The organism is Pseudobutyrivibrio xylanivorans, assembly GCF_008935055.1.
In the GTDB taxonomy this organism is placed as follows: domain Bacteria; phylum Bacillota; class Clostridia; order Lachnospirales; family Lachnospiraceae; genus Pseudobutyrivibrio; species Pseudobutyrivibrio xylanivorans_A.
Genome location: NZ_CP043028.1, coordinates 1,002,573 through 1,233,258, shown reverse-complemented (window position 1 = coordinate 1,233,258; position 230,686 = coordinate 1,002,573). Strand labels below are relative to the sequence as shown.

The window sequence follows — 230,686 nt, the reverse complement described above, 5'->3', positions numbered from 1 at the left end:
CAGCAGCTGTAGGTACAGGTACAGTTGGAGAGGGCAAGTGCAATCTTTCAATCGGTACATCTGGTACAATCTTCATTTCTAGCAAGAACTTTACAGTAGATCCTGCAAACGCTCTTCACTCATTTGATCACGCTGATGGTGGATATCACCTTATGGGATGTATGCTTTCAGCTGCATCTTGCAACAAATGGTGGATGGATGAAATCCTTAAGACAAAGGATTACCCAGCAGAGCAGGCAGGCATCAAGAATCTTGGCGAGAACCGCGTATTCTACCTTCCATACCTTATGGGAGAGCGTAGCCCACACAACAATCCAGATGCACGTGCTATGTTCATCGGAATGTCTATGGACACAACTCGTGAGGATATGACACAGGCAGTTCTTGAGGGTGTTGCATTTGGTCTTCGTGATTCCCTTGAGGTTGCACGTAGCCAGGGTATCGTAATAGAGCGCTCTAAGATTTGCGGTGGTGGTGCAAAGTCTCCATTATGGCAGCAGATTATCGCTTCAGTTATGAACCTTAAGCTTGATATCCTTGAAAACGAGGAAGGCCCAGGTCTTGGTGGAGCTATCCTTGCAGCAGTTGGATGCGGCGAGTACGCTTCTGTAGAAGAGGCTTGCGAGAAGCTTGTAAAGGTTAAGACAACAGTTGAGCCAGATCCGGAGTTGATTCGTAAATACGAAGAGAGATATCAGGAGTTCAAGAAGCTTTACCCTACAGTAAAGGGTCTTTTCTAAAATTATAAAAAGCTATATTGAGAGGAGTTATCCATGATGGTGGATGACTCCTTTTTAATATGAAGAAAAAACCTCTAAATGTTAGAATCGTTGCACAATATTTGCTCATATAATATAATTTGAGTAAATAATGAAGGGAGATTAAGTATATGAGTGCTATTTTGGATACTATTGGTAAGTACATCGATTTAGGACCTGTTGGCAATACAATTGTTGGAATAGTCGCAGTTATATTGATGTCTTTAGGTGCTTTTTGTTCTTACAAAAAACTGCTTAACAGAAATATTCTTGAAATACTGTTATTAGGGGAAAAGGCTGAGAAAAAGAAGGATATGGCTGCAACGCTTGTCATATTAGCTATGACAGCGTTTATAAATGTTGTGTATACATTTGCTATGCGCTCTAATCCATTAATATTGATAGGTATGTTGGGGCTTATTGTTGTTGCCATCCTCATAATCGGTTATTTTTCATTAATGGATTTCAGGAAGAAAAAATTAAGCGAGACTCAAGAAGCATGGTATTATACCTGTTTTGCATATGTGTTTATTATTGTAGGTGCGTTATTTTCCTATGTGGCTATAAATATATATGGTTCGAATCTTTCAAAGGTTATTTTAGTTTTGTCACTTATTATAATTGCAGAGGGTATTCTTATGGTATTCTTATGTGACAGTATAAAACCAAAGGAATCCCACTTACTGGTAAATTTGAGCGGAAAGCTTAACGAGGACAAAAGCTTTGATAACGAGGAGTTGTATGTGTACTCCAGAGTGGATGATAAATTCCTGTGTGGCGATAAGCCTGTAATGACAAAAGCTGGTAAGGTTTATCCTGTTCCTATAAAGTTTATTTGTGACAATATTGATTCCTTCCATTTTGATTATGAAGATTTAGATAAGGAAAAAGCTTTAGTCGAGGATTCTACAAAGAACGAAAAAACAAAGAAAGCTACCAAGGAAGAGAGAGCTGAATACGTTGAAATAGGATACATCAAAAAACTGTTTAGAAAGAACAAGATTAGAGTTGATAAAAAGTATGTGGCACAATATCTTAGCTTTATGACCTTCCCATGTGAGGAGCCAGAAGCGGAGGCTGAGAAGAAACATGAGCCTAATTTAGATGCAGCGACAGCTGTAGAGGAAAAGACTTTATCAGATGTACATAAAGAATAAATAATACAGTGCTAGAAGATTTCAATTGAAATTTTCTAGCACTTTTTTGTAGGGCAAGGCCCTCTTTTTTCAAATTCGAAGTGCAAAATCAATGGAAGGACACCCACAAAAAGCTCCACTAGTAGCTTAAGAAAATCTAACATTTTGCTCAAATGCTGCATGAGAACTGGGCAGGGTATATATCATCGGGGCCCGTAAACATAGATATCATCAAAGGGCAAAAAAAAGCATCGCGCTTCGCGATGCTTTTAGCAGTTCCTAGCGGAATCGAACCGCTGTTTTCGCCGTGAGAGGGCGACGTCTTAACCGCTTGACCAAGGAACCATACTTGATTTATTTGTTTGTCGCTGAGCTCTTGTCCCTCGCGACAAGAAGTATAATACTACGGTTCCACTCCCACGTCAAGCAAAAATATACTATTTTTTTATATTCAGAATTATTTAAATATTAAGACAATAGATTACAATTGAAATCTTGAATTCTGCATGAAAATTCCACAAAAAACTTAAAGATTTATTGCTACTTTTGTGCAAAATGTGTAAACTATAAATAAGAAGAAAAATAATGTATCTTAAAGGGAGGTAGTTTTATGGCTCAATCTAATATGCTGGCCATGATCTTGGCTGGTGGTCGTGGCAGTCGTCTTCACGATTTGACCAATAAAGTTGCAAAGCCAGCAGTTTCTTATGGCGGTAAGTACCGCATCATTGATTTTCCACTTAGTAATTGTGCCAATTCAGGCGTTGATATTGTAGGTGTCCTCACTCAGTATGAATCTGTACTGTTGAACAGTTATGTTGCTGCAGGTGGCAGATGGGGACTTGATACAAAGGACAGCGGTGTTTTCGTTTTGACACCACGTGAGAAGGCTGATTCAGGTCTTGATGTTTATCGCGGTACTGCAGATGCAATATCGCAGAATATCGATTTTATTGATGCCTATGATCCAGAATATCTCCTGATACTTTCGGGCGACCATATTTATAAAATGAACTATGATAAGATGCTTCGCTTCCATAAAGAGCAGGGGGCAGATGCTACAATCGCAGTTCGTGGTGTACCAATGAGGGAAGCTAGCCGATTCGGTATTATGAATACTGATGGTGAGGGACGCATCATCGAGTTCGAGGAGAAGCCTGCAAAGCCAAAGAGCAATCTGGCTTCAATGGGTATTTATATTTTCACATGGAAGACACTTCGCAAGTTGCTTGTGGAGGATATGAAGAATCCAGACTCTGACCACGATTTTGGTAAGGATATTATTCCTGTAATGCTGAATGGTGGAAAGAAGCTTTGCGCTTACGAGTTCTCTGGCTATTGGAAGGACGTTGGAACTATCGATTCACTTTGGGAAGCAAACATGGATCTTCTTGATAGCGATAATGAACTGAATTTGGATGATACTTCTTGGAAGATTTACACTGAGGATTCAGGAATCGTTCCTCAGTATATTGCTTCTACGGCAAAGATTGACGGGGCTTATATTAATCAGGGAGCTGCAGTTGGTGGAACTGTTCAGCGTTCTGTAATTTTCACGAATTGTAAGATTGCTCCGGGAGCAAAGGTCATTGATTCTGTGCTTATGCCAGGTGCTATTGTTGAGGAGGGGGCAGTGGTTACAAGAGCTCTTGTAGCTGAAAATGTTCGAATCGGCAAGAATGCCAAGGTTGGCGACAAAAAGAGCGAGGAAATCCTTCTCGTGGCTAAAAACGTAAAGGGGGAGGATTAAGCTATGGCAAATAAAGCATTTGGTGTAATTAATTCGGCAGCTAATTATATTAGAGTTGAGGGCCTTCACGATTATCGACCAATCGGAGCCTTTACATTTATAGGAAGATTTCGTGTTATCGATTTTCCACTATCAAATATGAGTAATAGTGGAATCAATCGTATTCACGTATATTTGAACAGCAGACCTCGTTCGATTGTTGAGCACATTGGCTCAGGACGCCATTATAATATCAATTCAAAGCGTGGTAACCTGCAGCTTCTGTTTACTCAGAATAATGGTGCAAATTCTATCTATAATACAGATATTACAGCATACATGGAGAATCTGGAGCAGATTGAGCGTATGCCTCAGGATTACGTGATTATTGCTCCAAGCTACATGGTTTACAAGCAGGATTATCAGAAGCTTTTGGATGACCATGTGGAGGCTGGAAATGATATTACGATCCTTTATCACAAGGTTGATCAGGCAAAGGAATATTACAGAGCCTGCAATGTGGTGGAGCTTAATAAGCAAAAGGGTGTACAGAGCATCACTAGAAACATGGGTACTGCTAAGGATAAGAATATCAGCATGGACACCTATGTAATGAAGAAGGACCTTTTTGTAGCGTTGATTAAGAAGGCAAAGAGAGAGTCCAGTGCATATTCCCTTGCTGATATTATTGCACTTTCCTGCGATACTCTTGATATCAGAGGTTATCAGCACAAGGGTTATTTCGCAGCAATCACCAGCCTGGATGATTATTACAGAGCTAACATGGAACTTTTGGATTACGCCACAGCGATGGATTTCTTCAAGCAGGATTGGCCATTCTACACAAAGACTACCGATGCCTGCCCAACTCAGTATTTCCAAGGCGCAAAGGTTACTAACTCCATGGTTTGTAATGCAGCTTTAATCGAAGGAACAGTTGAGAATTCAATCATAGGACGCCACGTTCATATCGGAAAAGGCGCCATAGTAAAGAATTCCATCATTCTTTCTTATGCTGATATCAGCGACGGCACCTACATCGAAAACGCAGTTATCGATAAATGGGTAAAGGTAAAGAACGTGAAGAAAATTGTGTCTGAATCCGTAACCCCAGCGTACATAAAGCGTAACGATGTGCTGTAAATACAGGATTGTAACTAACAAGCTATTAGATTTCCTTAGCGAGACGTGCTGTCGAGCGGGGAAATACTAATGCTTGTTAGTGTAACAATCCGAGAAGTGGAGGATGCCACAGAGCAGCCTGCAGTAGAGGAGAAGGTTCCTGAAGAGGAAGTACCTCAAGCTGTTGTAAATGATGGACTTGGTACAGCAGCGGTTGTTGCCATTATTGCAGCAATTGCAGCAGTATGTGCACTTCTAGCTTATGTACTTTCTAAGCTTGGCATTCTAACAATTTTTAAATAAAAATATAGTTACTTAAATGTTTGAGTGAGGTCAATTTGCACAAAATTGATCTCACTCTTTTGTTAATTAATTAACCTTTGTTTACGAATGGGGCATTTGGTGTTATTATTGATAAGATTTTTGATTTTTTTTAAAAACAAGTGTTTTTACATATTAAAATGTTAGGTTTTAGAAATAAGAGGAGTAATTTGATGAGAAAGACTAAGATTATTTGTACTATCGGCCCAGCCAGCATGAACGAGGAAACTCTCACAGCTATGGCACAGGCTGGTATGAACGTTGCCAGAATGAATTTTTCCCATGGTGATCATGAGGAGCAGGGAATGAAGATGGATTTGGTAAAGAAGGTTCGTAAGAAGCTCAACCTTCCAATCGCAATTCTTCTTGATACAAAGGGACCTGAGTACCGTATTAAGACTTTCAAGGACGGTTCTGTTACAGTTAAGGAAGGTGATACATTTATCTTCACAACAGATGATGTAGAGGGTGATGAGACACGTGTTTCTGTTACTCACAAGAACCTTCACAACGATCTTGCAGTTGGTGATACACTTTCAGTTTGCAATGGTATCGTGTTCTTCGAGGTTACAGAGATTAAAGGTCATGACGTTATTACAAAGTGTACAACAGGCGGCACAATGTCAAACAAGAAGTCTATGAGCTTCCCTAACAAGGTTATGTCTGGTCCTTACCTTTCAGAGCAGGACAAGAAGGACATCCTTTTCGGTATCGAGAACGATGTTGACTTCATTGCTGCATCTTTCGTTTCTACAAAGAAGGATATGGTAGAGCTTAGAACATTCCTTGACGAGAACGGCGGAGAGGATATCGAGGTTATCGCAAAGATCGAGAACCAGCCAGGTGTTGACAATGTAGAGGAAATCCTTGAGATTGCTAACGGTATCATGGTTGCTCGTGGTGACCTTGGTGTTGAAATTCCATTCGTAAAGCTTCCAGCTGTTCAGAAGGAACTTATCTCTAAGGCACGTGCACTTGGTAAGAGAGTTGTTACTGCTACAGAGATGCTTGAGTCAATGATTACAAATCCACGTCCAACACGTGCGGAGATTTCTGACGTTGCAAACGCTGTATATGATGGTACTTCAGCTATCATGCTTTCAGGCGAGTCTGCTCAGGGTAAGTACCCAGTTCAGGCTGTTGCTACAATGGCTGAAATCGCTGAGACAACAGAGAACGACATCAACTACGAAGGTCGTTTCCATAAGGATGATATTTCAATCACAACTACACCAGATGCTGTTTGCCACTCAACATGTTCAATGGCTATCGACGTTAGCGCAAAGGCTATCGTTGCTTGCACAATGTCAGGTTACACAGCTCGTCGCGTAAGCCGTTTCAGATGCCCTGTTGATGTTGTTGCTATGACTACAGATAAGAAGGTATGGAGAAAGCTTGCACTTAGCTGGGGTGTTACACCAGTTCTTGTAGACAAGTTCAAGTCTCTTGACGTTATGTTCTACCATGCAGTTAACCGTGTACAGCAGATGCTTGACTTAAACAAGGGTGACATGGTTGTTCTTACAGGCGGTCCTATGGATGGCAATTGTGGAAACACAAACACTATCAAGGTTGAGACAATTCAGTAATTACGCTTCCTATTGAATTGAAGAGAAGCTACCAGCGGAGTTTACGGGTCATGTGAAAAGCGAAGTTTGAGAAAACGTTTAAGTTGACAGAAAACTTTGTAAATTCACAAACTATTCACAAAATACACTTTATTTGTACATAATTATTAGTTAATATATACTCATCTCGAAAGAGATACAATTTTTTCATAACATTATTCTCCCTTTTGAAAGAGACGCTCCGCTGGCGTCTCTTTCGTATTTTATGGCAGCATTTTAACCCTAATAAAAAGCTGGATGAAATTCAAATTTGAATTCCATCCAGCTTATTTTTTATCTGTTCTCCCAACTAAATAATCTAATGATACCCTATAATAATCCGCAAGCTTTATAGCATAGGAAAGCGGTAATTCTCTTATCCCCTTTTCATATCTTCTGTAGACCTCTCTTTTACAGAAGAGTATATCCGCAATTTGCTGTTGAGATAAATCGTGATCTATTCTTAGGTCTTCAAGTCTCTTAATATACAAACGAACCCTCCCTTAAAGAATGCTGTCAGATAAATTAACATCGAAATGAAAAGAGTGTGAAAAATATGTTAAATAATCAAGAACTCTAAGACAATGCTACCAAATGGTGGTATATTAAGTGCATGGATGCCACCATTTGGTGGCAGAAAAAGTTAGGGGGCAGCATAAAGCTGCATATTTTTGACTCTTCCGTGCTACCAAATGGTTGCATAATATTTGGGGACTGGGAGAAATAATAATTTTAGGAGGGACAGTAAACTATGACTCGAAACAAGAAACTTGTGAAACTTATGGCACTCACAGTGGCAGCAGCAACAGTTGCAACATCTGTGCCAGCCTATGCTGCATTTGACGCAGATTATTATGCATCTCAGAATGCAGACGTAGTTGCAGCAGTAGGAACATCTGCAAAGGCATTGGAGAATCATTACAACACATTTGGTAAGAAGGAAGGCCGTGCTGGAAGTGCAGAGGACCTGGCTAACAATCCTATCCGCCAGATATTTGACTCAGAGCTTTATGCTAAGCTCTATCCAGATGTAGTTGCAGCTTTTGGCAATAATGCAGATGCTTTATTTACTCATTTTATGACATTTGGTATCAAGGAAGGAAGAAAGATTAACACTTACTTTGATGTAAATGTTTATAAGGAGGCTTATCCAGATCTTGCTGCAGCCTTCGGCGATGATATCGCTATGTATTATAAACATTTCGTATTATTCGGAATTGCTGAGCATAGAACAAAGGGTGGATTCCCTGCAGAGAAGATTCTTCCAGGTAAGGCTACACCAGTAAGCACTTCTTCAGGAAGCTCTTCAAGTGGCGGTGGCAGCGGAAAGAAGAGTACAACACCTACTCCAACTCCAACACCAACCCCAACTCCAGAGCCAACACCTACACCAACTCCAGAGCCAACACCTACACCAGCTCCAGAACCTGAGAAGACTGAGGCTGAGAAGGCGGAGGAAGCTTATGATACAGCGGCAAAAGCAGCTGAAGCAGCTGATAAAGCTTTAGATGAAGCTATTGAGGCATTAGGCAAGGCAAATCAGGCGGTAACAGATGCAGGTTTGGTTATAGCGAATACAAACGCTACAAATGCATTAGGTGCAGTTAACGCTGCGGCAGTAACATCAGCAAATATGGATACTACTAAAGCTATAGGTGATGCAAATGATGCAATTTCACTTGCCCAGAAATCACCTACAGATGCTAATAAAGACGCAGCTGTGCAGGCTGCAATAAAAGCAGTTAAGGCAGCTAATACCGAATTAAGAGCTGCTAACACAAATGCAACTAATGCGGCAACTGCTGTAAAGAAAGCGGATGAAGCTGTTAAATCTGCGGATAAAGCAGTAAAGGCTGCAAAGGAAGCTCAAGTGCAGGCAAAAGCAGCAAAGACAGCTGCGGATAGTAAGCTGGCAGCAATTGAATCACAAATTGAAGAAGCCGAGAAGCGTCAGGATATTGCTGAGAAGGCTGTGCAAGATGCAAAAGCAACTGTAACGAAGGTGGCTAAAGAACAGGAAGATGCAGTTGCAGCGGCAACTGATGCATTTAATGCAGCTAAGATAATATCTGATGGAAAAACAACAGCGTTAAATACAGCTACAAGCAAGTTAGTAAAAGAAATTAATGATACATTGAATCTTCAGAATGAAGAAGCATATACAACTATTACAGCTACTGGTATTTCTCTTGCAACTGATGCATTAAATGAGGCTGCAGCTACTGCAGCAAAGAACACTTCAATTAAGAAGGGGGCTCTCACAACATTGGTACCTGGAGCAATAGGCTCTGATGGTGAAATAAATGAGCGTATTATTGCAAGGGCTATTCAGACTGCAGAGAATAATACAGATTCTCAGATTGCGGCAGTAAGTGAGGCGGTTGCGGCATATACTAAGGATGGTGCTACTGAGGCTCAAAAAAAAGAAGCTCTTGAAGCTCTTGATGCAGCCATAGCAGAGCTTGTAAAATTAGGATGTTATAACGATGCAAAAGATGCAAAGCAAGCTCTTGTAACCACAGATGAAGGTGGCAATCCAACAGCGTATGCAGGAACAGAAGTGACTCCAAATGATGCAAAAGAGGCAGCAGGAAGTAAGATTAATAATGCGGTAGCTGATTATACAGGAGCTGTTAAGGCACAAGCAAATGCAGAAAATGCTGTTACAACATTTAGCGAGATGCAGACAACTGTAGATGATGCTAAGAATGCTAATGATAAAGCATTGGCTAAAACAAAGGCTGCTGAGGATGCAGAGAAAGTTGCTCAGGACACAAAAAAAGAGGAGAACGCAAAGGCAGCATCTGCTGTAAAGGCTGCAGAAGATGAGAAGAAACTTATTGATGCAGAAATTGAAGCAGCTGACTTGGACGATCAAAAGGAACGTGCAGAACGAGAGGTAACTAGTGCTAAAGATGCTGTTAAAGCTGCCGGCGACCTGTTAGAGGATGTAGAGGAACAGGCAAAGACTGCAGCTGAAAATAAGGTGGCAGCTGATGAAGCAAAGGCAAATGCAGATGCTAGTGTTGCTACTGCAGAGCAAAATGTAGAGATTGCAGAAGGTCAGAAGACTACAGCTGAAGCAATTGAAGTGCCTGAAGACTAATTATTAATTTTTGCATAAAGGGAAAGTATTACTAAAACTTTTTTCAATCCTTTTTAATTCTTAACTCCACAGGAAGAGCGCCCTTTCTGATATGTACCCAGAATCCTGGACACATATTTATGAACTAGGCTGAACACATGGATGCTATCCTGTATTGTACAGGTGGCATCCATTTTGTTTTTGCCTGAATTCTTTTGTTATTATAATAATCTATATATTCATCAATCGCTTTTGCGAATTCTTCATAAGAAGAAAAATCTTTCTCATAACCATAGTACATTTCATTTTTCAATCTGCCAAAGAAAGTTTCCATAATGCAATTATCATAGCAATTACCTTTTCGAGACATGGATTGGATAATTCCATGCTCTTGTAAAGTGTTTCTATAGAGAGCATGCTGATATTGCCATCCTTGATCAGAATGAAATATAAGACCTTCCACTGATGGAAATTTATCAAATGCTTTATTTAACATTCTTTCTATTTGCTCAAGATTAGGGCTTTTAGATAAGTCATATGAAATGATTTCATTCGTATTCATATCTAGAACTGGCGATAGGTAACACTTTCCCCATGTAAAATTAAACTGGGACACATCTGTTGTCCATTTCTGCAAAGGCGCAGTTGTACTGAAGTTTCTATCTATTATGTTATCAGCAATCTTTCCAACTTCGCCCTTATAAGAATGATATTTTTCCTTAGGACGTTTCCCTAATAATCCAGCTTCATGCATAAGACGCTGAACGCGCTTATGATTAACTATATACCCACGATTTATCAACTCCCTGATGAACACGTCTAACACCATACCTACGCTTGTTAGATTCAAAAATACTTTTATTTCTTCAAGTATTTCTTGATTGCGTTCAGCAACAACATCTTTCTTGCTAATCTCAAAATAGTATGTTGATTTAGCCATGTGAAAAGCTTTAAGAAGATGTTTTAATTGGAATCCTTCTTCTCTGAGGTTTTTGATGATTGCTGCTTTTTCGCCTTGAGTTGCGCAGCCCACTTTTCTTGCCTCAAGGCAATCCTTTTTTTTATTACTTCATTTTCTGCTTTTAAATATTCGTTTTCAGCTCTAAGCCTGATAAGTTCTTCTAATTCTGACTCTGTAAGAGGGCGTGGGTTAGTATTTTTTTTCATAGAATAATCCTTTGAAGGCCTTCCTTTGTTTTTTACTAATCCATTATACCCCTGAGTTTTGTAATCTTGTACCCACTTATATAAGGTCCCTTGATGCATTCCTTGCTCGAAAGAAACAGATTGAATAGACTCACCTGCAATAACACGAGAAACTAATGCGTATTTTTCTTCAGGAGTACGCAGTTTTTTCTTATTGCAAAAGGCTTCCGAACCTAAAGCTTCTTCTCTGCGACTCCAGCGTCTTATCATTTTATGAAAATTTTGCGGATTCTTTATGCCTTCTGGAGTTTCAGGCCACTTGCCAGAACGATACAAATCAATACACTCTAATATAAATTCCATACTATAACGCATAAAAATAACCCTCCTTACAGGACATTTACTTTGTCCAGTAAAGAGGGTACATATCATTCGGGGGCGCTCTTTCGCTGTTGGTAAATAATATCAAGCATAATTCATATTTTAGTATTGGGCAAACGGTATTGGGCAAACACACCCATACCCCAAGGTACATTGGTTTTTTAGGTTTTGTGGTACCAATGCCAGTGAAAGGTACCACAAGATAAAGGCAATATGTGAACATTGGGGAGCGGCAATACCCCAATACCTGCAAAACATATAATGCTTGAGGTACTGGAAAACGAAAAAGTACATCAAGAAATTGCAAAATCTCAAGGCTTGGGGTACTGCAGTACCTCAAACTTGCAAATATACATAAATATTGTGGTACCTAAACCTTCCAAATGTACCACAATATTAAAGAATGACAATATATTGGGGTCTCCATAGGATTTTTATTTATCCAGGAAACGGAATAGTCACAGATTTCATTTATTTTGAATTAGGACTATTAGAGTAATTAGAATTATTAAGAGACATAATAATCCTATAAAAATAGCTGGCACCGAAAGGTGCCAGCTATCACTTATAGAATAATAATGTTTAGTCATCCTCGAGCTCATCTGAAGAAAGCTCAAGTACTGTACGCTTACGAGCCATTTCATCAGACTCGAGGTACTCGTCGTATGTAGTCATCTTGTCGATCATCTGTCCGTTTGGAAGGATTTCGATGATACGGTTTGCAGTAGTCTGCACGATTTCGTGGTCACGAGAAGAGAAAAGGATAACACCTGAGAACTTCTGAAGACCAGTGTTGAGTGCTGTGATTGACTCCATGTCTAAGTGGTCAGTAGGCTCGTCCAGCATAAGGACGTTAGAGTTCTCAATCATCATACGAGAAAGAAGAACACGAACCTTTTCACCACCGGATAATACCTTCATCTTCTTTGCACCGTCATCGCCAGCGAAAAGCATACGGCCAAGGAAACCACGTACATAAGTTGCATCCTTAATCTCAGAGAACTGTGTAAGCCAGTCTACAATGAGAAGGTCTGTAGCGAAGATTTCTGTATTGTCCTTAGGGAAGTATGACTGAGATGTTGTAACACCCCATTTGTAGCTTCCTTCGTCTGGTTCCATCTCACCTGCGAGAATCTGGAAGAGAACTGTCTTAGCCTTTTCGTTTGAACCAACGAATGCAATCTTGTCCTCACGACCAACGTTGAATGAAAGGTGGTCAAGGATAAGCTCGCCATCAATTGTCTTGGTAAGATTCTCAACTGAAAGAACCTCGTTTCCGATTTCACGCTGTGGGCGGAAGTCGATGTATGGGTACTTACGGCTTGAAGGACGGATGTCGTCAAGCTGAATCTTCTCTAATGCACGCTTACGAGATGTAGCCTGCTTAGACTTAGAAGCGTTAGCAGAGAATCGCTGGATGAACTCCTGTAATTCCTTAATCTGCTCTTCCTTCTTCTTGTTAGCTTCCTTACGCTGCTGGATAATGAGCTGTGAAGACTGATACCAGAAGTCGTAGTTACCAGCGTAAAGCTGAATCTTGCCGTAGTCGATATCTGCTGTATGAGTACATACCTTATTTAAGAAGTAACGGTCATGTGAAACAACGATGACTGTGTTCTCGAAATTAATAAGGAATTCCTCGAGCCATGCGATAGCATCTAAATCAAGGTGGTTAGTAGGCTCATCGAGAAGAAGTACGTCTGGTGAACCGAAAAGTGCACGAGCAAGAAGAATCTTGACCTTTAATGCACCTGGGAGGTCTGCCATCTGAGAGTAGTGGAACTCTGTATCAACTCCAAGACCGTTAAGGAGTGTAGCGGCATCTGCCTCAGCATTCCAACCATCCATCTCAGCGAACTCTGTCTCAAGCTCAGCTGCACGGATACCATCCTCATCAGAGAAATCTTCCTTCATATAAATAGCGTCCTTTTCCTTCATGATGTCATAGAGACGCTGATTACCCATGATAACTGTATCAAGAGCTGTGAATTCATCGTACTTGAAGTGATCCTGCTCTAAGAATGAAAGACGGTTGCCTGGGCTCATTGTGATTTCGCCGCTTGTAGGCTCAAGCTGACCTGATAAAATCTTAAGAAATGTAGATTTACCAGCACCGTTGGCACCAATGATACCGTAGCAGTTTCCTTCTGTAAATTTGATATTAACTTCTTCGAAAAGGGCTTTTTTGCCAAAACGAAGAGTGACATTATTTGCTTGAATCATCTAAAATAATCCTTTCAAAATTATAACTATAAAAAAAGACCGGAAATATGATATCAAAAAAATCAAAAAAAGTCTAGGAAGACACGGAATTTTCAGCATTAGAATTATTGCTTTTTAAACTGTTAAATAATATAATGATTAATAAAAATTTTTTAGGAAAGGCGGTGATATCATGGCAAGCAAAAATGAAGTTGAAATTAATGAGCAGCAGTCTGCTTTTGAAAACCATGGTGTCATTGCTACCGAAGATTTCGTTAATCCTGACGAGCTCTATCGTGAGCTTATTGAGCGCGTTCGCAAATATCATCCAAACACAGATATTTCCATGATTGAGAAGGGCTACACTATAGCCAGAAATGCCCATGAGGGCCAGTGTCGTAAGTCTGGCGAGCCTTATATCATCCATCCTCTTTGTGTTGCCATCATTTTGGCAGACCTAGAGCTTGATAAGGAAACTATCGTGGCAGGACTTTTGCATGATGTTGTGGAGGACACCATCTGTACCAAGGAGGAGATTGCCCAAGAGTTCTCAGAGGAAGTTGCAGAGCTTGTTGATGGCGTCACCAAGTTGGGTCAGTTGAACTACGACGCGGACAAGGTAGAAATCCAGGCTGAGAATCTTAGAAAGATGTTCCTTGCCATGGCAAAGGATATCCGTGTTATTTTGATTAAGCTAGCCGATAGGCTTCACAATATGCGTACTCTGAAGTACATGACTCCTGAGAAGCAAAAGGAGAAGGCCCGTGAGACCATGGAGATTTATGCTCCTTTAGCACAGCGACTTGGTATCAGCAGGGTTAAGATCGAGCTTGATGACCTTTCACTGAAGTATCTGGAGCCAGATGCTTACTATGATTTGGTTGAGAAGATTGCTCTTCGTAAGAGCCAGCGTACAGATTATATCAATTCGTTGGTAGTGGATGTTCGCAAACATATCGAGGCTGCAGAGATTAAGGCTGACGTATATGGTCGTGCAAAGCATTTCTTCTCTATATATAAGAAGATGGTTAATCAGCATAAGACCATCGATCAGATATATGATTTGTTCGCAGTTCGTATCATCGTAGATTCTATCAAGGATTGTTATGCAGCACTTGGTGTTATCCACGAGATGTATACACCAATTCCTGGTCGTTTCAAGGATTATATCGCTATGCCAAAGCCTAACATGTATCAGTCTTTGCATACTACAGTTATCGGTCCAAATGGTGCACCTTTCGAAATCCAGATTCGTACCTACGAGATGCACCGCACCAGTGAGTACGGTATCGCAGCTCATTGGAAGTACAAAGAAAGTGGTGAGGGCTCTACAGTTGTCGGTGAGGAGGAAAAGCTTTCTTGGCTTCGTGAGATCCTTGAATGGCAGCAGGAGATTCAGGACAATAAGGAATTCTCTTCTTTATTAAAATCCGATTTGAATCTTTTCTCAGACACAGTATTTTGTTTCACTCCAACAGGAGATGTTAAGAATCTTCCAAATGGTTCTACACCAATCGATTTTGCATATTCGATTCATTCAGCCGTGGGTAATCGAATGATTGGTGCCAAGGTCAACGGAAAGCTTGTGCCAATCGACTACGTAATCCAAAATGGTGACCGTATCGAGGTTGTCACATCTCAGAATACAAATGGTCCTAGCCGTGATTGGCTTAATATCGTAAAGTCATCACAGGCGAAGAACAAGATTAACCAGTGGTTCCGCTCACAGTCTAAGGACGAGAATATCGCCAAGGGTAAGGAACTGCTCATCAATTCGGCAAAGACAAAGGGCGTGGATATTGGCTCAATCAACAAGCCTAAATATCAGGAGCTCATTAAGAATAAATATGGCTTCCACAGTTGGGAGGATACTTTGGCCGCTGTAGGTCAGGGCGCTATCAAGGAAGGCGCCGTTATCAATAGGATGTTCACTGCATGGCAGAAGGATCATCCAGTGAAGGTTACTGACGAGGATGTGCTTGCAGAGCACAGCGGTTCTTCCGACAAGATTAAGCCTAAGTCTAAAAATGGTATTACAGTTAGCGGACTTTACGATGTTTCAGTGCGCTTCTCTAAGTGCTGCAATCCTGTACCAGGTGATGAAATCGTGGGCTTCGTTACCAGAGGCCGTGGCGTTTCAATCCACCGTACTGACTGCATCAATATGATTAATCTTCCGGATTTCGAGAAGGAGCGATTAATCGAGGCAGAGTGGGCAGCTGATATTGAAGAGGATGGTAAGCGTGGCGGAGTTTACCTGACCGAAATCAATATTTATGGAAACAACCGTACAGGTCTTCTTGTTGATATCACTCGTATTTTCACAGAGCGTGAGATTGATATCGATTCCATCCATTCTAAGACCAGCAAGCAGGGGGTTGCCACAATCACTATCAAGTTCGGCACACAGAGCAAGGAGCAGCTTCGTGCACTTGTTGAGAAAATCAAGCAGGTGGAATCAATCATCGATGTAGAAAGACCTAGAGGATAATTTTAATGAAGGTAATGCAGGTTTTATTGCCAGTTTGCGCCATGAACTGCTACTTGGCAATTAATGATAAAACAAACGAGTCTATTATAATTGATCCAGGCTCAGCGCCTGAGCGTATCAAGGCAGCGGTTGAAAAGTCTGGCACCACACCGGTTGCGATTCTTCTGACACATGGTCACTTTGATCATGCTGGTGCAGCTGCAGAGATTGCCAGCACCTATGGGATTCAGGTCTACGCTTTCGAGGGAGAGCGAGAGTCTTTAGAAAGCCCAAACATCAATCTTTCTGTTATGATGGGGGAGCCTGTTTCGTATAAGGCTGATGTTTTCCTCAAGGATGATCAGGAGTTTGATTTGGCAGGGCTTCATATCAAGTGTATTTTCACACCAGGTCATACACCTGGCGGATGCTGTTTTTATTTCCCATTTGAGGGAATTGTTTTCACAGGGGATACCCTTTTCTGCGGTTCAGTTGGCCGCACAGATTTCCCAGGTGGTTCTATGTCACAGCTTGTAGGTGGAATCAAGTCAAAGCTTATGATTCTTCCAGATGACACCATTTGTTACCCAGGACATGAGAGTGCAACCACCATTGGCGAGGAACGCATGTATAATATGTATCTATAACAGGAAGTTTTTATGATTTATATCCAATTAAATGAAGATAATTTTGAATACGATATTTATTCACTAGTTAAAGCCTTTTATCCAAAGGAAGAGGTTGAGATTTCCACAGACCCTGTTCCAGAGGATTCAGGGCTTCTTTTTTCGATGAAGGTGGACTACTCAGACAATATCCTGACCTTGGATGGACGTCAGATTGAGATTGATTATTCCAATCGTCCAGATACAAAGAATCGTCTGAAACTGGCTATTTATGAGAGCCTTCATGAGCGAACAGGAAAGGATTTACCTTGGGGCACACTGACAGGTATTCGTCCTACCAAAATCAGCTTAGGCATGATTGAGGAGGGAGCAAGCGATGAGCAGGTTGCTGATTATATGAAGCAGACCTACCTGACCTCGCAGGAGAAGATTGATTTGAGCTTGCAGGTTTCCCATAAGGAGCACGAGCTTTTATCGAAGATAGATTACGACAATGGCTATTCCATTTATATTGGAATACCATTTTGTCCAAGTACTTGCTTATATTGCTCGTTTACCTCTTATCCAATCGGCCTTTGGACCAAGAAGCTTGATGATTATATCGATGCGCTTGAAAAGGAGATGGCATTTACCGCTGAGTCCTGCAAGGGAAAGAGCCTTACTACCATTTATATTGGCGGAGGCACACCAACATCCCTAGATGCTGAGCACCTTGAGAGACTGCTTTCTCTCATTGATAAATACTTCGATACACCATCACTTTTGGAATACACAGTGGAAGCGGGTCGTCCTGATTCTATCACCTTTGAAAAGCTTCAGGTGATGCGCAATCATCCCGTCACTCGCATTTCCATCAATCCACAGACAATGAATCAAAAGACTCTTGATTTAATTGGTCGTTTCCACAAGGTGGAGGACATTCATGAGGTCTTTGGATGGGCACGAGAGCTTGGCTTTGAAAATATTAATATGGATCTTATACTTGGTCTTCCAGGTGAGACTATCGAGGATGTGGCTTACACCTTATCTGAGGTAAAGAAGTTAGCACCGGATAATCTCACCGTTCATTCACTGGCGCTGAAGCATTCTGCTAGACTCAATTATGATAAGGAAGCCTATGAGGATTATCTTGTGGAGAATTCCCAGAAGCATATGGACATCTGTCTGGATGCAGCAAAGGAAATGGGAATGAATCCATATTACCTTTATCGTCAGAAGAATATGGCAGCCAACTTGGAAAATATCGGCTATGCCACACCAGGTAAAGAGGGCTTATATAACATCTTGATAATGGAAGAGAAACAAACTATAATGGCACTTGGCTGTGGCACAGCCTGCAAGTTTGTTGCAGACCATGGCAAGACAGTTACAAGATGCGAAAATGTCAAGGACGTTCAGCTTTACATGGACCGAATTGATGAAATGATAGATAGAAAACGTGAAAAACTTAGAGAGGATTTAAAATGGCTTTAAACAAGAAACCAGTTAACGGAATGAAGGACATTCTTCCATACGAGATGGAAGTTCGCGATTATGTTACTTCTATTATTAAGGACACCTATCGTTCTTTTGGATTTACACCAATCGAGACACCAGCGATGGAGTCTATTGGAAACCTTTCAAACAAGCAGGGTGGAGAAAATGAGAAGCTTATCTTCAAGGTAATGAAGAGAGGAGAGAAGCTCAATATCCCTGAGGCACAGACAGAAGATGATGTTGTAGATTTTGGTATGAGATACGACCTTACAGTTCCTCTTTGCAGATTTTATTCAAATCATGCTAATGAGCTTTCATCACCATTTAAGGCACTTCAGATTGGCTCAGTTTGGAGAGCAGACAGACCACAACGTGGCCGTTATCGTCAGTTCACACAGTGTGATATCGATATCCTTGGCGAGCCTAGCAACTTAGCAGAAATCGAGCTTATCCTCGCTACTACTACAACACTTGGCCGTATCGGATTCAAGAATTTTGAAATCCGTATCAATGAGCGTCGTATCCTTAAGGCTATGGCTGCTTATGCAGGATTCTCTGAAGAGGATTACGATTCAATCTTCATCACACTTGATAAGATGGACAAGATTGGACTTGATGGAGTTTCAGCAGAGCTTCTTGAAGCTGGCTACTCTAAGGAGTCTATTGATAAATATGTAGAATTATTTGCACTTCTTGAGAATGTTAAGGATGTTGCAGCAGGCATGGATGTACTTCTTGATAAGCTTGGCGAATTCCTTGATACAGAGGTAGCTGACTGGATGCGCGAAATCGCAGCGGCTGTAAATGCTACAAAGGAAGCTCAGTTTGAGCTTGTATTTGATCCAACACTTGTACGTGGAATGAGCTACTACACAGGTACAATTTTCGAAATCGCTATTCCTGAGTTCGGAGGAAGCTGTGGTGGCGGCGGCCGCTACGACAAGATGATTGGAAACTTCACAGGCCAGAACACACCAGCTTGTGGATTCTCAATTGGCTTCGAGCGTATCATCCTTCTTCTTATGGAGCAGGGCTTTAAGGTACCAGGCGCTAGCAAGAAGGTAGCTTACCTTGTAGAGAAAGGCTACCCAGCAGAGAAGCTTGCCGAGGTTATGGCTCAGGCAAAGGCTGCTCGTGCGGAGGGACAGACAGTCCTCGTAGTTCGCATGAACAAGAACAAGAAGTTCCAGAAGGAACAGCTCACAAATGACGGATATGAAGAATTCGTAGAATTCTTCAACCGATAATTGCAGTTGAATATTGATTTTTATGCGGCTTCCTGATTACTTCAGGGGGCCGCTATTTTTCTGTCCTGCAAATTTTGAATCTGCCCAGTCCCCCCTGCTTCGTCGTTAAATTACTCTCAGATAGGCCTGCCCGCCAGCCTCCGCCACACTAGGGCTCGGTCCAATTCTCATTGCACGTCGCAAAATTGTGATTCTCTAAAGCTACGTTTCGCTTTCTTATTTGTGGGTGTCCGTTTCATTCTTTGCACTTCTAACGCCACAGTATACACAACACAGACACTAATAATTCTTGAATTAAGCTTTGTGCAGAAAAGCTTATATAAACTACAAAGTGTCTGTGTAGTGTAATACAGTGGCTTCGAAGTGCAAAATCAATAAAAGGACACCCACAGAAAGCTCAACCTGTAGCTTAAGAGAATCTACAATTTTACTCCAATGATGCAAATGAGAATTGGACCGAGCCCTAGTGTGGCGGAGGCTGGCGGGCAGGCCTATCTTAGCGAATGGCGTAGCGAGGAGCAGGGGCGGCTGAGCAGGACTGAAGGATAAGAGGGCAGAAAAATAGCGGCCCCGTACAGTAAGTGTAGGAGCCGCATGGAATGCGTATTGTATGCAATTATCGGGCACGAATATCTAGGATTTCACCAATGTACATCGTGTGGAAGTCGTCCAGGTGGCGCTCAGTGTATTGGATGTTCAGGATCTTTTGGTCGAGGATAGTGTTCTCCGTCATCGGTACGGCTGCAATCTTGCGGCAGAGGATGATGAAGTTGGCATCATCGATATAAGGAACCTCGAGCGCGTGATTTATTGTGACACGACAGGCAGCAAGCTTGTCTTCGTTTCGACCACTAAGCTGATCTAAAACCTTCATAAGTCGTGCGTTGTTTATATCATTCATATCAAAGAAACAAGCGGAGAAGTAGTCGCTTTTATCAAGAAGCTCTTTGGTATATCTGGTGTTACGCAAGAAGGCGTAAAGTACGTTCTTGCCCCAGATGTGCCCAACACCACCATTGTGGGATGAGGTGGCATTTACGCGACCATCAGCTTCAGTGACAATGGCAACACCTTCGTCGGCAAGCTTCTTGATTGGATTCCATTCCAACATGTTAATAGGGTAAGGCTGAAATGTGTGCATATTAATTCCTCGCTTTCTACTTAAGGTTGTGTTCCTGCATGAACTTCAAGAATTCACGCTCTGGTAATGGCTTTGAGAAATAAAAGCCTTGAATATAATCAACACCAAGAGTTTTCATAGTGTTAAATTCTTCTGCGGTCTCAATTCCTTCGGCAATGATTTTTATACCCATTGAATGAGCCATTTCGATGACTGCTGTGACGATGGCCTGGGCTTTTTTGTTATCATAATATTCTTCGGACAGATGCTTATCCAGCTTAACGATGTTGACAGGCATATCTACGATATAGTTTAGATTTGAACTGCCAGAGCCAAAGTCGTCAAGAGAGAAGGAAAGGCCATGAGCCTCAAGCTTTTGCATGTTTTTGTAAAGGCTTTCCTTACTTCGAAGGGAATTGGTTTCGGTTATTTCCAGATTGATAAGCTTAGGATCAATTTTGTAATCCTCAAGCATCTGCAAAAGCTTCGAGGTGAAGATTGGGCTCTCACCCTGTTTAACTGAAAGGTTCAGGTCAATGTGCTTTACCCCGATGCGTTCAACATGGTAGGACTTTATGAAGGATAAAGTTTTTCTATAAACTGTGTCAGAAAGCGGAATGATTCGTCCGGTTAACTCGATGATTGGAATGAATTCGTTTGGTAATAAATAAGTTTCATCAAGGAGCTTTATACGAACCAGAGCCTCTGCACAGGTGAAGGTTTCGGTTGAAATATCATAAATTGGTTGATAGTGAACCTCAACGCGGTCCTGCTCAATGGCATCGATAACAAGCTTTTCAACCTGCTTCTGTCTGCGGACATCCAGCATCAAATCCGGTGTCACCACAATTTCATTTCCTGCCATCAGGTTATAATCGGTAGGAATGAAGGTGGCAAGCAACGACATGAACTCGTCTGAATTATCGGCAACGGTGCTGTCGGGAATGATGGTGTAGTAAGGTCTTAGCAAAGCAATTGCATTGTCGATGTCTGAATTGTATTCCATTTTTTGGAAGTAAGTGAAAATCTGGAATTTTGTGCTTTCCAAAAAATCAGGGCTCTCAAATACTAATAGGAAATAGCCTTCGGCTGTATCGAAGACTTTGGCATTGTCTACTGAGAAGAGGTACTCGGACAGCATTTCAATAGTTTTTCGTAGCATCTGATTTTCTTCTGCAGAATCTGCAATAGTTTTGAAGGAAATCATCATCGCAGAGAAATGCTTGTTGTTTTGATACAGGTAATCCAGGTATTCGCGTATTACCGCAGAGCTGAAGTGTCCAGTTTTTCTGGAGATGGAGCTCTGAGGATTTTCTAATTCAAAATATATAATAAGTCCACCCAGACAGGCAGCAAAGCTGACAAGCAAAAGTTTTGGATTGAAGAATTGGATTATTGCTGAAAGAGTCCAGATTCCCATCCAAAAAATCAAGGCGGTTGATTTCTTTTGTATTAAGTGACGCTTCAGAACGATGGTTGACGTAAATACTAATAGGATGTATATGGCCACGAAAACGTAAGTGGCGATTGCACTTGGTCCGTATGAATAAAGCTTTTGACCATCGTAATAGTAGTAAACTGGCAAATAGACGGTGACAAGCAGACCTATGACGCAAAAGGCCTGAAGACAGACTCCGATGAATTTCTCATTTTTTGTTCCATAGTTTTCAAAAACATCAGAAACTGCATAGCCTAAGGCTGCAAACGCAACACAATGTAAGGATACCAGATAAAGCTTGCATACTGCATAAACTACGAAATCTGAGAAGCGCTTCGAATTGACAATAAAATAGCAGGATGCAATATCAAGGATGACGCACCCTAAGATTACGTACAGTGTCTGTTGAAATTTTCGTTCGGAGCTTAGCCCCATAACAGGCTGTTTTTTATAGAAATAAATGAGCATGGCTATAAGAATCAGCCCGCATATCTGAGTATCAATATTCATAAAATTGCCCCACAATTCTAGACCTATCTGAATTATAGCATTAATCAGAATTACCATCCATGCAATTTAGAGAATTCACAGAATATTTAGGGTTTGAAAAAAATTACTATTTACAGTTTTTTAAAATTCAATGAGTATTCTTCTACAAGCAAGCTTGATAAGAATGACTCTTTGAATTTTTTAAACTGTGAATAGTAATAATTTAGTACACTAAAGTGTTGACGTATAAGGTCAAAAGTTAGATAATAAATTTCAGATTTATTGATTAAGGATAGCTTACGGAGGCAGAAATGGAAATCAGATTTGAAAAGCGTGAGAAATTAAAGGATAAACCAGATTGGAACAATCTTGGATTTGGAAAGTACATGACAGATTACATGTTCATCTGTGATTGGGATAGAGAGATCGGATGGCATGATGCAAGAATAGTTCCTGAGGGACCAATTGAACTTGATCCAGCCTGCATGACTCTTCATTATGCACAGGAGACATTCGAAGGCTTGAAGGCATATCGTCGTGAGGATGGCAAGATTCAGCTCTTCAGACCAGAAATGAATGCAAAGCGTATGATTAATTCAAATGAGAGACTTTGCATGCCAGCATTCCCAGTTGAGGATTTCGTTGCTGCTATCAAGGCGCTTGTTAAGACTGAGGAAGCATGGGTTCCTACACAAAAGGATACATCACTTTACATTCGTCCATTCATGTTCGCAACTGAGTCTGCACTTGGCGTTCACATGGCAAAGTCATACAAGTTCATGATTCTTTGTTGCCCAGTTGGAGCATATTATGCAACAGGTCTTGACCCAGTCAAAATTTTAGTAGAAAATGAACTTGTTCGAGCAGTTGCAGGTGGCACAGGCTTCACAAAATGCGGCGGTAACTACGCAGGTTCTATTGCAGGTCAGGTTAAGGCTGAGAAGCTTGGATATTCACAGGTTCTCTGGCTTGATGGCAATGAGAGAAAATACGTTGAAGAGGTTGGAACAATGAACATCATGTTCAAGATTGATGGTGAGATTTGGACAGCCCCTACAGTTGGAACAGTTCTTCCAGGTGTCACACGTGATTCCATGATTCATCTTCTGAGAGACTGGGGATATACCGTTAGAGAGGAGCGCCTCGCAATTGATGATCTTATGAAGGCTGGCCATGATGGCAAGCTTGAGGAGGTCTTCGGAACAGGAACAGCAGCAGTCATTTCACCAGTTGGCGAGCTTCGCTACAACGATGATGTTGTTGTAATAAATGGAGGTAAAACCGGCGAGCTTACCCAGAAGCTTTACGACACCCTGACAGGTATCCAGTGGGGAAGACTCGAGGATAAGTATGGATGGACTCAAGTAGTAGAATAAGTTATGAATTAGTTAATTATAGTGAAGACATACAGCAGGTTCAGGATGCTTTCTGTAAGGAAGGTGACATGTATGTCATTTGTATGTCAAAGACAAATGGTCAAATCACATCCTTCTCAGGCGAAAAGTCTGAGGAGGATTTTGTTGACGCTAATTTTTCAAGCGAAATTAAAAACAAGCTTTTAGAATCCTTTGTTGATGGCTCTCCAGAGAATGTTGTGGAGGTGGCTGCACCAGAGGATTATTTTATGTACAGGGCAGTTGCAATTCGTGGTGACGAGGGGAAGGTTATCGGTGCATGGCTTTGCTTTGGCATTGATAGAGGAAGCATTCCGGCAGGAACTTCTCTTCCTGAGAAGGTAAGCACCACTACTGTAGTTCAGTTTGATAAGGCCGTTGCACTTATGGAGACAGTTTCAAAGTGCTATTTCAAAGAGAAGTTATACAGTCACAAGCTCAAGGCAAGGCTTTCAGACGAGAAAAATGCTGGTCTTATCGCTGAGGACAAGCTCAAGAAAAACGAGATTATGACTGCAATCCTTCGTCTGATGGAGTCTGACGATTCCTTCATGAAGGTTTCAGGGGAAATATTAAAAGAGGCTGGCCTCTACGTGGGTTGTACGAATACCGGCCTTATTCAGTTGTCGACTGACGGTACCACAGCAGATATGATTATCGAGTGGAGCAGTCAGGAAAAGAGGCTTAGCGAAACCTTCAAAGGTATCCCTGTGGAGGAGCTTCCATTCATGAATGGAAAGCCTTACACTATTTCATCAGATGCAAGCTTACCAAAGTCTTTCGAAGATTTCTTTGGCAAGTTTGATATTAAGGCAGCGATTCTTCTGCCTCTTAACGTGAACGAATCAGAGGCAATGTACCTTTGCTTCGTTTCAATTGGTCAGGAAAGACAATGGAGTGTGGAGGATATCAGATTCGCAAATGATATCAAGCACATCCTATACAATATTTTAGTGAAGAAAATTACAGCCAATTCTCTGGCAAGCTCTTACTCAGCACTTACTGCAATTCTTCAGAATGCAGGATACGGCGTGGTGGTTGCTGATGTGGAGAACAGGCAGATTTTATATACTAACGACACCTTCAATACACTTTTTGAAAATGAAATTGACAGAGTTGCAGTTCAGGAATTAATCTTTGACAAACGATATGAGATTTCAGTTTTGAACGGCTATTCAGCAAATGGCTCGGGAAAATGGTTCGATATTTCCCTTCATAACATAAAGTGGGTTGATGAGCGTGAGGTACGTCTGATTACCTTCTATGACACTACCGAAATTCGATCTTACCAGAAGAAGGCTGAGAAACAGGCGCAGGAGGATTCACTTACAGGTCTTTTCAATCGTCAGGCCTGCGAGAAGGATATTTCTATCGAGTATCACGTGGCTAAAAAGCTTGGCAAAGAATTTGCTGTGCTTATGTTTGATCTCGACAACTTCAGTCACGTGAACGAGGGACTTGGCTATCAGGCAGGAGATGATTTGCTTGAATTTATAGCTCATAGCATCAACGACATTTCAGCAATCAGTGGAAAGTGCTACAGGGTTGGTGGAGATGAGTTTGCAGTGCTTGTGGACCATGAGCACTTCGACAGTCTTGATTTAGTAATTAAGAGGATTATGAATCTTTTTGATAATCCTTGGACTATAAAGGACCAGCAGTATTACTGCACAATCAGCATGGGTGGAGTTAAAGCACCTGCTGATATTACAGATGCGTCCGCAATTCTTACCCGCCTTACAATTGCTCTTCATGGAGTAAAGGACAGGGGCAAGAACAGCTTCGAATTCTATAATGAAAAGTCTGATGTGGTAATGGCAGAAAAGCTCAAGCTTGAACAGGCACTTCGCCGTGCTGTTGAAAAGGGCTGCAGAGAATTTTCTGTTTATTATCAGCCTATTATGGAATTCATTGGAGGTGTGCCAAATTGCTGCGGTGCAGAGGCTCTTGTGAGATGGAATTCTTCAGAGCTTGGGCTTATGATGCCTGACAGCTTTATCTACGAGGCTGAGAGACTTCGTCTCATTGGCGATATTGGTGACCATGTTCTCTATGAAGCTGCGAAGACCTGTAAGCATTGGAATGATTTTGGTCATCCAGAATACAAGGTTAATGTTAATATTTCAGTAGTTCAGCTTCTTCAGAAGGACTTCGTTGACAGAGTGGACAAGGTGCTGAAGGCTACAGCAATTGAGCCAAAGAATCTCACACTGGAGATTACAGAATCCATCGAGGTAACTGAGATGGATAATGTTGTTAATACTTTGTTTAAGATTAGAAATCTTGGTGTCAGGGTTGCACTGGATGATTTTGGTACAGGCTTCTCATCACTTAACCATATTCAAAAATTACCTATCAACACTATCAAAATTGGCAGGTCATTTGTTTCAGATATTGATACCAACGATTTTTCGAAGGCTTTTGTCAAGACAATATCAGACTTGGCAGACTCGCTTCACATGGATATTTGTGTGGAGGGCGTTGAGGACAGCAAGCATGTTGATTTGCTTGGGGATTATGCAGTTAATCTTGCACAGGGCTTCTTCTTTGATAAGCCTCTCACTAAGGAAGAGTTTGGTGAGAAATACATTTAATGATTACCGGTTCAGAGCATGGGCCTGAACTGATAACCATATAGAACCATTTTAGTAAGTAATAGAAAGGGAAAGTAATGTACACATTAAAGGACATCAAAAACACAGATCCAGAAATCGCAGAGGCTATTGTTAAGGAATACAATCGCCAGTCAGAACACATTGAGCTTATTGCTTCTGAAAACTGGGTATCACCAGCTGTAATGTCAGCTATGGGCTCAGTTCTCACAAACAAGTATGCAGAAGGTTATCCTGGAAAGCGTTATTATGGTGGCTGCGGCGAGGTTGACGTTGTAGAAGACCTTGCAAGAGAGAGAGCAAAAGAACTCTTTGGCTGCGAGTATGTTAATGTTCAGCCTCACTCTGGTGCCCAGGCAAACATGGCAGTTCAGTTCGCAGTTCTTCAGCCAGGAGACACAGTCATGGGAATGAACCTTGACCACGGCGGACATCTTACACACGGTTCACCAGCAAACTTCTCAGGTACATATTTCAATATCGTACCTTATGGTGTAAATGATGATGGCGTTATCGATTACGATGATGTTGAGCGAATTGCTTTAGAGTGCAAGCCAAAGATGATTATCGCTGGTGCATCAGCTTATTGCCGCAAGATTGATTTCAAGCGTTTCAGAGAGATTTGTGACAAGGTTGGTGCTGTCCTTTTCGTAGATATGGCTCACATTGCAGGACTTGTTGCAGCAGGTGTACATGAGAGCCCAATCCCTTATGCAGATATTGTTACAACTACTACACACAAGACTCTTCGTGGACCTAGAGGCGGTATGATTATGGCTACAGCTGAGGCTAACGAGAAGTACAACTTCAATAAGGCTGTTTTCCCAGGAATCCAGGGCGGTCCTTTAATGCACGTACTTGCTGGTAAAGCGGTTTGCTTTAAGGAGGCTCTTGACCCATCCTTCAAGGAATACGGTCAGCAGATTGTTAAGAACGCCCAGGCACTTTGCAAGGGCTTACAGGATAGAGGAATCAAGATTGTTTCTGGCGGTACAGACAATCACCTTATGCTTATCGACCTTACTCCATTTGAACTCACAGGTAAGGTAGTAGAGAAGCTTCTTGATGATGCTCACATCACAGCAAACAAGAATACAATTCCAAACGATCCTAAGTCTCCATTTGTTACTTCAGGTATCCGTCTTGGAACTCCTGCAGCAACTACACGTGGTCTCAAGGAAGAAGATTTCGATAAGGTTGCAGAGGCTATTGCCCTTGTAATCAAGGAGCAGGAAGCTGGTGTTGAGAAGGCTCGTGCAATTATTAAGGAGCTCACTGATAAGTATCCACTTCCAGGAGAAGCAGAGTTTAGAGCTGAGGAAGCCTAAAAGAATAAGTTATACACATAATTAGTTATTAATCCCTAAAGTTATTGACAATAACAATAATCTATACTAACTTTTTATATAGCTAAACCTTTATGGTTTCGCTGGGGAGTAGGATAGAAAGGGATAATGTATGAAAAAATGTGTATTCGGCCTTTTGTTAGGGGTGATTGTGTTATTTAATGCAATCAGCCCTAATTTTATTGCTCAAGCTGCTGAACTTGAGCCAGAGGCCAAACAGGATTATTGACATTGTTCACAATTTTTTTATAGATATGTTGTACAACATTCTGACTTGGAATGCATGCATTCCAAAAGATAATAGACACCTGTGTATTAATGATGTTTTGTACTAGATTTTATACGGGTTTAAGAATTGAACCTAATTGACAATATTTTATCAATTAGGTTATATTTATCCTACAAGGAAACTCGAAATTTATAATTGAGTTTATAAACTTGTGGCTTAATACCCAACAATTTTAATTCGGAGGAAATATGGAAGCTTACAAGGTTATTGAGGTAAAGCAGAGCATTTTTGAAGATAATGATGCTGATGCAGAGAAACTCAGAGGAGAGCTAAAGGCTCAGAAAACATTTTTAGTAAATCTTATGTCTGCCCCAGGTTCAGGAAAGACTACCACGTTATGCCAGACGATTTCTCGTTTAAAGGACGAAATGAACATCGGCGTAATGGAGGCTGATATAGATTCTGATGTGGATGCTGCCACTATTCAAAATGCTGGCGCCCGTGCAATTCAGATACATACTGGAGGCATGTGCCACTTAGACGCAGATATGACACGTCAGGGGTTACATGAATTTGGCACAGAAGATTTAGACCTTGTTTTTCTTGAAAATGTTGGAAATTTGGTTTGTCCGGCTGAATTTGATACCGGTTCATCAAAGAACGCTATGATTCTCTCAGTTCCAGAGGGAGACGACAAACCCCTAAAGTACCCACTTATGTTTTCAGTATGTGACGTGGTACTTATTAACAAATGTGACACCCTTCCGGTGTTTACAGAATTCTCAAAAGAGGCGGTAGAAGAACGAATTCACAAGCTCAATCCAAACGCTATTGTAATATTCGTTTCTGCAAAGACTGGCGAAGGCTTCGATGAATGGACTAATTGGTTGAGGGGCCAGGTAAGTTCATGGCAAAGCGAAGCAGAATAACAACGACATGTCTTTTTGAGGAAGTATAGATAATTGATTAAGGTGTTTAGTTAAAAGGAGGAAATAACTAATATGGGAATTGGACCAGATAACTTGGGCGATTTTTATCCAGATTGGGTAAACGACCTTAAGGATGAGGATCTTCGTCCAGAGATTCTTAAGCTTGGAAAGGTAATCACAGACCGTGCAAAGATTAAGCTTGGTCTCCAGAAGATTACAAAGTATGACCCAGAGTACTGGGCTGTTGCAAATCTTGCACCTACAAAGGAAATTGCAGAGCTTGCACTTTCTATGGGTGGCATTAGAAAGCCAAAGACTTTCAAGCAGCTTCTTGAAATCACAGGTCTTGATGAGAAGACTCTTGAAGAGAGATTAGAGAAGGCTAGCTGGACTGGTCTTTTAGAGTGGAACTACGAGAACGAAGCTCACGAGAAGCAGTGGGTTCTTCCTATGTTCGTTCCAGGTTCTGCAGAGTTTTCTAACATGAATCAGGATTTCCTTGCTGAGCATCCTGAGATGGGACGTTTCTTTGAGCGTATGAGCCGTCTTCCACTTGAGGGACTTACACACATGGTACCACCAGGAGGCGCTGGTATCGGTATGCACGTTATCCCTGTAGAGGACGCTATTTCAATGGAGCAGGAAGCAATCGGTCTTGAGAAGATTTCTTACTGGCTCGATAAATACGAAGGAAAGTATGCTAAGTCACCTTGTTCATGCCGTCTTTCTAGAAAGACATATGACGAAGGCTGCGCTGACGATCCAGAGGGTTGGTGTATCGCAGTTGGTGATATGGCAGACTACGTTGTTGAGACAAACAAGGGTGGTGTTTACATCACTCGCGAAGAGGCTCTTGAGATTTTCAAGCAGGCTGAGGACAACGGCTTCGTTCACCAGATCACAAATATCGATGGCGAGAACAAAATCTTCGCTATCTGTAACTGTAATGTAAATGTATGTTACGCACTTCGTACATCACAGCTTTTCAACACTCCTAATATGTCACGTTCAGCTTATGTTGCTCACGTTACAGCAGAGGACTGTGTAGCTTGTGGTAAGTGTGTTGAGAACTGTCCAGCAGGTGCTGTTAAGCTTGGTCAGAAGCTTTGCACAGCTGATGGTAAGCAGGTTGAGTATCCAAAGCAGGTACTTCCTACAGAGCGCAAGTGGTCTACTGACGAGTGGAACGATAACTATCGTGACACTAACAGAATCAACTGCTATGACACAGGTACAGCTCCATGTAAGACAGCTTGTCCAGCGCACATCGCTATCCAGGGTTACCTTCGTATGGCAGCTCAGGGTCGTTACAAAGAAGCTCTTGCTCTTATCAAGCAGGACAATCCACTTCCAGCTATCTGTGGTCGTGTATGTAACAGACGTTGCGAGGCTGCTTGTACAAGAGGTACAGTTGATGAGGCTATCGCAATCGATGAGGTTAAGCGTTTCTTAGCAGAGATGGATCTCAAGGCTGAAACACGTTACATCCCTAAGAAGATTGTTCCTTCACAGAAGGGTGAATTCACAGAAAAGGTTGCTATCGTTGGTGCAGGTCCTGCAGGTCTTTCATGTGCTTACTACTTAGCACTTAAGGGCTACAAGCCTACAATCTTCGAAAAGAGCAATCATCCAGGTGGTATGCTTCGCTATGGTATTCCATCATTCGTACTTGAGAACAACGTTATCGACGCTGAAATCGAAATCATCAAGGAGCTTGGTGTAGAGATTAAGTGTGGCGTTGAGGTTGGTAAGGACATTACTCTTGAAGAGTTACGTAGCCAGGGTTACAAGGCATTCTACGTAGCTATCGGTTGCCAGGGTGGTAACCTTCCAAACGTACCAGGTGACAAGGCTATCGGTACAGCAACAGCTGTTGATTTCCTTCACGAGTGCTCAGAGAACGAGAAATACGATATCAAGGGTGACCTTGTTGTTATCGGTGGTGGTAACGTTGCTATCGACGTTGCTCGTTCTGCAAGACGTGTTGGCAATGAAAAGGTATCTATGTTCTGTCTTGAGAGCAGAGACATCATGCCAGCTTCTCCAGAGGAAATCGAAATCGTAGAGGCTGAAGGCGTTGAGCTTAACTGCGGATGGGGTCCTAAGGAAGTACTTGTTGATGAGGCAGGCGCTGTAAAGGGTATCGTTCTTAAGAAGTGTACACGTGTTAAGGACGAGACAGGACGTTTCTCTCCACAGTATGATGAGAACGATACAATCACTGTAGAGTGTAAGCACGTTATCTTCTCAGTAGGACAGCGTAGCGTTTACGGAGATCTCTTCAAGGATTCTAAGGTTGTTATCGAGAGAGGCCCTAAGGCTGATGCTCTTACATACCAGACAGACGAGCCAGACATCTTCGTTGGTGGTGATATGTACACAGGCCCACGTTTTGCTATCGATGCTATCGCAGCAGGTCGTGAGGGTGCTATCTCTATTCATAGATTTGTTCAGCCACACAGCTCACTTACAATCGGACGTAACCGTCGTGACTTCATCGAGCTTGATAAGGAAAACCTCAAGATTGGTGATTACGATCACAGCCCACGTCAGATTCCTGGTGTTTCTAAGACAACAGTTGACGGAGAGCTTACATTCCGCGACAAGACTGTAGAGCTTACTGAGGAGCAGATCAAGGTTGAGACAGCTAGATGTCTCAAGTGCGGCGCTTCAGTTGTTGACGAGAATAAGTGTATTGGTTGTGGTGTATGTACAACCAAGTGCGAATTCGACGCAATCAAGCTTTACCGTGAGCATCCAGAGTGCTCTAAGATGACTCCATCTGAGGACAAGCTTAAGTACGTTCTTCCAAACGGATTAAAGCAGCATGTAAAGGTTGCTTTCAAGCATAGATAAAAATGCTATAATAAAGGTGCTACTTAATGTAGCACCTTTTTTTTGGCTTCCCCCTTTGGGGGAAGCTGTCAGCGAAGCTGACTGATGAGGGGAAAATAAAAGTAGGAGAATAACATGAAGGACATATATTTATTTGCCAATGGCATTGGCGAAACCATTCGCACGCTTATAATTGCATACCTTATTCTTACATTTGTATTTACGTTTTATTCAATTGCAAGAATGTATTACATAGAACATCGTTCAAATGATGTGGCTTCTGGACGTGCCAGATTAAAGGCACTACAAACTACTGGACGTTTTATGCAGTTCCCTGTGTATTCTATGGAAGAAATGGCTGGGGATAAACACAAACGTGATGCGAAGCTTATGTTTTTTCCTGCAGATAACCCAAAGAGCAAACGTTTTATGGTAGTTTTACCTGGTGGAGGATATGCCCATCTGTGCACAAAGCAGGAGGGATATCCTGTGGCAGCAGCTCTTAATCGAAAGGGAGTAAATGCATTTGTATTAGAATACAGAACAGGTTGTGATTGTGAGCCATTTGCTCCAATGGAGGATTTGGGAGTAGCTCTTAGATTCATTCAGAATGATTTAGATAGATTTAATGTAGAGATGGAAGGCTATGGCCTTATTGGATTTTCAGCAGGTGGTAATTTAGCAGGAATCTTTGCCAGTCATAAGTTCGGCTATCTGGATTATCAGCTTCCAAAGCCAGGGGCAGTTATTTTAGGCTATCCTTGGACCTGCGTTAACGATTGGCTACATCATCCATATTGGAATATCTGGATTGGTTTATTAGGAATTTGGCTTAGCAATAGAGGCAGCTTTTATATGTTTGGCCTTCGCCATATCAGAAAAGGCCGCACAATGCTTGATGTTCAAAAATACATCGAGGCAGACTATCCACCTACCTTTATGTATTCTGGCTCCTGGGACGTGCTAGTGCCTGCTAGCCGCCACGCAGATGTATTTGACGCTGCACTTTCGGCTAACGGCGTAAAGCACGTATATGAGAAGTATTTCGGCGTTCCACACGGCATTGGCCTTGGCATCCACACGAAGGCAGAAGGCTGGTTGGACAGAGCGGTTGAGTTTTGGGAAGAAAATTAAGCCTTCCCCCCTCTAGGGGGAAGGTGTCGACGAAGTCGACGGATGAGGGGAATACAAATTCTAATTTTCATAGAGTCTGATTCTACATGGATTCTAGCATACATAGGTACAATTCTTACGTTTTTTCATATAACCTTAAGGTGTAACAGGTAAAGCGTCAGGAGGTCACATGTTAGATTTAACGAAGACAGGTTCATTTATTTCTGAGATGAGAAAAGACAAGGGGCTTACTCAAAAGCAGCTTGCAGATTTAGTAGGTGTTAGTGATAAAGCTGTTTCTAGATGGGAAACAGGTAAAGGCCTGCCAGACACTAGCATCATGCCTGAACTATGTAAAGCCCTGGACATCAATATAAATGAACTATTGTCTGGTGAACGCCTGAACGCTGAGGCTTATAGTGGAAAGGCGGAAGAGATTATGGTTGATTTGGTAAAGGATGTTCAGAATAATAAGAAGGCAAGAAAAGCGGAAATCTTAGGATTAGTACTAGGGGTGCTGTTGTTGCTGCTTGGTTTATTTGGAATCATGGTTGTGGGCGGCAGTCAAGTGGTATATTTTCTGGATGCTCCATCATTTATTATGGTGCTGGCAATCCAGCTAATTATACTTGCAGCTGGCGGCCAGATTGGAAGTTTTGTTAAGGCATTTAAGCTTGTTTTTAGAAGTAAAAGTCTTGCTGAAAGTGAGCTTATGGAAAATGTGGCTAAATGTGAGTATGCAATAAAAATCGCACAAAAGGCTGCAATACTGGGTGGAGTAATCTCTAGCATCATTGGATTTGTTACAGTGTTTGCCATCGTATGGCGAAAAGCTTATGATGTCCTTGGCCCAAACATGGCAGTAGCTGTATTGTCACTTTTCTATGGCGTGCTTTTTGCACTGCTCCTGATACCAATCCAGGGCAGGTTACATAATATGTAGTAAATAGGGATTGTGGCGCCCGACACATGTGGCAAGTAGGTTGAAACAAAAAAGAAACATCGCCAATAAATGACGATGCCTCTTCAGCTAATTCCCTATTTATTCGGGATATACCTCAGCTAATTTACATATGGTTTCTACACAAGTGGCTTCGCCGAGTGTTCCACTGTCCAGGATAACGTCATACTCTCTAAAATCACCCCAGTTTTTATCAGTGTAATACTTGTAATATGTTTTACGCTGCTTGTCTTTTTTTGCTAGGCGCTTCTCAATACTGACATTCTCAATATTTTCGTAGCGCTCTAATACACGTTTCTTGCGGTGCTCCATATCTGCGTGAATCATTATATTCATGCAGCGGATGCCTTCCTTGCGAAGAATATAGTCTGCACAGCGACCTACTATAACGCAAGGACCTTTGCTTGCACACTCAAGTATAACCTTTTTCTGTGCGATGAAAATCTCGTCCTGTGGGCTCTGGAAATACATGGTGCCAGCAGCCGAGATATCAAACCACATTGCAGTAGAAGAAGTATACTCTCCTTGGGTCTCGATTAGCTCCTTGGCATAACCGCTTTCAACTGCTACTCTATTTACAATTTCCCCATCATAAAAAGGAATGCCTAATTGTTTTGCAACAGCTTCTCCAATGCTATGACCACCGCTGCCAAATTCTCTTGAAATAGTAATTACTGGATACATAGTGGTTCCCCTCCATTTGAATTTTTGCTAGATATAAAAGCTTTAGGTAAAATTTTTACCTACTATCATTTTAAAAGTTTTCGGATAAAAAGTCAAAAAGTCTTGCATTTGTCTGATTATTGATTTTGGCGCCATTTTCGGCATTTTCACCGCTATCACCACAGATATCAACCCCAATTATTCTACGGCCTTCGAATAAGCTTTCTAGCATTTCTAACATCATGTCCAGACTCATATCACCCTGATCCCAGTCAGTGATTGCAGCCTCGAGCGAGAGCGCATCTTTATCAATGGAAATATAAAGAGGTAAATCGATTGGAATTTCGGAAACAGGCACTTCTTCACCTACTCCGTAGGTATAAACATTTTTCAAATGAGGTAAGACTTCGGTGGCTTCAAGCACCCAGCCACCACAGGAGGTAATCATGCCGAAGCTAGGAGGCTGGTTGTCTGGGTGATGATCAAAAAGCACAAGATTAAAATCCTCTTGAACTTTCATCAGCCAAAGAAGGCTTAGATAGTGATAGTTTCCAGAGTCGATGAAATGGATACCCTCCGCGGAAAAGCCACTTATCCTTGATAGAAGCTTAGACTTAGCCATATCATCAAGGTAGCAGCGGGTTCCTTCCACGTCTCTGCAATCGATAATCTTAATATTTTTCCTGTTATTGTAGAATGACTGATGCTCGTAAGCATCAGTCATTTTCATAAGTATATTATTCATATTAATCCTTAAAGCATTTTCCAGCGTTAGTAAGCTCTTTGCGGCGACGCTTTGTGAAAAGGTCGGTCCAAATATTTGGATGGAACAGCATCAGGATTGGGAATAGCTCGAGTCGACCAGCAAGCATATCAAAAATCAGAACAATCTTTGATAAATCAGTAAAGAATGCGAAATTCGCTGCTGGGCCAACCATGCTAAGTCCAGGACCGATGTTGCTCATTGTGGCGATGACAGCTGTGAATACAGTTGAAAAATCAATGTTTTCAAAGGACAGTACAAAAATGCTGACGAAGAACACAAGCATAAATGTTCCGAAGAAAACATTGTTTGAACGAACTGTATCGTGAGTAACTGGTTTGCCATCCATGAGTGTCTTGCGAACGCTTCTTGGATGGATGTAGCTGATAAGCTCCTTGTGAACAGCCTTTCCCATGAGTACGAAACGGGAAACCTTGATACCACCACCGGTAGAACCTGCGCAGGCACCAATAAACATAAGAAGTACTAAAACGCAACGGCTTGTCTGAGGCCAAAGATTAAAGTCTGTTGTAGAGAAGCCTGTTGACGACTGGATTGAAGTAACCTGGAAGGCAGCCTTTGTAAGGGCATCGAACAAGCCAGCGCTGCAACTAAGTGTATTAACAGTGATAATTCCAATGGAAATCAATGTTAGGAAGGTGTACATTCTAACCTCTTCCATACGGAAGGCATCACGGGCATGATGGAACAGCACGTAATAGTAGAAGTTGAAGTTTACACCAAAAATAAACATGAATATTGCAACAATCCACTGGCAGGCTACATTGAAGCCTCCAATACTGCTTGAGTAAATTCCGAATCCTCCAGTACCGGCTGTGGCGATACCAGTATTGATTGCCTCGAATGGAGTCATTCCTGCTATAAGGAGTAGGATGATTTCCAAGGCACAAAGACCAAGGTAAATCAGGTAAAGCATCTGGGCGGTGTTCTTAAGCTTTGGAACAAGCTTTCCAACTGATGGGCCAGGTGATTCAGCCTTCATAAGGTTGAACTGGGAACCATCGCCACCGGCAAGTGGAATGACGGTGAGAAGGAAAACCAAAACTCCCATACCACCAACAAGGTGAGTGAAGCTTCGCCAGAAAAGTGAAGCATGGCTAAGTGTTTCAACATCATACAGAATGGATGCACCAGTGGTGGTGAAGCCTGAAACAGATTCAAATAATGCGTCGATATAGTGAGGAATCTCTCCAGTAAGCCAAAGTGGAATGGCACCGATTACCGATAAAACCACCCATGAGGCTCCAGTACAGAAGAAACCTTCCTTTAGGTAAAATGAAAATGACTTTGGCTTGCAGTAGCTATTGATGATGCCAATTATCAGGCAAGGTAGCGCTACGGCAGCGTAATATATCCAGACGCTTTCGTGATATATAAATGCTACAAATAGTGGTAGCATCAAAAATAATCCTAAAAATCCTACAACATATAATAGGATAAATCGAATGACGGAGTTGTTCATGAATGATTACCTCAAAGTATCTAAAATAGTAGCAAAGCCAGTGTGTGTGGTAACAACCATTATAGTATCGCCGACTTCGATGGTGTCGGAACCGCTAGGGATGATGATTGTTCCATTACGATTGATAAAGGCAATCAAAACATTGTCTTTAAATTGCAATACGGAGAATGGAACTCCGGTAGCTTTTGATTTTTCAGTGATGTTAAACTCGATGGCCTCAACCTTCTGGTCAAATAGATGGTAGAGGGTGAGAATATCATTGCCATCACCTGAAGCACTCTTTGCACGCACATATGCGATAATCGACTCAGCAGTAATCTGACGTGGATAGATAACAGAGCCAAGATTCAGCTGAGAAAGAACATTGTCAAAGCTGATTCTGTTAACCTTTGTGATAACCTTAGCGTTGCTAACCTGGTTAGCATAGAGGGTGAGGAGAATGTTTTCCTCGTCAATTCCAGTAAGTGGAACGAAGCTCTCTACATATTCGATGCCCTCTTCGCGAAGAAGGGACTCATCACCGCCATCTCCATTGATAATGGTAGCTTTTGGTAAAGCAATTGAAAGCTCCTCGCAACGCTCCTTATTTCTCTCGATGATACGAACATTGATCTTCGCTTGGAGGAGAAGCTTTGCTAGATAATAAGAAGCTTTGCCGCCACCAACAATAAGGCAGTCCTTTACCTGACGAGTCTTGAATCCAATTTCATTTAAGAAGGTACGGGCGAAACGACGTGCACCTACTGCACAGACAATATCACCAGCTTGAAGAGTGAAATCTCCAGTAGGAATCATAACATCATTGCCACGTTTAACAGCAGTGATAAGAACCTTTCCAGAGCTGTTTGAACCCAAATCCTTTACAGCAAGTCCGTTTAGGATGTTGCCTTCCTCAATTTTGAACTCAACCATTTCAGCTTGGCCATGGGCGAATGAAGAAACCTCAAGTGTAGATGGAAGAGAGAGGATAGATGAAATCTCTCTTGCAGCCTCAAACTCAGGGTTGATAATCATAACAAGACCAAGCTTTTCCTGAAGATATGAAATTTCTTTTGAATAGTCTGGGTTTCTAACTCGAGCAATTGATGCGCAATCACCAACCTGCTTTGCAATTGTGCAGCAGAGGAGATTGAGCTCATCTGAGTTTGTGACGGCGATAATCAGGTCAGCGTCCTTAATACCAGCCTCTAACTGAATGCTGTAGCTGGCACCGTTTCCCTGAATGCCCATAATATCATAAAGATTTGTAAGATTGTCGATTCTTTCCTGTTTCTGGTCAATGACAACGATGTCATGGCCTTCCTTGGAAAGTCTATCTACGAGGGTGCGACCAACCTTGCCGCAACCTACAATTATTATCTTTAGTCCTCTTTTTTGGGACGAGCCAAAAATCATTTATAATGCCTCCAAAAAAATATTAAGGAGATGGCCCCATCTCCCTTATGATAATTTAATGCAAATGAGGCAAAAGTGCAAGTCAAATGCGTACATCTACACGCCTTGTTATTTTTGTGGCTGCGTCGTAGAGACTGTTGAGATACTTTGAATCTTTGTCAAAAAATTTTGTGTAGCGCTCGCGACTGTAATTCTTTGCAGCAGATTCATAAACGGACATAGTGCCATCCTTATTAACAGTGATGCCAAGCTGCTTCAGTTCAGAAGAGTAGGAACTGTTCAATTCTTTGATTTTTGAAACTGCATTTTTAACGGAAGTACTACCTTTAGCATATTTCGCTGCGGAAGAAAGTGTATTATTAATGGAATCGCAGAATGCCGTAAGCTTTTCCTGAACCTGCGCCGCTGAAGATTCCTCAAAATCATAATCCTGAAGTTTTCTAATCGCATTGCGAAGGGCAGTCGAATCAGCATAGGAAAGGGTACCTGTGGTGGCGTCATTACGTTGGGAGCCCTTTACAAGTGTGGAGTATCTTCCATAATATATTCTTAACGATAATGAATTGGTTACGGAAATGCTCATAACGAACCTCAAAATAGCATATTGATAGTATCCTATATTTCATATCGGACGGTTGTTGGAAAATATTTATATTTAGTGTTGAAGAAATAGAAATTTTCATCTATACTTTAGAAAACTTTTTAACTACATAGAAGGAGTATTCAATGAATCAGGAGAAAGTCATTGTTATCGACTTTGGCGGACAGTACAACCAGCTGGTTGCTCGTCGCGTCAGAGAGTGTAACGTCTATTGTGAAATCTATTCTTATCGTACCCCGCTTGAACAAATTAAAGAAATGAATCCAGCCGGTATTATTTTGACTGGAGGACCTAACTCATGCTACGAGGAGGGCGCACCTACCTATACTAAGGAACTTTTTGAACTTGGTATTCCAGTGCTTGGACTTTGCTATGGCGCTCAGCTTATGATGCATGTGCTTGGCGGAAAGGTTGAGAAGGCACCTGTCCGTGAATACGGTAAGACCGAGACATTTATTGACGGCGCAGTTTCAACTTTGTTTGAGGGAGTTGAGAAATCCACTATCGTTTGGATGAGTCACTTTGATTACATTAGCAAGGTTGCTCCTGGTTTTGATATAATTGCCCACACAGCTGATTGCCCAGTCGCAGCAGCAGCCTGCGAGGCAAAGAAGCTTTATGCAATTCAGTTCCATCCTGAGGTTCTTCACACTGTTCAGGGTAAGGATATTTTATTCAACTTTGTTCGTAATATCTGCGGTACAGCAGGTGAATGGCGAATGGATTCTTTTGTGGAGCACACTATTGGAGAGATTCGTGAGCGAGTTGGTTCAGGAAAGGTATTGCTTGCACTTTCAGGTGGTGTTGATTCATCTGTTCTTGCAGCACTTCTTGCGAAGGCTATTGGAAAGCAGCTTACATGCGTATTTGTAGATCATGGTCTTCTTCGTAAAAACGAAGGCGATGAGGTTGAGGGTGTATTTGGTCCAGCTGGAGCTTTCGATATCAACTTTGTTCGTGTAAATGCAGCAGAGCGTTACTATGCTAAGCTGGCTGGAGTAGAAGAGCCAGAGCAGAAGCGTAAAATTATCGGTGAGGAATTCATCCGTGTATTTGAGGAAGAGGCTAAGAAGATTGGTACTGTAGACTTCCTCGCTCAGGGAACTATCTACCCAGACGTTGTAGAGTCAGGGCTTGGTGGTGAGTCAGTAGTTATCAAGTCTCACCACAACGTAGGCGGTCTTCCAGATTATGTTGATTTCAAGGAAATTATTGAGCCACTTAGAAACCTTTTCAAGGATGAGGTTCGTAAGGTTGGTCTTGAGCTTGGCCTACCAGAATATCTTGTATTCCGTCAGCCATTCCCTGGCCCAGGCCTTGGTATCCGTATCATCGGAGAGGTTACAGCAGAAAAGGTTCGCATCGTTCAGGATGCTGATTATATTTATCGTACTGAGCTTGCTGAGGCAGGCTTGAAGAAGCTTCCAGATCAGTACTTCGCAGCCCTTTCAAATATGCGCTCTGTAGGCGTTATGGGTGACGAGCGTACATACGACTACGCAGTAGTTCTTCGTGCTGTTGAGACAATCGACTTCATGACAGCTGAGGCTTCTGAGATTCCATTCGAAGTGTTACAGCGTGTCATGAGCCGCATCATTAACGAGGTTAAGGGCGTTAACCGCGTAATGTACGATTTGACTTCTAAGCCACCTGGAACTGTGGAACTTGAATAAACATGACAAAGGGCAAAGCTTTTTATCCGCTTAGGGGCAAAGAACTTTACTCTTCAACAATTTAAAATAAACAAAAATAGACCTTGAGTCTGAGTCGTTTTAAACTTCTCGACCAAGGTCTATTTTTGTTTTATAAGACCTGATTAACCTTGAAAATAAGGCATTTATCAGTACCGTAAACCAGAGTGAAAGGTTAACCCAGTTTAAGATAATCCATAAAGTGTTATTTGTTTTAAGGGGATAAAGAACTTTGCCCTTTGCAGGATAAAGAGTATTGCCCCTGAACATAGTAATCTTTTTGGGGGATTATCTTGTGATAAGCCATAAAGCTCGAAAATAAGCCATTTATTAGATTCATACTTTTTCCCAGAAAGGAAATGAATTTGGGATTAGTTATTGTTTTTGGGAGAAATTTGGGAAGAATTTGGGAAAACTGAATCGGTTTGATTACGGATATCAAATGCTAAAAAATGGAGGAAAAACAGGAAATGAGAAAACGTAATTTTAAAGGGAGATGTACAAAGAGAGTTATCCCAAAATGTAAAGATGTTTGTCGTACCTATGATGCTTTGCAAGAGGCTTATGCGGATAAATTATCAGCTGACGATGAAGTAAGTGAGTTCAGATGTAATGTATATCTAGAAGGTTTGGCTGAGGGTGATTACACTACAGATTTTGTATGTACTAAGTCAGATGGAACATTAATGATTAGGGAATGTGTGTATAGAAGTAGGTTAACTAAACCAATGACTTACAAGTTATTGGAGGCATCTAGGGAGTACTGGAGACATAGAGGTATTTTGGATTGGGGGATTGTTATAAATGCAGAAAAATGAATTATATAGTGATGGTTCAAATGTTTATAGAGTAATTCAAATTGAGGATTACAGAATTCTTGTGATTGATTGCATCAAAGAAACTATGCCTATGTGGATAAAATGTACAGTATTAGATGACTACAAAAAAATTGCTGAAGAGGAATTACCATCCATGCTAAATATTAGCTTTGAAGATTTAGATACAGTAGATTCAGAACGAAGAAAAGTTATGTATCAAAGATTTGCTTTAATTGCTGATTTGATTTGCGTTGTAGGAGATATAAAACCAAGAAATAAATTGATTACGAAGATATCCACAGAATATGGGGTTTCAAAACAGAGTATAAGGTCGTATCTATGTAAATATTTGGTTTATCAAAATATCCAGATATTACTTCCTAAGAAAAGGCAATATGTCAAGGACTTATCTGAGGATGAGAAAAACATTAGGTGGTCATTAAATAAGTATTTTTACAGTTACAAAAAGAATACTTTACGAACAGCATACACATTGATGCTGAAAGAAAAATATTGTGATAGTGAAGGAAGATTGGTAGAAAGTTACCCCTCTTTTTATCAGTACAGGTATTTTTATAGAAAAACAAGGAAAATGCAAAACTATTATATTTCTAGGGAAGGATTATCTGCTTATCAGAGAAACAAAAGACCTTGTATAGGTGATGGTGTCCAGCAATATGCACAAACTATTGGTACAGGTATGGTAGATGCTACAGTATGTGATATATACCTAGTCAATGAATTTGGACAAGTTGTTGGAAGACCTATATTAACTGCTTGTATAGATGCATTTTCAGGTATTTGCTACGGCTATTCTCTGAGTTGGAAAGGAGGTATCTATAGCATTAGAGATATGTGTCAAAACATTATTACTAATAAAGTAGAGTATTGTAGAGACTTTGGAATAAATATTAGTGCTGAAGATTGGGATGTATCAGAAATGCCATTGAAAATAGTTTCAGATCAAGGAGCAGAATATGTTTCTTATGCATTTGAACAGTTATCTGAATTAGGGATTACTATTGTTAATCTTCCTCCATATAGACCCGAGTTGAAAGGACCAGTGGAGAAGTTCTTTGATATTGTTCAGAACTCATATAAGAAATATCTTAAGGGTTATGGTGTTATTGAACCTGATTTTAATAAAAGAGGTGCACATGATTATAGGAAAGATGCAGTTCTTACTATGAAAGATTTTTCAAAGATAATCCTTAAATGCATAATACATTACAATTCCAAACGTTTATTGGAAAACTATCCATTTACTGATGTAATGATTGAAGCTAAGGTAAAACCATATGCAAATTGTATATGGAATTACGAAAAGCGTATATCAAAGGATAATTTATTACCAGTGTCTAGAGAAAAATTAACATTATGTTTATTACCAAGGACAATTGGCAAATTTACAAGATACGGGATGATAGTAAATAAGTTAAGATATCACAATCCAGCATTTACAGAAGAATATCTAAGTGGTGGAGATGTCATAGTGGCTTATGATACAGACTCATCAGCATATGTCTGGATGGTGAATAAAGGAGATTATATACGTTTTGAACTGATAGAAGGTAGATTTAAGGGTAAGAGTTTAGCTCAGGTACAAAATATGCAGGAATTAAATAAGAAGCTTATTATGCAGGAGCAAAAACAACGTTTGCAGGCAGATATTGATTTGGCAAATAGTATTCAAGTAATGCTAGATAATTGCAAATATCATAAGAATCTTGGAATAAAAGATATACGTAGTGTTCGGAGTTGTGAGGAACAAAAAAATCATAATGAATTTGCTAAGGAGGCTGGACTATATGAAGATCTTTAGTGAATTGGAAATGCCTACAGCATTAATGTCCAGAGAGAGGCTTTTGAATGAATTAAAGATGATTCCTAATTATGATGAATCAATTAGAAACCTAGATGCAGCTAACAGACTTATGGCTGCTACTGATTTGTACAAGGTATACTACCCCTCAGAAATGTCTATAGAAATATACAATAGGCTGTATATTTCAACAGCATTATCTCTAAAAAAGAAGAATAGTAGATTGGCAGTAATTCAAAAGAATGCCAATTTTATGGTAATGCAGGGGAAGGCAGAATATAAAGGAATTATAGGAGGCTCAGATTCATTTTCCATTGTTGGTACCTCCGGCATTGGTAAATCTGCAGCTATACAAAAGTCAATTGAATTGATAGCACCAGAGCCAGTCATAGAATATGGAATCATAAAGATTATTCCCTGCTTACAGGTACAGTGTCCATTTGATGCATCTCCTAAGGGCATGCTTTTATCTGTTCTTAAAGCAGTAGACGATTATATTGGAACAAGTTATTACAAAAATTCTCAGAGAGCTGGAGTTACCACAGATATACTTATTGGAACAGTTAGTCAGGTATGTATAAATCACATAGGCCTGCTTATCATAGATGAAATACAACATGTATTTGGTCATAAAAATGGAGTGTTGTTAATAAATTTAATCACTCAATTGATTAATATTTCAGGAGTGTCCATCTGTATGGTGGGAACCGAAGAAAGCATATTATTCTTTGAGAAGGCAATGCAGTTGGCAAGAAGATCATTAGGAATGAAATACTCAGTTTTACAGTATGATGATTATTTTAAAAAGCTGTGTGAATTATTATTTTCATTTCAATACACCAAATACAAAACAGATATTAACGAAGCAATTATACAGTGGTTATATGACCATAGTGGTGGTGTCGTATCAGTACTTGTTTCAATCATCCATGATGCAAATGAAATAGCCATATTGGGAGGAGAAGAAAAGCTAAGTATGAATATTTTATCACTGTCATATGAACGAAGAATATCAATGCTGCATAAATATCTAGAAACGAAAAAAACTTCCACTACAAAGCCTAAAAAGAAGAAAAGTTTTATTTATACAGAAAAAGAAGAAATTTCATCCTATGAATATACAAGCTTACAGGAATTAATCCAAACTGCTAAAGACAAAGGTGTGGATTCAGTTTCTTATCTTAAAGATTTTGTGGTTATTGAGGAGGTGTCTGTGCAATGATTGGGTATATGCCAGAAATATATCCTGACGAATTGTTATACAGTTTATTTGCTAGGTATTATGTGCATTCGGGTTATGCTGCATACATAGATGCTGCAAATGATATATATAGAAATAAACGTACAAGACCTGTTCATGAATTTATTAATGCATTAAATATGGATGTTAAAGAACTTCTTTTGGAAAGACATACCATGGAAGAATTGATTGAAAAGCACACTATGTTCCCTGCATATGGAAGATTTGTTAGTCTTGAGAGGCGACAAAACGCCTTTAAATCACTGGTAAACGGTGAAGGTAATTATTTTAACTGGCTTTATATACCATCTGGAGAAACGAAAAATAAAAGCCTCAGATGGTGTCCTTTATGTGCTCAGGAAGATAGAACAACTTATGGAGAAACGTACTGGCATAGATTTCATCAAATACCTGGAGTAGATATTTGTCCTATGCATAAGTGCTATTTATGTAGTAGTTCTGTTGAAATTAAAAATGGGTCACCTAATTTAGTGGCAGCTGAACAGGAGATAGCTATAGAAACACCAATAACACCATTTGAAGGAGATGTTCATGAAAGAGTCATAAAATATATGATTGATGTATTTAATCGCCCTATTGACCTAAAAACAGATTACAATGCAGGCTTATCATTAGAAACTCGGCTTGATAGAGAGAAATACTACTTTAATCATAGTTGGATGAGAAATAACCGGCTTCTTTACGATGATTACTTAGACTATTTTAGGAATACCAGTGAATGCATTATGAATTTTAGTACTATACAAAAGATTCTTAATGGCGAAGAAGCTTCATATGCGTTTATTTGTCAATTGGCTGTATTCGAAAATGTATGTCCTGATATTTTGTTTAAAACCATTGTCCCAAATGATATAAATCAGAAGATTTTTAAGCAAATAGCAAAAGAACTAGATGAACCAGAAGAAATTGTTACACGTATAGGGTTAGCAGTTATAAATTCTTTTTCTTTATCTGGCAACACTACAGTTAAAAAGAGTAGAAGTAAGATGAAGTGGGAAGATATTGATACACAGCTATTGCCTGAAGTAAGAGAGTGTTCAAAGCAGATATATGGTGATGGAACTTCACGTCCTCGAAAGGTTACCATAAAAGCTGTATGTAGGGCATTAAATCTACCTGACAAACGATTTGATAACCTTCCAAGGTGTAAAGAAGAAATACTAAAATGGTCTGAAACTCAAGAACATTATTGGGCTAGAGAAGTCATTTGGGCATACAACAAAATCAAAAAAGAAGATCAAGTGCTTAACTGGAAAAAGATACGTACGTTAACAAATATTAGAAAAAATAATTTTGAAGCATGTTTACCTGAAATAAAGAGTTCTGCTGTTTATGAAACCTATAAGAACCTTCTTGAATTATTGGAGATTTAGGGGAAACTTTTAAAGGCTTAAAAGGACTATCTCCTCTATGATTGATAATGTATTCTAAATCTTTAATATTTGTATCTATGTAGTTTGTTACTTTATTAAATTCTGACTCGTATAAAGCATAGAGGCATGGAAGGCAATAACCAAGTTCAGGATTATAATCAAGGCGAGTCATATTTTCGTAATTATCTGGTATCGTTATAGGGTTAATTCCTAATGATTGGATTTCTCTACGATATGTATCTAGAGTTTTTTTCCTTTTTATACCTTTTACAGTTCCTTGCTCAACAGCTTTTTCGAGATTACTAATACTAAAACGTTTTGAAGCATTGTATAAAAAAATCTTATACATTTTTTTTTTATAATTTGTAATATTTGCATTATCAACCTCTTCTTTTGCTTTGCTATAGGTGAGGTGTGTACCTGTTAAATCTAGTTGTTTTAGAATGCTCTCAAAAATATAATGTACGACTTCTGGCGATGTAAGTGTAAGTAAATCAGATCCATCTTCAAACTTAAAATGATTATTTAAACTTTTGATTTTTCGAGTAAATGCTTGACATTCTATTCTTAAAAAATGGTTGTTAGTGATATCATCAATTTGTTCATCAATATTAGGATTATCTTTGAGTATCCTATTACCTTTTTGGTATATGCTTATATGAAAAGACTTATTTTTGAAGACAGGGTGTTTACATGCAGGGATAGTTAAATAATCAGAAATAACCTTCTTTGTTTGATTGTACTTTTTTTGCTTTGTTCTTGGAACATTTCGCCCACGATTGATAAGGTATAGGTAATCATCAGGATGGTAATATACATCATACGCATAATCTATTCTTTTAACGGTAAATTTGTTTGAATCGTACCATTTTATTGAATCATCTAAAAATAAAGAATTCCTTAGACGTTTATATTGTTCTAATGTTGGAAAGATATCATATATTCCATAATGCAATTGTTTGATGAATGGTTCAGTAAAATTAATAAAGCAAGTTGAGTTGTAGATATTTATAGTTTTATCTTTCTGAAAAAATTTAATGGGATCTACAGAAATGCAGATAGTGCAAATGGTTTTAATTTTATAAAGTTTTTTTTCTTTTTTTCCATTAATCTCAGTATTTTTGTATTCATTTATATGCATTAAATTTAATTCTATTTTGTTAAAACCTTGTTGTTTGTAGCTTTGTGTTGTCCATATCTGGATTTCATATTTTGAATTTTGCCTTTTTTTATCGAAATGCAGACCTATTATTGTTTGTGAGTCCCTCAAATATGCAAAGTCTTCTTTACTGACCCTTTTTTGTAATTCAAATGTATGAATATTCATATGTTTGTTACCTCCTTAGGTGTAGATTTATTATGTTTTCTTAATGTGTCATTTTTGTGAATGAAATGAAGATGATGTAATTGATAGTGAATTGCTATTGAGTTACAGAGTAATTCTAATATAGCACCGTTAGGTGCAGAGTGCCCCGAAGGGGAAAATTTTTTTACACATTACTATAGTTATGGTGCCTTAATGATACAAATAAGGTGTAAATGACTATAGTTTTTATTAATAGGTTTTTTAGAATTACATCTGCAAAAAACCAATAAATACAAGGGATTTAAATATATGATATAGAAAAAATATGAACTAATATATGAATATATTATAAACGTGAAATAAATAAAATAGTTTCCAAATGCATACATGAAATATGAAACGTACCAAAAGAAAATCACTGTACATTTAGGAACATATATGCTTGATAAATAACATAGTACCAAAATTATTACATTTAGGAACAGAAAGGAGTTCACTATGAAAAGATATGGATATCATAGAACAAGTACACGAGAACAGCATTTAGACAGGGGGATTAATGAGATTACTTCATATTGCCAGACTAATAATCTTGCATTGGAGAAAATCTTTACAGACCAACAGACTGGTAAGAATTTCTACAGGCCACGATATCAGGTTCTTAAGGAAGATGTTCTTAGAGAGGGAGATGAATTAATTATCACAGAGGTAGACCGTTTAGGGAGAAATAAACAAGAAACCCTAAAAGAGCTACAGTATTTTAGAGATAATCATATTAGAGTAAAGATTTTAGAATTACCTACGACTCTTATGGATATTTCAAAACTAGATAATTCTATGGCTCAGATGTTAATGGAAACAGTAAATAATATGTTAATTGAATTATATGCAGCTATTGCTCAAGCTGAGATAGAGAAGAAGGAAAAAAGACAGCGTGAAGGAATAGAAGCTAAGAAGGCTAGGGGAGACTGGGATAACTATGGAAGACCATCAATAATGTCTGATGAAGAGTTCATGTTTGAATATCGTAGTCTATTAGCAGGTGATATTAATGCTACTGGATTAATGAAGAAATTAGGAATGAGTAAAACCACTTTTTATAGATATGTTAGCAGGATTAATTCAATAAAAAATAGCCAAGGCCAATAAAGTGACTATGGCTATTGTCTATGGGCTTTAATCTTAGTAAATTCTATTATTTCTTTTTTATCTTCTTCAGATATCTTCTGAAAGTAAAATAAAAGTTCCTTTTCTAAACTACTGAGGTTATGTAGCTTGTTAGCATTAACAGGTGAGTTAACATATTCAAGATAGTCATTTAGTTCTAAAGAAGTATCAGAGGGAGAGGGTGCTTCATAATACGTGTTTCTATCTATGTTGATCACAATATGCATTAAATCATCAATAGAAATTCTATATAAACCGGCAAGTTTGTATAGATTCTCCGTGCTGGGAGTTCTTTTGCCAGTTTCATAATGACTGTATGTTTGACGAACTATACCTAAAGTTGCAGCTACATAATCTTGTGTATAAGAATGAGCTTTTCTGAGTTCTTTCAGTTTTTGCGGTAATAAATTATCTCCAGTCATTATATTTTTACTCCTTTATATACATTTTAGTTAAAAAGCAACAGCAAAAAGCAACATATCGTAGCAAACATGACTAAAAGATGTTATAATAAAGTAATGTAACCCTATATATAAATCTACAGATTGTAGCGGGGGTATAAATATGAATATTGAAGATGTAATAAATAGTGCTTCATCATATCAACAATTAGCGATTAATACTTTTGGTGGTAAGGAAAAAAATACTTTTTACAATTTGCCAATACATCATGTTAATCCGCATTATGTACGACCTCATTTTAGGCAGGGAAAATATATTTCTGGCTATTGGAGAGATGGGGACGGTAACACAAGTATTAATACATACAATGGATATTATGCTAGAAATCCAAGACACTGATACTCCTAAGGAGGGATTTATGGGCATGAAAAGAATTGATGAAGAAAACATCACAAGGGAACCATATGAGAAGCAGCTCAAAATAAAAGATGAAGTCTGCAAGTTTGTCATCGAAGATGCTCAGTATGGTTATTATGACGGAAGAAAAGAAGTTTTGGATAAGAAAATAATTGATAACATGCTAAGTTCCGTCATGAAAGTTCTCTATAACAACAGCACGAAATATAATGAGATGCCTTCTGTTGTTACCATTTCCAGAAATATAGAAAGTAAAACTGAAGAAAAAAAGCAGTTATTTGAAGTGATTGAGCCAGTTGAAAGGTTAGATGATGTAATTATGTCAATAGACATAATGAATCAGATTGGCTTGGTTTTATCTGCAATACAAAATCGAAACTTGCTTGTTGAAAAATGGGGATTATCAGGTTTTGGATTAGAAAGAAGAGCTATTGTTTTAAACTTTTATGGGTTAGCAGGAACAGGCAAAAGTCTATGTGCAAAGGCGATTGCGAATAAGTTAAATAAGAAATTAATACAAGTAAATTATAGTGAATTAGAGTCTAAATATGTAGGTGAAACACCTAAGAATATAACAAATGTATTTAATGAGGCGAAGAAAAGTGATGCCGTCATTGTATTTGATGAAGCAGATTCATTTCTAAGTAAAAGATTGACTAATATCACACAAGCTGCAGATTACGGTGTAAATATTACCAGAAGTGTAATGCTGATGGAGTTGGAAAAATATGAAGGTGTAGTTATTTTTACAACTAATCTAATCACTAACTATGATGCAGCTTTTAAACGTAGATTATTAGCTAGTATAAAATTTGATGCACCTGATGAATATGCACGTGAAAAGATTTGGCTGCTACATACTAGAAAAGTTCCTTTGGGAGATATAGATGCTAAACAATTGGCTTCTTCATTTAAGGGAATAACAGGTGCTGATATAAAAGACATTGTTTATTATGCCGCGTTAATTGCTTTACAAAATGAAAAAGAGCAAGTTGATTTAGTTGATATTGAAAAAGCTTATGGATATGTTGTTGCAAGATATGATGCAGGAGTAGAAAAAGAGCAATGATAGGTAAAGCGCTAGCCACGTATAAAAAAATACAAATGGACATGATAGGTAAGTTATCTATTGATAATGAAGAGGTTATATATGAGTGTCCATTTTTAGATGAAGGATATATAAATGCACATATAGAGCGTTTGAAGTTAAAGTATGGAGATCTTCAGCAAGAGTTAAAAGTCTCTTGTGAGTTAAATACAGATTATGAAATTCAAAAAAGAGATGAAATAAAGCGACAAATATTAGATGTAGAAGAGTCCATGATTACATATGCAGTAAATAGTTTTAAAGCACTTGAATTGTGCAGGAGCTTAGCTAAGGGGAAAAAACTTAGAATTGAGCTACTGATGGATGCTTTAGATAATTATAACAAAGGTGCTAAAGATGCAGCATTTGATTTATTTAACCACTATTTTGCAGAATCAGATATTACACGAGGATACTTTCTTGGAAACAAAATATATGGACATTTATTGATAGATAAGGGGGACTACGAAAAAGGATTATTGCATTTAGTGTATGCAGCATCATTAAGGGTAAATGATATAGAGTTACTTATTTGGCTTAAAGAAGCTTACAAAATGAATGGTATGGATTTTGAATCGGAACGTGTTGAAGATGTATTAGAGGTTTTACAGTAGGGGCATTCTAATGATTGATAAGAAAATGTATCAACAAGTTGGATTAGATGAAGCTTTCGAAGGATATAAGCAGTCTTTGACTATTGATGAGGATATAAATGAAATATATAACTCAATAGAAATCAAAATGAAAAAACCAGATTTATTAGGAAAAACATTAAGAGTCACGGAAAGACAATTTACTGAAATACATGGAATTGTAAACAAACTAGCTGATAAATTGGAAATGAGTTCTCCAGATGTTTTTGTTTTCGAAGACTTTTTTTATGGTATTGAAAGTTTTGGAATGAATGAGTATTGGATTGAGATTTCTGCTAAGACCATAAGAGATTTTAGCATCAAGGAATTAGAATTTTTATTTGCTAGGGAAATGTACAAAATTAATTATGGGGTTACTTATCAGAGCATGTTAATTGAAGAGTATTCAAAAGTATACCAATCAGTACCAAGTATAGGTGGAATTATCAATAAGGTCGCTAGAAATAAATTTAATCACTGGTACAGGCTTGAAAATTATTCAGCTGATAATTTTGCATACTTATACTGCAAGGATTTACGCGCAAGTATAAGTGCAATTGTAGCTATGGTGTTAAACAGTAAAATATTATTAGATCAGGTCGATATGGGGACTTTTGTGGAACAGGCATCCGACATTACAAAACTTGATGATATGGTTTACAACTATACAAAAGCAGACGAGGTTATTCCATATGCACCTATGAGGGTTGAAAGTTTATTAGCTTATTCAATTTCTGTTAGAGGAATGAAGGCAAGAAAGGAGATGGAGGCGTGAGTTTTACTTTAGTTTTAGCAGCAGGTGTGATAATGGCAGCCTTAGCAGTAGCTTATTGGGATAGAATAAAGCGCTGGCTTGATGATATCGTTGCAAATAAACTTGAAAAAATATTTGGTTATGGAGCTAGACAGAGATTACATCATGCGGTATCAATTGCAGATAGAGTTGTCGGAGGGATAAGAAATAGAGTTTTTATTTATGTAAAAAGAGCTAATGGAGCTGGCTATGAAAAAATGCAGGAAAAGATAATTCAAGACTTTGATATTGCAGGAGAGGATATCGTTAAAGAGATTAGTGAAAAAGGGCCTGTAATACAAGAGTTTACATACACAGAGTAGGGAGATGAAATGGGAGTATTTAATCATAAAAATAAGCAAAATAATAATTCTGATTTTGAAGGCGATGGAAGCGAAAAGTTGATACTTCAGAATAATGAGATTTTAAATCAATTACAAGATATTTCTAATAAAATAGACACATTAGATAAGAGTAACAAAAAATTTTTAATGTCTGCATCGATTAATAAGACAGAGTATCTTGAGCAAAGAATAAAAAATATCAAGAATGGAATAATAGGTATTTTAGATAACGTAGATATTCTAGCTTTACAGATGAAATCTATTGACAATGAGAATATACAAGCTGGGATAGATATGGTATTAGGTGAGTTGAAAAAAGAAATCCATAGTGTGGAAATTAAGGAAATAGAAGTAAAAACTGGGGATAAATTTGACCCTGATTTTCACAATTGTATTGAAACCTATTTTGATGATAATTATCAGGAGGATACAATTCTGTCTGTTAGGAAAAAGGGATATCTAGATTTAGACAATAATTTAGTAATTCGTACTGCAGAGGTTGTTGTAAACAAGCGATAATAGAGGTGTATTATGGGGAAAATTGTAGGTATTGATTTAGGAACTACTACATCTGAAATTGCTTTTATAAATAAAGGCGAACCAGAAGTAATAAAAAATGGGTACAGTTCTATAACGCCTTCTGTAGTTGGTTTAGACAAAAATTTTAATATTATTATTGGTCAAAAGGCTAAGGATCAGATGATTAATGCTGCTGATAGGACTGTAGCTGAAGTAAAAAGAAAGATGGGAACTGGTGATGTAGTTGTATTAGGAGGGAAAAAATTTACACCTGTACAAATATCAGCAGAGATACTAAGAGAATTAAAAAGAGTAGGAGAACAGTATCTGCAGGAACAAATAACTGAGGCAGTCATTACTGTTCCAGCAAATTTTAATGATGCTCAAAGACAGGCAACAAAAGAAGCAGGTGAAAAAGCAGGGTTAATCGTAAATCAAATTATCAATGAGCCTACAGCTGCAGCATTAGCTTATGGTGTAAATAATATAAAAATAGAAGGCAAAATACTTGTTTATGATATTGGTGGGGGTACGTTTGATGTAACTGTTCTGGAAATGATTGCTGGCTCTTTGGATGTTCTAGCAAGTAGAGGTATCAACAGATTAGGAGGAAAGGATTTTGATGAAAAAATAGTTGAAGAAATAATATCAACTCTAAAGAGCAACTATGATTTTGATATATACACTGATGTGGATGGAAGTGAAAGATTAAATGTATTAGGAAGAATTAAGGCAGAAGCAGAAAAAGCTAAAATAGCGTTATCGTCACAAAATGAGGTTGAAATACAAATACCATTTTTAGCTCAAAAGGAAGGGAATATTATTAATTTTGAAATGGATTTGTCTAGAACCAAGTTTGATGAATTAATAGAAGATTATATTCACCAGTCAATGGACACGGTTTATGAAGCATTAGATGCTGCAAAGTTGACTACAGATGATATAGATATTGTTTTACCGGTAGGTGGCTCAAGCAGGACACCTGCTATCATTTCCAATCTAAAAAATATTTTTGGAAATATAATACAGGGAAAAATAAATCCTGATGAAGCTGTTGCTTTAGGTGCGGCTGTTCAGGCTGGTATAAATAAAAATGAGATTTCTGGTGATGATGCAATTGCTATATTTGATATATGTAACCATTCATTAGGTGTAGATGTAGTTAGAGAAACTCCACTTGGTTTAGAATCAGGCTTTTTTGATAGAATTATTTTGAGAGATTCACATTTACCTTTTTCAAGGACAGAAAACTATACAACTCTATCAGATTATCAGACGGAAGTTCTTTTATCTATATATCAGGGCGAGGATGGTCGTGTTGAGAATAATATAAAATTGGGTGAATTATTAGTTGATGGAATACCTGCTAATAAAGCAGGAGATGAAAGCATAGATGTGACATTTAAGTACAATATAAATGGAATATTGGAAGTCTCTGCAACGATTGTCAGCACTGGAATGCACGCGTCTACTACTATAAATATGCTAAAATATGACGCACCAAAAACAAAATCTGAAGAATTAACGGATGACTTTATGAATGGTTCATGGACTCAGGCCAGTGAAATACAGACTACCGTGATGTTATATAAAAGTAGAAGAGCTGGTCTACCTGAGCAAGCTAAGAAAAAAGCTGATGAAATTATAAAGAAATTAAAAGAAGCTGTTTTAGAAAATGATATACAACAGATTGAATATTATGATGACATTTTAACAGCACTTCTATTTGAATACTAAAAGGAGACTTAGTCTTGGGCGATTTAAACTATTATGAACTATTAGGTTTAGAATCCGGGAGAGTAGCTTCAACAGAAGAAATAAAGCGAGCATATGTACAAAAGCGCAGGACATATCAAGGCGATGACGAAAAGATTACACTTTTAAATCAGGCTTATGAGGTTCTTTTAGATGCTGACAAAAGACAAGAATATGATAGTAGTAATCAAATTCAGGAGTTGTTTGAAGAATATAATAATGAGGATGATTATGATTCAAGAAAAGAGATTCTTAAGGAGATTAATTGTGTATTAGAAGCCAGTGTGGGCAAGGATGATGAACATAATTTAGTAGCATTTAAGGATCTTATTACATTTGAAAGAATATATGGTAGAGACGACATAAAAAGGTATCTTGATAAGATGCAAGAAATACTGGATAGAAATACAAAAATATCTGATAGAACCGAATGGCTTAGTTACGTGGGAAATCTATATTATTTATATGAAGATGTAGATGGTGCTATAAAAGCATATTATCAGCTGTTTAAAATACAGGCTCCTGATGAGGAAATTACTAATCGATTAGTTAATTTAGTTTGTGAAAAGAAAAGAAAATTTAAAGCTGCTGTTCAAATTTTGCATGACTGCATCAATAAAACAGATGATGACACATGTAAAGCTTTTTATTTATGCAAAACGTATGAAATTCTTTCTCAAAAGGGGGAGACATATGATAAAGCAAAAGATGCGATTCTTTCTAAATTAATGAAGTTGATAAGGGAACCTAGTGGCGAGATTAATTTTATTGCTTATGCGGGGTTATTAACAGGGCTTGTATCTATCCTAGAAGATGAAAAAGTAGATGTTGTAAGTAATCTTGAAGATTATTTTGAGAATATTCTATATGACAAAAATATTGATCAAGTACCTCAAATTAAGTTTGCGAAAAAAATTGTTAAAGAGTTGAAGGATTTAGTGAGTAATATTGATGCTACTTGTATTGACTCGATATTAGAAGATGAATTAACAGATAAAAAAAGGGATCAAATACAGGATTATTTGCTTACAGATTTTGATAACGTAAAAAAAGCAATTAATGATGTAAAAAAATATGCACCCACATTATTTAATAGTGAAGAATATTATATTAAGGTTTATAACATCCTTAATTCTAAGGATAAGTTAATACGTGAATTATCAACTTTCTATTATGATGACTCATTTTGCCCACAGCTTAGATTTATAATAAGGGTATTGACATTTGATGAATTTACACGTTTTCTCCATGTTGCAGATTATTACTATTCTTCCGTTGATTATTATTTCTCAAAGGACAGATTGATAGAATCTAGGGAAGAATTAAGGAGACTTGCTAGTATATATCCAGAGTGTTATAAAATTTTTTCAAACACTTTTTTTGATGGTGAAACCATAACAGAATTATTGGGCGATGAACAGGATGATAATAATCTTGAAAGTAATGAATATACAACCAAGCTAGAAGATAACGTAGAACACTATGAGGAGTACCCATATGCTAGACCAGGTTATGAGAATAAGCCGTTTTTTAGTGGTATTATAGAAATTGCAGCTATTATTAGTGCTACAATTGTTTTTTTTCCTTCGTTATTTATCATCTTGGGGATAAAAGTATTTAATAGATATACAGCAATCATTATAGCTTGTGTCATTAAACTTATAAAAGTGATAGCACTCATAATAGCATTTTTATTAGTATTTTTATTTGCTTTTGTTTTCTTGATTTAACACTACAATCTTTAATTGATAGGTATTTTTTATTTGAATAAAATTAGTTTGAAGATAATTTGGATATTAGGAGGTGTAGATAATATAGAACATGAGTAACAGTGGTGCATAGGAAAGAATGGTTTATGAGAATAATGAAGCCTACTAGAAAGGGTAGTTTTGTTTTAGGAGGGTTTCGCCTATGAGAAAGAAAATAAATTCTTTATTGATGTTACTAGTATTAGTTGTTTTAAGTTTTAGTAATTCAAGTGTTGCTAACGCAGAAGAATGTTTTACTATAAATGGATATACTTTTTATGAAAGTGATTTTCCATTAAGTACAGATTATCCTGATAATATTTATGAGTATTATTCAGATCCAACCGATCCAAAGACATATTTAAAATTTGAATTACAACCGATACCATATTGTAGTGATGTATTTTATACTTGGATTGGAGAAAATTGGTTCGACCAGCATTATACAGGATTAAATCCAGCTTTAGCACAACCTTGGTTATTTGCTAGATATGATGTAGTTAAAAAATATCTAGAAAGATATGAAACATATCATGAAGAATGGTTTTATAGTAGAGTACAAGAAAAACATTTAGGAACAATAAATCCACAAAACTTAGCATATATAGAATTTATAGATGATGATAAGTATTTTGGGGAAGTTCATATTTATAATCCTAATAATGTATCTCTTACTACAGAACAACCAATACAACAAGAAGAAACTAAAACAGAACAGCAACAAACTACAGAAACATCAATAGCACAAGCTGATACACAAGTAACAGAAGCTATAGAAACACCATTAAATAATACATATACTTCTAGTAACTTCACTATTACAACAGATAAAAGAAAGTTTGAAGCTACTTTAAATGAAGTAAGTAAACCTACTTATAAGGTTATTGTAAATGGTGTTGATATAAATTATTATCTGTTAAAGACAAGTACAAGTAATAAATTTACTTTTACTAATTTACAATCTGGTTGTACTTATAATGTAGAAGCCAGGGCAAGATCTAACTTTGGAGATAATGTGTATCAAGAAACATTGACTATTAAAATACCTTAATGAAATTATTTTAGAGCCCAGTAAGGCTGAGAAAAATTATAAAAAATTTTTTAGGGGTACCTACTGATATTTTATATTATCGATTAATCGTTATTACCCCCACCCACTTTCGAATATTGTTTTAGAACATTGTAAAGCTGAAGTAGCTAGGAAACTGGTTACTTCAGTTTTTTTATATAAAAAACCACCTCCTAATATACCTGCCGAAATGAGCAGAAACGACAGTATATATTACATTAGAGGGAATATATTTCCCTACTAACACAAAGGAGGGCAATATATATGCCACAGATACTAGAAATGAAGCAGATTTTTATCGATGGTGTTAAGTACATGGTTACAAGTGATGGAGAAGTATTCGGTGCATCTTTTAAAAAATTAAAGATAAGACCAAATACCAGTGGCTATGCCTGTATTACAGTAGGTTGTAAAGGCAGAAGAAGAAGCATTTCTGTTCATAGATTGGTTGCAGAAAGCTTTATTCCCAATCCTAATAATTTGCCTGAAGTAGATCATCTTGATGCAAATAGAATGAATCCTAGGAAGGATAATTTAGAATGGGTTACTCATAAAGAAAATGTACAAAGAGCATACGATAGAGGAAGTTTTGCTGGGAGAATGGTAGGAGAAAAAAATCCCAAAGCAAACCTTATTGAAGATAAAGTTATACAGCTTAGAGCAGAGTATAAAGCAGGAGCTACAGTTGCAGATTTATCAAGGAAATATTGTATTCCTTATAACACAGTAGGAAATGCAGTAAGAGGAATTACTTGGAAACATTTACCTTTATAAAAAAATATCGACCTGAACAAGTCGTTAAACTGTTCTTTTTTTATGCCCTTTGTAGGGTAGTACAACTAAATACAGCAATTGTTGAAAGGAGGTGAGTCAATGGAATCAACAATTATAACAACTATCCTTGTGCTGGCAATAATGATTCATTTATTCAAATCAAGGTAGAAAGCAGGAACAGATGTTAACAAAAATGTTTATTGAAAAGGAGATTTATCTATGATTACTAATTTTGAAATGAAGAAGGGTACATTAACTGATTTTAATTCTGTAAGGAATTTGGTTTGTCTTGAATTAATCAATGCTGAAAGAAATGTAAAGCTTCTTGAGGAGATACCTCATGTGAGAATACATGATTTGGCAGCAATTTTTATTGTAGTACCTGACACAGAAGTTATTGGTTCGGTTGCTATTGTGAACAATGAATTGATGAATTCTTGGGCAGTGGATGATGTGGACTCCTTATTTGAACTTGCGAAGAAGAATTCAGCCACCATATTGGATGCTACAGTTAATGACATTTTTTATGAGGTATTGAATTACATGGATAAAGAAGATGTATGTAGTGATATTAATACTGAGGTCATTAAAAGTTCAGGTAAGGTAGTTTTTAAGATGAATTCATACAGTGATTCAAAGATATTTGTTGCTACAAACAGTAAGAAGATACATGGAAGTGCAGTAATGTTGTACGATGATTTGCTTCATGGTTTTTCAGAAGTAATTGGAACGGATTTTTACATCATACCATGTTCTGTACATGAACTGATTTTTGTTCCTTGTATTGGAGATAATACTAACCCTAAGGACATAGTAGAAATGGTCTCATATGTGAATGCAAATGAACTATCCGAAAAGGATTTCCTCAGCAATCATATTTATAAATACCATTCAGGTACGGACTTCTTGGAGATGGTTTAGTCCCAAGAGGTTTTTAATTGCAAAAAAATTATAGTGATAGGTCATAGAAAGGAGTAAAACAAATGTGTTTATTACAAGGAGTTTCTATAACACCAGAGATGGCAGGAACATGCAGATTCTGTTCATTATACCTTAATACATGTATGCCTATAGTTGATAACGGTTTTGTATTTGGTGAGTGTGATAAAGATTATTGCATAGAATGCCCCTGCTATGGTGAGTGTGAAGATATGAAAGGGGGATGTAATGAGTAAGAACCAAGAGAAAATAAAAGCAGCCCTACAACAAATTGATGAGAGTTTGGAGACTATATCAACTGATGAGGACTGGCTTAGATATCTATATTTCCAATCAAGATTTTATAACTATTCTTTTGGAAATACAATGTTAATCTACCTTCAAAATCGTAATGCTACATATGTGAAGGGATACAAAGCATGGAATACCTTAGGAAGATATGTACGCAAGGGATCAAAGGGGCTTGCAATATTGGCGCCATGTATAAAGAAAAAGCTAGTTTCTGATGAAGAGGACTTGGAAAATGAGGTAAAGAAAAAAGTAATTACAGGCTTTAGGTTGGTCTATGTGTATGACATAGCTGATACTGATGGAGATGATAGTCAGCTGCCGGTACTTATAACAGGTCTTTCAGGAAATAGTGATGAAGAAAAACTGATTTATGAGAAACTGTATGAGTTTATTTCAAGCAAACATGTAGTACAGGAGGTAGAAGGAATAAATTCCAAGGGTAGTTACAATCTTGAGACAAGGGTAATTACTGTAAAGGCAGATATGGACTATATCCAAAAGGCTAAGACACTTTTACATGAGTACAGTCACCTTATAGACTTTGAGATGAATCCAGACGAAAATATCAGCAGGAATTGCAGAGAATTAATAGCTGAGTCTTGTGCGTATGTTGTTGCTTCGAGGCTAGGACTTGATACAAGTAGGTATAGCATGAGCTACATTCAATCATGGCTTAGAGATAAGAACGAGTTAAGAATGATAGCAGATACGGTACAAAAAGTATCATACAGGATAATTACAGAGTTAGCAGGGTCTTCGGACTCTGCTTTTTCTATTTTAAGAGAAAGTGAGGACTAGGGTATGAACGTAAATATTTTGGTAGAAACAAACAATTTAACAAGAGAAGAATGGCTTAACTATCGTAGACAAGGTATAGGTGGCTCTGATGTTAGTGCTTTACTTGGAATTAACAAATGGAAATCTGAATTAGAACTATGGCTTGATAAGGTAGGCCAGAGCAAAGACGACTTCAATGATAATGAAGCAATACAGTGGGGAAGTTTGCTAGAGCCAATAATTAGAAAGCATTTTGCTGAGGTGACAGGTAAGAATGTCAAAGAAGTAAAGGCTATATTACAACATCCAGCATATAAATTTATGTTAGCTGATGTAGATGGCATTACAGAGGATGATGACCATAATCCTGCAATACTTGAGATCAAGACTGCATCTGAGTTTAAACGTGGTGAATGGGAAAATGATGTGCCAACCTATTACCAAACTCAGGTACAACATTATTTGTTTGTTACAGGCCTTAAGAAAGCCTACGTGGCAGTGCTTATAGGTGGTAATACCTTTAAAATATTTGAGGTTGAAGCAGATGAGCATATTCAGGATATGCTGGTATCAGTTGAAAAGAACTTTTGGGATAAGGTCATTAGTGGAACTAGACCTGAAGTAGATGGTTCTGATGCTGCAAAAAGTTTTCTTGATAACTTGTATGATGGAGGAATTACAGAAGAAGTGGTTTTACCAGAAGAGGTTAATCAATATGTTAATTCATATGTTGAAGCATGTATGCAGGAAGATGAAGCAAAATCACTTAAACAAGAGGCAGCTAATCATATCAAGGAATATATGGGGAATAATGAAAAGGCTACATGTCTGAATCATGTTATCAGCTGGCAGACAGTTACAACAGATAGACTTGATACCAAGGCCTTGAAGCAAGATAAACCTGAGGTATATGCAAGCTATGTAAAAACAAGTTCTAGTAGAAGATTTATGGTTAAGTAAGGATGGTGAAAATATATGAATAAGCAGATAGATTTAAAAGAGTTATTAGAGGGTAAATTACAATCATTGGAGCCAATAGAAGAGGCTATAAAGGCAATTGAAGCTGCTGATCTATCAGTTCCAAAGAACCTAATGTTTAGTGCAGAAAGTGCAGAATTTAAACCTGAAACTAAACCAGTAACCTTATTAGGTAGTAAGAGCATGACTGTAGAAGAAGCCAAAGCATTTAATGATGAGATGAACAGGTTTATAGATACAGTCTTAATATCTGGTGTTGATTATGGAGTGATACCACATTGCAGTAAACCAACGATACTTAAATCTGGTGCAGAGAAAATAATGAATTACCTTGGCTTAATTGCCAGAACAGAAATTGTTAATAGGGTTGAAGATTATGAAAAAGGTTTCTTTAGTTATGAAATCAAGGTGTTTCTTATTGATTACAATGGGGTAGTAAAAGGTGAAGGTATAGCTACTTCAAACACTAGAGAATCAAAATATGCCAAACAAAATGGGTTTACCATGCAGAATGTTGTTCTTAAGATGGCAAAGAAGAGAGCTCTTGTAGATGGAATACTAAATGTTGGAAACCTTAGTGCTAGATTTACTCAAGATGTTGAGGATATGGAAATTGAGGGAAGTAGTTATAATTCATCTAAAGGTAATACAGTAAGTAACACAATGCCTTCAGTTGCTACAGAGAAGCAGATTAAGTACTTAGAATTATTGATGAATCTTAATAATGTTACTGAAGAAGCAATGAAATCATACCTGCGTAAACATTATGGGATAGAGGATTATCACTGCTTATCAGGAGTACAGATCTCAGAGATTATTAAGAAGTTTAATAATGCTACTAAGTAGGAATAAATTACCTGGTTAATTAGAATAGGGGAGTGGCTGTAGAGCATAGCATCTATGGTTGCTCTCCTAATATTAATATGTCTATATCTTTATGGAAGCAGTATTCAGTTCTTGTGCTGGATGCCTACCGGCATAATTGTATGTTTTTTATGAATATTAAGCATTTTATTAGCATGCTGTTAACTCATATATAAACCAACTATAGGTATATACTTATCATATGGAGGTTTTTAATGAATCCTGTACTAAATGTCTATAATTTCTACATTACTGTCATATATAAGAGTGAAGGAGAATTACTATGTTTGTAGATATGAAGCCTGTAATAGCTAAGAAATTACGTGAGATTAGGATTAAAAAGGGGTGGTCTCAAGCCTTTGTTGCTAGACAACTAGGTTTATCCATAAGAACCATATCTAGACTTGAAAATTGTCATGGTTTATCAAATAGAAACCTTGAAAGGATATGCCTGCTCTATGGAACAAATCTAAAAGAACTTTGTGAGATACCAACTACTAAATCATTACGAAGAAGAAATATTATTTCAGAGGAAACAATATTTAACATTCTTCTTAATCATCCATTCATATCAGATATTGAACATGAGTCAATACATCAGTTTGTAAATCTAGTATTACAAGAGGCTAGATTTGATAGAGACGTTATTGAAGATATAGTTTTGTCTGCTACTAATAAACGTGGTACCTACAACATGTCTGATGTAGTTTGGTGTTGTATGGTTGTGAATATGAGGGTGCTGGACATAATTACTACTCTAAATGAAGAAGCATCTTATTATTAATGCAAACAATACTATATTAACCTATACATACTTGAAGAAGGGGGAGGTAACTATTATAATTAGGGTCTCAAGGTTAGTTTACTATGACAAAGGGCAAAGCTTTTTATCCGCTTAGGGGCAAAGAACTTTACTCTTCAACAATTTAAAATAAACAAAAATAGACCTTGAGTCTGAGTCGTTTTAAACTTCTCGACCAAGGTCTATTTTTGTTTTATAAGACCTGATTAACCTTGAAAATAAGGCATTTATCAGTACCGTAAACCAGAGTGAAAGGTTAACCCAGTTTAAGATAATCCATAAAGTGTTATTTGTTTTAAGGGGATAAAGAACTTTGCCCTTTGCAGGATAAAGAGTATTGCCCCTGAACAAAACAAAAATCTTTATACTGAGAAAAACGTGACATTTGATTAGTTTTGTGGTATAAACAAATGGTCGTGCTATGAATGTATAGTTCGTAGCACGGCTTTTTTTATGAAATAACAAATTGGAGGAAAATGAAATGGTAATGTTTTTAAAGTTAAGAAATATCTAAAAGCATGAGACTTATTGAATAGTTTCATGCTTCGATCAACTCGAAACTAAAAAACTATTTATATAAGGAGAATCGAAATGATATTTCAGGACAATATAATTAAAGAGTATTTAAGAAACGTTTACTTTATTACAGGTACACCTTGCGGAGGCAAGACAACAGTTTCCAGAGCACTTAGTAAGAGGTTTGGTATTCCAGTGTACGATATTGATGAACATTTTCCAGTTCATCAGGCTTTATCGGATAAAGAGCATCAGCCAAACATGAATAAAAGATTTGGAAGTGCAGATGAGTTCTTTGGCAGAAAGCCAGAGGAGTACAAGCAGTGGCTGCTTGATAACACAAGGGAGCAGCTGGATTTTGTACTACTGGATATTATGAGATTATCTCAGAATGGGCCTGTTATTTGTGATTGCCATTTGACACTAGACCAGGCAAAGACATTAACTGATCCATCTAGAATAGCATTTATGCTGCGAGAGCCTGTTGATATAGTTGATGAGTATTGCAACAGACTAGACCATCAGGGATTTAAACAGTTTATAGAAAGTACTACTGATCCTGAGGCTGCAAAGGCAAACTGTAATGAAACTCTATGTTCTTTGAATGCCAATCCTTATAATTCCATTAAGAACAGCGATTACTTCTGGCTTGAGCGTGACGAAAACAGAACTGTTGAGGAAACAGCGAATCTTGTTGCTAAGCATTTCGGATGGTGTTTATTTGAAGCTTTTGAGATACAAAAGGTCGATAAAGGCACACGGTTGGCAGATGATTTATTGAAGTTTATAGAGGGCTGTTCATGGATTGAAGTAAAGGAGCACATCGCAAACCTTGTGAGAAACTGGGAGTTCTCTGATTGGGAGACCATGTTCGTAGCAAAGGTTAACGGTAATATAATCGGAATGGCATCTGTTATGAAAGAGGATTATTATCCTTTGCCTGAACTATATCCTTGGGTATCCTGCGTGTTTGTGTCAGAAGAATACCGTGGATACAGAATAAGCGGAAAGCTGATTGATTTCGCCAATGAGTATCTGAAGGAGCAGGGATTCACAAGAAGTTATATTCCTACACCTTGGGAAAACGCTGGATTATACGAGCACTTTGGATATTCTTTCGTAAAGGAGATTACTAACTACGGTGGCGATGATGATTTCCTGTATTCAAAGGAAATAAAGTAAATATGGATTAAGTTTATAGATATCTTCAAGAGAGCCGAGAAATCGGCTCTCTTTTGATTTGGTGACAATATTGGGATATACCTTAGATTTTTGACGAGTTTGAAAAAAATGTAAGGGTGAAAATGTAATGTAAAAGATACACGGATTTCAAAAAAGAATACCTGTTTTTAATTGTTATACAAATATAATATGAGTATAATTCAGGTGAAATATTAGGCTTAAAATATACTATAAGGGGGAAGCAAAAATGAATAAAGAAGATATACTTTATAAATATTTTAAAGAAGAGAAAATTGGAAAGGTAAAGCTTTTTGCACATTTAAATATAAATTCAAAAAAGGGACAGATTTTATTTGTGGGATCTTCATTGATGGAGCAGTTTCCTGTAAATGAGATTCAGCAAAAATACAACCTGGGGAAGATTATTTATAACAGAGGAATAGGAGGCTTTACAATTCCTGAAATGCTAGATGCTATAGAAGAGCAGATTTTTGAATTAGAACCAGCAGTGATATTTCTAAATATTGGCACCAACGATATAAGCGCCCCTGAGTGGAGTAAAGCAAAATTTGAGGAAGATTATGGAAAATTGTTGAGATTAATTAAAGAACGTCTTCCTAAAACGAGGGTTTTTCTGATGAAGTATTACCCTGTGAATGAAGAAGTGGCTGAAAGCATGCCTGGGGATGGTTATATCAAGGCAGTAAGAAATAGAATTGAAAGAATGGATATCGCAAATAATGTGGTGCGTGATTTGGCTCAGAATTATGGATATAGATATATAGATGTAAATGCCGGAATTATGAATGAAAATGGTCAGGTAAAAAAAGAACTGTCTAAAGATGGAATTCATATGTGGCCAGAGGCATATGAGATTATTTTTGAAAATATGAAGAGCTATATTTTGGAGTAAGTAATGAAACAAATCGATATAGCTTTATGTCAAATAAAGGCCAGTCTCTATGTGGATATATGTATCAAGCCAGTGATTCTGCAAAAGGGATTATAGTATTTGCTCACGGACTTGGGGGCGGAGGACACAATAGTTATATGAGCTGCATCAATTACTTGGCAAGCAACGGGTTTATGGTATTTGCTTATGATGCAACTGGAAATGATGAAAGCGAAGGGGATGGAGTTAATGGAATACCACAAGGCGTGATTGACTTGGATTATGCCATTTCTTTTGTGGAAAGCTATGAGGAATTCCCAGATTTACCAATCCTGTTATTTGGTCATAGCTGGGGAGCATATAGTGTGTGCTCAGTTTTAAAATACCATCCAGAGGTACAGGCTGTGATTGCCTGTTCCGGATTTAATAAATCTACAGACATTATCGAAATTCAAGGGAAAAAGGAGATTGATAACGGCATTTATGCGATGTTACCTTTTATGAAGCTTTATGAAGCAGTTCAATTTAGGCAATATGCTTCTGCTGACTCTTTATCAGGTATTGCATCTTCTACGGCGCCTATTATGATAGTCCAAAGCAGTGATGATGAGGTAGTTCCGTTGGATTATGGATATAATCTTTTTTATTCAAAATTGAAAACCGATGAAGGAGTCAGCTTTGTTAAGGTGAATAAGCTGGGACATAATCTTGGTTTTGAAAAATACAAGATAGACAAATATTACGACAAGCAAAGTGAAAATCTTTTTAACAGCTTTGTAGATTTTTATAACAAGAGTATTTAAACATTATTTGGGAGGAATAGGTATATGACAAAGAAAATTACAATTATAGCCATAATCATTGTATTGATGATAGGCGGAGTGCTACTTGTAGAAAAGCATTATAAGACAGAGAACACTACAGAAAGTGCAGCGGGAAGTACTATTCAATCGGAACAGGTTGATGAGGAAGAAACAACTGAGGCAGCAAGTGCCGATGTTTCAAGTACTGACACTGAAAGTCAAATATATGATATTGAAGAAATCACAACATTAGAGGATGGCTTTTTAAAGCTTGAACCTGATTGTAATTACTATTTTAACTGGGATACTTCTGCTATTGAGGAAAATGAAGACGGCAGTTTTACAGGGACTTTTGATCGAGCATCTGTTTTTATACCAGTCGTAATCACAGATGACATGTTTTCAAGTATTGAACTTGGATGTGAATTGCCAAAGGTTGATCATCTAGCTTATAAATGGGGTGATTTTAAGTGTGTTCAGATTCAGGATGGAAAGAAATACTTTGTAGATAGCTGTTATGATTCTGTTGACGAAGCAAAGAACGATGATTCATTGACAATATGTTTTGATGAATCTTGCAAAGATAGCAAGGGAAATATCTTTGTTTGTACAGATTCAGATCCAGACGATGAAGGGTATGGCAAGGAGTACGAGTGTAAAGATATTGAGTGTCAGGTAAAAGTAAAATTTGCAGCAGATGCAAAAATAAAATATATGAAGTCTATCGAGACAAAGACTATCGATGATTATGTTACAGATGACATTACATATGATACTGTGGATTTTAAGACTTTTCTATCAGAGGATATAATGTCTGGTTATGGTGATTTTGCTGCAAGAGAATGGGACGTGAACACTGACTCATGGCATGGTACAGGTGAGCTACGTGCGACAGGAAATGAGGCAGGCGAACTAGTATTTATCGAGGAATTTTGGCCAGCGGGATAAAATGAAGTTTTTAATGATTGAAACAAATAATGATAAGAAAAGCATTTTAGTTTTTTATATAGTTACCCTACTAATTAGTGCAGTATTAGAAGGAATTACAATAGCTACAGGATGCATGGCATATGCCAATTATTCTTAGTGGACAATATCAGGCAAGTGTGAATATAATATATGGACTAATCAGTTTCTTTATAGAAGTAATGATTTTGACAATGATTTTTTGCTGGTCACGAAAGTCTAGTGGAAGTGTCATTCCAGCAATTATATTACATACTACACACAACTTGGTTGACCAGTCATATTTACAGCCGCTTAGTACAAATGCAAACGTCCCATATCTCAGTGGAGAACAGGGGATTATTACCATTATAGTAGGCACATTAATGGTAATTGTTTTATGGTTAGTAGAAGTTAAGGAATGATTATGAAAACATGAATCTTTTTTCATGTTCTGCAGAACAGGATTCTTGATAACAATATTATTGTAGTGAGTGGAGAAGGGAGATAAGAATTAAATGATTGGATTTTCTATAATGATGTGGTTTGTAGCTATCTTGTTACTTTTTGTGGGGATTTCTCTTTTAAAAGGGAATCATGTACTAATGCATGGTCGGGTATATGATAATACAAACGACAAAGAAAAATACGCCACGGCAGTTGGAAAACCGGTTCTAGTATTGGCCATTGGAATTGCAGCAAGTGGAGTTGCAGCAGTTGTTACAGGTAATATAATTATTTCACTTTTTATCATAGTTGGGACTGTTATTATAGCTGCACTATGGTTCGTAAATATACAGAAAAGATTTGTGGTAGATAAGGCACAATAGGTAGATATGGTGTATTTGAGGAAGGAAATTAACGGCTAATAAAAATGACAGCAGAACAATTATGGCAAAAATCAGGATTAACAGGTGAATATGAAGCATGGGCATTTTCTGATGCCCCAGATAAATTGGCAGCACTTGTGTGTGAAGGAACAAAAACAGCAACATGCTCATCCTACGATATGTATGCAGTAGAAAATGAACCGATTCCAAAAGTTGGAGATTATAGCATTATTCTTGATTCTAAGGACAATGCAGTCTGTATTGTACGCACATCTAAGATTACAATTTGTCCTTATAAGGATGTAACTGCGGAGCATGCATATAAAGAGGGCGAAGGTGATAGAAGCCTTGATTATTGGCGTCAGGTTCATAAAGAATTCTTGGAGAGCGAACTTGAATCAATAGATATGGCTTTTAGTGAAGATGCAAAAGTTATTTGTGAAGAGTTTGAATTGATAAAATAATGCTTATATTCTCAGAAGGAGTATTCTCGTGAGTTGCTGGAGGAATATAAGCATATTTTAGGATGATGTAAAGGAAAAAGTTGTATGGTCAGTAGAAGCTAAGGAGTGGTATGAAAACAAAGAGAAATATATCATTAAAAATAGCTAAAGTAATAGGAATAATTATTGCAGTGCTAATTTTCCTGTGTCTTCTAGCTACAGTGGGATTTAGAGGTTTAAACTATATCCATCACAAAATCTTATACAAGAATGGTGTTAATGAGACTACCTATATTGATATTAATGGGCAGGAACAATATGTAATGATGATGGGTCAGGATGCGACTAATCCTGTAATTATTTATTTACATGGCGGACCTGCTGGACCAGATACTTTCATGACTTATTGTTTTTCTGATTATCTTACTGATGAATATACATTTATTGGTTGGGACCAGCGCGGTTGTGGAAGGACTTATTATAAAAACATAAAAGAAGATCCAAATAACGAAACAGTATCTTTTGATCAAGCTTTAGATGATTTGGATGAACTCGTCAATTATGCATGTGATAGATTTGGCCAGGATAAAGTAATAATCATGGGACATTCCTATGGCACAACTTTAGGAAGTACTTATGTAAAGCAGCATCCTGAAAAGGTGCAGGCTTATATTGGTATAGGTCAGCTAGTTTCATTAGAGGATGCTGATATATATAGCTATCATGATGCTGTTGCTAAGGCACAATTGGCAGGAGATGATACAACTGATATGGACAATGCTTTCCAGAACTTCTGCGATAACCCTGGCATTCCAACATTAATTACGTTGAGAGGATATACTTCTAAATATCATCCTGTAGAAAATGAGTCAGGCCAAGTAGGACTAGCATGGTTTTCGCCATATACAAACATTGACGATTTGAAGTGGTTTTCAAAGCAACTAGGAGATGTTGATAGGTTCGTAGAGCTAAACAAACCTTTATATGACACACTGATGACATTTAGCGTATATGATGATTCATTAGATTATGAAGTGCCAGTTTGTTTTGTTTCAGGCGCGGATGATTGGGTTTGCCCAACTGACAAGACTGCAGAATACTATGAAGCAATTACAGCTCCACAGAAAAAAATGTATGTAATTGATAAATGTGGTCACGATGTTCATTTTGCTAACCCAGAGGAATTTGATGAGGATGTAAAGGCGTTTCTGGATTCAATAGAAGAGTAACTACTAAAAAACACAATTTTCTGACTGTGTATTTGTAGAGCAGGCAGCGAGATTATTGAAAGGAAGATATGGCCTGATTGTGATGGATGGAAAGACAAGATTCTTCTTGTTGAAACAAGTGAAGATAAGCTAAGTCCCGAGCTGATAACATATTATCTGAGGAACCTTGGCGCACAAGGAATACTGAATCAAATCAAGGGAATTGTTGTTGGAAAAACTCAGGATGAGCAGTTCTATGAGGAGTACAAAGAGGTTTATCGTACTGTGTTAAATGAGTTTAACTGTCAATCCCTGCCGGTTATTTACAATGTAAACATAGGTCACGCTGTTCCTACCGGAATGCTACCATTAGGGATAAAATGTGAAATCAATCTTGATCAAAAAACTATACGGTTACTTGAATCGGCGACAGAGTAGTAGAAGATGCAAAAATTAGGGGCATTCGAGCTATGAAAATATATGAAGTAGTAGTTAATAAAAGAGATTATATGGATTTGCTTTTTCTTGCTGATGAGCAGGAGGACATGATTGATAAATACCTGGATAAAGGAACTATGTATGTGCTAGATGATGACGGTGTGAAAGGAGAATGTGTTGTCACAGATGAAGGTAATGGTGTCCTTGAAATAAAGAATATCGCAGTCGTTCCAGAATCTCACGGTAAGGGGTACGGAAGACTTCTCATAAAATTTATTTCTGAGAAGTATGCGGGGAAATATATGACACTACAAGTAGGGACTGGAGATAGCCCACTAACCATTCCTTTTTATGAAAAATGTGGGTTTAGGAAACATCACAAAATAAAAAACTTCTTTCTGGATAATTATGATCATCCTATTATCGAGGAAGGAGTTCAGTTGGTAGACATGGTGTATTTGAGGAAGGAAATATAAAATGACAGCAGAACAATTTGTCCTTTTACTGATGTAACTGCAGAGCATGCTTTTAAAGAGGGTGAAGGCGATAGAAGCCTTGATTATTGGCGTCAGGTTCATAAAGAATTCTTGGAGAGCGAACTTGAATCAATAGATATGGCTTTTAGTGAAGATGCAAAAGTTATTTGTGAAGAGTTTGAATTGATAAAATAATGATTATATTCTCAGAAGGAGTATTCCCATGAGCTGCTGGAGGAATATAAGCATATTTTAGGATGATGTAAAGGAAATAGTTGAATGGTCATGCGAGTAATAGAAAAAGCTACAACAAAAGACAAAGACGAAATTCTTAAACTATATAAATCTCAGTTGGGCAGGAAATACTGTCCATGGAATGAAGACTATCCTTCAATGGAAACAATCGATTTTGATTTATCTAGAGATGCGCTACTTGTAATGCGCCAAGAGGGCAAGATAATAGCCGCAATATCCGTTGATGACGATGAAGAGGTTAATAATTTGGAGTGTTGGACATCTGAATTACAACCTGGCGGCGAACTTTCACGTCTTGCAGTTAGCCCTGATTGTCAAAGTAAAGGCTTAGCAAAAGAAATGATAGAAAAAGGCTTGGAAGAGCTTAAAGACAGAAGCTATAAAAGCCTGCACTTCTTGGTAAATAGACATAATTTAAAAGCACTTAAATGTTATTCTGCCTTCCCATTTAACAAGGTTGGCGAGTGTGAGATATATGAGCAGCCAATGCTTTGCTATGAGATGGAATTGTAATTGGATATCAGGGATTTTTAATAGACCATGATGAAGAAAATGCATATACAGAATATTAAAAAAGAACAATATAGACCAAAAAGAAAATTAATTAAAAAAAGAATAGGTACCAATTATAAGGGACTCTTTTAGGGTCCCCATTATTATGTTGAAAAAAATTAAAAAATATGTAATACACAAATCTAAATCCTGTCTATATAGATGTAAGGCCTACAAATAAAAATTCGAAGGGAGCAATAATGAAAGACGAGGAGATAATAGAGTTATATTTCAATCGTAATGAGCGTGCAATAGAAGAGACTGATATTAAGTATGGTAATTATCTGGCATCTATAGCAGGAAATATTTTAAAGTGTGCAGAGGATGTTGAAGAAACCCTCAATGACACTTACATGAAAGCATGGAAGAGAATTCCACCAACAAGACCTCAGATATTTAGAATATTTTTGGGGAAGATTACACGTAACATTGCTTTTAATAAATACGAAAGTATGATAGCGAAAAAAAGGGGCGGTGGACAGATAGCGGATGTATTAGATGAACTAGATGAATGTATCCCAGGTTCATCTGATGTTGAATCATCAATTCTTGGAACCGAGCTGTCAGGGATTATCAGAGACTTCGTAAATGAGTTGCCTGAAAAAGAAGCGTACATTTTTTCTTGCAGATATTTCTATACAGAAGATATCAGTACAATTGCAAAGAAATTTAATATGACTAGTAATAATGTGTCTGTGACACTTAGCAGATTAAGAGCAAAGCTAAAGAGAAGACTTGTAAGGGAGGGATATTTAGCATCATGAAAAGTAGAGATTTATATATAAGCATGGTTGGAATAGATGATACTATTTTGGCAAAAGCATATAGATATTCTGAAGGAAGAAAAGTTGTTAAATTCCATAAAAGATTGTCAGTTGCAGCATGTATTTGCCTAGTTTTATTTGCTTCAGCGACAGCAGTAGCTGCAATACACCATTTCTGGGGAAGAGGAATGAGTGGAGCGCTAAAATCAACAGATGTACAGCAACAGACTCTGACAGAGCAGGGACAGGCTATCGTTTATCCAGAGCTTAAAGATTATTCATCATATCAGGTGACAGACCAGGGGGTAACAATTTCTCCAGATACAGTTGTGGTTGATGATAAATTTGCTTATGTTTCTTTCAAGGTTTCAGGCCTAAACGTGAGTGAAAAGGAAGAACCTGGCGCAGAGGTAGACTATTATTTAGGAGATGATAAAGGTTCAGAATCATCATGGTTAAATGGAAGCAGTTCTTTCTATGATGGAATCATGATTGATGACAATGGTATGGGAGTCTATGAAGATGGTTCACCACTAGAGCAGGATGGTTTTATCGGACATTACCTTGATGAGAATGGTGATCTAGAATATGTAATTCAAATTCATGCTGTAGAAGGATTGAATACAATTTTGGGAAATACACTTCATGTGGATTTCACATCTCTTGGAGTATTTAAAGCTGCAGCATCTTACGATGAGCGTGTAAAAGGAAATTGGAATTTTGCTTTAGAATTTCCAACTGTTAGTAATAGCCAAACAATTAAGGTAAACAAGGACGTTCCAAACAGCAATTGCACTATTACAACTATTGATATATCGCCTGTATCTATTACTGTAAACTACAAGGTTAATGGTAAACTTGAGGCAAGCGAAGATTGCCTAGGAATTCCACAGTTTACTGGATTTGTGATGAAAGATGGTACAAGAATGCCATACGTAGCCAATGGCGGCTCTGATGGATTTGCTGATGAATCAAAAGAATATGCGGTTTGCTCAAGATGCTTCGATAGAGTTGTAGATATAGAAGAAGTTAAATCACTTATCATGTGGCCTGACGATGAGGGCGGAAAAGATAAGGTAGAGGTTGAAATACAATAATAGCTTTGGAAAAAAAGTGTAAAACATTTAAAAGGTGGTAGCCTATGTGCTACCACTTTTTTTGCCCTAACCTTTATGTTTTATATGTAAAAAATAATCGAAAGGGGTAGGAGCAAAGATGGAAGAGGAGAATAGCTGGTACCCAGTATGAAAGAGCTGAGGAATTGCTAAAAACAGCTAATATACTTCTTGAAGAAGAGGATTATTAAAACGCAAGATATGAGTTGGCAGCAGAATGGATATCGTATATTATGAAAAAGATTAGAGGTAATATTGCAGGTATTTAATGTGGATGATTTTATTTTAATTGATGCAAGAAAAAGAATTGTACCAGTAACGGAAAAAAACATAGCTGATGCTGCAAGGATTCATTCCATATCATGGCAGGAATCACATCGTGCATTTTGTAATGAAGCTTTTATCTTAAAGCATGATGTGGAGCACCAGATGGAATATATCAGAGAAAAAATTAAAAACGGTAGCAAATTTTATCTGCTTTATGATAAAGAGCCAGTTGCGGTTGTATCGATAAATGAGGGGCTTATAGAAGATTTATATGTTTTACCGTCACAGCAAAACAAAGGGTATGGAACGCAATTGCTTGGCTATGTTGTTGCTAAGATTCAGAAGTTGGGACTAATCCCATCTCTATGGATATTAGAGAATAACAAGGGCGCGGAGCGCCTGTATTTGCGACAGGGATTTGTTCATACCGGAAATAGAAATCATATTACAGGCAAGCTTGATGAGGTGGAATACATATTAAGAGATTCTGGGAGATAATGAATATGATACGACTAGAAGCAGTGAATGGAAAAAATGTATGGGAGTTATTGAAGCTTTCGGTGGAGGACTCTCAGAGGAAGTTTGTGGCTAGTAATGATACAAGTATTATAGAGGCATACACAACCATTACCGCCCATGGATATGCATATCCATTTGGAATATATGATGGTGATATTCCTGTGGGATTCTTAATGATTGGTTTTGATAAAGATGATTATTGGGATGATGCGCCAGCCATTGCAACTGGAAATTACAATCTTTGGCGCTTAATGATAGATAAAAAATATCAGTACAAGGGATATGGTGCACAAGCTGTGAAGCTTGCGCTCGATTTTATCAAGTCATTTCCATGTGGAAGGGCAGAATATTGTTGGCTGTCTTATGAACCAGAAAATGAAACCGCCAAGAAATTATATGCAAAATATGGTTTTGTCGAAAATGGCGATATGGATGGAGAAGAAACCATAGCAGTTTTAAAACTCTAATGTTGTCTTGCACAACTTATAAAACCTGTGTATAATCCATTTTATAAACAATCAAAGAAAGAGGAGGTGTTCAATTATGATGAATAGAAAAAATATTATTTCTGAATATCTGTTGAAGGCCTCGGTTGTTTCATAAAAAGAATTCTATTTACCGTGGCTAGGTGCCACGGTATTTTTGTATAATAAGGACAGTTCTTTTACATTTCACAGGCCTTCATAGATGTTCATACAAGACTTTAGGAACTAGCATTAACATTTTATGGAGGATTCACATGATTAATCTTAGAAAAATAACAGAAGAAAACTTTATCGATGCATTTAATTTGAAGCTAGATGAAGGACAGGAAAAATACGTTTCTCATCCAATACGCAGCTTGGCGCAGGCCTATATATATCGTGACCAATGTCAGCCATTTGGGATTTATAATGATGATAGGATGGTTGGCTATGTGATGGTGATTTACGACTATGACATTCCAGAATATAACATCTGGCATATGATGATTGACGAAAAGGATCAGGGCAAAGGCTATGGAAAAGAAGCTCTAAAGCAGGTCATGGCCTACATTAAAACCAAGCCTTTTGGAAACTCGGATAGAGTGACTCTAACATGTAATTTAGAGAATAATAAAGCATTAGAACTATATCATGGTCTTGGATTTAAAGAGACTGGGGTAGTGGATGAGGATGAGGTAGAATTATCAATGACAATGGAGGAGTAAATGCATTTCGTAAATGCGATACTTGAAGAATGCATCCGAGTGGGTGTGAAGGGCATTATTTGCTTTGATATGGGCGTGACCCTAAGGGAAGGTGACAGGGAATATTTTTATGAGGCATTGGATAAAAATTTTCCAGGATTGAAAGAAAAATACATTAGAACCTATGGTAATTCCTATAATGTACCAAGTCCTAACAATGCAAAGCTTATGAGACTTTTTGAGGACACCTGCAAAGCTCATAACATCCTTTATAAGCCTAATGATTGCTTCAGATTTATGAATGATTTGCCTGAGAGATATGAACAGCTGACGCTAGATTTGATATAATCAATTGCAAGGCAGGCCCAAGAGTTTGCATATGGAAGAGGAGACTATATTGAATGAAACTGACACAAAGTTGTGCAAAATGCATGTATGATAGACAACAGCTAAAGACTGATGACAAGGAATATTTAAAAGAGGTTAAAAATATACTTGATAATCGTGATGAAAATGCATGTAGTGCAGAGATGAATTTTGCATTTAATAAGGCATATGAAAAATACATTGGACCAATGCCTAGTTTTAGAGACATTAATAAAAAATATAATGATTTAGTACTTTCCATGGAACAGGGCTTAGAAGAGAAAATAGAAGCAAGCGATAATCCGCTTGCTACTGCTCTTGTGATGGCTCGAATTGGAAACTACATCGATTTTGGTGTGATGCAGAATGTAGATGAAAATACATTTTTAGAACTATTCAACGACACTGACATGAGAGCTGATGAGCAGGCAACATTTGATTCTTTTTGCAATCAGTGCAGCAGTGGAAAATCATTTTTGCTCCTCACAGATAATTGTGGAGAGATTGTGCTGGATAAATTATTTTTGCGACAGCTTAAAAAGTGTTTTCCAAAACTAGATATTACCGTGATGGTTCGAGGTGGCGAAGCTTATAATGATGCCACAATGGAAGATGCAAAATATGTTGGTTTGACAGATGAATTTACCGTAATTACAAATGGTGAGAAGATTGCAGGAACTGTCTATAAAAGGCTTCCAGAGCAAGCGCAAAAAGCAATAGATAATGCAGATGTTATCCTGTCAAAGGGGCAGGCAAATTATGAATCATTTGCAGGTGAAGGACATCACGCCTTTTTCACATTTCTATGTAAATGCGATTTGTTTGTAAGCCGATTTAATGTACCAAGACTTACCGGAATGTTTGTTGAGGAAGCATAAGCTCATCGGAAAAATATGACTAGTAAGGAGATTTTTAATGATATATATAGGCTGTCACTTATCAGTGACAAACGGATATGAAGCAATGGGACGCCAGCTACACCATGAATCTTTGCTCGGCAAAGCCAGAGACTAGAGCCAATGCACTTGATATGCTTAAGCAGGATTTGCAGAGAATGGAACAGGTCCCAAATCAATATTATAATTTTCACCCAGGCTCACATACAGGTCAGGGATCAGAAGCGAGCAATAAACGGTGAGGTAGATAGGAATTCACAACTTATAATTGATGCAATATCTGAGGCAGCCGATAATGGGGCCGATATGTTGCTATGGCCGAGAATATCGAAATAATAAGATGATGGGGAATACTTTCCGTAAGGTTGATGCCTATGGTGAGCTATTGAACAAGGATATTAGGGAGCCGTTTATACGCCGGGGGCAATAATAACACTCCAATCATACTTTTTTAACAATATAAAAATAAGTAAATGATAAAATAAATTTGTGTTAGTTTGTATAACGATTTGGAGTTTACAGAGGACGCAGATTGAAGAAACGATATATTATCATTATTAATATTTTGATAGTAGGTTTGATTCTTTTCATTATCTTTAAATATGCCAATGATAGGGCAGAAGAGTCAAACCGTACTTCTGTTGCGTCTTTTGAGAAGATGACAACTACCACAGAGCAGATTATCTCCAACTATTTGGAGGATGAACAGCATCTGTGTGATATATGGTCAAATTACATCAACAGGTCTGCGGAGGCAGGCACTCCTATGACTGTTGAGGAGGCAATTTCATATATAAGAAAAGCAAAAATATCTCCTGAAATTTCAGGACATCTTATCTATATTGATGATGGGTCAATGGCGGGCATTTCCACTACTGCTAGTTCTACCGACGCATCAGATTACTCAGTAAATTATTCCCATATTAATATTTTTGAAAATCTTGAAATCAGTAATGTAGATGGTGTTGTAAACCTGACAAGAGCTTATACCAACCCATTGAGTGGCGTGCAGTCTATCGCCTTTTTGAATAATGTGAAGGTTGTAGATGATGAAACAGGCACTATGCGAGAGGGCCTGCTACTTCGTGTTGTTCCTGTGAGCCGTCTAGAGCACAAGCTTGTTTTTTTGAAGGGTGAATATGAAAACGTGGAAATATCTCTTATCGATTGGGATGGAGATTATATGATTCACGGAAAGTCACTGAAAAACAGCAATTTCTTTGAGTATTTCAAATCCTACAATCCTATGTCTACTCAGGAATATAACAAGGTTGTAGATTCAATTCGCAATGACATTGGTTCTATGCATATCCGTAACTCCAAAGGTGAGGACAGTGTTATAGCCTATGCGCCTCTAAGTAATTTGGATTACTGGTTCCTGGTGGCATATATTCCAGCGAAGGAGCTGATGGCAAACAGGTCGATAGATTGGATTCTTTTGGGAATTGTATCGTTGGGACTGGTCGTGCTTCTTCATTTTAACCTGGCAATTCTTCTTAAATTTAATCGAAAGCTGTCAGTGGCAGCAGAGGCTGCAAACCAGGCAAATGAAGCGAAATCCTACTTCCTTTCAACAATGTCTCATGATATCAGAACGCCTATGAACGCAATTTTAGGCATGAATGAAATGATACTAAGAGACAGTAAGGATAAGGGAATACTGACATACTCTGAGAATATCAGGACCGCAGGTAATACCTTACTTGGAATCATTAATGATATTCTCGACTTTTCCAAGATTGAAGCAGGCAAAATGGAAATTATTAATGTGGAGTATAACTTTACATCACTGTTGAATGATCTTGTAAACATGGTTCAGAGAAAGGCTGATGAAAAAGGGCTTAGCCTTAGGCTTGAGGTTGATCCTAATATACCAACGCTACTACAGGGCGATGAAATAAGAATTAAGCAGGTTATAACTAACATTCTTTCAAATGCTGTTAAATATACTAAAGAGGGTGAAGTTGTTTTTTCTATAGCCTGCAGTAAATGTGAAGCTGCCACAGACTATGTAAATCTTCATGTCAGCGTGAAGGACACTGGTGTAGGAATTAAAACAGAAGACTTAGACCGATTGTTTAAAGCCTTTGAGAGAATAGAAGAAAAGAATAATCGAAATATAGAAGGTACGGGACTTGGAATGGCTATAGCTCAGAGTTTTCTTAATATGATGGGTAGTAAGCTGCAAGTGGAAAGTGAGTACGGAAAAGGCTCTGAAATTTCTTTTGAGCTGAAGCAAAAAGTGGTGAAGTGGGAGCCAATTGGCGAGTTTGCTTCAGCTGTTAAGCAGCTCATGAACAACAGGGAGCTTTACCGAGTGAAGTTTGCAGCGCCTAAGGCCAGAATATTGGTGGTGGACGACAATGAGATTAACCTGAAGGTATTTGTTAGTCTGCTTGGTGACACAAAGATGCAGATAGATACAGCAGATAGTGGGGATGCCTGCATCGCCCTATTTAAGCGGAATTTCTACGATGTAATTTTCTTAGATCACATGATGCCGGATAAGGATGGAATCGAAACTATTAAGGAGATGAAAGAGTGCAGCGACACTCCTAATCAGAAGACGCCAGTGATTTGTCTTACCGCAAATGCAATTTCAGGTATGCGTGAAACCTATATAAATGCAGGCTTTGATGACTATCTGACTAAACCAATTGATACAAATAAACTTGAGAATATGTTACTTACATATTTGCCTCAGGACCTGGTGACTAATGTAGAAAATATGGCAGCAGAAGAGAAACAAGAAAAGAGCAAAGAAAAGAGCAAAGACGAGAACCTGCATAGTATCCTTGTGGTCAGTGAGAATGTGGGATTTTTAAAGAAGATAAGGGCTCGCTTAACAGATAAATATAACGTGGTGTTAGTTAAATCAGAAGAGCAGGCAATGTCTTATCTGCAGAAGCAGGAAGCCATTGAAACTACAGATACAGAAAGGAGAGAACATGAATAGACGAAATAATACAATTACTTCACTAATCCTTATGACGGTATTGGTTCTAAGTACTGTCAGCTGTGGCCAGACTCAGGAGCCAAAACAGAATGAAAGCCAAAGCACAGAGCAAAGCCAAGGTCAACAAGAGGGAGCAAACAAAGAGTTTTCTCCTAAATACCAGTCAGACACTGAGTTTAAGCTTTCGGTTGTGGGAACTTATTCTAATTTTGAATCCTTGGAAAGTGAATTTGAAAGATTCTATGCTTACTATCCTAATGGCGAGCTAGAGTACACCTACCTTGATGATTACACCAATACTATAGCAAAGGCTCTGGCTGGGCAGGAGACGCCTGATATCTATGTGGTACAGCCATGGATGTATGGAGACGAACGATTTGACTCCTTGTTTGATGGTGCTGAGGTTCTCTCTGCTCCAGAGCTTGAGATTAATCTTGATTGCATCCGTGAAGGACTTAGATGGGAGATGGAAAACAACGAAATACTGGCAATTCCAGTATTTGCAACCTCTTACGGGATGCTTGTAAACATGGATATCTTTGAAAAAGAAGGCCTTGATGTACCAGATACATTTGAGGAGTTAAAGGATACCTGCGATAAGCTTAAGGCCGCTGGTTACGAATCCCCTGTAATGGGCAGCAATACCTCCACGACACCGGGAATCGGCTATGCCTTTGCATATCCAATGTTCGCCAAAAACATAAAGGATGATAGAAGTATTGAGGATGATTTGAATAATCTGGTGCCTTCAGCAGGTGAAGCTATGCGTGCTTCATTAAGCAGGCTGAAGGAGTTGGTGGATTACGGCTGCATAGATATTGATAAGTGCACGGCTGAAATAGAGGACGATTACAATGCAGTAATAATGAGATTCTTCGAAGGGGATGTTCCTATGATGCTTTGTTCTGGAGATGTTGTTTCTGGAACAAAAAAGCGCGAGAGTAAGTCAGAAGCATTTGAGGCAAATCCTTTTGAGTACGATTTTTATGTAGCACCTTCAGGAGATGAAGGTGGTTATTATATGGATTCTATGAATTTATTATTCTGTATAAATAAGAATAGCGCAAACCTTGATATGACAAATGAGTTTATCCGCTTTCTTACAAATGAAGAAGAGCTTGGTCTTATGGCACAGGAGAAGAGACTTATAACTCCAACAAAGGATTATTCCCTTGATGAAGTATATGCTTCACTTTCAGGTTTCCCAGAAGAAAGGACTGTCAATTTTGGGGATATAGAAATAATGGACACTGCAGTAAAACAGTTCAGGGCCGCGGCTTATGCGGTGATAAATGGAAAAATGACAGTGGAGGAAGCAGTGGAAGGCTATGGCACAATACCAACTGACTAAAGTCACTTAGAGACTAGCAAGTATCTGCTTTGCCACCTCTTTTGCATCTTCGTAGTCAAGATTGGTGACGTGCTTATCCAACGCATCCAGCTTGCCAGCGAGCGCTTCATTACAGTTATAGGATAATAGCTGCTTTACTGCATCTTCAGCAGCACCGAGATCAAAATCGTCTATTGCAGAGATGAGCCTATTTAGGATATTTGAAACGGTGGCCTTGTCGAAGTCAGTCTTAGCATCCTCATTTTTTGAAACGAATGGCTCAAGGTAAGGCTTTAACGACCTAAGAGAGTTTAAAACCGCTGGAGTAAGCTTTTCAATTTGCTGCAGATTGTTTTCTTTTCCAAGCTTTTCAAGGGTATAGAAATCTTCGCCAAGGTCCATGGCGCCAATCATGCGGCAGGTGGTCTTGAGAGAGTGAACTTCTACAGTGTAATTTTGGATGTTTTTTTGTGAAAGATAAGATTCGACCTTTTCAATTTTCGTATCCATGAGCTTGTAGACATCCCCAAGAAGCTCAGTGAAAAGCGTCTCAGAACCAGCGTTTTTTATTGCTTTTTCTGTATCGATACCTGGAATATTAATGTTCATTGAACGGTTCCTCCATGGGCTGTTTCAATGTTTGTATAGGTTGAGTATATCACTATAAAGTTGATGTATAAACGGGTTTAAAATCATAGATGGAAGGAAATGCCTTATGGAGGTGAAAATGATTCCACAGATTATAGTTGTTGATGATGACCCTATAATTCTTAAAGGAGCCTGGAACACCCTTACAGGTGCAGGGTTTAAGGTGGTTGCGCTCAAATCCGGAAAAGCACTTTTTGAGCACATGAAGGATAACCCCCCGCCAGAGCTTATACTAATGGATATAAGTATGCCTGAGATGGATGGCTTCGAGGTTATTAAGGAGCTGAAAAAGAGTGAGGGTTTGTGGCGAGATACACCGGTAATCTTTCTGACTGCCAATGAGGATGAAGATGCCGAGACAAGGGGCCTATCCCTTGGAGCAATGGATTTTATCAGAAAGCCATTTGTTGCCAATGTTCTTGTGCTCAGGGTAAAGCATGCCGTGGAACTTGTCAGGCTGCAGAAGAACCTTGAAGGCATGGTTGAGGAGAAGACCAAAGAAAATGAGAATCTTTTCATCCACGTGGTAGAAAGCCTTGCGGATGCCATTGATGCCAAGGATAAATATACGAATGGTCATTCTGGAAGAGTGGCAGATTATTCCAAAGAGATAGCCAAAAGATATGGCTATGATGAGAAGAGGCAGGAGAAAATCTTCATGATGGGACTTCTCCATGATGTTGGAAAAATTGGAGTTCCTGATGAAGTTATTAATAAACCAGGAATGCTTACAGATGAGGAGTTTGCCTGCATAAAAAAACACCCTGGAATTGGTGCGAAGATTCTGGATAATATCAAAGAGATGCCGGAGCTTGCAGCAGGTGCTAAATGGCACCATGAAAGATTTGATGGCAAAGGATACCCACAGGGACTTTCGGGGGATGATATACCTGAAGAGGCCAGAATGATTGCTGTGGCGGATGCCTATGATGCTATGACCAGTAACCGTAGCTACAGAGGTGCTCTGCCTCAGGAAATAGTCAGAGGTGAGATAGAGAAGGGCAAAGGCAGCCAGTTTGACCCGAAGTTTGCGGATATCATGCTTAAAATGATAGATGATGATAAAGAATACCTCATGAGGGATAGACCTGTTGATGACACAAAAGATGATAATAGGGACTAGGCTAAAGCGCCAAAAGAAAGTAAAGCATGGGGATATTGGAACTCGTGATTTTTGAATCACGAGTTCTTTTTTAGGGAAAGAGCCTTTGTACAGAGCTCTATTTATTGGAAAGTAGTTTTTATTTGGTATTGGAGGACGGCGCATATACGACGGATAAAAGAATTTTGATTGCAAGTTGACAAATTGAAACACGCACGTTATATTTATAAATAATTTATGAAAATACATCTATTTTTATCACTTTTGTGGCTATTCGTCACAGTTTATCCTTATTAAACAAGAGCTAAACAAGGCATTTTACAGTGTTTTTTGGATATTCACCAAATAAAACTGTAGAAGGAAGCTTATTGGACTTGTGAAAAAAATGGAAGTACAGTTTTTTTGATAGTTTTATGAAAAAACACTGTAAGTTTAGATTTTGTGGCACAGTGTTTTTGGGGTGAAATGCAAATAAAACGGTATTGATGTTGTATATAAGAAAATTGATACAGTGTTTTTGAGAGAAACATTGAAAAACACTGTAACAGATAGTTTGACGAGCTTGAGCACTACAGTGTTTTTCTGAGGATTTTTAAAAAAACTGTATCTTGAAAAAAATAAGATTTTTGGAGGTTTAATGGAGAATTATAAGTATCATCTAGAAGAACAACTTAAGGAATTAAATGGTTTGATAAAACTGTCTAACAAGAATATTGCAAAATATAAAGATGCACCTTCGGGGCACATTCATTTATCTAAATGTAATGGAAGTGTGCAGTATTACTACATAGATAAAACTCTTGGTATAAGAAAGTATATGAATATCGAGGAAATCAAAACTGTAAAGAAACTTATACAAAGAGATTACGATTTAGCTGTAAATAAAAAACTTATAGATTTACAGATGCGTTTGAGCAGATTCCTAAACTTATATGATATTGACGATATTACTGGTATATATTCGAATTTGATTGACGGACGTAAGCGACTAGTCGAACCCATAATAGAGACTAATGAGATGTTCATAGAAAGATGGTATGAAGAACATCCAGGTATGCAGAACACATATCCAGAAGAAGGAATGTATCAGATAAACCGTGGTGAAATGGTGCGCTCTAAATCAGAAAAGATTATAGCTGATGCGTTGGATAAGTACGGTGTGCCATATCAGTATGAGCCAATGCTGGAGCTAGGATATAACACTGTGTATCCGGATTTTGTTGTCTTAAATGTCAGAACCAGAAAAACAATATATTGGGAGCATTTAGGAATTGTTTCAGATATGGAGTATGCTACAAAGAATTTTTAAAGATACAGAATTATGAGAAGAATGGGTACATTCTAGGCAAAGACTTGATTACTACAATGGAATCCGCAGACATGCCTATAGACATTAAGCTGGTGGAGCAGAAAATAAAGGAGTTTTTGCTATAATCAAACTATGCAACAAACTTAGGATTTAGTATACTATTTCAAAATGATAGGCTATAAGGGCGAAGGATATTTAAGGGACAATAGACATGAAGGATTGGGGACAAGAAAAAGATTACTTAGCAAGCACCAGACAGCATATGTGGAACAATGATTATTTTGAATTCCTTGTTAAATGTGTGTGGAAGATAGATAAGCCTGTAAAGATTATAGATTTTGGTTGTGGTTATGGATTTTTGGCTCAGATGCTGATGCCGTTAGTTCCGAGAGAAAGTAGCTACAAAGGGATTGATTTCTTAAGGATTATGGTGTTGACTCTAAACATATCATCGCAGATGCTTGCCTAGCGGCAAGATGTCATATCATTTCCTATGGAACTAAATAAATACAGGGAGAAGTAATAATGTTAGAACAAAAAATGGATCGAAGAGATAAGACTAGAAGACCTATCACAACACTTTTTATGATTATGTCTGTGGATGGGAAGATAAGCCCTGGGGCATCAGATGAGTTGGATATCGATAAAGATTTTCCCAATATAGATGGGCTTAAGGAAGGGCTTTCGCAGTATTATGAAATTGAGCAGACTACAGATTTGTGGTCCTTTAATACAGGAAGAGTTCAAGAGAAGATGGGCGTGAATGAGAAAGAGCTGCCAGATAAGACGCCAGTGTCCTTTGTTCTTCTTGATAACAGTCATTTGATCGAGCAGGGTGTAAAATATTTCTGCGCAAGATCTAAAGAATTTGTATTGATAACTTCAAATAAGAATCATCCTGCTTACAATGTTCAAGCCGAAAACCTACATATTATATATCAGGACGAATTATCTCTTTATGAAGCACTAGTTGAGTTGAAAGAAAAGAATGGCTGCGAAAGGATAACAATTCAAAGTGGCGGTACAATCAATGGAATGTTTCTTAGGGAAAAATTATTTGATTATGTGGATATCGTTGTGGCGCCAGTGTTGATTGGTGGAAAGAATACATCTACTTTGATTGATGGAAGCGCGATAACAAAGGCGAACGAATTATCTGCACTTGGAGTGTTGGAATTGGAAAGCTGTGAAGTGCTTGATTGTTCGTACATAAGACTGAGATATAAAGTTGTTTCTTAAAAATTTGAAGTAATAACCGGGGGCTGAAATATGCATTTTGTTGATGCAAAGGGAATTCTAACCACCAGTGGGGGACACTGTGGAATGAATATATATCGAGGATGTACACACGGTTGCATCTATTGTGATAGCAGAAGCAAATGCTATCAGTTTACCCATGCCTTCGAGGATATTGAGGTGAAGCAGAATGCACCGGAACTGCTGGAAATGGCTTTGAGGTCAAAGCGGAAGAAGTGCATGATTGGAACCGGGGCAATGTCAGATCCTTATATGCATTGCGAAGAGGAATTGCAGCTGACAAGGAAGTGCTTGGAAATCATTTTAGAGAATGGTTTCGGTTTGGCGATTCAGACAAAATCAGACAGGATTTTACGAGATATTGATTTGCTTGATGAAATCAATAGAAACGCAAAATGCATAGTGCAGATAACTCTTACAACTTATGACGATGAGTTATGTAAGATTCTGGAACCCAATGTTTGTAATACAAAGCGTCGTATAGAGGTGCTTGAGAAGATGCAGGAGCGAGGGATTCCTACGATTGTGTGGCTCACACCAATACTTCCTTATATAAATGATACAGAAGAAAATATCACAGCTATCCTAAATGAGTGCGCCCGCGTAGGAGTAAAAGGAGTTATAGATTTTGGAATGGGGCTCACACTTCGTGATGGAGATAGGGAGTATTATTACGCGGCGCTGGATAAGCATTTCCCGGGAATGAAGGAGCGTTACATAAATGCATATGGAAATGCATATGAATTGCCAAGCCCTAATTCACAAGCGTTAACGAGAGTTTTTAAAAATATTTGCAAGAGTAACGGTATTATGTCAACACCAAAGGAGTGTTTTGAATATATGAATGAACTGCCTGAGAGATATCAGCAAATGAGTTTATTTGATTAAAAGGGGCTGTGAAATAATCAGCTCATGAAAAAAAGAGAAGTAATAGCTGGAAACAGCCGATTACTTCTCTTTTTTCATGGTAAAATATTACCATGATCAATCAAACCAATTCTTATAATACTCTAAATCAGGGCGTTTTACCATTTTTTATTTCAGATTGCTTGGATATCTGTGATCCGGTTTTTACTTTTGACGAACTCGTGGGAGGTATGAATCTTGAGAAGTATCTGAAAAATGTGCCAGAGCATAAGCTTGGCAGAATCAGATATAATCCAGTCAAAATGTTGAAAACCGTACTATTCGGTTTTATGAGTGAAGGATATATTTCACTAAGAGGACTTCAAGAAAACTGTAGGGTTAACATTCGATTTATGTATGCTTTACATACCGAAATACTTCTTCGCTCACGCGGCGTCGCTGCATCAGGCTTGCGCCCATTGTGCAATATTCCCCACTGCTGCCTCCCGTAGGAGTTTGGGCCGTGTCTCAGTCCCAATGTGGCCGGTCACCCTCTCAGGTCGGCTACTGATCGTCGCCTTGGTGAGCCGTTACCTCACCAACTAGCTAATCAGACGCGGGTCCATCTTGTACCGAAAAAACTTTTCACACTGCTTCATGCGAAGCTGTGCGCTTATGCGGTATTAGCAGTCGTTTCCAACTGTTGTCCCCCTGTACAAGGTAGGTTACCCACGCGTTACTCACCCGTCCGCCACTCAGTCAGTAAATCGTCACCCCGAAGGGATCGTAATAAACTGCTTCGTTCGACTTGCATGTGTTAAGCACGCCGCCAGCGTTCATCCTGAGCCAGGATCAAACTCTCATGTTAAATATGTAAGCAACTTCAAGTTGCTTGAGTTCAATTCCAGGTCAGCACAAAACTGACTTGTTTACTAATAAAGGTTTCGTTTCATTAAGAAACTTAAATGAATTTCAAGGATACATGTTATAAAAACTCGTATTAATTCAAGGTTTGTTTCACTGTTCAGTTATCAATCTTCGTTTATTTCTTTTGCTGTGTGTGACTTGTTGTCCCTCAGTGCTCGATTATAATATCATCCTGATTGCAGGTTGTAAAGTGTTTTTTGCATATTTTTTAAAGTAGCTCTATTTACCCCAAAACCAGTTTTTGTTTGAATTGTGTTAATTATTCATCCAATTTACTTATATCACGAATATTTTATAAATCCTTGAGAATTTGATATACTCCCTTATCTTTCCATGATGGACAGATGTGAGCTGCATGTGCCTTTACCGCATCTGGAGCTGTTTCAACAGCATAGCTCTCTGCTGCCCTGTCTAACATTCCTATATCATTATTATTATCACCAAAAACCATTGTTTCCTCTGGCTTAATACCAAAGAAGTTCTGAATGAATTTAAGTGCATTTCCTTTATCAACGGACTTGTCCATAAAGTCCACCCAATCTTCGCCAGCCATTGTCACTTTTAAACGCTCGCTCCATTTTGGAATCAGTATCTCTTCCCCAATCCGTCTGATTGATGGTCTTCTAAATATAGAAGCTTTAATAATATCATTGCCCTCAGCAAGAACATCATCTACAACTTTATAATCGCATCTATATTGATTTTTAATGAAATCGATAAAATCCTGATTACGAGATTCTATATATGTAAGTCCTGGTGCTTCGCAGATCAGTTCACACCCTTCAAACGATCTGAGCTGATTAATTAACTCTGGAAGATATTCTTCATTCATCTTTGCCACATGCATATCATTTCCACGACATTTCACGTGCGCTCCATTATCAGCTATAAAGATCAAATCATCTTTGACCTCTCTAAACATCTTCTCCATGCTAGTAAACTGTCTTCCACTTGCAATACAGACTACTACATCTCTTTCTCGAAGTTCTTTAATCTTTTCTATCATTTCAGGATAAAGCTCTGGCGAAGAATCCTTAACCAAAGTTCCATCAACATCTGTTGCTATCAGTTTTATCATTTCTGTAACCTACCTTCATATATAATAAATAGGAAATAATCGTTAATCCCATTGGAATAAATATTACTACATAGATGTGAAAAAATGAACATGAATAATTAATTGTAGGTATCAAGTAATATGTATTATAATGAAGAAACACAAATTGTGAGGGGAATAAATAATGAGAACTTATAGCTTTGAAATTGATTTTGACGATGTCTTGGCTCCATTCTGCGGCATCGCTGTACAGCTTGCAAATGAAGAAAACCCTGGTCTTGATGCCACAATAAATGATATTAAATCTTGGGGTAATGGCGAGGATGGTTCAAAACAATCTATTATCGCTAAATATTACGACGATGAACGCATTCTTCGAAAGCAAAAAATATCTGATGAAGCGAAAACCTTCATATATAAATTGATGGAGATAGGAGATGTATATATTAACACTGCGGTATCTCCAAAATATGCTGGCCTTCGCTACGAACAAATTGCTGAGCAGCTCCCTGAATTTCCTTTAGAAAATGTTATCTTAACCTTCTCAAAGCAAACGGTTAAGGTAGATTTTCAATTGGATGATGGTGGACACAATATATTGAAAAGTCAAGCAAAATATCCTATATTAATGCGCCGTCCATGGAACTCACATCTTTCCGGTATACTTGCAGTAAATGACTATTCAGAATTCTTTATTTTAGTGGATCAGATTATCAATGCTTCCAGCAAAAAGGTGAAACCTACTGTTCCATCTGTTCTTGCACTAATTGGCCCTAGTGGCTGCAACAAAAATGAAATTGCTGACCGTTTGTCAGCTGATGGATTTGCCATGAGAATTCACTCTGTTACTACTGGTGTTGCATCAGAAAATCATGATAAAGTTTCAGAAAAGGAATTCTCAAGCCTTAAATTCATCTCCCATACAGTATATGCTGGAAATCGCTATGGTATTCCTAAAGATGCTATCGAGAAAGCTCTTGCATCAGGATTGAACGCTGTTATACCTACTGATATCACTGGTGCCATTGCAATGAAAAAGGAATATCCTGTTGTATTAATTTTCTGTAAAGCCAGCCACGAATTTATGATTGATAAGATTCTAAGCAAAAATCTGGATAACGAGGCAATCAAGTATCGTTGGCTTTCTATGGAAAAAGAGCTCCAAAATAAGGAGCTCTGTGACGTTGTCGTTAATAGCGAACGTGTCGAAGACGCCACCAACGTTATTAAAAATTTGTTTTTACAATAATTGTCATCATATACTGACTGTTATCTGGGATAGTCATTGCGCTTCTAAATATTTGCTCAGTCTCCATCCCACAGTCTATAACAGCGCAAACTGATATTTGACCTTGTAATTCCAATTCAATAAGTTTTTCTTTTATAGCGGCAATATTCTTGCCGCTTTTCATTATTATCTTGGTTCCAGATAACATAAGAGCTTCTTCTATATCATCCTGTCCAGATATAATATGTATATTCTCTTCTCTCTCACTTATAAGTATTCCACTTGCTGCAGCTGTACCACAAAACGATGTTACTCCGTTTACTATTTCCACTTCGATATCGTCAGCTTTGGCCAACTTCATTATATATCCAAAGGTAGAATAGATTGTCGGATCTCCAATTGTTAAGAATCCTAAATTATAACCTTCTAATATCAACTGCTTATAATGCTGATAAAACTCTTTATGCATCATTTCCAAAGCAGCCTCATCTTTTGTCATTTCAAAATCTAAGCTAATTATCTTTTTATATCTTAATTCTGGAACTGCGCCAAGCGCTATCTGATATGCTCTACATTTTTCCTTATCAGCTCTTGGTAGGCAAATAACATCTGACTCCTTTATTGCTCTGACTGCCTTTAATGTCATCTGTTCTGGATCACCAGGGCCCACGCCTATTCCATACATTATTCCTATCATATTATTGCTCTCCTGATTAAACTAATGAATTTAGTTGTTTTTGCATTATTTGTCTAATTCGTTTAAAGTGTTTCTTTTGTGCATTTTACTATATTAATCTTTTTAGTTCTATTTGTGCAATTTGTTCTTTTTCATTTCTTTCTAATATTACTAAAAAATCATCAAAAATATCTAAAATAGTGCTAAAATACATATAGCACTATTATTGTACCATTATTCTTTATTTTGGTATATTGTGCATAAGTAATACCAAAGGATAATTTGTTATGGAAAACGGCACTAAAACAGAGGCATTCAAGACTACAGACAAAAAGCAATATTCGGAATATCTTCTTATAGCGTTTCTAACTTATATGTCGCTATATATCATCTTTAATTCCGCATTAGAGCAATTCTTTAAATCAAACCCTATTTATAAAATTGGAAATTATGTGGGATTGTTTCTAGCCATTTGTACGCTTATACCTTTAGCTAGAAAAGTGCCAACAGACTTTCTGATTGCACCACTGAAGGTTAATAAGAAAAAAATATGGCATGCTCTAACAGTAGGTCTTTTTCTATGCTTGCTGTTTGGCAGCCTTATGATTGGGCTGAAATGGGCGATTCTACAAGTTGCTCCAGAACTTTTAAATCGAGCACAACCCTTTTTCTATTTTAGAAGATTAATGCCTGGAAGAATCACAACTAATACTATTCTTTATCCTTTTACTGCCTTTTGGCAGGAATACTGTACAAATGTGATGGGTTACGATGGCATGCGTACGCTCCTTGTGGGCAACCATCGAAAACATAAATCTGTTTCCGTGGTTGCACTGTTTTTTGGAGCCATGCACTATCTATATGGTTTTCCAATGATAGTATTTACCGCATTGTTCGTACTATTTATGAACTTCATCTATCGCAAAACAAAAAATCTATGGGTTTGCATGTTAGTTCACTTTTTCCTTGGACAACTCTTATTCACCCTTCAACTGCAAAAGATTGGACTAGGACTATAATTAAAAACATTCTATTTGAAAAATTCCATTTCCTTATTAAGCTTTTCTGCAATGTTCTTTAAACCTCTAGCTGAGTCTGCAAGATTTGATACCGTTGCAGAAAGTTCTTGTACTGATGCACCTGTTGTCTCTGATGATGCGGCATTCTCCTGTGAAATTGCCGACAGAGATGACATAGCATCTGATACAACATCATTTGATTCTACACAAGTACTAGCCCCTCCGGCTATCTTCTTAACACCCGATACTGTCTCTTCAATATCTGAAAGCATACCATTTACAGATGCCAAGGTTTCTCCAAGCGCCTCTTGTTGCTCAATGTTACCTTGTCTTACGAGTCCAGCTGCAGATACTGCCTGCTGTGCCTCCTGTAAAAGTATATCCATAACCTGTCTTATTTCCTGGGCAAGATTCTCTGAGTCATCTGCCAGTTTTCTAATTTCCTCAGCTACAACTGCAAAACCTCTTCCAGCTTCACCAGCTCTTGCTGCTTCAATGGAAGCATTCAATGAAAGCAAATTAGTCTGAGCTGCAATACCAGAAATTCCTTCTACCCTCTCATTTATATCGGATACAGCTTTCTGCGTTGCTGAAATTGTTCTAGCAATATCCTCAATCTTTTCTGTCATCTCACTACTTGAAGATTGTAAATTAAGCAGTGAGGTACTCGATGACTCCGATGCTTCTTTCATTCTTCCTGCAATTGATTCTACATCTTCAGTGGAGTTTTGTACTCCACCTACGGCATCTGTAATTCTTCCAACATTCTCTGCTGCTTGCTGTATCTCTTCCGCCTGCTGAATTGCTCCCGTTGCAATTTCCTGCACTGCATTGGAAACGCCTTCTGTAGTTGCCGCAATCTGAGATGCCATATCAGCTAATTCCTCAGACGATTCGCCTACAGACTGAGCAGAGCTCTTAATATGCCCCACTATCTCATTTAACTTTCCTATAACGGAATTTGTATTACGTACAATCTCACCGAATTCATCTTTTCTGTTTGTGAAATCATTTATCTCACTAAAACTACCGTCAGCTAATTGTGCTAATGAATCATTAACGGCAATAATTGGTTTTGTAAAACCATTCGCTAATGTAAATGAAAAAACCAAAACAATAATTAATAATATTACTCCTATGATTATTACCAAATATGCAGATTGCTTTGCAGTGGACATTACTGCGGCCTCTCTTTTAGCAACACATACTGTAAAACCAGACAATGAGTCTTTTGCATATGCAAGGTATGTAGGGTAGCCCGCTGCTGTAGATCTGTATGAACCTTCAATCTCCTCAGTATTCATATAAGGAGACGAGCTAAAATTAGGAACTTCATCATCTGGTCCTATTTCATACTGAGAGTGTGCAGCCATGTCACCATTTCGGTCAACCACAAATCCCTCGTCACATTCTTCTGCCAATATTTTGTGAAAATCATTTAGATTATAATTTCTATGAACTGTTCCAAGAACCTTTCCTGTATCAGGATCAATTACTGGCGCAGCCATACTAATACTTCTAACGCCAGTGGAAGCACTGATAATAATGTTTGAAACATTAAAACTACCTTTCATCGCTTCTTGGAAGAATTCTCTTTCACTAATATCTGTCAGCTTTCCATCATCATCTCTGAGAAGCATCTGTCCCTGAGAATTAGTAAGAACTAACACATTTCCATCTGCCAAGTATTCATCCAAAGATTGCATTTGTTCCTTGAGCTCGTCTAAATCAACTTCCTCGCCTTTCATAAATGCAATTGTAGTTGGAGAATCTGCGAAAAATGTAATCGACGATTGATTATTCTGAATGACGGTAACGATGGCAGCTTCAACATACCATGCTTGCCATTCAAGTGAATCAATGGCATCAGCCTTTGCCTTTGTCGTAGAAGTAATATAACTAATTACTACAGCAATAATAAGTGGTACAGCTGCAACTAGAAGCATAGCCGAGATTAATCTTGTTTTTACACTATCCTTTTTAGATACACTACCAGAACCATTTTGTCTTGTTTGCTTATCAGTTTTTCCCATTTATGTGTACCCCTCTCCAAACAGTAATATATTGTCAATTATTCTTCACAATAGAATATATGTATCCTATTATCGAGAATACTACATAAAATGTATATTTCTGTGCTTATTTTGTGAAGAGAGTATTATTAATAATTTATGCAAGACTATCTGTTAAATAAAAAGAGCGTAAAATCAACATTTCTTAGTAGATTTTACGCCTCACTTTTCAATATCTTGCATCAAAAATTACTTAATGCAACATTGCAATCTTTTTTCAATTAATTATGTATTTTCTGTGTTCTATTTCTGAATTTTCTAACGATTTAACATTTTTTTCTCGAGTTCACTCAAGTCTACATCTCTCTGAGAAAAATTGTTAAAGGCTGTAGTTGCCTTCTTTTTTGAATTATCCTTTATTGTTGAACTTGTGCCATTTTCAATCATTGTGCAAAGATATGCAACTCTATCCTCAACATCCGCAAGTTCTTCGTTGTCCATTCGCGCTTTGAAGCCAGAAATAACCTGCATCATATACGCCGCATCTCTGTTATTGCGCTTAGCACATTTATAAATATTTGATATTTCATTACTATCAAACACTATTCCTGTCATTCCAAGAAGCATTTTTATCTGATCCTCAAATGGATCCACATCAATAATTTTCACTTCTTCAGGCTTTGCGTCAATATAATTTTTCTTCGTAATTATGAATCTATATCCAGCCACAGCTCCATTAGCCTTCAATGGCGAATAGTCAAACGTAAAATCACATTCCTGAACATTGTTGATACTTGCCTTTGCAGGTTCAAGCACTCGACGTTCCATATCTGTTTTGCCATATGACTGTGGTATCGAGAATTGATGCTTTAATTCTTCCATTGACATCTCAAAGACACCCGGAATCGCAGTTTGATACGTCTTGTAGTCTTTTTTGTTCTCTAAAAACCAATATAGTGCAATAGTATACTTTCCTCTGAGCTGAGTTGTAACCTCCAGAGCTCCATAAGCGCCATGTACAATCTGAGAACAAAGTGCTAAATCTTTAAAGAAGTCTGATGGAACAAATTCAATGAAGGCATTTTCGTCTTTTGTCGCATTGTGGTATCTAAGAACATTAAACCATGGTACTTCAATATCGTCCTTTCCATCTGGACCCAGCTCGTCAAATACTAGATTTCTATCTTTAAGCTTTTTGGTTCCACTTCTAAAGGTTCGATATAGAGTTTGAACATTGTCATATTTAGAAAACTTAACAAAATCTGTAGGAGAAATACGGTAAGCTCTGTTTTCTGGAAATGTAGACATAGTGCCTAATATCGCATCAAATACTACATTTTCCTCTGCAGAAAACTCCATTTTGCAGTGCATAATCAATGCATCGGTTCGATATGCAATATTTACGCCACCCTTTTTTAATGGATGCTTGTTATCTTGCAAAGCAAGAAGTTTTAAAAGAGTTAAATGAGAATTTTCATTGAATGTCTCGATGAAATTATCAATAGAAATGGCTTCTTTTATGAAAGCCTTAATCTGAGCCTCATCCTCCCCTGAGACTGTAAGTCCAGTCTCATCAACCTCCGCTGCTTTAACATCATCAACATCAACAACCATGCCAGAAGCACTGAGTGAAGTTTGATGTTCAATCTGCCCAAGCGGACTTGCTAGTGGCTCTTCATCTATAAATTGTTGCGTTTTCGAATCAAATAGCCTGTAATTACCATTTGCATCTAGTTTTCTAACTGCCATAATATTCTCCCTGTACGACAAGACATTTTTTTGCCTTGCCTTAGATTATATCTTATTTGGTTTTAATCGGCAAATGAAAAGTTGGTAAGTTTATTGGGCTTTCTGATTATTTCACTTCCACGTGTCCAAATTGTCGCATTCAGACAAAATCACTACATTGTCTTGTTGTGTGTCTAATCTGTCTTCCTATGTGTCTATTTTGTCTTATTATCTCTTAATAGCTTACTACTATCGCGTTTTTACTAGGTTTTGAGCTAGGGAACAAGACATTTATCTTTTTTGTCTTATAATGTGTCTGTTTTGTCTTGCTTTACTCCACCTATTTATGCATCTCGATTATAATGTGTCTATTTTGTCTTGTTATGTGTCTGAAATGTCATTTATGCTGTACCAAAAGCCCTTGATTTTACGCGTTTTTTTGACTGTCATTAAATATAAATCCGTTTTGTCTTGTTATGTATTCATAATCACAATATAAGACAAAAAACTAATTTGTCTTATTTGATAATAATTAGCGTATTATTAGGGATTTTCATGTGTCTATTTTGTCTTATCTGAAGCAATTATTAACACCTACTTATACATAGTTTTTTCATATAAAAGGCGAATTTACTAGGGATTGAATCCGTTTTGTCTTGTTTTAGTGTCGAAAATGTCCGGTCAGTGTCGAAACTGTCGTAAGCTAGAGTTAAACTGTCGTGTTTCAAATCCGAATTGTCTTGTTTTGTTGTCAAAAGTGTCGTAGAAAAAATAAGAGAAGCCTTGAAAACACTGGGGTTTTGAGGCTCCTCTTATACATACTATACTTATATAATTATACTTTATATATACTCTTTCCAGAGATAGAGAAAAACAAATTAATCCCAAGCTGGATTCGGATCTGCTTTTCTAGATTTATGAACACACATAGCAACAAATGCAGATCTTTTCATTCCAACATTTGCTGCAGCTTGTTTAACATCTATCAGAAAATCTTCTTTGAGTGCAAATCTGTCATTTACTGGATTCTTAAGACCTGTCTTGGTATTCTGATAGGTTTCTTCTGTGTAATCAAAATTATCTGCTTTTATAGTCTCTATGTTTTCTAAGAGTATTTCTGCTAAATAATCCTGATATGTTAAGCCTAAACGGTTTGCTTTGATTTTGATGTATGAGATATCATTGCTGTCACAAAAAGCGAAAGTAGTATTTTTACGTGCTCCCGTGTAATCTGCAAGATTTTTCGATGCATTTTTATAATTGCGCTTTTTTTCTACTGGTTTCGAAGGAACAATAGGTTCTTCAACTGGTTCTACAACTGTTTCCAATACTGGTTCTTCAATAGTTGCTTCTTTATCACTGGTTGACTCCTGCACCAACTCATTTTTTTCTTCCTTGGTAACCTCAACTGGAGCAGGTTCTTTCTGTATTTCTTCTACAGTTGCAATTTTTGGTTCTTCTTTCTTGGTTGCCTTGTTGAAAGCGTCAATTCTTTTAGTGTTTGTTTTCTTAGGAGCGGTAAATGGCAGAGCTCCTGAATTGATTGAATATCCATTTCCCTGTTTAGCGATAGCCATTTTTATGCTCCTTTCTTTGCTTCGTCTTCAGCGGTTATGAATTCTTCTATAAGCTGCTTGTAGTCCAATGATGAATTACAGTATGGCTTATATTTTACAGCTGGCATCTGTTCGCCTATAGCATCTGAACCGTCCTTGCAGCCGCGGATAAACTGGAAATAAAGTCTTGTTCCGAGCTCCTGTGCAATAGCCTGAGCATTTATGTAGTCATTTTTGCAACTGTTATTCATCTTGAAGTCGGTAAATACTAGGCCGTTAATGACTAGATCCTGGTTTAATGGTGCTTCAACTACGTTTCCCGCCTCATCAACAGCTGGATTTTTAACTGAATTTATCAGATTAATGGTCGCTTTTAATCCTTCTGTGGCATACTGGTCACCTCGTGTAGGAATTAATACTTCATCGACACTAGATAAGACTGATCTATTAATGGCATTTGTTAAATCTGGTGGACAATCACATAAAACGTAATCATATCCTTCGATTTTATCTAATACACGCTCTTTAAATGACTTATATGTGAGTGATCCAGATAAAACAGCTGGTGTAACGTCTGAAAGGAAGCTATCGCCAGGAATTATATCGCCCCATTCTGCTGTTTGAATGCAATCCATTGGATTTATAGGCTTTCTAGGCACCCAACAGTCATATAATGTGGCAATTCCTTCTGGATTGATTCTAAATGTGTCTGTGGCATTAGCCTGCACATCACAATCTATTATTAATGTCTTAAGACCACGTTCGTTTAACAGGGCGGCCATATTGATTGTAAGAGAGGTTTTCCACTGACCACCTTTGCCAATACATATTGCTATACTTTTCATTTCTGTCTCCTTATTACTTTTATCGTTATTTACATAATATACGAATTATATACTAAAAAGGTTATATATGCCATAAGTAATATTTATGGAAGATATACTATTTTTATCAATAACATTATAAACGTTTAATATGGAAAAAACAACTATTCTACTAAATATATTATAAGTGTTATTAATCCTAATAACTCTAATAATGTCATTAGTGCTGTTTACGTCAATAACCCTCTTAGTATTATTAATACATTTTGTGTAAAAAGTCTTAATAATCTAAATTCTGCTTTTAATATCATAAACACTATTAACACCTTAAGTGTAATAAGAGTTAATAATACATTTAATGTAAAAAGTACAAATGACATTATTAATGCTAAAAATACATATTACACCTATGATGTAATTAAGGAAAGAAATACTAATAATACCAATAACGTGATAAAGACAAAAAACACAAATATCACAATAAACACAACCAAACACTTTAGTGCTTAAAACGTTTATAATTCTTATAGCAGTATTAGTACAAATAACGTTATAAACATATTATAGACAATTATGACTATAAGCACAATAAGAACAACAATCGATTTATACACTAAAAAGACTAAAGATACTAATAGCACAAAATGAGTCCCAAAAAGTAGCAAATTATTAAGAAAGTGTGCATATGGTAAATACCCAATAGAAGATGAAAAAGAAGTGTAGAAAGAAAATTCACCTAGAATTCACATAAGAAACATATGGAAATCAGGTTAGAGGAATAATATATCATCATCGCAGATGCGATAAACAAACTTTTTCATATATCATTCTCCCTAAAAAAGCGGCTGGCGAGTCGCTTTTTTTATTTGTCTAAAGTAATCACAAAAGAAATGTGTTAATATTGAATAAGCGAAAAATAGAATACTAGAAGAAGGGAAAAGGATAAGTTTATGAAATTTAAAGATATGCCATATGAGCGTCCTAGTATAGACGAATATGAAAAAGCTATTGAGGAATTAATTACACGCCAGAAAGCTGCACAATCCGGTGAAGAACAGTTTGAGATACATAAGGATTACTACAAAATACATAATGATTTCGAAACCGCATTCAACATAGCGTATATTAGACATGATGCTGATAATACAGATGAATTCTACGAGAAAGAAAATAATTATTTTGACGAGGTTCTGCCAAGATACACAAATGCAGGGATAAAATATAAAAATGTCTTGTTCGAAAGCCCATATCGTGAATACTTGGTTGGAAAGCTTGGACCAGCGACATTTAAGAATATGGAGTTGGATCTTAAATCAATAAGCGACGATATTCTTCCGCTTATGCAGGAGGAGAATGCGCTTGCTTCAAGATATGACAAGCTTATTGCTACAGCAAAGATTGAATACGAGGGTGAAACATATAATCTTTCTCTAATGACCCCATTTACAACAAATAAAGATAGAGAAGTTAGAAAAAAGGCTCAAAAGGCTGTCTCAGACTGGTTTATGAGCGTTACACCTGAGATTGATGAGATCTACGATAAGATGGTAAAGAACCGAACAGAGCAGGCAAAACTTTTGGGCTTCGATTCATACACAGATCTTGCTTATTGTAGAATGCATAGAAATAGCTATGGAAAGGCTGATGTGGAAAATTTCAGAAAGCAGATTAAGGAATACTTTGTTCCGTTTGTAGGAAAGCTTGCTGAAAAGCGTGCAGCAAGGCTTGGTCTTGATAAGCTTCAGGCTACTGAGTTAGGTGTATATTTTAATGAGGGGAATCCTAAGCCAACAGGAACTCCTGAGGAGATTCTTAAGAGTGGACAGGATATGTATGCTGAGCTTAGCGCTGAAACGAAGGAATTCATGAATTTCATGATGGAACATGAATTATTTGATGTATTTGGTCGCAAGAATAAAGCAGCAGGTGGATATCAGACATATCTTCCAAATTATAAAGCTCCATTTATCTATGCTAATTTCAATGGAACTAGTGGTGATGTAGACGTTATTACTCATGAGTGTGGACATGCTTTTCAGGCTTATGTTGTCCGCAATGATGATATTATTGAGCATAATGACCTTGGAATGGAGACCGCAGAGATTCACTCTATGTCAATGGAGTATTTTACTTATGGATGGATGAAGAATTTCTTTGGGGACAGATATAAGGATTATCTTGAGATGCACATTGAGGATGCAAGCACATTCTTGCCTTATGGAACAATGGTTGATGAGTTCCAGCATATCGTTTATGACAATCCTGAGATGACTCCAGCAGAGCGTAAGGCAACCTGGAAGAAGCTTGAGCAGCAGTACAGACCATACATTGATTTCTCTGAGAACGAGTTCTTTAATCTAGGTGGTTTCTGGCAGAAGCAGCTTCATATTTTTGATGTACCATTCTATTATATAGATTATGTTCTTGCTTCAATTTGTGCGATGCAGTTTAAAGTGTGGATGGACGAGGACTTTGATGCTGCTTGGAAGCATTATATTGAGCTTTGCAAGCTTTCAGGAAGTGATTTTTACACTAATATGATTAAAGAAGTTGGCCTTAAGACTCCTTTTGAGAATGGTGTAGTTAAGGATATAGTTGACAAATTTACAAAGAAAATAGGCTAATTACATACGAGGAATAATCTATGAAATCAATAGTAATTGATGCGATTATTGAAAATCTACCAAAAGTAATGGAGTTTATTGACATAAATCTTGAAGAGGCAGAGTGTAATATGAAAGCTCAGACGCAGATAGAAATATCTGTAGAAGAGCTATTCGTGAATATTGTTAATTATGCGTATGAGGGTAAAGTTGGAAAAGCTGAAATAACCTACGAATATTCGGATAAGCCTAAGAATGTAAAAATTCAGCTCATAGATAGTGGTGTACCATACAATCCATTAGCCAAAGATGACCCAGATATTACATTATCAGTAGATGAACGTGAAATTGGAGGATTAGGTATTTTCATGGTAAAAAAGAACATGGATGATGTTCAATATGATTACATAGATGGGCAGAATATAACAACTATATTCAAGAATATCTAAGTATTGCAATTCTTAAAATATCGTTGTATAATCTGTGACTGCAGTAAACGACAGTTCATTTGTACCTTCCTGTCGATAAACAAAACCAGGACTACATAAACTCATTGGATTTATTTGTGTAGCTCTGCTTCTGCAGAGCTATTTTTTTTGCACATGGAGCGTAGGATGAAGAAAGTAATAATTGATTGTGATCCAGGAATAGACGATTCTTTGGCAATAATGCTAGCTTTAAACAGTCCAGAGATAGAAGTTGTGGGAATTACAATTGTTGCTGGAAACTCACCTGTTGAATTGGGCTTTAATAATGCAAAGAGAGTTTTGGACTTCTTGGGACGATTAGATGTACCTGTTTATGCAGGGGCTTCAAAGCCTAGAGTAAGGGAATATGTAAATGCATTGGATACTCATGGCGAAGACGGATTGGGAGAAAGTTTTCTTCCTGAGGTTCAAGGACAGAAAATACCTGAAAAAAGCGCAGTTGAATTTATGCGAGACACTTTGAAAACAGGTGATGTATCAGTTATTGCGCTTGGACCACTTACGAATTTGGCAGATTTGATTGATGCAGATAAACAGGCATTTCTATCCATTGAACGACTGGTTTCAATGGGCGGAAACTTCAGAAGTCATGGTAATTGTTCACCTGTAGCGGAATACAATTACTGGGAGGACCCCGACAGTGCGAAGATTGTTTATGAAACACTCTATAATAATCATCGCAAAATTGAGATGGTAGGTCTGGATGTTACAAGGGAAATTGTTCTTACACCGGAAATTTTGGAAGAAATGAAGGCTACTAATCCTATTATTGGAGACTTTGTAGAGAAAATTACTGGATTTTATTTCAAATTTCATTGGGAATGGGAGCATATAAGAGGTTGTGTTATAAATGATCCTCTTGCAGTGGCACAGTTTTTGAATCCTCAGATTTTAAAAGGGATTGAGGCCTTCACTGAAGTTGAAACAGGCGGAATAAGTATAGGGCAGACTGTGGTTGATTCCATGGGATTTTATCGTAAGGAAAGTAATGCACTAATATTTACTGAAGTTGATAAATCTGGATTCTGGGAATTGTTTTTAGCAAGAATTCTTGCAATTAGCGTAGAAGAGTGCAGGTTAAGATTCGAAAAATATTATAAAATAGGAGATTAGACGTGAATAACATTAGAAAAATTTCATTAATTGCCCTAGCGGTGGCTATAAATATTGTGGGAAGCAAAATCGCTCTGGTTTTTAGTCTTCCAATATTTTTGGATAGCATTGGAACTATGCTTGCAGGAATAGCTTTTGGACCTGTTGCAGGAGCCCTTGCAGCACTAGTGGGTGGATTGGTAAATGGAGCTTTGGGTGATATTTATGCAATTTATTTTTCATTAAGTGGAATTCTTATGGGAATCTTAGCTGGATTGCTATTTCATGAAAAGAAGACAACTATTTCTTCAATAATATGGAAATGTTTTATTGTGGTGCTTCCTGCATCTGCATTATCAGCATGCATTGAGACATTTTTATTTGGAGGAATCACATCTGCAGCTGTGACAACATTTATTGTTCAGGCACTTTCACAAACAGCATTAAAGCTTTTTGGCGGAGCATTTTTGACACAGCTGGTTACTGATTATATTGATAAATTTATTGCGATAGTTTTAGTAGTAGAGTGTTTAAAACGTCTACCAGATGAAATTCGACTTCAGTTGTTCCCCGTTGTCAATGAGTAAATCCTGGCCTGTCATGCTTAGATTTACATTTGTTAGGAAGTATGACAGCTCAGCAATCTCTTCTGCAGAGGCCCAACGGTGAAGAAGTGTCTCGTTGAGACATTGTTCCATTAAAGTGGGATTTTCAGTAATATGAAAGTTTAGTGGAGTGTAGACTCCACCAGCTGAAATGCTGTTTGAAGTCGCTTTGAACTTGGCAAGACGAAGTGCAGAGTTTTTCATATAGGTAACGACACCGCCTTTACTTGCGGCATATTCAGGGAACTCTGCACCATTAGAGGCACTGGAAGATGCCATAAACAAGACAGAATGGATTTTATCTTGGAAGGCATATTTTTCAGTGACGGAAATAGTAGCAGTGAGATTTGTCGAGATAACATTAGGGCCTTCCTGAATGCCGACGTTGTTGATTAATACTTCAACATCATCGATATCTGGTAGAGTACCTGTAATGTCCACCAACATATGGGTATAAGAGGGTGATTTGAACTCACTCTCTGTAATATCGAAGCCTATGACGTCATGTCCCATTTCGACGTATTTTTTTGCGCAAGCGAGACCGATTCCACGGCTCGCACCAGTAATTAAAATCTTCATGAGATTAATTATAATTGATAAAAAATTCATTTGCTATAGTTTTAGTAGCAAAGAAAGAGAAAAGGAGTAAGAATAATGAAAACAAATGTATTAAGAATCTGTCAGGGAGCAATGATAGCTGCCCTGTACGTAGTGCTCACCTGGTTGGCAAATGCACTTGGACTTGCAAATGGAGCAATTCAAGTAAGATTTTCGGAGGCTCTTTGCATACTACCGATTTTTACACCTGCAGCAATTCCTGGTCTTTTTGTAGGATGTTTACTTTCTAACATAATAAATGGATGTGTCATCTGGGATATTGTATTTGGCAGTATCGCAACTCTTATTGGTGCTGTAGGTACATATTTACTCAGACGTACAAAGTTCATCTTCACATTACCACCAGTAATCGCAAATGCTGTGATTGTACCGTTTGTATTGAGATATGCATATGGTGTTGGCGATGCTCACTGGTTCCTTGTTGTGACAGTAGCAATTGGTGAAGTAATTAGCGTTTGCATTCTTGGAATGATTCTTAAAGCTGCATTATGGAAGCAGAAGCAAGCTATTTTCAAAGAAGTGGAAGCTTAATGATAGGGGCTGTGAAAAAATGAGATAATCATTTTTTCCAGCTCCCTTTTTATATCATTTTTTGTGAGGTATGCTGTTTCTGGCAAAAATAGAGTATAATGCCCCTTTCCCCAAAAAACTACAAACTTTTTTGATTAGGCAGCTTCTTGGAGACGCATCTTTTTATTGTGATATTTATATAAGTTATGACCTATTGAAACCAAAAGAACCTCAAGTTTTACGGATTCTATTCCTTTTCGGACTATTCTTTTATACCAACGATCATTTTTTATGATTCCGAAAGTACCTTCCGCTTGAATGGATCTGTTCATTCTAAGGAGTGCTCCCTGGATGCTTTCAAGATTATTTATAACCTCCTGATGCATAGCGGTCAGTTCTTCGTTTATTCTTACGGTTTTGTTTTTATCTGTTTTCTTACACTTCGATGCATAGGGACAACCACTGCAGTCTTCACACTGATAGACTTCTTCTTGCCGGCCATACTGGTTTCCTTTTACATGCTGCCTGTATAGAAAGTTGAAGCTCTTCCCATTAGGACAACGCATTTTCCCATCATCACCGATCTCAAAATTAACAGCTCTGAATGGATCGTTGTGATATTTCTTATCGGTCGTCTCCTTTTTAAACATTGTGAACTTCATGTACTTTTTCATGCCTTTTTGCTCGCAAAAGATATAATTATTGAACGAGCCATATCCAGCATCAGCCACAGGATATTTTGGATAAAAGCCATATGTTTCATAATACTTATTCATCAACGGTATGAAGCAGTCCATGTCAGATCTGTATTGATTAACATCAACAACTGCTATGTATTCATCAGCTACACCAATCTGAACGTTGTATGCGGGAAGAAGCTGGTCGTTTCCCATGTAGTCGGTCTTTATTCTCATGAATGTAGCGGAAGGATCTGTCTTTGAATAGCTGTTCCTGTTTTCTCCACAGATGCTGATTTTTGTGACATATTCATTGAGCTTTGTTGTGTACTCTACAAGCTTTTCGTACTGTCTCTGCTGGACGGTTTTCCTATGTCCTTTTCCTGAAACAAAAGTTGAAGTATCAAGCTTCCATATCTCAGAAAACCGTTCTGTTATCTGGCGCATATATTCAGGCATGTACTCTGTATTAGTCTCAATCTTGATTCCGCTCCACTGAAGATCGCTGTTGATTTCTTGCAGTAATTTAGTAATCTTTTCAAAAAGACGGTAACGGGATTTTTCCGTGGCCTTCTTCCATACCCAAGTATATTTGTTAGCATTAGCTTCAAACTTCGAACCATCAATATAAAGATGATTCAGGTCAACTTTATGCCTGCTGAATATTTCCTGATTAATATCATTGAAAATATCCTCTATTGAATCCTTTAACACATCGTTTATGAAATAGCTGAAGGTTCTGTAAGAAGGAGTTTCCCTGTCCATAAGATACATAAATCGAATGTTAACCCTACAGTTTTCTTGAAGTCCTCTTAGTGAAATATATCCTTCACTCATAAAACCGAATAGTACGGTTTTCAACATTTTGACTGGATTATATCTGATTCTGCCAAGCTTATGCTCTGGCACATTTTTCAGATACTTCTCAAGATTCATACCTCCCACGAGTTCGTCAAAAGTAAAAACCGGATCACAGATATCCAAGCAATCTGAAATAAAAAATGGTAAAACGCCCTGATTTAGAGTATTATAAGAATTGGTTTGATTGATCATGGTAATATTTTGCGAGCAAAAAAGGCATGGAAAAGTACATGAAGTTCACAATGTTAAAAAGGAGTCATGAGCTGATTATTTCACAGCCCCTTGTGAAAGAAATATTGAATTATAGATATTTTGCAATCTCAGCTCTTACGTTAGCAAGAGACATTCCGTTTTCTTTCGATATATTTATCAAATTATCGAATTCGGCTTTTATATGGGTTGTTCCGTAACCATATGATTTCTTCACTTGAACATCTCCTAGTGGTGTTTTAATAGTTTTAATTTCCCTATCTAACACGTATCTTTCACATATTTTTTCCCTGATACCAATTGTAGTAGTATTAGAAAAGATGGATTTTACTACGGAATCCTTTTGTTCGCTATCTACAAGTACAGTTAGTAATATCCCTGGGCGGTTCTTTTTCATTTGAACGTGAGTAAAAAAGACTTCTCTTGCGCCAGCTTCATAGATGGCATCCATGGCATATCCTAAATCTTCACCAGTAATATCGTCGATATTACAGTTTAATTCGAAGACTTGATCTTTTGAGTTCAATGAATCTCCAATGAATATTCTAAGACAATTGGCAACTGGAAAATCTTTTTTTCCCATGCCATATCCACATATTTCAGTAATCATAACGGGAAAATCATTAAAACTAGAAGCAAAATATCTAAGTAAAGCTGCTCCGGTTGGAGTACAAAGTTCACTCTCGATTGAGCCACCATAAATAGGAACGCCCTTTAATAGTTCTGCAGTGGCAGGCGCAGGAACCGGAAGAATACCATGTTCGCAGTGCACGGTGCCGCTACCAACATGAATAGGAGAGACCAGTATATGATCAGCATGTATTTTATAAAGCAGGTAACAAACAGCCACTATATCTGCGATAGCATCAAATGTTCCGACCTCATGGAAGTGAATATCATCTATAGGTGTGCCGTGAACTTTTGATTCGGCCATGGCAAGGGATTTATAGACTTCAATAGCATCAGATTTTACTTTATCTGGGGCATTTAAGCCTAAAATTAAAGCCTTTATATTTGGTAGGCTATTGTGGGTATGATGGTCAGAATGAATATGAGATGAAAGTGAGCTGCCTTCTTCCTGCCCATCGACTTTGACCAACATTCGAGTGCCGTTAATGCCACATTTTTCAGTGGTCTCAGCATTGAATGAAACGTGAGGAATACCGATGGAATTGAGTTCTGACAGGATAGAGCTTTTATCGTCAAATAGGTCTAAAAGAGCTGCTGTAAGCATGTCACCAGCAGCTCCCATTTTACATTCAATATAAAGGGTTTTCATGACATTATCCTCAAAAGATTAATGATGATTAATTAGGCTAGCCTGATAAGCGGCGCCAAAACCGTTATCGATATTTACAACTGAAATACCATTAGCACATGAATTAATCATGGACAGAAGGGCAGAAATACCACAAAATGACGCGCCATAGCCAACCGAAGTAGGCACAGCAATTACCGGACATTCTGCCAGGCCACCAAGCACGCTGGCTAAGGCACCTTCCATTCCTGCGATGGCAATGATTACACTGGCATCTACAATATCATCTATATGTGCCAAGGTTCGATGCAAACCTGCAACGCCCACATCGTAAAGACGAGTTACGCTGTTCCCAAGAAATTCAGCAGTCAAGGCAGCCTCTTCAGCTACTGGAATATCACTAGTTCCGCCAGTTGCAATGACTATAGTGCCTTTTCCATTGGCAGGAGGGATATTTCCAATAATAGCGAGATTTCCCTCCTTATAGTAGGTTAGGCTGTGAATTTTGTTTACCTCTTCACAGGTTTCCTGAGAGATGCGAGTAATGAGTATTTGATTCTGGCCGGATTCCTTCATTGTGCTGATGATACCGATAAGCTGTTTAGCGGTTTTCCCGGCACCATAGATTACTTCGCCAACTCCATTGCGAAGAGATCTGTGAGTATCGACTTTGGCATAGCCTATGTCTTTAAATGGGGCTGTTTTTAGTTCGTGAATGGCCTGTTCGACAGTGATATTGCCATCACGAACATCTTCTAAAAGTGTTTTTATTTCGTAATTCATAATGCTATTTTATTTGGATTAGTTCGTATTCTCGTGAGCCTAAGCCGATTTTTTGAGCATGCTCAAGAGTCTCATTCCATGAAACATTTGGATTGCTGTTATGCCATACATCCCCGTGGTCATGGAAGTGTTCTTTTGCCATGTTGTCACCAAGCTGGCTATTTCTGATTGGTTCAGCCTTTTGGCAGAGGTCAACACATGCCTGATCGAGGGCAACAGGGTCGAATGATGCAAGCATCCCGATATCTGGAAGGATAGGTGCATCGTTTTCACCATGGCAATCGCAGTTTGGAGAAACATCTGTAATAAGGCTAATGTGGAAGGCTGGTCTGCCACTAACAACAGCAGCGGTATATTCAGCCATCTTTCGTCCGAGCATCTGAGGTGCATCCCAGTTATCATTCTGGATTGCATCGAATGCGCAGGCACCGATACAACGACCACAGCCTTTACATTTCTCAGGGTCAATCCAAGCCTTCTTATCATTATAGCTAATTGCGTCAGAGCCACATTCTTTTGCACATCTCTGACAGCCTTTACATTTTTCAGTTATTACATGAGGGTGACCGCTGTTATGCTGTTGCATTTTTCCAGCGCGGCTACCGCATCCCATACCTATATTTTTAATGGTTCCTCCGAAACCAGCCTGTTCGTGGCCCTTAAAATGAGTGAGAGATATTACGATATCAGCATCCATAACTGCACGGCCAATGTATGCTTCCTTGCAGTATTCACCGTTAGGAACAGGCACAAGGATATCATCAGTACCTCTAAGACCATCAGCTATGATAATTTGGCAACCAGTGGTGATAGTATTGAATCCATTAATATTGGCACAGTCCATGTGCTCAAGGGCATGCTTACGGCTACCAGGATACAGCGTGTTGCAATCGGTAAGGAATGGAAGACCACCACATTCTTTGACAACATCTGCAACAGCTTTTGCATAATTTGGTCTAAGATATGCAAGGTTTCCAAGCTCACCAAAATGCATTTTAATAGCAACAAACTTGCCGTCCATATCAATAGTATCTATTCCGGCCTGTTTGATTAATTTTTGGAGCTTTGCAGGAAGACTCACACCCAATACAGTTCTAAAATCGGTAAAATAAACCTTTGATTTTTCCATTATTATTGGCTCCTTTCACGTGCAAGTTTTGGTATTTATTAAGCCATAATTACCAAAACAGCTACAGTAAGAGAATACAATAATTGCGAAAAAATATCAATTAGGCTTAACGTGAATTAATAGTGCACAATGGATAATTATAAAAAAAATCCTCCAGGCACTGGCATACCTGGAGGCTGTAAAAGGAGTCTAATAACTTCCCCAAGAAACCCGGTTAGAAACTTAGGGAATGAGAAATAACCTAGATTATTAAATTGCTGCTAAAGCTCTACCAAGATCTTTGCAAGCATCTTCGGCAGCACCATCAGGAGCATCCTGGCAGATGACACCCTCGCCGCCAACCACTGTTGCGCCTGCTGCTGTCATACGATCAACCCAGTCACGCATCCACTGACCATCTCCCCAGCCGTATGAGCCGAAAAGACCAATTGTTTTACCTGAAACAAAGCCTTCTAAATCAGAAACAAATGGCTCCATTTCGCCTTCTTCCAAAACTTCAGCTCCCATAGCAGGGCAGCCAAGTGCAAAGGCTTTTGCACTCTTTAATTCATCTATAGAGGCATCGCCAACAAATACGACATTTGCCTCTCCACCAGCTTCTGTAACACCAGCGCCTACAGCGTTCGCCATGCTTTCGGTGTTACCTGACTGTGACCAAAAAACAACATTTACTTTACTCATGACATGTTCTCCTCCATTTTTATATTTGATTAAGATTAGCTGACCATGGAAATTGGTCGAGCTTCGTTCATGATTTGCTTTACGGTGTATCCTTTTGATATTTTGCAAACCATATCGTCTTTAATATCATCAAAGAGCTGAAATAGTTTCTGAGTATTGGTCGCATCCCCGTATACTTTCCAATAACCAGATATTTGGAATTCTTCGCCGCAATTATCAATGAAGCCGCGTACGTCACATAATGGATAACCAAGGAAAACACCTATTTCATGTGGGAAATCCTTTCTGCTTGAGACATATGCTTCATATCTCTTTTGGAACAATCTGATTGATTCTCCAAAATGTAGTGAATGATATCCAAAGCCTGACAAGAAGCCTCTAATCTCTTCTTTGCTTAAATAGCTTATCAGCATATTCTTGTTGAAAACTAAAAAGATAACCCGGTGCTTGTCATAAACTAGTCGATACCCCATCAATCCAGTATGACGTAATGCAATTCTGGCTTTATCCTCTAGGTCTTTGGGAAGAATAAGAAGGTTTGATGTTTTTAGTCCTGCTAAAGTTGGTGCACATTGCAGAACAATCTGTAGTTCAACTTTTCGCCTGTCCATAGAACATAGCATTTCAAATACTTCTTCGCTCATAACCTATTCTCACTTCATATATTTGTTAGCTCTCACTAACTGGTGTTATATTAATCTAATCGGGAGAACAAGTCAATACCTTTTTTTGAGAAATAATATCATCATTGGATGTGAAGTAGATAAAATAAAGGGGCTGTGAAATAATCAGCTCATGAAAAAAAGAGAAGTAATAGCTGGAAACAGCCGATTACTTCTCTTTTTTCATGGTAAAATATTACCATGATCAATCAAACCAATTCTTATAATACTCTAAATCAGGGCGTTTTACCATTTTTTATTTCAGATTGCTTGGATATCTGTGATCCGGTTTTTACTTTTGACGAACTCGTGGGAGGTATGAATCTTGAGAAGTATCTGAAAAATGTGCCAGAGCATAAGCTTGGCAGAATCAGATATAATCCAGTCAAAATGTTGAAAACCGTACTATTCGGTTTTATGAGTGAAGGATATATTTCACTAAGAGGACTTCAAGAAAACTGTAGGGTTAACATTCGATTTATGTATCTTATGGACAGGGAAACTCCTTCTTACAGAACCTTCAGCTATTTCATAAACGATGTGTTAAAGGATTCAATAGAGGATATTTTCAATGATATTAATCAGGAAATATTCAGCAGGCATAAAGTTGACCTGAATCATCTTTATATTGATGGTTCGAAGTTTGAAGCTAATGCTAACAAATATACTTGGGTATGGAAGAAGGCCACGGAAAAATCCCGTTACCGTCTTTTTGAAAAGATTACTAAATTACTGCAAGAAATCAACAGCGATCTTCAGTGGAGCGGAATCAAGATTGAGACTAATACAGAGTACATGCCTGAATATATGCGCCAGATAACAGAACGGTTTTCTGAGATATGGAAGCTTGATACTTCAACTTTTGTTTCAGGAAAAGGACATAGGAAAACCGTCCAGCAGAGACAGTACGAAAAGCTTGTAGAGTACACAACAAAGCTCAATGAATATGTCACAAAAATCAGCATCTGTGGAGAAAACAGGAACAGCTATTCAAAGACAGATCCTTCCGCTACATTCATGAGAATAAAGACCGACTACATGGGAAACGACCAGCTTCTTCCCGCATACAACGTTCAGATTGGTGTAGCTGATGAATACATAGCAGTTGTTGATGTTAATCAATACAGATCTGACATGGACTGCTTCATACCGTTGATGAATAAGTATTATGAAACATATGGCTTTTATCCAAAATATCCTGTGGCTGATGCTGGATATGGCTCGTTCAATAATTATATCTTTTGCGAGCAAAAAGGCATGAAAAAGTACATGAAGTTCACAATGTTTAAAAAGGAGACGACCGATAAGAAATATCACAACGATCCATTCAGAGCTGTTAATTTTGAGATCGGTGATGATGGGAAAATGCGTTGTCCTAATGGGAAGAGCTTCAACTTTCTATACAGGCAGCATGTAAAAGGAAACCAGTATGGCCGGCAAGAAGAAGTCTATCAGTGTGAAGACTGCAGTGGTTGTCCCTATGCATCGAAGTGTAAGAAAACAGATAAAAACAAAACCGTAAGAATAAACGAAGAACTGACCGCTATGCATCAGGAGGTTATAAATAATCTTGAAAGCATCCAGGGAGCACTCCTTAGAATGAACAGATCCATTCAAGCGGAAGGTACTTTCGGAATCATAAAAAATGATCGTTGGTATAAAAGAATAGTCCGAAAAGGAATAGAATCCGTAAAACTTGAGGTTCTTTTGGTTTCAATAGGTCATAACTTATATAAATATCACAATAAAAAGATGCGTCTCCAAGAAGCTGCCTAATCAAAAAAGTTTGTAGTTTTTTGGGGAAAGGGGCATTATACTCTATTTTTGCCAGAAACAGCATACCTCACAAAAAATGATATAAAAAGGGAGCTGGAAAAAATGATTATCTCATTTTTTCACAGCCCCTTTAATCTAATGGCTATTGAAGCCTATTATTTATGTTATTAAAATCCAAAGCTTCAAATTCCTCTATAGGCATTGGTTTGTAGAAATAGAAGCCTTGCATTCGCTCACAACCCCTTTCAACAAGGAAATCGGCTTGCTCTTTGGTTTCTACACCTTCTGTAATAAAATTGCATTTTAGACTTCGTAGCATTTTAAGAATATACTCAATGACGATTTTTGTTCTTTCAGGATTTTTCTTATTTTTTAGGAAAATATAATCCAGTTTAATTCCATTAACTGGAATCTCGGTAAGCATATTTAGAGAAGAATAACCACTTCCGAAGTCATCCATTTCAACTTCAAAGCCTAGGTCTTGTAGCTGCGCGGTTGTCTCCAGTAACAACTTGTTATCGCCTGCATATGCGGTTTCTGTGATTTCTATTCTTAGCTGAGAAGGCTCAAGACCATATTTCTGTATAAGGTTATTGAAGTGCTCAGCTATGTTCTTATTTTTTTCTATGTCAAATCTGGATAAATTAACTGAAATTGAACGCTTAAAGCCCTGCTCATTCCATCTATGAATATTCTGGCAAACTGTTTCCCAAACCAGACAGTCTAAATCGTAGATAAGACCAGACTGCTCAAGCATAGGAATAAAAAGACCTGGGCTTAACCAACCGAGTTTTTCATGATTCCATCTGCATAAAGCCTCTGCGCCGATAATCTTACCGGTTCTATAGTTAACTTGTGGTTGATACCAGACCTGGATTTCATTCTGTTTTTTTGCAGTAGAAAAATGACCGCAGATATCTGAAAGCAGTCTTCCTGCTTCCCATTGATCTAAGTTATATACTTCGTAACCCCCGGTAACAGATAGATGTGCTTTCTTTTCAGCTAACCTAGCACAGTCTAGCATCTTATCAACGTTAATATTTTTATAATCTTCAGGAGTTAAGACATAAAGACCACTGGATATCTGAACTTCATAGTCGTTGCCCTGATTAATATAATATTTTTTAACTGGTTCAAATACGATTGTTTCCATTGCTTCGACACCGTTATCATCAGGCATGCAGCATAAAACAGCAAAATGATCTGCATCAATTCTGGCTATAGCCTCTTTGTCAGAGAAATACTCCAATGATTTTTCTACCCAGAAGCATAGAAGTTCATCAGCAGAGTTCATTCCCATTTTGTCATTTATGAACTTGAAGTTTTTAATATTGTTGTAGGAAATAAGATAAGGAGTAGTAGGATTTTCAAGCAGTAATTCTTTCGCTTTTTCACGGAATCCGGCCATAGTAAGGGCACCTGTGAGGGAATCATAATCAAGCATTTGTTTAATTTGTGCCTTTTGTGCTTTTTGTAATAATTGTTGTTTTGCTATAAAGTGAAGAGCAATAAGAATGATTAATGCTGCAAAACAGATAAAGATAAATCTATTGGCGTAAAGAAAATCATGGGTATCATATTTATATAGTTTACGAGAGGTATAATCTAATATTACGGCCTGTCGCTGAGTATCTGTAATCATAGAGATACCCTGATTAAGCTTATCTATAAGCACCTGTCCTTCTGGAGTATCTAATGTGCCAACCCTAAAATCCATTGAAAACATTGTTGTAGGTTGAACATGTAAATCTGTATAAGAAGGCTTCTGAAGGACATAACTCCAAACATAGGAATTCTGAAGTAACGCGTCTACCTCATCATTTCGAAGAGCCTCCACGCAATCTGACATTGATTCATATAAAATGACTTCCATATTAGGATAAAGAGTTTTTACTGTATCTGACACACCGGCCAGCGATTTAACCATACCCATTTTTGAGCTGTTGAAATCTGTTAGAGTATCTCCCTCAGATATAACAACTGTAAATGGAGTAAGTATAAGATTGTCAGAAACGATTGATGATTGTCCAGATGCACTTTCGATAGCACTGCCAAAAGGCATAACTAGGTCGTATGAGGTATTATCAAGTGCTGCTTTTAATGAAGGTTCATCAATTGCTTTGAATTCCACGTTATAGCCGATGTTTTTGCAAGCTATACGAAGTAAGTCTGGCCCAATTCCAACAATTGTGTTAACAGAATCCTCTGATTTTTCAGCATAAATCATAGGGCATCTATCAGTTGGAACACCTACAACGATGGTGTTGTCAGTATTTGTTGCAGCAAAAGAGACCCCTGATGTGAAAAAAGGGGTAACTAGAATTAATGACATAATGATTACGGATATGATTTTTCTCTTAAGACTAAGTACCATAAGCGTTTTCCATCCTTGGATACAGTCGTATATGGAGATAATACAATAAATTTGAGGCTAAATTATGACCTAGTATTTAAAGGATTATTTCTATCTGAAATGAAAGCTTTGTACACAGTTATTTCATAAAATAAAGGTACACTACTCTGATATAGTAGAATAAATATCACGTGAGGAGGAGATTTATGAGAAAAAGATTAGCTTTTGTGTTGTCGCTATTATTAACCATTGCTACAGTTGCTAGTCCGGCTTGCGCTGTAAATGTTCATGCAAAAGGAGGTATTGAACAATTGGTTTCCGACATGCCAGTGGAACAAAAGGTGGCACAGATGATTATGCCATCTTTTAGGTATTGGGGAACAGGAGATAGTAAAAAGGGCGTTACGGAGTTAAATGACCAGCAGAAGGCAACATTAATGAAATATAACTTCGGAGGCATTATTCTTTTCGGCCAAAACACTCAGGAAGCAGCGCAGACAACTGAACTTGTCAATGCCATGCAAAAGGCTAATATTCAGGGTGGAGCTAAGTCATCATTGCTGATTTCCATTGATCAGGAGGGAGGATATATTACACGTCTTCAGACTGGAACGCAGATGCCTGGAAATATGGCTATTGGCGCTACAGGTGATCCAGAGAATGCCTTTAGAGCAGCTAATGTAATTGGAAAAGAACTTGCAGTTCAGGGAATAAATGTTGATTTCGCACCTGTTATGGATGTAAATAATAACCCTGAAAATCCTATTATTGGAGTACGATCATTTTCGGATAATCCGAATAAGGTGGCAGAATTTGGACAGCGATATATAGATGGGCTTCATAGCAATGGAGTCATGACTGCATTAAAGCATTTTCCAGGTCATGGGGATACTGCTACTGATAGTCATACAGGATTACCATTAATTGATAAAACCTATGATGAATTGAAGAAATTGGAACTTATTCCATATACAGCAGTTGCCAAGAAATCTGATTTTGTAATGACTGCTCATATTCAGTACCCTAAGATTGAGACAGGTACATATATTTCTAAGCTAACAGGCGAAAAAATTAATTTACCAGCAACTCTATCAAAAACCATTCTCACAGGAATTTTAAGGAACGATATGGGATTTGATGGAGTAATTGTTACCGATGCTTTAGACATGGATGCCATTGCAAAGCATTTTGATAAGATGGATGCAACAACACTTGCTATCAATGCAGGTGCAAATATGCTTTTGATGCCTGTAGATTTGTCTACAGAGGATGGATTGAAGAATTTAGATGATTACATTAGTGGTGTTGCTGCCAAAATAAATGCAGGAGATATTTCTATTGATGCTGTAAATGAATCTGTTACCAGAATTCTTAAAATGAAGGCTAAGTATGGTTTATTAGTTGATGATTCTTTAAATACTGTAAGCAAATGGTCCAGAATGCAACCATCTCCTGTAATGGCGGAAAAAGTTGTAGGAAGTAAGGCAAATCATGATATTGAGTGGAATATTGCGCTTGAGGCAATAACATCAGTAAAAAATGATAAAGCATTTCCTATAGCTACTGATAAGAAGGTAGTAATCTTATATCCATCAGAAAGCCAGTTAAATTCGTTCAAATATGCATTAGATAAGCTGAATGAAAGTGGTATTAAGATTAATAAAAATAATATTTCAATGATTTATATTGAGGACTATGAAGGTTTCAATATTACTCAGGGAATAACAGGGGCAGACGTTGTTATTTGTCTTTCTGCAATCTATTCAGCCGAAGTGAATAATAAAAATTTCATAACTAATGTTATTTCCGAGGCTCATAAGAATAATGCTAAGGCGATTGTTTTAAGTGCACAATTACCTTATGATACAGCTCTTTATCCAGAGGCCGATGGAATTGTGGCTTGTTATAATGCCAGAGGAATGACAGATATTCCAAGTTTTGATCCAAATACAAAGCAATATGGACCAAATGTCCCAGCAGCTATATATGTATTGTTTGGTGGTGCAAAAGCAAAGGGTGTTTTACCTGTATTTATTCAGCTGTAAATTGTCCTTCGCCCCAATAAAGAGGCTCGCCATTGGTAGAACTGAGTTCGTATAGCTTTGAAGTAACTTCGTTTACGCTGTCCCAGTCACCTGTATCAGCGAGTTTTGCTGTGTCAGATTTGAAGGTGATTTTTGCCCAAACAGGCTTGTTTTCCTGCTCGATTATCAGATTGCCATTATAGAAGCTATCTTCAAATTCATCCTTAGAATAGTTTGAATCTAACGCTTCGTTGAAACTTTTTCTAATATCTGCTGTGATATCCTCATCTCCGGAGCCACAGAGGCCATCTTCATAGATTACATCTAAAGTTCCATCTGCGCCAACCTCAATTAATGTAATCCTGTAATCTACGCCATCAGCGTATGTGTATGCCAGACCTCTGGATTCGACCATGATGGCTTCGCGCTCAGTAGTAAGACTGAGACCTGAGAATAGAATCTTACAGTCATCCGTAAATGCGATAAAATTATCAAGAGATACAGCGCTGATGGTATCAAGTTCGCCCTGAGAATTTAATGCATGAGAGTTGAAAGTTAGGCTGTTAGTTGAACTGTTATAGTCAGCTGTGATAAGACAGTCAGCGTTAAGTGGATATTCCCAGAATAACGTGCCACTTTCGCCATCGATGACTGCATCAAATCCATTTTCTTCACTGTAGGTTGTACTCATCTTGAAGTTTGTGCCTGTGAGCTTTTTAAGACTGTCTGTATAATCTGTGAATTTGGCAGATTTCTCTTCGTCTGACAGCTCTGCGGCAGATTCCTCTTCAGGTGTATTCTCGGTTGCTGTTTCTATTTCTGGTTTAGAACTTTCTGTAGTATTTTCTGTAGTTGATTCTGTGTTTCCGCAGGCCACAAGGCTAAGTCCCATGGCTGCAATAATTACTGTTGAAAGTATTTTATTTTTCATTTTGGTCCTCCTCAAACATATATACACTTGATTATATACTTTTCAAATAATAATGCCACTATTTACAGTTACTGTGGACTGTGACACTAGTGTGATAATTCAAGTGATAATATGTCCTCAAACAAAAGAAAAGAGTAAGGAGAAAAGACATGATGAAGATTAATTTTGAGAGATTAACAAGAAGCTTAATGACAGCAGGTTTAATTACAGTCACATCTGTAGGATTATTAGGATGCGCATCACAGTCTGCAAACGTAGTAACAGAAGAGTATGAGCCAGTTATGGCAGCAACAGAGGCACCAGAAGTAGAGGCAGTTGAAATAGAATTACCTTACAAAACATACGAGAGCAATGCTGGATGGTCTGTAAAATACAATCCAGACATGATCACTGTAACAGAAGAGAATTCCCTTGTTGGATTTACATATATGGGTGACTGTGCAGGGACATGCATGGTTATGGTTTCTGAATATGAAGGAACAACAGCTGAGGAGACAAGAGATGAGTTGGCAGAAATGTGGGGAAGTAGCGATAGCATCGTGAAAACAGAGTCTACTTTGGCTGATAAGACTTCTTACACAGTGTCAATGGGATGCGCTGGTCCAGCAGGTTCAGAGTACTATGATACAGCTATTGCACTTGACAATAACGGTAAGACTATTGTCTTTGAGTGTATCGAGCACATGGGTGCTGGCGAAGAAATAGATATGAGAGTAAGTGATGAGCTTGCAAATATCGTAGATTCACTGGAATTCCATTAATAAACCTTTGAGTGTTACTAAACTTTTTTTCATTTTTTATTCTCCCTTTGGCCGCAGAAAAACTGCGGCCTTTTTTGCTATTCATTTTACTCTAGCACTAAAAACAACGTTAAAAGAGTATTGATTGGGGAGTTTTTTGTTAAGTTACAGATTTGGGGCTGTTTTTATTTCTGAGAAAAATGTTACGTATAATGACTATTTGGCAATTAAATAACGCAATAATAACAATTTTGACTTGGAAAATATAATGTGTGAGAAATCGCAATAATAACAAAAAAACTCTTTTTATTGATTGGATTTTGGGAAGCATTAGAAAACTAATCCTGTTATATTAGTTTCCGCAATAGAAAAGGAGTAAAAAACAATTATGAGAAAAAGAGTTTTAAGAACTTTAGCTGCGGCTCTTGCGGTTTCAACTATTCTTGTAAATCCAATGGTTGCAGAGGCTGGATCAATTCTTCCAGCAGGTGGAGATACAAATTATATTCTTCACACAGAAACAGATTTTAAAATCATGGATATGGTTTATAAAATCCAGAACGGTGAGACTGTAACTATTGAGAATGCTGCACAGATGGCAACACTTACAAAGGTTGGTTATGCAGATTATCAGTCAGCTGGTCCTATTTCTATCACAGAAGGTAGAATGACTTATAACACATATAAGAGTTCTGAGGATAAGGCAGTATATGTAGTTGCACTTTCAGGAACAGAGACAATTGTTGAAAATCAGACTACAACTGTTAAGGAAGATCTTCTTTCAGGATTTGAATTAAGTAATGAGTACGTAACAAACGTAAAGAATGCTATTATCGATAGAATTCCTGCAGGTAGCAATATTATTTTTGCAGGTCATAGTCTTGGTGGAATGGTTGCACAGCAGGTTGCAGCTGATAAGTATATCAAGGATAATTACGAAGTACTTAATACAGTTACATTTGGTTCACCTCTTATCAAGGGCTTTACTCGTGAAGGTATGGTAAAGAGACTTGGTGATAGCAGCGATAAGAATACATTCTATAGTATTTCTTCAGTGTTTAACATTGTTTGGCAGTATGCCGGTGTTAATCATGAAGATGGTGGTTATAATGGAGATTCATCAGCTGCTCACTGTGATAGCTACTTACGTGAAGACGTTTGGGGCAACTATGATTGCGCTGGTGAGAAGCGTGGAAGTGTTTTAGGTGTAGAAACAGGTAGCAGAATGCTTACTTTAAACTTTGCTACTACATCATTCTATACTTCACTTTACGGAACAACATCAGTAGCTAGAACATCTATCCTTCCTAAGAAGACACCAGTTGAGTGCTATGATTTAGCTAAGCAGGCAGTTGCTGATGGATATATGTCTGAGGATGCTTTAAATCAATTTACAACTTTTGAACAGGTAAATGATGAGGATGCTGTTGAAACAGAAGTTTCTGAGGTAATTGAGTCTGATGCAGAATTAGTTGAAGCTGACGCTACTGAAAATGATATCGTTGAAGAAGATGTCGTTGTAGAAGATAACCTTGTAGAAGAGGTTATTGATGCAGAGCTAGATGAAACAGCAGCAGTTGAGACTGAAACTGAAGTTGTTGAGGCAGAAGCTGTAGTAGAATAAATTATTTACATAAATACAGTGTTCAAAAAAGATCAGGATTATATCCTGGTCTTTTTTAGTGGGGACAGTTGGATACATTTTCGATGTTTTTTAGAAAGGTTTCAGCAAATCTTTTATGTCCCTCAATAGAGAAATTCAAAAAAGAATATTATAGTAATTCCAACTACTAAAAATAATGCTAAAAGGGTATTATTGATTCATAGCATACATTAAGGAATTATAGGTTTATGAAAAATATAGGTGCAAAGAAAATGGAACTTGAAGAATTAAAAAAGACAATTGTTAGAGATTTAAACGCAGAGGAATACCCATTTATTGTGGAAGTAAAAGGGAATACAGTTATTGCTCGCTGGAAGGTATGTGAGGTGCCTCAGGATGTGGACGAAAAGAAATTGCGGTTGTTTTCTGTGAAGTATAAACTTCGAAAGGACAAGACATTTTATGGTGGGGAAATGACAGCGCATCGTTATGATTATGTACCACCTATGAGTACACAAACAACATCTGTGTATTCGGTTTCAGCTTCAGATAATCTGCCTTGGCGAAAGAAGGTTGATTTGAAAGATTATCCTAATATAGGCTTTGATGCTCAAAAGTTGTATTCCATTATAGAACACTATTTGATGGGGAATGGTTTTTGCTATCGACCAGGTGTCTGGAATCATGCATACATAGAGTGGAACGCAGGATATAAGCTTCGACTAGTAGGTGCCTTATTTATTTTTGTGGGAAGCTTTTTATTTATTGGATGCATTGAAACAGGAATTTTATTTATCCAGTTATTTCCGCTGATTCATGTCATTATTGGAATTTGGTTACTTCTCATTGGTTTGGGTAAAGTTGAATTTTATGATCTTCGGAGGGATATTGCCATAAAGGTAATATTGGGCATTATTATAGGTGCATGGCTAGTTGTATTTGCTTTGATGTTTCTAGAGTATATAGGTTTTTTGAATCTCTGATACCAGGATAAGAGGCATAAGAAAAGGATACTAAACTAATAGTGTCGAGATTTATGGGTACATATGGCAAGGTTAAAGCAGCGGAGAATCCAACACAAATGTTAGGGGAACTATAATTCTTGTATTCTCATTATTTAGAAGGTATAATAATCAATATTTTGTTTTGAAGGAGTATAAAAATGAGAATAGCAGTAACATACGAAAATGGACAGGTTTTTCAGCACTTTGGACACACAGAGCAGTTTAAAGTATATGAAGTAGAGGATGGCAAGGTGGTTTCGTCAGAGATTATTGGTTCTGATGGGCAGGGTCACGGTGCTTTAGCATCTTTACTTAGCAATAAGTCAATCGATGTACTTATTTGCGGTGGTATTGGTGGAGGAGCTCAGGCAGCTCTTAGCGAAAATGGAATTGAGCTTTGTGCAGGCGCATCAGGAGATGTAGATGCGGCAGTTGAGGCTTATCTTAAGGGCGAGCTTATTAACACTGGTGTTAATTGCAATCATCATGGTGAAGGTCACACTTGTGGTTCTCATGAGGAAGGTCACAGCTGTGGCTCTGGTTGCGGAGGATGCCACTCTGAGCCTGCATTTGAGGGCAAGAACGTTGGTAAGACATGCCGTACACATTATAGAGGCACATTTAACGATGGAACACAGTTTGATTCATCTTATGACAGAGGCGAGCCACTTGAGTTCGTTTGCGGCGCTGGTATGATGATTAAAGGATTCGACAAAGCCGTTGCAAATATGGAAGTTGGTGATAAGGTTGATGTTCACCTTATGCCAGAGGAAGCTTATGGCCAGCGTGACGAGGACGCAGTAGTTACATTGGAGATAGCTCAGCTTCCTGGCTCAGAGGATTTAGTGGTAGACCAGCAGGTTTATTTACAGGATCCATACGGCAGACCATTCCCTGTAAAGGTTGTTGCTAAGAATGATACAGAAATTACACTTGATGCCAATCATGAGATGGCTGGCAAAGAACTAAACTTTACAATTGAGCTTGTGGAAGTTAAATAGTATTTTATGAGAACAACGAGGCAGCTGCAATAGCTGCTTCTTGTTTTCTTTCGTCCTTGTCACCAATATAGTGCTTAGATGTTTCAATCGAGCTATGGTGAAGAGCATCTTTTACCGCATAGATGTTGTTAGTGTTTTTATAAACTGTAGTGGCAAATGTGGCTCTTAATTTGTGTGGTGAAATATTGCTTGGAAGTCCGGCTGCCTTACAGTATTTCTTAAGCATTTTTTCAATAGAGCTGACACCCATTCTTTTACGTTGTGTAGATAAGAAGAGGGCATTTTTTTCTTCTGAATCGACTAGGAGAGGGCGAGTGAACTCTAAATAATCGTCTACGACATTTTTGACAGCATCAACAAAATAAACGTAGTCCTCATCTTCACCCTTTCTTATGATGTGAAAACAAGGCTGACCTGGCGTGGTCAAATCGTAATCGCTTATATTTAAGCCAACAAGCTCGGATACACGCATTCCTGTGCCCAAAAGTACCATAATAATTGCCAAATCTCTATAAATGAGCTTCTCAGAATAAGCTTTTGAATGCTCCTTTACGCCATTTTGATTTTGTATACAATCCAACAAAGTTCTTACTTGGTGCTCGTTGAGTTTAATAACTTCCTTTTCCTTTACTTTAGCACCTTCTTTATCGATTACGGGATTAGTTGTGATTGCGCCAATTTTGAAATAAAATTTGTAAATCGATTTAACTACAGAAAGGCGCCTGCGTTTAGCAGTATCTGCTAGGGTTGCACCTGATTCAGAGCTGGCAACAAACTTGTTTATTTTTGTAAGCGTGACTTTATCTAAATCAGTCACTTCAAGATCAGTTATAGATTTCTTTTTTACAATAGTCGCAACAAATCTAAGGAATACATTTACTTCATATAGATAGCTTTTTATAGTATTTGTTGAGCTACCGTTCACAACCAATGAATCATAATAATCTTCAATAAATTCTGGCATACTGTTTATTAATTCATTGATTTTTACGTTGTTTTTTTCGTCTACTTCATTCCTGTATTCGCGGCTCATAACGACTCCTTAGATATCAAAAACTTAATATATTTTGATTATATCATAAAATTCCGCAAAAACTATATTTCACGGAAAGATAAACCTAAATTCATAGAATTTTAAAATAATCTAACATCTTACTAATTGATTCTTTTTCCGATTTGTCAAAATCCATATTATCGCTTTGTACATAGTTCATAATTATTGTTTGAAGACCATTCAAGATGCTAACACCACCTATGTCATCATATGCAACAGGCTTATCACTCATCGGGCCATATACAAACTTTGTGCCTGTATATATTTCAAAAACAGGATTTGAGTCAAATAGCTTAGCGTATTGTTTTGCCTGTTCCAAAGAAGAAATCATGTTTTCTTTATCTTTTAGCAAACAATAGTCGAGAGCTGTTTGCAAATGCATCATTGCCAGTGTGCGATGAAAATAACACACACTATTACCTTTTATCATCCCCTTGATTATTGAAACCAGCCATGATAGTAATTCTATTGAATCGCCATATTTTTTCATTTTTACCAAATGCCAATTTAATTGGGCTACTGCACTATAAATATCAAACACGCCCAAATTAATTGCCTTATCATAATAGTCCAGTGCTTCATCTTTTCTCCCCAGACTATAAAGTCTATCACCCACCAAATCATTAAATACACCTTTTACATTTATTGATTGTAGTAGACTAAGGGCCTTCTCGTCATCCTTCTGAAGGTTTGCCATTTCCAGGATAATTTCACTTTCCTCTCTTCTGTTATCTGGCGAATTCTTTACGACCTCCAGGGCCTTCTCTAAATATTCAATCGCATTTAGTCTATATAAATCATCCTTGTCATCCATGTACATTATTTTGTATATCAATGCGCACTTCTGCAAAAGCTTCACATTTAAGGGATATCTTCTTGCCGCCTTCTCCGCCATATCCAAGGCTACCTCATTATTATGGTTGCTTAGCTCTTCCTGAATGCTTGTCAAAATATCATCTACTTTTTTAGAGGACAAGTCATACCCTACCAAAGTATCCATAGAAAGATTAAAAAAGTCAGCCAAATCCATAATCATATTTATATCTGGAATACAGTTTCCATTTTCCCATTTTGAAACTGTGCCAACTGTAACTCCCATTGTCTCAGCCAACTGCTCCTGAGTTAACCGCATTTTCTTTCTGCATGATTTGATATTCTCTGGTAATCGATGTTGCATAATTCTTCTCCTTATTTTTCTCTATGTACGCCAAAACCAGCAAGCCTACAAAAAACATTCCACAAGCAATTCCTGAAAACTCTATAATTTGTAAAGAATTGAATTTTATTGTAAAAAGGCTGACTATCCCTGAGCCTATTGGCATTGATGCGCATGCAAATGCATTAAATACTGATGAGACCCTGGCCACATAATCCTGCTCAACATTAGTCGCAAATTCTATATTAAGCACTCCTGATGTAATTGAACCAAAGGTTCCAATCAAAACCATGGATACCAATGCAAAAATAAATGGTGATAATCTTCCTACCCCTACACTTCCTCCAATGGCAAATAAAACTAGCGCAACTCCAATAAACACCCCGCTTATGGCATTCACTATTTTAAAACGATATTTCTTTGCTACCTTTGCAACAATTAACGAACCAACTATCGCCGCAGTCCAATTCCAACTCAAACAAAAGCTTTGAAAATCCGCATCTCTTTTATAGAAATCAATTATGTGTGGTGTAAGCAAACAATTATATGGCGACAAGAAAAAATTATATGCCACTGCAACAACACACAAATAGATAACCATCTTTTTTCTCTTAATGTACTTAAGCCCTTCCGCCAGCTTAGTCATATAGCTTTGCTCATTGATACTTTCATCATCAAATTCTCTCTGCTGATATTTGATGAAAAGGATGATAAATCCACAGATGTAAAATGTGGCAACATCTATTAGCATTGCAACATTTACGCCAAGCTTTGCAATTATAACGCCTGCACTCGCTGTTGACATGATTGTAGCCATTTGGCCCGCCACCATTCTTAAACTCTGCACAGTAGGATAATATTCTGGACATACAAGCTCTCGTACGAAGGCTGATTCTGCTGGTTGATTTATAGACTCAACTGTGGTAATTAGCACAGTAAATAAAATCATCAAATACGGATTAGCTTTGCCAAGAAAAAACAAACAGACAAATCCTGCTATTATAAGGCCCCTAATAAAATCCGTATATACGATAATCTTTTTCTTGTTTCTACTTTCTACCCATGCTCCAGCAAAGGGCAAAAGCACCACTCCAGGCAATTGATTCATTGCAAATATTACGGAAGTCCAAGTAGCGCTTCCCGTAATCTGATACACTAGCCATGTAAAAGCAATAGCATCTACACAATCACCAAATCGATTGATTACAGATGAAATTAGCAATCGTCTTATATTTGTTTGCTTTAAAACTGTTAAGTAACTTATTTTTCCCTGTGTTTCCATAATGCATTCCTCCAATTACTTTCTCCTGATAATAGCATTATAGAAACCCCTCTACTATTATATAATATACTATTTTTCTAGTTTCGAATAAATATATTTTCTTATTTGGAAACATTAGCCAATTGTTTGGGTACATAATAAATATAGACTATTGGCAATTTTTTGCTTTTTTGCCAATAGTCTATTGAAGATATTACTATTTCGATTTATAGCTGCTTAGATATGTACGTAGAAAAAACATTGAATTTCTTATCTTTCTTACATTATTTAGAGACGTTCTGGTGAATCCGGTTTTTTGGTCATATATAGGACATAGGTGTCGTTAAAAATTATCTTGTCTCCTGCTTCAAGAACGGCACTTCAGTGTTCAAAATAGGTTCGGTAGCCTGCCCAGTTCCGGGACCCAGCTCAAGAACTGACTTGCCAGTTCCAATATTTGCGGAGCTTATCAAATAATCAAATAGTTCCTTGCTATATCTTGGGCGGTACTTATCAAATTGTTCAGGTATTGTATCAAATACTTTTCTGTATTCCATTTCTATTCTCCATAAAAAATCTTTCTCAAGCATGGTCCAGACTCCTCATCGGGAATGATAGAAAAGCCCTGTTTTACATAAATTAGAAACTATCCACTTACAGCATTTAAATATTATTATGAATTGAGGTTAGATAATGTACTTGCATGAAGATAAAGAACTTTCAAAAAGCGATTTTGAGTCCTAGAATAATCCCAGAAACTTCTTTGTATATGGTTCCATATTTACGGACTGTATAATCGACAATCAGCTTCTTTTACGGGATCTCTATCATAAAAATGTATCTCCCTTTTTACAAAAGTGTTTCTATATGCACAAACTTGAAGTTGTGCGATTAACTTCCGTTTATTCTTCCATCAAGGATTATGTATTACATTTCTCTTTCCACTATTGGCAGTTCCTCTTACTTCTTCGTGGTAAAAGTAATCTACGATTGTTGGATGTCCTTTCTCTACTCTCTCATACGGAGTTTCATTATCAACAAACCTGCAATCATACTTTTTAGCCAGCTCTTCTGCTTTCTTTTCCAGCGCTTCAAAATAGCTGCGGTTCTTTTTATTATAGATTTCGTCATACAGTGGCACCAGATCCGGATGTTTATCAGAAATGTATTTCATGATATCTGCCTTAAAACCTCCGCGAAGATTCAGATTCTCAAGCCATACAAGGTCACACTGATCTTTTGTCCTGTCTATGATTGCCTCTATATCTGTAATCCCCGGGAACACGGGTGAAATGAAGCAAATTGTACGAATGCCTGCCGCATATACCTCTTTCATTGCAGCAAGCCTTCTTTCTATGCTTACTGCCGCATCCATATCATCTTTAAACTCTTCATCGAGAGTATTGATTGACCATGATACTGTAAGTCTGCTATTTTTATTGATCTCTTTTAGCAGATCCAGATCTCTTAGTACAAGGTCTGACTTTGTACAGATAAGTATGTCCGCACCACTGTCCTTTAGTTCTTCCAAAAGTCTTCTTGTATTTTTATATGTTTCCTCTAGCGGATTATAACCATCCGTAACTGTTCCAATGATTACCTTCTGACCGGCATACTTCTTTGGATTCTTTATTTCAGGCCAGTCTTTCACATCCATGAAAGTTCCCCATTCCTCCGTATGCCCTGTAAAGCGTTTCATAAAAGATGCGTAGCAGTATTTACAGGCATGGGGACACCCCACATAGGGATTCACCGAATATCCTCCAATAGGAGTATTCGATTTTGTCATTACACTTTTTGTTTCTATATGATTTACTTTGATTTCTGGTTGTTCCATATTCTCTGTTCCTCCAGCACTTTGTTAAAAGCATCCGGCATTTCCTGTATCATTTCTTCTCCCATAATCGGAACAAGATCTTCTTTCCAGAATACAGGAATTTTCAGTTCATGAGCCTGTTCTGTCAATGAATAAACCCACCCGGGATCTGTTTTAACAGTCCTGCTCTTTGCACCTGTCATAGTTCCCACCACAATCCAGTCAATGCCTGTAAGATCAACCTTACCCGGATCATCGAACAAAGGCTCAAAGGTCACATGATAATGCTTTGCCCTTACATTGCTCCGCAGTGCATCAATACGCCATAACTCAGATTTTCTCGTAACTGTAACGCCAAACCATGCATTATCAAGATCTGTTTCAAAAGACAGAAGATCCGGTCGTTTGGTAAGAAAAAGAAACTGGTGCTGAGGATTCTCTGCTATCTTTTTAAAGACTTCCTCTCTCCATTCCTCATGCCAGCCCGAGAGATCGCTCATACCGGTCAGCAGAAAATTCTGCGGCTTTTTCTTTTCCATCATACGAAGCTTGCCTTGAAAAAACTGTGGCTTTTCAAAATCATCTATGATGTGATAACGCCTCGTATTGTTTCTGGCATAGCAGTACGGACATCCAACAGTGCACCCTATAACAAGATTCATGTTCTGAATCTGATCTTTAATACAAATACTCATTTGTCACTCCATTCCTCAAGGTTTACCCTGATGCGGTTAAGATACTCTTCAAACTGAAGAATCTCTTTATCCGTAAAATCACGATAATAAATATTCCCCATCTCATTGGATACGGAGTCATAAGCTTCTTTAAGTTCTTTGGCTTTATCTGTGAGGAACAAAAGAGTTTTTCGCTTATCAGCTTCATCAGTTTTGCGGCTTATCAGTCCGTTTTTTTCCATCCGCTCAAGCATGGTTGTAAGTGAAGTAATTGCAAGTCCGCTTTTCTCGGAAATAATTTTAATAGGAACACCATCTTCCTGCCATAAGACATAAAGAATCCTTCCCTGAGCTCCGTTAAATGCATCAATGTTTTTTTCTGCCAGTATCCTTTCAAATATACGATCACCCAGCTGTTTTATTTTTGTAACAAGAAATCCACCATTTGTCTTCATAATTAAATACTCCTATATCGTAGTTTTATACTACGATATAGGAGTATTTTTGTCAAGCACACATATCATAACTTCCGATAATCACGCCACCTGTGATTATCCAAAAGCTCATCTATATCACTGTTAATGCATACGCTCCTATCTTCTAGCTCTTTGGGACAGTATGCCTCTTTGTAATTCAAGCATGCATATGTAGCTTTTTCATTTTCCATTGTCATTTGCCAGAATGGATACTTAATTATTACTGGTGTATTGCTGCCTACCCCAAGTTCCAGGAAAAGCACATGCAGATTTTCATGTCTTCTAAGGAAATCAGAATAAGCCGCTGATGCTCTATGCCAGCCTCCATCTTCAAGGAATGTATCATCACTTCTAAGATTCATGGTGACATCACTTCCATCAATCGGACACTTTGGAATCAAACTGCTGTCAATTTCCATTCTGACCACGCCGCCAGATGGTATTGCAAAAATTCCATTCCCATCCTTAACATATCCCTGAGATTTCATGGCATTCATCACCCAGTCTTCATTATCAAAGTTTTCCCTAATTGCCGGATTCAAACTTTGAAACAGACCATAATCTCCCTGAGTGTAAAATAATCTTTTCTTATCAAAGCCTGCTTTCTGAAAGCAATGATCCACGTTTGTTGTAATCACAAAGTAATCTTTATTCTTAACAAGGTTATAAAGTTTTGTATAAGTATCTTTAGGTGCATCAAGGTATCTGTTGATGTAGATATACCTTGACCAATATGCCCAGAACTCTTCCTTGGTTTTGTATGGGTAAAACCCGCCTGAATACATGTCCTGAAAACCATATTTTTCTTCAAAATCAGAAAACCACTTTTTAAACCGGTCTCCACTGTACGTAAACCCTGCGGAAGTAGAAAGTCCTGCCCCGGCTCCAATAACAATAGCATCAGCTGTCTTTATTTCTTCTTTTAATCTGTCAAGCTGCTCTATATCATCATCTTTTCCAAGATTCATACCGCTGTTAAAGCTATGTATGGCACTTAGACTTTTTTCTATTGTTTCCTGATATCCATTTGGCTGAAACAATCTGATCTTAGCCTTTATCATTGTAAAACACTCCTTACAGTTTAACCATTTAACAGTTTTTCATATATTTCAAAATCAAGATCCTTAAATACATTGAAAACAATCTTCATCTCACTGCCTGTCTCATCAAGCCAGTTTTTAACTGTCTCTACAGCAATCTCAGCAGCTCTCTGATTAGGAAACATGAAAACACCGGTAGAAATGCAGCATAAAGCAATGCTCTTTACGCCATTTTCTTCTGCTATATCAAGGCATGATTTATAGCAGGATGCCAATAGTCCCTCATGTTTTTTAGTCAGAGGTCCTTGAACTATAGGGCCAACGGTATGAATAACATAATCACAAGGTAAATTGTACGCCGGAGTAATCTTAGCCTGCCCTGTTGGCTCTGGATGTCCCTGCTTTTCCATGATGCAGTTACATGTTTTTCTTAGCATGAGTCCGGATTTCGAGTGTACAATGTTATCCGCACAATTATGCAGGATTCTCCAGCAGCCCAAAAGCTCTGAATTAGCAGGATTCGTCAATGCATCCACCCGAAGTGTTGTCATGTCTCCTTGCCATAAATATATACGATTATCACTTTTTATGGGTTCTAAATCATTTATATCTGTAATGCCAGCACGTCTATTTTCTTCTGTTAGATATTCATCCTGTATCTTAAGAAATTCATCACTTAGATCTTTAGGTACCCATATATTCATAAGACCACGAAGTAAATCCTTCTGCCCTTGCTCATCATTTGGGATAGGATAATCACTTAGCTGGGATTCATCTCTTTGTAATTCTTTAATTAACCAAATTCTCTGTTCAGTATGGTTCATGAGATATCAACTCCCTTCTTTATTGCAAATTTCTTTATTTCATTATAATTCTCTCGCATTGGAATAAAACGTTCAGTTTCCCAATTGCGGTATGAAGCCGAAGAAACACCAAGCGCTTCTGCAAAATCTACCTGTCTTAACCCTAATTGTTTCCTTAAATGCTTTAGAATTTTCCCATATCCCGGCTTGCAGAAGTCCTTATAATCATCAATATACAATTCTGGATTCTCATTAAGCTGTACAATGGTAATCCCTGCCTGATGCGCAATCTTTTCCAGACTTTTAAAATAATTCAAGTCGGGAGCACTTAATTCCCGTTCCCACTTTCCTATAGCTTCACCTGTGCATCCTACCAACTGCCCCAACTGATCTTGAGTGTATCCATATGCCATACGAATACTTTTTACTTTCTTACCGCATTCATAACCAATAAAATCTTGATATTGACTTCCAAAATACTCAGGGTTGTCGTTTAATTTTTGTAATTCTATTCCAACCTTGATAGCAATTTCTTTTATGGCATCAAAATACTTTCTTAATGGTTTTTGCCATCCTATTTCCCAATGCTCTAATGTTTCAGAATCACAACCGATAGATATTGCAAATTCCTGATATGTCATTGTTGCTGCTAGCCTTATTTGTCTTATTTTCTTACCATAATTTCCTTCAACAAATAAAGTATATTCATCCTTATAGCAATCAGGATTCTCAACAAGTTTGCTTAAACTTATTCCTATATTTCCTGCAATCTCTTTTATCTTTTCAAATCTTTGAGGTTCAGGATGCCTTTCCTCAAACTCACACTCCCAGACTGCAACCGTACATCTGTCTGTATCAAGCAATCTTGCAAATTCCTCTTGTGTGTAACCACCTTGTAGGCGGATTATTTGAATACATCTTCCATAGCCTGGCTGACAAAATGTCGTATATTCATCCATCAGCTCCCTATAATCTATATCCAGATAATCACCAATAGATTTAGCATATTTGTAATGTATAGGATTAAACCCATTCTCTAAATTAAATAAAGCTCCGGTCGTCAGTCCAAGTTCTTTTGCAAGTTTCTCTCTACTAATTCCTCTTTGTTCACGTATAAACTCTAACTTTCTTCCTGGTCTTGCATCCTCAGCTGGTCTTGGTATAGGCAATGCAAGGTTTACGAGCACCTTGCCATACTGTTGTTGTATGCCTGTGTGATTGAGGTAGGTGCCGCTTTATCTATGCAAGTATGCATCGGTACAAAACAACCAAGCATCTGCGAATTAGCGGCATTAACAATAGCATCCACCGAAAGTCTTGTGATATCTCCTTGCCAGATAGATAGTCCGTCCCTGATAACCGGGATGTCTGACAGATTCACCACACCCTTTTCAGCCGCTCTTTCAGTCAGATATTCATCCTGTACTTTCATGACCTCAGAAGATAATTCTTTTGGCATACGGATGTTCATAAGTGACCTTAAGATTCGTCTTTTATCTTCCGTACTATTTGGAGTCTGTAATTCCTTATATTCATCTGAATCTGCCTTGAACTCTTCTACAAGATAATCAAGACGTTCTTCCTGTGTTGATTTTTTAGCCTTAGTTTCCATATTCCACATCCTTCTAAAAAAGACTCTGAAGAAAATACCTCAGAGTCTCACGTTTACGCTTCTTTTGCCAACAGTTCCTGCATTCCGGATCTTAAATCATTAAGAGTGTATTTTTTCATCTCTGATTCCATCGCTTCCTGGATGCTTTTCAACTTATCATCCAAAAGTGAATGGATATTCCTACCAACAGGGCACTCTGGATTTGGTGATTCATGAAATCTGAATAGATCTCCATCCTCCAAAGGCTCTATTGCCTGATACACATCATAAAAAGTTATGTCTTTAAGATCTCTTGTAAGCTCTATTCCGCCTGTTCCTCTGATAACATTTATTAACCCTGCATTTTTAAGCTGAGTAAGTATCTTTCTAATGATGACAGGATTCGTATTTATACTGGCTGCAAGAAAATCGCTCGTTACCTTGTGTTCTTCTTTAAATGTATCAACACATGTAAAAATATGAAGTGCAACCGTAAATCTGCTTGATATCTGCATTCTTTAATCTCTCCATTCCATTTCGGTAGGTGCAGAACAATCGTCCACTGGACGATTTGCGCCCTCCTGCCATCATTTTACTTCGTGACAGATGTAGTTGCAATGGTTACATTAAAACTTTCCGTTTTCATTAGCCCATGTAGACTTATCAGCTAATGTCTCCATTACATCCCAGTGCTCTGCGATAAATCCGTTCTCAACACGGAACAGATCATAGTAGGTTGTAGGTACACCGCCAAAGGTTCCTTCTGAACAGGCAAGTGCATAATCTCCATCTGCAAGAACCATATGAGTCTTGTTATAAACCATTGAGATTCCCTGCTTAGCCATAGCTTCAAGTGCAGCTCCAAGACCTGAAAGACCATCTGCAATTGAAGTATTATGCTGGATATATTTATCTCCATCGTAGTAAGAAGTGAGCTTGTCAGGATTCTCCCCACGAAGTACATCGCCTACAAATCCAGCTACAACCTTACGTGTCTCTTCCTTATCTACATCTTTCTTCTCAAGAGTTCCATCAATCTGAGTATGTCCTGAAGGATTAGGAGCTGCCTTGTCTGCTAGATTATCCCAGTGCTCTGCAATCTTACCGTCTTCATCGAATCTGAAAACATCGAATCCGACCTGCTCTCCTGCTCCTGCAAAATTATATACTGTCTGAAGGAAAACCTTATCTCCATCCTCGAATGCACGAATGTTATTAACAGTTGTTTTTACAGGTGCCTGTGCAAGTCCTTCAACTGCTGCTACAAATGCATCTGCCCCTGTACCAAATGCAAGGTTATGCTGAATATAGCCTGTTGCAAGAAGTTCCTTTGCCTTTGCTGTATCTCCTGATACGAATGTTCCGATGAGTGCTAATGCTTTTTCCTTATTTGTCATGAGTATTTTCCTTTCCGGCTCTGCCCTGCGAGGTAATTATCCTCGAATGTTAAAAAGCTCATCGATGTAACCGTGGTGGTTTCATCCGATGATGTCAATATAGCACCGTTTTGATGTAATGTCAATGGTTACATCAAAAATTTTTCAAAAAAATTTCCAGGTGCAGATAAACACCTGGATTTAATGTTCAATATTCAATTAGGTCGACAATTTGAATTTATATAAGCGTATAACCTCTGAACCCGCGCACGGAATAGTACGAATCCGCCCCGTTATGGAATGTGAAAACCGTTCCGTAACGTCGTTCGCAGAACAATGCACCGCCCTTGTCACGAATATCATCCGGCGTAGTAATCCAACTTGACGTTTTCAAATCAAATTCCCCGAGACTTTGCAATCGGCGATAGAGTTCCTCCGTCATTATCAAAACGCCGATTTCTTTTGCTTTCCTTTCGGCGCTGCCTGACGGCGGGTTTTTGGCACGCCCCTGTAATGCCTTTTCGTCATAGCACAGGCTTCTGCGCCCAGAAGGGGACTCCTTTGCGCAGTCGCAGAAAATTAACTTTCCCGTCTTTTCGTCATAGCCGATGGTATCCGGTTCTCCGCCGCTCTCCTCCATCCTTCTCAAAACATCCATGGAGCCCGGATGCTCAAGCAAACGTTTCTCCACGTCAAGCCAACTCAGTTCCATATGAAGATTCTTATTATCCTGAAACCTCGCTTTTAATATTTCTAACATGATTTACCCCTCCAATCCCCCGATTTGGCATGCTTCAAGCAAGCTACAATTCTAAAAACGTCGATTCTTAATTTCACTGTCTTAAATTATACAGAATCCTCATCCAGTAAGAAATATACAATTCAAAACAATAACAAAAAAGGACAGCTATCTCTTTCGAAATAGCTGTCACTATACATCTCTTATTTTTCAAAATCAGGTTTCCATCCAGCAAACTGAATAAGCTGTTCATCAGTTCTGTGATAATATCTCTCGTTCTTATCAAGCTTGGCGATTTCTGCCATCTCTTCATCTGTAAGCTTAAAATCGAGAATGTTCAAATTATCCTTTATGTGATCCACATTTTTACTTCCCGGGATAACAACAAATCCCATCTGTGTATGCCAGCGAAGAATAATCTGTGCAGGTGACTTACCATATTTCTTACCAAGCTCTGCAAATACAGGCTCATTAATAAGAGACTTGTCACCATGTCCAAGTGGATACCAGCTCATAAGCTTAATATCATATTTATCCAAAGTCTTGCGAAGCTCTGTTTGTGTAAAATATGGATGTGCTTCTACCTGAATAAACTGAGGAACAATTTCCCACTTAGTCTGAAGTTCTTCGATATACTTTCCTTCGAAATTTGAAATGCCGATAGCCTTAGCCTTGCCTTCTTTATAAGCTTTCTCAAGCTGTCTGTATCCTGCAAGCCAATTTCCAGCAGGCTGGTGGATGTATAATAAATCCACATAGTCAACGCCAAGGCGCTCCAAGGTTTCGTCTACCGCATTTACGTTTTCATATTCTGAAGGCCAAAGCTTTGTTGACAAAAATACATCTTTTCTATCTACCCCGCTTTCCTTAATTCCTCGACCTACTTCCCGCTCATTTACATAAGCATTTGCTGTATCTACAAGTCGATATCCCATTTTAAGCGCTTCTCGCACGCTTACTTCTGCATCTGCAGGTGATAGCATAAATGTTCCAATTCCCACTACTGGGCACACTAATTTGTTGTTTAATGCTATGTTTTCCATTATAAATCCTCCATTTCTATTCCTTTACATCAACCCGTTAGCGGAAAACCACTTCTCTACAGCTGTTTTCGCATTTGCAGCCTGGCTCCCGGTAATTGCAAGTCCATTTTTTACATCTGCGCCCTTAGCATACTTTTTTACATCACGTTCACTAGAACCCATTCCACTTCCTTCATTGGTACAAAGCGGAAGTATGGTCTTTCCTGTAAAATCATATCTTTCAAGAAATGTTGCAACTGCCATTGGAAATGTTCCCCAATAATTTGGATAAGCAAGCACAATGGTGTCGTACTCATCAACACTGTCCAAGTAATTTGTAAGCTCTGGGCGAGCATTTTCTCTTAAATCTTTCTTTGCTTCATCAATGCAGGTCATGTACACCGGAGAATAAGGATTTAACATCTCAATCTTGAATGTATCTGCATCTATCAGTTCTTTCATCTGGTTAACAACAATTTCTGTGTTTCCGACTTTCACATATCTCATCGCTCCGCCAAAATAATTTTCATCTGCTCTTGAAAAGAATGCTATTAATGTTTTTGCCATCTTTGTTTCCTCCGTTTAGAATTTCTATCAATATCTGTTATTCCCAATTGGTTTTGTCCTTTGTTGTTTACATTATCTCACGTGGGCTTTATAATATCCAATAGAAACTTTGGATAGTTGATTTAATTTTTAAATATCAGAGGTATGCTATGACAACAAAGCAGATAGATTATTGTATAGAATTGGCCCGTACCGAGAGCTTTTCCAGGGGCGCTGAGAATATGTTTGTAAGCCAGCCTACATTTTCATATCAGATAAAACTACTTGAAGAGGAAGTGGGTTTTGAAATTTTTGTTAGAAATGGGAAAGGTGCGACTCTTACACCTGCTGGCCAACAGTTTGTAACCTACCTTTCAAATATGCGCGAAGAAATGAAAAGAGCCATCGAACAGGGTCAAAACTTTAGTGCGAAATACAAAGAAAACATCACTATAGGTATGTCAGTGCGACAGGCTCTTTATTTCCTGCCAGAGGCAATCAGGGAATTTGAAAAGGAAGCGCCAGGCACTCAGATTACACCTCGTTTCCAATATGGTGGCAGTATGGATAGCTTTCTCAAAAATGAATCCGATGTTGTATTTGCCCTTGAAGAACAGACAAAACAGCTGGCAGGCACTACTGTCCACCAGCTGTTTAAAAGTCATATCTATTTAATTTGTGATAAGAATGATCCTCTTGCAGAAAAAAATCTCATAACTGATGAAGACATTTATGGTCGCACTCTTATGGTAGGTGGCGGCTCACCGGCACTTCTCCGCTCAGTTCAGCAAAAGCTTATTTCATCAGGTAAGATTGAATATTTTAATAGTCCAGATCATGACACCACACTTACGAACATTGCTTCCGGTAAAGGAATCTGCCTGGCTCCCGGTTTTCTTAACGACCACAGCGGACAGTTTGCCTGGATTCCTTATGACTGCAATGATACCTTTTCATGCGTTCTCTGCACTCATAAATCAGATCAACGTCATAGCCTTGAAGCTTTTATTAAAGTGTTGCAGAAGCTGTACAGCGAAACTGTTGCGTTTCCACTGTAAGAAAAAAGCCTTGTGGAAGCATTTTTTCAAATACCTTCACAAGGCAATTTTTAGCTATTTCCCATGAGTATAAGCTGTTAATATTTCACATTAAGAATCAAGGCTATTTTCATTCAATAAAAAGTCAAACAGTCCCATAACAGTAATCCCCTGTTCATTTCGCCATACTGGTGTATTTCCACTAGTAATTATAATCTTTTTAAATGAATCTGGTATTTTGATTAGTGATGCCTGTTCCTGATCTATTTTCTCTTGATTTGGCAATGCATATGCTGACTGAATATAATATCTCTTGCTACCTTGATTGACGACAAAATCGACTTCCAGCTGTTTTCGAACTTTTTTTCCATCTTCATCGACACGAATTTCAACAACACCTACATCAACGTTGTAGCCTCTATAAATAAGCTCATTATAGATGGCATTTTCCATCAAATGAGTCTCTTCAAATTGACGGAAATTCAAAAGAGCATTTCTCAACCCCAAATCTGTATAATAGTACTTAGACGGTGTACCTATGTATTTACGCCCCTTAATATTATATCTTTCGCCTTTTTGTATAACAAAGCTTTCCATTAGATACGTTAAGTAGTTTGATATTGTGGGCATGGATATTGTCTTATCACCATTACTATTGAATGTGTCTGAGATTTTTTGAGCATTTGTAAGAGATCCTATGGCGGACGCAATAACCTTCATCAACGTTTCCATACCGGCTGTTTCTCTTATTTCATATCTTTCCACTATATCCCTAATATAAATCTCAGAATTTAATCTCTCAAGATATGCCCCCTTAGCCTCGTTGTCTGGTTCTGCCAATATATGTGGAAGTCCACCATAGAACAAATACTCTTGCCACGCATCATATTTGTCTTTGCCAGATGCAGGGTAGTACTCTGAAAAAGATAATGGTGCTATATGTATTTCATCACCACGTCCCCTAAATTCAGTGAGAATATCAGAAGAAAGAAACTTAGAATTGCTACCTGTGACATAAACATCAACGTTCTTTTTTCTAAGTAAGCTATTCAAGACACCATATAGCCTAATTGGAACATCAGGATTTTTCATTTCTTCCCTGGTAATTGCATATTGTGCCTCATCTATGAAAACATAGTACTGCTTTCCTGATTCAGTTATTTTGCTTTTGATGTACTCAGATAATTTTTGTGGATCACAATACTCCACATAATCATCATCATCTAAAGGAACAGTTATTATACTATCTGCAGGAACACCTTCGCTGATAAGATAATCATAGTATAAATTGAAAAGTAAATATGACTTACCACATCTTCTAATTCCTGTAATAACCTTAATTAATCCATTATTTCGCTTACTTATAAGCTTATTTAAATATCTATCTCTTTTAATCTCCATAAAGATAAAACTCCTATTTTAGATTTTAGGTCCGTGTACCACTTTTCTAAAGTATATTATTTCTGAAATAGATTAGCAAGCTCTATTTTGGAAAAATGGTTGCGATACCGTTTTTCTAAAATGGCTCCTCAGTATAATCCCTCAAAGATAACCGTAAGAAAAAAACAACCAGCTCACAAAAGTGAGTGGTTGTTTCTACAAATCCCAATTTATCTAATCCTTTAAAGATTTGCAACTATAATAAGTCAGAAGTAAAAACTCTGCCTTATCGGTAGATTTCTTCTGACTCCATAAAAAATTAAGAAGCACAACCTGAATAGGAATTGCCGCTATTGCAAAATCATAATTATAGGGGCTAATCCAGTTAAACATAATATTTCCTCAGTGTATTCTCGGACACAAGGTGTCTGAGTGCAAAATATCAGAAATTATATTTAAATGTTAATTGCGTCTCCCCCACAAGTCAATACGATTAACACCAACTACATACTTATTTCAAATCAATGCCATGCTTTTGGATATCTTTAATCAGGCTGTCTTTTTTCTTCGTATCCGCAAACACACTATAATAATAGATTCCCGCTAGGATAATGTACGGAATTGTGAAAGAGCGATAGAGCTCAAACCATCCTCTTGGAGTAATAGTATCAAAGCAGCTTATAATAAGGAGCAATACTGCTATCAGCGCACATGCCACCAGATATTGAATAACCACCATGGCTAGTGGACTAACACTTTCAAAGAGCCCGTGCAGCGATAACACCACCGATGCGATAACACATATTGCAAATATCAAAAGTTCATTCATATTATTTGTCTGACCGCCAAACAATATATTGAAAATGGTTACTGACACAGAAACCATCGTATATGAAACACAAATCATTAAGGCTAAATTGCTAATATACTTTTTCACTATACCATTCTCCTCATTTTCTGTAGATACTGGTCAAATTCCTTCTTGTAGCTTCTGTTGACACAAATTCTCTCTCCATTGTCAAAATAGGCATATACCTTCATGTTAAGGTCAGGCTTTAGCTGTTTTATCTTGAATATGTTTATGAGATTAGACTTAGAAACTCTTACAAATCCATAGTTACAAAGAAGCTCCTCACACTCAGCGAGAGTTTTCATTATGCGATAGACTCCGTTTCCTGTGTACATAAAAAGTTTTCTGTCAACGTAATCCAGATAATATACTTCTTTTGGATCGATTAATATCTCTTCTCCATCGTCAATATCTTCATCCGCAGGTCGCCCTGAGAGGGAAAGTCTATCAGACTTAACGATATCTATTATCTGCTTAATCTGTGGACGCATATTTGAAAAATACACATCCACATGCTCATCTACATTATTCTTATCCTCAAATAAATTTAACTTCATACCCTTTTTATAATCCGGCATTAGCAAGGAAATTCTCAACATATTCCATGTATCCTGCAGGATCATCAATAACTCCTTCTATGTGTGCACTGTTTACATAAGCAATGCTCTTTTCTGCACTTCCAACATTATCATATACTTCTTCAACCATCTCTGGAAGACAAACCTCATCCTTTTCTGAAACAATGATGAGTGTAGGAAGCTGGTCGTTTGCTACGACCTTTATTGTATCACCCTTATCCCAGTTAACATGATAGAAAAGATTTGAATAAAGCTTACCTGTTTCGACAAAGTAAGATGTCACAAATGAATCCATTTCCTGTGGGTCGTCATCTGCAATGACGCTTCTTATCATGTATTCCATACCTGGAACTGGGCTGTCACAAATTACTGCATCTGCTGCCTCTGCTGTTCCAGGAGCTACGTTTGATGCATAAACTGCTGTAACCTCTCCGCCCATTGACTGGCCGTGAACAATAACCTCTGTGCTGCCGAGAGTCTCTCTTGCATACTTCACAAGAGCTTTAACGTCACGCATCTCATTAACTCCGAAAGTTACCTTTTTATCAGAATTTAAACCGTGACCTCTATCGTCAAAAGCAATTACGTCATAACCTCTCTCAATATACTGCTGTGCAAGAGGATAAGTTGACACTCTGTCGCCGCCGGCTCCGTGTACAAGTATTACGCACTTGTCACTGTCCATATCAAAATATGTTCCAGGAACAACATTTCCATCCTCAGCTGTAACTGAAATCTCTTCACCCTTATATGTATTGTTAAATCCGTCAAGATCATAACCGTAGATTGCAAGCTGCTTAACTGAATTGGCCTGAGTATCATTGTTTTTATTCTGATAAAACACTCCATCTGTAACCAGCTTTGCCATTCCGAATGAGCCAACTACTATCAGTGCTGCAACTACTCCTAATGTGATTTTTACTACCTTAACGATTGCGTTCTTTTTCATTTGTTTGTGCTCCTTTTCTTAAGATGCTTTTACTTTATCAGAAAAGGATTTCTTATATCTTCATATTTGCACAAGTTGCATTTTAGGATGTTCAAGTTGCAATTGATGTTGTGTTTATCAAAAACCACTTTAATCTACTTTTATTTTATTCCAATATTCCAGAGCCGTTTCCATCTTCTTTATGACTTTATCAGGAAGCACTTTAGGTCCTATGGAAAAGAGATTGTCGATACCTGCCACGGCACAGACGCCAAACGCATCATAAAGAGATATGTGATAATCTTTGCCCCCGTGCCAGAATTTAATTTTGTCGGAAAAATCATTTGAAGGATTTTTATCGTATTCCTTGGCAATCTCCAAAGCTGTATCAATGCAGACTTCCATGTCATCATATTTTTTTTGGCATGAAAGAACCAGCGCTTTAAATATTAGCCCCATAATCTTCATCTTGGAAAGATAGCTGTTCTGACGTCTATTCGTGCTAGTTGCATCAACTATGGTCATGAACCAGTCCATGAGCTCGCAGGCTTCTTTATAATCCTTGGTGTTATCCATGGCAACCAACACCATAAACATTTCAGTGGCAAACTGCAGAACTTTAATCAAAATAGAGACCAGAACTTTAGTGTAGGTCTCCATTGCTTCATCTGGTTTGCCGGTCATTCTCAGTATGTTAGCAATATTAATGTCCGCTATGCCCTGGTAGTTTATCTTTTTGAACTCCTCAAGGGATTTCTCCGGATTTTCCCGCCCCTCAAGTGTTGCTATATCAAATCTGATATTAAAAGCTTCCTGATCGGGATTGTCACTCTGTGAAACATAACGCAGGGAAGATTCATACAGCTCAATAGCTTTTTTTCGGTAAGCCTTAGAATCTTTTATCGTTGAAACCACGTGGTATGTGTCTGCACAGCTTGTAAGAATCTTATAATTACCAGGATATCTCACTAACGCTTTTTCTGCCTCAGAAATAGCTTCGTCATATTTATCCTCGTGCAAAAGAGCGTCCAGCCTATCTGAAATATCATCTACCTTTTTAGAAGACATGCTATATCCCAAAAGGACATCAACAGAGATACTGAAAAAATCTGCAAGTTGCATAAGCGTCAGAATATCTGGTACATTGCTTCCACTTTCCCATTTTGACACTGCTCCAACAGTAACTCCAAAAGCTTCTGCCAATTCTTCCTGAGTTAAATCCATACTCTTTCGGTATTTCTTGATGTTTTCATTAAGCTTTAGCTGCATTGCAAACTCCTTCAATTCCTTCAACTCTTTCAATGAAAGATTTTATCCTAAACTTGCTGAGAATTTCTCGCCTTTTATTCCAAGTGAACCTTCCTCAATTTCCATCTGTGGCTTTACAAGTGCTAATACTGCCAAAATAGCTACTGCAAAAATCACGCAGAAGATAAGGATCGACTCTGTACTTACCTTTGCTACTACTGCGCTTAATAGTATTGATCCAACAGGCATACATTCCGCTCCACAAGCGCCCATTACTGCGGCTGCTCTTGCAATATACTTAGGATCAGCATTTTTCATAAACTGAATATTTATAGTTCCACCGATAATTGATGCTGCTACCATCATGATAAAAAATGATGCTGCTACATCCACATAACAAGCGATGCTATTTCCATCAAAGAATCCGCCACAAGCAATTCCAAGCATTCCGGCACCGAGAGCAGCTGTTCCAAGCATTATCATCTTAAGTGGTGAGAACTTCTGTGAAAGGAATGGAACAAGTGCTGATCCTGCAATTCCACCTATTGCTGCAAATGCGCCCGCAATACTAAGGATTTCTCCACCCATGTGGAATATCTCACTGGCAATTGGTGCCTGAAGTGCATTTATAGGAATAAGCATAAAGTTAAGTGCAACTGCAAGCAGACCATAATTACAGATAACGCGGGAACTTGCTACATATTTGAAGCCATCTAAAAAGAATTCAAGTTTACTCTGTTCTTTATTATCATCTGATGCATTTTTCTGGATAGATGCCTCTGCTACTTCCTTCTGTGCTGCTAGTCCAGTCTTCATAGCACCTATAAGCACTGCTGCCACTACGAATGTTGCTACATCAATCATCATTGCAGTTGAAACACCTGTTGTAGCAATAATCACACCTGCTGCTCCTGTTCCTGCCAGTGAAGCTGCACTGGAAAGCATAGAATTAAGACTCATTCCGCAGGTCATATGCTCTTTCTTTACCACCTGCATAGTAAATGCTGAAGTTGCTGGAAGATTAAAGGACTCAACTGTAGTAATGATCAATGTGAAAATTGCCATGATTAACGCATTCACCATACCAGCTTTATATAAAAGAGCAAACAGTGTAATGATGGCTGCTCTAAGAATGTGTGTAGCCACAATCACATACTTCTTGTTCATCTTCTCAACAATGGCACCGGCAAAAGGCTGAACCACCACATTTGGAAGCGTATTAATTGCAAACACTATTGCTGACCAAGCTGCGCTGTGTGTAATCTGATAAACCAGCCATGTAAAAGTGATTGCATCAACAGAATCACCAAAACGGTTTATAACTGTAGCAAAAATCAGCTTTCTATATTCACGTTCCTTAAAGATTTCCCCGTACATTTTCTTATTCTGTTCCATATCTGAAGCCTCCTTACTTGTTTTCATGACTTCATTCTACATGGAACTGACACTAACTATAATACACTTATTGTACTTGTTGTAAAATAAAAACTTTCCGATACGGAAAATTTTTCTAAAAATCTATCAAAAAATACCTTAGAGTTTAGCCAATAAAAATGATGGGCTCAAGAACCAAAGTATTGATATTTCTTATTTTGCGCTAATAATAGAATCCATGAAACGAAAAATGCTGCAATTTCAGCGACGGCAACTGCACACCATATACCATTTATTCCCAGAATTAATGGCAGAATTAAAACAGCCAATAATTCAAATACCATACTTCTTAATACGGAAATAACGGCTGAAATTGGTCCATTATTTAGTGCTGTAAAAAATGCTGATGCAAAAATATTTCCACCTGCCAGAATAAAAGCAAACAGGAATAATCTAAACGCATGTACAGTTAATTCTAAAAGCTCCCTGTCATATCCAACAAACACTGTAGAAATTGGTCTAGCCAGTAGCTGTGCCAAGATAAACATTATAATGCCACCTAGGTATTCTATCTTTAAGCTTCGCTTAAGAAGGTTTTTTAATTCTGATGTATTTTGAGCACCGTAATGATAGCTGACAATTGGTGATGTCCCCATAGAATAGCCAAATAAAAGACCAATAAATATAAACTGCACATACATTATTACTCCGTATGTAGCAACTCCATCTTCTCCTGCATATTTCATAAGCTGAAGATTATATACAATACTTACGATTGATGATGCAGCACTGGTAAATAGCTCTGACATTCCATTAAATGCAGCCTGTAATATTGCAGCAAATTTAATAGGTGTAAGTGAAAATCTAAGCAAACTGTCATTAGGCTTTATGAAATACGCAAGTGGCATAAGTCCTCCAATTGATGCACTTAAACCTGTTGCAATAGCAGCGCCAGCTACACCCCATCTAAAAACACCAACTAAAAGAGCATCTAATACCATATTTGTAATTCCTGCAGCAATTGTTACTCTAAGACCAAGCTTTGGCTTTTCTGCTGCGGTTGTAAAACTTTGGAATGAGTATTGTAATTCAAAAGGTGCCATAAACAGTATTACTGTTCTTCCATATAAAATAGCGTCTGTTCTCAAAACTTCTGATGCACCTAGCAGATTTACAATTTTAGGCATAAATATGAACGCCAATACCGAGATAGCTACACCGATTGCAGCAATCATTTCTATCATCATGGAGAAGTACCTATTAGCCAATACCTGGTTCTTTTCTCCCAGCGTCTTGGCAACAAGAGCTGTTCCTCCCGTACCAAACATTGTTCCAAAACCGCCAAGAATCATAAATGCAGGCATAACAAGATTAATTGCAGCGAATGCATTCTTTCCGACAAAGTTTGAAACAAATAATCCGTCCACAACTCCATAAATGGAAGTAAATACCATCATTCCCATTGTGGGAAGGCTATATCTTAATAGTCTTTTATAATCGAAATGATCCGATAATTGAATTACATTTTTATTGCTCATACTACACCTTTACAAATCTTTGATTAACACACTAAATTTATCTACGAAATCTTTATTGAGCCGAATAATAGTATTCTGCTCTTCTTTAGACCAACTATCGAAAATTTTATTTTCTATACTGATCAATTTCTCGACAGTATTATTCATAAGAGTTCTGCCCTCTTTTGTTAGGTAAACGCCCATACTTCTGCCGTCAATAGCTTTTAGCTTTAAGAGACCATTTTTTTCCATATTTTTAACAGCAGTATTTATAGTAGTTTTTCCTATTCCAGTTAGACTACAGAAATCCTTCTGTGCACGCCCATCGCCCTGTTCGTAGATTATATATAAGATGCAAAGCTCTGCATCAGATAGTCCCAAACGTTTTGCAGCCTCATGATATAAAGCATCTGTGCTTTCCATTAGCATATTCAGTTCTTTCATTTTTACTTCCATATGAAAACCTCCATACAAAAAAACAATCCGAAAACGTACCGTTATAATAGTACGTTTTCGGACTATTGTCAACATTCTTATTAATAAATATTTCTCGCTTATAAAATAGCTGGAAAATAATAGAGCAGATATTGAACAATGTCAATATCTGCCCCCGTTAATCTAATTCTATGCTATCGGAAACATAAACTTTATAGCCAAGCTTCTCTCCTTCAGTTTTTACTTTTTGGGCTAATTCAGAATCATTTGTATACTCTAGAAGAAATACCTGCTTTCTGTCTGCCACTACTGAAGAAAGGTATTCTACGTAATATTTTTTTATTTCTTCATCGTTCTCATTGAAAGTATTATCATCCCAATTAATAGATGTAAAAACACTTTCTTGGTTAACTCCATCTAATATCGCATCTAGGCTCCCGTTTTCTTCTAAATACTTTGTTACATAGGTATCGCCACCGTTGATATATACCAACAGTCCTTTTGATTTTAGCGCTGTTAGGATTTTTGTGATGCCATCGAATAATTCTTGGCTCGTAAAATTGTAATATACGTCCGTATTATCGATAAAAAAACCATCTATACCTTTATCGATAAGCGACGTAGCCAAATTATTTACAACAAAATCTTGCCAAGACTTATCAGCTAAGTTAATCCAATACTCTTCTTCCCAGTTTTCATACGGTCCAAGAATAAGTGATTCGTAATTGGAATAATAATCTCTAAAATTTTCTATTGAGCCAATGTTAAGATATGAAATCACCATATCATTGGTTTCTTTTAGAGTCGCTATCTCTTCTGCAGTATAATATTGTGCATCTATGACCAACGTCTCACAACTTACTTTGAACGGCAGTTCATCGTATGAATCAGAAAGATAGACACCATAAGCTTCTTTCGGCGGAGCTCCACAAGCATTTGCTCCAATTATAATAATCATAGATAGAATAGATAATACTATTCTTTTCATCATCTTTTTTTGAATCATTTAGTATATTATTTCTAACTATATTTACGAAAGAGCACCTATGCGATAATTCACATTTGCTCTAATTATAATTCAAATTCTACGTGAGTTGTATTATCTACAAATGGTACAACTACATCTTTAGTTACTGCTAGACGAAGTTCATTTTGTTTGAACGACTTTACAGCATCTTCATTGTCGAAAATTGCCTCTAACGCGATATCTCCGTTTGATGAACTGAAGCAATCTGTGTAAACAACAATACTTTTAACTCCTGGAATCTGACTATTAAGCTCCTCGAGTCTGGTCTTCATGTTCTCCTTAATAGTGCTAAGATTTGGACCAAAACACTTATCCTGCAAAGTCCAAATTATGATGTGTTTTACCATTTGATATTACTCTCTTCCATTAATTCTCTAATAGAATTAGTTTATCACTTCTATACGATAATTGTAAAATATTAATGAAGTTTATTCCTTACCGGATTGATTTTCTCGCACAAAAAAAGCACTAATCTCACAGAATTAGTGCTTGTAAAATCAAATGCCGTAGACCGGAATCGAACCGGTACGATGTCGCCACCACGGGATTTTAAGTCCCGCGCGTCTGCCAGTTCCGCCACTACGGCATACGCATGCTTTTTTCTGAATGAAATGAAAGAAAAAAGTATGCTAGTAAATCGCTTGCGATTTACATCTAATGGGACCTACAGGGCTCGAACCTGTGACCCTCTGCTTGTAAGGCAGATGCTCTCCCAGCTGAGCTAAGATCCCATGCTAATAAAACTGGTAAACGACCCCAGAGGGACTTGAACCCTCGACCTCCGCCGTGACAGGGCGGCGCTCTAACCAACTGAGCCATGAGGCCAAAACGCAGAGGGTGGGATTCGAACCCACGCGCCCTTGCGGACAAACGGTTTTCAAGACCGCCTCGTTATGACCACTTCGATACCTCTGCAAATGTATGTTAAATTTTGAAAATGGACCCTCAGGGACTCGAACCCTGGACCGACCGGTTATGAGCCGGTTGCTCTAACCAACTGAGCTAAAGGTCCAGAACCTATGCATTTTCAAAAGCCGATGATCGGACTCGAACCGATAACCTGCTGATTACAAATCAGCTGCTCTGCCAATTGAGCCACATCGGCTTAATGTTATTCGCCAATAGGCAAGTGACTCCGACGGGAATTGAACCCGTGTTACCGCCGTGAAAGGGCGATGTCTTAACCGCTTGACCACGGAGCCATAATAATAGTGGAGACGGAGAGATTCGAACTCTTGACCCCCTGCTTGCAAGGCAGGTGCTCTCCCAACTGAGCTACGCCCCCATTTTGTCATATGTTTTTAATAAAAAAGCAAGCATATCCTAACGGGTGGGTGCTTGCTATTAGTTTATAGCAACCTCAAAACTTCACACAGTAAGACTTAGTTATCCGTCTTTCGCTAAACATCTTTTTAGAATAAACCTTCGATCTATTAGTATTCATCAGCTGAATGCGTTACCGCACTTACACCTTGAACCTATCTACCTTATCGTCTTTAAGGGATCTTATCTCCTTATGGAGGGGATATCTCATCTTGAGGGGGGCTTCACGCTTAGATGCCTTCAGCGTTTATCCCGTCCAGACTTGGCTACTCAGCTATGCCGTTGGTCGACAGCTGATACACCAGTGGTCCGTCCACCCCGGTCCTCTCGTACTAGGGGCAGCTCCTCTCAAATATCCTCCGCCCGCGCCGGATAGGGACCGAACTGTCTCACGACGTTCTGAACCCAGCTCGCGTACCGCTTTAATGGGCGAACAGCCCAACCCTTGGGACCTGCTACAGCCCCAGGATGCGATGAGCCGACATCGAGGTGCCAAACCACTCCGTCGATGTGAACTCTTGGGAGTGATAAGCCTGTTATCCCCAGGGTAGCTTTTATCCGTTGAGCGATGGCAATCCCACTTTATACCACCGGATCACTAAGTCCTACTTTCGTACCTGCTCCACCCGTCGGTGTCGCAGTCAAGCTCCCTTCTGCCTTTGCACTCTTCAAATGGTTTCCGACCATTCTGAGGGAACCTTTGAGCGCCTCCGATACCCTTTCGGAGGCGACCGCCCCAGTCAAACTCCCCGCCTGGCATTGTCCCACCACCGGTTTACGGCGGCTGGTTAGAAATCCAATACTACAAGGGTGGTATCCCAACAGTGACTCTGATGAAACTGGCGTCCCATCTTCTTAGTCTCCCACCTATCCTGTACATGCAGTACCGAATCCCAGTACCAAACTGGAGTAAAGCTCCATGGGGTCTTTCCGTCCTGGCGCGGGTAACCAGCATCTTCACTGGTACTTCAATTTCACCGGATGCATTGTCGAGACAGTGCTCAAATCATTACGCCTTTCGTGCGGGTCGGAACTTACCCGACAAGGAATTTCGCTACCTTAGGACCGTTATAGTTACGGCCGCCGTTTACTGGGGCTTAAATTCAAAGCTTCGCTTGCGCTAACCTCTCCTCTTAACCTTCCAGCACCGGGCAGGCGTCAGCCCATATACATCACCTTACGGTTTCGCATAGACCTGTGTTTTTGCTAAACAGTTGCTTGAGCCTATTCTCTGCGGCCTACTTACGTAGGCACCCCTTCTCCCGAAGTTACGGGGTCATTTTGCCGAATTCCTTAACAATGCTTCTTCCGTCGGCCTTAGGATTCTCTCCTCATCCACCTGTGTCGGTTTACGGTACGGGCACAATAAATACAATAGCGGCTTTTCTCGGCACAGACTCTACTTACTTCGCTACTTTAATTTCGCTCCGCGTCACGTCTTTGGATTGTAAAGCGGATTTGCCAACTTTACTCCTACCTCGCTTGCACCAGTCTTTCCATTCCTGGCTTAAGCTTTGTCCATGCGTCCCCACAGTTCTGATTTATTGCGGTACAGGAATCTCAACCTGTTATCCATCGACTACGTCTTTCGACCTCGCCTTAGGCCCCGACTTACCCAGAGCAGATCAGCTTTACTCTGGAAACCTTAGATATTCGGCCTGAAGGATTCTCACCTTCATCTCGCTACTCATTCCGGCATTCTCTCTTCTTGTTCCTCCACTGCTCCTTACGGTACAGCTTCGTCGGTTGCAAGAATGCTCCTCTACCACTCTGCCTAAACAGAATCCTAAGCTTCGGTGTTGTGTTTTAGCCCCGGACATTTTCGGCGCAGGACCTCTCGACTAGTGAGCTGTTACGCACTCTTTGAATGTATGGCTGCTTCTGAGCCAACATCCTAGTTGTCTATGAAATCCCACATCCTTTACCACTTAACACACACTTTGGGACCTTAGCTGTAGGTCTGGGCTGTTTCCCTTTTGACTATCCAACTTATCTCGTATAGTCTGACTCCCGTACATCGGCTATCTGGCATTCGGAGTTTGATATCTCTTGGTAAGCTTTGACGCCCCCTTAAGAATTCAGTGCTCTACCTCCAGTAGTCTAATACGAGGCTAGCCCTAAAGCTATTTCGAGGAGAACCAGCTATCTCCGGGTTCGATTGGAATTTCTCCGCTATCCACACCTCATGCCCACCCTTTTCAACGGATGTGGCTTCGGCCCTCCATTTCCTTTTACGGAAACTTCAGCCTGGACATGGATAGGTCACCCGGTTTCGGGTCTACAATCACTGACTACTCGCCCTATTCAGACTTGGTATCCCTTCGGCTCCACACCTTTAGTGCTTAACCTTGCCAGTAATCGTAACTCGCCGGACCGTTCTACAAAAAGTACGCCGTTCCTCATATATAGAGGTTCGACAGCTTGTAAACACAGGGTTTCAGGTTCTCTTTCACTCCCCTCCCGGGGTTCTTTTCACCTTTCCTTCACAGTACTATGCGCTATCGGTCACTAAGAAGTATTTAGGGTTACGGGGTGGTCCCCGCGCTTTCAGACAAGGTTTCTCGTGTCTCGTCCTACTCTGGATACCGCCATGTCGCTTTCTCTTTCGCTTACGAGGCTTTCACTCTCTTTGGCTGGCTTTCCCAAAACCATTCTGCTAGAAATTGCGAATCAATTATGCGGTCCGAACCCCGAAATGCACGCATCTCGGTTTGCCCTCTTTCCATTTCGCTCGCCGCTACTTTGGAAATCGATTTTTCTTTCTCTTCCTCCGGCTACTTAGATGTTTCAGTTCACCGGGTTCCCGGCCTAACGTTATGTGTTGGCGTTAGGTCAACTGGAGTCTTTCCAGTTAGGTTTCCCCATTCAGATACCCCTGGATCAATGCTTATTTGCAGCTCCCCAAGGCTTTTCGCAGCTTATCACGTCTTTCATCGGCTCTTAGTGCCAAGGCATCCACCCTGCGCTCTTGATTGTTTAATCTCGAATGTATAGCGTTACATTAAAATTTGTTCAATAAGAACTTGTTTGGTTTGTTAATTCTCGGATGTCTTGATATTTAAGATTTTTCTTAAAATCATTTATCTCTACTGTATGAAGTTTTCAAGTTGCTATCTGGTCTTTCGACCATTTGAAAAATCAATGTACTTGATTCCTCAAATGATCGCCGCACTTGGCGGTGACTTTATATATGAAAGCCTTTCGGCTGTTTTAAGCAAACCCGGCAGCCACCTGCTTTCCCATGCCGCCTCCAGCATAGTATCATCGGCCGATTAGGTCTTAACCATCGTGTTCGGGATGTGTACGGGTGTTTCCCCTAACCGCATCGCCACCGGAAATCAGTTATCAACAAGTTGATAACTGGACAGTGAAACAATCCTCGTCTTATCTTCACAAGAAGTCTTTCTTACGATTTCTACAGTAAATGTAGAAATCTACCGGAAAATTACTTCCTGTTACTAATTCCTTAGAAAGGAGGTGATCCAGCCGCACCTTCCGATACGGCTACCTTGTTACGACTTCACCCCAGTTATCGAGCCTGCCTTCGGCTGCTCCCTCCTTACGGTTGGGTCACAGACTTCGGGCATTCCCAACTCCCATGGTGTGACGGGCGGTGTGTACAAGACCCGGGAACGTATTCACCGCGACATTCTGATTCGCGATTACTAGCGATTCCAGCTTCATGTAGTCGAGTTGCAGACTACAATCCGAACTGAGACGTTATTTTTGAGATTTGCTCATACTCACGTAATTGCTTCCCTTTGTTTACGCCATTGTAGCACGTGTGTAGCCCAAATCATAAGGGGCATGATGATTTGACGTCATCCCCACCTTCCTCCCGGTTCACCCGGGCAGTCTCTCTAGAGTGCCCATCCGAAATGCTGGCTACTAAAGATAAGGGTTGCGCTCGTTGCGGGACTTAACCCAACATCTCACGACACGAGCTGACGACAACCATGCACCACCTGTCACTCTTGTCCCGAAGGAAGAGTACATTACATACTTTGTCAAGAGGATGTCAAGATTTGGTAAGGTTCTTCGCGTTGCTTCGAATTAAACCACATGCTCCACCGCTTGTGCGGGTCCCCGTCAATTCCTTTGAGTTTCATTCTTGCGAACGTACTCCCCAGGTGGAATACTTATTGCGTTTGCTGCGGCACCGACTCCCTATGGAAGCCAACACCTAGTATTCATCGTTTACGGCGTGGACTACCAGGGTATCTAATCCTGTTTGCTCCCCACGCTTTCGAGCCTCAGCGTCAGTAATCGTCCAGTAAGCCGCCTTCGCCACTGGTGTTCCTCCTAATATCTACGCATTTCACCGCTACACTAGGAATTCCACTTACCCCTCCGACACTCTAGTTCTACAGTTTCCAATGCAATACCGGAGTTGAGCCCCGGGCTTTCACATCAGACTTGTAAAACCGCCTACGCTCCCTTTACACCCAGTAAATCCGGATAACGCTTGCACCATACGTATTACCGCGGCTGCTGGCACGTATTTAGCCGGTGCTTCTTAGTCAGGTACCGTCATTATCTTCCCTGCTGATAGAGCTTTACATACCGAAATACTTCTTCGCTCACGCGGCGTCGCTGCATCAGGCTTGCGCCCATTGTGCAATATTCCCCACTGCTGCCTCCCGTAGGAGTTTGGGCCGTGTCTCAGTCCCAATGTGGCCGGTCACCCTCTCAGGTCGGCTACTGATCGTCGCCTTGGTGAGCCGTTACCTCACCAACTAGCTAATCAGACGCGGGTCCATCTTGTACCGAAAAAACTTTTCACACTGTATCATGCGATACCGTGCGCTTATGCGGTATTAGCAGTCGTTTCCAACTGTTGTCCCCCTGTACAAGGTAGGTTACCCACGCGTTACTCACCCGTCCGCCACTCAGTCAGTAAATCGTCACCCCGAAGGGATCGTAATAAACTGCTTCGTTCGACTTGCATGTGTTAAGCACGCCGCCAGCGTTCATCCTGAGCCAGGATCAAACTCTCATGTTATAATCATGACTTTTTGCGAGCTTTCGCGAAGCAAAAAGTTATGCAAGTAGCGAACTCGTTCGCTACAATAAGTTTAATTCCGAATCAGTATAAAACTGACTTGTTTACTATAAAGGTTTCGTTTCATTAAGAAACTTAAATGAATTTCAAGGATACATGTTATAAAAACTTGTATTAATTCAAGGTTTGTTTCACTGTTCAGTTATCAATCTTCGTTTATTTCTTTTGCTCTGTGTGACTTGCTGTCCCTCAGCGCTCGATTATAGTATCATCCAGAATATCTAAAGTCAACGAATATTTAACAATTTCTCAAAGTAAATCAATAATCAAAAATCCATGCCATTGTGCGAATTGTGTTAATTATTTACGCAATAGGTTGTTAATCTCTTCTTAGTGCAAATTCGACCGTGTTTCTTCCATAATAAATAGCACCTAACCATTACGATCAGGCACCTTGTTATTTCCATATTCTATCCTATAATGCGCTTTATCATTTTCCGAGCAAGCTACTTCGCTTTCTTAATAAACAACGGCTCTTTCATTTTTACTGAGCGCAATGTCCTCCTTTCTGACATATGACAACATGGGCGTTCTCAATTTTGATAGAAATAATACTGAATTTTTTGAATATTTTTATTATTTCTCTAGGCATTGACGCAGACATTATTGGGTGTTATTATTTATGACGTTGCGTGACATATTACGCTACGCGGAAGTGTCGGAACTGGCAGACGAGCAAGACTAAGGATCTTGTGCTCATTGCGAGCGTGCGGGTTCAAGTCCCGCCTTCCGCATTGGTTATTAATCAGTGTAAAGCCCTTTAAATTCTATGTTTAAAGGGCTTTTATTTTTTTAAATTGCTAAAATTAGCTAGTTTTTAGGACAACTGAGGGACAACCACCCTCTAGCTTGCTTAAAGTATCATCTTCTGCATCAATTTGTGCGTATGAATAATGTCTCAGGTTAGTTTCAACACTATGACCCAACAGCTCTGCTCTCTTAGTAAGAGACACATTATTAGGAATGAATACATTAGAGTTTAGACTCATCCTAAATGCATGGTTATTAGTAATTGAATATCCTAGGCTCTTCATTAATCTGCGCAGGCATGATGTATACGCATCAATCTTGATCCTATTTCCGTTAATATCACAGAAAACATATTTGGTCCTAATCATTTTACCAGTCTGAATATTTTTTAGATTGTTCAAAATTAATCTAATCTGTGTGGTGATTGGAAAATAACGTCCGCCTTGGGAAATTCCCTTCTCATCCTTTGTCCATTCTGCATAAATGTAATTCTTACCACCTTTTGGTCGTTCTGTGAGCTGCTGTGCATGGATGTGAATACTTTTCTCATCAATATCATCCCATTTCAAGGCACATAACTCAGCAACTCTCATTCCTGTCTCAATGGAAAGAAGAATCATGTAGCCGTGAACAAAATAGCCGTCGTATCTTTTCTGCTCCATACGAGAATAAATCTCACTTTGAATTCGTAAGATATCAGCTTTAGAAAGAATCTTATCTACGTTCTTTGGCTTGGAATTGTCACAGGCAGTTAGGTAAGCTCTGTTGTTAATCGCCAAGACCGGATTACTCTGAATAAAGTCATGTTCAAGAGCATATCCAAAAATTAGATTCCGCACACCTTTAACTGCATAATATGCCTTTTTCTTAGGATTAGTCCTCTTGACAGTAGCCTTTGTGTAGGCTTTGATGTCATCCTTTGTGATATTAGGAACATCTTTTGCTCTGAAGTCATCATCGATAAAGCGATTGAAACTATCCCAATATCTTTGGATGGTAAGCTTGTTGCAATTCTCAGTTTTTTGCTTGTTCTCAATTGCCAGCTCAAACACATGCTCTATCGAGTATGACATTAAATAACAATCATAATACTCTAGGAGTTTATCCAATAAGCCTTCCTCTGTCTTAGAATGTAATCTGACTTCGCTATTAACTTTTGTCACCCATAAGCCTCTAGCTTCTTCGTATCGAATACTCTTGGGTGTTCCATTACCTTTAACATGCACCTGAGCTACAAGAGCTCTTTTCGCCTTTATTGTTTTTGAATTGATCATGTCCATTTCACCTAGCATGTCGGCACGACTAATAATACCACACTTGAATTCTTCGACCAATTCCTTTTTACGACTGTTAAAGTTGTCAATTAGTTTTGTAAGTTCTTTTGTATAGAGAACAAAATATCTGCTTCTCATTTGTAAATCCTTTTTCTAAATATCTATAACGACTTGTAAATTGTTATATCCTCCGTTTTTTCACTTTTCTTTGCTTGGCTAAGCTGTATCAGAATAAGCTGTGCCGTCAAGGATGACTCCTGTCACTTGCGAAGTCCTTGATGGCACAGGTTATCCTGATACAATAGAAAGCCACAAAGAATAATTACTTATATTTTTTTTCAATTCATTGTATTTACCTCTTTTTCCGTATTTTTTGTTTTCTCTTTAACAGTGCGCAGCTTTTGAGATTCCTTTAAGCTCAAGGGTTTGGGCTTGCCCAACTTTTTCATGGGAATGTAATTTCCATGAAAAAAAGGACATTTGTTTATGCTTGCAAGGAACAAACGGACCCACTTTTTGCCTTGCTATAAATAAAATGGCCCACTTTTTGAGTTTTGATACACTTGGATTTAATGTTTTTATATTAATACAATTTAGGAAACTTTCCATTAAACGATATTAATGGAGTGTTAAGGGGAAATAATGGAAAAAAGATGTGATGTTTCAGAATGAAGATTTTCCAATAATCTGGATTATCGTTATGTTAATTGTAATTAATGGAAAAGTTATATGTATAAAAGAGAACATATAAGGCTGGAGGATTGTCCCTCCAGCCCTATGTATAGAATAATCTGCAATTAATACTTCTACAATGCAAAATCAACATGAGCTACTGTACTGGCTGCACCAGTACTCTCTTTTAGATATATTCCAGTCTTACGAAGAACACCATTGGTCTCGCCAGCCATGTCCTTGTATGAAAACTCTGTCTCAGCACTGTTTAAATAAATAGCACCAACATCGGCTTCTTTTAAATTAAGAAGCTTATCATTACCATTTTCATCTTTAGTCCAGACTTTTAGCTTTGAAAAGATAGAATCGTTCTCATCTATCCAGCCATTATGATCTTCATCGTATTCTGCCAGGTCTTTAAAGCCATCCCCTGATTTTGTTCCAAACAATTCTGAACCATCATTGATTTTTCCATCACCATTTTTATCTAATGCTAGGAATCCACTTCCTTTACCGGCAAAGGAAATCTCATCCTCTTTTCCGTCTGAGTCAATGTCAAATTTGAATTTCTGATCAGATACAGAGGTAATATTACTATCCATATTTATTACAAGTGGATCAGTGAGAATTCTTGTATATGTTTCACTTGTAAGAGAATTAATCTTTTGAGACAAACTTCTTCCTAAAGTAACCTCAACATTAAAATTCAGGCTTCTGCCATCAGCTGTCTGAACCATCCCCTGGCTTGCAAAAGTGGTATTCTCATATTCAAGATGTGTGCCTTCAGCAGCGGTTATTTTTTGCCACACTTGCGTCCTTGTAACGGATTCAGCAGATGCCAAATTTAAAGTGCTCTGAGCGACGCCATTGACACTAAAATTAACACTATCGGTGTTATTGCAATTACCAGTAAAACCCTGTTGCCATTTATTCAGTTGATCTTTTAGCTTTGTATCAAGCTTCTCGCCATTTAGTACCGCAAGGATCTTTTTTACAATGCTAATTTCCAGGTCTTCAAAGTCCCACTGACTCCTTCCAGCATTAGCTTCACGAGCCTTTTTCTCTTGCTCAGCCATTAATTTCATGGAGTTTTGCATATTCTTTTGCTGTTGCTCTTTTCTGGCCTGTTCTTCGTCTTTTTCATATTGTTTAATTGCTTCTTTGTAGGATTTTTCCCCTTCTTCAGATAGTTGCATAATGGCGCCAAGTGTGTTTGAACTGGCTCGTCTTTCAATTGTTGCAACTTCTACATGGGTGTAAGAATAAGAATTGTGACTAGATGCCATGTTTACATGGCTGTTTTCAATCTTCATAGCGGACTCCTTTCCACAAATAAAGAGTATAAAAGTGCCAAACGCGAAGACTCTTTTGCACGTCCCTGTGCCTAGTCTTCGTATATTATATCGGAGAGTCATTCTAAAATATTTAGGACTGAATTATTAATATAATCTGCCGATACACAAATAGAGACAGTATTCATTTTGTGGTAAGGGATTTGTAGGTATCAATGGATTGATTATATCTATTGATACCTTTTTATTATGAAAGGGGCTGGAAACTTATGGACAATATATTGATACAGGCAAACATTAAAATGGATACCATCAAATTTGATGTATCTGTAGCTGATGAAAAGAGTAAAGAAAAGCTTGGAAGCGAAATTGCTGCTTCTATTAGAGATAAAATTGAAGAATCAAAGAATAATTCTGATCAAAATGACGAAAAGATGATGACTAGAATTATGGCAAAGATTAAAAGTGGTAAGAGGCTTAGCCAAAAAGAAGAATCTTATCTAAAACAACACAATCCAGACTTATATCTTCAATATGTACGAATTCGCAGAATGGCAGAAGCTATGGCCAGCCGATTAAAGCACGCCAATTCAAAAGAAGAGGTTAATGATATAATTATGCAATCTATATCGGGAATATCTGACAAAGATCCATATAAAGAATTTATTGTAGCAGCACTTAATGAGGTGGCAAAAGAATTTAAAAACTCTGATGCTTATGGAGAACTTCCTGCAACTTCTGAGGAAGCTAATGAAAAGAAAAAATCTTCACCAAATAATGATGAAGATTCATTCTCTAAAGATAATTCGGATGATGATTTTGACCCTATGAATTGGTCGCCATTACAGGAGCTCGTTGATGCTATGCCAACATTTGAGGCACCGGCATAATATCTCGAAATATCTTTATTTGATAATGATTCATTCCAAAGGCCACCAAAAAAGCTAGGATACGAGATATCCTAGCTTTTTTGAATATTATAGTCTACCTATTAACGTTCCTGTATAAGTGGCATCTAAACAATAATCATTGAAATTTCTAAAGTACCCCCATAATTTTAAGGTTCCCTTATATGTTGTGCCATTCATAAGGATTGATACATCCATATAATCAGGTGGTGTTGAATTCCAAGGGAAAGTAACTCTTAACTCGTAATGAACACTATCCACTATATTTACATGTGCACCTTTTTCAGGAACTGCATACAAAGTGTAAGGAGTTCCGTCTTCTAAAACACCTTGCGCTACAATCCTAGATTCTTAAATAAATCCTCCGGATTCTTTTGCTGATACAGGCAATGCTGTGCTACTAGCTATAATAATACTCATAGCAAAAGCAACCATTTTAGTCATCAACTTCATTTTTCTCATACATCTTCCTCCTTTTGTGAATTAAAATTATGCTTGAAATCAAGCTAGTTACCCCTATAAGAATAAAAATAAAGTAAACGATGTTTTCGAATATAGTACTTATATACCAGTACGTTGAAAAACTACACAATAGTCTGGTAATGGCCTTAATGGCAATTACTGAAAAAATAATGATGGAAATCATGATTCTTATCTTTATCTTTTTTTCATTTTTTTCTAACATAACAGCCTCCTCCTTAGAATTATCTGCAACACCGACTAATTGATTTACACTAATGCCTAGTTCTCTAGAGATTGATTCAATCATAGTAATATCTGGGAAAGATTTTCCACATTCCCATTTAGAAACTGCTTTATCAGTGACACCTAATTTGTTAGCAATTTCTTTTTGTGTGTAACCTTTACTTAATCGTGCGTTTTTAATAAGCATTCCAATTTTTTCGTTATTCATCCCTTACCTCCACAAAAATCATATAAAAATAGGAACAATCTGTCACTCTACTGGTGGTAGAATGCTGTATTTATAGGCAAAAACGAGGATTATTCATCATTTTCTATGCAGTTAAATATACACTTATGATTAATATTTTTTGTATGTATTTGATATTTTAGAACACCTTGATTTTCGAATGTTTTATATTTTAAAATATTAATACTAAATAATTACTGGGGGAATATATAAAATTGAAAAATATCATTTTATGGCTTGCAAAAGTTATACTAATCATCCTTGCTGTTTTTATTGGTTTAATAGCAATGGATTATTTTTTTTCGCCTGACTGGCTAACTGATTCTGTGGCATTTTGTATATTGGCACTTTCATTTTTTGTTTATGTTTTAATGAGCACAATTAAAGCTAAGCACAGTCCTAAGGCAACAAAGAGACAAAGGGTTGATTTTGAAATTGATGATTTAAATCTACCTGAAGAAAAGCATACAAAGAAACCCCTAAAAATATTAAAGCCTGTATTGGCTATTGTATTAATCTTTTTGATTATGATTTTAGGATTCAACATTTTTGGTAATCGAGACATAGAAGATATACCTCAGAATGTAATTGAATTTGGTGAGAAATATCCTGAAGCATCTGATTATGTAAAGAATTTTAACAAGTACAAAGACGAAGATTTTGATATGGATGTTTCAAAGGAAATGTCAGAACGTAATATTCCTTTATTTATCCAGTGGGATAAACGTTGGGGATATAAAGATTATGGTGGAAATTATGTGGGTGTAGCTGGATGCGGACCTACATGTGTTGCCATGGTTGCATGCGGACTTGAGCAAGATGCAGCTATTAATCCTTATGTTGTAAGTCAATACGCTGCACAGCAGGGATTCTATACATATGGACAGGGGACGTCATGGGATATTATGACTACTGGTGCAAGGCATTATGGTCTTGAGGTTTCATCAGGTAGTGTATCGGTTGATTATATACTGAATAATCTTACTAGCTCTACTCCATTAATCTGTTCTATGGCACCTGGTGATTTTACCAAGACAGGTCATTTTATTGTTCTAACGAGTATAACTGACGATGGTCAAATAATTGTAAATGATCCAAATAGTCCAAAGAACTCAAAAAAGCACTGGGATGTTGATATCCTTGTTTCTCAAATGAAAAGTGTGTGGAAATATACATATAATTATTAAAAGGTGACTGATGGAAATAAAGAAATTTAATGTTGTGGAAGGATTATATATCGAGAAAATTCCTTGTCAGGACTTGCTAGCCTATGGGATACCCGATAATGAAGATTTTTATGATGTTGCTGAGGCTCAGGAATATGGTGGATTTCATAATAATTCTTCAGTTTATAATGTATAAAAAGAGCAAGGTGATTGTGGAAATAATCACTTTGCTCTTTACAGTGAGACTTTGAAATTTTTTCTGTAAATATGGAACTTCTATGATAATTTAGATTTATGATGGATGTGGTCAGATTGGTCACATCCTTTTTTAGACTATACAGTTCTGTGTACCGTAAGTCAATAAAAATTTGGATTTTGAATGTGTGATGAAGTATTATCATTAGCATAAGCAATTGATAACATGGGATTTATGAAGTAAATTTTATTGAAAGATAACGTTCCATCTAAGCTAAATTTTTTCGTCTTTTATGACGATATAACAGATAAGAAGAAGTGTGTTATGAATTTGTCAAGGAGGATGGCTTATGCGTATTCTGACAAATATATCAAAAGCTGAATTGGATCAGCTAGCTAATCAACCTACAGCCAAGGCTATGATTGAAAAGGTGAAAACAGAAGGTATATATATTCCAGAAGGAGATTCTCAGGGCGCTGCTGAGTTTATTGCGATGCGTAATCAGCAAAAACAAGATGCTTCGCTACAGATTTCCGACGAAGGAATGGAAGCTTTAAAGAAGATGAGCGAAGAAAACGAAAAGAAAGTCAAAGAGGGAAATTCTCAAGAAGAACAGATTAAAGAACAAATTGAAAAATTGAGAAAAGAATTGGCAGAAATAAAAGCTAAACAGGCTGGCTCTGAAAAGGCAAAGAAAGCATTAGCGAGTAAGGCGAATGCTATATCTCAGCAGATTTCTACGTTGAGTATGCAACTGATTCAAGTACAGAAAGCCTCTGGCGATTCAAATACCCTATAAGAAAAGGGAAAGAAACCTATGAGGTGACTTTCTTCTTGTGAGTTATATTATAAGTTAATTGAACAAATTCCAGTTTACACAAATAACCTCTATCCCGTGTGAGATAGAGGTTTTATTTTTAGTCTGAAAGTCTGCCAGGATACATGATAGAAAGCTCGCCTCGAACCTTACCCCAGTTTCTGATTGGCATTGTCCATTTTTTGGTGGCTTCGAAAGTCGCCAGATATAAAGCTTTTATCAGAGCTTGCGAGCTTGGGAAAACGCTCCTCTGCTTGTTCAATCTTCGGTAGCATGAATTTAGACTTTCTATGGCATTTGTTGTGTAGAATGCAGTTCTAACATCCATAGAGAATTTGAAAATTGGAGTAATGACATCCCAGTTATCATGCCAGCGATTCATAGCATGTGGATACAGCGACTCCCATTTCTTGGTCACTTCATCTAAACGCTTGAGAGCTGTCTTTTCATCAGGTGCTGTGTAGATTGTCTTAAGGTCTTTAGCAAAAGCCTTCATGTCCTTGTTAGCGACATACTTAAGGGTATTTCTGACCATGTGAACAATACAACGCTGATGCTCTGTGTTAGGGAAAGCAGCTTGGATAGCTTCTTTTAAACCAGCAAGACCATCAGAGCAAAGAATTAGGATATCCTGAACTCCACGGTTCTTAAGGCTGTTCAAAACACCAAGCCAATATTTACTACTTTCATTTTCGCCAACCTCGATGGAAAGAACTTCCTTCATCCCATCTTCATTGATTCCAAGAACAACATAAGCTGCAAGCTTGCTTACAATTCCATCATTGCGTACTGAAAAATGGATAGCATCAATGAAAATGATTGGATAAACAGCTGATAAAGGACGATTCTGCCAATCCTCAATCTGTGGCATTAGTTTGTCCGTGATATCAGAAACTAAGCCTTCGCTGATTTCAAATCCATAGATTGATTCAATCATTTCAGAAATCTGAGTAGTAGTCATTCCCTTGGCATACATAGCAATGACCTGTTCTTCGATGCCAGAGATGTCTTTCTGTCTTTTCTTCACGATAGCAGGTTCAAATGTGCTGTTTCTATCCTGTGGTACATCTACCTCAAACTCACCATATTTACTTCTTACAGTCTTAGACTTTGTACCATTGCGGTAATTAGGTTCTTCATCACGAGCATACTTCTCATAGCCTAGATGCTCATTCATCTCAGATTCGAGCATAGATTGAATTGTTCCTGAAAGAAGATCCTTGAGGGCATCCTGAATGTCCTCTGCTGTATGGATATCATACTCGTTAAGTAGTCCTTGGATTACAGCCTTCTTTCCTTCGGTCATTGGTTTTGCCTTATAAACGTCGCGTCTCTTGTTTGCCATAAAAAATGGGCCTCCTTGATATTTAAAAATTTTATCATAGAAGACCCATGTCTTATATTAAATTTACAGAGATTTTTTCAAAGCCTCTTTACAGTTGTTTAAAGTCTCAATGGCGCTTACTTATCTTGCTGCCTCTGCTTATATTCTTCTTCGGCAATTTCTATCTGTTTTTGTATTTGTTCAGCGGTTGGCAAATACTCTTGTATTTCCTGGATTTTGACATTATCATAAGTTGCAACACCCATTGGAGTTGTTATTCCTTGGAAGGCTAGTTGTACTTCTGTTTTATCCATGTCTTTGCAAATTAAAAGGCCGATTGTAGGATTATCACTATCTCTTCGTAAAAACTCATTTACTGCATTTACATAGAAGTTTAACTTGCCAGCATGTTCTGGTTCAAAAGACGTAACTTTTAACTCTAAAACAACATAGCAACGTAAGTATATATGGTAGAAGAGAAGATCTATTTTTCGAGTTTTTCCTGAAATAATCAGTTCTTTCTGTCGTCCTATAAAAGCCCAGCCCTCGCCAAGTTCAAGTAAAAAACGAGTCATCCGTTGTTCTATTATGTCTTCTAGAGCTGTTTCATCATAACCTTTAGGTAAAGATACAAACCCAAGATCATAATTGCTTTTTAATAACTCCTGAGCGAGCTTACCCTGAGCAGTTGGAAGTTTATCTGCAAAATTAGTGATTGCTGCACCTGTTGTATGGTACATATTTGCGCGAATGCAATCATCAAGAGCACTTCGACTTAAACTTTGTTCTATTGTCTGCCTGATATAGAACAGGGCTTCATTTAAATCCTTACATTTTGTAATTATGTTAACATGATGTCCCCATGGAACAAAACCAAATATCAAAGGAAAAGGAATTTCTGCAACAGCTTGTTGCAGTTTTTCTGTAGACCTAAACTCAGTGATTTCTGCAGCAACTTGTTGCAGTTTTGAACTTTCTGTATTAATTTCATTTTCAATTAACTGAACTTTTGCTTCAAATGAGTCAAATGAAGAATAGAATAAATACCATTTTTTCATATTCCAAAGATTTCGAGCAGAAAAACCTTTTGCGTTAGGAAATTCAGCTTGTAAATCTAAGCTGACCTGCTCGACAATACCTGCTCCCCATTTTTCCTCAGCTTTACGGATAACAAGATCTCGACCTAATTGCCAGTTAAAAAGAAGCTGCTCAGAATTAATTTTGACAGCAGCTTTCATCTGTGCATTACGAAATCTTTGCTTTAATTCAATTAACCATTCTGTATATTCTTTATCAAGGGTTACATCATGTGATTTCACAACCCTTGGTTTATTCATATTGTTATCGGTCATTAAAAATGCCTCCTAAATTCTTATAGCATAAATTTTATATCAGGCCTTAGCCATTGGCAAATAGATTATTTTTCATATTTTCATGAGCTTCATATGAATATAAAAAAGGGCAACGAGACTTCCGACATGCTATTCTTCCTTTATTTTATAGTGTTTGTGAACCATTAATTCGGTTCAAGTCCCGCCTTCCGCAGCAATAAAAAAGATGATGAAATTTTTCATCATCTTTTTTGCCATTTAGTAAATTGTTTCTCGCTATTTAGTGGGCCGATTAATAAAGCGAAATCTTCGATTATGAATTTTCATATTCAGCCACCTGTTTTATAAAATCACCTGTTTCTAATTCTCGGAAAGCTAATTTCAATTCTTCTTTGGTATTCATCACAATTGGACCACCCCAAGCAACTGGTTCACTTAATATATTTGAGCACATATAGAGTATTTCAATTGGCTCATCTATTGCTTCAATTTTTACTTCGTCGCCATCACCTAGTTTAGCGGCTGTTTTTGAAGGCACCCGCGTACCACTTACAATAGCAGGACCTTCTAATGTAAATATCATGCAGGATTTCTCTTCTCCATGCACATCTAGAGTGATAGAACCACCCGGCTTAAGGAATATATCGTAGAAATCCAACGGCAAATACTTGCCTTGTATACCTGCGTATTCTTTATAGTTACCTGCCAACAAGCGCAACTTTCCATTTTCTAATTCAAATTCCTGTATTTCTTCATTAACTACGCCGTGATAAAAAGGCGCTGCAGTCATTTTATATTTTGAAGGAATGTTAAGCCATAGTTGAACTCCGAGCATTCTATCTGCAGGTTGAGGCATTTCGGAATGATACGCGCCTGAGCCTGCGGTTAACCATTGAGCTTCGCCCTCATGCATTGTGGCTTTGGTTCCCAGATGATCTTCATGCACTATTGAACCTTTGGATAGAAATGTAAAGGTTTCTATTCCACGATGAGGATGCATAGGAAATCCTGCTATATAGTCAGCTGGATCAGTAGAATCAAACGCATCCAACATAAGGAATGGATCGAATATCTCGACTGTTTTCAAGCCAATAACTCTTACAAGGCTAACACCTGCACCATCTTGAGTACGATAACCCTGAACCTGTTTTATTACATTTCTAAGCATAAGTCCCATCCTCCTTGGAGGATATTTTACCTAAATCATATGGAAAAAATGTGTTGAAATTTCCCCTTAATCAATCCATAAAGTAAACAGCCCAATACAATTCCACTTATAGTTTGCATAGATAAAGTTAATAGAGTGGATAAAGCATATGCATATCCAAATAAAGGGATTTTTACTAATGTATACAATAATACGTGGACGAAACCGCCTAAAACAGCTCCAATTAATAAATTATGCTTTGCATTCTTTAGCAACTTAAATGCGATGACGCCCATAACGATTGCCCAAATGGCCTTTATTGCCATGGTAGGCAAAACCCAAGCTGTGTATCCACCAAGTAAATCTGATAATCCAGCACCTAAAGCTCCTGCAAGTGCCCCTTTTTTCGTTCCCAGTAGGCAAACGGCTAATATAATCATGCAATCACCTAGGTGAGTATATCCAAACAGTGTGGGAATCTTGAAATAAAAAGTTCCTAGAAAAACCAATGCTATCATCATTCCTTCAATCGTAACCTCTTTGGTTGAAATCATATTCTTAGTATTCATTCTGCGCCTCCTAATCTAGCAAACTTCCCCAAAAGTTTTTTGCATTATTGTAAAAGATATTTTCATAATCAGTCTCGTTTAATGGGCATGAAAGAATCTTTTGTATTTCAACCTCTGGAGCGTGAAAAGGTGTATCCAGCCCAAACATTACTCTATCGTTTCCTACATTCGTATATGCGTTATATATTTGTGCACTCATAGATGTACCTGAGGTCTCAAGCCAAATATTCTTGTAACGCTTTGCTATAGTTTGTGCTGCTTCCACATATATTCCATGTCCATGACCCATGTGCAGCATTACAAATTTGCACTTTGGATGACGTTCTGCTAATAGACCAATTTGCCATGGCAAAGAAAATGGTTCATGGCCTGAGTGAACGAAAAATGGCACATTATAATTTTCACAAATCTCTGCCACTGGATCTACAACAGGTGAATCAGCTGCATATCCGTCAAAAAGTGACTGTATCTTCGCACCTTTACATCCTTTATCTCGTATTAAACTCTCCAACTCATCATACGCCACCTGTTCTTTAGTACAGTCAATCCAAGCCACAGGAATAATCTTCTCTGGAGCCGATTCATAAGCAGCAAGCATTTCAGTATTTTTTGTAGAGTCTGATGGACAAAGTACCGTCTTTTCAATGTTGAATTTGTCCATCAAATTCAGTACTAAATTAATGTCTCCGCTGAAATTAAATGGATTTCCCCAAGTTCCAATGTGCGAATGCATGTCAATCTTTTTAAAATCATTAAAACTAAACATAGCATCATACCCCTTTCTTTTATTGGATATGATGCTATCTTATATCTGACCACTTTAAAAGTGACACTTTTATTAAATTTTAAGAGGACAGAGTCCTGTTTACCCTGCCAGCATAGCCTCGTTTATATTATCCTCGCATGCTGCCATTGCATGAAGTGTCTTGTCGAGCAAATCATTTAATTCCCAGCCAAGTTGATCTGCTCCTCGTTCAATAACATCTCTCGAACAGCCGGCTGCAAAACCCTTGCTCTTATATTTTTTCTTGAGGGATTTTAATTCCATATCTTTTGTGCTCTTCGATGGGCGCATTAAAGCCGCAGCCCATATTAGACCAGTTAATTCATCCGCTGCAAAAAGAACTTTTTCCATCTCTCTTGTTGGTTCAACATCAATTGTGGTACCGCAACCAACTGTAATACCATATCCATGTGAACATACTGCATGAATGATATCTTCGCTCACTCCGCCCTCTTTTAATAGCTCTGGTGCTTTTAAACAATGCTCTTCAGGATATAATTCGAAATCTATATCATGCAAAAGCCCAACGATACCCCAATATTCCTCTTCGTCAGCATATCCAAGCTCATTTGCATACCACTTCATAACTGCTTCAACTGTAAGTGCATGCTGAATATGAAATGGGTCCTTATTATACTTCTTTAACAGTTCAAATGCCTCTTCTCTTGAAATCAATTGATTATCCCCCTTTAGCTGTTTTCTAAAGCATACTCTTTTAGTAGGTTAATAGCAATACGTCATAAGATAATAAATTATTATAAAAAAGAGCTCCTTTTTAAAGAAGCCCTGCTAATTCACCAGCAATATACTGTAAAATTTTAATGAATTTTGGATGTTCGATTGACCCAAATGGGTGTTCTGGTGTATATTGTCTATACACAGAACAAAGTTTCGGAAAGTATGTTCTAGAAAGGGGGCCCATGGAGCTGAATTATAAGATTATAGCGGTAGATTTTGATGGTACATTATGCTATAGCAACTGGCCTGCATTGGGGGAGCCTAATAGACCACTAATTGATTATCTTATCAAAGAGCAGGCCGCGGGCAACAAGTTAATACTGTGGACTTGTCGAGCTGGACAAGCTTTAATTGATGCCACCAACTGGTGTTATGATCAGGGGCTTTCTTTCGATGCAATCAATGATAATCTTCCTGAAATCGTGGAGCTCTATGGCAATAATTCTAGAAAGATAACCTGTGATTACTATATCGATGATAGAAACCTTCCATTGGAGGCAATAGCAATATAAAGGAGATCACTATGAAGAAAGTATACGACAAGGTGGAAGTAATATGCATACACAAACCTGATAATACGGTTGTTCCTCTTCGCTTCCGCTTGAAAAATGATGATGGAGAATTTGAAACCTACACTGTAAGCGCATTTAAGCCACTGCCAAAGAACGGCACTCGTACTACTAAAGATGGTATATACGTATCAAACAGTGTAGATATTTTTGAGTGTAAGGTTCATATCTTTGGTCTAGAAAGAACTGTTAGATTGTACTATGACCCTAGGATTAACAATACTTGGAAGCTTGCTGTATAAGATACTAACAACAAAACTTAGCCACCTATAATTACACCAACATTCCCATGCAAAAGAATCCTTATTATACCGCATAAAATCAGGTGAGCTGGATAATAAATGTAAAATAAATATTTCATATTTCTCATATTTCCACGCTGCCCGTTATAAGCTTTTAACAAAGGATTTGTTAAGCATACGAAGAGTTGAAGTGTACCATAAACTGGATTTATAAAAATTTTAGTTTTATCATTTCTTCACAATATTTGTAAATCTTAATGATATTGGAGAATTTACACATTTATGTGTTACAATAACTCTCTAACGAAATTATTCTTATTTGAGGTTTATTATGGGAATATTTAATAGAGAAAACAATACAAAACAAATAGAGCATGAAGTTCCTGTTATGGAGCAACAGCTTTTAAACAGACTTTATCTTGTTGATTATGAAAATGTATCAGATGCTGGACTTGTTGGCGTAGACAAGCTCACCAAAGCTGATACAGTTATTATCTTCTACGGATCTAAAGTAAAGACTGTAGCTTATGAATCTCTTATTGCGATTACCAGCTCTTCCGCTGTTATCGAACACATGAAAGCTGAGAAAACAGCAAAAAATTACCTAGACTTTCAGCTTACAACATACCTTGGATTCAAACTGGGGCAGAATTCTTATGATGCAGTTTACGTGATTAGCAAGGATTCTGGTTTTGATGCTGTAGTTGATTTCTGGGGAAACAAGGGGTATGCCATTAAAAGACAAACGGCAATCGTTATTGAAGAAAAACCTGTTGAGGAAACTCCTGCTGAAAAACCAAAGAGAACTTATAATAGAAATACTAGTAGTCATAGCCGAAACAAAAATACTTCAAGAACTGGCAAGCCTAAGATTGTAACTAAACCACAGCCTAAAAAGTCAAAAACTTCTTCGCGTCCTACTGTTACAGATAAACAGAAAGCTGAAATTAGAGCCGCTTTAAAGGGTGCAGAACTCAATGCACCTGATTACAAGAAGGTATATGATGCCTTTGCTACTAGTGACAGCACTTCTGCTTACAATAATACACTTCAGAAGTCACTTGGAAATGACAAAACTAGTGTGGTCTATAAGGCCACTTCAAAGATATTTGAAAATGCTAAGAAATAATAAAGAGCAGCCTCTTTTATCTCCTAATAAATCTTTTCTATTTCTTCTGTGATTTCGTATATATCTTTGAATGAGGCCAAATCATTCTGGTTCTTTATAAGCATTACTTCTTCAAACGTACCCGTGGTAAGGTTTTTAAAGCCTGCTACCTGCTCGCCGTTGCAGATGGATGCTTTGATTACAGGCTTTTTTGTTGCTTTATCATATGTTTTCTTTTCATTTTTCTTTTTGAAAAACATAGAGATTTAGCACTCCCTTTCCATCGTTTGCTTCTAAAATAATCGCTTTATATTTTTATTGAATTTATCTTCTGATAGGAAGCTCTTATAGAATCCTTTGTATAGGTTCCAAGCTTCGTCCTTATCTTTACAGTGTTTCTTGCCTGCTTCTAGGACAATGTAATGAACTCCAAAGCATTCAACACGGAGGTTCGTATCTTTACAATTATTACGTAGGTAAAAATTTAAGCGTCTGGTTTGAAGTTCCTTTTGAGCTTCATCATCTGTATAAACAGGATCTTCTACCTCACCAATAATTCTATCTGCCGTTTCTAAATAATCATCTATAAGAGTAAGGAGATTTGCTCCAATTCCTTTGTTTCTAAGTTCTGGAAATATTGCTATGTAATCTATAAGATAGCTATTATCAAGCTTTACCATGAAAGTGTAGCCCACCATCTTATCTTCTTCAAAGAGTCCAAAACAATCATAGAAGCCTTCCTCCAAAGATTTTAGAATCATCTTAAGTGGCTTGAGCTCAGCCTTAGGGAAATCTATGACCATGTGCTCCTTATAAAGTTCTGTAATTTGGTCTTCGTTTAGTCGTTGTAGGTTCATATTTTTTCAATTCTATTTAATGCGTCCTTAAGAATAGCCTGCTCATCGGCTCCATATATATCTAATCCCGTTGCCGCAATAAGCTTTACATCTTTTATTCCATAGAAATTTTCAGCCAGAGACTTTATGTATCCAAATGCAAATTCTTCTGGAACATAGGTACCACCAGCTGTCATTACATAATAAAGCTTATTGGCTCTACATAATCCTTTTGGAAAACCTTCTGGTGTATATTCAAAAGTAATACCCAAGACATTAATATGCTCGATATACTGCTTAAGCACTGCCGGGAAAGACAAATCCCAATATGGCGCAGCAATTACTATGGTATCGGCCTCTGCAAAATGGCGAGCCAGAGTGAACATTGGATTATCGAAGGAATGAGAGGCTATAAGTGAATCTCTTTTCTTTAGAAATGATTTATCTGTCTTTGGAAAATCTATATCTTCGAGATTTACTTCTTCATAATCCCCTAGTTTAGCAAGTAAAGCATCCGATAACAGCTTAGTTCTTGATTTTTCTCTTACACATGCATTAATAAATAAAGTCATAATCGTCCTCTTTTATAGTGTGTATTATACACTTTCAAATGAGATGTGTTCAATGGTGGGGTGAATGGGATGATGCATCTATTATATCTTTAGCTTTCTTTAATATAGGAAGCTCCAAAAACCACTTTCATTTACTATATCGCTTTTTTGTGTATAAAAAAAGATGGCACCTAACCTTATTGGGTTAAATGCCATCATCTTCATTCTTTAATATGCTTTATCATTTCTTGAGCAAGGCGCTTTGCTTTCTTTGTTAGCAGTAGCTCTCTATATGCTAGATAAGCTTCGGCATCACTTATCTCCATCTTGCCTTCGCGTAAAGAATTCCTTATGGACAAATACAAGTTGTAATAATCACTTGCCGCCTGATTGTCATCTTTTAATACCATTGTCTCCATAGCTCAACCCCTCCATGGACTAATAGTATCATCTGTCTGTGACCATTTCGTTAACTAGATTTCAAATGCCATTACTGCCAACCACGAATTTAAGGATAATTATACAAGCAATCAAAGCGCAGGCTGCACAAAAAATAATTGAATTAACACGACTTTTTGAATAGCAACGCTTTAGTGAGTATCCTTTTTCGATGGGATAAAAAAGCTTCACTGGTCTATAATTAAAAATATCTAATATTAAATGAGAAACATACCCCATCAAAAAATAGAAGCTTGCTGTAGGGAATATTAAGTAAACTCCACCTCCAAGAAGTAGCATTCCCAGTAGTGAATGCATAAACGATCTATGCGGTTTTCTGCTTCCATAAATACATAGTCCAATGAATAGAGTAATCCCGATGATACTTCGTAGATATCCACTTTCTTTTTTCCAAAGCATCATAGTATTGGTATCAAAGACGTAACCGAAAATCGAAAAGAATATCACTGCTAAGCTTGAAACTGCAGATAATATCAAAGGAGTACTCCTCTTTCCCGTTTCTCCCACATCTATATCACATATAATTGAACCCACAAATGCGGATGTAACAGCTAAAAGCATCATATCGGATGGTTGCCCAAAGCTCACTGCCAAGCCAATGGTCACCCCAACTGCTGCGTGTGTATTTGCTTGCATAATAAATAAAATGTCCTATCTAAAATTCTTTTTAAATGCATTCACTAACATATGAACTACAGTGTAATACAAATACAAAGCGATTACCATTACAAGCATAGATACGACTAAATTACCCATTGTTCCATCTGGATTGATATATGCAGCAAAAGAGATGAAACCTGGTGTTGAAATAACATATTGAGTCATTCCAAGAAGACCACCTATGAATCCGAGGTCGTTTCAGCAAATTCAAAGTTATCTTTGTAATTTATATTAAAATATAGTTATATTCATATCATTTAATCTGCATGATTATCTGAATTTGTGTCATAATCTTCTTTCTTTGAATTTTTGATTCGGCGGACTAGCTCATATACATTTCTTCCACCAATGACAATCCAGCATATGGTGCAAATTTTATTATCTTCAAAATAATACCTTGTAGCAACAAAAAATGATAAACAAATTAATACAACGTAACCTATTATCTTTAACAGTTCTTTATTTTTCATCCTATTATCTCCATAACCTTTTCGATGATTTTCCGGTCCTATAAAATCCTGCCAATATTAAGTTTTTCATTATCCCAAAAAAGTACCGCTCCGCCGATGATTAAGCCATTATCTATCAATTTGAAAAGATGATTTGACTTGGCCATCTTTATACTCTCCTGCTCTATTGCCTATGGTATAAAACTTAACAGTTATCTTATATCTTTTATAATTCCAAAAGTCTCTCTAACCATGTTGTTAGGTAGAAATTGGTATTCGGTATATGCAGCAATACCAGTGATTTCAGCATCAGTATATCGCCTGGCAAGAAGTGTTCCTCTAAAAAGGTGGAAGTTGTTAGTCACAATACCAATTTTCATGTTCTCATCATCTTCTATCAGGTTGAGCGCATTGGTAATGTTCTGCTTAGTATCAAAAGAATCTTTTTCTACAAGGATTCTCTCTTCCGAAATTCCTTTATCCATAAGATAAGCTTTGCCACCATCACCTTCACTAATAGGCTCATTTGCTCCCTGTCCGCCAGTGACAATTGCAATGGTCTCAGGATTATTATTTAAGTATTCAACTGCAGCATCTAGTCTATACTTGTAAACAGCACTAGGACCTCCTTCTCTCATTTGAGCGCCAAGGACTATGATGTAATCGGCCCCATCTTCTCCTTTAGAGAAAAACTGTGTGAGAATGCCTCCTTGACATATGATAAATACTGCTAATCCCAGTATTATTAATACTCTGAAAATCCTTCTTAGAATCCATGGGACTTTATCCCAAAGTCCCTTTTTCTCCATGAACCACAGAAATCCAAAGAATAACGCTACAAGTATCCATATTACATATGAAAATGTACCACTTCCTACCAGAAATACTGTAATGGAATATAGTAATGACAGTACTGCAAGTGCCATATATATAAATCTTTTAGCCACTATTTTTTATAGCCCTTTCGTTCTTTTGCCCGCTCTATAAGCTGTTTTGCCTCTTCAAAGGCGTTATGATACCGTATCCATCATTTCATAATCAATTTCATGACCATCTGCAAAGAGATGTATCAATTGCTCCAATTAAAGCCTCTCTTAATACTAAAGCAATCCTAAAAACTTCTTTTGATAAGGTTCTGATTTTATAGATAGAACCTTATATCCAGTCTGCGAAATAGCCTCAGTAATATTATCTTTCTCAAGTTCTTCTTCTGAGATAATTACAGACTCACCTTTAGTATGTGAACTTGAAACCTTCTTAATATTTGGCATGGCATTTCGAATAGCATCATTAACATGCGCCTCGCACATACCACACATCATACCTTCTACTTTGACTATTGTTTTTACCATATCTACCTCCATAAAAACTTCAAGTTAAAAAAGAGCTTCTTCTACGAAGCCCTAATGGATTGTTTGGAGCGGTGTATTATTGCATAATTCAAACCACTCACAGTTATGACAAATATTGTAGAACTCATCTGTTTCAAAAATTTTCTCTTTCGCTACATCTGCCAGGCTTTTCCAGCTACTGGTATATCCATATGTTAAACCACATGTCTTCAATACAGATTCGTCCATATATCGGACCTTATCCAAAGAAGTGCATTTCCCATCCTCATTGTTTGGGCAGGCTATGCACAAATCGTCGCAACCCTCGTGTAACGTTACAATCATTTCATCTGAAAGAGTCTCAATCATGTTGTTCATATGGTTTGTGAAGGTTCCGTCATAGCCATGACCTGTATATTTTTGAATACATAATAAATGGTGTGGGCGTATATTAATTTGCTTTTCAAAAGTCATATCTCTTAATCTCGCAATTCTTTATTCCACATGAAGAAAACTCCTCATTATCCATTTCCCTGAAATAGGATTCCACCATTCTCGCAATACCATTATGCGCCACCAGGATAACCTCTTTGTCTCCAGCCTTTATATCATCTATAAGATTATATATTCTTTGGGCTAGATGTAGCATAGATTCACCTGTTCCAAATCTGCTTGCCATATCCTTTTTTGCTTCATGGAATTCAACTCCATCTCTTGGAGTAGATTCATATCTGCCAAAATTCTGCTCTACAAGCCTTGGCTCCACTCTCATAGGAATTCCTGTTATTTCTGAGATATGTCTTGCGGTTTCCTTTGCTCTCACAAGCGGTGAGGTCAAGATAACATCTGCCGTAATCCCCTGTTCCAAAATCTTTTTTCCGGTCTCAATTGCCTGCTCGTGTCCTCTTCGAGTAAGCTCAATATCTGTTGCACCGCATATCTTATTTTCTACGTTCCAAACGGTTTCTCCGTGTCTGATAAAATAAAAATGATCCACGCCTTACACTTCCTATTCTTTTTTGTTCTCAAATTTGGCTTCCATTGTATTACCAAATAAATCTTTTTCTAAAAAAATCAGAGTTCTCCTAGTACCTTAAGAGTATCAAGAGGATTATTAGCAGCCTTTTCCATCAATGCCACAGTTGGAAGATGTCTCATTATCTAAGTAAATAACTGTGATTCCCTTGTCCACAAGATATTTTTCCCAATCAAGAGTTACTGATAAGTCTTCATACACTATAGCAGGAATGCCTACATATCCATTTGCTTTCGTATTATCAAAGGCCTGATTAGTATCTCTTAATCTTAGGAACGCCTTTAAATTAGCCATATTTTTATGAATATCAATGTATTCATATTCGATATTATTCTTTGTTAAATTATATTCAAAATTGATGCAATCAGGACAAAGACTACTTCCATATACTTTAATCATACGAATTACCTCCAGCTTTTAATAGTTGTAAAAATATTGTAGCAGTTTTGTAAGCATGAAGATAGCAAAAACACCTCCATAAACTCCTATACATTATTTTAACTGCGTATAGGATAACCATGGAGGTGCCCTTATTTAACCACATCTTAAGAGTGATTCAAAACAATATTCTACTTAAATACTATTTGTGCAAAATTGTAGAAACCAAGATACCAAATATCAAAGTTGTGTTCTCCATCAAGCTCCTGCCACATGAAGTTCTCACCATCTACAAACTGATTGCAAACCTCTGGCAAATTCTTTGCTGCGCTTGAAGCACTCCAATAAGCAATGCCATCCTGAAGTCCGCAAATATTGTAGAAATAGTGAATAGGATACTCATTATCTGCCAAAATCTCTGCTGTGGTTGCTGCTGGATTGCTAGTAGGTGCAGCTGAGAATGCTCCAAAATAACTGAACAAATCAACGCACTGACCAATACCAATATTGATTGTCTGCATACCACCCATAGAAAGACCTGCACATGCTCTATGGTCACGGTCAGCATAGGTGCTGAAGTGTGAATCAATGTATGGAATTAAATCATTTCTAAGCTCATCACCAAAAGCGTAGAAAGAAGGAATTGAACCGCTTTCAGAAGCTTTACCATTTGGTGTGACAACGATGAATGAATCAATGTCTCCATAATATGAAAGGTTATCCATCATAGCCTTTACTTTTGACTCATCATTGTACATTTCCCACTCATTTTCATCACCGCCGATTCCATGAAGAAGGTATAATACGTTGTACTTCTTGCTCTCGCTGTAATTTGCTGGTAAGTAGATATTAGCCTTCTTTGTATAAGTGTTTCCGTTTTCAGAATCATGTGCTGTGTACGAAATAGTTTTAACTGTACCAGAGCATTCTTGGCTTCTAATTGAAGAATACTTTTCTGGAATGCTCTCACTTATAGTAGCTGTTGGATCATAGTGTGAGCTAGCTGGCGTTACGAATTTAAGTTTTGCATCAATCTGACCTTCAAGCTCACCAACTCCAAGGAAACCAAATTCTATTGATGAACCATTTGGAATCTTTGTGTTCCAACTAAGAGGTGTGAGCACATATTCATCATCGGTAGTCTCGATATTTACGCACCAGCTGGAATCGATATTAACCTGCTTTCTGCTTAACTTTACTGTCCAGTTTTCAAGTGTCTTTCCTGTATTATTTGTAAGCGTGTAACTAACCCAATAACCAGTTCCCCAACTGTTCATGTCATAAGTAATATCCACACCATTTTCTGAAGTGGATACCACATTAGACTCATCATCCAAATAGTCTAATGCTGTTACGTCATCATTTGCAGCCTTAACATCTGTCTTAACTGTCATAGCAAGTGTGCTAACAGTAAGTGTTAGAACTAAGGCTGTTACTAGTAGTTTTTTTCTTTTCATAAATACATCCTCTCCTTTGTTTGGGTAGTGTCAAATTCACTACCCATTTTTAGTTCTAAAACCTTGATTTATCGGGAGTTCAAAATAAAAAGAGCATTGACCTCCCTTTTTGGTATAATGTCAACGACCAAATCAACATCTCCGAAAAGGACTCAATGCTCATGAACATTATACTTTATTTACTTGAAATCATCCACCAACTCTATCAACAGAATTGCTGGCTTATTAACTTCATCTGCAGATATATACCGCTCAAACAGTGGGCTTTCGATGACTCACATTCTCCCAAATATCAAAAGTTCAAAGTGGATGAACTTCCTAAGATTGTCTATTATCATCAGGACTGGGACTGGAAGGACCTTAACAACTACTATACTCAGCGCTATGGCAAACCCGTTAAACCAATCAAAAGACGTTCAGAATGCGATATCCCGGAGGAATGTTCTTGTCCATCATGTCATGCACCACAGCCATATCTCTACAAGAACAATGGTAAAGCTGGACAGCTCATGTGTAAGATCTGCCAGACTACTTTTACGCCTGAGGACAATCGCTTTGATAAACAGTTATCTTTAAAATGTCCTCACTGCCAGCATACTCTTGTACGTATAAAAGACCGTAAGCACTTCGCCATCCATAAGTGTGTTAATCCCAAATGTCCTTACTATCTCAGCAACCTTAAAAAAGTCGATAAAGAGGATCTATCCGAAGAGAATGGCAAGTATAAATACAAGCTTCACTACATCTATCGCGAATTCTCGATAGATTTTTTTAAGATGGATCTGAACTCTCTTCCAAAGAATGCATCCTCACTTAAATTCAGCAAGCACAACGCCCACATCATGTCCCTGTGCCTTACGTTCCATGTCAATCTCGGACTGTCTTTGAGAAAAACAAGACAGGCATTATCTGATTTGTATGGGATATCTATATCTCATCAGCAGGTTGCTAACTACTGTAAGACAGCTGCCATCTGTATAAAACCTTTTGTTGACAATTACCCTTATGAGAAAGGCAATGTCTTTGCTGCGGATGAAACGTACATAAAGGTGCGCGGCATCAAAGGTTATGTCTGGCTTATTCTGAATGCTGCTACCAGAGCCATCATCGGTTATCAGGTATCTGACAACCGTGGCGTAGGTCCATGCATCCTTGCAATGAGAATGGCATTCAAAGGTATGTCTGAGCTTCCCAAAAATTTCAAGTTTATCGCTGATGGGTATAGTGCGTATCCGCTTGCAGCCCAACAGTTCTTTAGGCAGTTCGGTGACAGATTCAAGTTTGAGATCACACAGGTCATCGGTCTCCAGAACAACGATGAAGTGTCCAAAGAATACCGCCCTTTTAAACAGATGATTGAGCGTCTTAACCGCACCTATAAGGCATCTTATCGAATCACTAATGGGTTTGATAACTACGATGGCGCTAACTATGATCTGACTTTGTGGGTTGCCTACTATAACTTCCTGAGGCCTCATAAGTTCAATGACTTCAAACCACCAGTAGTTGATGACATACTATCCAAAGCTGAGAACATGCCTGCCAAGTGGCAGCTCATGATTTACTTTGGTCAGCAAAAAATCATGGAACTTCAGGCAGCCAGCTGATTGTTCTTAGATTCTGAGCCTGAGGTAATAACCCAGCCACCGCTTCAGCGGCTTGCCCTTGATGGCACAAAAAATAACTGCTACACTGCTGAAATCGACGGAGAAAATCTAATTGTTCTTGAGTTCTTCGCCGTCGGTGATTAACCTACAGCAGTTATTTTTTGTGCTGTCAAGGGTGGCGTCAGGTTACCACAACCTACATATCTACATTTTCAAGGTTCAATCTGAGCCTATTTTTTTGACCCAGTTTTTTCATAGATCATTTGACACTATCTTTGTTTGTTCTTTGCCTAAGCAATAAACGCGCGCAATATAATAATACTCCCAGCCTATAGATTATTCGACATAATTCTTGCCAAGTGTATTATTACTCATAAGTCGCTTATTTACTTGTATTCCGCATATACATGCCTTTTTCTTACGATTTATTGCAAATTTGTAAACTTTTATTACATGTTCGATTGACCCAAATGCACGTTCGGGTGTATATTATCTATACAGAACAAAGTTTCGATATATCCTTGGAAGAATTAGAGGTAGTAGCTTATGGAGGCGATTGTAGTATGAGAGAACGGACTTATTTGATTATAGATTTAAAGTCCTTCTATGCTTCGGTAGAATGCCATGACAGGGGGCTAGACCCAATGAAAGACAATCTGGTTGTGGCTGATGTAGAGCGTTCCAAAGGAACTATCTGTCTTGCCATAACTCCTGCAATGAAAGCTCTTGGAGTAAAGAATCGGTGTAGAATCTTTGAGATTCCTAAAGGTATTGAGTATGTTGCTGCAGTCCCTAGGATGCAAAGATACATTGATGTTTCTGCCAATATATACGCTATATACTTAAGCTTTGTCTCTAAGGATGACATTCATGTCTATTCTATTGATGAGGCTTTTTTAGACGTCACTGAGTACCTGAATCTATATAGGTTATCAGCTCATGATTTGGCACTTAAGATAATGGATACCATATATGAAAAAGAAGGAATCCGCGCGACTTGTGGTATTGGACCAAACATGTATCTATGTAAGATAGCGTTAGATATCTTGGCAAAACACTCACCTGATTTTATAGCAGAGCTTGATGAAGAAAGCTATAAGAGAAGACTTTGGAGACATTTACCACTTACTGATTTTTGGAAGGTAGGACCTGGCACTGTGCGTAGGCTTTCTTCCTTGGGCATCTATACCCAAGAAGACATTGCTCACGCCCCTGAGGCTCTTCTTCTTAAGCAGTTTGGAGTTAATGCAAGACACTTGATTAACCATGCCTGGGGCAGGGAAGACTGCACCATTGCACAAATTAAGGGCTACACTAACAGGTCTCATTCTCTATCTTGCGGACAAGTTCTTATGAGGGACTATGAATATGAAGAGGCCCTTATCATAGTGAAAGAAATGGCTAATGAACTTTCCCTGGATATGGTTGGTAAACATGTAGTAAGCAATAATTTTTCCCTTTATATAGGCTATACCTACAACTCTCTTCCATCTACCGGTGGCGGTGCCACAGTACAGGTTTCAACTAATTCTGTACGTATTATCACCGACACTATGGTTCAGCTCTTTCATCACTTTGCAAGAAAGGATTGTCTGATTCGAAGAATAAATCTATCTGCTAACTCTATCATCGATGAGTGCTATGAGCAGTATTCATTCTTTGTCGACCCAGAAATTATGGAGAAGGACAGACAAATTACACGCTCAGTAAATGAGCTTAAAACGAAGTTTGGGAAGAATGCCATTTTAAAGGGAATAGATTTACTTGAGGGCGCCACTACAATTGAGAGAAATGGTCAGATTGGTGGCCATAAAAAATAGTTTTGGAGGTGAACGTTTATGGCGAGTGCTGATGATGCTGCACAGTTCATGCCCTTTGCAGCTTTAAAAGGGTTTGAAGAAGCGCTTCGAGCAAAAGAAAGAATTATTGTAGACAAAGTAGAGCTTTCTGAAGATGCTTTAGATTACTTGGATTACCAGCTTAGTATCATTAAGGTTGGCGACATGGTTGAAGCTATCTACTATGACGATGACGCCTACGTTAAAATTTCTGGACTTGTATCAAGAATTAACACCAAAGCTAAATACATCACTATCGTAAAGACGGATGTAAGCTTTGATGATATTAGAGAATTAAGATTTTAATCTAATCATTTTGTCGCTTTCTTTTCTGTATTTTTATCAAAAACGTTATGAATAAAAACACGCCAATAATCGCAGTTAAAATGCTGCAGCCAATCCATCGTTGTGTTTCTTGATAAACCACTCGCATATATATAGTTACAGCTATCCCAACAAGAAAAAGAAAGCTTATGAATACTAGCGATAATTTCTCCTGTCGCTGCCTTCCTAATTCACCTAAGCAATCACTCAAGCCAAAGATTGGCTCTGGTGTTTGTGATTCATGCCATGAATAAGAAAAAATGCAGTCTACTATACTAGCAAAAACTACATATGCCCAGGAGTTACACTCTTTTCCACGACGTCTTTTCCTTACTTTATTACTTTTTCGTCTTAATACATTACTCATTCTTTTCTAAAAACCTCGATTTAAAACTCTTTTAATTCTTCAGCATTTCCTACAATTTTAGCATATTTGAAAACTCTAACAAATAAAGATTTATATGCATACATCATTCACTAAAGCAACAAAGATTTGAGGGTGTGTTCTATTTCAAATATTTATCACATAATTTACAAGGTTAATCCAAAGTATTCTGATAGATTAACATTAAGATTGTGATTAGCGAGGGTGTACTATGCGCTTTCACATGTAGTTAAGGAGGTCAGTATATGGCAAAGAATTCTTCTTCACCAAAAAAGCAGGCACATATTAGCGCGCAGCTTCTCATTATTTTAGTGCCACTGGTAATTGTAGCACTGGCAGTTGTAGCGTTTATCCTTGCGATTCAAGCGAAGAATGTTATTGAACGTGAGGCTAAAAAAGATCTTTTACATGAGACAATGGCTAATGCCAACAGCATTGAGACAACAGCTCAGGGAATCATGGTTTACTATGATGGTATCGCTGATATCATTGAGACGTCGACGTATGAAGAAGATTCCGAGATTGTTATTGACTTGGCCCTCTCAATGAAAAAATATGAGGGTATAATTACTGATGCATACATAGGACTGTCTAACAAACAGTTCTTTGATGGCTCTGGATGGACACCTGATGCTGGATACGACCCAACAAGCCGTGCTTGGTATCAAAGCGGTGAGTCTTCTGCTGCTATGCATATTGGTCCACCTAGTCTTGATTTAACTACAGGTGCCATGGTAGCAATTGGTTCCCGTTCAATTACACTCAAAGACGGACGTAAGGGTGTTATGTCAATTGATATCACTCTTGGCAGATTATCAGAACAAGTTAGTGGGTACACACCTGGTGAAACAGGTTCTTGTATCTGCTTTGATGGCACTACAATCCTTGGTTCAGTGGAATCTGAATACGTTGGTACAGACGTATCTGAACATACTGATGACACATTTTTGCAGAGCATATCTTCTGCTGTTGTAGCAGGCACGACAGATACCGTCGTTCCAATGAAGGGTAATGATGGTAAGGCATACTACGTAGCCATCACTCCTATAGAGGGTACAAGTTGGACTCTTGTTTCCTATGTCAAGACTGCAGATGTTCTTTCAGATTTACGAAAATTCGAATTGATTTCTATTATCGTAGCCACAATAATCCTATTTGTACTTGTCGTTATTCTTCAACTTGTAATTACAAAGCTGGTTGCACATCCAGTACGTAATCTTACAGACAGTATTTTAAAGATTGCAAGTGGTGATTTCACAGTAGAAATTCCTGAAGGTGGTTCGAACGAAATTGGCACCATGAACAACAACATGCACGATTATGTTGAGAAGATGCGCCATACCCTAAAAGAGATTAAAACTACTACTGAACAACTTGCTTCGGAAGCCAACTATAGTAAGGATGTCTCTGGTGATTTGAATAGGCAGGCTGATGAACAGGCAAGTGCAATGCAACAGATTCAGCACACAATGGATGATATGTCAGCTGCAGTTGGAGATTTGGCAGAAAATGCAACAAGTCTGGCTCAGCAGGTAAGCGACCTTACTCAACAGTCTGAAACTACAAAGGCCACAATGGAAGATCTTGTTACTACAGCCCAGGAAGGACAGCGTGACATGAACGCCGTTCAGTCTGGAATGACAAGCGTTGCGGAGTCTATGCGCGAAATGAACGAAGTTGTAAGAAACGTAGATGCGTCTGCAAAACAGATCGATTCTATTGTTGATATGATTAACTCTATTTCAAGCCAGACCAACCTTCTTTCACTTAACGCTTCTATTGAAGCTGCACGTGCAGGAGAAGCAGGACGAGGCTTTGCAGTTGTTGCTGATGAAATTGGTGCTCTTGCTCAGAATAGTGCCGAATCTACAAGACAGATTTCGGAAATTATTAAGGAAATCACAGCTCAGATTGCAGAACTTTCGGCCAAGGCAGAAGCAAACGTAGAGGAAATCAACACTAGCATGGAATCTGTAAACACCGCAGGCGAAACCTTCGAGAAGATTTTCAAGAGTCTTGATGAAGCAAGCGAAACTGTAGGTGAGATGATTAGCAAGATTGGTAGCGTTGATGAAATCGCAACCTCTATGGCAGCTATCTCCGAAGAGCAGTCAGCAAGTACAGAAGAGGTAAGCTCAACTGCTACAGTTCTCGCAGAAGGCGCAGAAGCAGTGGCTGAGAACTCTCGTGGTGTTGATAGCAGTGCTACAGCTGTTTCTGATTCCTCTATAAAGATTGAAGACTTAATTAACATATTTAAGGTATAACTAAAACAAAAAATAAGAAGCGGCTGCTATGCCGCTTCTTATTTTTTTATAATTAATCTCTCACCTGTTCTCTAATATATTCCCAGCTTGGGCAACGTAAAAAGTTTTCCTGAAGGTCACATTCCTGATTCCATGGTCTGTCAAAAACCATAACTCTTAAGTCTGGCCATTTGTCAAAATACTTAAAAGCCAAAGGTGAATCCTCAATGGCATAATCAAACTGCATCTTATAAAAATCTTCTAGTTCTAAGTTATAACTACCTTTCTGATAGAAAGTATCTCTACCATACTTATTCAGGAAGTAAAGATTAGCTCTCTTTAAATCATGCTCATCCAACCATCTTCTAGATACATCATAAGTACTATCTGGACGGCCTGTTATAACAGAAACCTCGTGTCCTTCATCCATCAATTCATTTAGAACTTTCGACGCATCTGGTGTTTCTTCATACGCCAAAAGTATTTCTGGCTTATGCCCTTCAAGCATCAATTGCTCATACTCATCTTCATTAAGATCAAATGATTCTTTGAGATTAAAAAAACGAACCTCCTCATAAGGAACATTTTTCCCAAAAAGTCTTGCCGCAATCTCAGTAAATGATCTCGCAGTTTCGCATAAGCAATCATCAAAGTCTACATATATTTTCATGGTATTTCCTCTGTCGTATAATATTTTTTGCTATTGATTCTTGTAAAATTACCTAGTCCTAATGAATTTTAGACATAGGTTACATGAAATTAGCAAATAATGATGCAAACACTACTGTAAATAATCCAGCAACCGCAATTGACAAGCTGCTCATAGCACCTTCTACCTCTCCAATTTCCATGGCCTTTGCAGTTCCAATAGCATGTGTGGCCGTACCAAAAGCAAGTCCTTTTGCTATAGGTTCATTAATTCTAAACAGTTTACATATCAGTTCGCCAAAAATGTTTCCCAAAACACCTGTAATGACAATAACTGCAACCGTTATTGTAACATAACCACCTAGCTCTTCAGATACGCCCATTCCAATTGCAGTCGTGATTGATTTTGGCAAAAGCGTAACATATTGCTGATGTGTCAATCCCATAAGTTTAGACAAAAGCAAAACTGTTCCTAAACTTGTAATTACGCCAGCAATTATACCAATAAGAACCGCCTTTATATTACTCTTCAACAACTCCCACTCTTCATATAATGGAATTGCAAGTGCGACAGTTGCTGGTGTTAATAGCCACGAAAGAAGCTTTGCTCCACCATTGTATACCTCGTAGTCTATTCCCATTATTCCTAGAAATAAAATCGTACACAGAATTGAAATCAGAAGTGGATTGAATAATCCTAGCTTAAACTTTTTTTTAAGCCAATTTCCCATGCCATATGCAACTAAACTTACTGCCACAGCGCAATATGACGATTCACTAAAAAACTGAGCCATTACCTATCCTCCTTATCACGTCTAATAATCCATTGTGAAACAAGTCCTGTTGCGGCCATTACTGTAAATACAGTAATCACTGTTATGACACTGACTTGCAAAAGAATAGGCTTCAAATCGCCCCAGGAAACCATGAGACCAACGCCCGCTGGAATAAACATAACAGGCATAATCTCAATCAAAAACTTGCCCGCGTCCTTTACTTGCTCAAGCTTTATAACTTTTGTTACAAGACACAAAAATAATATAACCATACCATATATACTTGCAGGAACTGGTAATGGCAACGTTGCTTTTAATATCTCTCCCACTAGTGAAATAATTAAGATAATTAGAAATTGCTTTAAATACTTCATAATAGTCCACCTTTGTTTTTTACATACACGATGACTATTCTAGCACAAATATTCTTAGCTGAGGCTTTAAATATTTCATAAATATCTATGGTAAAAATAGCACTATACCTGATTTATTCACAAAACTATTTCTTAAATGCTGAAAAAATATCAACTCCTGCCGCCATCTTTTTAATTTCCGAGAGATTATCCCGCATATACTTTTCAAGCTGATGAACTTCTATTTCAGCGAACCCGTTGTTTCTGATTATTTGGCACTTTGGGACGGAACCTTCTGCTTCTCTAACTCCATCTGAAAATGTTACAAAGGCATACTTATCCCCCTTTTCATTATAACATATAGCCGACACAGCCATATTCACCTCGCCTTTGTTATCGCCACGCTTTATGGTATCAAGCGCTTTCTTTAAATCAGTATTATCGTTAATATCAAAATTTTCACTCATAACTCCACCACTCTTATTATTAATAATTTACGGTATATGTATTATTATTGCGCAAAATAGAATAATATACAACTAAAGTTAGCAATGACTTACTTACTAGTTCTGTGCTATATTTTAGATAGATTACAAATTAAAAGGAGGATTTACGATGGCAGAAAACAAATATGCAGGAACTAAAACAGAGCAAAATCTTTGGGAAGCTTTTGCTGGTGAATCAATGGCTAGAAATAAATACACTTATTTTGCCTCAGTTGCCAAAAAAGCTGGGTATGAACAAATTGCAGCACTCTTTTTAAAAACAGCTGATAATGAAAAGGAGCATGCAAAACTATGGTTCAAGGCATTAGGCGGCGTTGGTGACACACCAACTAATCTTCTTCATGCTGCGGAAGGCGAGAATGCCGAATGGACTGATATGTATGAACGAATGGCGAAAGATGCTGAAGAAGAAGGTTTTACCGAATTAGCTGCACAGTTTAGAGGTGTTGGCGCTATTGAAAAACTTCACGAAGAACGTTATCGTAAGCTCTTGAAAAATGTTGAAGCAATGGAAGTATTCAAGAAAAGCGGTGTTACAATGTGGGAATGCCGTAACTGCGGTCATGTTGTGGTCGGCGTAGAAGCTCCTGAGGTTTGTCCTGTATGCAACCACCCTCAAGCTTATTTCGAAGTGAGAGAAGAAAATTACTAGATTTTTATAATTTAAAATTCATATTTTAAACACTAAAAAAAGACATCAACAATGATGTCTTTTTTTATAGTAACCTCAAAACTTCATACAGTGTTCGAGAACACGCTAAACATCTTTTTAGAATAAACCTTCGATCTATTAGTATTCATCAGCTGAATGCGTTACCGCACTTACACCTTGAACCTATCTACCTTATCGTCTTTAAGGGATCTTATCTCCTTTTGGAGGGGATATCTCATCTTGAGGGGGGCTTCACGCTTAGATGCCTTCAGCGTTTATCCCGTCCAGACTTGGCTACTCAGCTATGCCGTTGGTCGACAGCTGATACACCAGTGGTCCGTCCACCCCGGTCCTCTCGTACTAGGGGCAGCTCCTCTCAAATATCCTCCGCCCGCGCCGGATAGGGACCGAACTGTCTCACGACGTTCTGAACCCAGCTCGCGTACCGCTTTAATGGGCGAACAGCCCAACCCTTGGGACCTGCTACAGCCCCAGGATGCGATGAGCCGACATCGAGGTGCCAAACCACTCCGTCGATGTGAACTCTTGGGAGTGATAAGCCTGTTATCCCCAGGGTAGCTTTTATCCGTTGAGCGATGGCAATCCCACTTTATACCACCGGATCACTAAGTCCTACTTTCGTACCTGCTCCACCCGTCGGTGTCGCAGTCAAGCTCCCTTCTGCCTTTGCACTCTTCAAATGGTTTCCGACCATTCTGAGGGAACCTTTGAGCGCCTCCGATACCCTTTCGGAGGCGACCGCCCCAGTCAAACTCCCCGCCTGGCATTGTCCCACCACCGGTTTACGGCGGCTGGTTAGAAATCCAATACTACAAGGGTGGTATCCCAACAGTGACTCTGATGAAACTGGCGTCCCATCTTCTTAGTCTCCCACCTATCCTGTACATGCAGTACCGAATCCCAGTACCAAACTGGAGTAAAGCTCCATGGGGTCTTTCCGTCCTGGCGCGGGTAACCAGCATCTTCACTGGTACTTCAATTTCACCGGATGCATTGTCGAGACAGTGCTCAAATCATTACGCCTTTCGTGCGGGTCGGAACTTACCCGACAAGGAATTTCGCTACCTTAGGACCGTTATAGTTACGGCCGCCGTTTACTGGGGCTTAAATTCAAAGCTTCGCTATGCGCTAACCTCTCCTCTTAACCTTCCAGCACCGGGCAGGCGTCAGCCCATATACATCACCTTACGGTTTCGCATAGACCTGTGTTTTTGCTAAACAGTTGCTTGAGCCTATTCTCTGCGGCCTACTTACGTAGGCACCCCTTCTCCCGAAGTTACGGGGTCATTTTGCCGAATTCCTTAACAATGCTTCTTCCGTCGGCCTTAGGATTCTCTCCTCATCCACCTGTGTCGGTTTACGGTACGGGCACAATAAATACAATAGCGGCTTTTCTCGGCACAGACTCTACTTACTTCACTACTTTAATTTCGCTCCGCGTCACGTCTTTGGATTGTAAAGCGGATTTGCCAACTTTACTCCTACCTCGCTTGCACCAGTCTTTCCATTCCTGGCTTAAGCTTTGTCCATGCGTCCCCACAGTTCTGATTTATTGCGGTACAGGAATCTCAACCTGTTATCCATCGACTACGTCTTTCGACCTCGCCTTAGGCCCCGACTTACCCAGAGCAGATCAGCTTTACTCTGGAAACCTTAGATATTCGGCCTGAAGGATTCTCACCTTCATCTCGCTACTCATTCCGGCATTCTCTCTTCTTGTTCCTCCACTGCTCCTTACGGTACAGCTTCGTCGGTTGCAAGAATGCTCCTCTACCACTCTGTCTAAACAGAATCCTAAGCTTCGGTGTTGTGTTTTAGCCCCGGACATTTTCGGCGCAGGACCTCTCGACTAGTGAGCTGTTACGCACTCTTTGAATGTGTGGCTGCTTCTGAGCCAACATCCTAGTTGTCTATGAAATCCCACATCCTTTACCACTTAACACACACTTTGGGACCTTAGCTGTAGGTCTGGGGCTGTTTCCCTTTTGACTATCCAACTTATCTCGTATAGTCTGACTCCCGTACATCGGCTATCTGGCATTCGGAGTTTGATATCTCTTGGTAAGCTTTGACGCCCCCTTTAGATTCAGTGCTCTACCTCCAGTAGTCTAATACGAGGCTAGCCCTAAAGCTATTTCGAGGAGAACCAGCTATCTCCGGGTTCGATTGGAATTTCTCCGCTATCCACACCTCATGCCCACCCTTTTCAACGGATGTGGCTTCGGCCCTCCATTTCCTTTTACGGAAACTTCAGCCTGGACATGGATAGGTCACCCGGTTTCGGGTCTACAATCACTGACTACTCGCCCTATTCAGACTTGGTATCCCTTCGGCTCCACACCTTTAGTGCTTAACCTTGCCAGTAATCGTAACTCGCCGGACCGTTCTACAAAAAGTACGCCGTTCCTCATATATAGAGGTTCGACAGCTTGTAAACACAGGGTTTCAGGTTCTCTTTCACTCCCCTCCCGGGGTTCTTTTCACCTTTCCTTCACAGTACTATGCGCTATCGGTCACTAAGAAGTATTTAGGGTTACGGGGTGGTCCCCGCGCTTTCAGACAAGGTTTCTCGTGTCTCGTCCTACTCTGGATACCGCCATGTCGCTTTCTCTTTCGCTTACGAGGCTTTCACTCTCTTTGGCTGGCTTTCCCAAAACCATTCTGCTAGAAATCACGAATCAATTATGCGGTCCGAACCCCGAAATGCACGCATCTCGGTTTGCCCTCTTTCCATTTCGCTCGCCGCTACTTTGGAAATCGATTTTTCTTTCTCTTCCTCCGGCTACTTAGATGTTTCAGTTCACCGGGTTCCCGGCCTAACGTTATGTGTTGGCGTTAGGTCAACTGGAGTCTGTCCAGTTAGGTTTCCCCATTCAGATATCCCTGGATCATTGCTTATTTGCAGCTCCCCAAGGCTTTTCGCAGCTTATCACGTCTTTCATCGGCTCTTAGTGCCAAGGCATCCACCCTGCGCTCTTGATTGTTTAATCTCGAATGTATAGCGTTACATTAAAATTTGTTCAATAAGAACTTGTTTGGTTTGTTAATTCTCGGATGTCTTGATATTTAAGATTTTTCTTAAAATCATTTATCTCTACTGTATGAAGTTTTCAAGTTGCTATCTGGTCTTTCGACCATTTGAAAAATCAATGTACTTGATTCCTCAAATGATCCGCACTTGGCGGTGACTTATATATGAAAACCTGTCGGCTGTGTTAAGCAAACCCGGCAGCCACCTGCTTTCCCATGCCGTCTCCAGCATAGTATCATCGGCCGATTAGGTCTTAACCATCGTGTTCGGGATGTGTACGGGTGTTTCCCCTAACCGCATCGCCACCGGAAATAATGAAGTGTTTTTTTGATTGACAACTCAACAGTGAAACAATCCTCTACTTTTTCCTTAGAAAGGAGGTGATCCAGCCGCACCTTCCGATACGGCTACCTTGTTACGACTTCACCCCAGTTATCGAGCCTGCCTTCGGCTGCTCCCTCCTTACGGTTGGGTCACAGACTTCGGGCATTCCCAACTCCCATGGTGTGACGGGCGGTGTGTACAAGACCCGGGAACGTATTCACCGCGACATTCTGATTCGCGATTACTAGCGATTCCAGCTTCATGTAGTCGAGTTGCAGACTACAATCCGAACTGAGACGTTATTTTTGAGATTTGCTCATACTCACGTAATTGCTTCCCTTTGTTTACGCCATTGTAGCACGTGTGTAGCCCAAATCATAAGGGGCATGATGATTTGACGTCATCCCCACCTTCCTCCCGGTTCACCCGGGCAGTCTCTCTAGAGTGCCCATCCGAAATGCTGGCTACTAAAGATAAGGGTTGCGCTCGTTGCGGGACTTAACCCAACATCTCACGACACGAGCTGACGACAACCATGCACCACCTGTCACTCTTGTCCCGAAGGAAGAGTACATTACATACTTTGTCAAGAGGATGTCAAGATTTGGTAAGGTTCTTCGCGTTGCTTCGAATTAAACCACATGCTCCACCGCTTGTGCGGGTCCCCGTCAATTCCTTTGAGTTTCATTCTTGCGAACGTACTCCCCAGGTGGAATACTTATTGCGTTTGCTGCGGCACCGACTCCCTATGGAAGCCAACACCTAGTATTCATCGTTTACGGCGTGGACTACCAGGGTATCTAATCCTGTTTGCTCCCCACGCTTTCGAGCCTCAGCGTCAGTAATCGTCCAGTAAGCCGCCTTCGCCACTGGTGTTCCTCCTAATATCTACGCATTTCACCGCTACACTAGGAATTCCACTTACCCCTCCGACACTCTAGTTCTACAGTTTCCAATGCAATACCGGAGTTGAGCCCCGGGCTTTCACATCAGACTTGTAAAACCGCCTACGCTCCCTTTACACCCAGTAAATCCGGATAACGCTTGCACCATACGTATTACCGCGGCTGCTGGCACGTATTTAGCCGGTGCTTCTTAGTCAGGTACCGTCATTATCTTCCCTGCTGATAGAGCTTTACATACCGAAATACTTCTTCGCTCACGCGGCGTCGCTGCATCAGGCTTGCGCCCATTGTGCAATATTCCCCACTGCTGCCTCCCGTAGGAGTTTGGGCCGTGTCTCAGTCCCAATGTGGCCGGTCACCCTCTCAGGTCGGCTACTGATCGTCGCCTTGGTGAGCCGTTACCTCACCAACTAGCTAATCAGACGCGGGTCCATCTTGTACCGAAAAAACTTTTCACACTGTACCATGCGGTACCGTGCGCTTATGCGGTATTAGCAGTCGTTTCCAACTGTTGTCCCCCTGTACAAGGTAGGTTACCCACGCGTTACTCACCCGTCCGCCACTCAGTCAGTAAATCGTCACCCCGAAGGGATCGTAATAAACTGCTTCGTTCGACTTGCATGTGTTAAGCACGCCGCCAGCGTTCATCCTGAGCCAGGATCAAACTCTCATGTTAAATATGTAAGCAACTTCAAGTTGCTTGAGTTCAATTCCAGGTCAGCACAAAACTGACTTGTTTACTAATAAAGGTTTCGTTTCATTAAGAAACTTAAATGAATTTCAAGGATACATGTTTTAAAAACTTGTATTAATTCAAGGTTTGTTTCACTGTTCAGTTATCAATCTTCATTTTGTTGTTGCTCTCAGCAGCAACTCGTTTATATTATCACGATGTCAGCTGTTTGTCAACAACATTTTTGATTTATTTTTCAAAATCTTTTAATGAAAACTTATCGTTTTCTAAGTCGTTACCGCTCTCAGCGGAACGAATAGTATGATATCATCCGTAACTACTTTCGTCAACACTTTTTTATAAAAAAATTATTATCTTTATATTCCGAAAACTTGCTCAATAATGTTAATTTTATAGACATAGTTTAACAAATCATTAGATGCTGTATTTGTAAGAATAAATTCCCCATATTTTGTGGTTGGAAAACAATCTGCCAAGTACATACAAAGCCATATTATTAATAGAGATTCTACAAAACCAGCCGTAACACCAAGCATTTTGTTTGCTCCTTTAATCCCTGGAATTGCACCGATCAAATTTATAAGCTTATTTAAGATGTAAATAAGAAGTATTCCCCCAAGAACACTTACTATTGTAGCTATGCCTTTGATTGCTGCTTCACTTAATTCTACTGATATACAGTTAATCAGAGCCTCCACCGAATTATTTATAGTTTCATCTACTTTCTCCCTGATAGCAATTGGCAGAAGCTTTAGAACAGCATCTTCACCCGTTCCTTCATTGTCTTCTTCTGCCATATGATACTTATCACTGAGATTGGTCTCTATATTCTCTTGAACAAATGCTGGTAGAGTTGTGTTTACATTTAAATAATCCGATACATAGGTACACGCTGTATTTACAAACCACAAAAGAATTATCCATGAAATCATTCCAAAGATAATTCGTAACATTCCCTTTTGAGCGCCCCTTATAGTGCAGAAAAGTATGATCAATATGCATATTATTAGCACTGGGTTATAAAGAAAAATCATTTGTTACCTCTATTTTAATCCTATTTCTTCAGTCTTTGTTTCTTCTATTACATAGTATCTTCGTGATGTGGCACCAGGTATAATTCCATAAATCTTTTCATCAAATGTATATGAGAACTTTGCAAAGCCTTGAAGATTATAAATTGTTATATCGTTTCCATTGCTAACCACGATTTCATTATTATCCATAATACTAATATCGTTATAGCTCTCAGAAAGTTCTTTAGAAGTAGTCTTTAATCCATATAAATTGTAGATATTCAACTGGTTAACAATAGTTCCATCCTCAAGAGCTGTTTCGCATATATAACCAAAGTGGGTATTATTATAAAAAATGGTCTTCATCTCATTCTGAACATTTATTTCTTTTACAACTGTAGCTCTGAGATTGTTGTTGAAAATAATAATTTTATTATCACTGAATGCAATTGCTTTATTGTTCTTAACATATTCAATCTTGGGAATTAATGAGCCAATATAAGTGTATGTAGCCACTATATTATCTTCTTCCTGTTTGCCTTCACTGGTGAAATCGTAAAAAACAAGTTCAGATGTCAACTCACCATTATTAACATTAATAATTGATAGCAGTAATCTAGTTGCATCAGAAGAAAGTGCCATTGATACGGGAAAGCCCCTATTCTCTGGATGTATTTCGCCCGAAACAAGAAGAGTACCTCGCTTATCATACATTTGTATATAGTTGGTATTATTCTCCTGCAGCAAAAGAGCTATGGTACCCTGAGATGCAACCCTGGCCTCTATTATCGGAGTAGTTGTCATTATCTGCTTAACAAAGCCCTTTGTGGAAAAAATATCAACCTCGCTGCCCTTTTTGTCATAAGCAATAAGGTAGGAATCACTTGTGTCCACTGTAGGATTAGTCATGTCGTAGGTATAATTCCATATTAAAGAGCCATCGTAAGCTGTATAGAATATGCCATCGCCGCTGTATTTCAAGAGATTTCCCTGATAACTCAGATAAGTGCTTTCGGCAGAATCATTTCTTTCCCAGCTTTTAACGACCTCATAATCAGAAAAAGTCGTAACTATTTTTATCACAACAATGGCAATTATACAGAGTATGATAAGAACAATTAAAAACATCCACCTTTTCTTTGGAGGCTCATAATCATCCTTTTCTTTTGTAGTGACGACAATTTCATCGCTGTCATCTTCTTCACTTTCCGCTTCTGGTATTGTGATAATTTTAAAATCTTCCATTTGTATTAAGCCTTTAACTAAAAGAAATGGGCTGTAATCACAGCCCATATAATTATCTAGTATGTGAATATTGCAACCTGATATGGTGCCAAAGGAAATGCTGCCGAATACTCTCTTCCATCACACTCTTCGTGCTTAGGAACAAGGGTCTCAGTTATTCGACCACCATTACCCCCATACTGCTTGTTTTCGCTATCTAACAAGAGCTTAAGCTTTTTGTTAGTCGGAACACCTACTCTATAATCATCGTAATTCATAGGTGTCATATTGATTACAAATAACATATTATTTTTGTCGTTTTTAGATTTACGGACAAAGCTGAATATACTACGATATCCATCATTTGCATTTATCCATTCAAAACCTGCCCATGACACATCCTGCTCATACATTGCAGGATAAGCTGTATAAATATGGAGTAAATCCTTGAACATACGCGCAACATGCCTATGATTAGGATTATCTAAAACATACCAGTCAAGCTCTCTAGCCTCACTCCACTCTGTCCCCTGGGCAAACTCCTGTCCCATGAAAAGAAGCTTTTTTCCAGGATGTCCCATCATAAATGCATAACCTGCCATAAGATTCTTGTACTTGTCTACTTCAAGTCCTGGCATCTTTGCAAGCATTGAGCCTTTAAGGTGAACAACTTCATCATGGCTTAAAACCAGGATGTATCTTTCTGCCTCGTTGTAGCTCATGGCAAAGGTCATCTTGTTGTGATTATCTTTTCTGAAATATGGATCTAGCTTCATGTAATCAATAAAATCATGCATCCAGCCCATATTCCACTTGTATGAGAAATTCAAACCACCATTTTCAACATCACCTGTAATTTTAGGCCATGCTGTCGATTCCTCAGCAATCATGATTACACCATGATTACGTCCACGAATCAAAGTATTAATATGCTTGAAGAACTCAATTGCCTCCAAGTTCTCGTTTCCACCATGCTCATTTGGAATCCACTGACCAGGTTGCTTACCATAATCAAGATAAAGCATGGAAGCAACAGCATCTACTCTAAGACCATCTATATGATAATGCTCAACCCATTGTAAAGCACTGCCAATAAGGAAGTTCTTTACCTCAGATTTTCCATAATTGAAAATCTTTGTACCCCAGTCTGGGTGCTCTCCCTTCTTTGGATCAGGATATTCATATAATGGTTTGCCATCAAAGTCTGCAAGACCATGTGCATCTTTTGGAAAATGCGCTGGTACCCAATCGAGAATTACACCAATTCCATTTTTATGTAGATAGTTGATTAAATACATAAAATCGTCTGGAGTACCATATCTGGATGTAGGTGCATAGTAGCCTGTAACCTGATAACCCCAAGAACCATCAAACGGATACTCAGAGATACCCATGAGTTCTACATGTGTATAGCCCATATCTAAAACATACTCAGTAAGGCTATGTGCGAACTCTCTGTAACTGTAAAAACCGTCATTTTCAGGTCTAGGATGACGCTTCCATGAGCCTGGATGAACTTCATATATAGCAAGTGGTTTCTCCCAGAAGTTGCCTGATTTTCGCTGTTTCATCCATGCAGAATCAGACCACTTAAATTTTGTATTATCATACAAAATTGACGCTGTACCTGGGCGAAGCTCTGCATATGTAGCATAAGGATCAGCCTTGTAAAGCTTTTCTCCATTTTCTGTATGGATAAGATATTTATATAGCTGACCTTCCTTAGCCTCTGGTATAAATACTTCAAAAACCCCTTGGCTTTCTGGCTCAACTCGCTGCATAAAATTCCTAGTCTCGTCCCAGTCGTTGAATTCACCAATTACTGAAACCTGGCTTGCATGTGGTGCCCATACATCAAAGTAAAATCCAGTCTCTTTGCCCCTCTTTCCTTTGTGGGCTCCAAGCTTCTTGTAAATGTCGTAATGGGTACCCTGTCCAAATAAATAGCCATCTAATTCAGTAAAATTACTCATAAGTTTCACGTCTCCCCTAGTTTAGTATTTTATTTGTCAAAATCCTTCTCTTTTAATATGACATTACCATCTCTGTCATATTTTGGCTTATTAAAGAATCCACCGCGTGTAGATTTATCAATTGCATCATCCATAATCTCTGCAACTTCCTTGATAGTGGTTGCATGATTGTAACGGCCAATATTGTTGATTCGATTATAGAGAGCTAATACACCCATTTCATCAATTGTACAGCCTGCCTCATTTGCGTATGTTCGCGCAAAAGAAACCAATTCATCAATTGTAAATGCTGGAATAACAATCTTCTCTGTAAAGCGCTTTGCAAAGGAACCATCCTTTGATAAAGCTTTATCAATTCCTCTTTTGTTATCTTCGATAATCATAATAGTGCCCGTATGATCCTGCTCCATCAAAAGAGATAATGTTACAGCTGTCTCTTTTGAAATATCACCAGCACATTCTATAATCAGGCAACCACCCTGAATCTTTGAATAAAGTCTCTGGATATCCTTTTCGTTGAGCTTTGCTCCCGAAATCTTTCCAATACCACCCTGTGGATATCCAGTCTTTTTTTCAAGAACCTTGATTATGCTTGTAGCCATCTGAGTCTTTCCTGAACCAGGCTCGCCAATGATTACAATGTTTCCACCATGTAACTGTGGATTCTGAATACGACCTGCTGCTCCTGTCAGAACCTGAGAAATGCTATTCTTCATGCCGCTGATTGGGAGGAAATATGAGAATGTTTCAAAATCCTCGTCATCAAGAGTGAAATCAGAAACTTCGTCCTTAATTACATCAGAAAGAACCTTTTCATCTACAAGCTCTGCCAATTCCTCAGGCTCAATTACATTTTCAGAGATAATAGGCAATTCTTCTTGTTGCATCTCAGCAAGAGAAATATCTGGTAACTGCTGTGTAACAGATGTAGAAGATTCAAATGATTCTACATTACTACTAATCTCTGTCAAAATATCTTCTGGAAGCTCAATTGGAGGCAGCTCGATATCATCAATGCTAATCTGTGCATCACTAACATCGACAGTCTCTTCTTCAACTGGCTCCTCTTTTAGATCCTCAACCTCTTCCAGTTTTACTTCTGGAACATTTGCTTCCGGCACTTCTCCTGTTGTTAATCTGTCTATTTCCTGCTGTAAAAGCTTGTTTACATCAGCAATCATCTCCGATGCTTCTTTTAAATCCACGTCCTCATTATCTCCATTAGTATCTAGTGTAGGTGGCTCCCAATTTGATGTCTTCTCTGCGGCATTAAGCGCAGAGCTAACTACGGCGCCAGCTGCAACTGCTGCATCAGTTCGAACAATCGGAATGTCAACGGAACCAACTGGCACACCGTCTATATTAATCTTTGGAATTGAGAATCCTTCCAAAGCGTCATCCTGCTCTCTCTGTTGAAGAACCTCTGAATCACTCTTTTTGATTTCAGGCCATTCAACAGGTCTGATGTTAGGAGTGTTATTATTTTCATCAGAAACAATTTCTGAATTTGATAAATATTCTTCCTTTAAGAGCTCCGCTGAACTTACACCTGAATTAAGCTTTGACATAGCTCCTTCCAAGCGATTAAGAACGTTATTTGCTTCTCTTAGAGCCTTTGCTCTGGCACTTTCAAGTTCTTTCTCTTTGGCATCCTCCATGGCTGCTTCTGCTGCGCGCTTTGTCTTTTCCCACTCAGCAAGAACATCCTCAATGGTCATTTGACCCTCAATCTGCTCTTCAGTTTCAGTACTGCCATCTGTAAGTTTAAGACTGATTTGTCCGTCATAACCTTCCTCGAGGTACTGTTGAAAGGTATCATTAACAGAAAAATCCATTGGCTCAACCTCAACAGGTTCCTCAGGAACCTTGAGATAAGGGATTTCCTCAACCAAATTTTTGATTGCACCTATATTCTCGGACACCTCAACTTTATCAGTGGCTTTCATTATTTCATCAATATTCTTTTTGATTTCTGCCTGAAGATTAAAAGTGTCAAAACGTTCTGGGCCTTCTGGTAGTGGAATATTAGCTATTGCTGGCAGCACTTCGCTAGACTCTGCCATTGGCTTAGGAGTTATTTCTGCAATTCCATCCTTTTTATGCTGAAAGCTTCGGTACTTATCTTCCTGAGCTTTATCCAAAGGCTGATAGAGCATCTTCAGCTCAAGAGCACGCTCTACAACAGGTCCATCTCCAAACCAAAGGATAATTTCATCACAAAGATTAATGCATTTATCAGCCTGATTGGTTTTGTGGTAAAGATACGCAAGCTCATAAGCCCACTCCTCTATAAAGTCACTTTCCTTTAGCTGTTCAAGGATTTTAATGAGAGTGGCCGTATCTGCACCCTTTGCTGTATTTATATTGTACTTCAGGATATATTTAAGGCTGTCGTGAGGGGCGATTTGTACAAACTCATTGTAGTACTCCTGCGCTTCGTCGATTTCCTTTAATTTGATGGAAATCATGCAAAGCTTATACAAAATCATCCTTCCAATAGGAGAACGCTCGTGAGCAAGCAATAATAAATCCCTTGCTTCCTCAACCTTGCCAGCTGCCTCATAACACTCGCTTCCAATTATCAAATCGTTGATATTGTGAACCTTGCGCCAATTAATAGTTTCGGCAACCGACATTGCGTCAGAAAATTTATTGTTTGAGACGAGATCTCGCATCTCTTCTATTCGATTTCTGTATTCCAATTTTTCCACAGTTTTATTCTCCAAAACTACATACTTATAGTTATAAAGAATTTTAACATACGTTATTCTTAAAATCAAAAAACCGAGAATAAATTTTTCCCGGTTTTTCGTAGTATTCAAATTTTTTTTATTACTTTGTATGTTTTATACCACGCCTTCTGGCTTTCTTTTCCTCCTCATGATTTTCAGAGAAAGGAATGAGCTTGTTCTCTATTATATCTATGTGGTCCATAGTAATATATTCTGACGTATCCAAAGGCAACGACCGTTTACCAACCATATATCGTGCCGACTGACCAACGATATAGTATATTATAGCAACTATAGGAACTGCTATAATCATTCCCCAGACTCCAAAGAATCCAGCGCCTACTACAACAGCAAATACGACCCAAAAAGAAGATATTCCTGTTGAATCACCAAGAATCTTCGGTCCAATAAGATTTCCATCAATCTGCTGCAAAATCAAGATAAAGATGAGGAAGTAGATTCCCTTTCTTGGTTCTGTCAAAAAGATAATAGCTACAGTTGGAACCGCTCCGATGTACGGACCAAATACCGGTACAATATTTGTAACTCCGACTATTACAGAAACCAAAACAGGATAAGGCATACTCATAAACCAGCATCCTATATAACATATTATTCCTATTATGATTGAATCAATAATTTTTCCAATTATGAAGCCATAGAAAATATCACCTGAACGTCTGCTAATTTCCAAAATAATATTGGCATAACTTGGTCGAAAAATACCACAGGCGAGCTTCTTAGCCTGACCTTTGAATGTCTCTTTTGACATTAGAACATAAACGGATACAAACATACCAACTACAATGTTCACTATAATTTTGCCTACAGTAAGGACACTCGTCGTTATTGTAGACATCAAATCCTGCTCGTCGTAGTTGATATATTTTTGTACTAATTTAAGTCCCTGTTCTAATAAATCTCCAATATTATTGTCTTTTGCCTTCATAAGGGCGTCTTCATAATTACCCTTGGTCACCACATTGCACCAATCAAGAACAGCTGCAATCTGTTCCTCTATATGGTCTGCCAGATACATTACCGTGCTTACAAGATTTGGTATGACTGTTGCAAAAATAAATATTATCACTCCTGCAAGAATTACCAGTGCAATAATTGAACACACTGTTCTGTTAACTTTTGCAGCCATATTTTTATTCTTACAGACATTTTCAAACAGTTTTCTCAAGCGTTTTTCAAAAAATCCCATTATAGGATTCATTAAGAAAGCCATGACAAAGCCCATAAGTATTGGCTGAATTACAGTTACGACATGGTCTATAGCCATTGAAACGCTTCTGGTATTCTTTAATAAAAAATAGAAAACTAGTACGATACATGCCGAAAAAATATAGCCTTGAAGCTTTTTCCTTCTCTGTTTTTCTTCTAGTTTCTCATCTAATTCGCAGCTGTCTTCTGGCATAGCCATTATACCCCCGTAAAACTTATTGTCTGTTGTAATTGATAAGGCAACCCTTGAGAATTATTTCACGTTCATCATCTGTAAGCTCTCCTAAGGTCATCTCGAATTCCTTAAGTCCCTCATCCTTAACAACGTATGCCTTGATGCTGTCAGCTTTATTAACTACAGCGTCCTTAATTCCTGGTATAAAAATATAATCCAAATTCTTAAATGGAAGTTCACCTTGAGGAATGACAAATGGAAGCATACCCCAATTTATAAGATTTGAACGATATCTCTTTGTAGCGTATTCGTTTGCGATATTCGCCCAGCCCCCGAGAACCTTCTGACATGAAGCTGCCTGCTCTCTTGCTGAACCATCACCTGGTTTAACTGCAAAGATAGTTGAACCTACACCAATGTTGTCATGGTTAATATGTGGATATGTCTCTTTTACTTTATGAACAATGTTCTTAAGTTCTGGAACTGCATCTCCCGCACACTCTCCAGCCTCAAGAGCCTTCTGAGCCTTTTGAATATTTTTAGCACGTCCTACATACTCTGGATCCTTACGTGAAAGAGTAAACTCTGCAAGTCCAAGAGGATTTGAACGATATGATGATGTCTCACCTGAAGGAATAAGCTCATCTGTGGTTGTAACTGGATCATGAATTTCTGATACAACCTGAAGGAATAGATTCTCTGGAAGAGCACTCATCTTTGGCCAGTCTTTAATGTTTGGACCAAAGTGAATCTCTGTAGCTGGCTCTGCAACACCATGAGAATCAAATACGCGGTTTGCATAAATTCTTCCATCGAAGTGATATTTTGGCTTGCTATAATCAACGTCAATATCTGTTGCCGCTGTAAGATAACCCTTGTTAGCTGCTGTGGCAGCAATAGAACGAGCATCCATAAGAGCAACTGATGCAATCTGACCATTCTGAAGCTTAGAGCCTTCGCGGTTAGGGAAGTTTCTTGTAGAGTGGCGGATTGAAAAGCCGTTGTTAGATGGAGTGTCTCCTGCACCGAAGCAAGGTCCGCAGAATGCAGTCTTAACGATAGCACCTGTACTCATAAGATCTGCAACTGCTCCATTCTTAACGAGCTCCATGTATATAGGAGTAGAAGCAGGGTAAACAGAGAGTGTGAACTCATCTGGTCCAATGCTTGCACCACGTAGGATATCTGCTGCATCACAGATATTTTCGAAGCCGCCACCGGCACAGCCTGCGATGATACCCTGGTCTACATATAATTTACCATTTCTAACCTTATCCTTAAGAGAGAACTCTACCTGTCCATCGAGAGAAACCTTTGCTCTCTTCTCACAGTCATCAAGAATATCCATAATGTTGGCATTTAATTCCTCGATTGTGTAGGTGTTGCTTGGATGGAAAGGCATAGCAATCATAGGCTTGATTTCATCAAGATTAATCTCAATCATGCCGTCATAGTAAGCAACCTGACCTGGATTAAGCTCCTTGTACTCTTCCTTACGACCGTGAATCTCGTAGAATTCTTCAGTCTTTTTATCTGTTGTCCAGATAGAAGAAAGACAGGTTGTCTCTGTAGTCATAACATCAACACCAATTCTGAAGTCCATGGAAAGATTAGCTACACCTGGTCCTACGAACTCCATAACTTTGTTCTTAACATAGCCTTTGTCGAATACTTCTCCGATGATTGCAAGTGCAACGTCCTGTGGACCAACACCCTTTCTAGGTGTACCTGTCATGTATACAGCAATTACTCCTGGCATTGCAATGTCATAAGTCTGATTGAGGAGCTGCTTAACAAGCTCTGGACCACCTTCACCCATTGCCATTGTTCCAAGAGCTCCGTATCTTGTGTGTGAATCTGAGCCAAGAAGCATCTTGCCACCGCCTGCCATCATTTCACGGGCAAACTGATGGATAACTGCCTGATGAGGTGGAACATAGATTCCGCCATATTTCTTGGCACATGTAAGACCAAACATGTGGTCATCTTCGTTTATAGTACCGCCTACTGCACAAAGGGAATTGTGACAGTTTGTAAGACAGTATGGAATAGGAAATTTCTCAAGGCCTGAAGCTCTTGCTGTCTGAATAATTCCTACATAGGTGATATCATGACTTATAAGCTTGTCAAACTTTATCTGTAAATGGTCCATATTACCAGAAGTATTATGACTTGACAGAATACCATACGCCATAGTCTCCTGATGGGCAGCTGCCTTTGTAGCCTCGAGACCTGTCGCAGCTTTTATAGCAGCAGCGGCCTCAGGACCGTCTTCGACGATTTGATTGCCATTAATTAGGTACACTCCGTTGTTGTAAAGCTTCATTCCTTAATTCTCCTTTTTAGTTAGTGCTTTTTACCAAAAAGACCTCCAAGGCCTTTCTTACCGTGTTTTTTAGGTTCCTCTCCTGATTCTTCCTCCTGCCATTTAAAATATTCGGCATCTAAGTCCTCTGAGGAAATTGTATTTCCCTCATTATCTAAATCTCCTGCTGGCTGATCTAAGTCTTCACCTATATCAAGTCCAGCACGGGCAAAATATTCTTTATCAATTCTAATTTCTGGCGCAGCATATTTAGGCGCATCATCAAATTCTTCATCTGTGCCTTCTGCTTTTGCCTTAAGAATTCGCATATTTTCCTCATCAATAAGACGAAGATATTTTTGAGTATCTATCAAATCATTAAGATGACTCTTCAGCTCAAGCTGGTTAGTTTTAACAGCGCTTGTCTCTTCTTTTATCTTCTTGATGGCTTCCTCATAAATCTTAGTAACAGCCTCCTGAGATTCCTTAATTGTTTCCTGAAGACTGTCTAACGCATTATCTGTGTACATTATGGAAGCAGCATAGATATCCTCAGCTTTTCTTGTAGCTTCAAAAACTATATCATCCCCCTGCTTTTGCATCTCACGATTAGCCTTATCACGGCTCTTCACAGTAAGCTCATACTCCTCCATCATATCGTACATGCATCCATTCAGTTCTTTCAGCAAATCCATCATGGCATTTTTATCCACAATAACATTTCTAGTGCTGCCTTCATATGGCTGCGCCTTTGAAAAAAGAACATGCATATCCCTAAGTACTTTTTCTGTTCTGTCTTGAGCTCCCATAATAACCCTTCCGTAAATATATTTATATATAAAAATACCGAGCCGCCACCTATAGATACCAATTGGAAGCCACCCTGTAGAAACTCCCTCCAGGCGACCCCGCGTCAGATGAACGGTCCTACTTAGTGCTGCTGCATTCCTGCCCTGACACGATTCGCAGGTGCCCATTACGCAGGACCCAAAGATCAAAACTCCTGCAGGATAGCCACCAAATGATATCTATATTTAGCTTTGCTCGGAGCCTTTATTCTATGAGATAAAGGCAATTTTGTCAATAAAATACTGTGTCTATCTTAATATTACTTTAATTCTTACATTACTTGATTCTTCTGTTCACGCAATTCTTCGAAGAATTTTGTCATCATCTCTGTACATTTTTCTCCAAGAACTCCTGTCTCTAAGTCACAAACATGATTAAACTGATACATTTGAAGTATATTGATAACAGAGCCTGCACAACCTGCCTTTGGATTCATAGCTCCCACAACAACTCGAGGAATTCTGGCCTGCACAATAGCTCCCGCACACATTTGGCAAGGCTCCAATGTAACATACAAAGTACAATCCTCCAGACGCCAATCTCCAGTTTTTTTGCAGGCCTCCTGAATGGCTGCAATCTCTGCGTGAGCCAGTACGCTTTTATCTGTATTTCTACGATTGTAGCCTCTTGCTATAATCTTATCATCCTGAACAATAACACAACCGATTGGCACTTCATTGATGTCGTAAGCTTTTTTTGCCTCTTTCAAGGCCTGTTCCATGTATTTCTCGTATATTTTGAGGTTTTTCTTTTCTAATTTTTCAGCTTGCTTTGCTATGCGTCTTTCCTGACGCTCCTCTTTAGACATCATGGATTTTCCACTCCTGTTTTGCTATACTTTTTACTGTGAATAGTATATTTTAAAGCTATTTTATGTTAACACTTTTATTGATAAAAGGGAATGATTTATGCTAATACTTGGCCTACAGAAAACGACTCTTTTAGATTATCCCGGCAAGGTTGCCAGCACCATTTTTACAGGCGGCTGCAATTTCAGATGTCCCTTTTGCCACAATAGGGATTTGGTTATACCTCCTGAAGATGTGTTTGCCTTTTCAGAGGAAGAGATATTTGCACACTTAAACAAAAAGAAAAATATCCTCGATGGTGTTTGTATTACCGGCGGAGAACCTACTCTTCATAAGGATTTGCCTGAATTTATAAAAAAAATAAAGGCCCTTGGACTTCTTGTAAAGCTGGATTCCAACGGTACAAATCCTGATATGCTTTCATTTTTAATAGATAATCACCTAGTTGACTATGTTGCGATGGATATTAAACATACAAAGGAAAAATATAATTCCATTGCCTGCATGACACACTTTGATATTTCCCCTATTGAAGCTTCTGTTACGCTTTTGAAGCAGGGTAGGGTAGCTTACGAATTTAGAACCACAATTATGAAAGAATGTCACGAAGCTTCTGACATGGAAGATATCGGAAACTGGCTTCGAGGCGCAGATGCATATTATCTGCAAAGCTATAAGGAATCTGAACAGGTCATAAATCCTGTTTTTTCAGCTCATTCAAAGGCAACTTTAGAATCTTTTGTTAATATTCTTAAGCCTTATGTTCAAAACACACAACTTAGAGGTATTGATTAACGCGGGGGAGTTTATGAAGTTTGAGATTGAAACGGAAAGACTAAATTTAAGGGTTCTAAACAAACATAATGCTGAGATGGTACTGGAGTTTTATATCCGGAACAGAGATATTTTTGAAAGATATGAGCCTGTAATAGGAGATGATTTCTATTCCCTCAGTCATCAGCAGAAAATACTTGATTTTGAATATCAAAACATCATGAAGCTTTCTATGATGCGCTATTGGATATTCCAAAAGGATAATCCATGCAAAATCATTGGTACAGTTAGCTTCAGAAATATTGTTAAACCCATTTATGAAAGCTGTACAGTGGGGTATAAGATGGATAGAGATTTCGTTAATCATGGATTTTGCACAGAAGCACTAGAGGCTACGATTCCTCAGCTTGCAAAAGAGCTTGGCATTCATCGCTTTGAGGCATTAATTCTTCCCGACAACGAACCTTCCATTCATATGGTTGAAAAAATTGGCTTCAAATATGAAGGCATCCTCCGGGATAAAATAATTATCCGTGGAAGACGCCTTGATCACTGTATGTATGCCTATTTGGCTGACAATTAGTTATTTTATTATTTTACTTCCATGAGGTGGTAATACCACATCAAAATGTTGTCCGCGATAATCAAAAGTCAGAGTCTTTTCCTCTGAAGTATTGTTTAAAGCCACAATTACATATTCATTATCTAAGGCTCTGGCAAATACCAGGGTCTCATTTTTTACCTGAACTTCATCATAACGTCCGGTTTTTAAGGATTCAGAATCTTTTCTTATCTCTGCCAGAGTCTTAATATGATCAATCAGCTCAGGATTATTCATTTTTTCGACTTCAATCTCAGGTCTTAAGGCATAATCACCTTCTCCCTTTGTTTTATCTCCTTCAATTCCCCACTCACTGCCGTAATATATTGAAGGTAAGCCTGGCATTGTGAATAGGAGAGTGTAAACAGGATAAATATTTTCCTTTTCCTTTAGCAGAGTATATATTCTGTTTACATCATGGTTATCAACAAAATTATACAAGTATTTACCGTAATACATGCCACCCTGACCCCATTGGCGTTTCATAGCATAATTTATCTCGAAATAATTGTGATCATTATGACTTGAATAGATTCCTTTCCAACACTCATAATTTGTTACTGCATCAAGCATCTCATCATTCACATAGATGTTGTAATCACCGTGAATGATCTCTCCCATAAGCCAGAACGTTGACTTTTTCTCTTCAGTAAAATATTTCAGGCGCTTAAAAAAGTCACGCTGAATACAATCTGCAGCGTCCAGTCTGAGGCCATCTATATCAAATTCATTTATCCACATTTCAACTGCACCAAGAATATGGTTATTCACATCCTGGCACCAATAATTCAACTTTACCAACTCCTGTGCGCCAGACCAGCAATCATAAGAAAATCCATCATTATACCAATTATTACCACCAAAATTTAAGCCTGAAATCCACTCCTTATAGCTTGAATTCTCACGTTTTTCTTTTATATCCAAAAATGCCTTGTGTCCGCGTCCCACATGATTAAATACGCCATCCAAAACAACCTTTATACCTGCTGCATGGCATTTTTCAACAACCTTTTTGAAATCATCATTGGTCCCCAACCTGCTGTCTAATTTATAGTAATCGAATGTATCATAGCCATGAGTTCCAGATTCCCAGATAGGTCCTAAATAAAGGGCATTCACACCCAGCTTCGTCAAATGCGGAATCCAGTCAATAAGCTTTAATATCCTGTGTCCTGCAGTTTCTTCGCCCCTGTTTTCACGTGGACAACCAAATGCTCCAAGTGGATAAATATGATAAAACACACTGTCTTTTACCCAACTAATATTTCTCATGATGCCCTCCTTTTCTATGCATTTCTTAATTTGAAAAAGGCAAGACATAACTTGCCTCGCCTTTTCTTACAATAGTATACCAGATTTCTCTTTACTGATTTCTATTTTTTCATTTATGAATTTGAATGGATGATACAATGCAACTCCAATAAATACCGCTACTAAAGCATATATTACTAGTGTAAGCATACAATTTCTGTAGGTATCTTCATAGAATCCACCTATACATTCACGAACTGCATTCATCGAATACTTAAACGGCATAAATCTATATAGTGCCTGAAATACATCTGGAAGCACCTCGATAGGGAAGGTTCCACCAGCACCTGCCACCTGAATAACCATTAAAATAACAGACAATGCCTCTCCAATGTTTCCAAAGGAATAAGCAAAAGAGTAGAGCAGTAGTGAATATACAAAAGCTGACCAAGCGCAGGCACCCCAAAACATAAATTTATGTTCACACTGGATTCCCACAAATAAAATGGCACCAAGTACAGTAATAAGTGTTTGTATTTGTCCTATTACCATTGTTGTAAAGAATCTTCCAAAGAAACACTCCCAATTCTTTAGATTATCGAACTCACTAGTATCCTTCACACCAGTCTTGAGAATAGTAGACATAATAAGTGCGCCAACCCATATAGAAAGAATAATGTAAAATGGTGCTGTCATTGATCCATTATTCTCAACTGGATAGATATAATCTTCATTAATCTCTACGGGGCTACTGATGAAGTCAGAGAGTAGCTCTGGATCTGAGCGCAAAAGCTCCATTATTCTAAGATAAGCCTCGTTTTGATTCAGGCTCTTTATGTCTTGAATCAGAATCGCAAGCTTCTTTTCCATCTCAACAGCTTCATCCCTGGATTTTCTGAGACCATCACTTGACTGAGATAGAATTACTTTGTAATCATTCAGATTTTGTACTACAAGGTCGATGCTTGTAGCATTATACTTAAGCAGCTTCTTTATCTCTGCCACAGAAGTAGACGCAGAGTTAATAGATTTCTGTGCTGTTGGTGAGAGTTTGCTTGCATAATCATTTCTAACTGTTTCTGTCTGCTTTAGCAATGAAGCTGTATCTGCAACTGTTTTCTGTCTGATTTCCTCTAAATTAGAAGCACTATTTTCCTCAGCAGAAACAAACTCCTGTAAATCAGTTCCTATTGTCACAATTCCGGCATTAGATTCCTCAAGAGAGTTCTTTGCTCTATCTGGAACGTATGGATATATCCAACTTGTAGTAATCCATGAATATACACCATCATCCCCGCTCCAAACAGAATTAAGCTTATTATATAACCCTAGAAGCTCAGGTCCAATATGTGGTCCTCCCACAGTATAGTTACTTAATCTGTTGTTCAAAACACCGATTATTTCATCTGCATCAGCAAGCTTACTGTTTACTTTTGCAACAGCGTCATCTGCCTGGTTCTTTGTGTCTTGAATATTTTCCTGGACAGTTGGTGCATTTACCTCAGCTGCATCCGCCATTTCAGATGCTGTTTTGGTAATTGCTTCTGCAGTACTTGCAATTTCTTTTTCAGCCTCTGATATTTGCTTTGTTGAATCAATAAGAGCTATATAGGAATCTAAAATTACTATAATACCATTAAGATCTGAATCAAGTCGCTCTAGCTTTTCAATCCCTTTACCTGTAATATTTCCCTGCTCATCTAAGGTAGCAAAGTATTCTCCCGCCTTTAAAAGAACCTCCGCTACAGTTCCCACAAAAGCATGGTCAACCTCTCTTTCGATTGTCGTCTTTACCTTTGCTGTAATCTTTGGCGCGATTGCATTCTTTTTATCATTTTCATAGTAGGTTATTTTTGGATTTTCAAAATTACCTCCAAGGAAACTAATCATATTAGCACTAAACTCTTCATCAATTACAAGAGCTGCGTAGTAATCTCCTGAATAAACACCTCCGATTGCCTCTTCGGCATTGTCTGTGAACACCCATCCAATCGTATTGTTTGCTTTCAGTCGGCTAATAATAATATCTCCTACATTAACCTCTGCACTTCCAATAAGAATTCCTTGATCCGAAGATACTACTGCAACCTGAAGATTTTTGGTAGCATCTGGTCCATAGGGATCCCAGTTAGACAGAATATTAAACCATGCGTATAGACAAGGGATAACCGTCAAACCTATTATAACTACCATTGCCACAACATTGGTGGATAGTCTTTTTATATCTGATGCTATTAGTTTTATTACATTTTTCATTTCTTAAGCTTATCCCCCACAGTTTGGATATCTTTTTTCAGTTCTTTACGTATTTCTTCTCGTTCTCTGGCTATTTCCTGCTTTTCCTTTTCTATTTCGCTTCGGATTTCCATTTTAATTTCTTTGATATCCTGAACCATTTCTTTTCTGGCATTTTTTATATCATCAATCCCCTGAACCACTTCATTACCAATTAGAGCTTGAGGATCATCATGTTCTATGATTCCAAACTCCTTCATTTGCTCCTGAAGCTTAAAATCCATATACTCCACATACAAAAGGTAAAATGAAATTCCAAATAAAGACACAATCCAAAGAACCAGAAAAACTAACTTTGAACGATTGCTTAAAAAACATATTACCAAGAATATAAGCGGTAGTAGGATATTAAGCTTAAGACCCACTCTGATTTTCTTTTGGTTTTTTAAATGTACACTTTTCTGAAGTTCAAAGAATTTATCGTACATTACTTCTTTTTCAGTTAAGTTACTCATTGCCTACATCATCTCCGTATCTTCCATTCGTTCTTCCATGTAATGATTAATCTGTTCAAATGGAATCTGTATCAATAATCCAATAACAAGGGCAACAATCATAAAAATGCCCAAACTAAGCAAATATAAAACATAGTCATACTTATACATTCCACAAAGACATTCTCTTATGGCATTGATTGCATAAGGGAATGGGAAGAATATGTATACTTTCTTAAAGAATTCTGGTAAAAGCTCTATAGGATAGGTTCCAGAACTTCCAGCAATCTGAATTACTACAATAACAACGGAGAGAGCTTTTCCTACATCGCCCCAGGTAACAACCAGTGAATAAATAAACAGTGTGAAGGTAGTTGCAATAATTGATGCCGCAAGCATAAAGAACCAAGGATGCATGCACTGTATATGTAGCAAGAATAGGTCTCCAATTACAATAATAATTGCCTGCATCTGTCCTAATACCCAATAGAGGACAAATCTTCCAAAGAATAATTGTCTCTTTGTAGCATCTGGATATTTACTCTTATCTGGTTTAACCTTAATAATAGCTGTCAAAATCAAAGCTCCTACCCAGAATGCTAGAGTAGAATAGAATGGCGCAACAGCTGATCCATAATTTTCAATTGGATATATAGCTTTTGTTTCTATTTCCACTGGGGTAGAGAAAAACTTTCCGTAAACCTCTGGATCACCGGACAGCGCATTTACCAGTGCCTGTACCTTTTCTCCATCTCCGACCTTTTCTACCTGGTTTAATACTTCTATTAATCGACTATTAATGTATTCAATAGCCTCATTTGTTTTGATAAGACTAGTATTTGCAGCATCAACGGTATTATCAATAGCTGTAAACATCACCATTAGGTTTCCAAAGGTGTCTCCTATAGAATTCAGGATACTATTCGTGTTGTTTAAGTTGCTTGTAAGATTACCAAGACTCTTATTTATCTGTGGTGCAAGTTTATTCGAGAATTTATCCTGTAGGTTTGTTGTATGTTTTCGAATTTCTACAACTTTTGAACGAAGTTCTTCCTCCTGCTTTCTGGTTGCATCTGTTGCTCTTTCAGGAGCTTTTTGGATTATTTCTTCCTTCTTTTCCTGAATAAATTCGTCAGTTTTATTTTTTATATCATAGGCTGTTTTTCCAGCATCGATATATGGTCCAAAGCCCATTTCTCTCAGAATGTTTTCCAAAGAATCTAATTCTGCTTTATACTCTTGAATAATTTCTTTTGCTTTATCTTTAGCAATTGTCTCAGGACTAATCTGCTCTACAGCAGCTTTAATTCTACCTACATCTGTAGCCAAATCAGTAAGATTAGTTGTTATATCTGACACATTCTGTGCTGCCTCTGCGGCCTTCAGCTTACTATCCATGTCAGCCAAATCCGCATTTATTAAGGAAAGCATCTGATTTACATCATCAGAATAGCTGTTAATTGTTACGTTGGCATCGGCTGATGTGTTTGCTGAATTTTTCACAGCGTTTGCTGTTCTTTTGGCTTGATTCTTTAGATTATTAGCATCAGTCTTTGCAACAGCTAAAGATTGCTGCAGTTTCGCATCATTTTCTATAATTTTTTTGATTGTTTCCTGCTGCTGGGTAAGATCTGCGCTTAATTCTCTTAAATTATCAACAGCAATATCGATTTCACTATTTTCCTTAAGTTCTCCAGTAAACTTGTCAGCACTTGATACAACTTCACTAACAACAACCTCAGTAAAAGCCACATTTATATTATTCTGAAGTGACTGTACGACAGTATCAGATATTTTTGTTGCTACTGGATTCTTCTTTTGATTTTCATAGAAGTGGAGAGTAGGGCGAGAAACTTCCTCTTTAAGGACGTTATACATGTTGTAGGTGAAATCTTCATCTATTACAACTGCTGCATAATATTCACCGCTGTATACACCATTTATTGCTTCATCTGATGTCTTTACAAACTGCCAATTAACAGATTTATTTTCATGAAGGTTATCGATGATGGTATCGCCCTGATTATGGTATTCTCCATCCTCATCGGTATAACCCTTGTCTAATGATATTGCTGCCAGCTTAAGAGCGCCTGTATTTCCATATGGGTCCCAGTTTGAATAGATATTAAACCAGGCATATAAAGCCGGCAAAAAACATATTCCTATTACAATCACAAGTGCAAAGAAGTTTTTGCACAAGCTTATTATGTCATCAATAAATATTTTCCTAATTGTTTTCATTAATTATTAACCCTTATTCTGAAGCCTTGCACATTTTGATATTATTTCTGTTTTCCTGCTTTACCTCATAAAGCATCTTGTCTGCCTCTTGGAGATACGCAAAATAACCAGCATCTCCATCAGGTATTCCATAGCAAATCCCCTGAGAAATAGTGACTCTGTTATCCGTCAGTGAAAATTTATGCTCCATATTAGCATCAAATACTTTTTTTCTAAGCTTCTCTGCCTTCGATTGAATATCTGATTTCTTAATACCCTCATACACAATAACAAATTCATCTCCGCCATATCTGGCAGCGAAGACCTCATCATCCTGAGCCATATCAATAAGGATATTTGCTATAAACTTAATGCAGTCGTCACCTGCCTGATGACCATAGTTATCGTTAAACTGCTTAAAGAAATCGATATCCAAAATCTCCACTGCAATAGGAGTCTTATTTTTCTTAGCCTTTTCAAAGGCCTCGTCAATATATTCATTAAGCTTCAGTCTATTATACATCCCTGTTAGTGGGTCTGTCTCTGAACGTTTTTGTAAAAATGTATTCTCTTCCTCTACTTTTTTATTGATTTGTGTAAGCTCCATGTATGAATTTCTCATTACAATCATGTTGTTTACCATCAATCTGTTCTCACGTTCCATAAATTCAGATAACTCAAAATAGAGTACAGAGGCAATCTTGTACTCTTCAATCTGACCCACACGCCTGTAATACCTTATTTTTAAGGTTAAAAGCTTTCGTTCTAAATTTTTAATTGAGGTACGTTTCGTTAAATCATCAAGAACAGAGTATGCTTTAAAGAAATCATCATATTTTTCCGTTGATAAGAGCATATCCAGGTAATCATAAAAATCATCGAACACATCCATTATTGGCATGTTTGTGCTGGTATGCTCATTTACCATATCTATCCAATAATCTCTGGTTTCATCATCATTAACAGTCTGATTCATAATGGCAAAATAACAATATATGACTATTTTATCCAGATCCTGTAAATGCGGTAGACATTCCTTTGATAACTGTTCGCCTATTTCATGGCTTTTATTGCGATTTTTTAGCTTTAAATATGCTCGTCCCATACCAAGTAGGATAGCAGTAAGATTTTCTACATACCCCGGCATATTCTTATTATTTGAAATATATCTATATGCAATTTCCGTGTGTGAAATGGATTTCTGGTATTCCTCGATGTTGAGATATAAAGAACCTAAGTTAAGATGGATTATCCACTCTATTTCTGGCAGTGAATAATCCTCGCAAATGCTGATTGCCTTTATGAAATAATCTAGGGCAAATGGAGCATTACCTCGATTTAACGAAGCAATGCCAAGCATATTATTTGCCATAGCTACGTTACCCCATTCCTGAGCATTCTCAAGCGGAGCAATAGAAGAGAGCATCTGTGAATAGAAATTAGATGCATCATTTAGTAAATAGTAGGTCTCACCCTTCGAAAAAAAAGCATAACCCACTAGGGCATCATCCTTCATGCTTTGACCATAAGCTAATAACTCATCGCAAGCAGAAATTAATGCCTGTGCATCCTTCCCCCTATTTGATTGAACCTCGCCTATGAGTAGTTGAATCTCTCTAGTGTAGATTCGGGCATCCATTTCTATCCAACTCCCCTGTAAAAACTATACTTCTTTCAGAATATTAGTAAGCCTAGCAAACTCTTCTAATGAAAGACTTTCCCCTCTAACTGTTGGCACGAAGCCAGCTTTTTCGATTGCCGTCGCAATCTGTTCCTTTGAAAAATGTAAACCATTGCTTAACCCATTATGCAATGTCTTCCTGCGCTGATTGAATGACGCTCTAATAATTTGGAAAAGGAGCTTTTCATCACAATCAACGGGTGGTTTTTCATGACACTTTAGTGTAATAACTGTGCTTGCCACCTTTGGCTGAGGCATAAAACAACTTGGTGGAACCTCACAAACAATCTCTGGCTTACTATAATACTGAACCGCTAAAGAAAGTGCGCCATATTCCTTGGAGCCTGGTCCCTCCTGCATTCTATCAGCTACTTCCTTCTGAACCATAATGGTAATTGATTCCAAAGGAACATGACTTTCAAATAATCCCATAATAATCGGTGTTGTAATATAGTATGGCAGATTTGCCACAACTTTTATAGGCTTTCCACCATTTTTTTCATCAGCAATTGCCTTAATGTCAACCTTTAGGACATCCTGATTTATAACCGTCCAGTTTTTGTAGGTTGAAAGAGTATCATCTAAAATTGGTATAAGAGTCTTGTCAATCTCTACAGCTACAACCTCTCGGGCCTCCTCGCAGAGACGCTGGGTCATCGTACCAATTCCAGGACCAATCTCAAGGACAAAATCATCCTTTGTGATACCTGCCGCATCAATAATATTATCTAATACATTACCGTCAATTAGAAAGTTCTGACCAAACTTTTTCTGGAAAGAAAAGCCATGGGCTTCTAAAACAGCCTTTGTATAGGTTGGATTACTCAAATATGCCATCTATATATTCCTTTTACTTTTAAAATATAATTTAAGAGCGTTTTCATAAGTGATTCGCTCAATCTCACTAACATCCATGCCTTTTAAATCGGCAATTTTCTCAGCAACATGGCTAAGATAGATAGACGAATTTCTCTCTCCACGATGTGGAACTGGCGCCATATATGGACAATCAGTCTCAAGAACAATGTTCTCAATTGGGATCGCCTCCACGGTCTCTACCAGTTTCTTTGAATTCTTGAAAGTTACAACGCCACCAACTCCAATATACCATCCCATTTTTACATATTCTAAGGCCAGTTCCTTTGAATATGAGTAACAGTGAATTATACCTTTATTATTACTTTGCGTATTATACTCTACAATTGTGTTAAAAGTGTCTTCTGCAGCATCCCTAGAATGGATTATTACCGGAAGATCTACCTCTTTTGCTAAATCCAGTTGACGCTTAAACCATTCGCGTTGCTTGGCTCTATCCTTATCTTCCTTCATCCAATAATAATCAAGACCGATTTCACCTATTGCTACAACTTTAGAATCCTTTGAATGAGCCTTAATCCATGCCAAGTTTTCCTCTGTCATATCATCTAATTCTTCTGGATGAATACCAAGAGCTGCATAGACATCTTCATATTTATTTGCAAGCTCTAAACTGTCCTTGCAGCCTTTAAAGCTTGCTCCTACATTTACTATTTTTCCAATATTATTTTCTCTCAATAAATGAGAAAGAAGTTCGACTCTATCTGGGTCGAACTTCTCATCATCATAATGAGCATGTGTCTCAAAAATCATTCATTACCTCAATTATGGCTCGCTTGTTACACAGACAATCCTATATATTGCTTTCAGTCACTACATGTTCCTTTCAGCAACATATAGAGATTGTCATGCTACAAGCTATCTTTGCTTTACATATGATTTTCTCGCTTGTTACGCATAAATTCTTAGCAGATTTCTGCTCCGTTAGGCATAGGATTCTCTGGTGTCATGAGTGAGAGATTACCCTCCGCATCCTCTGCACAAAGAAGCATACCTTCAGATAATACTCCTGCAAGCTTAGCTGGCTTAAGGTTTACAAGAACCATAACCTTCTTTCCAACCATCTCCTCTGGTGTGTACTGCTTTCTAATTCCAGAAACAATCTGCTTTGTCTGAGAACCAATTTTTACCTGTGAGCAAAGAAGCTTCTTAGAACCTTTAACTGCCTCGCAAGCAACAATCTTTCCTACCTGGAACTGCATCTTCATAAAATCATCAAATGTGATTTCTGGCTTAGCCTCAATATCAATTCCTTCCTCATCATCAGCAGCTTCCTCTGGCTGTGCTGGATGAAGCTCAGCAACCTTTGCCATTACTTCATCAAGATCAAGACGAGCAAAAAGAATCTCTGGAGCATCTGTTACCTTGCCACCGTTTGGATAGTGACCAAATGTAGAAAGCTCATCGTAAGTGATTTTCTTTGCACCAAGCTGTGCAAGAACCTTCTCTGATGTCTCAGGCATAAATGACTTGAGGAGAGTAGCACCAATTGAGATACCCTCAACCAAATTGTAAAGAACTGTAGCAAGTCTATCCTGCTTTGTCTCATCCTTTGCAAGTGCCCAAGGCATTGTCTCATCGATATATTTATTGCATCTCTTGAAGAGATTAAATACTTCTGTAATAGCATCTGCTACACGAAGATCTGCCATCTTTTTCTCAACTGCTGCAACTGTACCTGTGCAAACAGCCTTAAGTTCTGCATCAACTTCCTCTGCAACACCCTTATTCTCTACAACACCACCAAAGTACTTGTTGCTCATAGAAACAGTTCTATTTACAAGGTTACCAAGTGTGTTTGCAAGATCAGAGTTTACACGCTCAACCATAAGTGGCCATGAAATAGCACCATCGTTTTCAAATGGCATCTCGTGAAGTACGAAATATCTAACAGCATCTACGCCGAAGAAATCTACAAGCTCATCTGCATAGATAACATTTCCCTTTGACTTTGACATCTTATCATCGCCACCGTCAGCAGCCTTTGTAAGAAGCCATGGATGGCCAAATACCTGCTTTGGAAGTGGAAGATCAAGTGCCATCAAGAAGATTGGCCAGTAAATTGTATGGAAACGGATGATGTCCTTACCAATAAGGTGAAGGTCTGCTGGCCAAAGAGCCTTGAACTGGTCTGTAGACTCACCGTCACATTCATATCCGATACCTGTGATATAGTTTGTAAGTGCATCAAGCCATACATATACAACGTGCTTTGGATCAAAATCTACTGGGATACCCCAAGTAAATGATGTACGGCTAACACAAAGATCCTGAAGACCTGGAAGTAAGAAGTTGTTCATCATCTCATTCTTACGTGATACAGGCTGAATGAATTCTGGATGTGTATTGATGTAATCAATAAGCTTATCAGCATATTTGCTCATCTTGAAGAAGTATGCTTCTTCCTTTGCTGGCTGAACCTCACGACCACAGTCTGGACATTTGCCATCTACAAGCTGTGACTCAGTCCAGAAAGACTCACAAGGAGTACAGTAAAGTCCTTCATATGAGCTCTTATAAATATCGCCCTTATCGTAGAGCTTCTTGAAAATCTTCTTAACCTGCTTCTCATGATCTTCATCAGTTGTACGGATGAACTTATCATAAGATGTATTCATTAAATCCCAGATATTTCTAACCTGGCCTGAAATGTCATCAACAAATTCCTTAGGTGTGACACCAGCCTCAGCAGCCTTAAGCTCGATTTTCTGGCCGTGCTCATCTGTACCAGTCTGGAAGAAAACATCGTATCCTTCCTGACGACGGAAACGTGCGATTGCATCTGCAAGTACAATTTCGTATGTGTTACCGATATGTGGCTTACCTGATGTGTAAGCAATAGCGGTTGTGATGTAATAATTACCTTTGTTGCCCATTTCTAATAACTCCTACTCTTCAAATATATCATCTATTTTCTCTCCGCAAGCGCTGCAGAATTTTGAGCCCGTTTTAACCAAAGCTCCACACTTAGGGCAGGCCTTTCCGCCCTTTTTCTCCATAAGCTCATCAGAGATTTCTTTTATTCTAAGGATAGTTGCGGTGATTTCTTTAACAACTTCATCTTCGCTGTCCTTATTTTCCTCGTAAAACTTCTTACCAAGCCTCTCGTAAAGACGGGATAATTCGCCTTCTTTTATCTTTTTATCATACTGAAGCTTAGTAATATCAGTGGCATTGTGTGCTAATTCACCAAGATCTTTTGTTGTATTTGCAATACCATCTGAAAGCTTGTCCAAAAATCCCATACATACCCTCCTTTTCAAAAAGTTTAAAATCCCTTTAAACCTTTTGATTTTACCATATCAATCGACTTTTTACCACTATTTGAGGGGGTTAAGCAATGCCTCCATCACGAATAATTATATATGCCAAATACCCTACATAAAGTACAAGCATTATTATCCCCTGAAATCTTCCAAGATTTTTCTTAAGATAGCACATCATCCAAACTATTATTGAAAAACAAACAAGTATAATAATATCAATTGCATTAACTGTCATAAATGTAATAGGTGAGATAGCAGCAGCGGCTCCTAAAATTAATAAAATATTAAAAATATTTGAACCTACTACATTGCCAATTGCCATATCAAGTGCATTCTTCTTAGCAGCAACTACCGATGTTACAAGCTCTGGTAATGATGTACCAAGCGCCACAATTGTAAGACCAACAAGCGTCTCTGACATGCCAAATCTAAGTGCAAGAGTAGTACATGAATTAACAACCCAGTCGCCCCCAAATTTAATAGCTATCGCACCACCTACTATATACAAAATACATTTCCATACAGGGATGTCTTCAATTTCATTTTCAACATCTAATTCTGCCTCAATAGCGGCTTCCTTACGAGACTTTTTTGCTGCATGTAGCATAGATAAAAGGAAAATAATAAATCCGACTAAAAGAATCACTCCATCAATATGGCCTACTTCCATTCCTATCCATCCCATAACTGCCAGAACAACAGCGCAACATACTGAAAATGGAAAGTCTTTTTTTATTGTATCTTCAGCCACCTCTAGCACAGAGAAGAGTGCACAGCTGCCAAGTACTACCATAAGATTAAAAATATTTGAACCGACCACATTACCAATAGCAAGCTGATTGCTTCCAGCCATTGATGCAGTAACCGATACTGAAAGTTCTGGAAGCGAAGTACCCATTGCAACAATAGTCATACCAATTACAAGTGGTGGAACGTGGAGCTTGTTAGCTACCGCAGAAGCTCCTTCAACAAAAAAATCAGCTCCCTTAATCAAAAACACAAATCCTAAAACTAGTAAAATCAATGCACCAGGTATTGTTTGTAAAAATGTTGCCATAATTATGCCCCCTTTAAAATCCTAATGATATTCCCATAGTATGTTCAAGCAAAATTTTAGTTCCAATAAATATAAGTATTATTCCACCCACAAGCTGAGCCTTAGCTTTATACTTATCACCAAAAATATTTCCTACGTATACACCACCTGCTGAAATTATAAATGTGGTTAATCCAATGATTGCTATAGCTCTAAGTATGTTGAAATTTTCCTCAAAAGAAAATGTAACACCACATGCAAGTGCGTCAATGCTTGTAGCAATTGCCATCAAAGTAAGTTCCTTGAAATCAAGAGGTGGATCCATCTCATCCACAATATCTTTTTCTTTCCACTCTTTTATAGCGTCAACTATCATTTTACCACCAATGTATAACAGTAGGATAAAAGCTATCCAATGATCATAGGCAGAAATCTTTTTTGCAAATGTGTTACCTACTAAAAAACCAATTAGTGGCATCAATGCCTGAAATCCACCGAAAAACAAGGCAATAATAAACATCTGCTTCTTATTTACTTTTCTCATTGCAAGACCTTTACATATAGCCACTGCAAATGCATCCATGGAAAGTCCCACACCAATCAGTAAAATGTCCAGTAATCCCATATTTTAAACTCCTTTTACTATAGTGAGGATATCAAAAAAGACCCACGTGCACGATAAACGTACACGTGAGTCTCACTATTTAATGTTTGCCAGGTGTATCACCGAGTCTGTTGACAAACAACACATTCAAAAAATAATGCGCTAGCTACTCCCTCACGAAGATGTATACAATATACTAAACATTTTTTGATGAGTCAACCTAGGTGTAACCTCTAAATAATTATATGTTTGTTTTCTTGCTATATTTCTTATAAAGAAACTCAACAATAAAGTAACTAACAATACCACCGCAAATACCTATGCATGTTCCAACCAAAACATCAGTAGGCCAATGTACAAATAAATATAATCTGCTAAGCGCAATACAGGCTGCTAAAACAAGAGCTGGAATACCTAACTTTTTATTTCTTGTAAATATAGCAGTAGCAACTGCAAAGCTTGCATTAGAATGACCTGATGGGAAAGAATAGTCATGTGGTATCTTAACCAACATCTGTATTTCTTCCAGCCAGCATGGTCTACACCTCATAATAGATGGCTTTAAAATAAGATTACATAACAAAAATGTGAGCGTAATTGATATTGTAGCCTGCACACCCATTTTTCTATTAAAAGGAAGAATTAATAGAAGAGCAGCAACAACTATCCAAAACCATCCCGCATTTCCTAAAAATGTGATTTTAGGTACTATAAAATCTAAAACAGGATTGTGAATACTCTGAAACCAATGAAGTAAATCTAATTCCCAATCAAAATAAAAAATATGTGAACTATCGATTATAGCTTGCATAATTATTTAACTCCTTTAAAACAAAATAGTGTCAAGACCTCAGCCTCGACACTATTATAATTATTAATTGTGAATATTTTTAAGCCTCAATTTTGCAGAAAGATTTCTTTCCCTTTTTAAGAAGGAATTCCTCTGCAAATGCTGATTTTTCATATACTGCAAATGGATCTGCAACCTTTTCACCATTTACTGAAACACCACCCTGCTGTACAGCACGACGAGCCTCTGCACGGCTAGCTGTAAGACCAGAAGAAACGAGAATCTGAAGGATATCAACCTTTCCATCTCTGAAATCTTCCTCTGCAAGTGTATGACATGGAATATTCTCAGAATTTGTTCCACCTGCGAAGAGTGCCTTTGAAGCCTCACGAGCCTTATCAGCTTCCTCTGTTCCGTGAACCATTTGAGTAAGTTCGTAAGCCAAGATATCCTTTGCTTCGTTAAGCTGAGCACCTTCCCAACTGTCCATCTTCTGAATTTCCTCGATAGGAAGGAATGTAAGCATACGGATGCACTTAAGAACATCTGCATCACCAACATTTCTCCAGTACTGGTAGAACTCGAATGGTGTTGTCTTGTTAGGATCAAGCCATACAGCATTTCCAGCTGTCTTGCCCATCTTTTTACCCTGTGAATCAGTTAGAAGAGTAATAGTCATAGCGTGAGCATCCTTGCCAAGCTTACGTCTGATAAGCTCAGTACCGCCAAGCATGTTTGACCACTGATCGTCACCACCAAATTCAAGGTTACAATTGTATTTCTGGAACATGTAATAGAAGTCGTATGACTGCATAATCATGTAGTTGAACTCAAGGAATGAAAGTCCCTTTTCCATACGCTGCTTGTAGCACTCTGCACGAAGCATGTTGTTAACTGAGAAGCAAGCACCAACCTCGCGAAGAAGGTCTACATAGTTAAGGTCAAGAAGCCAATCAGCATTGTTAACCATAAGTGCCTTTCCATCGCTGAAATCGATAAAACGCTCCATCTGACGCTTGAAGCATTCAGCGTTGTGATCAATATCTTCACGAGTAAGCATCTTTCTCATATCTGTACGACCTGAAGGGTCGCCAATCATAGTAGTACCACCGCCGATGAGAGCGATTGGCTTATTTCCAGCCATCTGAAGTCTCTTCATAAGAGTGAGAGCCATAAAATGACCAGCTGTAAGGCTGTCTGCAGTGCAATCAAAACCTATATAAAAAGTTGCCTTGCCCTCATTAATTAATTTTTTAATTTCTTCTTCGTTCGTTACCTGGGCTATCAGGCCACGAGCCACTAACTCGTCATAAATTGTCATTGCATTTCCTCCTTACTTTATTTCAATAGTTAGTATATTTAATTATAAACAAAAATCCCTCGCCCCCATTACTAGGGTCGAGGGATTTGAAAGAGGTGCCAACCAGATTTGAACTGGTGATAGAGGTGTTGCAGACCTTTGCCTTACCACTTGGCTATGGCACCATATATAACAAGTAAAACGGAGAAGGAGGGATTTGAACCCTCGCGCCGGTTGCCCGACCTACACCCTTAGCAGGGGCGCCTCTTCGGCCTCTTGAGTACTTCTCCAAAGTTGTAGGTATTACTTATTTTGTTTCGACGCAAGTGTTATTCTACAGGAGTATTCACACATTGTCAACAAAAAAATCCCTTTTTTCTTAGAAAAAAATTAAGGAGGTGTTCTTTACAGAACACCTCCCAATAATCAGTAATTATTCTGCAGTCTTTTCAGCATACATAAAGTACTTATTTTGGTTAAGTGAAGTGTAAATTCCCTTTACATTTTCCTTCTGAAGATAAATATCGTTGTAGAAGTAAATAGGTACTACAGCATTTGTCTCCATAAGCATATCCTCAGCCTCACGCATAAGGTCTACACGAGCTGCGAAATCTGTTGTATTGTAGATTTCCTGAATCTTCTCGTCATAAGCCTTCCATGATGGAGCAGAAGAGTTGCTTGAATCCTTTCCAAGCTGCATATCGTTGTTACCACCATTTGATAACCACATTTCAAGCATATTGATAGGATCGTTGAAGTCTGCAATCCATCCCTCACGAGCGATATCAAACTTACCTGCTTTTCTATCCTCAAGGAATACGTTCCAGTCTTCTGTCTCGATGTTAACCTTGATACCTACAAGGCCCCAATCCTGCTGGATGCACTGTGCAATTGCTTCGTGACCTGTACCTGAGTTTGTCATGTATGTTACTTCAAGAGCTGGGCTGATAGAGTAGCCACCGTTACCATCTGACTCAAATGAGTATCCACACTCCTCAAGAAGGCTCTTAGCTTCCTCAACATTACCTGCACCTGTAGTTGTAGCATCATAGTATCCAAAATCAGAAGCCTCGAATACTCCACCGTTACCATCAGCCATTCCATCTGGAATGAATGTATCAGCTGGTACCTGACCTGTCTGACCTACTGTATCAACGATGTACTGTCTGTCGATAAGAAGAGAAAGTGCCTTTCTCATCTTAGAAGCCTGGTCAGCTGTAAGACCCTTGAATAAATCAGAGTTTACATTGAAACCAACATAGTATGTTCCAAGTGTATCGATTACGTGGAACTCAGGGCTGTTAAGAAGAGACTGAATCTCATCGTTTGGTACTGAGTCTGCAAAATCGATATCACCTGAGTTGTAAGCAGCATAAATAGCTGTATCATCTGCTGAAAGCATGAACTCAAGCTTCTCAAGCTTAACATCGTCAGCTCTGTAGAAGTTAGGGTTCTTTTCATATACCATTGACTCGTTGTGCTTCCACTCTGTAAGTGTAAATGCACCATTTGAAACGAAACCTGGCTCCTGTGCCCATGCACCTGGAGTTGTTCCATCTGGGTTAGCTGCTTCTACATCTGCCTGATATACTGGCATGAATGTAGGGAATGCAAGAAGATCAAAGAAGTATGCACAAGGAGCATTAAGCTCTACTGTAAGTGTGTAATCATCTGTAGCTTCAATCTTAAGTGTACCATCAGCATTTGTAGCGATTGGTGCAAACATGTATGCATAGTCAGCTGCTGTTTCTTCAGCTACTGCACGGTTCCAGCTGTATACAAAATCGTTAGCTGTAAGAGCTTCTCCGTTTGACCACTTTGTTTCCTTAAGCTTGATTGTGTAGGTAAGACCATCCTCTGACATCTCTGGCTCACCATCAGCGATAGCTGGCTGAAGGTTGTTGTTCTCATCGTATGTGTAAAGACCTACGAATGAGTTAACTGCGAGACATGCACCATCAACTGATGAGTTGAGTGCTGGATCAAGGTAGTCTGGCTCTGATGCAAGACAGAGTCTAAGTGTTGTTGTGTCTGTGTTCACTGTTGTAGCTTCTGCGGTAGCTGTATCTGCTGCACTACTATCTGTTGATGTAGTTGCTGCATTTTTGTTACCACATGCTGCAAGGCTTGCAGCCATAGAAGCAACAAGAAGAACTGCGATAAGTTTCTTTTTCATGCTTTCTTTCTCCTTTATTCTTTTAATTTATCTCAAGCCATCTGGCTTAAAATCAATGTATTACTTGTTCCAACATGCTACAAAATGGTCGCTTCCTCTATCTGTAAGAGGTGGCATTTCCTTAGCACACTGTTCTGTAGCATATCTGCATCTTGTTCTAAATGGACATCCACTTGGCATCTTAAGAGGACTAGGAACATCTCCCTCAAGAATAATTCTCTGACTCTTTCTAGCTGTTTCTGGATCTGGGATAGGTACAGCTGAAAGAAGTGAGAGTGTATAAGGATGAATAGGATTATTATTTAAGTCATCCGCATCTGCAATTTCCATAATGTGACCTAAATACATAACTGCAATTCGGTCTGAAATATGATGTACAACAAGCAAATCGTGTGCAATGAAGAGATATGCAACTCCGAGCTTTTCCTGCAGCTCTTCAAACATATTTACAACCTGCGCCTGAATTGAAACATCAAGTGCAGATACAGGTTCATCACAAACTATGAACTTTGGATTTACAGCAAGGGCTCTTGCAATACCAATTCTCTGTCTCTGTCCACCTGAGAATTCGTGAGCATATCGCATAGCGTGCTCTGCATTAAGTCCTACAGTTTCCATTAATGAAAGAATTTTGTCTCGACGCTCTCCCTTAGAAGAGTAAAGCTTATGAACATCAAGAGGCTCACCGATAATATCCTCAACTGTCATTCTTGGATCAAGCGATGAATATGGATCCTGGAATACCATCTGCATTTGCTTACGGTATGGATGCATATTTACATCAATCTTTTTCTCACTGTCAAAAAGTACGTCACCATCAAATACAATACGTCCAGCTGTTGGCTGATAGAGACGAAGAAGTGTACGACCTACTGTTGTCTTACCACAGCCTGACTCACCTACAAGTCCAAGTGTCTCTCCTGGTTTGATTGCAAACGAAATGTCATCTACAGCCTTAAGTGGTACTGTATGAAATCCCTCTTTGATTGGGAAATATTGTTTTAAATGTTCAACCTCAAGGAGGTATTTTTCTTCACTCATTCCTATGCCTCCTTACTCTCGTATAATTCTTTTATATTCATCCAACAGCTTGCTAAATGACTATCACTGATTCTAAGCTCATCTGGCACCTGATTTAAACAAATCTTCATAGCCTCATCACATCTTGGGCAGAAAGCACAACCCTCTGGCATGTTAAGAAGATTAATAGGTGTACCACCGATAGGTACAAGCTTTTCGTTCATATTATCTTTACGAGGTATTGAACGAAGAAGTCCCTTTGTGTATTCGTGAGCTGGATTATAAAAAATATCATCAGCTGTACCACGCTCACAAACACGTCCACCATACATTACAATAATTTCATCACACATCGATGCAATTACACCAAGATCATGAGTAACCATGATAATTGCCATTCCAAGCTTTTCTTGTAGTTCCTGCATAAGCTCAAGAATCTGTGCCTGAATTGTAACGTCGAGAGCAGTTGTAGGCTCATCAGCTATAAGAATATCGGGCTCACAGGCAAGTGCCATGGCAATCATGTCACGCTGTCTCATTCCTCCTGAATGCTCATGTGGATACTGCTTAATACGCTTTTCTGGGTCATTTACACCAACAAGCTTCAATAACTCAATTGCTCGTTCCTTTGCCTCGGCACGAGACTTATTTGTGTGAAGCATAATTGCTTCCTCGAGCTGATAACCAACTGTGAAAACAGGATTCAAGCTTGTCATAGGGTCCTGGAAGATAATAGAGCACTTACTTCCTCTAAACTTCTGCATTTCCCTCTCTGAATATTTTGTAATATCTTCGCCCTTATAAAGAACCTCACCACTTGTGATACGTCCTGTCTGAGCGAGAATTTGCATGATTGAGTATGCTGTAACTGATTTTCCTGAGCCTGACTCGCCAACAATTCCAAGTGTCTTACCTGGCTCAAGGCTAAAGCTAACACCATTTACAGCTCTGACCTCACCAGCATCTGTAAAAAAGCTTGTATGGAGGTCATTGACTTCTAGTACATATTTTGAATCTGCCATAATTACCTCCTAAATTAATCAAGCTTTGTATCGAATGCATCTCTGAGACCATCACCAAGGAGGTTAAGTGCAAGTACGATTAAGCAAATAATAACTGCTGGAATAACAAGTCTTGCTGGGTAAGACTGCATACCGGCTCTGGCATCATTGGCAAGTGAACCAAGTGATGAAAGTGGAACTGAAACACCAAGTCCTAAGAATGACAAGTAGCTCTCTGTAAAGATTGCACTTGGAATCTGAAGTGCAGTGGTGATAATAATTACCGACAAACAGTTAGGTAAAATATGTCTCTTTAAAATCTTTGCATTCGATGTTCCAATACATCTTGCAGCAAGGACATATTCGTTATTTTTAATTGTGAGAATCTGTCCTCTGATAAGACGGGCCATACTTACCCAATAAAGTAATCCAAATACGATAAACATTGAAATCATATTCGAACCGAGGGCAGAAAAAACTGTTCCTGCAAGCTTTCCTGTAAGATTCTCTCTTAATACTACTGATAGAAGAATAATAATAAGCATATCTGGAAGAGAATAGATGATATCAACAATTCTCATCATAATCAGGTCAACTTTTCCACCAAAATAACCGGCTATTGAACCATAAATAATACCAATGATTACAACCATGATTGCTGCTACAACACCTACAGCAAGTGAAACTCTTGTACCATAAATAACTCTGATAAAGTAATCTCTACCAAGACCGTCAGTACCAAAAATATGAGGGAATAAATCCTCACCTGTTTCATTCATGTACTGAAGTTCCTTTTGTGAATACTCGAAAAATCCAAGGTTTGCACTACCTTTATCTCTAACGCCATTAACTGCAATAATCTGGTCGTAAGTGTATGGAACAAAATGTGGAGTTATAATAATAATTAAAATAATAAGTGTAAGTACAATGATACTCGCCATAGCAAGTGGATTTTTCCTCAGGCGTCTCATACCGTCTTTAAAGAATGTAGTAGATTCACCCATTACGTCCTGCTGACGTTTTTCCTCATCTGTCGCTTTTTCAAAGTTTGCTGCGTTGAATTTCGATAAATCGACCTGTGCTGACAGGAGGCTTTTTTTCATTTCTTTATTTTCCAACTTAATACTTCCTCCTAATCAAGCTTAATTCTTGGATCGATGAATTTGTATACAATGTCAGTAATCAAGTTTGCAATTACCATAAGGATTGCAAGGAAAATTGTTACTGCCATAATTGTTGTGTAATCTCTGTTTGTGATAGAGGTTACAAATGTTGAACCAAGTCCACCAATTGTAAAAATATTTTCTACTACCATTGAACCAGTTAAAATGTATGCAACCATCGGTCCTACATATGTAATAACTGGAATAAGTGCATTTCTAAGTGCATGAAGGAAAATCACCTTCATCTTAGAAACACCCTTTGCTCTGGCAGTTCGAACATAATCCTGATTAAGAGCATCAAGCATACTTGTCTTGGTCAGACGTGTAATATATGCCATTGGATATACTGAAAGGGCAATTACAGGTAATGTGTAATTTGGATCAGAGGATGAAAATACTGGAAACCAACCAAGTTTTACGCAAAATACCAAAAGAAGAAGAGTTGCAAGTACAAATGATGGCATTGCTGTTCCAAGGGTGGTAAAGAATATTATCAATCTATCCGGTAATCTATTTCTAGTAAGAGCCGCTGTTGCACCAAGAATAATACCTATGATAATAGCAACGATAGCAGCCATTCCTCCAAGTCTTGCGGATACTGAGAACTTACTCATCATATCCTCCCAAATAGGGCGACCTGAGTGAAGAGAAATTCCCCAATCTCCATGCAGAAGATTATTCATGTAAAGTACATATTGCTGTCCAACTGGTTTATCCAGATTATATCTAGCCTCAAGAGTGGCTATAACAGCTGGTGATGTGGCCTTTTCTTTGTTGAATGGGCCACCTGGGATAGCGTTCATTGCAAAGAAAGTAATCATTGTGATAATCCATATAGACACTATCGCCAGTAAAATTCGTTTTGCGATATACTTAGCCAAAACATTAAACTCCTTTTCTAATATTTCTTTCTTTAAAAAACCTATTTTTATAGGCTATTAAATTCTTTTATTGCTGTCTCATAGAGGTTATTTCCCTGCGAGTCTACCACGACAATTACTGGAAAATCCTCTACGTAGAGCTTTCTTATTGCCTCTGCACCAAGGTCGTCATAACAGATAACCTCTGAAGATTTGATACATTTTGAAAGCAATGCCCCAGCACCACCAACAGCTGCAAAATAAACTCCATTGTTTCGTTTAATTGCTTCAATAACTTCTGGTGTACGCTTACCTTTTCCAATCATTGCCTTAAGGCCCAAATCTAATAAACGCGGTGCATATTTATCCATTCGGCTGGCAGTTGTAGGTCCAGCTGAACCTATTGGGCGTCCATCTCTGGCTGGTGAAGGACCCATGTAATAAATTGTGCAATTTTCAATAGGTATTGGAAGTTCTTCTCCCTTATTTAGAGCTTCGTTCATTCTTTTATGAGCTGCATCCCTTGCCACATAAATTTCACCGCTTATATAACAATAATCTCCTGAATGAAGCTTTGAAGTAATTTCTGATGTGATTGGTGTTTGTATTTTCTGCTCCATTATAGTTTCCTCGTAATATGTCTATTTACGTGACAGCAAATATTAACTGCAACTGGAAGTCCAGCAATGTGAGTAGCATAAGTATTAATATTTACTGCAAGAGCAGTAGTAGTGCCACCTAGTCCCCCTGGCCCAATGCCAAGCTTATTTATCTTTTCAAGCATTTCATCCTCTAATTCCTTAACCCAAGGAATATTTTGACGCTCTGAAAATTCTCTTGTAAGAGCTTTTTTTGCCATAAGAGCTGATTTTTCAAAGGTTCCACCAATTCCTACTCCCACAACCATTGGTGGGCATGCATTTGGACCTGCTTCTTTTACAGCTGTAAGAATTGCTTCTTTTACTCCTTCGATGCCATCAGCTGGCTTTAACATAAAGATTCGACTCATGTTTTCTGAACCAAATCCTTTTGGTGCCAATGTAATTTTAAGACTATCACCAGCAACCAAATCATAGTGAATAATAGCTGGTGTGTTGTCTTTTGTGTTGATTCTTTCTATCGGATCCCCAACAACAGATTTTCTAAGATATCCTTCTGTATAGCCTTGTCGAACACCTTCGTTTATAGCATCTGTTAAAAGTCCACCTTCAATGTGAAGGTCTTGGCCAACTTCTATAAAAAATACTGCCATTCCTGTATCCTGGCATATTGGAATCTGTTCCTTATCAGCTATTTCAAGATTTTCTTGAAGCTGGTTTAAAATTTTCTTTCCAAGTTCTGATTTTTCTGTATCAACAGCTTTATTAAGTGCTAAATTCATATCTTCTGAAAGATAATGATTAGCTCTTATACACATCTCTTTTACGTTTTCTACAACTGTTGCTGTACTTATTATCTTCATTACTATATCCCATTAATACTTTAATTTAACGCTACTTTAAACTATTAAAGTAACAGCTTTTAATAAAAGGGACTGCTATTTACTAAATAACAGCCCCATTGCTATTAAAAGTGATTTATGATTCGGTTGTTGAACCTTCATTTAATTCTTCAACCTCTTCTGAAAGTATTGTATCACTTTTTCGTACTTTTGCAATACTAATAAGTTTAGTATTTTCTTTAAGATCGATTAACTTAACTCCAGAGGTAATTCTGCTAAGAAGAGCAGTACCTGCAACTTCAATTCTGATAATTGTTCCAGCTGTATTGATAAGCATTACCTCATCATCTCTTTCAACAGCCTTAGCGCCGATAAGATTTCCAGTTTTCTCTGTAATCTTGTAGCACTTAACACCCTTACCACCACGGTGGATTGTGTTAAACTCAGTCATAAGAGTGCACTTTCCAAGTCCATTTTCAGAAACAGTCATAAGGCTTTCACCCTGAGAAATAAGCTGCATTCCAATAATGACATCATCAGCTGAAAGGTTCATTCCAATAACACCCATGGTAGCACGACCAGTTGGACGAACCTCTGTCTCGCTGAATCGAATTGCCTGACCGTATTTTGTAACCATGATTACATCTTCATCACCATCAGTAAGCTTAACCTCGATAAGAGTATCATCATCACGAAGACTGATTGCTGTAAGGCCATTCTTACGAATGTTGTCATATTCAGTAATCTTTGTCTTCTTAACGAAGCCATCTGCTGTAGCCATGAAGAGATATTTATCCTCATGATAATCCTCAATTGGAATCATGGCAGTAATTTTTTCATCTGGCTGAAGCTGAAGAATATTAACAATTGCAATTCCTCGGCTTGTTCGGCTTGATTCTGGAATCTCGTATGCTTTAATTCTGTATACTCGTCCCTTATTTGTGAAGAAGAGCAGGTAGTCATGAGATGACATCATGAGCATTTCGGTAACGTAATCTTCATCAATTGTCTCCATACCCTTAATTCCCTTGCCACCTCTGTGCTGAGCCTTGAAGTTATCTTCATTCATACGCTTGATATAACCAAGCTTTGTGAATGTAACAACTGTATTGGTTACAGGAATCATATCCTCCATGCTGATATCAAACTCATCAAATCCAATTTCAGTGCGTCTGTCATCGCCATACTTATCTGCAATTTCTGTAATTTCTGTCTTGATTACACCAAGAAGAATCTTTTCGTCACCCAAGATTGCTTTTAACTTTCCAATAAGAATCTGTAAATCATCATATTCCTGCTGAATCTTGTCACGCTCCAAACCTGTGAGAGCACGAAGACGCATATCTACAATTGCCTGAGCCTGTGCCTCTGAAAGACCAAAGCGCTCCATCAATGTAGCCTTCGCAGTGTTTACATCTGCTGAACTACGTATAATTTGAATTACTTCATCGATATTATCAAGTGCAATAAGCAAGCCCTCTAAGATGTGAGCACGCTCCTCAGCCTTGTTAAGCTCATACTTTGTACGACGTGTAACAACATCCTTTTGATGATCTAGGTAATGCTTAAGCATTTGCTTAAGATTGAGAATCTTTGGTTGATTATTCACAAGTGCAAGCATGATAACACCGAAAGTATCCTGCAATTGTGTGTGCTTGTATAGCTGATTTAAAATGATGTTTGGATTTACGTCACGACGAAGTTCAATACAAACACGGATTCCTTCACGTGATGACTCATCACGAAGGTCTGTAATTCCATCAATCTTTTTATCTTTAACAAGCTTAGCAATATTTTCGATAAGTCTTGCTTTATTAACCATGTATGGAAGCTCGGTAACAACGATTCTGTTCTTACCATTGTCCATTGGCTCAATTTCAGAAACCGCACGAACTCGGATTTTTGCACGACCAGTGCGATATGCCTCTTCAATTCCTGCTTTTCCAAGAATAACTCCACCTGTTGGAAAGTCAGGTCCCTTTACAATATCAAGAAGCTCATCTATTTCTGTATCTCTATCTTCTTCAACCTGATTATCGATGATTTTATTAACTGCACCAATTACCTCACGAAGATTGTGTGGTGGAATATTAGTAGCCATTCCTACTGCGATACCAGTAGTACCATTTACAAGAAGGTTTGGATAACGAGCTGGAAGAACAGTAGGCTCTTTCTCAGTCTCATCAAAGTTTGGCATAAAATCAACGCCATCCATATCGATATCCTTACCAGTGGTGAACTTGTCATCCTTGTAATTGATACCAAACATTGTCATTGAAATCTTTGAAAGACGTGCCTCAGTATATCGCATGGCAGCTGCGCCATCGCCGTCTTCAGAACCAAAGTTTCCATGACCATCAACAAGAGGGTATCGAGTGTTCCATTCCTGAGCCATATTAACAAGAGCTCCGTAAATAGAACTATCACCATGAGGGTGATACTTACCCATGGTATCACCGACAATACGAGCACATTTTCTGTGTGGCTTGTCGGGACCATTGTTAAGCTCAATCATAGAGAAGAGCACTCTACGCTGAACTGGCTTTAAACCATCTCTTACATCTGGAAGAGCACGTGAAGCAATAACGCTCATGGCATAATCGATGTAGGAGGTTTCCATTGTTTCTTTTAGATCAACATCATGAATGTTATCAAAAATTTTATCGTCCATTATATTCCTCTAGATATCTAAATTCTGTACATACTTTGCATTAGCCTCAATGAACTCACGTCTTGGTTCAACCTTATCACCCATAAGAGTTGAGAAAGTTACGTTGATTTCTGAAGCGTCCTCATCATCAATAACTACACGTTTAAGGATTCTCTTTTCAGGATCCATTGTTGTCTCCCAAAGCTGCTCGGCATCCATCTCACCAAGTCCCTTGTAACGCTGAATCTTGTTATTGTTGTCACGACCAACCTCAAGAAGAATATTGTTTAATTCTTCATCTGAGTATGCATACCATACCTTTTTATTCTTTTCAAGCTTGTAAAGTGGAGGAGTAGCAAGATATACATATCCCTGCTTTATAAGCTCTGGCATAAATCTGTAAAGGAATGTAAGCATAAGTGTGGCGATATGAGCACCATCAACGTCGGCATCTGTCATAATAATGATTTTATGATAACGAAGCTTTGAAATATCAAAATCCTCGTGAATACCCGTACCGAAAGCTGTAATCATGGCTTTAATCTCGGCATTGCTATAAATTCTGTCCTCGCGAGCTTTTTCTACATTAAGGATTTTTCCACGAAGTGGAAGAATTGCCTGAGTAGCACGGCTACGAGCTTTTTTTGCAGAACCTCCAGCGGAATCTCCCTCTACGATAAAGATTTCGCAATTCTTAGGGTCTTTGTCTGAGCAATCTGCAAGCTTTCCTGGAAGAGACATTCCTTCTAAAGCTGTTTTTCTACGAGTAAGATCACGAGCTTTTCTAGCTGCTTCTCTTGCTCGCTGCGCAAGCAGCGATTTTTCGCAAATATTTTTTGCAATTGTAGGATTCTGCTCAAGGAACCAAGTAAGCTGTTCTGAAACGATTGCATCAACGGCACCTCTTGCTTCTGAATTTCCAAGCTTTTGCTTTGTCTGACCTTCAAACTGAGGCTCTTCAATCTTGATTGAGATGATAGCTGTAAGACCTTCACGAATATCATCACCATCAAGCTGTGGATCACTATCCTTTAAAATCTTATTATCTCTAGCGTATTTATTAAATACCTTTGTAAGAGCACCTCTAAAGCCAGTAAGATGAGTACCACCTTCAGGTGTAACAATATTATTTACATAGCTGTAGGCTTGATCCTGATAACCATCGTTGTGCTGCATGGCAACTTCAACATAGATATTATCTCTGGTTCCTTCACAGTAAATAACCTCATCGTAAAGTGCTTCATTACCACGGTTAATATACTGAACAAATTCTTTGATACCACCTTCGTAATGGAAGCTTTCCTCCTTTGGTTCTTCGCCTCTTGTATCGGTAAGAGTTATGCGAAGTCCTTTTGTAAGGAATGCTGTCTCACGAAGACGTATCTTTAAAGTTTTATAATCAAAAATAGTAGTTTCAAAAATTGTATTATCTGGAAGGAATGTAACCTTTGTACCAGTCTCTTCAATTGGGCAAGTTCCAATCTCTTTAAGAGCATACATTGTCTTTCCACGCTCATAACGCTGCTTGAAAATTTTACCCTCACGCTTTATTTCTACTTCAACCCAGTTAGAAAGAGCATTAACAACGGAAGCTCCAACGCCATGAAGACCACCAGATACTTTGTATCCACCACCGCCAAACTTTCCACCAGCGTGAAGTACGGTAAATACAACCTCAACTGCTGGAATCCCAGCTTTACTATTGATACCTGTAGGTATACCACGACCATCATCAACAACTGTAACTGAATTATCTGGATTAATTGTTACCTGAATATGCTTACAAAACCCAGCAAGTGCCTCATCAACTGCATTATCAACTATCTCATATACTAAATGATGAAGACCTCTCTCTGAAGTAGAGCCAATATACATACCAGGACGCTTACGTACTGCTTCTAGTCCCTCTAAAATCTGTATTTGATCTGCACCATATTCCTGATTAACTTCGTTGCTCATCTAGTTCCTCCGTAATTAATTCTATAGAACCGTTTGTTACTTTATAAACTGTGTTTAGTCTAAATCTATTTCTAACAAACTCATCAATACCTGTACAGGTAATGATAGTTTGTGTATCAAGTAGGTTATCTAATAAATCACTTTGACGATTTTTATCCAGTTCTGATAAAACATCGTCCAAAAGTAATATTGGCTTGTCATTAATTGTATTTTCAACAAGCCTAATTTCTGAAAGCTTAAGAGACAGGGCACAAGTTCGCTGCTGTCCCTGACTTCCAAACTTTCTTATATCAATTCCATCAACGGTAATTTTAATATCATCTCTATGAGGTCCTACCGATGTCTGACAGAATCGCATATCCTTTTCTTTATTTTTCACTAGCTCATCAAGAAAAAAGATGTCCTCTATATTAGGATCATAGCTAACATCAATATTTTCTTTTCCAGAGGTGATTTTACTGTGAATATCTTTCACAATAATGTTGATATCATCAATAAATTGTTGCCGCCTTGTGATTATCTTTTTACCATAGTTAATAAGCTGTTCATCCCAAATTGTAAGAGTTTCTTTTAACTCTGGCTTATAAATCATTTCTTTTAACAAAGCATTTCGCTGATTTAAAGCCTTGTTATAGTTGGTCAAATCTGAAAGATATATTTTATCAATCTGACAAAGCTCAGCATCCATAAATTTTCTTCTCTCAGCAGGACCATTCTTAATAATGTTTAGGTCCTCAGGTGAAAAGAAAATTATATTTATAAGACCAAATAATTCTGCAGCCTTTTTAATCGGAACTCTATTTATAGCAATTCCTTTAGATTTATTTTTCTTAAGATGAATATCTATTTGATAGTCTCTATTATTTTTTGAAATGATAGTCTTTATATGACTTTCATTTTTATCAAATTTTATTATTTCCTTGTCACGACTTCCTTTATGGGATTTTGTTGTCCCACTAATGTAGGCAGCCTCCAAAATATTTGTCTTTCCCTGTGCATTGTTACCAAAAAGAATTGTAGTATGCTCATCGAAATTTATACTCAATGAATCATAATTTCTAAAATTCTCAAGCTCAATGGATTTAATTATCATTAGTAACTGTTACGCTTTCTCCATTAAATTCCACAACATCACCAGGATAAACTTTTTTTCCGCGGTGAGTTTCAACTTCACCATTATATTTTACAAGCCCGTCCTCAATAACTTCTTTAGCCATTGCACCTGATTCTACAAGATTTGCAAGCTTAAGAAGCTGACCAAGCTTTATAAATTCATCTCTAATCTGAATATTTTCCATTTGATTACTCCTAGTTTGCTCCAGGATTATTAAAGTTTACTGGAAGAACTATATAAA

Annotated in this window: 211 protein-coding genes, 12 tRNA genes, 6 rRNA genes, 1 other RNA gene and 1 other annotated feature (2 of these 231 only partly in view); of the genes, 97 read left to right on the top strand and 133 right to left on the bottom strand. The window is 38.2% G+C overall.

From position 1 onward, the window contains the following. Window positions 1-740: the 3' portion of a xylulokinase gene (gene xylB, locus FXF36_RS05685; protein ID WP_151622872.1), read on the top strand. It extends 718 nt beyond the left edge of the window; the window shows 740 of its 1,458 coding nt (coding positions 719-1,458); the start codon falls outside the window, past its left edge; its stop codon occupies window positions 738-740. Between the two features lie 149 nt (window positions 741-889). After that, entirely contained in the window at window positions 890-1,915 is a 1,026-nt protein-coding gene (locus FXF36_RS05680) for a hypothetical protein (protein ID WP_151622871.1), read from the top strand. Window positions 1,916-2,167: 252 nt separating this feature from the next. On the opposite strand, the gene FXF36_RS05675 is transcribed toward FXF36_RS05680, so the two are convergent. Beyond that, window positions 2,168-2,239, bottom strand: a tRNA-Glu gene (locus FXF36_RS05675). A 265-nt stretch (window positions 2,240-2,504) separates the two neighbouring features. Between FXF36_RS05675 and FXF36_RS05670 the strand changes: the two genes are divergently transcribed. The 4 genes from FXF36_RS05670 (at window position 2,505) to pyk (ending at window position 6,655) form a co-directional block, all read left to right on the top strand. Beyond that, window positions 2,505-3,644 carry a glucose-1-phosphate adenylyltransferase gene (locus FXF36_RS05670; protein ID WP_151622870.1) on the top strand — a complete coding sequence of 380 codons (1,140 nt, stop codon included), beginning with the start codon at window positions 2,505-2,507 and terminating at the stop codon, window positions 3,642-3,644. 3 nt (window positions 3,645-3,647) lie between these two features. Beyond that, on the top strand, window positions 3,648-4,766 hold the full coding sequence (glgD, locus tag FXF36_RS05665) for a glucose-1-phosphate adenylyltransferase subunit GlgD (protein ID WP_151622869.1): 1,119 nt from the start codon (window positions 3,648-3,650) through the stop codon (window positions 4,764-4,766). Window positions 4,767-4,835: 69 nt separating this feature from the next. Beyond that, the gene (locus FXF36_RS05660) at window positions 4,836-5,048 is read left to right on the top strand and encodes a hypothetical protein (protein WP_151622868.1); all 213 of its coding nucleotides are present in this window, start codon (window positions 4,836-4,838) and stop codon (window positions 5,046-5,048) included. A gap of 191 nt (window positions 5,049-5,239) precedes the next feature. Next, window positions 5,240-6,655, top strand: coding sequence for a pyruvate kinase (gene pyk, locus FXF36_RS05655; protein WP_151622867.1), 1,416 nt, complete (start codon window positions 5,240-5,242; stop codon window positions 6,653-6,655). Between the two features lie 305 nt (window positions 6,656-6,960). Here the strand turns inward: pyk and FXF36_RS05650 are convergent, their stop codons facing one another. Continuing rightward, the gene (locus FXF36_RS05650) at window positions 6,961-7,164 is read right to left on the bottom strand and encodes a helix-turn-helix domain-containing protein (protein ID WP_151622866.1); all 204 of its coding nucleotides are present in this window, start codon (window positions 7,162-7,164) and stop codon (window positions 6,961-6,963) included. A 260-nt stretch (window positions 7,165-7,424) separates the two neighbouring features. Here FXF36_RS05650 and FXF36_RS05645 point away from each other — a divergent pair, with 260 nt between their 5' ends. Next, entirely contained in the window at window positions 7,425-9,779 is a 2,355-nt protein-coding gene (locus tag FXF36_RS05645; protein ID WP_151622865.1) for a hypothetical protein, read from the top strand. A 124-nt stretch (window positions 9,780-9,903) separates the two neighbouring features. Here the strand turns inward: FXF36_RS05645 and FXF36_RS05640 are convergent, their stop codons facing one another. The 3 genes from FXF36_RS05640 to FXF36_RS05630 all read right to left on the bottom strand — a co-directional run bounded on the left by FXF36_RS05640 (window position 9,904) and on the right by FXF36_RS05630 (window position 13,508). Further along, window positions 9,904-10,791 (bottom strand): IS3 family transposase, encoded by an 888-nt coding sequence (locus FXF36_RS05640; RefSeq protein WP_151622864.1) that lies wholly within the window; start codon window positions 10,789-10,791, stop codon window positions 9,904-9,906. Further along, complete coding sequence (locus FXF36_RS05635) at window positions 10,722-11,279, bottom strand: helix-turn-helix domain-containing protein (RefSeq protein ID WP_151622863.1); 558 nt, start codon at window positions 11,277-11,279, stop codon at window positions 10,722-10,724. Before FXF36_RS05635 ends, FXF36_RS05640 begins: the two co-directional genes overlap by 70 nt. 588 nt (window positions 11,280-11,867) lie before the next feature. Further along, window positions 11,868-13,508, bottom strand: coding sequence for an ABC-F family ATP-binding cassette domain-containing protein (locus FXF36_RS05630; RefSeq protein WP_151622862.1), 1,641 nt, complete (start codon window positions 13,506-13,508; stop codon window positions 11,868-11,870). A 172-nt stretch (window positions 13,509-13,680) separates the two neighbouring features. Between FXF36_RS05630 and FXF36_RS05625 the strand changes: the two genes are divergently transcribed. Genes FXF36_RS05625 through hisS form a run of 4 tightly spaced genes read left to right on the top strand, consistent with a single transcriptional unit; the run spans window position 13,681 to window position 19,306 of the window. Continuing rightward, window positions 13,681-15,978, top strand: a complete 2,298-nt coding sequence (locus FXF36_RS05625) for a RelA/SpoT family protein (protein ID WP_151622861.1) — start codon at window positions 13,681-13,683, stop codon at window positions 15,976-15,978. A 5-nt stretch (window positions 15,979-15,983) separates the two neighbouring features. After that, window positions 15,984-16,604, top strand: coding sequence for an MBL fold metallo-hydrolase (locus tag FXF36_RS05620; protein ID WP_151622860.1), 621 nt, complete (start codon window positions 15,984-15,986; stop codon window positions 16,602-16,604). A gap of 12 nt (window positions 16,605-16,616) precedes the next feature. Next, the gene (gene hemZ / locus FXF36_RS05615; RefSeq protein WP_151622859.1) at window positions 16,617-18,056 is read left to right on the top strand and encodes a coproporphyrinogen dehydrogenase HemZ; all 1,440 of its coding nucleotides are present in this window, start codon (window positions 16,617-16,619) and stop codon (window positions 18,054-18,056) included. Next, on the top strand, window positions 18,047-19,306 hold the full coding sequence (gene hisS, locus FXF36_RS05610; RefSeq protein WP_151622858.1) for a histidine--tRNA ligase: 1,260 nt from the start codon (window positions 18,047-18,049) through the stop codon (window positions 19,304-19,306). The genes hemZ and hisS overlap by 10 nt, the downstream gene beginning before the upstream one ends. 616 nt (window positions 19,307-19,922) lie before the next feature. On the opposite strand, the gene FXF36_RS05605 is transcribed toward hisS, so the two are convergent. Together FXF36_RS05605 and FXF36_RS05600 are read right to left on the bottom strand one after the other, a co-directional pair. Then, window positions 19,923-20,447 carry a flavin reductase gene (locus FXF36_RS05605; protein ID WP_151622857.1) on the bottom strand — a complete coding sequence of 175 codons (525 nt, stop codon included), beginning with the start codon at window positions 20,445-20,447 and terminating at the stop codon, window positions 19,923-19,925. A gap of 16 nt (window positions 20,448-20,463) precedes the next feature. After that, a complete protein-coding gene (locus tag FXF36_RS05600) occupies window positions 20,464-22,374 on the bottom strand; it encodes an EAL domain-containing protein (protein WP_167511299.1) in 1,911 nt (636 codons plus the stop codon). 290 nt (window positions 22,375-22,664) lie between these two features. Between FXF36_RS05600 and FXF36_RS05595 the strand changes: the two genes are divergently transcribed. From FXF36_RS05595 to FXF36_RS05565, 7 genes are all read left to right on the top strand, one after another. Beyond that, a complete protein-coding gene (locus FXF36_RS05595) occupies window positions 22,665-23,729 on the top strand; it encodes a branched-chain amino acid aminotransferase (protein WP_151622855.1) in 1,065 nt (354 codons plus the stop codon). Beyond that, a complete protein-coding gene (locus tag FXF36_RS05590) occupies window positions 23,708-26,341 on the top strand; it encodes a bifunctional diguanylate cyclase/phosphodiesterase (RefSeq protein ID WP_151622854.1) in 2,634 nt (877 codons plus the stop codon). Before FXF36_RS05595 ends, FXF36_RS05590 begins: the two co-directional genes overlap by 22 nt. Window positions 26,342-26,418: 77 nt before the next feature. After that, the gene (glyA, locus tag FXF36_RS05585; protein ID WP_151622853.1) at window positions 26,419-27,687 is read left to right on the top strand and encodes a serine hydroxymethyltransferase; all 1,269 of its coding nucleotides are present in this window, start codon (window positions 26,419-26,421) and stop codon (window positions 27,685-27,687) included. A 495-nt stretch (window positions 27,688-28,182) separates the two neighbouring features. Continuing rightward, window positions 28,183-28,863 (top strand): hydrogenase nickel incorporation protein HypB, encoded by a 681-nt coding sequence (gene hypB, locus FXF36_RS05580; RefSeq protein WP_151622852.1) that lies wholly within the window; start codon window positions 28,183-28,185, stop codon window positions 28,861-28,863. Between the two features lie 72 nt (window positions 28,864-28,935). Next, window positions 28,936-31,719: an FAD-dependent oxidoreductase gene (locus FXF36_RS05575; RefSeq protein WP_174819721.1), complete on the top strand. Its 2,784-nt coding sequence runs from the start codon at window positions 28,936-28,938 to the stop codon at window positions 31,717-31,719. Between the two features lie 114 nt (window positions 31,720-31,833). Continuing rightward, the gene (locus tag FXF36_RS05570) at window positions 31,834-32,832 is read left to right on the top strand and encodes an alpha/beta hydrolase (RefSeq protein ID WP_151622851.1); all 999 of its coding nucleotides are present in this window, start codon (window positions 31,834-31,836) and stop codon (window positions 32,830-32,832) included. A gap of 169 nt (window positions 32,833-33,001) precedes the next feature. Next, window positions 33,002-33,754: a helix-turn-helix domain-containing protein gene (locus FXF36_RS05565; protein WP_151622850.1), complete on the top strand. Its 753-nt coding sequence runs from the start codon at window positions 33,002-33,004 to the stop codon at window positions 33,752-33,754. Window positions 33,755-33,853: 99 nt separating this feature from the next. On the opposite strand, the gene FXF36_RS05560 is transcribed toward FXF36_RS05565, so the two are convergent. The 5 genes from FXF36_RS05560 to FXF36_RS05540 form a co-directional block, all read right to left on the bottom strand. Beyond that, on the bottom strand, window positions 33,854-34,456 hold the full coding sequence (locus tag FXF36_RS05560; protein WP_151622849.1) for a cytidylate kinase-like family protein: 603 nt from the start codon (window positions 34,454-34,456) through the stop codon (window positions 33,854-33,856). A gap of 70 nt (window positions 34,457-34,526) precedes the next feature. Next, complete coding sequence (locus tag FXF36_RS05555; RefSeq protein ID WP_151622848.1) at window positions 34,527-35,180, bottom strand: arginase family protein; 654 nt, start codon at window positions 35,178-35,180, stop codon at window positions 34,527-34,529. 1 nt (window position 35,181) lies between these two features. Further along, window positions 35,182-36,681, bottom strand: coding sequence for a TrkH family potassium uptake protein (locus FXF36_RS05550; protein WP_151622847.1), 1,500 nt, complete (start codon window positions 36,679-36,681; stop codon window positions 35,182-35,184). Window positions 36,682-36,687: 6 nt separating this feature from the next. Continuing rightward, window positions 36,688-38,076 carry a Trk system potassium transporter TrkA gene (trkA, locus tag FXF36_RS05545; RefSeq protein WP_151622846.1) on the bottom strand — a complete coding sequence of 463 codons (1,389 nt, stop codon included), beginning with the start codon at window positions 38,074-38,076 and terminating at the stop codon, window positions 36,688-36,690. 82 nt (window positions 38,077-38,158) lie between these two features. Next, window positions 38,159-38,659 (bottom strand): hypothetical protein, encoded by a 501-nt coding sequence (locus tag FXF36_RS05540; RefSeq protein WP_151622845.1) that lies wholly within the window; start codon window positions 38,657-38,659, stop codon window positions 38,159-38,161. Window positions 38,660-38,802: 143 nt separating this feature from the next. On the opposite strand from FXF36_RS05540, the gene guaA reads away from it, so the two are divergent. From guaA to FXF36_RS05515, 5 genes are all read left to right on the top strand, one after another. Then, window positions 38,803-40,350, top strand: coding sequence for a glutamine-hydrolyzing GMP synthase (guaA, locus tag FXF36_RS05535; protein WP_151622844.1), 1,548 nt, complete (start codon window positions 38,803-38,805; stop codon window positions 40,348-40,350). A gap of 488 nt (window positions 40,351-40,838) precedes the next feature. Beyond that, complete coding sequence (locus FXF36_RS05530) at window positions 40,839-41,186, top strand: PDDEXK family nuclease (protein WP_151622843.1); 348 nt, start codon at window positions 40,839-40,841, stop codon at window positions 41,184-41,186. Continuing rightward, window positions 41,173-43,008 carry an integrase catalytic domain-containing protein gene (locus FXF36_RS05525; protein WP_151622842.1) on the top strand — a complete coding sequence of 612 codons (1,836 nt, stop codon included), beginning with the start codon at window positions 41,173-41,175 and terminating at the stop codon, window positions 43,006-43,008. Before FXF36_RS05530 ends, FXF36_RS05525 begins: the two co-directional genes overlap by 14 nt. Then, complete coding sequence (locus FXF36_RS05520) at window positions 42,995-44,230, top strand: TniB family NTP-binding protein (protein WP_151622841.1); 1,236 nt, start codon at window positions 42,995-42,997, stop codon at window positions 44,228-44,230. Before FXF36_RS05525 ends, FXF36_RS05520 begins: the two co-directional genes overlap by 14 nt. After that, window positions 44,227-45,642: a TniQ family protein gene (locus FXF36_RS05515; protein WP_151622840.1), complete on the top strand. Its 1,416-nt coding sequence runs from the start codon at window positions 44,227-44,229 to the stop codon at window positions 45,640-45,642. The genes FXF36_RS05520 and FXF36_RS05515 overlap by 4 nt, the downstream gene beginning before the upstream one ends. Here FXF36_RS05515 and FXF36_RS05510 read toward each other — a convergent pair. Then, complete coding sequence (locus tag FXF36_RS05510; protein ID WP_151622839.1) at window positions 45,548-46,969, bottom strand: hypothetical protein; 1,422 nt, start codon at window positions 46,967-46,969, stop codon at window positions 45,548-45,550. The genes FXF36_RS05515 and FXF36_RS05510 overlap by 95 nt on opposite strands. Window positions 46,970-47,446: 477 nt before the next feature. Between FXF36_RS05510 and FXF36_RS05505 the strand changes: the two genes are divergently transcribed. Further along, window positions 47,447-48,097, top strand: coding sequence for a recombinase family protein (locus FXF36_RS05505; RefSeq protein WP_151622838.1), 651 nt, complete (start codon window positions 47,447-47,449; stop codon window positions 48,095-48,097). Window positions 48,098-48,108: 11 nt separating this feature from the next. Here FXF36_RS05505 and FXF36_RS05500 read toward each other — a convergent pair whose 3' ends face one another. Next, a complete protein-coding gene (locus FXF36_RS05500; RefSeq protein WP_151622837.1) occupies window positions 48,109-48,537 on the bottom strand; it encodes a helix-turn-helix domain-containing protein in 429 nt (142 codons plus the stop codon). 142 nt (window positions 48,538-48,679) lie between these two features. Here FXF36_RS05500 and FXF36_RS16235 point away from each other — a divergent pair, with 142 nt between their 5' ends. The 38 genes from FXF36_RS16235 to FXF36_RS05305 all read left to right on the top strand — a co-directional run bounded on the left by FXF36_RS16235 (window position 48,680) and on the right by FXF36_RS05305 (window position 80,248). Beyond that, a complete protein-coding gene (locus tag FXF36_RS16235) occupies window positions 48,680-48,916 on the top strand; it encodes a hypothetical protein (protein ID WP_167511298.1) in 237 nt (78 codons plus the stop codon). Between the two features lie 25 nt (window positions 48,917-48,941). Beyond that, a complete protein-coding gene (locus FXF36_RS05495) occupies window positions 48,942-50,003 on the top strand; it encodes an ATP-binding protein (RefSeq protein WP_167511297.1) in 1,062 nt (353 codons plus the stop codon). After that, window positions 50,000-50,635 carry a hypothetical protein gene (locus FXF36_RS05490; protein WP_167511296.1) on the top strand — a complete coding sequence of 212 codons (636 nt, stop codon included), beginning with the start codon at window positions 50,000-50,002 and terminating at the stop codon, window positions 50,633-50,635. The genes FXF36_RS05495 and FXF36_RS05490 overlap by 4 nt, the downstream gene beginning before the upstream one ends. A 10-nt stretch (window positions 50,636-50,645) precedes the next feature. Continuing rightward, window positions 50,646-51,428: a M48 family metallopeptidase gene (locus tag FXF36_RS05485; RefSeq protein ID WP_151622834.1), complete on the top strand. Its 783-nt coding sequence runs from the start codon at window positions 50,646-50,648 to the stop codon at window positions 51,426-51,428. Continuing rightward, window positions 51,425-51,769, top strand: coding sequence for a hypothetical protein (locus FXF36_RS05480; protein ID WP_151622833.1), 345 nt, complete (start codon window positions 51,425-51,427; stop codon window positions 51,767-51,769). The genes FXF36_RS05485 and FXF36_RS05480 overlap by 4 nt, the downstream gene beginning before the upstream one ends. A gap of 9 nt (window positions 51,770-51,778) precedes the next feature. After that, a complete protein-coding gene (locus FXF36_RS05475; protein WP_151622832.1) occupies window positions 51,779-52,309 on the top strand; it encodes a nucleotide exchange factor GrpE in 531 nt (176 codons plus the stop codon). A 12-nt stretch (window positions 52,310-52,321) separates the two neighbouring features. Then, window positions 52,322-54,046, top strand: a complete 1,725-nt coding sequence (locus FXF36_RS05470; RefSeq protein WP_151622831.1) for an Hsp70 family protein — start codon at window positions 52,322-52,324, stop codon at window positions 54,044-54,046. Between the two features lie 14 nt (window positions 54,047-54,060). After that, entirely contained in the window at window positions 54,061-55,794 is a 1,734-nt protein-coding gene (locus FXF36_RS05465; RefSeq protein ID WP_167511295.1) for a J domain-containing protein, read from the top strand. A 181-nt stretch (window positions 55,795-55,975) separates the two neighbouring features. Beyond that, the gene (locus tag FXF36_RS05460) at window positions 55,976-56,863 is read left to right on the top strand and encodes a hypothetical protein (protein ID WP_151622829.1); all 888 of its coding nucleotides are present in this window, start codon (window positions 55,976-55,978) and stop codon (window positions 56,861-56,863) included. A 282-nt stretch (window positions 56,864-57,145) separates the two neighbouring features. Continuing rightward, the gene (locus FXF36_RS05455) at window positions 57,146-57,655 is read left to right on the top strand and encodes an HNH endonuclease signature motif containing protein (protein ID WP_151622828.1); all 510 of its coding nucleotides are present in this window, start codon (window positions 57,146-57,148) and stop codon (window positions 57,653-57,655) included. A 219-nt stretch (window positions 57,656-57,874) separates the two neighbouring features. Continuing rightward, window positions 57,875-58,576, top strand: coding sequence for a DUF5688 family protein (locus FXF36_RS05450; RefSeq protein ID WP_151622827.1), 702 nt, complete (start codon window positions 57,875-57,877; stop codon window positions 58,574-58,576). A gap of 62 nt (window positions 58,577-58,638) precedes the next feature. Next, a complete protein-coding gene (locus tag FXF36_RS05445; protein WP_151622826.1) occupies window positions 58,639-58,830 on the top strand; it encodes a hypothetical protein in 192 nt (63 codons plus the stop codon). Next, entirely contained in the window at window positions 58,823-59,683 is an 861-nt protein-coding gene (locus FXF36_RS05440; protein ID WP_151622825.1) for an ArdC-like ssDNA-binding domain-containing protein, read from the top strand. The genes FXF36_RS05445 and FXF36_RS05440 overlap by 8 nt, the downstream gene beginning before the upstream one ends. 3 nt (window positions 59,684-59,686) lie before the next feature. Further along, a complete protein-coding gene (locus tag FXF36_RS05435) occupies window positions 59,687-60,622 on the top strand; it encodes a YqaJ viral recombinase family nuclease (RefSeq protein WP_151622824.1) in 936 nt (311 codons plus the stop codon). Between the two features lie 15 nt (window positions 60,623-60,637). Further along, complete coding sequence (locus tag FXF36_RS05430) at window positions 60,638-61,486, top strand: hypothetical protein (RefSeq protein WP_151622823.1); 849 nt, start codon at window positions 60,638-60,640, stop codon at window positions 61,484-61,486. Window positions 61,487-61,787: 301 nt separating this feature from the next. After that, window positions 61,788-62,288, top strand: coding sequence for a helix-turn-helix domain-containing protein (locus FXF36_RS05425; RefSeq protein ID WP_174819719.1), 501 nt, complete (start codon window positions 61,788-61,790; stop codon window positions 62,286-62,288). Window positions 62,289-62,897: 609 nt separating this feature from the next. Next, window positions 62,898-64,004 carry a GNAT family N-acetyltransferase gene (locus FXF36_RS16555; RefSeq protein WP_243143583.1) on the top strand — a complete coding sequence of 369 codons (1,107 nt, stop codon included), beginning with the start codon at window positions 62,898-62,900 and terminating at the stop codon, window positions 64,002-64,004. A 247-nt stretch (window positions 64,005-64,251) separates the two neighbouring features. Next, window positions 64,252-64,917: a GDSL-type esterase/lipase family protein gene (locus FXF36_RS05410; protein ID WP_151622822.1), complete on the top strand. Its 666-nt coding sequence runs from the start codon at window positions 64,252-64,254 to the stop codon at window positions 64,915-64,917. A 26-nt stretch (window positions 64,918-64,943) separates the two neighbouring features. Beyond that, window positions 64,944-65,699 carry an alpha/beta hydrolase family protein gene (locus tag FXF36_RS05405; protein ID WP_151622821.1) on the top strand — a complete coding sequence of 252 codons (756 nt, stop codon included), beginning with the start codon at window positions 64,944-64,946 and terminating at the stop codon, window positions 65,697-65,699. Window positions 65,700-65,723: 24 nt separating this feature from the next. Beyond that, window positions 65,724-66,647, top strand: a complete 924-nt coding sequence (locus tag FXF36_RS05400) for a hypothetical protein (protein ID WP_151622820.1) — start codon at window positions 65,724-65,726, stop codon at window positions 66,645-66,647. 122 nt (window positions 66,648-66,769) lie between these two features. Then, window positions 66,770-67,069: a CPBP family intramembrane glutamic endopeptidase gene (locus FXF36_RS17005; RefSeq protein WP_151622819.1), complete on the top strand. Its 300-nt coding sequence runs from the start codon at window positions 66,770-66,772 to the stop codon at window positions 67,067-67,069. Window positions 67,070-67,162: 93 nt separating this feature from the next. Then, window positions 67,163-67,474 carry a hypothetical protein gene (locus FXF36_RS05390; protein ID WP_151622818.1) on the top strand — a complete coding sequence of 104 codons (312 nt, stop codon included), beginning with the start codon at window positions 67,163-67,165 and terminating at the stop codon, window positions 67,472-67,474. Window positions 67,475-67,518: 44 nt separating this feature from the next. Then, the gene (locus FXF36_RS05385) at window positions 67,519-67,938 is read left to right on the top strand and encodes an ASCH domain-containing protein (RefSeq protein ID WP_151622817.1); all 420 of its coding nucleotides are present in this window, start codon (window positions 67,519-67,521) and stop codon (window positions 67,936-67,938) included. Between the two features lie 110 nt (window positions 67,939-68,048). Beyond that, on the top strand, window positions 68,049-69,146 hold the full coding sequence (locus FXF36_RS05380; RefSeq protein ID WP_151622816.1) for an alpha/beta fold hydrolase: 1,098 nt from the start codon (window positions 68,049-68,051) through the stop codon (window positions 69,144-69,146). Between the two features lie 24 nt (window positions 69,147-69,170). Further along, on the top strand, window positions 69,171-69,563 hold the full coding sequence (locus tag FXF36_RS17000) for a S66 peptidase family protein (RefSeq protein ID WP_151625683.1): 393 nt from the start codon (window positions 69,171-69,173) through the stop codon (window positions 69,561-69,563). A 32-nt stretch (window positions 69,564-69,595) separates the two neighbouring features. After that, window positions 69,596-70,039, top strand: coding sequence for a GNAT family N-acetyltransferase (locus FXF36_RS05370; RefSeq protein WP_174819717.1), 444 nt, complete (start codon window positions 69,596-69,598; stop codon window positions 70,037-70,039). A 15-nt stretch (window positions 70,040-70,054) separates the two neighbouring features. After that, the gene (locus FXF36_RS16915; RefSeq protein WP_243143604.1) at window positions 70,055-70,234 is read left to right on the top strand and encodes an ASCH domain-containing protein; all 180 of its coding nucleotides are present in this window, start codon (window positions 70,055-70,057) and stop codon (window positions 70,232-70,234) included. Between the two features lie 84 nt (window positions 70,235-70,318). Beyond that, window positions 70,319-70,807 (top strand): GNAT family N-acetyltransferase, encoded by a 489-nt coding sequence (locus tag FXF36_RS05360; RefSeq protein WP_151622814.1) that lies wholly within the window; start codon window positions 70,319-70,321, stop codon window positions 70,805-70,807. A 239-nt stretch (window positions 70,808-71,046) separates the two neighbouring features. Next, a complete protein-coding gene (locus tag FXF36_RS05355) occupies window positions 71,047-71,610 on the top strand; it encodes an RNA polymerase sigma factor (RefSeq protein ID WP_151622813.1) in 564 nt (187 codons plus the stop codon). Further along, on the top strand, window positions 71,607-72,707 hold the full coding sequence (locus FXF36_RS05350; protein ID WP_151622812.1) for a DUF4179 domain-containing protein: 1,101 nt from the start codon (window positions 71,607-71,609) through the stop codon (window positions 72,705-72,707). The genes FXF36_RS05355 and FXF36_RS05350 overlap by 4 nt, the downstream gene beginning before the upstream one ends. A gap of 288 nt (window positions 72,708-72,995) precedes the next feature. Continuing rightward, complete coding sequence (locus FXF36_RS05345) at window positions 72,996-73,490, top strand: GNAT family N-acetyltransferase (protein ID WP_243143582.1); 495 nt, start codon at window positions 72,996-72,998, stop codon at window positions 73,488-73,490. Window positions 73,491-73,495: 5 nt separating this feature from the next. After that, window positions 73,496-73,978, top strand: a complete 483-nt coding sequence (locus FXF36_RS05340; RefSeq protein WP_151622811.1) for a GNAT family N-acetyltransferase — start codon at window positions 73,496-73,498, stop codon at window positions 73,976-73,978. Window positions 73,979-74,250: 272 nt separating this feature from the next. After that, on the top strand, window positions 74,251-74,700 hold the full coding sequence (locus FXF36_RS05335) for a GNAT family N-acetyltransferase (RefSeq protein ID WP_151622810.1): 450 nt from the start codon (window positions 74,251-74,253) through the stop codon (window positions 74,698-74,700). Further along, window positions 74,701-75,027: a hypothetical protein gene (locus tag FXF36_RS05330; protein WP_243143581.1), complete on the top strand. Its 327-nt coding sequence runs from the start codon at window positions 74,701-74,703 to the stop codon at window positions 75,025-75,027. It abuts the gene before it with no gap. A 53-nt stretch (window positions 75,028-75,080) separates the two neighbouring features. After that, the gene (locus FXF36_RS05325) at window positions 75,081-75,923 is read left to right on the top strand and encodes a damage-control phosphatase ARMT1 family protein (protein ID WP_151622809.1); all 843 of its coding nucleotides are present in this window, start codon (window positions 75,081-75,083) and stop codon (window positions 75,921-75,923) included. A gap of 77 nt (window positions 75,924-76,000) precedes the next feature. After that, window positions 76,001-76,183 carry a hypothetical protein gene (locus tag FXF36_RS05320; RefSeq protein ID WP_174819716.1) on the top strand — a complete coding sequence of 61 codons (183 nt, stop codon included), beginning with the start codon at window positions 76,001-76,003 and terminating at the stop codon, window positions 76,181-76,183. Window positions 76,184-76,473: 290 nt separating this feature from the next. Beyond that, complete coding sequence (locus tag FXF36_RS05310) at window positions 76,474-78,897, top strand: response regulator (RefSeq protein ID WP_151622808.1); 2,424 nt, start codon at window positions 76,474-76,476, stop codon at window positions 78,895-78,897. Then, window positions 78,890-80,248, top strand: coding sequence for an ABC transporter substrate-binding protein (locus FXF36_RS05305; RefSeq protein WP_151622807.1), 1,359 nt, complete (start codon window positions 78,890-78,892; stop codon window positions 80,246-80,248). Before FXF36_RS05310 ends, FXF36_RS05305 begins: the two co-directional genes overlap by 8 nt. 6 nt (window positions 80,249-80,254) lie before the next feature. On the opposite strand, the gene FXF36_RS05300 is transcribed toward FXF36_RS05305, so the two are convergent. Continuing rightward, a complete protein-coding gene (locus tag FXF36_RS05300; protein WP_151622806.1) occupies window positions 80,255-80,836 on the bottom strand; it encodes an Hpt domain-containing protein in 582 nt (193 codons plus the stop codon). Between the two features lie 118 nt (window positions 80,837-80,954). On the opposite strand from FXF36_RS05300, the gene FXF36_RS05295 reads away from it, so the two are divergent. The 5 genes from FXF36_RS05295 (at window position 80,955) to FXF36_RS05275 (ending at window position 85,431) form a co-directional block, all read left to right on the top strand. Then, window positions 80,955-81,998: an HD-GYP domain-containing protein gene (locus FXF36_RS05295; RefSeq protein WP_151622805.1), complete on the top strand. Its 1,044-nt coding sequence runs from the start codon at window positions 80,955-80,957 to the stop codon at window positions 81,996-81,998. Window positions 81,999-82,614: 616 nt separating this feature from the next. Continuing rightward, window positions 82,615-83,286, top strand: coding sequence for a PDDEXK family nuclease (locus FXF36_RS05290; protein WP_151622804.1), 672 nt, complete (start codon window positions 82,615-82,617; stop codon window positions 83,284-83,286). 211 nt (window positions 83,287-83,497) lie between these two features. Then, complete coding sequence (locus FXF36_RS05285) at window positions 83,498-83,755, top strand: class I SAM-dependent methyltransferase (RefSeq protein ID WP_151622803.1); 258 nt, start codon at window positions 83,498-83,500, stop codon at window positions 83,753-83,755. Window positions 83,756-83,811: 56 nt separating this feature from the next. After that, a complete protein-coding gene (locus FXF36_RS05280) occupies window positions 83,812-84,525 on the top strand; it encodes a dihydrofolate reductase family protein (RefSeq protein WP_243143580.1) in 714 nt (237 codons plus the stop codon). Between the two features lie 30 nt (window positions 84,526-84,555). Beyond that, complete coding sequence (locus FXF36_RS05275) at window positions 84,556-85,431, top strand: SPL family radical SAM protein (RefSeq protein ID WP_151622802.1); 876 nt, start codon at window positions 84,556-84,558, stop codon at window positions 85,429-85,431. A gap of 286 nt (window positions 85,432-85,717) precedes the next feature. Beyond that, window positions 85,718-86,249 (bottom strand) — a sequence feature (16S ribosomal RNA rRNA prediction is too short). A 359-nt stretch (window positions 86,250-86,608) separates the two neighbouring features. On the opposite strand, the gene FXF36_RS05265 is transcribed toward FXF36_RS05275, so the two are convergent. Further along, window positions 86,609-87,394: a Cof-type HAD-IIB family hydrolase gene (locus FXF36_RS05265; RefSeq protein WP_151622801.1), complete on the bottom strand. Its 786-nt coding sequence runs from the start codon at window positions 87,392-87,394 to the stop codon at window positions 86,609-86,611. 163 nt (window positions 87,395-87,557) lie between these two features. Here FXF36_RS05265 and FXF36_RS05260 point away from each other — a divergent pair, with 163 nt between their 5' ends. Then, window positions 87,558-88,622: a 5' nucleotidase, NT5C type gene (locus FXF36_RS05260; RefSeq protein WP_151622800.1), complete on the top strand. Its 1,065-nt coding sequence runs from the start codon at window positions 87,558-87,560 to the stop codon at window positions 88,620-88,622. Here FXF36_RS05260 and cobI read toward each other — a convergent pair. Continuing rightward, complete coding sequence (gene cobI, locus FXF36_RS05255; protein ID WP_151622799.1) at window positions 88,600-89,298, bottom strand: precorrin-2 C(20)-methyltransferase; 699 nt, start codon at window positions 89,296-89,298, stop codon at window positions 88,600-88,602. The genes FXF36_RS05260 and cobI overlap by 23 nt on opposite strands. Before the next feature lie 266 nt (window positions 89,299-89,564). On the opposite strand from cobI, the gene FXF36_RS05250 reads away from it, so the two are divergent. Next, window positions 89,565-90,296 carry a CPBP family intramembrane glutamic endopeptidase gene (locus FXF36_RS05250; protein ID WP_151622798.1) on the top strand — a complete coding sequence of 244 codons (732 nt, stop codon included), beginning with the start codon at window positions 89,565-89,567 and terminating at the stop codon, window positions 90,294-90,296. 11 nt (window positions 90,297-90,307) lie between these two features. On the opposite strand, the gene FXF36_RS05245 is transcribed toward FXF36_RS05250, so the two are convergent. From FXF36_RS05245 to FXF36_RS05230, 4 genes are all read right to left on the bottom strand, one after another. After that, the gene (locus FXF36_RS05245; protein ID WP_151622797.1) at window positions 90,308-92,329 is read right to left on the bottom strand and encodes a methyl-accepting chemotaxis protein; all 2,022 of its coding nucleotides are present in this window, start codon (window positions 92,327-92,329) and stop codon (window positions 90,308-90,310) included. Between the two features lie 297 nt (window positions 92,330-92,626). Then, window positions 92,627-94,057 (bottom strand): replication initiation protein, encoded by a 1,431-nt coding sequence (locus FXF36_RS05240; protein WP_151622796.1) that lies wholly within the window; start codon window positions 94,055-94,057, stop codon window positions 92,627-92,629. An 857-nt stretch (window positions 94,058-94,914) separates the two neighbouring features. Continuing rightward, window positions 94,915-95,613: a hypothetical protein gene (locus FXF36_RS05235; RefSeq protein ID WP_151622795.1), complete on the bottom strand. Its 699-nt coding sequence runs from the start codon at window positions 95,611-95,613 to the stop codon at window positions 94,915-94,917. A 2-nt stretch (window positions 95,614-95,615) separates the two neighbouring features. Beyond that, the gene (locus FXF36_RS05230; RefSeq protein WP_151622794.1) at window positions 95,616-96,437 is read right to left on the bottom strand and encodes a ParA family protein; all 822 of its coding nucleotides are present in this window, start codon (window positions 96,435-96,437) and stop codon (window positions 95,616-95,618) included. Between the two features lie 929 nt (window positions 96,438-97,366). Between FXF36_RS05230 and FXF36_RS05225 the strand changes: the two genes are divergently transcribed. The 4 genes from FXF36_RS05225 to FXF36_RS05210 all read left to right on the top strand — a co-directional run bounded on the left by FXF36_RS05225 (window position 97,367) and on the right by FXF36_RS05210 (window position 101,186). Continuing rightward, complete coding sequence (locus FXF36_RS05225; RefSeq protein ID WP_151622793.1) at window positions 97,367-99,040, top strand: M3 family oligoendopeptidase; 1,674 nt, start codon at window positions 97,367-97,369, stop codon at window positions 99,038-99,040. A 20-nt stretch (window positions 99,041-99,060) separates the two neighbouring features. After that, window positions 99,061-99,468: an ATP-binding protein gene (locus FXF36_RS05220; protein WP_151622792.1), complete on the top strand. Its 408-nt coding sequence runs from the start codon at window positions 99,061-99,063 to the stop codon at window positions 99,466-99,468. Between the two features lie 165 nt (window positions 99,469-99,633). After that, window positions 99,634-100,620 carry a nucleoside hydrolase gene (locus tag FXF36_RS05215; protein ID WP_243143579.1) on the top strand — a complete coding sequence of 329 codons (987 nt, stop codon included), beginning with the start codon at window positions 99,634-99,636 and terminating at the stop codon, window positions 100,618-100,620. A gap of 2 nt (window positions 100,621-100,622) precedes the next feature. Beyond that, the gene (locus tag FXF36_RS05210; RefSeq protein ID WP_151622790.1) at window positions 100,623-101,186 is read left to right on the top strand and encodes an ECF transporter S component; all 564 of its coding nucleotides are present in this window, start codon (window positions 100,623-100,625) and stop codon (window positions 101,184-101,186) included. Here the strand turns inward: FXF36_RS05210 and FXF36_RS05205 are convergent. Continuing rightward, the gene (locus FXF36_RS05205) at window positions 101,139-101,783 is read right to left on the bottom strand and encodes an SDR family NAD(P)-dependent oxidoreductase (RefSeq protein ID WP_151622789.1); all 645 of its coding nucleotides are present in this window, start codon (window positions 101,781-101,783) and stop codon (window positions 101,139-101,141) included. The genes FXF36_RS05210 and FXF36_RS05205 overlap by 48 nt on opposite strands. 72 nt (window positions 101,784-101,855) lie before the next feature. On the opposite strand from FXF36_RS05205, the gene FXF36_RS05200 reads away from it, so the two are divergent. Beyond that, a complete protein-coding gene (locus FXF36_RS05200; RefSeq protein WP_420330102.1) occupies window positions 101,856-102,353 on the top strand; it encodes a QueT transporter family protein in 498 nt (165 codons plus the stop codon). A 134-nt stretch (window positions 102,354-102,487) separates the two neighbouring features. Here the strand turns inward: FXF36_RS05200 and FXF36_RS05195 are convergent, their stop codons facing one another. The 6 genes from FXF36_RS05195 to FXF36_RS05170 all read right to left on the bottom strand — a co-directional run bounded on the left by FXF36_RS05195 (window position 102,488) and on the right by FXF36_RS05170 (window position 108,575). After that, window positions 102,488-104,062: an IS1182 family transposase gene (locus tag FXF36_RS05195; protein ID WP_151622782.1), complete on the bottom strand. Its 1,575-nt coding sequence runs from the start codon at window positions 104,060-104,062 to the stop codon at window positions 102,488-102,490. Window positions 104,063-104,171: 109 nt separating this feature from the next. Beyond that, complete coding sequence (gene larC, locus FXF36_RS05190; RefSeq protein ID WP_151622787.1) at window positions 104,172-105,359, bottom strand: nickel pincer cofactor biosynthesis protein LarC; 1,188 nt, start codon at window positions 105,357-105,359, stop codon at window positions 104,172-104,174. Between the two features lie 18 nt (window positions 105,360-105,377). Further along, window positions 105,378-106,121: a nickel pincer cofactor biosynthesis protein LarB gene (larB, locus tag FXF36_RS05185; protein ID WP_151622786.1), complete on the bottom strand. Its 744-nt coding sequence runs from the start codon at window positions 106,119-106,121 to the stop codon at window positions 105,378-105,380. Window positions 106,122-106,125: 4 nt separating this feature from the next. After that, window positions 106,126-107,250, bottom strand: a complete 1,125-nt coding sequence (locus FXF36_RS05180) for a DUF362 domain-containing protein (RefSeq protein ID WP_151622785.1) — start codon at window positions 107,248-107,250, stop codon at window positions 106,126-106,128. A 249-nt stretch (window positions 107,251-107,499) separates the two neighbouring features. Continuing rightward, window positions 107,500-107,931, bottom strand: a complete 432-nt coding sequence (locus FXF36_RS05175; protein WP_151622784.1) for a flavodoxin — start codon at window positions 107,929-107,931, stop codon at window positions 107,500-107,502. 35 nt (window positions 107,932-107,966) lie between these two features. Beyond that, the gene (locus tag FXF36_RS05170; protein WP_151622783.1) at window positions 107,967-108,575 is read right to left on the bottom strand and encodes a DUF3793 family protein; all 609 of its coding nucleotides are present in this window, start codon (window positions 108,573-108,575) and stop codon (window positions 107,967-107,969) included. 219 nt (window positions 108,576-108,794) lie between these two features. Between FXF36_RS05170 and FXF36_RS05165 the strand changes: the two genes are divergently transcribed. After that, window positions 108,795-110,369, top strand: coding sequence for an IS1182 family transposase (locus FXF36_RS05165; protein ID WP_151622782.1), 1,575 nt, complete (start codon window positions 108,795-108,797; stop codon window positions 110,367-110,369). Between the two features lie 142 nt (window positions 110,370-110,511). Here FXF36_RS05165 and FXF36_RS05160 read toward each other — a convergent pair whose 3' ends face one another. After that, entirely contained in the window at window positions 110,512-112,743 is a 2,232-nt protein-coding gene (locus FXF36_RS05160) for an EAL domain-containing protein (protein ID WP_151622781.1), read from the bottom strand. 185 nt (window positions 112,744-112,928) lie between these two features. Here FXF36_RS05160 and FXF36_RS05155 point away from each other — a divergent pair, with 185 nt between their 5' ends. Continuing rightward, entirely contained in the window at window positions 112,929-114,767 is a 1,839-nt protein-coding gene (locus FXF36_RS05155) for a glycoside hydrolase family 3 protein (RefSeq protein ID WP_151622780.1), read from the top strand. Here the strand turns inward: FXF36_RS05155 and FXF36_RS05150 are convergent. Further along, entirely contained in the window at window positions 114,754-115,677 is a 924-nt protein-coding gene (locus FXF36_RS05150) for a hypothetical protein (RefSeq protein WP_151622779.1), read from the bottom strand. The genes FXF36_RS05155 and FXF36_RS05150 overlap by 14 nt on opposite strands. A 149-nt stretch (window positions 115,678-115,826) precedes the next feature. Here FXF36_RS05150 and FXF36_RS05145 point away from each other — a divergent pair, with 149 nt between their 5' ends. The 4 genes from FXF36_RS05145 to FXF36_RS05130 all read left to right on the top strand — a co-directional run bounded on the left by FXF36_RS05145 (window position 115,827) and on the right by FXF36_RS05130 (window position 120,025). Beyond that, window positions 115,827-116,438, top strand: a complete 612-nt coding sequence (locus tag FXF36_RS05145; RefSeq protein ID WP_151622778.1) for a hypothetical protein — start codon at window positions 115,827-115,829, stop codon at window positions 116,436-116,438. 367 nt (window positions 116,439-116,805) lie between these two features. After that, the gene (locus tag FXF36_RS05140) at window positions 116,806-118,041 is read left to right on the top strand and encodes a lipase family protein (protein ID WP_151622777.1); all 1,236 of its coding nucleotides are present in this window, start codon (window positions 116,806-116,808) and stop codon (window positions 118,039-118,041) included. A 227-nt stretch (window positions 118,042-118,268) separates the two neighbouring features. Continuing rightward, complete coding sequence (locus tag FXF36_RS05135) at window positions 118,269-119,003, top strand: hypothetical protein (RefSeq protein ID WP_151622776.1); 735 nt, start codon at window positions 118,269-118,271, stop codon at window positions 119,001-119,003. Window positions 119,004-119,182: 179 nt separating this feature from the next. After that, complete coding sequence (locus FXF36_RS05130) at window positions 119,183-120,025, top strand: NifB/NifX family molybdenum-iron cluster-binding protein (RefSeq protein WP_151622775.1); 843 nt, start codon at window positions 119,183-119,185, stop codon at window positions 120,023-120,025. A gap of 4 nt (window positions 120,026-120,029) precedes the next feature. Here the strand turns inward: FXF36_RS05130 and FXF36_RS05125 are convergent, their stop codons facing one another. The 16 genes from FXF36_RS05125 to FXF36_RS05050 form a co-directional block, all read right to left on the bottom strand. After that, window positions 120,030-121,058, bottom strand: a complete 1,029-nt coding sequence (locus tag FXF36_RS05125; RefSeq protein ID WP_151622774.1) for a tyrosine-type recombinase/integrase — start codon at window positions 121,056-121,058, stop codon at window positions 120,030-120,032. Window positions 121,059-121,149: 91 nt separating this feature from the next. Next, window positions 121,150-122,256, bottom strand: coding sequence for a type II toxin-antitoxin system RelB family anti-toxin (gene relB / locus FXF36_RS05120; RefSeq protein WP_151622773.1), 1,107 nt, complete (start codon window positions 122,254-122,256; stop codon window positions 121,150-121,152). Further along, the gene (locus FXF36_RS05115; protein WP_151622772.1) at window positions 122,183-123,517 is read right to left on the bottom strand and encodes an MFS transporter; all 1,335 of its coding nucleotides are present in this window, start codon (window positions 123,515-123,517) and stop codon (window positions 122,183-122,185) included. Before FXF36_RS05115 ends, relB begins: the two co-directional genes overlap by 74 nt. Window positions 123,518-123,846: 329 nt before the next feature. Then, a complete protein-coding gene (locus tag FXF36_RS05110; protein ID WP_243143578.1) occupies window positions 123,847-124,086 on the bottom strand; it encodes a class I SAM-dependent methyltransferase in 240 nt (79 codons plus the stop codon). A gap of 323 nt (window positions 124,087-124,409) precedes the next feature. Next, entirely contained in the window at window positions 124,410-125,333 is a 924-nt protein-coding gene (locus tag FXF36_RS05105) for a radical SAM mobile pair protein B (RefSeq protein WP_151622771.1), read from the bottom strand. Next, on the bottom strand, window positions 125,309-126,007 hold the full coding sequence (locus FXF36_RS05100) for a radical SAM mobile pair protein A (RefSeq protein ID WP_151622770.1): 699 nt from the start codon (window positions 126,005-126,007) through the stop codon (window positions 125,309-125,311). Before FXF36_RS05100 ends, FXF36_RS05105 begins: the two co-directional genes overlap by 25 nt. Continuing rightward, the gene (locus FXF36_RS05095; RefSeq protein ID WP_013282512.1) at window positions 126,004-126,441 is read right to left on the bottom strand and encodes a radical SAM mobile pair system MarR family transcriptional regulator; all 438 of its coding nucleotides are present in this window, start codon (window positions 126,439-126,441) and stop codon (window positions 126,004-126,006) included. The genes FXF36_RS05100 and FXF36_RS05095 overlap by 4 nt, the downstream gene beginning before the upstream one ends. Before the next feature lie 65 nt (window positions 126,442-126,506). Next, on the bottom strand, window positions 126,507-127,523 hold the full coding sequence (locus tag FXF36_RS05090; RefSeq protein ID WP_151622769.1) for an SIR2 family NAD-dependent protein deacylase: 1,017 nt from the start codon (window positions 127,521-127,523) through the stop codon (window positions 126,507-126,509). A 20-nt stretch (window positions 127,524-127,543) separates the two neighbouring features. Continuing rightward, on the bottom strand, window positions 127,544-128,326 hold the full coding sequence (locus tag FXF36_RS05085) for a protein-ADP-ribose hydrolase (RefSeq protein WP_151622768.1): 783 nt from the start codon (window positions 128,324-128,326) through the stop codon (window positions 127,544-127,546). Next, on the bottom strand, window positions 128,323-129,474 hold the full coding sequence (locus FXF36_RS05080) for a helix-turn-helix domain-containing protein (RefSeq protein WP_167511294.1): 1,152 nt from the start codon (window positions 129,472-129,474) through the stop codon (window positions 128,323-128,325). Before FXF36_RS05080 ends, FXF36_RS05085 begins: the two co-directional genes overlap by 4 nt. Before the next feature lie 8 nt (window positions 129,475-129,482). Continuing rightward, window positions 129,483-129,917 (bottom strand): macro domain-containing protein, encoded by a 435-nt coding sequence (locus FXF36_RS05075; protein ID WP_330583221.1) that lies wholly within the window; start codon window positions 129,915-129,917, stop codon window positions 129,483-129,485. A gap of 53 nt (window positions 129,918-129,970) precedes the next feature. Further along, window positions 129,971-130,411 carry an Rrf2 family transcriptional regulator gene (locus tag FXF36_RS05070; RefSeq protein WP_151622766.1) on the bottom strand — a complete coding sequence of 147 codons (441 nt, stop codon included), beginning with the start codon at window positions 130,409-130,411 and terminating at the stop codon, window positions 129,971-129,973. Between the two features lie 111 nt (window positions 130,412-130,522). After that, a complete protein-coding gene (locus FXF36_RS05065) occupies window positions 130,523-131,293 on the bottom strand; it encodes a nuclear transport factor 2 family protein (protein WP_151622765.1) in 771 nt (256 codons plus the stop codon). A gap of 217 nt (window positions 131,294-131,510) precedes the next feature. Next, window positions 131,511-132,032 (bottom strand): DUF4256 domain-containing protein, encoded by a 522-nt coding sequence (locus tag FXF36_RS05060; RefSeq protein ID WP_151622764.1) that lies wholly within the window; start codon window positions 132,030-132,032, stop codon window positions 131,511-131,513. 182 nt (window positions 132,033-132,214) lie between these two features. Further along, window positions 132,215-133,054: an aldo/keto reductase gene (locus FXF36_RS05055; protein ID WP_151622763.1), complete on the bottom strand. Its 840-nt coding sequence runs from the start codon at window positions 133,052-133,054 to the stop codon at window positions 132,215-132,217. Between the two features lie 24 nt (window positions 133,055-133,078). Continuing rightward, window positions 133,079-133,600, bottom strand: a complete 522-nt coding sequence (locus FXF36_RS05050; protein ID WP_151622762.1) for a flavodoxin — start codon at window positions 133,598-133,600, stop codon at window positions 133,079-133,081. A gap of 149 nt (window positions 133,601-133,749) precedes the next feature. Here FXF36_RS05050 and FXF36_RS05045 point away from each other — a divergent pair, with 149 nt between their 5' ends. Further along, window positions 133,750-134,637: a LysR family transcriptional regulator gene (locus tag FXF36_RS05045; RefSeq protein ID WP_151622761.1), complete on the top strand. Its 888-nt coding sequence runs from the start codon at window positions 133,750-133,752 to the stop codon at window positions 134,635-134,637. Between the two features lie 90 nt (window positions 134,638-134,727). Here the strand turns inward: FXF36_RS05045 and FXF36_RS05040 are convergent, their stop codons facing one another. The 21 genes from FXF36_RS05040 to FXF36_RS04940 all read right to left on the bottom strand — a co-directional run bounded on the left by FXF36_RS05040 (window position 134,728) and on the right by FXF36_RS04940 (window position 150,278). After that, complete coding sequence (locus tag FXF36_RS05040; protein ID WP_151622760.1) at window positions 134,728-136,017, bottom strand: ATP-binding protein; 1,290 nt, start codon at window positions 136,015-136,017, stop codon at window positions 134,728-134,730. Window positions 136,018-136,507: 490 nt separating this feature from the next. Continuing rightward, the gene (locus tag FXF36_RS05035) at window positions 136,508-136,933 is read right to left on the bottom strand and encodes a DUF6608 family protein (RefSeq protein WP_151622759.1); all 426 of its coding nucleotides are present in this window, start codon (window positions 136,931-136,933) and stop codon (window positions 136,508-136,510) included. Further along, window positions 136,933-137,403: a LytTR family DNA-binding domain-containing protein gene (locus tag FXF36_RS05030; protein ID WP_167511293.1), complete on the bottom strand. Its 471-nt coding sequence runs from the start codon at window positions 137,401-137,403 to the stop codon at window positions 136,933-136,935. Before FXF36_RS05030 ends, FXF36_RS05035 begins: the two co-directional genes overlap by 1 nt. 7 nt (window positions 137,404-137,410) lie before the next feature. Continuing rightward, window positions 137,411-138,373, bottom strand: a complete 963-nt coding sequence (locus tag FXF36_RS05025; RefSeq protein ID WP_151622757.1) for an alpha/beta hydrolase — start codon at window positions 138,371-138,373, stop codon at window positions 137,411-137,413. Between the two features lie 129 nt (window positions 138,374-138,502). Then, on the bottom strand, window positions 138,503-139,654 hold the full coding sequence (locus FXF36_RS05020; RefSeq protein ID WP_151622756.1) for a helix-turn-helix domain-containing protein: 1,152 nt from the start codon (window positions 139,652-139,654) through the stop codon (window positions 138,503-138,505). 9 nt (window positions 139,655-139,663) lie between these two features. Next, on the bottom strand, window positions 139,664-140,995 hold the full coding sequence (locus tag FXF36_RS05015; RefSeq protein ID WP_167511292.1) for an MFS transporter: 1,332 nt from the start codon (window positions 140,993-140,995) through the stop codon (window positions 139,664-139,666). A 167-nt stretch (window positions 140,996-141,162) separates the two neighbouring features. Continuing rightward, on the bottom strand, window positions 141,163-142,512 hold the full coding sequence (locus tag FXF36_RS05010) for an MATE family efflux transporter (protein WP_151622754.1): 1,350 nt from the start codon (window positions 142,510-142,512) through the stop codon (window positions 141,163-141,165). 9 nt (window positions 142,513-142,521) lie between these two features. Continuing rightward, complete coding sequence (locus FXF36_RS05005; protein WP_167511291.1) at window positions 142,522-142,947, bottom strand: MarR family winged helix-turn-helix transcriptional regulator; 426 nt, start codon at window positions 142,945-142,947, stop codon at window positions 142,522-142,524. A 157-nt stretch (window positions 142,948-143,104) separates the two neighbouring features. Further along, on the bottom strand, window positions 143,105-143,932 hold the full coding sequence (locus tag FXF36_RS05000) for a glycoside hydrolase family 191 protein (RefSeq protein ID WP_151622752.1): 828 nt from the start codon (window positions 143,930-143,932) through the stop codon (window positions 143,105-143,107). Window positions 143,933-143,997: 65 nt separating this feature from the next. Then, entirely contained in the window at window positions 143,998-144,300 is a 303-nt protein-coding gene (locus FXF36_RS04995) for a Dabb family protein (protein WP_151622751.1), read from the bottom strand. A gap of 155 nt (window positions 144,301-144,455) precedes the next feature. Further along, window positions 144,456-144,539, bottom strand: a tRNA-Leu gene (locus FXF36_RS04990). Between the two features lie 72 nt (window positions 144,540-144,611). Then, window positions 144,612-144,684: transfer RNA gene (locus tag FXF36_RS04985), tRNA-Val, on the bottom strand. Window positions 144,685-144,704: 20 nt separating this feature from the next. After that, window positions 144,705-144,778: transfer RNA gene (locus tag FXF36_RS04980), tRNA-Asp, on the bottom strand. A gap of 4 nt (window positions 144,779-144,782) precedes the next feature. Next, window positions 144,783-144,868: transfer RNA gene (locus FXF36_RS04975), tRNA-Ser, on the bottom strand. Window positions 144,869-144,891: 23 nt separating this feature from the next. Next, window positions 144,892-144,965 (bottom strand) — tRNA-Ile (locus tag FXF36_RS04970). 20 nt (window positions 144,966-144,985) lie between these two features. Further along, window positions 144,986-145,058 (bottom strand) — tRNA-Thr (locus tag FXF36_RS04965). A 25-nt stretch (window positions 145,059-145,083) separates the two neighbouring features. Beyond that, window positions 145,084-145,155: transfer RNA gene (locus FXF36_RS04960), tRNA-Glu, on the bottom strand. Window positions 145,156-145,165: 10 nt separating this feature from the next. Beyond that, window positions 145,166-145,238 (bottom strand) — tRNA-Ala (locus tag FXF36_RS04955). 128 nt (window positions 145,239-145,366) lie between these two features. Continuing rightward, window positions 145,367-148,258, bottom strand: a 23S ribosomal RNA gene (locus FXF36_RS04950). 236 nt (window positions 148,259-148,494) lie between these two features. After that, window positions 148,495-148,612, bottom strand: a 5S ribosomal RNA gene (rrf, locus tag FXF36_RS04945). 134 nt (window positions 148,613-148,746) lie between these two features. Continuing rightward, a 16S ribosomal RNA gene (locus FXF36_RS04940) occupies window positions 148,747-150,278 on the bottom strand. Together the 16S, 23S and 5S rRNA genes with 8 tRNA genes alongside form the textbook arrangement of a ribosomal RNA operon. Window positions 150,279-150,987: 709 nt before the next feature. On the opposite strand from FXF36_RS04940, the gene FXF36_RS04935 reads away from it, so the two are divergent. After that, a tRNA-Leu gene (locus FXF36_RS04935) sits at window positions 150,988-151,072 on the top strand. A 72-nt stretch (window positions 151,073-151,144) separates the two neighbouring features. Here FXF36_RS04935 and FXF36_RS04930 read toward each other — a convergent pair. Continuing rightward, window positions 151,145-152,500, bottom strand: a complete 1,356-nt coding sequence (locus tag FXF36_RS04930; protein WP_151622750.1) for a tyrosine-type recombinase/integrase — start codon at window positions 152,498-152,500, stop codon at window positions 151,145-151,147. 668 nt (window positions 152,501-153,168) lie between these two features. Then, window positions 153,169-154,347: an SPM autocatalytic domain-containing protein gene (locus FXF36_RS04925; RefSeq protein WP_151622749.1), complete on the bottom strand. Its 1,179-nt coding sequence runs from the start codon at window positions 154,345-154,347 to the stop codon at window positions 153,169-153,171. A gap of 248 nt (window positions 154,348-154,595) precedes the next feature. Between FXF36_RS04925 and FXF36_RS04920 the strand changes: the two genes are divergently transcribed. Next, complete coding sequence (locus FXF36_RS04920) at window positions 154,596-155,216, top strand: hypothetical protein (RefSeq protein WP_151622748.1); 621 nt, start codon at window positions 154,596-154,598, stop codon at window positions 155,214-155,216. Window positions 155,217-155,670: 454 nt separating this feature from the next. On the opposite strand, the gene FXF36_RS04915 is transcribed toward FXF36_RS04920, so the two are convergent. Continuing rightward, a complete protein-coding gene (locus tag FXF36_RS04915) occupies window positions 155,671-156,147 on the bottom strand; it encodes a helix-turn-helix domain-containing protein (protein WP_151622747.1) in 477 nt (158 codons plus the stop codon). A 389-nt stretch (window positions 156,148-156,536) separates the two neighbouring features. Between FXF36_RS04915 and FXF36_RS04910 the strand changes: the two genes are divergently transcribed. The 3 genes from FXF36_RS04910 to FXF36_RS04905 all read left to right on the top strand — a co-directional run bounded on the left by FXF36_RS04910 (window position 156,537) and on the right by FXF36_RS04905 (window position 158,326). After that, window positions 156,537-157,352: a C39 family peptidase gene (locus FXF36_RS04910; RefSeq protein ID WP_167511290.1), complete on the top strand. Its 816-nt coding sequence runs from the start codon at window positions 156,537-156,539 to the stop codon at window positions 157,350-157,352. Window positions 157,353-157,362: 10 nt separating this feature from the next. Further along, window positions 157,363-157,527 (top strand): hypothetical protein, encoded by a 165-nt coding sequence (locus FXF36_RS16230; protein ID WP_167511289.1) that lies wholly within the window; start codon window positions 157,363-157,365, stop codon window positions 157,525-157,527. 349 nt (window positions 157,528-157,876) lie between these two features. Further along, a complete protein-coding gene (locus tag FXF36_RS04905; protein ID WP_151622745.1) occupies window positions 157,877-158,326 on the top strand; it encodes a hypothetical protein in 450 nt (149 codons plus the stop codon). 118 nt (window positions 158,327-158,444) lie between these two features. Here the strand turns inward: FXF36_RS04905 and FXF36_RS04900 are convergent, their stop codons facing one another. The 6 genes from FXF36_RS04900 to FXF36_RS04875 form a co-directional block, all read right to left on the bottom strand. Then, a complete protein-coding gene (locus FXF36_RS04900) occupies window positions 158,445-159,689 on the bottom strand; it encodes an IS256 family transposase (RefSeq protein ID WP_151622744.1) in 1,245 nt (414 codons plus the stop codon). Between the two features lie 116 nt (window positions 159,690-159,805). Next, on the bottom strand, window positions 159,806-161,020 hold the full coding sequence (locus FXF36_RS04895; RefSeq protein ID WP_202880057.1) for a PDDEXK nuclease domain-containing protein: 1,215 nt from the start codon (window positions 161,018-161,020) through the stop codon (window positions 159,806-159,808). Between the two features lie 292 nt (window positions 161,021-161,312). Then, window positions 161,313-162,167, bottom strand: coding sequence for a pirin family protein (locus FXF36_RS04890; protein WP_151622743.1), 855 nt, complete (start codon window positions 162,165-162,167; stop codon window positions 161,313-161,315). Between the two features lie 35 nt (window positions 162,168-162,202). Further along, window positions 162,203-162,715, bottom strand: a complete 513-nt coding sequence (locus FXF36_RS04885) for an ECF transporter S component (protein ID WP_151622742.1) — start codon at window positions 162,713-162,715, stop codon at window positions 162,203-162,205. 10 nt (window positions 162,716-162,725) lie between these two features. Beyond that, a complete protein-coding gene (locus FXF36_RS04880; RefSeq protein WP_151622741.1) occupies window positions 162,726-163,481 on the bottom strand; it encodes an amidohydrolase family protein in 756 nt (251 codons plus the stop codon). Between the two features lie 99 nt (window positions 163,482-163,580). Continuing rightward, on the bottom strand, window positions 163,581-164,174 hold the full coding sequence (locus FXF36_RS04875) for a hydrolase (RefSeq protein WP_151622740.1): 594 nt from the start codon (window positions 164,172-164,174) through the stop codon (window positions 163,581-163,583). Between the two features lie 245 nt (window positions 164,175-164,419). On the opposite strand from FXF36_RS04875, the gene FXF36_RS04870 reads away from it, so the two are divergent. From FXF36_RS04870 to FXF36_RS04855, 3 genes are all read left to right on the top strand, one after another. Beyond that, window positions 164,420-164,749: a hypothetical protein gene (locus FXF36_RS04870; protein WP_151622739.1), complete on the top strand. Its 330-nt coding sequence runs from the start codon at window positions 164,420-164,422 to the stop codon at window positions 164,747-164,749. An 11-nt stretch (window positions 164,750-164,760) separates the two neighbouring features. Next, window positions 164,761-165,048, top strand: coding sequence for a hypothetical protein (locus tag FXF36_RS04865; protein ID WP_151622738.1), 288 nt, complete (start codon window positions 164,761-164,763; stop codon window positions 165,046-165,048). 331 nt (window positions 165,049-165,379) lie between these two features. After that, window positions 165,380-166,177, top strand: coding sequence for a PIN domain-containing protein (locus FXF36_RS04855; protein WP_151622737.1), 798 nt, complete (start codon window positions 165,380-165,382; stop codon window positions 166,175-166,177). Window positions 166,178-166,200: 23 nt separating this feature from the next. Here FXF36_RS04855 and FXF36_RS04850 read toward each other — a convergent pair whose 3' ends face one another. From FXF36_RS04850 to FXF36_RS04790, 13 genes are all read right to left on the bottom strand, one after another. Continuing rightward, entirely contained in the window at window positions 166,201-166,416 is a 216-nt protein-coding gene (locus FXF36_RS04850; protein ID WP_151622736.1) for an aspartate dehydrogenase, read from the bottom strand. Between the two features lie 33 nt (window positions 166,417-166,449). Continuing rightward, complete coding sequence (locus FXF36_RS04845; RefSeq protein ID WP_151622735.1) at window positions 166,450-167,013, bottom strand: GNAT family N-acetyltransferase; 564 nt, start codon at window positions 167,011-167,013, stop codon at window positions 166,450-166,452. Next, complete coding sequence (locus tag FXF36_RS04840; RefSeq protein ID WP_151622734.1) at window positions 167,010-167,564, bottom strand: NAD(P)H-dependent oxidoreductase; 555 nt, start codon at window positions 167,562-167,564, stop codon at window positions 167,010-167,012. The genes FXF36_RS04845 and FXF36_RS04840 overlap by 4 nt, the downstream gene beginning before the upstream one ends. 200 nt (window positions 167,565-167,764) lie before the next feature. Further along, entirely contained in the window at window positions 167,765-167,962 is a 198-nt protein-coding gene (locus tag FXF36_RS04835; protein WP_151622733.1) for a hypothetical protein, read from the bottom strand. A gap of 61 nt (window positions 167,963-168,023) precedes the next feature. Then, window positions 168,024-168,638 carry a metal-dependent hydrolase gene (locus tag FXF36_RS04830; protein WP_151622732.1) on the bottom strand — a complete coding sequence of 205 codons (615 nt, stop codon included), beginning with the start codon at window positions 168,636-168,638 and terminating at the stop codon, window positions 168,024-168,026. A 15-nt stretch (window positions 168,639-168,653) separates the two neighbouring features. Further along, window positions 168,654-168,827, bottom strand: coding sequence for a hypothetical protein (locus tag FXF36_RS04825; RefSeq protein ID WP_174819713.1), 174 nt, complete (start codon window positions 168,825-168,827; stop codon window positions 168,654-168,656). Window positions 168,828-168,919: 92 nt separating this feature from the next. Next, window positions 168,920-169,132 carry a hypothetical protein gene (locus FXF36_RS04820; RefSeq protein WP_151622731.1) on the bottom strand — a complete coding sequence of 71 codons (213 nt, stop codon included), beginning with the start codon at window positions 169,130-169,132 and terminating at the stop codon, window positions 168,920-168,922. Window positions 169,133-169,323: 191 nt separating this feature from the next. After that, window positions 169,324-170,037 carry a YdcF family protein gene (locus FXF36_RS04815; RefSeq protein ID WP_151622730.1) on the bottom strand — a complete coding sequence of 238 codons (714 nt, stop codon included), beginning with the start codon at window positions 170,035-170,037 and terminating at the stop codon, window positions 169,324-169,326. Between the two features lie 174 nt (window positions 170,038-170,211). After that, complete coding sequence (locus FXF36_RS04810) at window positions 170,212-170,463, bottom strand: heavy-metal-associated domain-containing protein (RefSeq protein WP_151622729.1); 252 nt, start codon at window positions 170,461-170,463, stop codon at window positions 170,212-170,214. A 51-nt stretch (window positions 170,464-170,514) separates the two neighbouring features. Then, a complete protein-coding gene (locus FXF36_RS04805; RefSeq protein ID WP_151622728.1) occupies window positions 170,515-170,916 on the bottom strand; it encodes a DUF1284 domain-containing protein in 402 nt (133 codons plus the stop codon). Then, a complete protein-coding gene (locus FXF36_RS04800; protein WP_151622727.1) occupies window positions 170,906-171,439 on the bottom strand; it encodes a histidine phosphatase family protein in 534 nt (177 codons plus the stop codon). Before FXF36_RS04800 ends, FXF36_RS04805 begins: the two co-directional genes overlap by 11 nt. Window positions 171,440-171,556: 117 nt before the next feature. Then, entirely contained in the window at window positions 171,557-171,877 is a 321-nt protein-coding gene (locus FXF36_RS04795) for a glutaredoxin domain-containing protein (RefSeq protein ID WP_151622726.1), read from the bottom strand. Window positions 171,878-172,047: 170 nt separating this feature from the next. Continuing rightward, window positions 172,048-173,313: an alpha/beta hydrolase-fold protein gene (locus tag FXF36_RS04790; RefSeq protein ID WP_151622725.1), complete on the bottom strand. Its 1,266-nt coding sequence runs from the start codon at window positions 173,311-173,313 to the stop codon at window positions 172,048-172,050. A gap of 161 nt (window positions 173,314-173,474) precedes the next feature. On the opposite strand from FXF36_RS04790, the gene FXF36_RS04785 reads away from it, so the two are divergent. The 4 genes from FXF36_RS04785 (at window position 173,475) to FXF36_RS04775 (ending at window position 177,064) form a co-directional block, all read left to right on the top strand. Beyond that, window positions 173,475-174,920, top strand: a complete 1,446-nt coding sequence (locus FXF36_RS04785) for a DDE-type integrase/transposase/recombinase (protein WP_151622149.1) — start codon at window positions 173,475-173,477, stop codon at window positions 174,918-174,920. Beyond that, window positions 174,921-175,064 (top strand): hypothetical protein, encoded by a 144-nt coding sequence (locus FXF36_RS16225; protein WP_155829907.1) that lies wholly within the window; start codon window positions 174,921-174,923, stop codon window positions 175,062-175,064. Between the two features lie 419 nt (window positions 175,065-175,483). Next, window positions 175,484-176,740 (top strand): Y-family DNA polymerase, encoded by a 1,257-nt coding sequence (locus FXF36_RS04780; protein ID WP_151622724.1) that lies wholly within the window; start codon window positions 175,484-175,486, stop codon window positions 176,738-176,740. Between the two features lie 18 nt (window positions 176,741-176,758). Next, a complete protein-coding gene (locus tag FXF36_RS04775; RefSeq protein WP_151622723.1) occupies window positions 176,759-177,064 on the top strand; it encodes a YolD-like family protein in 306 nt (101 codons plus the stop codon). A gap of 1 nt (window position 177,065) precedes the next feature. Here the strand turns inward: FXF36_RS04775 and FXF36_RS04770 are convergent, their stop codons facing one another. Next, on the bottom strand, window positions 177,066-177,449 hold the full coding sequence (locus FXF36_RS04770) for a hypothetical protein (RefSeq protein ID WP_151622722.1): 384 nt from the start codon (window positions 177,447-177,449) through the stop codon (window positions 177,066-177,068). Window positions 177,450-177,712: 263 nt separating this feature from the next. On the opposite strand from FXF36_RS04770, the gene FXF36_RS04765 reads away from it, so the two are divergent. Next, the gene (locus FXF36_RS04765; protein WP_151622721.1) at window positions 177,713-179,734 is read left to right on the top strand and encodes a methyl-accepting chemotaxis protein; all 2,022 of its coding nucleotides are present in this window, start codon (window positions 177,713-177,715) and stop codon (window positions 179,732-179,734) included. Window positions 179,735-179,786: 52 nt separating this feature from the next. Here the strand turns inward: FXF36_RS04765 and FXF36_RS04760 are convergent, their stop codons facing one another. The 4 genes from FXF36_RS04760 to FXF36_RS04745 all read right to left on the bottom strand — a co-directional run bounded on the left by FXF36_RS04760 (window position 179,787) and on the right by FXF36_RS04745 (window position 181,957). Further along, window positions 179,787-180,383, bottom strand: a complete 597-nt coding sequence (locus tag FXF36_RS04760) for a 5' nucleotidase, NT5C type (protein WP_151622720.1) — start codon at window positions 180,381-180,383, stop codon at window positions 179,787-179,789. Between the two features lie 79 nt (window positions 180,384-180,462). Then, the gene (locus FXF36_RS04755; RefSeq protein ID WP_151622719.1) at window positions 180,463-181,155 is read right to left on the bottom strand and encodes an LrgB family protein; all 693 of its coding nucleotides are present in this window, start codon (window positions 181,153-181,155) and stop codon (window positions 180,463-180,465) included. After that, window positions 181,155-181,511, bottom strand: a complete 357-nt coding sequence (locus tag FXF36_RS04750) for a CidA/LrgA family protein (protein WP_151622718.1) — start codon at window positions 181,509-181,511, stop codon at window positions 181,155-181,157. Before FXF36_RS04750 ends, FXF36_RS04755 begins: the two co-directional genes overlap by 1 nt. Window positions 181,512-181,636: 125 nt before the next feature. After that, a complete protein-coding gene (locus tag FXF36_RS04745; RefSeq protein ID WP_151622717.1) occupies window positions 181,637-181,957 on the bottom strand; it encodes a hypothetical protein in 321 nt (106 codons plus the stop codon). A 148-nt stretch (window positions 181,958-182,105) separates the two neighbouring features. Between FXF36_RS04745 and rbr the strand changes: the two genes are divergently transcribed. Next, complete coding sequence (rbr, locus tag FXF36_RS04740; RefSeq protein WP_151622716.1) at window positions 182,106-182,648, top strand: rubrerythrin; 543 nt, start codon at window positions 182,106-182,108, stop codon at window positions 182,646-182,648. 118 nt (window positions 182,649-182,766) lie between these two features. Here rbr and FXF36_RS04735 read toward each other — a convergent pair. The 12 genes from FXF36_RS04735 to tadA form a co-directional block, all read right to left on the bottom strand. Then, a 23S ribosomal RNA gene (locus FXF36_RS04735) occupies window positions 182,767-185,659 on the bottom strand. A gap of 233 nt (window positions 185,660-185,892) precedes the next feature. Then, a 5S ribosomal RNA gene (rrf, locus tag FXF36_RS04730) occupies window positions 185,893-186,010 on the bottom strand. A 63-nt stretch (window positions 186,011-186,073) separates the two neighbouring features. Then, window positions 186,074-187,605: ribosomal RNA gene (locus FXF36_RS04725) — 16S ribosomal RNA — on the bottom strand. 374 nt (window positions 187,606-187,979) lie between these two features. Beyond that, window positions 187,980-188,420 (bottom strand): CvpA family protein, encoded by a 441-nt coding sequence (locus tag FXF36_RS04720; RefSeq protein ID WP_330583220.1) that lies wholly within the window; start codon window positions 188,418-188,420, stop codon window positions 187,980-187,982. A gap of 246 nt (window positions 188,421-188,666) precedes the next feature. Further along, a complete protein-coding gene (locus FXF36_RS04715) occupies window positions 188,667-189,881 on the bottom strand; it encodes a DUF5711 family protein (RefSeq protein WP_151622714.1) in 1,215 nt (404 codons plus the stop codon). Window positions 189,882-189,937: 56 nt separating this feature from the next. Next, window positions 189,938-191,833 carry a 1,4-alpha-glucan branching protein GlgB gene (gene glgB / locus FXF36_RS04710; protein ID WP_151622713.1) on the bottom strand — a complete coding sequence of 632 codons (1,896 nt, stop codon included), beginning with the start codon at window positions 191,831-191,833 and terminating at the stop codon, window positions 189,938-189,940. 29 nt (window positions 191,834-191,862) lie between these two features. Beyond that, a complete protein-coding gene (locus tag FXF36_RS04705) occupies window positions 191,863-194,544 on the bottom strand; it encodes a hypothetical protein (protein ID WP_151622712.1) in 2,682 nt (893 codons plus the stop codon). Between the two features lie 121 nt (window positions 194,545-194,665). Continuing rightward, the gene (locus FXF36_RS04700) at window positions 194,666-195,994 is read right to left on the bottom strand and encodes an AI-2E family transporter (protein ID WP_151622711.1); all 1,329 of its coding nucleotides are present in this window, start codon (window positions 195,992-195,994) and stop codon (window positions 194,666-194,668) included. A gap of 16 nt (window positions 195,995-196,010) precedes the next feature. After that, entirely contained in the window at window positions 196,011-198,296 is a 2,286-nt protein-coding gene (locus FXF36_RS04695) for a hydratase (protein ID WP_151622710.1), read from the bottom strand. A gap of 20 nt (window positions 198,297-198,316) precedes the next feature. Next, window positions 198,317-199,084, bottom strand: a complete 768-nt coding sequence (locus FXF36_RS04690; protein ID WP_151622709.1) for a hypothetical protein — start codon at window positions 199,082-199,084, stop codon at window positions 198,317-198,319. 37 nt (window positions 199,085-199,121) lie between these two features. Further along, an RNA gene (gene ffs, locus FXF36_RS04685) (signal recognition particle sRNA large type) lies at window positions 199,122-199,323 on the bottom strand. A gap of 72 nt (window positions 199,324-199,395) precedes the next feature. Then, window positions 199,396-199,845, bottom strand: coding sequence for a tRNA adenosine(34) deaminase TadA (gene tadA / locus FXF36_RS04680; protein ID WP_151625673.1), 450 nt, complete (start codon window positions 199,843-199,845; stop codon window positions 199,396-199,398). A gap of 187 nt (window positions 199,846-200,032) precedes the next feature. On the opposite strand from tadA, the gene FXF36_RS04675 reads away from it, so the two are divergent. Then, window positions 200,033-200,728: an anaerobic ribonucleoside-triphosphate reductase activating protein gene (locus FXF36_RS04675; RefSeq protein ID WP_151622708.1), complete on the top strand. Its 696-nt coding sequence runs from the start codon at window positions 200,033-200,035 to the stop codon at window positions 200,726-200,728. Between the two features lie 13 nt (window positions 200,729-200,741). Next, the gene (locus FXF36_RS04670; protein WP_167511288.1) at window positions 200,742-201,290 is read left to right on the top strand and encodes a GNAT family N-acetyltransferase; all 549 of its coding nucleotides are present in this window, start codon (window positions 200,742-200,744) and stop codon (window positions 201,288-201,290) included. On the opposite strand, the gene FXF36_RS04665 is transcribed toward FXF36_RS04670, so the two are convergent. The 27 genes from FXF36_RS04665 to dnaN all read right to left on the bottom strand — a co-directional run. Beyond that, entirely contained in the window at window positions 201,291-202,580 is a 1,290-nt protein-coding gene (locus tag FXF36_RS04665) for an alpha-amylase family glycosyl hydrolase (protein ID WP_167511287.1), read from the bottom strand. 66 nt (window positions 202,581-202,646) lie between these two features. Beyond that, window positions 202,647-204,815: a YhgE/Pip domain-containing protein gene (locus FXF36_RS04660; RefSeq protein ID WP_151622705.1), complete on the bottom strand. Its 2,169-nt coding sequence runs from the start codon at window positions 204,813-204,815 to the stop codon at window positions 202,647-202,649. Beyond that, a complete protein-coding gene (locus FXF36_RS04655; protein WP_151622704.1) occupies window positions 204,812-205,309 on the bottom strand; it encodes a hypothetical protein in 498 nt (165 codons plus the stop codon). The genes FXF36_RS04660 and FXF36_RS04655 overlap by 4 nt, the downstream gene beginning before the upstream one ends. 3 nt (window positions 205,310-205,312) lie before the next feature. Beyond that, a complete protein-coding gene (locus FXF36_RS04650; RefSeq protein WP_151622703.1) occupies window positions 205,313-207,529 on the bottom strand; it encodes a YhgE/Pip domain-containing protein in 2,217 nt (738 codons plus the stop codon). A gap of 13 nt (window positions 207,530-207,542) precedes the next feature. Continuing rightward, window positions 207,543-209,147, bottom strand: a complete 1,605-nt coding sequence (locus FXF36_RS04645) for a tetratricopeptide repeat-containing diguanylate cyclase (RefSeq protein ID WP_151622702.1) — start codon at window positions 209,145-209,147, stop codon at window positions 207,543-207,545. A gap of 24 nt (window positions 209,148-209,171) precedes the next feature. Beyond that, on the bottom strand, window positions 209,172-210,026 hold the full coding sequence (rsmA, locus tag FXF36_RS04640; RefSeq protein WP_151622701.1) for a 16S rRNA (adenine(1518)-N(6)/adenine(1519)-N(6))-dimethyltransferase RsmA: 855 nt from the start codon (window positions 210,024-210,026) through the stop codon (window positions 209,172-209,174). Further along, window positions 210,027-210,818, bottom strand: coding sequence for a TatD family hydrolase (locus tag FXF36_RS04635; protein WP_151622700.1), 792 nt, complete (start codon window positions 210,816-210,818; stop codon window positions 210,027-210,029). A 152-nt stretch (window positions 210,819-210,970) separates the two neighbouring features. Then, the gene (gene metG / locus FXF36_RS04630) at window positions 210,971-212,941 is read right to left on the bottom strand and encodes a methionine--tRNA ligase (protein WP_151622699.1); all 1,971 of its coding nucleotides are present in this window, start codon (window positions 212,939-212,941) and stop codon (window positions 210,971-210,973) included. A 12-nt stretch (window positions 212,942-212,953) separates the two neighbouring features. Further along, entirely contained in the window at window positions 212,954-213,310 is a 357-nt protein-coding gene (locus tag FXF36_RS04625; protein ID WP_151622698.1) for a zinc ribbon domain-containing protein, read from the bottom strand. Window positions 213,311-213,398: 88 nt separating this feature from the next. Continuing rightward, window positions 213,399-214,388: a calcium/sodium antiporter gene (locus FXF36_RS04620; protein ID WP_151622697.1), complete on the bottom strand. Its 990-nt coding sequence runs from the start codon at window positions 214,386-214,388 to the stop codon at window positions 213,399-213,401. A gap of 13 nt (window positions 214,389-214,401) precedes the next feature. Beyond that, window positions 214,402-214,992, bottom strand: coding sequence for a manganese efflux pump MntP (locus tag FXF36_RS04615; protein WP_151622696.1), 591 nt, complete (start codon window positions 214,990-214,992; stop codon window positions 214,402-214,404). Between the two features lie 220 nt (window positions 214,993-215,212). Next, window positions 215,213-215,782, bottom strand: coding sequence for a phosphatase PAP2 family protein (locus tag FXF36_RS04610; RefSeq protein WP_151622695.1), 570 nt, complete (start codon window positions 215,780-215,782; stop codon window positions 215,213-215,215). Between the two features lie 79 nt (window positions 215,783-215,861). Continuing rightward, window positions 215,862-217,082 carry a tyrosine--tRNA ligase gene (gene tyrS / locus FXF36_RS04605; RefSeq protein WP_151622694.1) on the bottom strand — a complete coding sequence of 407 codons (1,221 nt, stop codon included), beginning with the start codon at window positions 217,080-217,082 and terminating at the stop codon, window positions 215,862-215,864. Between the two features lie 93 nt (window positions 217,083-217,175). Further along, window positions 217,176-217,246, bottom strand: a tRNA-Cys gene (locus FXF36_RS04600). A gap of 17 nt (window positions 217,247-217,263) precedes the next feature. After that, window positions 217,264-217,351 (bottom strand) — tRNA-Ser (locus tag FXF36_RS04595). A gap of 143 nt (window positions 217,352-217,494) precedes the next feature. Further along, window positions 217,495-219,237, bottom strand: coding sequence for a peptide ABC transporter substrate-binding protein (locus FXF36_RS04590; protein WP_151622693.1), 1,743 nt, complete (start codon window positions 219,235-219,237; stop codon window positions 217,495-217,497). Between the two features lie 60 nt (window positions 219,238-219,297). Next, the gene (locus tag FXF36_RS04585) at window positions 219,298-220,278 is read right to left on the bottom strand and encodes an ABC transporter ATP-binding protein (RefSeq protein WP_151622692.1); all 981 of its coding nucleotides are present in this window, start codon (window positions 220,276-220,278) and stop codon (window positions 219,298-219,300) included. Window positions 220,279-220,280: 2 nt separating this feature from the next. Continuing rightward, a complete protein-coding gene (locus tag FXF36_RS04580; protein WP_151622691.1) occupies window positions 220,281-221,279 on the bottom strand; it encodes an ABC transporter ATP-binding protein in 999 nt (332 codons plus the stop codon). A gap of 14 nt (window positions 221,280-221,293) precedes the next feature. Then, window positions 221,294-222,361, bottom strand: coding sequence for an ABC transporter permease (locus FXF36_RS04575; RefSeq protein WP_151622690.1), 1,068 nt, complete (start codon window positions 222,359-222,361; stop codon window positions 221,294-221,296). Window positions 222,362-222,390: 29 nt separating this feature from the next. Beyond that, window positions 222,391-223,302 (bottom strand): ABC transporter permease, encoded by a 912-nt coding sequence (locus FXF36_RS04570; RefSeq protein ID WP_151622689.1) that lies wholly within the window; start codon window positions 223,300-223,302, stop codon window positions 222,391-222,393. Between the two features lie 47 nt (window positions 223,303-223,349). Further along, window positions 223,350-223,901: a Fe-S-containing hydro-lyase gene (locus FXF36_RS04565; RefSeq protein WP_151622688.1), complete on the bottom strand. Its 552-nt coding sequence runs from the start codon at window positions 223,899-223,901 to the stop codon at window positions 223,350-223,352. Further along, complete coding sequence (locus FXF36_RS04560; RefSeq protein ID WP_151622687.1) at window positions 223,901-224,743, bottom strand: fumarate hydratase; 843 nt, start codon at window positions 224,741-224,743, stop codon at window positions 223,901-223,903. The genes FXF36_RS04565 and FXF36_RS04560 overlap by 1 nt, the downstream gene beginning before the upstream one ends. A 115-nt stretch (window positions 224,744-224,858) precedes the next feature. Beyond that, entirely contained in the window at window positions 224,859-227,393 is a 2,535-nt protein-coding gene (gyrA, locus tag FXF36_RS04555; RefSeq protein WP_151622686.1) for a DNA gyrase subunit A, read from the bottom strand. 9 nt (window positions 227,394-227,402) lie between these two features. Then, complete coding sequence (gene gyrB / locus FXF36_RS04550) at window positions 227,403-229,331, bottom strand: DNA topoisomerase (ATP-hydrolyzing) subunit B (protein WP_151622685.1); 1,929 nt, start codon at window positions 229,329-229,331, stop codon at window positions 227,403-227,405. After that, window positions 229,315-230,424, bottom strand: coding sequence for a DNA replication/repair protein RecF (gene recF / locus FXF36_RS04545; protein WP_151622684.1), 1,110 nt, complete (start codon window positions 230,422-230,424; stop codon window positions 229,315-229,317). Before recF ends, gyrB begins: the two co-directional genes overlap by 17 nt. After that, window positions 230,414-230,629: an RNA-binding S4 domain-containing protein gene (locus FXF36_RS04540; protein WP_151622683.1), complete on the bottom strand. Its 216-nt coding sequence runs from the start codon at window positions 230,627-230,629 to the stop codon at window positions 230,414-230,416. Before FXF36_RS04540 ends, recF begins: the two co-directional genes overlap by 11 nt. Before the next feature lie 10 nt (window positions 230,630-230,639). After that, a protein-coding gene (gene dnaN / locus FXF36_RS04535) for a DNA polymerase III subunit beta (RefSeq protein WP_151622682.1) crosses the window boundary here: on the bottom strand, window positions 230,640-230,686 show its 3' end. The gene runs 1,069 nt beyond the window's last position; 47 of the gene's 1,116 nt are visible here — the last part of the coding sequence; its start codon lies off the right edge, out of view; its stop codon occupies window positions 230,640-230,642.

Coding starts and splice junctions, on each gene's coding strand:
- FXF36_RS05680 (WP_151622871.1), top strand. CDS start 890: ATGAGTGCTATTTTGGATACTATTGGTAAGTACATCGATTTAGGACCT.
- FXF36_RS05670 (WP_151622870.1), top strand. CDS start 2,505: ATGGCTCAATCTAATATGCTGGCCATGATCTTGGCTGGTGGTCGTGGC.
- glgD (WP_151622869.1), top strand. CDS start 3,648: ATGGCAAATAAAGCATTTGGTGTAATTAATTCGGCAGCTAATTATATT.
- FXF36_RS05660 (WP_151622868.1), top strand. CDS start 4,836: ATGCTTGTTAGTGTAACAATCCGAGAAGTGGAGGATGCCACAGAGCAG.
- pyk (WP_151622867.1), top strand. CDS start 5,240: ATGAGAAAGACTAAGATTATTTGTACTATCGGCCCAGCCAGCATGAAC.
- FXF36_RS05645 (WP_151622865.1), top strand. CDS start 7,425: ATGACTCGAAACAAGAAACTTGTGAAACTTATGGCACTCACAGTGGCA.
- FXF36_RS05635 (WP_151622863.1), bottom strand. CDS start 11,279: ATGCGTTATAGTATGGAATTTATATTAGAGTGTATTGATTTGTATCGT.
- FXF36_RS05630 (WP_151622862.1), bottom strand. CDS start 13,508: ATGATTCAAGCAAATAATGTCACTCTTCGTTTTGGCAAAAAAGCCCTT.
- FXF36_RS05625 (WP_151622861.1), top strand. CDS start 13,681: ATGGCAAGCAAAAATGAAGTTGAAATTAATGAGCAGCAGTCTGCTTTT.
- FXF36_RS05620 (WP_151622860.1), top strand. CDS start 15,984: ATGAAGGTAATGCAGGTTTTATTGCCAGTTTGCGCCATGAACTGCTAC.
- hemZ (WP_151622859.1), top strand. CDS start 16,617: ATGATTTATATCCAATTAAATGAAGATAATTTTGAATACGATATTTAT.
- hisS (WP_151622858.1), top strand. CDS start 18,047: ATGGCTTTAAACAAGAAACCAGTTAACGGAATGAAGGACATTCTTCCA.
- FXF36_RS05605 (WP_151622857.1), bottom strand. CDS start 20,447: ATGCACACATTTCAGCCTTACCCTATTAACATGTTGGAATGGAATCCA.
- FXF36_RS05600 (WP_167511299.1), bottom strand. CDS start 22,374: ATGAATATTGATACTCAGATATGCGGGCTGATTCTTATAGCCATGCTC.
- FXF36_RS05595 (WP_151622855.1), top strand. CDS start 22,665: ATGGAAATCAGATTTGAAAAGCGTGAGAAATTAAAGGATAAACCAGAT.
- FXF36_RS05590 (WP_151622854.1), top strand. CDS start 23,708: ATGGACTCAAGTAGTAGAATAAGTTATGAATTAGTTAATTATAGTGAA.
- glyA (WP_151622853.1), top strand. CDS start 26,419: ATGTACACATTAAAGGACATCAAAAACACAGATCCAGAAATCGCAGAG.
- hypB (WP_151622852.1), top strand. CDS start 28,183: ATGGAAGCTTACAAGGTTATTGAGGTAAAGCAGAGCATTTTTGAAGAT.
- FXF36_RS05575 (WP_174819721.1), top strand. CDS start 28,936: ATGGGAATTGGACCAGATAACTTGGGCGATTTTTATCCAGATTGGGTA.
- FXF36_RS05570 (WP_151622851.1), top strand. CDS start 31,834: ATGAAGGACATATATTTATTTGCCAATGGCATTGGCGAAACCATTCGC.
- FXF36_RS05565 (WP_151622850.1), top strand. CDS start 33,002: ATGTTAGATTTAACGAAGACAGGTTCATTTATTTCTGAGATGAGAAAA.
- FXF36_RS05560 (WP_151622849.1), bottom strand. CDS start 34,456: ATGTATCCAGTAATTACTATTTCAAGAGAATTTGGCAGCGGTGGTCAT.
- FXF36_RS05555 (WP_151622848.1), bottom strand. CDS start 35,180: ATGAATAATATACTTATGAAAATGACTGATGCTTACGAGCATCAGTCA.
- FXF36_RS05550 (WP_151622847.1), bottom strand. CDS start 36,681: ATGAACAACTCCGTCATTCGATTTATCCTATTATATGTTGTAGGATTT.
- trkA (WP_151622846.1), bottom strand. CDS start 38,076: ATGATTTTTGGCTCGTCCCAAAAAAGAGGACTAAAGATAATAATTGTA.
- FXF36_RS05540 (WP_151622845.1), bottom strand. CDS start 38,659: ATGAGCATTTCCGTAACCAATTCATTATCGTTAAGAATATATTATGGA.
- guaA (WP_151622844.1), top strand. CDS start 38,803: ATGAATCAGGAGAAAGTCATTGTTATCGACTTTGGCGGACAGTACAAC.
- FXF36_RS05530 (WP_151622843.1), top strand. CDS start 40,839: ATGAGAAAACGTAATTTTAAAGGGAGATGTACAAAGAGAGTTATCCCA.
- FXF36_RS05525 (WP_151622842.1), top strand. CDS start 41,173: ATGCAGAAAAATGAATTATATAGTGATGGTTCAAATGTTTATAGAGTA.
- FXF36_RS05520 (WP_151622841.1), top strand. CDS start 42,995: ATGAAGATCTTTAGTGAATTGGAAATGCCTACAGCATTAATGTCCAGA.
- FXF36_RS05515 (WP_151622840.1), top strand. CDS start 44,227: ATGATTGGGTATATGCCAGAAATATATCCTGACGAATTGTTATACAGT.
- FXF36_RS05510 (WP_151622839.1), bottom strand. CDS start 46,969: ATGAATATTCATACATTTGAATTACAAAAAAGGGTCAGTAAAGAAGAC.
- FXF36_RS05505 (WP_151622838.1), top strand. CDS start 47,447: ATGAAAAGATATGGATATCATAGAACAAGTACACGAGAACAGCATTTA.
- FXF36_RS05500 (WP_151622837.1), bottom strand. CDS start 48,537: ATGACTGGAGATAATTTATTACCGCAAAAACTGAAAGAACTCAGAAAA.
- FXF36_RS16235 (WP_167511298.1), top strand. CDS start 48,680: ATGAATATTGAAGATGTAATAAATAGTGCTTCATCATATCAACAATTA.
- FXF36_RS05495 (WP_167511297.1), top strand. CDS start 48,942: ATGAAAAGAATTGATGAAGAAAACATCACAAGGGAACCATATGAGAAG.
- FXF36_RS05490 (WP_167511296.1), top strand. CDS start 50,000: ATGATAGGTAAAGCGCTAGCCACGTATAAAAAAATACAAATGGACATG.
- FXF36_RS05485 (WP_151622834.1), top strand. CDS start 50,646: ATGATTGATAAGAAAATGTATCAACAAGTTGGATTAGATGAAGCTTTC.
- FXF36_RS05475 (WP_151622832.1), top strand. CDS start 51,779: ATGGGAGTATTTAATCATAAAAATAAGCAAAATAATAATTCTGATTTT.
- FXF36_RS05470 (WP_151622831.1), top strand. CDS start 52,322: ATGGGGAAAATTGTAGGTATTGATTTAGGAACTACTACATCTGAAATT.
- FXF36_RS05460 (WP_151622829.1), top strand. CDS start 55,976: ATGAGAAAGAAAATAAATTCTTTATTGATGTTACTAGTATTAGTTGTT.
- FXF36_RS05455 (WP_151622828.1), top strand. CDS start 57,146: ATGCCACAGATACTAGAAATGAAGCAGATTTTTATCGATGGTGTTAAG.
- FXF36_RS05450 (WP_151622827.1), top strand. CDS start 57,875: ATGATTACTAATTTTGAAATGAAGAAGGGTACATTAACTGATTTTAAT.
- FXF36_RS05445 (WP_151622826.1), top strand. CDS start 58,639: ATGTGTTTATTACAAGGAGTTTCTATAACACCAGAGATGGCAGGAACA.
- FXF36_RS05440 (WP_151622825.1), top strand. CDS start 58,823: ATGAGTAAGAACCAAGAGAAAATAAAAGCAGCCCTACAACAAATTGAT.
- FXF36_RS05435 (WP_151622824.1), top strand. CDS start 59,687: ATGAACGTAAATATTTTGGTAGAAACAAACAATTTAACAAGAGAAGAA.
- FXF36_RS05430 (WP_151622823.1), top strand. CDS start 60,638: ATGAATAAGCAGATAGATTTAAAAGAGTTATTAGAGGGTAAATTACAA.
- FXF36_RS05425 (WP_174819719.1), top strand. CDS start 61,788: ATGTTTGTAGATATGAAGCCTGTAATAGCTAAGAAATTACGTGAGATT.
- FXF36_RS16555 (WP_243143583.1), top strand. CDS start 62,898: ATGATATTTCAGGACAATATAATTAAAGAGTATTTAAGAAACGTTTAC.
- FXF36_RS05410 (WP_151622822.1), top strand. CDS start 64,252: ATGAATAAAGAAGATATACTTTATAAATATTTTAAAGAAGAGAAAATT.
- FXF36_RS05405 (WP_151622821.1), top strand. CDS start 64,944: ATGTCAAATAAAGGCCAGTCTCTATGTGGATATATGTATCAAGCCAGT.
- FXF36_RS05400 (WP_151622820.1), top strand. CDS start 65,724: ATGACAAAGAAAATTACAATTATAGCCATAATCATTGTATTGATGATA.
- FXF36_RS17005 (WP_151622819.1), top strand. CDS start 66,770: ATGCCAATTATTCTTAGTGGACAATATCAGGCAAGTGTGAATATAATA.
- FXF36_RS05390 (WP_151622818.1), top strand. CDS start 67,163: ATGATTGGATTTTCTATAATGATGTGGTTTGTAGCTATCTTGTTACTT.
- FXF36_RS05385 (WP_151622817.1), top strand. CDS start 67,519: ATGACAGCAGAACAATTATGGCAAAAATCAGGATTAACAGGTGAATAT.
- FXF36_RS05380 (WP_151622816.1), top strand. CDS start 68,049: ATGAAAACAAAGAGAAATATATCATTAAAAATAGCTAAAGTAATAGGA.
- FXF36_RS05370 (WP_174819717.1), top strand. CDS start 69,596: ATGAAAATATATGAAGTAGTAGTTAATAAAAGAGATTATATGGATTTG.
- FXF36_RS05360 (WP_151622814.1), top strand. CDS start 70,319: ATGGTCATGCGAGTAATAGAAAAAGCTACAACAAAAGACAAAGACGAA.
- FXF36_RS05355 (WP_151622813.1), top strand. CDS start 71,047: ATGAAAGACGAGGAGATAATAGAGTTATATTTCAATCGTAATGAGCGT.
- FXF36_RS05350 (WP_151622812.1), top strand. CDS start 71,607: ATGAAAAGTAGAGATTTATATATAAGCATGGTTGGAATAGATGATACT.
- FXF36_RS05340 (WP_151622811.1), top strand. CDS start 73,496: ATGATACGACTAGAAGCAGTGAATGGAAAAAATGTATGGGAGTTATTG.
- FXF36_RS05335 (WP_151622810.1), top strand. CDS start 74,251: ATGATTAATCTTAGAAAAATAACAGAAGAAAACTTTATCGATGCATTT.
- FXF36_RS05330 (WP_243143581.1), top strand. CDS start 74,701: ATGCATTTCGTAAATGCGATACTTGAAGAATGCATCCGAGTGGGTGTG.
- FXF36_RS05325 (WP_151622809.1), top strand. CDS start 75,081: ATGAAACTGACACAAAGTTGTGCAAAATGCATGTATGATAGACAACAG.
- FXF36_RS05320 (WP_174819716.1), top strand. CDS start 76,001: ATGAAGCAATGGGACGCCAGCTACACCATGAATCTTTGCTCGGCAAAG.
- FXF36_RS05305 (WP_151622807.1), top strand. CDS start 78,890: ATGAATAGACGAAATAATACAATTACTTCACTAATCCTTATGACGGTA.
- FXF36_RS05300 (WP_151622806.1), bottom strand. CDS start 80,836: ATGAACATTAATATTCCAGGTATCGATACAGAAAAAGCAATAAAAAAC.
- FXF36_RS05295 (WP_151622805.1), top strand. CDS start 80,955: ATGATTCCACAGATTATAGTTGTTGATGATGACCCTATAATTCTTAAA.
- FXF36_RS05290 (WP_151622804.1), top strand. CDS start 82,615: ATGGAGAATTATAAGTATCATCTAGAAGAACAACTTAAGGAATTAAAT.
- FXF36_RS05285 (WP_151622803.1), top strand. CDS start 83,498: ATGAAGGATTGGGGACAAGAAAAAGATTACTTAGCAAGCACCAGACAG.
- FXF36_RS05280 (WP_243143580.1), top strand. CDS start 83,812: ATGTTAGAACAAAAAATGGATCGAAGAGATAAGACTAGAAGACCTATC.
- FXF36_RS05275 (WP_151622802.1), top strand. CDS start 84,556: ATGCATTTTGTTGATGCAAAGGGAATTCTAACCACCAGTGGGGGACAC.
- FXF36_RS05265 (WP_151622801.1), bottom strand. CDS start 87,394: ATGATAAAACTGATAGCAACAGATGTTGATGGAACTTTGGTTAAGGAT.
- FXF36_RS05260 (WP_151622800.1), top strand. CDS start 87,558: ATGAGAACTTATAGCTTTGAAATTGATTTTGACGATGTCTTGGCTCCA.
- cobI (WP_151622799.1), bottom strand. CDS start 89,298: ATGATAGGAATAATGTATGGAATAGGCGTGGGCCCTGGTGATCCAGAA.
- FXF36_RS05250 (WP_151622798.1), top strand. CDS start 89,565: ATGGAAAACGGCACTAAAACAGAGGCATTCAAGACTACAGACAAAAAG.
- FXF36_RS05245 (WP_151622797.1), bottom strand. CDS start 92,329: ATGGGAAAAACTGATAAGCAAACAAGACAAAATGGTTCTGGTAGTGTA.
- FXF36_RS05240 (WP_151622796.1), bottom strand. CDS start 94,057: ATGGCAGTTAGAAAACTAGATGCAAATGGTAATTACAGGCTATTTGAT.
- FXF36_RS05235 (WP_151622795.1), bottom strand. CDS start 95,613: ATGGCTATCGCTAAACAGGGAAATGGATATTCAATCAATTCAGGAGCT.
- FXF36_RS05230 (WP_151622794.1), bottom strand. CDS start 96,437: ATGAAAAGTATAGCAATATGTATTGGCAAAGGTGGTCAGTGGAAAACC.
- FXF36_RS05225 (WP_151622793.1), top strand. CDS start 97,367: ATGAAATTTAAAGATATGCCATATGAGCGTCCTAGTATAGACGAATAT.
- FXF36_RS05220 (WP_151622792.1), top strand. CDS start 99,061: ATGAAATCAATAGTAATTGATGCGATTATTGAAAATCTACCAAAAGTA.
- FXF36_RS05215 (WP_243143579.1), top strand. CDS start 99,634: ATGAAGAAAGTAATAATTGATTGTGATCCAGGAATAGACGATTCTTTG.
- FXF36_RS05205 (WP_151622789.1), bottom strand. CDS start 101,783: ATGAAGATTTTAATTACTGGTGCGAGCCGTGGAATCGGTCTCGCTTGC.
- FXF36_RS05195 (WP_151622782.1), bottom strand. CDS start 104,062: ATGATCAATCAAACCAATTCTTATAATACTCTAAATCAGGGCGTTTTA.
- larC (WP_151622787.1), bottom strand. CDS start 105,359: ATGAAAACCCTTTATATTGAATGTAAAATGGGAGCTGCTGGTGACATG.
- larB (WP_151622786.1), bottom strand. CDS start 106,121: ATGAATTACGAAATAAAAACACTTTTAGAAGATGTTCGTGATGGCAAT.
- FXF36_RS05180 (WP_151622785.1), bottom strand. CDS start 107,250: ATGGAAAAATCAAAGGTTTATTTTACCGATTTTAGAACTGTATTGGGT.
- FXF36_RS05175 (WP_151622784.1), bottom strand. CDS start 107,931: ATGAGTAAAGTAAATGTTGTTTTTTGGTCACAGTCAGGTAACACCGAA.
- FXF36_RS05170 (WP_151622783.1), bottom strand. CDS start 108,575: ATGAGCGAAGAAGTATTTGAAATGCTATGTTCTATGGACAGGCGAAAA.
- FXF36_RS05165 (WP_151622782.1), top strand. CDS start 108,795: ATGATCAATCAAACCAATTCTTATAATACTCTAAATCAGGGCGTTTTA.
- FXF36_RS05160 (WP_151622781.1), bottom strand. CDS start 112,743: ATGGTACTTAGTCTTAAGAGAAAAATCATATCCGTAATCATTATGTCA.
- FXF36_RS05155 (WP_151622780.1), top strand. CDS start 112,929: ATGAGAAAAAGATTAGCTTTTGTGTTGTCGCTATTATTAACCATTGCT.
- FXF36_RS05150 (WP_151622779.1), bottom strand. CDS start 115,677: ATGAAAAATAAAATACTTTCAACAGTAATTATTGCAGCCATGGGACTT.
- FXF36_RS05145 (WP_151622778.1), top strand. CDS start 115,827: ATGATGAAGATTAATTTTGAGAGATTAACAAGAAGCTTAATGACAGCA.
- FXF36_RS05140 (WP_151622777.1), top strand. CDS start 116,806: ATGAGAAAAAGAGTTTTAAGAACTTTAGCTGCGGCTCTTGCGGTTTCA.
- FXF36_RS05135 (WP_151622776.1), top strand. CDS start 118,269: ATGAAAAATATAGGTGCAAAGAAAATGGAACTTGAAGAATTAAAAAAG.
- FXF36_RS05130 (WP_151622775.1), top strand. CDS start 119,183: ATGAGAATAGCAGTAACATACGAAAATGGACAGGTTTTTCAGCACTTT.
- FXF36_RS05125 (WP_151622774.1), bottom strand. CDS start 121,058: ATGAGCCGCGAATACAGGAATGAAGTAGACGAAAAAAACAACGTAAAA.
- relB (WP_151622773.1), bottom strand. CDS start 122,256: ATGCAACATCGATTACCAGAGAATATCAAATCATGCAGAAAGAAAATG.
- FXF36_RS05115 (WP_151622772.1), bottom strand. CDS start 123,517: ATGGAAACACAGGGAAAAATAAGTTACTTAACAGTTTTAAAGCAAACA.
- FXF36_RS05110 (WP_243143578.1), bottom strand. CDS start 124,086: ATGCTTGAGAAAGATTTTTTATGGAGAATAGAAATGGAATACAGAAAA.
- FXF36_RS05105 (WP_151622771.1), bottom strand. CDS start 125,333: ATGGAACAACCAGAAATCAAAGTAAATCATATAGAAACAAAAAGTGTA.
- FXF36_RS05100 (WP_151622770.1), bottom strand. CDS start 126,007: ATGAGTATTTGTATTAAAGATCAGATTCAGAACATGAATCTTGTTATA.
- FXF36_RS05095 (WP_013282512.1), bottom strand. CDS start 126,441: ATGAAGACAAATGGTGGATTTCTTGTTACAAAAATAAAACAGCTGGGT.
- FXF36_RS05090 (WP_151622769.1), bottom strand. CDS start 127,523: ATGATAAAGGCTAAGATCAGATTGTTTCAGCCAAATGGATATCAGGAA.
- FXF36_RS05085 (WP_151622768.1), bottom strand. CDS start 128,326: ATGAACCATACTGAACAGAGAATTTGGTTAATTAAAGAATTACAAAGA.
- FXF36_RS05075 (WP_330583221.1), bottom strand. CDS start 129,917: ATGGAAACTAAGGCTAAAAAATCAACACAGGAAGAACGTCTTGATTAT.
- FXF36_RS05070 (WP_151622766.1), bottom strand. CDS start 130,411: ATGCAGATATCAAGCAGATTTACGGTTGCACTTCATATTTTTACATGT.
- FXF36_RS05065 (WP_151622765.1), bottom strand. CDS start 131,293: ATGACAAATAAGGAAAAAGCATTAGCACTCATCGGAACATTCGTATCA.
- FXF36_RS05060 (WP_151622764.1), bottom strand. CDS start 132,032: ATGTTAGAAATATTAAAAGCGAGGTTTCAGGATAATAAGAATCTTCAT.
- FXF36_RS05055 (WP_151622763.1), bottom strand. CDS start 133,054: ATGGAAAACATAGCATTAAACAACAAATTAGTGTGCCCAGTAGTGGGA.
- FXF36_RS05050 (WP_151622762.1), bottom strand. CDS start 133,600: ATGGCAAAAACATTAATAGCATTCTTTTCAAGAGCAGATGAAAATTAT.
- FXF36_RS05045 (WP_151622761.1), top strand. CDS start 133,750: ATGACAACAAAGCAGATAGATTATTGTATAGAATTGGCCCGTACCGAG.
- FXF36_RS05040 (WP_151622760.1), bottom strand. CDS start 136,017: ATGGAGATTAAAAGAGATAGATATTTAAATAAGCTTATAAGTAAGCGA.
- FXF36_RS05030 (WP_167511293.1), bottom strand. CDS start 137,403: ATGAAGTTAAATTTATTTGAGGATAAGAATAATGTAGATGAGCATGTG.
- FXF36_RS05025 (WP_151622757.1), bottom strand. CDS start 138,373: ATGAAAAAGAACGCAATCGTTAAGGTAGTAAAAATCACATTAGGAGTA.
- FXF36_RS05015 (WP_167511292.1), bottom strand. CDS start 140,995: ATGGAACAGAATAAGAAAATGTACGGGGAAATCTTTAAGGAACGTGAA.
- FXF36_RS05010 (WP_151622754.1), bottom strand. CDS start 142,512: ATGAGCAATAAAAATGTAATTCAATTATCGGATCATTTCGATTATAAA.
- FXF36_RS05005 (WP_167511291.1), bottom strand. CDS start 142,947: ATGGAAGTAAAAATGAAAGAACTGAATATGCTAATGGAAAGCACAGAT.
- FXF36_RS05000 (WP_151622752.1), bottom strand. CDS start 143,932: ATGATTCAAAAAAAGATGATGAAAAGAATAGTATTATCTATTCTATCT.
- FXF36_RS04995 (WP_151622751.1), bottom strand. CDS start 144,300: ATGGTAAAACACATCATAATTTGGACTTTGCAGGATAAGTGTTTTGGT.
- FXF36_RS04930 (WP_151622750.1), bottom strand. CDS start 152,500: ATGAGAAGCAGATATTTTGTTCTCTATACAAAAGAACTTACAAAACTA.
- FXF36_RS04925 (WP_151622749.1), bottom strand. CDS start 154,347: ATGAAGATTGAAAACAGCCATGTAAACATGGCATCTAGTCACAATTCT.
- FXF36_RS04920 (WP_151622748.1), top strand. CDS start 154,596: ATGGACAATATATTGATACAGGCAAACATTAAAATGGATACCATCAAA.
- FXF36_RS04915 (WP_151622747.1), bottom strand. CDS start 156,147: ATGAATAACGAAAAAATTGGAATGCTTATTAAAAACGCACGATTAAGT.
- FXF36_RS04910 (WP_167511290.1), top strand. CDS start 156,537: ATGAGCACAATTAAAGCTAAGCACAGTCCTAAGGCAACAAAGAGACAA.
- FXF36_RS16230 (WP_167511289.1), top strand. CDS start 157,363: ATGGAAATAAAGAAATTTAATGTTGTGGAAGGATTATATATCGAGAAA.
- FXF36_RS04905 (WP_151622745.1), top strand. CDS start 157,877: ATGCGTATTCTGACAAATATATCAAAAGCTGAATTGGATCAGCTAGCT.
- FXF36_RS04900 (WP_151622744.1), bottom strand. CDS start 159,689: ATGGCAAACAAGAGACGCGACGTTTATAAGGCAAAACCAATGACCGAA.
- FXF36_RS04895 (WP_202880057.1), bottom strand. CDS start 161,020: ATGACCGATAACAATATGAATAAACCAAGGGTTGTGAAATCACATGAT.
- FXF36_RS04890 (WP_151622743.1), bottom strand. CDS start 162,167: ATGCTTAGAAATGTAATAAAACAGGTTCAGGGTTATCGTACTCAAGAT.
- FXF36_RS04885 (WP_151622742.1), bottom strand. CDS start 162,715: ATGAATACTAAGAATATGATTTCAACCAAAGAGGTTACGATTGAAGGA.
- FXF36_RS04880 (WP_151622741.1), bottom strand. CDS start 163,481: ATGTTTAGTTTTAATGATTTTAAAAAGATTGACATGCATTCGCACATT.
- FXF36_RS04870 (WP_151622739.1), top strand. CDS start 164,420: ATGGAGCTGAATTATAAGATTATAGCGGTAGATTTTGATGGTACATTA.
- FXF36_RS04865 (WP_151622738.1), top strand. CDS start 164,761: ATGAAGAAAGTATACGACAAGGTGGAAGTAATATGCATACACAAACCT.
- FXF36_RS04855 (WP_151622737.1), top strand. CDS start 165,380: ATGGGAATATTTAATAGAGAAAACAATACAAAACAAATAGAGCATGAA.
- FXF36_RS04850 (WP_151622736.1), bottom strand. CDS start 166,416: ATGTTTTTCAAAAAGAAAAATGAAAAGAAAACATATGATAAAGCAACA.
- FXF36_RS04845 (WP_151622735.1), bottom strand. CDS start 167,013: ATGAACCTACAACGACTAAACGAAGACCAAATTACAGAACTTTATAAG.
- FXF36_RS04840 (WP_151622734.1), bottom strand. CDS start 167,564: ATGACTTTATTTATTAATGCATGTGTAAGAGAAAAATCAAGAACTAAG.
- FXF36_RS04835 (WP_151622733.1), bottom strand. CDS start 167,962: ATGGAGACAATGGTATTAAAAGATGACAATCAGGCGGCAAGTGATTAT.
- FXF36_RS04830 (WP_151622732.1), bottom strand. CDS start 168,638: ATGCAAGCAAATACACACGCAGCAGTTGGGGTGACCATTGGCTTGGCA.
- FXF36_RS04825 (WP_174819713.1), bottom strand. CDS start 168,827: ATGACTCAATATGTTATTTCAACACCAGGTTTCATCTCTTTTGCTGCA.
- FXF36_RS04820 (WP_151622731.1), bottom strand. CDS start 169,132: ATGAAAAATAAAGAACTGTTAAAGATAATAGGTTACGTTGTATTAATT.
- FXF36_RS04815 (WP_151622730.1), bottom strand. CDS start 170,037: ATGGCACTTGCAGTACTGTCATTACTATATTCCATTACAGTATTTCTG.
- FXF36_RS04810 (WP_151622729.1), bottom strand. CDS start 170,463: ATGGTAAAAACAATAGTCAAAGTAGAAGGTATGATGTGTGGTATGTGC.
- FXF36_RS04805 (WP_151622728.1), bottom strand. CDS start 170,916: ATGACTTTTGAAAAGCAAATTAATATACGCCCACACCATTTATTATGT.
- FXF36_RS04795 (WP_151622726.1), bottom strand. CDS start 171,877: ATGATTAAAGTATATGGAAGTAGTCTTTGTCCTGATTGCATCAATTTT.
- FXF36_RS04790 (WP_151622725.1), bottom strand. CDS start 173,313: ATGAAAAGAAAAAAACTACTAGTAACAGCCTTAGTTCTAACACTTACT.
- FXF36_RS04785 (WP_151622149.1), top strand. CDS start 173,475: ATGAACATTATACTTTATTTACTTGAAATCATCCACCAACTCTATCAA.
- FXF36_RS04780 (WP_151622724.1), top strand. CDS start 175,484: ATGAGAGAACGGACTTATTTGATTATAGATTTAAAGTCCTTCTATGCT.
- FXF36_RS04775 (WP_151622723.1), top strand. CDS start 176,759: ATGGCGAGTGCTGATGATGCTGCACAGTTCATGCCCTTTGCAGCTTTA.
- FXF36_RS04770 (WP_151622722.1), bottom strand. CDS start 177,449: ATGAGTAATGTATTAAGACGAAAAAGTAATAAAGTAAGGAAAAGACGT.
- FXF36_RS04765 (WP_151622721.1), top strand. CDS start 177,713: ATGGCAAAGAATTCTTCTTCACCAAAAAAGCAGGCACATATTAGCGCG.
- FXF36_RS04760 (WP_151622720.1), bottom strand. CDS start 180,383: ATGAAAATATATGTAGACTTTGATGATTGCTTATGCGAAACTGCGAGA.
- FXF36_RS04755 (WP_151622719.1), bottom strand. CDS start 181,155: ATGGCTCAGTTTTTTAGTGAATCGTCATATTGCGCTGTGGCAGTAAGT.
- FXF36_RS04750 (WP_151622718.1), bottom strand. CDS start 181,511: ATGAAGTATTTAAAGCAATTTCTAATTATCTTAATTATTTCACTAGTG.
- FXF36_RS04745 (WP_151622717.1), bottom strand. CDS start 181,957: ATGAGTGAAAATTTTGATATTAACGATAATACTGATTTAAAGAAAGCG.
- rbr (WP_151622716.1), top strand. CDS start 182,106: ATGGCAGAAAACAAATATGCAGGAACTAAAACAGAGCAAAATCTTTGG.
- FXF36_RS04720 (WP_330583220.1), bottom strand. CDS start 188,420: ATGGCAGAAGAAGACAATGAAGGAACGGGTGAAGATGCTGTTCTAAAG.
- FXF36_RS04715 (WP_151622714.1), bottom strand. CDS start 189,881: ATGGAAGATTTTAAAATTATCACAATACCAGAAGCGGAAAGTGAAGAA.
- glgB (WP_151622713.1), bottom strand. CDS start 191,833: ATGAGTAATTTTACTGAATTAGATGGCTATTTATTTGGACAGGGTACC.
- FXF36_RS04700 (WP_151622711.1), bottom strand. CDS start 195,994: ATGGCTATGCCAGAAGACAGCTGCGAATTAGATGAGAAACTAGAAGAA.
- FXF36_RS04695 (WP_151622710.1), bottom strand. CDS start 198,296: ATGAAGCTTTACAACAACGGAGTGTACCTAATTAATGGCAATCAAATC.
- FXF36_RS04690 (WP_151622709.1), bottom strand. CDS start 199,084: ATGGGAGCTCAAGACAGAACAGAAAAAGTACTTAGGGATATGCATGTT.
- tadA (WP_151625673.1), bottom strand. CDS start 199,845: ATGGAACAGGCCTTGAAAGAGGCAAAAAAAGCTTACGACATCAATGAA.
- FXF36_RS04675 (WP_151622708.1), top strand. CDS start 200,033: ATGCTAATACTTGGCCTACAGAAAACGACTCTTTTAGATTATCCCGGC.
- FXF36_RS04670 (WP_167511288.1), top strand. CDS start 200,742: ATGAAGTTTGAGATTGAAACGGAAAGACTAAATTTAAGGGTTCTAAAC.
- FXF36_RS04665 (WP_167511287.1), bottom strand. CDS start 202,580: ATGAGAAATATTAGTTGGGTAAAAGACAGTGTGTTTTATCATATTTAT.
- FXF36_RS04660 (WP_151622705.1), bottom strand. CDS start 204,815: ATGAAAAATGTAATAAAACTAATAGCATCAGATATAAAAAGACTATCC.
- FXF36_RS04655 (WP_151622704.1), bottom strand. CDS start 205,309: ATGAGTAACTTAACTGAAAAAGAAGTAATGTACGATAAATTCTTTGAA.
- FXF36_RS04650 (WP_151622703.1), bottom strand. CDS start 207,529: ATGAAAACAATTAGGAAAATATTTATTGATGACATAATAAGCTTGTGC.
- FXF36_RS04645 (WP_151622702.1), bottom strand. CDS start 209,147: ATGGATGCCCGAATCTACACTAGAGAGATTCAACTACTCATAGGCGAG.
- rsmA (WP_151622701.1), bottom strand. CDS start 210,026: ATGGCATATTTGAGTAATCCAACCTATACAAAGGCTGTTTTAGAAGCC.
- FXF36_RS04635 (WP_151622700.1), bottom strand. CDS start 210,818: ATGATTTTTGAGACACATGCTCATTATGATGATGAGAAGTTCGACCCA.
- metG (WP_151622699.1), bottom strand. CDS start 212,941: ATGGGCAACAAAGGTAATTATTACATCACAACCGCTATTGCTTACACA.
- FXF36_RS04625 (WP_151622698.1), bottom strand. CDS start 213,310: ATGGGATTTTTGGACAAGCTTTCAGATGGTATTGCAAATACAACAAAA.
- FXF36_RS04620 (WP_151622697.1), bottom strand. CDS start 214,388: ATGGCAACATTTTTACAAACAATACCTGGTGCATTGATTTTACTAGTT.
- FXF36_RS04615 (WP_151622696.1), bottom strand. CDS start 214,992: ATGGGATTACTGGACATTTTACTGATTGGTGTGGGACTTTCCATGGAT.
- FXF36_RS04610 (WP_151622695.1), bottom strand. CDS start 215,782: ATGCAAGCTATAATCGATAGTTCACATATTTTTTATTTTGATTGGGAA.
- tyrS (WP_151622694.1), bottom strand. CDS start 217,082: ATGACAATTTATGACGAGTTAGTGGCTCGTGGCCTGATAGCCCAGGTA.
- FXF36_RS04590 (WP_151622693.1), bottom strand. CDS start 219,237: ATGAAAAAGAAACTTATCGCAGTTCTTCTTGTTGCTTCTATGGCTGCA.
- FXF36_RS04585 (WP_151622692.1), bottom strand. CDS start 220,278: ATGAGTGAAGAAAAATACCTCCTTGAGGTTGAACATTTAAAACAATAT.
- FXF36_RS04580 (WP_151622691.1), bottom strand. CDS start 221,279: ATGGCAGATTCAAAATATGTACTAGAAGTCAATGACCTCCATACAAGC.
- FXF36_RS04575 (WP_151622690.1), bottom strand. CDS start 222,361: ATGAAAAAAAGCCTCCTGTCAGCACAGGTCGATTTATCGAAATTCAAC.
- FXF36_RS04565 (WP_151622688.1), bottom strand. CDS start 223,901: ATGGAGCAGAAAATACAAACACCAATCACATCAGAAATTACTTCAAAG.
- FXF36_RS04560 (WP_151622687.1), bottom strand. CDS start 224,743: ATGAAGATAATAAGTACAGCAACAGTTGTAGAAAACGTAAAAGAGATG.
- gyrA (WP_151622686.1), bottom strand. CDS start 227,393: ATGGACGATAAAATTTTTGATAACATTCATGATGTTGATCTAAAAGAA.
- gyrB (WP_151622685.1), bottom strand. CDS start 229,331: ATGAGCAACGAAGTTAATCAGGAATATGGTGCAGATCAAATACAGATT.
- recF (WP_151622684.1), bottom strand. CDS start 230,424: ATGATAATTAAATCCATTGAGCTTGAGAATTTTAGAAATTATGATTCA.
- FXF36_RS04540 (WP_151622683.1), bottom strand. CDS start 230,629: ATGGAAAATATTCAGATTAGAGATGAATTTATAAAGCTTGGTCAGCTT.